The organism is Burkholderia sp. AU31652 (assembly GCF_002223155.1).
GTDB lineage: Bacteria > Pseudomonadota > Gammaproteobacteria > Burkholderiales > Burkholderiaceae > Burkholderia.
Genome location: NZ_NKFG01000005.1, coordinates 623,211 through 849,131 on the forward strand (window position 1 = coordinate 623,211; position 225,921 = coordinate 849,131).

Below are 225,921 nucleotides of genomic sequence, written 5' to 3' on the forward strand. Positions count from 1 at the left end.
TCTTTGCGCTGAGCGCGAGTTCGGTCGCGATCTGCGTGACGGTCTGGCCCGCGACGATGCGGCGCATCACGTCGAGCTCGCGCGCGGACAGCCGTTCGTGCGGCAGCGCGGCGGCCGGCGTGCGCAGCGTGAGCGCGAGGCTCTCGGCCGCCGACGGGCTCACGTAGACGCCGCCCGCAGCCACCTTGCCGACCGCCTCGACGAGCTCGGCGGTCGCGCTGTCCTTCGTCAGGTAGCCGGTCGCGCCGGCCTTGAACGCGCGCGCCGCGTACTGCGCCTCCGCATGCATCGTCAGCACCAGCGTGCGCAGCGACGGCGCGTGGCGTTTCACCAGCCGGATCAGCTCGATGCCGGTCGGCGCGGGCATCGACAGGTCGAGCAGCAGCACGTCGGCGGCACCGCGCTCGACCAGCGCAAGCGTGGCCGAGCCGTCGCTCGCCTCGCCGACGATTTCGAAACCGCCGGCCGTTTCCAGGATGTAACGCAGTCCGTCCCGCATGACTGCGTGATCGTCAGCCAGAATTACCCTGATCATCGAGCGATCCTCTTCGGGATGACGCCGCGCCCTGCTGTCCGGGTGTCGCCGCGGCTGTTCTTCTGATCAATATATTCCGCCGAATCCGAAAACGGTACACATCCGGGAAATTTTCGAGATAGCCGAACGTGGAATGTGTACTGAAACGAAACAATCCCAGGGAAAAGGCAGGCGGCGGAGCCGGCGAAAATCAGGGTATTCCCTGATTATTATTGAGGCGGTGAAGAGGCGGCGCGTCGTGTCGCGCGCTACCCCGCGAACCGTTCCGATTCGGGACTAAACTGGTGCCCGATGCCACTACAACCCCCGAGGAGCCCCGCGATGATCGATCTTGCCGATATCCTGCCGTCCGCACTGCCCGCTGCCGTTGCATGGGCGGAAGCCGAGGCGGCGCGCGGGATCGCGCAGGGGGCGCCGCTGACGCCCGAGCAAGCCGACGACGCGCGCACGGTGGGCGTCGCTCAGCCCGAGCGGATCCGCGTGGTGACCGTCGACCGCATGCCGTTCCCCGAGGTGCCGTCGCTGGCCGCGATCGCCCGCGACTCGGGGCTCCTGGCGCCGGGGACGATCGGGCTCACGCTTGGCCATGCGGTGTACGTGCTGCGCGGGCAGGACACGCGCCGCCTGCTGACCCACGAATTCCGCCACGTGCATCAGTACGAGGCTGCCGGCTCGATCGGCGCGTTTCTCGTGCGCTATCTGCAAGAGATCGCGACGGTCGGCTACCACGACGCGCCGCTCGAGGCCGACGCGCGGCAGCACGAGTTCGATTGACCCGCCCCGCCGGCGCGACCGCGCGCACCGCCCGATGAACATTCCCCATGCCATCACCGGCCCGGTGTCCGCACACCGGGTCGCTCCGCCGAGGCGCGTGCGATGAGCGATACGATCCACGCGTGGATCGGCGCGATCGGCGCACATCCGCTGCTCGTGCTCGCGATCGTGTTCATGGCGGCCTGCGCCGAGGCGATCGCGCTGATCGGCACGGTCGTGCCGGCCGGCGCCGTGATGTTCGCGGCCGGTGCGCTGATCGGCGCGGGCGCGCTCGACGCCTGGACGACCATCGGTGTCGCGGCGGTCGGCGCCGTGATCGGCGACGGGATCAGCTATGAACTCGGGCGGCACTACCGCGGCGTGATCCGCAACGCATGGGCGCGCTTCGGCTATGCGGCCGCCTTCGCGCGCGGCGAGGAGTTCGTGCTGCGCCATGGCATGAAGAGCATCGTGCTTGCGCGTTTTCTTGCGCCGGTGCGCGCGGTCGTGCCGGTCGTGGTCGGCTGCGCGACGCTGCCGCGCCGGTCGTTCTATCCGGTCAACGTCGTCTCGGCGCTCATCTGGGCGCCCGTGCACGTCGCGCCGGGCATCCTGTTCGGCGCGTCGGCCGCGCTGGCCGCGGCGATCAGCGTGCGGGTCGCCGTGATCCTGCTGGTCGTCGCGGCGCTCGTCGCCCTCGTGTGGATCGGCGTGCGCGTCTCGTTGCGGCGCGGCTGGCCGCTGTTGCGCCGTGCGCTCGTCGACGGCTTGCACGCCTGCGCGCGGCGCTGGCCGCGCTTCGGTGCACGGCTGCACGACGCGATTGCTTATGTGCGCGGCCTGCCCGGCGCGGTGCCCGTGCTCGCGCTGCTGTTCATCGGCTGCGTGTGGCTGTTCGCGGGCCTCGTGCAGGATGTCGTCGCGAACGATCCGCTGATGCACGCGGACATCGCGCTGTATGCGTTCCTGCAGAACCTGCGCACGCCGCCGGTGGACGCCACGATGCGCGCGCTTGCCGTGCTGCACGGGCACGACACGGGGCTGATCGTCGCGGCCGCGTTTCTCGTCTGGCTGATGATCCACCGCTGCTGGCTGACGGCCGCGTGGTGGCTCGTGACGGTCGGCGTCGCCGTCGTGCTCGGGCCGGTGTTCGGCGCGGGCATACCCGGCGCGACGCCCGCGAGCCTGCCGCCCGGTGCGCCGCACGTGCCGCTGCCCGATGCCGAAGCGGCGTTCGCGATTCTCGCGAGCAGCGGCCTCGGCTGGGTGCTCGCGCGCGACCGGCCCGCGCGGTGGCGGATTCCGGTCGTGACGGCGGTGGTGTTGTGGATCGTGCTCGGTGGCTTCGCGCGGCTGTATGTGGGCGACACGTGGCTGTCGGGCCTGCTGGGCGGCTGGAGTCTCGGGCTCGCCTGGTTCGCGTTGCTGGCCGGCGCCTATGCATACTGGCGCATACGCGAGCACGTGCAGCCGAGGGGCGGGCTCGTCGCGGTGACGGTGGTGCTCGCGACGGCCGGCGTATGGACGGTTCCCGCGCAATGGCAGCTCGACCGCGCGGCGCGCCCGCATGTCGGCGACGTGGTCGCGATGACCGTCGACCAGTGGCTGCGCGGCGGGTGGCAGCGCGTGCCGGTGCGGCGCACCGAGATCGGCGGCGACCGCGAGGAATATCTGCCGCTGCAATGGAGCGCGACGTCGGACACGCTCGACCGGCATCTCGCGCAGGCCGGCTGGCAGCGCGCGACGCCGTGGTCGCCGGCCACCGCGCTGCGCTGGCTGCTGCCGCAGGCGCCGGCCGAGGCGCTGCCGGTGCTGCCGCGCTACACGCACGGCGAAAGCACGCGCCGCGTGTTCGTGCGCGTCGATCCGGGGCAGCCGGAAAGCCGCCTCGTGCTGCGGCTGTGGCGTTATCCGTACGTGCTGCAGGACGCGCTCGGCATGCGGCCGCTGTGGTACGGCGCGCTGTATCGCGAGACGCTGCACCGGCCGGCGCGACTGATGACGATCGTGCGCACGACGACGATCGACGATGCGGCGACGATGGCGAAGGCGCTGTCGGTCGAGCCGGCGATCGAGCATCCGCCGGCGGGGATCGCGAACGCGCCGGCGGAGATGCTGCTGGTGTGGATGGTGCGGCCGTGAGCGGGCGGTGTGCCGCTTATGCGTGCACCGGCTGTGCAGGGACGACGGACAGGCGCAGGCCGACGGTCTTGAGCACCGCGAGCAGGGTTTTCAGTGTCGGGTTGCCGTTTGGGGACAGCGTGCGATACAGCGATTCGCGGCTGATGCCGGCTTCGGCCGCGACGGCGCCGAGCCCGCCGTACGCTTCCGCGACCGTACGCAGCGCGAGCAGGCCGGCCGCGCGGTTGTCGGGATCGTCGAGCGACTCCATCGCGACGCGCAGATAGGCCACCGCGAGTTCGCGGTCGGCGCCGAGTTCGGCGACTTCCGCGTCATGGTGCGATACCGCACCTTTGAGCTTGGTCATGTTTGCCTCCGTTTCCAGTTCGACCAGTGTTCCTTTGCGCGCCTGATGTCGTCGGGTTGACTGCTTTTGTCGCCACCTGAAAGCAACAGCACCAGTGCGCCGCCGTACCGCCCGAAATACACGCGATAGCCGGCGCCGACGTGGACGCGCAGTTCGATCACGCCTTCGCCGACGGGCTCGCAATCGCCGAAGTTGCCTGTCTGCACGCGGCGCAGGCGTTCGCGAATCCGTGCCTGCGCAAGCTTGTCGCGCACGGCGTTCAACCATTCGGTGAAGGGCTCGCGGCCATCGTCGCGCTGGTAGCGAAGAAGTTCGAACTTGGAGAGCATTGTAACTTATAAGCTACAAAAAGGGAGTAGGGTAAATGGCGGGGTCGTGCGATCTGCCGGGTGGTGCGCGCGGGGCGTGCGCGCATTGCCGAGTCGGGGCGACACACGACACCGCATGCGCGTTGCTGCGCATACGATGCCTGCGAAGTGCGGGATGTCAGGCCGCGAAGCCGGCTTCCCGGACGAAGATCATTCTTTCATCCGGTGCGCAGGGTGACGATTCGGCCGGATGGCCAAAGTCAACGGCCCGGTGACGGGCACGCGCGGTGGGTGGGGTGTCGGGGGGAACAACGTGAACAGCACACCTGTCGGTGCCGGCGCGTCGCGCCTGGCGAGCCGACAGGCCTCCTGACATTACGGCTTCGCCGGCGCGGCCGTCGCGATCTTGTCGAGCGCCGCCGGGATGTACGTGTCGAGCTGCGTGGTGACCGATTCGTAGAAATCGATCGGCTTGCCCCACGCATCGGGCACGTCGACGTGCTTCCCGGACGCATACTCGGCCAGCGTGAACACCTTGCCAGCGGCCGACGGATAGAGCGCGAGCACCTTCTCCTTGTGTTTGTCGGTCATCGTCAGGATTACATCGGAATGCTTGATGTCGTTGGCGTTCAACTGCACCGAACGGTGCGCGGACGTGTCGATGCCGCGGCGCTTCATCAGGATCACGCCGTTTTCTTCGGGTTTTTCGTCATACGGATCTTCGTCGACCGCACGTGAAATCACCGCGATGTGCGCGTGGCGTTGCGCGATCAACTGGCCGGCGATCGCTTCGGCCATCACGCTGCGCCCGGTGTTGCCGGTGTCGACGAACGCGACCTTCTTCGGCTCGTCGGCGAACGCCGACGTCGCGCACTGGATGCCGACGCAACAGAGCAGGGCCAGCGTGTTGAGGGTGTGCCTTCTTTTCATGATGTCTCCGCGAGGGTGAGGAACCCCGGCGGCGCGCCGGGGCCTGCGGGAGATCATGACGGCCGCATGCGACGGAAAAAAATAAACGGCCGGTTTTTGCAAGACGACGTCGCTTCGTGGCAAGCGGGTTCGGTGACGGCGCATGCACCGCGCACCCGACCGGGGAAGCCGCGAACCACGGCCCCGATCGCGGCGCGTGACTGTTTCATCGTCACGTCGTCGTCGCCACCCGTTGCGCCGCAAACCCCGCCAGCGTCCGCAACGCATCCCGCGCCGACCGCAGGTAAAACGCCTGCAGATGAAACACATGCCAGCGCGCCGCATGAACCTCCAGCCGGCACGGCACGCCGCAGGCCTGCGCATGACTGGCCAGCCGCTGCGCATCCGAGAGCAGCACCTCCTGGTCGCCGGCCTGGACGAGCATCGGCGGCAGGCCGCGCAGGTCGGTGTCGAGCGGGCCGCGGGCGGCCACCGAACCGGCGCCGTGATACCAGCGCAGCCCCTGTTCGAGCCAGCCGCGACGGATCATCGGGTCGTCATGCCGGCGCGACGCCAGCGTCGCGCCGCCGAGCGCGGGATCGGTCACGGGCGAAATCAGCAGCAGCGCGGCGGCAGCCGGCTCGCCGCGCTCGCGCAGCGCGATGGCCAGCGCGATGGCCAGCGCACCGCCGGCCGAATCGCCGGCGATCACGATCCGGTGCGGCGCATGGCCCTGCGCACGCATCGCGTCGTAGACGGCCAGCGCATCGTCGAGCGCGGCCGGGCTCGGATGCTCGGGCGCCAGCCGGTAGTCGGGCACCCACACCGGCAGGCCCGCATCATTCGCGAGCCGCGTCGTCACGCCGCGATGCGTATGCGGCCCGCCGAGACAGAATGCACCGCCGTGCAGATAGAGGATCGCGCCGCCCGTGTCGCCGCGTTTCGGCGCCACGACTTCGACCGGCACGCGATGCGCGGACGTGCGGTAGCGCAGCGTGCCGCTCGTGCCCGGCATCAGCGGCGACAGCAGCGCGACGACGCGGCGTTGCATGCGCGCGCCGAACGGCGGCCCGATCAGCGGCCGGAACGCGACGCGCAGGAAGCCGCGCAGCGATGCGGCGGTCAGTGCCTCCAGCCGGCCGGCGGGCGGCGCGACCACCACGTCGCGCGCCGGTGCGGCCGACTCCGGCAACGGATGCGTGAAGCGGTAAGCGCCCATCCCGGTGAAGCGCGTGATCCACCGGTAGGTCAGCGTGAAGCCCGGCCAGTTCGTGCTGTTGTGTCCCGACGCATCGACGTACCAGCTCTTGCAGCTGTTCCACACCGAGCCTTCGAGCCGCTGCTGCACATGCACGTTGAAGCGCCGGTAGCGGCGCGCATCGACGTCGATCTCGCGCGCACCGTCACGCCGCATCGTGCGCAGGCAGCGCATCACGTGCGCGATCTGGCTTTCGAGCATATAGACGATCGAGTTGTGGCCGAGGTTGGTGTTCGGGCCGTACAGCATGAAGAAGTTCGGAAAACCGGGCACCGTGAGCCCGAGATACGCCTGCGCGCCGCGCCGCCATGCGTCGTTCAGGTCGAGCCCGTCGCGGCCCGTGATACGCATCGGCGACAGGAACTCGGTCGCCGCGAACCCCGTGCCGTAGATGATCGCATCGACCGGATGATGCACGCCGTCGACGGTCTCGATGCCGTCCTCCGTCACGCGCCGGATCCGCTGCGTGACGAGTTCGACGTTGTCGCGGCTCATCGCGGCAAGGTAGTCGCTCGACAGCAGGATGCGCTTGCAGCCGATCGGGTAGTCGGGCGTGAGCCGCGCACGCAGCGCGGGGTCCGGCACGTCGCGTGCAAGCAGTTGGTGGAACGGCCGGCCGACCGCGACCTTCATCAGCTTGTGCAGACGCGTGAACGCGATCGCGCGCGATTCGTAGCGCAGGTAGATCGATGCGCGATGCAGCTTCATCGCCCACGGCAACCGGCGGAACAGCGCTTTCTCCCACGGGCGATACGCGCGGTCGGGGCGCGGCATCACATAGGCCGGTGAACGCTGGAATACGACCAGCTGCTTCACGTCGCCCGCGATCGCCGGGACGAACTGGATCGCCGACGCGCCGGTGCCCACGACCGCCACGCGCTTGCCAGCGAGCGAATAGTCGTGATCCCAGTGCGCGGAGTGGAACGCGCGGCCGCGAAACGTGTCGATGCCGGGCAGGTCGGGCATCGCCGGGCGGCTCAGCTGCCCGGTGCCGCTGACGAGCACGGTGGCGCTGAGCGTCGTGCCGTCGGCGAGCGTGACGCGCCACAGCGCGGCGGCTTCGTCGTAGCGGGCGTGCGCGACTTCGGCGCCGAAGCGCAGGTAGCGCGCGAGGCCGTACTTGCGCGCGCAATGCTGCAGGTACGCATGGATTTCGGGCTGCGGCGCGAACACGCGCGACCACGCCGGGTTGGGCTCGAACGAGAACGAGTACAGGTGCGAGGGCACGTCGCAGGCGGCGCCCGGGTAGCGGTTGTCGCGCCACACGCCGCCGACGTCGTGCGAGCGTTCGACGATCGCGAAATCGTGGATGCCGGCGCGTTGCAGTGCGATCGCCATGCCGATGCCGGCGAAGCCGGCGCCGATGATGATTGCCGCAAGCGGGGCGGCGGAGTCGGCGGCGCGAGCGGTATCAGGCGACAACATGGCGGGTTTCCTCGGAGTGGATGGCATCGTGCGCGGCACACGCGGCGGGAACCGTGTCGAGATCCGTCGCTGTCCTGACGGTTTCGCGTTGCGGTTGTGCGGACGTGCGGCACACGCCCCGGATCAGGTCGACGGCCTTTTCGGCGATCATGATCGTCGGTGCGTTGGTATTGCCGCCGATGAGGGTCGGCATCACCGACGCATCGACGATGCGCAGCCCCTGCAGGCCGCGCACGCGCAGTTGCGGGTCGACGACGGCGAGCGCGTCGTGCCCCATCCGGCACGTGCCGACCGGGTGATACACGGTGTCGGTGCGCCGCCGCAGCACGTCGCGGATTTCATCGTCGGTGTTGACGTTCGCGGTGAACAGGTCGCGCGTGGTCCAGCCGGCGAGTGACGGCGCTTCCATCAGCCGTCGTGTGAGGCGGAAGCCCGCAACCATGTCGTCGAGATCGCGCGGATCGTCGAAGAACGCGGGATCGATGCGCGGCGCCGCGAGCGGATCGGCGCTGTTCAGCGTGACCGAGCCGCGGCTGCGCGGCCGCAGCAGGCACACGTGGCACGACAGCCCGTGGCCGGCGTGCAGCTTGCGCGCATGATCGTCGACGAGCGCGACGACGAAGTGCAGCTGGATGTCCGGCGCGTCGAGCTCGGCGCGCGTCTTCAGGAAGCCGCCGCCTTCCGCGAAATTCGACGTCAGCATCCCGCGCCGTTCGCGGCGAAAACGCGCCAGCTCGCGCAGCATGCGCAGGCCGCCGCCCACGGACACGCCCATCGTGTCGACGCTGCGCGTGCGGTAGCCGAAGATGAAATCCGGATGATCCTGCAGGTTGCGGCCGACGCCGGGCAGGTCGGCGTGCACGGCGATGCCCTGTTGCTGGAGTTCGCGGCCCGGGCCGACGCCCGACAGCATCAGCAACTGCGGCGTTTGCAGCGCGCCGGCCGCGAGCACGACTTCACGCCGCGCGCGCAGCGTGCGGACCTCGCCATGCTGCCGCACCTCGACGCCGGTCGCACGCGTGCCGTCGAACAGGATGCGCAGCACCTGCGCATGCGTCTCGACCGTCAGGTTGTCGCGGCGGCCGACGTGCGGCAGCAGGTACGCGCGCGCGGCGCTCCACCGTTCGCCGTGCTTCTGCGTGACCTGGTAGAGGCCGATGCCTTCCTGCTGCGCGCCGTTGAAATCGTCGGTGAGCGGCAGGCCGGCCTGCCGCGCGGCTTCCAGGTAGCGCGCATGGAACGGGTTGCCGGTGCGCAGGTCGCTCACCCACAGCGGGCCGTCGCGGCCGTGCCACGCATCGTCGAAGCGCTCGTTGTGCTCGCTCAGGCGGAAGTACGGCAGCACGTCGTCGTAGCTCCAGCCTTCGTTGCCGAGCGCGGCCCAGCCGTCGTAGTCGACGCGATGGCCGCGGATATAGACCATCGCGTTGATCGCCGACGAACCGCCCAGCACCTTGCCGCGCGGCTGGTAGCCGATGCGCCCGCCGAGGCCCGGCTGCGGCACCGTGTCGAAGGCCCAGTTGTTGATGCGGGTCGGCATCATCGCGACCGCGCCGGTCGGCACGTTGACGAGCGTGCCGTCGCCGCGGCCGCCGGCCTCGAGCACGCAGACGGTCACGGCCGGGTCGTCGGTCAGCCGCCCGGCGACGACGCTGCCGCCCGAACCGCCGCCCACGACGATGTAGTCGAAAGTCTTGCTCATGGATTGGTCCTCCGAGGGGCGATGGATCAAGCGGGGCGCGGCAGCGTGCACGGGCGGCCGGTGTGCGGCAGGCGAGGCGCGAGCGGCGGGGCGGGATCGCTGGCGCATGCGGCAAATTCGTCGTGCCGGCATGCGAAGCGGGCTGCGGGATCGGTCGGGCGACTCGGTCGCATGGTGTCTCCTCCGGAGGGCGATGGCGTCGTTCGGATGACGACTGGATGACGCCGATGGTGCTGGCCGCATGGGAAAACACCAATGCTGCTTCGGGACAATTGTTTTAGTATTTGGGCCAAATCGGCGCTTCGAGGGTTTCTCCGCATGAGCTTCTGGGATTTCACCCGGAGTCCGGCCAGCGCCCGGCTGCTGGTCGATTTCGGCGACGAACGCGGCGTGCCGCACACGACGCTGCTGGCCGGCACGGGCCTCGCGGACGCGCAGCTCGACGATCCGAAGGTCGAGGTGACGGCCGCGCAGGAACTGCGGCTGACCGGCAACCTGCTGCGCGCGCTCGGGCGCGCGCCGGGCCTCGGGTTCGAGGTCGGCCAGCGCTATCACTTCTCCGCGTACGGGGTGTGGGGCTACGGGCTGATCGCCAGCGCGAGCGCACGCGACGCGCTCGCGCTGGCGCTGCGCTTCCTGCCGCTCACCTATGCGTTCACGGTGATCACGTACCGCGAGGAAGGCGGCTCGTGCGTGCTCAATTTCGGCGCGCCGGAACTCGATGGCACGCTGAGCCGGTTCCTGGTCGAGCGCGACATGGCGGCCGCGGCCGTGCTGCTGCAGGAAATCGGCGACGACACATTCGCATTGTCGCGCTTCACGGTGCAGGCGGCGCGCACGCCGACCACGCCGGTGCCACGCATCGCCGGCATCGAGCCCGCGTTCTCGGCGCGCGCGAACAGCCTCGCTTTCGACCGCGCGTTTCTCGACCGGCTGCTGCCGCACGCGAATCCGCTGACGGTGTCGATGTGCGAGCAGATGTGCGGCCAGCTGCTCGAAGCGCGGCGTGCGCGCGTGGGCACGTCGGAGATGGTGCGCCAGTACCTGAGCGCGACGCCCGGCCCCGCGCCGTTCTCGCTCGAGGACATGGCGCGGCTGATGAACACGAGCCCACGCACGCTCAAGCGCCGGCTGCAGGAGGAGGGCACGACCTTCCGCGCACTGCTCGCGCAGGCGCGCGGCGCGATGGCCGAGACGCTGCTCGGCGACGCGCGGCTGTCGCTCGCGGAAGTGGCGGAGCGGCTCGGCTTCAGCGACCTGTCGAGTTTCTCGCAGGCGTTCAAGCGCTGGTACGGCGTGCCGCCGGGCGAGTATCGCAGCGCGGCGCAACGGGACGGCAGCCGTTCCTGAATCACGGTACGATCGCTGGCATGCCTGCCGACATTCTCATCACGAGAGACTTCGCATGATCACGATTCGCCCGATGACCGACGACGATTTCCCGCGCTTCTGGCCGACCTATCGCGCGATCGTCGCCGCTCAGGAAACCTATGCATTCGATGCGGCGCCGACACAGGAAGCGGCGCGCGCACTGTGGCTCGATGCGCCGCTGTGCACGTGGATCGCCGAAGAGGGCGGCGTGGTCCTGGGCTCGTACTACCTGAAAGCGAACGCAGGCGGCCCCGGCGATCACGTGAGCAACTGCGGCTACATGGTGAGCGAGGCCGCACGCGGTCGCGGCGTCGCGCGCCTGATGTGCGAGCACTCGCAACAGGTCGCACGCGAGCGCGGTTTCCTCGCGATGCAGTTCAACTCGGTGGTGTCGACCAACGAAGTGGCGGTCGCGCTGTGGCAGAAGCTGGGATTTGAAATCGTCGGCCGCCTGCCGCGTGCGTATCGTCACGCGCGGCTCGGCTTCGTCGACAGCCTCGTGATGTTCAAGTGGCTCGGCGACACGGCGGCCGCCGAAGCCTGAGCACGCAGCCGCTTCGTCAGACGGCGAACGCGCCGTCGAACACGATTCGGTCATCGAGCGCGAGCGTGCCGCGCGCGAAGATCAGGTCGAGATGGTGGCTGCCGTTTTCGCCGCCGCCGAGCCCGAGATGCAGGCCCGGATGGCGTTCCTCGAATCCCGCGTTGCGGCCGTACAGCCCGCGAATCCCGAGGTTCGTGCCGATGCCGAATTCCTCGATCCGCCGGTGATTCGGATGCCGGTCGAGATAGGTCGAGAAGTCGCGCCGGAAACCTTCGTGGTCGGTGTCGAACCCGACGATCGTGCTGTTCTCGACCTGCAGCGTGGCCAGTTGCTCGGCCACCTTGTACTTGATCGCGAACGGCACGGTGCCGAGAAACGTGCCGCTGAAGACGACCGAGCCGTTGAGGTCGATGACGTGCGTCGCGATCTCGCCGGGCACGACGTCGAGGTTGCCCATGCCGTCCACGCTCGTCCATTTCTGGTCCGGCGCGAGCGAGCCTGTCAGCGTGTTGCCGGCTTCGTCGATGAAGCGGATCCGCGATGCGTGTGCGGCCGCGTCGATCAGCCGGCCGTTGCGTGCCGCGATGTCGTCGAGCGATTCGGCGAATGCCTCGTCGAGATGCGGGCCGTAATCCTTGAACAGGACCGACTTGCTCCAGTGCTCGACGATCGCGGGGCGGATCGCGGCGAGGAACGGCGGCCCGCTTGGCGACGGCGTCGGCAGGCACGACGAGTCGTACAGCAGCACGAACAGATCGGCGCGATCGAGCGCGGCGGCGATATCGGCGGGTGGGGTGCTTTCGAGGCAGAGGGTGGTCGCGTCGAGCGAATCGGGCAGGGCGGAAAACGCACGCAATGCGATGTCGCGGTTGCGGGTGTCATGGCCGACCAGCAGTTTTCCCGACTCGCCGCGCGCCAGCTTGTCGCGCAGCGCGGGGTGGAAGCCCAGCGCGCGATGCAGGTTCAGCATGCGTGTCTCCGGAAGCGGCGGAAGGGCCGCAGCCCTTCCGCGAGAACGGGTGGCCCGCTCAGACCGGCCAGAGCGCGGTGCCGAACGGCACCACGGCGTCCTCGACCATCATGTCGACGGCCTCGGGGTGCGTGTCTTCCTGCATCCAGTCAAGCAATTCGATCTGCTGGGTGTCCTGCATGTCAATTCTCCTGTGGTGAACATGAGTGATTCAACATGAAAGCGCGGCTAAAAAGTTGCCACTCCTCATCACACATTTCGTGAATGCGCGACGAGTGGCGTTGATATTAGTCTGACGAATTTGCGAATGCAATGCGTTGCAAGGATTTTAGCCGGGGCGTGCTAAACACGGGGGATTTACGGGGCGCGTGCGATAAAACAAAAATAAAGTGAATGACGGATTCAACGTCATTTTTTCAATGACCGGAATCTCATGCGTTGCATTGCATTCGGCGATTTTTCATCGGAAATTCGATCGCTGAGACCGATGGTGTTCTCGGCGACCATGCCTGCGCGCGAACGCGTCGCCGCTCATCGGCGGCGCGTCAGCGGCCCGCTGCCCGTGTCAACCGAGCAGCGCCTTGCCGAGCGGCTTGGCCGGCTCGGATCGCAGCACGAGTGACGTCGTGACCGCGCCGAAGCGGGCGATCGCATCGATGATGGTTTCCAGTTGTCCCGGCGTCGGCACCAGGACCTTCAGCAGGAAGCAATCCTCGCCGGTCATCCGGTGGACCTCGATGACGTGCGGCATCTCCGCGAACGCGCGCAGCGCAGGCTTGATATGTTCGTGCGTCGTCTTCAACCGGATGATGGCCATCATCCCCAATCCGAGCGCGGCCGGATCGATCCGTGCACCGTAGCCCGCGATGATGCCGCGCTCTTCCAGCCGCTTGACGCGCTCCGACGTAGCCGGCTGCGACAGGCCGATGCGGCGGCCCACTTCTGACAGCGGCATCCGTGCATTGTCCTGAAGCGCCTCGAGGATCGACAGATCCAGGCGATCGAGCTCTCCGTTCGACATGTCCGCTTTCCCGCTCCGTTAATTCATCGGCATATTGTCTCAATATCCGATGATTTGCCATTCCCGGCCGGTTTCCGGCCGGCCAGACTGCGAGCTCGCTCATTCATGGAGACGGAGATGGACCAGACGATCGTGATCGTGCCGGGGATCGGCAACTCGGGACCGGATCATTGGCAGAGCCACTGGGAGGCTGCGCTGCCGGGCGCCGTGCGCATGGCGCCGGCGTCATGGGATGCGCCCGACCTGCGCGACTGGATGGCGGCGCTCGATGAAGCCGTTGCGCAAGCCGCGACGCCGCCGGTGGTGATCTGTCATTCGCTGGGGTGCCAGCTGTTCGCGCACTGGCGGGCGGCGTCGACGCGCGTCGTGCGCGCTGCGTGGCTCGTGGCGGTGCCTGATTCGGGCGGCCCGCGTTTTCCGGTTGCGGCCCGTGCGTTCGCGGATGTGCCGGAGGGCGATTTCGCCAGCTTTCCGGTGCTGGCGATCGCCAGCTCGGATGACGGGTACGACCCGGCCGGGCGCGGCATTGCATGGGCGCAAGCGCGCGGCGCGACGCCGTTGCTGCTCGGCCCGCGCGGCCATCTGAATACGGAAGCGGGATTGGCGGAATGGCCCGAGGGACGCGCGTTGTTCACGGCTTTCATGGCGGGATTGCGGGGGTAGCGCGGGCAGGCAGCCGACGTACTTTCGCGATGGCTTGCGGCGGGCGATGCATGGACGATCCGGCTGCCGCGGCGGGGCTCCTGTCGACAACGCATGCCGGCCCGCGACGGCTCAAGTATGATCTGCATGCGCGTCAAACCTCGTCCTTCAGGGCGGGGAAGGATAGCGCGGACGTCGTAGGCGTCCTTTCGGGCGGCTAGCGGGGCGTTTTCTGTTGGTCGATGTCTTTGCGAACGATTTCGACAGGCGCTCCGCCACAACTTCCGGCAAAGTAAGACAGAGACCCCAGCGCGCCGTCCCACGCCTTTTTCCGAATGCTCGAGTAGCACTTGAAAGACGTAATAGCGACCGCGTCGAAAGGCTTGACTCGCTCTTGTGGGCCAGACATACAATCGTCCGATGCGACGACTCCAGGCCTTCAAGTTCGAACTGATGCCGAACGGCGAGCAGCAGCGCGATATGCGCCGCTTCGCCGGATCGTGCCGGTTCGTTTACAAAAAGGCACTGGCGTTGCAGAAGGAGAACTACGAGGCGGGCGGCAAGTTCATTGGCTACGTAGCAATGGCCAAGCATCTGACGGAGTGGCGTAACGGAGGCGAAACGCCATGGCTCAAGGACGCCCCCGTTCACCCGTTGCAACACGCCCTCAAGGATATGGAGCGGGCCTACAAGAACTTCTTCGCCAAGCGAGCGGCGTTTCCGAAGTTCAAGAAGCGCGGCCAGCGCGACAGTTTTCGCTACCCGGACCCCAAGCAATTCAAGCTCGACCAGCCCAATGGGCGCATTTTCTTGCCCAAGCTGGGCTGGATGCGGCTGAGGCTGTCGCGTCCCGTGCTGGGCGAACTGCGCAACGCAACGGTCAGCTTCAACTCGGGCAAGTGGTGTGTCTCGATTCAGACCGAGCGCGAGGTCGAGCAGCCGGTGCCCGATGCCACCAGCGTGATCGGCATCGATGTTGGCATTGCCCGCTTCGCCACGATGAGCGACGGCACGTTTCTCACACCGCTCAACAGTTTCAAGAAACATGAGGCTCGTCTGCGTCGATGCCAACGTGCGATGAGCCGCAAGGTCAAGTTCAGCAATAACTGGAAAAAAGCCAAGGCCAGAGTCCAGCGTATCCATACGCGCATCGGCAATGCTCGCCGCGACTACCTGCACAAGGCCACGACCACGATCAGCAAAAACCACGCGATGGTGTGTATCGAGGACTTGCAGGTTCGGAATATGTCCAGGTCGGCGGCGGGCAGCACCGATGCGCCTGGCAAGAACGTTCGGGCCAAGTCCGGTCTGAATAAGGCCATCCTCGACCAAGGGTGGTTCGAGTTCAGGCGGCAGTTGGAATACAAGCTGGCCTGGAACGGCGGCTGGCTCGTGGCGGTTCCGCCCGCGAATACAAGCCGGACGTGTCCAGCTTGTGGATACGTGAGTGCGGATAACCGGACCACGCAGGAAAAATTCGCCTGTGTCGAATGCAGTTACGAGGAGAACGCCGATGTCGTCGGCGCTCTGAACATTCTGGCGCGGGGACACCGCGTCGCAGCCTGTGGAGAGACGGTGCAGTCGGGCCGCTCAATGAAGCAGGAACCCGCCGAGGCGATCTGAGATAAGTATTGTCGTTTCAGACGCGGTAGGAATCGCCCGTCATCAGACGGGGGAGGATGTCAACGTCCGACACAATCGGAAGCCTCGACAGTCGGGATTGCCGCGTGCGGAACACCGGTTCCGCCGTCACGACTGGCCGCGGCTTCGAACGACCAAGGAGACATGCGATGCGCGCAGCGCCGCAACCGGAGCAGGCCGGCCCGTCGCGGCCGGACACCGGCGCGACCAGCCCCTTCCCGGAACGTGACCCCGAACGCATCGCCGCGTGGCGGCTCGCGATCTGCCTGTCGCTCGGCAGCGCGATCGCGCTCGGCCTCGCGCGCTTTTCGTATGCGCTGCTGCTGCCGCCGATGAAGGCCGATCTCGGCTGGACGTTCGCGCAGGCCGGCGCGCTGAACACGGCGAACGCGGCCGGCTACCTGGTCGGCGCACTCGCGTTTCCGTGGCTGTCGCGGCGCTGGCGAGCAGGCTCGCTGCTGGCGGCCGGATGCGTGTTGACCGCGTTGCTGATGGCCGCGTGCGGGCTCACGTCCGGCATGCATGCGCTGCTCGTGCAGCGGCTCGCGACCGGTGTCGGCAGCGCGCTGATCTTCATCAGCGGCGGCGTGCTGGCCGCGCGGCTCGCATCGGCGTCGCCGCGTGATGCGGGCTTGCTGCTCGGGCTCTACTACGGCGGCACGGGATGGGGCATCGTCGCATCGTCATTGCTCGTGCCGGCGACGCTCTCACACGGCGTACACGGCTGGCAACCCGCATGGTTCGCGCTCGCCTTCGCGTGCGTGCTGTTCTCGGCGGTGGCCGTGTCGGCCGCGCGCCGCATCGAGCGCATGCACGCGGCACCGACTGCGCCGCGCGGCGAAGCGACGGCGGCCGCGACCGCGAGCCCCGCGCGCTTCGCGCTCGCGCTGGCCGGCTACGGCCTGTTCGGCGTCGGTTACATCGGCTACATGACGTTCATCGTCGCGCTGCTGCGCGGCGCGGGGATGAGCGGCACGGTGGTCGCCGCGTTCTACGTGATGCTCGGCGTGGCGACCGTCGTGTCGGCGCGGCTGTGGTCGGGGCTGCTCGACCGGATGCGCGGCGGCCAGGCGCTCGCCGTGCTCAACGCGCTGCTCGGCATCGCGACGCTGATGCCGGCGATGTTCGTGCATCCGGTGGCCGCGTTCGCGTCGGGCGTGCTGTTCGGCGCGACGTTCCTGTCGGCCGTCGCATCGACGACGGCCTTCGTGCGCCACAACCTGCCGCCGGACGGCTGGGCGAAGGGGATCAGCGCGTTCACGACGGTCTTCGCGTTCGGGCAGATCGCCGGGCCGGTCGCGATCGGCTGGGTGTCGGACAGTGCCGGGCTCGCGCGCGGGCTCGTGTATTCGGCGCTGACGCTGTTCGCGGGCGCCGCGCTCGCGGCCGGGCAGCGCGCATTGCGAGCCGCCGCGTAATCACGCGCGACACGCGCCATTCACCGCACGCACGCCGTGCGCGACACGCGATGAAACGCACGGCTGAAGTAGATCAGGCTGTCGCCGTCGTCGCGCACGCGGATCGACGTCGCCTCGATGAACATCACCGAATGCGAGCCGACTTCCTTCATGTCGGCGATCGTGCCCTGCAGGCTCGCGAGCGCGTCGCGCAGCACGGGCACGTCCTGCTCGCCGCGATCCCACACGGGCAGGTCGAAGCGCCGCGCCATCGGCAGGTCGGTGAGCCCCGCGAAGTGCCGTGCAAGTTGCTCGTGTTCGGCCGGCAGCACGTTGATGCAGACGTGGCGGTTGCGTTCGAACGTCGCCCGCATCGCGCTCGACCGGTTGAGGCACACGAGCAGCGTCGGCGGCGTGTCGGTGACGGAGCACACGGCGCTCGCGGTGATGCCGCAGCGGCCGTGCGGCCCGGCGGTGGTGATCACGTTGACGGCCGCGCCGAGGTGGGCCATCGCTTGCCTGAAGGCCTTCTGCGCGTCGGTCGGCTCGACGCGTGCCGGTCGCTGGATATCGGTCGTGGAAGACATGGGCGCTCCTGATTGGACGAACGCGGCGATCGCGTGGCACTGCCGGTGCAGCGCCGGATCGCCGACGATGACCCAAGCGTACGACGCGAAAATGCCGGCGACCATTCGCACGATTGACGATGGAGATGGCGTTCTCGCCAACGCGTCTAAAGGTTCTACCTAGATGCGCGCCGCACCGCGTGAAAAAAAGCGGGATTGCATGTTCATGCGGCACGTGAAGGGGTTTTCAGCGGGTTTTCGGCTCGTTATGATGTGCCGCACACCCCCAGCGAACGACGCGCGCGACGAGCCGGAACCGGCCCCGTATGCGGCGCGTGCGATACCGATACCGATATTCAGTGAGACACCCGCGATGACGTCACCCGCACCGATCGTATACATCGTCGACGACGACAACGGCATGCGGACGTCGCTCGCGTGGCTGCTCGAATCGGTCGGCATCGCGTCCGAAGGGTTCGCGAACGCCACCGACTTTCTCGCGCGCTTCGACGTGAACCTCCCTGCGTGCCTGGTGCTCGACGTGCGGATGCCCGAGAAGAGCGGCTTCGACGTGCAGGCCGAGCTCAACGCGCGCGGCGCGACGCTGCCGGTGATCTTCGTCAGCGGGCACGGCGATATCCCGATGTCCGTGCGTGCGCTGCAGAACGGCGCGATCGATTTCGTCGAGAAGCCGTACAACTCGCAGCAGATGCTCGAGCGCGTGCAACGCGCGCTGCGGCTCGCGCAGCAGCGGCATGCGGTGAGCCAGCGTCACCGCGAGCTGCGCCAGCGGCTCGATGCGCTGACCGCGCGCGAGAAGGAAGTGCTGCGCGGCGTGGTGGACGGCAAGGGCAGCAAGCAGATCGCGTCGGATCTGTCGATCAGCGTGAAGACCGTCGACGTGCATCGCGCGAGCATCAAGGAGAAGCTCGGCGCGACGTCGATCGCCGCGCTCGTGCGCGATGTGATGGTCGTGTGGGGCGACGACGGGGAGTCGTCGCGATAGGGCCATGCCGGGGTTCGGCGAGGCGCCGCGGGCAGTGCTCGGTACTTGGCGCTCAGCGCATGTACAACCCGCCGTTGATGTCCCAGCACGCGCCGTTCGCGAAATGCGCGTCGCCCGACGCGAGCAGCACGGCCGCATCCGCGACGAAACCGGCCGACCCGAGCTTGCCGCCCGGCAGGCTCGCGAGCACCTGGCGCAGCTTCTCCGGTGCGACGCTTTCATACACGATCGGCAAGTCGAGCGGGCCCGGCGAGATCGCGTTGACGGTCACGCCCTGCGCGGCGAGATCGCGCGCGAACACCTTGGTCAGCGTCAGCGTGCCGCCTTTCGCGGCCGCGTAGTGCGCGCCCGTCGCCGAGCCGCCGTTCTGCCCGGCGAGCGACGCGATGTTGACGATACGGCCCGCGCCGCGTTCCGCGAAGTACTGGCCGAACACCTGGCAGCCGAACAGCACGCTGCGCAGGTTCACGTCGATCACCTGGTCGAACTGCTCGGCCGTGATCTCCATCGCGGGCACGACCTTCGATGCGCCCGCATTGTTCACGAGCACGTCGATCCTGCCCCAGCGCGCGACGAGCGCATCGCGCGCGGCTTCGAAATCGCGTTTCGACGTGACGTCGAGCGGCAGCGCGATCGCGCGTTCGCCGCTCGGGTCGAGTTCGCGTGCATGCGCCTGAATGGCGTCGGCGGCGATATCGGCCAGCGCGACGCGGTAGCCGGCCGCATGAAAACGTTCGGCGATGACGGCGCCGAGCCCGCGCGCGGCGCCGGTGACGAGGACGACTCGGTCTGACATGGTGTGTGATTCCGTGGTTCGCGAGCGCGCATCCATCGATGTCGCGCCTGCATCGTGGTTCATGCGGCGAGTGCCGTTTCGAAGTGTGCAGCAATCGCACAGACGTGTTCGTCCGCGCCCTTGCGCCCGACGATCTGCAGGCCGGCCTTCAGCGGCGAACCGGCGAGCGGCAGCGGCAGGCTGAGCGCCGGATGGCCGCTCAGGTTGAACGGCCGGATCAGCGACGACATCGCGATCACCGATACGCCATCGCGCGCCTGCTGCAGCGTGATCGGCAGCGCGGGCAGCGTCGGCAGCACGAGCACGTCCGCGTGTTCGAGCGCGGCGTCGACCTGTGCGGTGAAGCGTGCGCGTACGGCTTCGGCTTCTTTCAATGCCGCGGGCGTAGTCGTTGCGGCCGCACGCAATCGCGCATCGAGGTCGGCGCCGAGCTTGCCGGTTTCGACGAGATGGCCGAACGCGCGCGACGTTTCCGCGTTGATCACGGTGAGCCCGGCGGCGAACGACGCCCGCATGTCGTCGAGCACGACGGCGTGCGAGCGCAGGCCCGACGCGCGTACGGCCGCGTCGAGCGCGGCGGCGATGGCCGGGTCGGCGTCGACCGTGATGTGCGCGACCGTGCAGCCTGCCACGGAGGCCGCGGCTTGCGCACGATCGAAGCCTGGCGCGATCGCGGCCATCACCGCAACCAGCGTGCGGATATCGCGTGCGAACGGCCCGACGCAATCGAGCGTGGTGTCGGCGGGCGCGACGCCGCGTCGCGACACGCGGCCGAACGTCGGTTTCAGCCCGGCCACGCCGCAGCAGGCCGCCGGCCCGCGAATCGAGCCGCCCGTGTCGGTGCCGAGCGCCGCATCGACCGTGCCGAGCCCGACGAGCGAAGCGGAACCGCTCGACGAGCCGCCCGGAATGCGCGTCGCGTCCTGCGGATTGACGGGCGTGCCCGTGTAGTCGTTGATGCCGGTCATGCCGAATGCGAGCTCGTGCATGTTCGCCTTGCCGGCGATCTGCCAGCCCGCGTCGAGCAGCAGGCGGACGACGTCCGCGTGTTGGGTGGCCGGCGGTGCGTCGGCGAGCGCGCGGCTCGCCGCGCGGGTCGGATGGCCCGCGATGTCGATCGTGTCCTTGATCGCGATCGTGGGGCCGGGGCCGCCGAGCGTGAAGGTGTCGATGAAGCCTGTCATGGACGGTATCGTGAGCAAGCGGTGAAAAGGAGCAGGAATCAGGGCCGTGGCGCGGCGAGCGGCCAGGGGCCGTCGAGCACGCGCTCGGTGCGGAAATGGCGGATCAGCCACGCAGAGCCGTTGCCGGCCGGCGCGAAATCGACGGTCAGCCGCGCGGCGATCAACTCGGCCGAGCCGTCCGCGTAGCGCGACGCCTGCAGCATGATCCAGCGGCCGCGCGCGCTCGTGTTGCCGGCGCCGATCTCGATCGACTCCGACGTCAGGAAGTGCAGGTTCGCCGAGAAGTGCGGATCGGGCGGCAGGTAGCGGCCCAGCATCGCGACGATCGCGGCCGTGCCTTCGAGGCGGCCGAACTTTTGCGCATACTGCGGGCCGATGCCTTCCCACACGGCATCGGGCGTGAACAGCCCGGCGAGCGACGGGCCGTCGCCGGCATCCTCGGGCACGTCGCACAGCGCCATGTAGCGCGTGATCGTCGCGCGCACCGCGCGCTCGGCGTCGAGCGCCGCCACGTGCTGCGCGAGCGCATCGATCAGGCCGGGGGACAGGTCGGTCATCGCGTGCCTCACGCCGCGGGCTTCGCGGCCGGCGGCACCGTCAGCGCACGGCCGACGCGCGCCTCGATCTTGCCGTAGCGCCACAGGTTGTATTCGCCGACCGGCGTCGTGCGATACAGGTTGCACACGGCGACCGTCGTGTCGAAGTCGGCGACGTCGGCCATGATGTAGAAGGTCCACGGCGCGCCGTCGGCCTGGCCGACCACGAGGCGGTCGTCGTCCATCACGCCGAGCACGCGCACGCCGGGCATCGCTTCGACGGCGGCGAGCATCGTGCCGTACGCCTGCCACACTTCGCCGATCTTCTCGCGCGGCAGGTCGAAGAAGTTTTGCGACACGCCGCAGCAGAACAGGACGCGCAACGGCAGCGGATTCGAATCGGACATATCAGGTTCTCCAGAGGAATCGGTGGGGCGCATGAACCGGCCGGCGACGGCGCTTCGGCTTCATGCGCGTTCAAAACAATTCGGTCGATGCCGGTTACAGATAGCCGGGGAACGGCGTGACACCGGTGAACACCGCGCCGGCGCCGTCGAAGTTGCCTTCGCCGAGAAACGCGTGCTGCGTGACGACCATCGCGTCGCGCAGCAGCCGCTGCAGCGGGTGCGTGCGATAGATCGCCGCCGTGCCGCCGAGGCGGTACGCGCGTTCGACGACGCTCGCGCCTTCGCGTGCGATCTGCGTGGCCGCGAGCCGCAGCAGGCTGACCTGGTCGGGCGTCACCGGGTTGCCGGCGAGGATCGATTGCCATACGCCGTCGGTCGCGTCGTAGAAGAACGCGCGCGCCGAGCGCAGTTGCGCTTCGGCCTTCGCGAGTTCGATGCGGTAGTACGCGCGATCGGCGAGGCGCGGTGCGCCGGTCGTTGTCTGCCGGCCACCCGACATCCGGTTCACGACGTCGAGCGCCGCGCGCGCGAGGCCGAGGTTCACGACGGCCAGCACCTGCGCCGCATACGCGACGGTCGGATAGCGGTACAGCGGCTCGTCGACGGTCGGCTCGCCGCCGCGCACGAAGGTCCACGCTTCAGGCACGAAGCGGTCGTCCACGCGCAGGTCGTGGCTGCCGGTGCCCTGCATGCCGACGACGCTCCAGTTCTCGACGATCTCGACGTCGGCCGCGCGGAACACGGCCGTGCGCGGCTTGTTCGGCGCGGCGTCCTGCGCGCCCGGCACGGCGATGCCGACGCCGAGCCAGTCGGCCCCCTTGCAGCCGCTCGCGAACTTCCACGTGCCGTTCACGCGCCAGCCGCCCGGCGCGGGCTGGGCCGGCTGCACCGGGAACAAACCGCCCGCGAACACCTGATCGGGGCCGCTCGCATACAGCTCGGCCTGGGTGTCGAGCGGCAGCGCGGCCAGATACACGTTCGCGGAGCCGAAGCTCGCGACCCACGCGGCCGAGCCGTCGGCGGTCGCGATCCGCTCGATCATGTCGAGGAACGCGGTCGGCGCGAGCGCATCGCCGCCGAACCGGCGCGGCGTGCCCGCGCGATAGATGCCGGCCTGCTTGAACAGCGCGATCACGTCGCGCGGCACGTGCGACAGGCGCTCGAATTCCTCGCGGCGCGCGGCGACGGTCTCGATCACGGCGTCGAGCGGCGACAGCCGGGCGGCCGGTTCGCTGGCCGCGTGGGGAGCGCTCGGTGCGGTGTCGAGGGCGAGGGCGGCGTGGGGCATGGCTGTCTCCTGGGGCGGATGGGGGTTCGAATGCGGGGTGGTCACGACGATGCAACCAGTCTAGAAACGCCGAAAACACGCAGCAATTGGGACGACAAGCCGTGCGACTGGTGACGTTCCGTGCCGCACTAAAGAAATCTTCAGATGCGGGCAGCGCGTGCCGGTGCTATGTTGGGTTTCCGGCCGCGCGACGCCGCGCGACCTCATCCGAAGCCGATCATGAGTTTCCCCGACGAAGACGATTTCCACCGGCTGCTCGACGCGCTGACGACCTGCGTGCTGCTGCACGACGCGCACACCAAGGCGATCGTGTGGGCGAACCGCGCCGCGTGCATCGCGCTCGGTTTTTCCGTCGAGGAGCTGCTGCCGCTGAAGGCACCGGACATGACGCGTCCCGAACCGAAATACCAGCGCGAGATCGCCGTGAGCGCGTGGGATCGCGCGCTCGTCGACGGGCCGCAGGTGTACGAGTGGTGCTACCGGTCGCGCACGGGCGTCGACATGTTGTCCGAGGCGACCGCCACCTACGTGCCGCTGCGCGGGCGCGACGTCGTGATGGTGCAGTTCCGCGACATCAGCGCGGAAGAGGCGGTGCGCCAGCAGTTGCGCCGCTACGAGGCGCGGCTGCGCGAATTCATGCAGGACCTCGACGAAGGCATCGCGGTCGTCACGCCGCACGGCGGCGTGCAGTTCATCAGCGAGTCGGGCCGCCGCGTGCTCGGGCTCGCACCCGACGAAGCGCTCGGCGAGGTGCTCGACTACTGCTCCGAGGCCGACCGCGACCGGCTCGTCGCGCAGCTGCGCGATGCGCCGTCCGCGTATCCGTCCGCGCCGCAGCGCTACCGGATCGTGCGGCGCGACGGCTCGTCGTGCTGGCTGCGCATCCTGTGCCGGCAAGTCGAGATCGAGGACGATCTCGTCGGGCTGCTCGTGCAGTTCCGCGACGTGAGCGACGAAGTCGCGATCGAGGATGCCCGCCGCGCGGAAGCGCGCATGCTCGAACACGCGGGCCGTTACAACGCGATGGGCGAGATGGCGAGCGTGATCGCGCACGAGTTGAGCCAGCCGCTCGCGGCCGTGCGCAATTTCATCGAAGGCGCGGTGCAGCGGCTGAACGCGCGCGGCGCGATCGACGACGCGATCTGGGGGCTGCGCAGCGCGGACCGGCAGGCCGAGCATGCGGCGCTGATCATCAAGAGCGTGCGCGAGTTCATCGTGAAGCGCGAACCGGTCGTCGCGCTCGCCGACTTGCGCGACATCCTCGCGGACGTCGCGTATTTCATCGAGCTGCGCGCGAAGGAAGCCGGCGTGACGGTCACGATCGTTCAGGCCGACGCGCCGCTGCCGATCCGCTGCGAGCGCGTGCTGATCGGGCAGGTGATCCTGAATCTCGCGTTCAACGCGATCGAGGCGTTCGCCGGTTGCGAGCGTGTGCCGCGCACGCTGACGCTCGGCACTGCGAACGTCGACGGGCATGCCGAGCTGCGCGCGATCGACAACGGCCCGGGTATCGCGGCCGATGCACACGATCGGCTGTTCGACGGCTTCTCGTCGTCGAAGGCCGGTGGGAACGGAATCGGGCTGTCGCTGTGCAAGAGCATCGTGACGCGCCACGGTGGCCGGATCGCTGCCAGCCCGGCCGATGGCGGCGGGCTCGACTGCCGCGTGACGCTGCCGCTCGCCGGGACGAAGGCTCGGGCGGGCACATCGTCGCCGGGGAATGCTTGATGCCGCGGCCGCCCGGCGGCCGTCGTGCATGAGCGGGCAGGCACGCGCGCAGCGCATGATCAGCGCCCGAGCGCCCGTGCGGTTTGCCCGCCGATGCCGAAATCGGTGTTCGGGATGTCCTTGATCATCACGCGGGTGGCTTGCAGCGGCGCATCGAGCACGCCAGCGCTTGTCTCCGACAGCGCGGCGATCAGCGCACGCTTCTGTTCGTCGGTGCGGCCGGCGATCAGGATCGCGACGATCACGGGCAGCGACGGCGGCGCACCGTCCGCGGCGCTGCGGCCGCCGAGGCCGATGTGCGTCGCGGGCAATTCGTTCAGCAGCACGCGCACCGATTCGATCGGTGCGCCGATCGAATCGACGGTCGCACCGGTCAGCCGTGCGATCAGTTCGGCCTTGCGGGCGCCGTCATGGCCGGCCGGCAGGAAAACTTCGAGTGTGGGCATGGTCGTCCGGAAAGGTGAAGGTGACCGGCTCACCGTTGCGGTGGCGATGGGCGAACCGGTGGTCACTTAAAGGTGAAGGTGGCCGGCTCACCGTTGCGTTGGCGATGGGCGAACCGGTGGTCACTTAAAGGTGAAGGTGGCCGGCTCTCCGTAGCGTCGGCGACGGGCGAACCGGGGGGCGCTTACAGGTGAAGGTGGCCGGCTCACCGTTGCGTCGGCGACGGGCGAACCGGCGGCCGCTTACAGCAGGAAGCCGATCGCGCTGAGCGCTTCGGTCGAATCGATCAGGCGCACGACCTTCTCGGCGATCCGTATCTCGCCTTCCGCATCGACGTGCAGCTTGTGCGTGACGTCAGCCGCGAACAGCGTCGCGACGCCGCGCTTGTACGCGACGACGACCTGCGCCGATTTCAGTTCCACGGTGTCGGCGCTCCCGCTTTCCAGCGTGAAGCGCGACACGGTCCGCACCGTGCGCGCCGCGTCGGTCGCCGACGCCGAATAGCCGGACACCATCCGCTGCACGCGCTTCTCGCGCATGTCGTGGTCGTCGAACACGTAGTTCAGCGTCGCGGCGAAGTCGGTCGTGTCGGGATCGATCGGCACCACGTAGTGGCCGGCCGGGTCCCACAGGTCGAGCCACGCGCGATAGTCGCGGCGGTCGAGCATCTCGGCTTCGCGCCACACGAATTCGACCGCGCGGGCGAAGGTCTGCTCGGAAAAGAGGGCGTTGCGGTCGTCCATCATTGTTGCTCCATCATCTTGCGCCATTGCTGGTAGGCCTCGCGCATGCCGGTCTCATCGGTTGCATGCGCGGTCTTTTCGCCGTTCGCGGCAGTCGTCTCACGGTTCAGCCCGCGATTCACGAGGATCGGCACGTCGGGGCCCGCATGCGCGCCGCGTTGCACGCGCTCCCACGCTTCCGCGTCGTCGGGGCTGCCGAAACCGAACGGGCCCTGGAAGTGTTCGTGAATGCGCAGCCGCTCGCGGTTCGCTTCGTCGGGGCCGCCGTCCATCGCGAGCGCGACGTGGCGGATCTCGGTTTCGTTCGCGGAGATCGGCCGCAGCACGCGGAAGAACGCCATCGACAGCGCGAGGTTCGGGAACAGGTTCAGGTTGAAGCCGACACCCATCAGCGAGCGCACGATGCGGCGCACTTCCTCCGGCGTGTGACGTTCGGCGAGCTTCGCCGCGAGCGGCGCGAAGCGCTCGGGCAGCGGCGCGCCGTCGTCTTCGTCGAGGTCGATCAGCTCGGGCATCAGCACCGCGAGGCTGTGGCCGTTGCCGAGCCCGCGGCAGAATGCGTCCTCGCTCGTCATGAAGCTCGTGATCGCGGCGGCCGTTTCATCGTCGATCGACTTCATCCACGACTTGTGCACGACCGGGAAGTGATAGAGGTCGGTCGTGTTCTCGAGCTGGATCTTCCAGTTGCCCTTGAACTTGAACTTGTGCTCGCCGTTCGCCTTGATCGGGTAGCCGGCGCCCTGTTTCATGAACAGGTCGATCCACGGCTTCGCACCGCCGAGGAAATCCTCGAGCGGTTCGATCGCATCGTTGAAGCTCGCGAAGATCAGCCCCTGGTACACGCCGACGCGCAGCTTCACGAGCGGCAGGTCGCCTTTCTCGCACACGCCTTCGTAGCCGTCGCCGTATGGCAGCGCGCGCAGCGTGCCGTCGAGCGCGTACGACCAGCTGTGATACGGGCACGTGAAGCCCTTCGCGTTGCCCTTGTGTGATTCGCACACGGTCGCGCCGCGATGGCGGCAGCGGTTCTGCAGCACGTTGATCTCGCCGGTCTTGTCGCGCACGACGATCACCGGCTGGCGGCCGATCGTCGTCGTGATGAAGTCGCCCGGGTTCGGCAGCTCGCTTTCGTGCGCGACCCAGATCCAGGTGCGGTAGAAGATGCGGTCGAGCTCGGCTTCGAACAGCGCGGGATCGTGATACATCGCGGGCGCGATGCGGTCGGGTTGCGCGAGGCCATGCAACGCGCTGGTGTCGATCGTCTGGTAGGAAATGTCGCTCATCGTTGTCGTGGGGAAAGAGTCGCGAAATCGGGCCGCGCAGCGCGCGGTGTCGAGTACCCAGTCTCGTCGCCCACTACATATCCGTCAAATTGATCTAAAATTGGCCGATCAATAAATACGGCAAATGATGGAGGCGATGATGACATCGGTCGATCATCTCGATCTGAACCTGTTGCGTGTGTTCCAGGCGATCGTCGAGGAACGCAGCCTGACGAAGGCCGGCGAGCGGCTCGCGCTGTCGCAGCCGGCCGTCAGCTATTCGCTCGGCCGGCTGCGTACGCTGTTCGACGATCCGCTGTTCGTGCGCACGCGCGCGGGCATGCAGCCGACGCCGGTCGCGCTCGAACTCGCGGGCATCGTCGGCAAGGCGCTCGATATGGTTCGCGTGGCGCTGCGCTATGCGGAGCGCTTCGATCCGGCCACCAGCACGCGCACGTTCCGGCTGTCGCTGTCGGACGCGGGCGAGATGGCGTACCTGCCGGCGATCTGCCAGGCGCTGCGCGAGCGCGCGCCGCGCGTGACGCTGAGCGTGCAGCCGCTGCCGGTGGAGGAGATCGAGGAAGCGCTGCGCGCGAGCCGGCTGGATTTCGCGATCGGCAACCTGCCGGAGCTGATGCCGCGCACGCGTCACCAGACGCTGTTCGAGGAAACCTACGTGTGCATGACGGGCCGCCGGCGCGGGGTGCCGAGCGGTGCCGCACTGAGCCTCGAGCAATTCGTGCGCGCCGCGCACATCAACGTGAAATCGGTCGAGCACAGCCACCATGCGCTCGACGATGCGTTGCGCGCGCAGGGCGTGGGCCGCAACATCGCGCTCGAAGTGCCGCACTTCGTCGCGCTGCCGAGCGTGCTGTCGGTCACGGATCTGTATGCGACGCTGCCGAAGCGGCTCGCGCAGATCCTGAACCGCGACAACGCGTTCCGGCTGTACGAGCTGCCCGTCACGCTGCCGCCCGCGCCGGTGACGATGCACTGGCACGAGCATTTTCATGAAGACGAGGGCAACGCGTGGATGCGCGCGTTGCTGGCCGAGCTTGTCGAGCGGTTCGATGACATGTGAGTGATGAGGGCGCGAGCAACGCACGGTTGCACGCGTTGCTTGCCGAGCGGGTCGGATCGCGCGACGACGCGTGACGCATGAGGACGAGGGCAGCGCGTGGATGCGCACGCCGCTGGTCGAGCGCGTCGAGCGTGTCGGGCGTGTCGGCGACGTGTGATCCACGAATGCGCGGGCAGCGCGTTGGCGGCGCGCGTGGCTGGCCGAATGCGTCGAGCAGTTCGAGAGCGCGCGACGTCCTTAAAGGCCGCCGCCCGAACCGCGCGCATCAGAGATCGAGCACGAGCACCACGGAGCGCGCACGCGACACGCAGCAGCAGATCACCGCGTTGCTCGCGCGCTCGGCCTTGCTGAGGCAATGGTCGCGATGGTCGGGCTCGCCGTCGATCACGGGCACCATGCAGGTGCCGCACACGCCTTCGCCGCATGACGTGTCGACTTCGATGCCGATGCGTGCGAGCGCGTCGACGATCGACGTGTCGGGCGTGACGCGTACCGATTGCCCGCTGCGCTGCAGGCGCACTTCGAAACCGTCGGCGGCCGGGCCGGCGCCGGCATCGGTGTTGCCCGCACCGGCGGCGGCGGGTTCCGCCGCGAAGCGTTCGAGATGGATCGAATCTTCCGGCAAGCGTGTCGCGGCCGCCGCGACGACCGCATCCATGAACGGCCCCGGGCCGCATGTATAGACGTGTGCATGCGCGTCGACCGATTCGACGCAGCGGTTCAGCTCGGCCGCGAGCGCGGCGGGCTCGACGCCGTAGTGGAACGTCACGTGCGACGCGAACGGCTCGGCCGACAGTTCGTCGACGAAGGCCGCATGCTCGCGGCTGCGCGCGAAGTAGTGCAACCGGTAGCGCGCGCCGCGCCGGTGCAGCGCATACGCCATCGACAGCAGCGGCGTGATGCCGATGCCGGCCGCGATCAGCACGTGCTCGCTTGCGTCATCCGTCAGACGAAACAGGTTGCGCGGCGCGCCGATCGACAGCTCGGCGCCGACTTGCACGTCGTCGTGCAGCGAACGCGAGCCGCCGCGCGACTGCGCTTCCTTCTTCACCGCGAACAGGTAGCTGCCGCGCTCGTTGGGGTTGCCGCACAGCGAGTATTGCCGGGTGATGCCTGACGGCGCGGTCACATCGATATGGGCGCCTGGTTCGTACGCGTCGAACGGCTGGCCGTCGACGCGCGACACCCGGAAACAGCGGATGTCCTGCGCCGCGTCGATCAGCGCGTCGATCCGGACTTGGTGGCGGTTCGCTTGCATGGGTCAATCCATGGGGTAGGGGGAACGCGGCGCGACAGACACCGCGCCGTCATGCGATCGAGAATAGGGATGGGCATCGCATAAATCAAATCGATTAAAAAGCGATACCAGAATCAGTGGTATGGATGATGGTGGGGTGGCGCGATTGCGCCGGTGTTCAGCGCGCGGCGATCGCGTTGCCCGCTTCGGCCGCGTGCGGCGCGGCGGCGGACGCCAGGCCGCGTTCGCGATCGAGGCTGCGGCGATAGTGTCGGCATCCGGCGGCGAGCAGCAGCGCGGCGAGTGTGGCCGCCGCGACGTTGACGATCGACATCGAATGGCCGACCGCCGCCGGCGCGCCGAACACGCGGTCGGTGAACAGCGCGACGACGGTCGTGCCAATCCCGAGCGCGATCAGGTTCGACACGAGCAGGAACAGCGCGGAGATCTGCGCGCGCATCTGGTTCGGCGCGAGCGTCTGCATCGCGGCGGTGGACGTCGGCATCGGGAACGACGCGAAGAACATCGCGACCACGAGCATCGCGAGCGACGCGGGCAGCGAGTCGAGCTGCGTGAACAGCGTCGCGGGGATCACCATGCACGCGGCGCCGATCGCACCGGCGCGCATCGGCGCATCCTCGCGGCCGCGCCGCAGCAGCCAGTCGTTGAGCCAGCCGCCGCAGAACACGCCGGCCGTGTTCGCGACCAGCAGCACGATGCCGAGCGTGTAGCCGGCTTCGACGGCCGTCATCCCGAAGTGGCGGATATAGAACGCGGGCGTCCAGCTCAGCAGGCAGTACAGCGTCATCGCGTAGAACGAGAAACCGAGGTAGTGGCACGAGAAAGTCGCGCGATGCGTACCGACGAAGCGCAGCGAATCGCGCATCGACACGCGCCGCACGGCGCCCGAGCGATCCTGCGCGAGCCCCTTGCGCTGCGGGTCGCGCACGGTCACGGCGAACAGCAGTGCGACGAGGATCCCCGGCAGCCCGACGATCAGGAACGTGACCTGCCACGCATGCACCTGCCCGACCACCGGCAGCGTGAACGCGCTCGCATGCTTGAGCAGCGCGATTACGTAGCCGCCGATCAGGAACGCGACGCCGCCGCCGATGAACGAGCCGAGCGAGTACACGGCGATCGCGCGCCCGAGCTTCTCCTTCGGAAAGTAGTCGGCGAGCATCGAGTACGCGCCGGGCGACAGCGCGGCTTCGCCCACACCGACGCCCATCCGCGCGATGAACATCTGCACGAAATGCTGGCTGAGCCCGCACGCGGCGGTTGCGACGCTCCACAGCGCGATGCCGAGCGAGATGATCCGCGGCCGCGCGTAACGATCGGCGAGATAGGCGACGGGCAGCCCCATCACCGCATAGAACAGCGAGAACGCGAAGCCGTTCAGCAGGCTGAACTGCGTGTCGGACAGGTGCAGGTCGCGCTTGATCGGCTCGATCATCAGCACGAGGACCTGGCGGTCGACGAACGAGAAGACGTACGCGAGCATGCAGATGACGACGACATACCATTCGTACGTATAGCGCTTGCCGGCAGCGCGGGCCGTGGATGCGGACATGCGGATTCTCCAGGAGCGGGCGGTGGAAACGCGCGGCAGCGGCCTGGCGGGCCGGGCGCCGTCGCGGCACGAAAGCGTGCGGGGCACGTATCGGAAACGCAGCGTAGTCGGCCAAATTCAGCCGCCATAGCCGGAGTGACAGCAGCGCCACGCGGGCATTTACCGACCCGGATAAAGAAAACACCAGGGTCCCGCGCACCGGCCGCCGCGCAGCGCGCGTGCGGCGGGGCGCAGGTGCCTCATGCGGCGCATCTATAAGCGTTATAGAGCGCATTGCGTCGACGTCCGAAATTGTCGTTCCTAGACTCGGCCCGTTTTTGATCGGCAGCGTTGGCCCTTCGCGGCGAACGCGCTTCATATCACGCGGCGCGACGCCGAACTGCGCCGCACACTCTACGGGACGACGACGATGAACCAACCGAACGGGCGGGCCGACCGGCTTGCCGTACCGCTTGCCGCGCTGCTTGCCTGCGCGGCGTTGCCCGCCTTCGCGCAATCGAGCGTGACGCTCTACGGCCGCGTCGACACCGCGATCGAATACGCGAACGCCGGGCCGAACCACGTGACGCGCATGGGCAGCGGCAACCTGTTCGCGTCGCAGTGGGGGCTGAAGGGCGTCGAGGATCTCGGCGGCGGCTACGCGACGATCTTCAAGCTGGAAGATGGCTTCAACGCGGCGAGCGGCGCACTGTCGAACAGCAGCGCACTGTTCGGCCGCGAGGCGTGGGTCGGCATCACGGGGCCGTTCGGCGGCGTGCAGTTCGGTGAGCTTTACACGATCCTGCACACGACGCTCGTCACGTACAGCCTGCCGGGCCTCGGCGCGGGGCTCGCGTGGGGCAATGCGACGAACAACTTCGTCGGGCCCGCGTTCCTGCGCGTGCGCAACTCGATGCGCTACACGTCGCCGCGCCATGCGGGCTTCATGCTGCGCGCGATGGCCGCGCGCGGCACCAACGGCGCGGCCGGGCAGCCGTCGACGCTCGGCGATACGTACGGCGTGGGACTCAACTACGTGCGCGGCGGCCTGTCGGTGGACGTCGACACCATGCAGCAGAAGTTCAGCCCGGTGGCCGCGTCCGCGCTCGGCGGCACGAGCCCGGCCGCGAACGGCAACTACACGCTCGGCGCGATTTCGTACGATTTCAGCGTCGTGAAGGTGGCCGCGCTGTACATGCGTCATCGCGGCGGCCCCGACGTCGCGACCGCGATCGACAGCCAGAGCGCGTATCCGCACAGCGACATCATGGAGCTGAGCGCGACGGTGCCGATCGGGCGTGCGTCGCTGTTGTTGAGCGTGGGCCACTACCGCAAGGTCGCGGACAGCGACGGCAACGCCGATTCGTACGGCATCCGTTTCGACTATCCGCTGTCGAAGCGCACGGTGCTGTACACGGGCGCCGCGATGGTGCGCAACGGCGCGCATGCACGCTTCGTCGTGAACGGCGCGGCGGGGGGCGGTGTCGCGGTCGCCAAGCCGGGCGCGACCGCGAGTTCGATCGTCGCGGGCATCCTCACGTCGTTCTGAGCGTTTCGGTCGCTCCGGAACCGCGTGCCCTCCCGCTTGCACCGCTATGCGCAGGCGGGCGGCTGCGGCGCGAGCCATGCGTCGAACGGCGCCAGCTCGCCGATGTTGAACAGTTCGAGCAGCAGCGCACGCAGCCAGCGATGGCCGGGGTCGGCGTCGAAGCGCCGGTGCCAGTACGCATTGACGGCCCATTCGCCCGCACCGGCGATCTCGTACAGCACGCACGGCTGCCGCGCGGCAAACGTGATCGCGATCGTCTCCGGCAGGATCAGCGCATAGTCGCCGTCCTGCAGCAGCGCGGGCACCACCATGAAATCGGGGAGCGCCGCGCGCACGCGCGGCATCAGCCCGTGCCGTTCCAGCAACTGCATCGATTGCGGATGCGACGTGACCGCGACGAAGCGCAGCGTGTCGGGCGCGTCGCCATCGAGCACGTAATCGTCGGGTAGCGCGACGCGCTGCGCGGTGCGACGCGGCATCAGCAGCACGCAGCGCTCGTGCAGCAGCGCGGTGCGCTGGAAGTGGCTCGACGCATCGGCGAAATGCCCGAGCGCGAAGTCGATGCGCCCCGATTCGAGTGCGACATTGAGCTGGCATTCGTCGACGTGCAGCGTCTCGATCACCGCGCCCGGCGCGCGGCGGTCGAAGGCCGCGAGCAGCGTCGGCAGAAACGCGCTCGCCGCGAAATCGCTCATGTGCAGGCGGAACACGCGTTGCGTGCTGTCGGGCGTGAAGCGCGAGCCTTCGTCGAGCACGTCCTGCAGGATCGCGAGCGCCTTGTCGACCGACAGCGCGAGCCGCTGCGCGCGCGGCGTCGGCTCGACGCCGGTGCCGGTGCGCACGAACAGCGCGTCGCGGAACATCAGCCGCAGCCGGCCGAGCGCGTAGCTGACGGACGGCTGCGTGACGCCGAGCCGCAGCGCCGCGCGGCCGACGTGCCGCTCCTCGTACACGGCACGAAACGTCTTCAGCAAGTTGAGATCGAGATCCTGCACACGCAGTTCGGATGCATCGTTGTCGTGCGGTGCGGAATCGGTGCGGGCGGGGGCCGCCGAACGGCCGGGTGCGGAGTGCGTCATCGGGGTTGCCTCGCGGTGACGGAAGGCGCGTGGCCGTAACGCCGCGCATACGCCTTCGCGAAATGGCCGAAGCCATGGATGCCGTGTGCGATCAGCACGTCGGTCACGCTGCGCGCGTCGCCGCGTTGCAGCGCCGCGTGCACGGCGGCGAGCCGGCATTCGCGCACGTACGCGGCCGGCGTGGTGTGCAGGAACGCGCGGAACGCGTGCTGCAGCGTGCGCGGCGCGACGCCCGCGACCGCGGCCAGCGCGGCGAGTGCGAGCGGTTCGCCGAGGTGCGCGTTGACGTGATCGCACGCGCGCCGCACGTGCGCCGGTAGCGGCGGCGTGCCGCGCGTGAGCGCATCGCTGTACGAATGCGGCAGGTGCGTGAGCAGCAGCGACATCAGCCACGTGGTGAGGTCGGCACCGAAGGTCGTCGCGGCCGTGCCGAGGCCCGGCTGCGCGCCGAGCCGGCACAGGTATTCGAAGGTCGGCAGCAGCAGCGCGGCGCCCGCGCCGGTGCCACCGGCCGCGAGATCGAACTGCAGCGGCCGCGTGAGCGTGGCCTGCAGCATGTCCTGCAGCTTGCGTTCGAGCGCGCCGCGTTCGAGCCGCAGCACGAGGTTGCGGCAATCGGGGCTCGTGCTCAGGCGGCTCGCGAGCGCCGGCGACGACACGGTCAGCGCGCCGGGGCCGGCGCGCGCGACGACGCTGCCGGCCTGCAGTTCACATGCACCGGCGAGCGTCAGCCTGAACAGGAAGTGCTCGGCATCGTCGCCGAAGTCGATGCGCGTTTCGCGGCCGTAACAGAGTTCAAGCAGCGCGCCGTGATGCAGCGGCACTTCGTACAGCTCCGCATGAAACGGATCACGGCCACGCGCGGCCATCCGGTGCGGCCCGAGCCGGTGGGCGACCGCGCGTTCGACTTCGTCGGGGGCATGCAGCGTGCCGAGCCGGTTCGGCGCATGGCGGGACAGGGCGATATCCATTCACGGACCTCGTAGCGGATGCGGCGAGCGCGGCGGCATGCGCGTCGCCGCGATTGCGTTGCGCGAACGGGCGTGCCGTTGCGCGTTTTGAAGCGACGCGGCGAAAGCCGCCGCGTAGTCTCGGAAACACTCAATCACCGGGAGAAGACGATGAAGGTATGTGTTCTGGGCGGCGGCCACGGCTGCCATGCGGCGGCGATCGACCTGCTCGAGAAAGGCCACGACGTGACGTGGTGGCGGCGCGACCGCGAGCCGCATGCACGGCTGCGCGAGCTCGGCGTGCTGAACGTGACCGACTATCGCGGCACGCGCGCGGTGCCGCTCGGCGACGCGCCGGGTGCGATCCGCCTGACCGGCGAGCTCGCGGCCGCGCTGCGCGGTGCGCAACTCGTCGTGGTGCCGCTGCCGGCTACGTCGCATGACGCGCTCGCCGCGCAGGTCGCGCCGTTGCTGGAGGACGGCCAGGTCGTGTTCCTGCCGCCCGGCACGTTCGGCAGCGTCGTGTTCGCGCAGGCGGCGGCCGATGCCGGCAACCGTTCGCGCGTCGCATTCGCGGAGACGGGCACGCTGCCGTACCTCGTGCGCAAGCATGGCGACAACGACGTCGTGATCAGCGCCTATGCGACACGCTTGCCAACTGGTGTATTTCCCGCGAATGCGGCCGGCTGGGCGTTCGACGTGCTGCGTGCGGGCTATCCGTCGGTCGAGCCGGTCGAGGATGCGTTGTCCGGTGCGCTGATGAACGCGGGGCCCGTGATCCATCCGCCGCTGATCCTGATGAACGCCGGGCCGCTCGAACACTTCGACGCATGGGACATCCACAACGAAGGCACGCAGCCGTCGATCCGCCGCGTGACGAACGCGCTGGATGCCGAGCGCATCGCGGTGCGCGAAGCGCTCGGCTACCGCGCGCCGCATTTCCCGCTCGCGGATCACTACGCGGCGGAAGGCGACGAATGGATGTACGGGCGCGGCGCGCACGGCAAGCTGACCGATAGCGGCGACTGGCGCGAGAAGATCGATCTGCGTGCCCATCGCTACATGCTCGAGGACACCCGGCTCGGGCTGTCGTTCATCGTGTCGTGCGGGCGCTGGGCCGGCGTGCCGACGCCGGTCGCGCAGGGGTTGCTGAGCATCGCGAGCGCGGTGGCGGTGCGCGACCTGTATGCGGAAGGGCGCACGCTGGAGCGGCTCGGGATCGCGGCGCTGTCGAAGGACGCGATGCGTGCGCTGCTCGACAACGGAGTCGCGGGAGTATCAGCATGAGCGCGGCCGCCGATGTGACGCGTGTACACGTGCTCGGCGCGGGGCGCATGGGGCAGGGAATCGCGCTCGTGTTTGCCTTTGCCGGAATCGACGTGACGCTGATCGACTTCAAGCGGCGCGATGCGGCTGGCCAACGCGCCTTCGACGATCGCACGCGCGACGAGATCGCCAGGCCGCTGCATGCGCAGGTTGCGCTCGGACGCATCGATGCCGCGCAGGCCGATGTGGTCGTCGCACGCATCGCGATTGTTTCTCGGGATGGCGCTGAGGAAGCCGTGCGTGATGCAGAGGTCGTGTTCGAGGCGCTGCCCGAAGTGCTCGACGCGAAGGCCGACGCGTTGCGCTGGCTCGGCGAGCATGTCGATGCGCGCGCAACGATTGCGTCGACCACGTCGACGTTCGTCGTCACCGAATTGCAGCGCCACGTCGTGCACCCCGAACGAATGCTGAATGCGCACTGGCTGAACCCTGCATTGCTGATGCCGCTCGTCGAGATCAGCCGCAGCGACGCAACCGGCCAGTCGGTGGTCGATGCGCTCGCCGCGCTGCTCGAACGTGTCGGCAAGAAGCCGGTGATCTGCGGGCCGGCGCCCGGCTACATCGTGCCGCGCATCCAGGCGCTCGCGATGAACGAGGCCGCGCGGATGGTCGAGGAGGGTGTCGCAAGCGCGGAGGATATCGACACGGCCATCCGCACGGGTTTCGGCCCGCGCTTCGCGGTGCTCGGGCTGCTCGAATTCATCGACTGGGGCGGCTGCGACATCCTGTACTACGCGTCGACGTATCTGGCAGGCGAGATCGGCCCGCGCTTCGCGCCGGCCGCGAGCGTCGTGCGCAATATGGAAACCGGGTGCGACGGCGTGCGCACGGGGGCCGGCTTCCACGACTATGCGGACGTGGACGTGCCCGCGTACATGCGGCAGCGGCTCGGCGAATTCGCGCGGCTGCTCGATCATCTGGGATTGGCGCCGGTGTTCGACGGCGGGCGAAGCAGACAGGACGCGTAGCCCGGACGTCGATGTCGCGTGCGCTCGCGGTGCCACGAAAGCGCGCACGTGGCACCGTGAGCCGGTGTGTCCGACAGCCGCCGGCAAGCGCACGGGAACGGAAGCGGAGGCGGCCGACGCGTGCCGCACGCTCACACCGTGTCGCCGCGCGTGCCGGCATCAGGCGCGACGCGCGTCTCGCGCATCACGCACAGCGTCGCGACGGTCACGAGGCCGAGCGCGATGAGGAACAGCGACACCGGCCACGACGCGTGATAGCGCGCGAGCAGCGCGGTCGCGATCAGCGGCGACATCCCGCCCGCGAAGATCGATGCGACTTCATGCCCGAGCGCGACGCCGGAGTACCGCACCTCGGTGCTGAACAGCTCGCCGACGAGCGCGGGCAGCGTGCCGATCATCGCGCCGTGACTCACGGCGGTGCCGACCGTGAGCGCGAGCCACACGAGCGGCGTCACGCGCGTGTCGAGCAGCCAGAAGAACGGGAACGCGCACGCGACGAGGCTCAGCGCGCCGATCAGGTACACGGGCTTGCGGCCGATCCGGTCGGACAGCTTGCCCCACGCGAGCATCGCGCCCATCTCGACGATCATCGCGATCATCACGCCGGTCAGCATCACGCCGTTCGGGATGCCGACGTATTTGCCGTAGACGAGCGAGAACGCGAGGAAGATATAAGCGCCGCCGTTCTCGGCCACGCGCAGCCCCATCGCGAGCAGGATTTCCTTCGGATGGCGACGAATGCATTCGACGATCGGCAGGTGCGTGTGCGCGCCGCGCTTGCCGGCCTGCTCGAAGTCGCGGCTTTCCGGCAGATGGCGGCGGATATAGATGCCGATCGCGAAGATGGCGATGCTCGCGAGGAACGGCAGCCGCCAGCCCCAGGTGCGGAATGCGTCGTCCGGCAGCGCCTGCGCGGCGAGAAACGCGGCCGACGACAGCACGAAGCCGCCGCCCACGCCGAGCTGGCTCCACGCGGCGTAGTAGCCGCGCTGTTCCGGCGGCGCGTTCTCGCTGATCATCAGCACGCCGCCGCCCCATTCGCCGCCGGACGCGATCCCTTGCAGCAGGCGCAGCACGACGAGCGCGGCCGGCGCCCACACGCCGACCTGCGCATAGGTCGGCAGCAGGCCGATCGCGAAGGTCGACGCGCCCATGATCAGCAGCGTCCACACGAGCGACGCCTTGCGCCCGTAGCGATCGCCGACGTGGCCGAACACGATCCCGCCGAGCGGCCGCGCGACGAAGCCCAGCGCGAAGGCCGCGAACGCGGCGAGGCTGCCCGTGAGCGCCGACGCGCCGGGCGGGAAGAACACATGGCCGAACACGAGCGCCGCGGCCGTGCCGTAGACGAAAAAGTCGTACCACTCCATCGCGTTGCCGGCGACGGAGGCGATGACGACTCGGCGCAGCTGCCGGTCGGCGAGCGGCCGGGCGGCGCTCGGGGATTGCATGATGTCGGTCGGGACCATGGCGGACTCTGAAGGGGGAGGCGGGCGCGTGCCGTCTGTGCAGCACTGCGGGCTAGTGTTGTCGGCACCGCGCCCCCGGTCAAATCCGCAGAAAAAGGGGAGGGTCATCACTCCCGCTGATGATTGCCCCGGGCGCGGCCGCGCACTGATCCGTTCGACGCCGCGCGACACCTGCCATCAGGGAAAACCACATCGGCACATCGCCCGTCGCCGTTTCGTCAGCTTGCTTACGCGAGCCATTCACGTCTGAGCAAAGCGCGCCGCGTCCAGCGGGCGTGCGCGCTTTCGTTTCTCTTGCAGGGGCGCACCGTCCCCGCTCATCTCCCCGCCATTCGATTTTCAACTGCCGCCCAGTTGAACATTTCATTTCTTGATGCGATTACGGCTGGATACCATCCAGCGACTGTCTATACAACCCGATCGGGCGTATGGGCAGGAAAAAAAACACGACACATCGATGAACAGGTTTGGAGAAGAGGAGACGGAGATGGTGCGAATGAAGAGTAGGAAAACGGGCGCCGCACGCGTGGGCGTGGCGGTCGCCATGCTGTTTGCCGGCGCCGCGCACGCGCAGTCGACGGTGACGCTGTACGGGATCGTCGACGCGGGCGTGACCTACACGAACAACGCGAAGGGCCACGCATTGTGGCAATTCACCGGCGGCAACGAATCGGGCCCGCGCTGGGGCTTGATCGGCACCGAGGATCTCGGCGGCGGCCTGAAGGCGAACTTCCGCCTCGAGAACGGCTTCAACGTCGCGAACGGTGCGCTCGGCCAGGGCGGCCGGATGTTCGGGCGGTCGGCGTGGGTCGGGCTGAGCGGCGCGAACTGGGGCGCGGTGACGCTCGGCCGCCAGTACAACTCGACGCAGGACATCCTCGGCTCGCTGCAGATGAGCAGCTTCCTCGCGCAGTACTCGACGCACCCGTTCGACAACGACGACATCAACAACACGTTCCGCACCAACAACGCGGTGAAGTACCTGTCGCCGACGATCGCGGGCTTGCAGGCGAATCTCGTGTACGGCTTCTCGAACTCGACCGGCTTCGCGAACGACAACAGCTGGAGCGCGGGCGTCACGTACGTGAACGGGCCGCTCAACGCGGGCGCCGCGTATGCGCGCGTGAACCATCCGGCGGTCAGCACGAGCGGCGCCGTTGCTTCGGACAACTACTATCCGGCGTCGGAATCGGTGTTCGGCGCGAGCCTCGGGAACGCGATCCGCCAGCAGATCTGGGGCGCGGGCGGCAGCTACGCGATCGGGCCGGCCACGCTCGGCCTGCTGTACACGGGCTCGAACTTCGGGCAGGCGACGGGCGGCGCGCTGCGCTTCAACAACTACGAAGGCAGCCTGCGCTACCTGATCACGCCGGCGCTGATGGCCGCGGCCGGCTACACCTATACGCAGGTCGCGCGCGCCAGCGACAGCGGCCACTACCACCAGGTATCGGCCGGCGTGCAGTACCTGCTGTCCAAGCGCACCGACGTGTATGTGAACGGCTTCTACCAGAAGGCGTCGTCGGGTGTCGGCCGGGCGTGGATCGACGGCACCGACAGCGCGTCGTCGACGACGTCGCAGGTGGCGGTGGTGGTCGGCATCCGCCAGAAGTTCTGATGTCCTGACGCATACGCGTCTTCCGGAGGAGGCACTCATGAAACTCAAACTGTTGCTGGCGGCGTTGCCGTTCGTCGGGACGTATGCGGGCGGCTCGCTCGCCGAGGTGCGGCCGCTGCTGTTCGGGCTGCCGTTCCTGCTCGTGTGGAACCTGGTCTGGATGGCGGCCACCGCCGCGATCCTCGCGATCCTGTTCCATCTCGACGAGCGCGACGCGGCCCGCCCCGGCCGCCCGGGAGACGCGCGATGAACGCATCGATCCTCATCATCGCGGCGTTCGCCGTGTTCGCGCTGGCGATCGGCGTGATGGCGCGCCGTGGCCGCAAGCTCACGCTCGAGCAGTGGGCGGTCGGCGGGCGCGGCTTCGGCTCGCTGCTCACGTTCCTGCTGATGGCCGGCGAGGCGTTCTCGACGTTCTCGTTCCTCGGCGCGAGCGGCTGGACCTACAGCAAGGGCGTGCCCGCGTTCTACATCCTGTCGTACGGCTGCCTCGCGTTCGTGATCGGCTACTGGATGCTGCCGGCCGTCTGGCGTTACGCGAAGGCGCGCGGGCTCGTGTCGTTCGCCGACTACTTCGCGGCGAAGTACGACAGCCGCGCGATCGGCGTGCTGGTGTCGGTCGTCGCGGTGTTCGCGATGGTGTCGCTGCTGATGATCCAGTTGCGCGGGCTCGGCGTGATCGTGTCGGAGATGTCGTACGGGCTGATTCCGCAAGCGGCCGCGATCTGGATCGCCGCGACGCTGATGGCCGTGTACATGGTCGTGTCGGGCATTCACGGTTCGGCGAGCATCGCGATCTTCAAGGACGTGCTGATCCTCGCGATCGCGATCTTCCTCGGCCTGTACCTGCCGATGCATTACTACGGCGGCCTCGGCGCGATGTTCGCGAAGCTCGACGCCGCGCATCCCGAACTGCTGCGCATGCCCGAGCACGGCTTCAACCTGAGCTGGTACAACTCGACGATCCTGCTCACGTCGCTCGGCTACTACCTGTATCCGCACGGGTTCACCGCGATCTACGTCGCGAAGGACGAGCGCGCGCTGCGCCGCAACGTGATCCTGATGCCGCTGTACCAGGTGCTGATCGCGTTCCTGTTCCTCGTCGGCTTCGCGGCCGTGATGACCGTGCACGGGCTCGAAGGCGCGCAGGCCGATCTCGCGCTGCTGCGCCTCGTGAAGCAGACGTTCCCCGCGTGGTTCGTCGGCATCGTCGGCGGCACGGGCCTGCTGACCGCACTGGTGCCGGGTTCGCTGATCATGCTGAACGCGTCGACGACGATCGCGCGCAACATCTACCGCGAAGGTTTCGCGCCGAATGCGACCGACCGTGAGGTGACGCGCGTCGCGCGGATCGCGCTGCCGATCTTCACGCTGGTGGTCGTCTACTTCGTGCTGCGCGGCGGCGCGACGTTCGTCACGCTCGCGATCTTCTCGTCGAGCCTGCTCACGCAGCTCGTGCCGATGCTCGCGTCGAGTTTCCTGAAGCGGCCGTTCGGCACGCGCGAAGGTGCGTTCGCGGGGATCGTCGCCGGCGCGATCGTGATCGCGATGACGAACTACTATGGCGTGACGCTCGCGTCGCTGTTCCCGCGCGCGTCGAACACGCTGACGTCGATCAACCCCGGGCTCGTCGCGCTTGCGGTGAATGCGGTGGTGTTCATCGTGATCAGCGCGGGGCAGCGTAGGCTGAAGGCGCGGGTTGCAACGCCGGTCGGTTCCGCGTGACGGCTGGACGGCTGGGCGGCAATGAAATCAATCGAACGACAACAGGATACTGTGCGATGACGACCGAGGACAACCAGGCGGACAACCGCGAAGCGATCGACACGTTGATCGCGAATGGCTGCGTGATCACGATGGATCCGCAGCGGCGCGTGATCGAGCATGGCGCGGTGGCCGTGAAAGGCGATCGCATCGTCGCCGTGGGCGGCACCGATGAACTGCAGGCCCGCTACCGCGCCGCACGCACGATCGACGCGCGCCGCAAGGCCGTGCTGCCGGGCCTGATCGATGCGCATGCGCACGCGGGCCACGCGATGCTTCGCACGATCGGCGGCGCGGACGGCGACGCATGGTCGGCTGCGGCCGAGACGATCTACACGCGTGCGTCCGACGAGGCGTTCTGGGAAGCCGAATCGCACCTTGCCGCGCTCGAACGGCTGAAGGCCGGCGTGACGACGGGCGTGTCGCTGCTCGGCGGCGGCAACTCGATCATGCGCGTCGACGATCCGGTCTACGCACGGCGCCATTGCGATGCGGTGGTGCGCACCGGTACGCGCTCGATCGTCGCGGTCGGCCCGTCGCGGCCGCCCGCGCCGCGTGCTTACACGCGCCACACGCCGGACGGCAGCGACACGCGCGACATCGGCTTCGACACGATGTACGCAGTGTGCCAAAGCATCATCGACGAATGCCACGGCGATGCCGACGGCCGGATCCGCATCGCGCTCACGCTGCCCGTGTACGGGCCCGATCACGACCCCGAACTCGCGCGGTACGAACGCGACTTCCGCGACCAGGCCGCCCGTTACGGCGCGCTGGCGCGCGAGCGCGGGCTGACGTTCACGCAGGACGGCCACCGCGCGGGCACGCTCGCGTTCGCGCATCGCGAACTCGGCTTGCTCGGCCCGACGTCGTTCATGTCGCACAGCATCGACTTGACCGACGACGACATCGCGGCATGCGTCGAGACGGGCACCGCGATCGTCCACAACCCGAGCGCGATCATGTCGATCATCGGGCGCTGCCCGGTGCCCGAGCTGATCGATGCGGGCGTGACGGTGGCGATCGCGTCGGACGGCGCGGCGCCCGATCGCGGCTACGACATGTTCCGCCACATGTGGCAGTGCATGCATTACCACCGCCGGCATTTCCGCGACCCGGACGTGCTGCCGCACGGCAAGGTGCTGGAGATGGTGACGATCGACGCGGCGAAGGCGCTGTCGGTCGATCACGAAGTCGGTTCGCTCGAAGCCGGCAAGCTCGCCGACGTCATCCTCGTCGACCTGTTCCGGCCGCACATGATGCCGATGAACATGCCGGTGTATCGCGTGACGTGCTTTGCGAACGCGGCCGACGTGTGCATGACGATGGTCGGCGGAAGGGTGCTGATGGAGGATCGGCGGGTGTTGTCGGTCGACGAGGAGGCGGTTCTCGAACGGGTGAACGAAGTCGCGGCGATCACGATCGAACGCGGCGGGTTGCATCATTTGCTCGACGAGCCGAAGACGCTGTGGGGGCGGAGCCGCTACTGAGCGGGCATGCGGCAGCCGGCATGCGGCGACCGTTCCGCCACGCCGGCCCGGTTCGGGCCGGCTCGTGTTCAGCTCAAGCGAGACTGCCGGGTGCCAGCCGCACCACCTTCGCCGGCGCAGCCCGGAACGTCGGGCTTTGCGCATCGTTGGCGATCATGTGAGGCGTCACGTCGTGCGCGGCCAACGCGTCCGCCGATGCCCAGCGCTCGATCAGCACAAAGCCGTTCTCGTCGCCGACGACGGGATGCAGGTCGTACTGGAGGCACCCGGGTTCTGCCCGAACCGTGGGTGCCAGCCGCTCATAGGCGGCAATCTGCTCGTGACGCTTGCCGGGAAGGGTTTGAATCGAGATGACGAGCAGCACCTCGCGTGCGTGGCTGTGGCTTTGACGATCGACTTCGTTCATGGCGACTCCTGGTTGGTGTGCGTGATGCCGACGAACTGGCGGGGCGCCGTAAACGCGAGAAGCCCCGTCGCTGCCGGCGGGGCTCCTGGTGCATGCAACTGCGATGACTACCGCGCGCGCATTCCGGACGACCCGCCGTTGGCGATGGTCGTCGTGGTCGTGACGCTTGCGAGGGGAGTCGGATCGCGCTGCATGAACGCAAGGTAGCGCGATCGGCCGGGGCGCGTCAACCGCACCGGTTCTCGATCCATCGCGTCAGCGACGGTAGATGAACTCCAGGTCAGTCGCATCCCCGACCTTGAAATCGTACGTGCCGACCTTCCTGAAACCGGCCTTCTCGTAGAAGGCGATGGCCTTCGCGTTGCCGGACCACACGCCAAGCCACACCGGGCCGGGGCGTTCCGTGGCCAGATAGTCCAGTGCGGAATCGAACAACGCGCGCCCGGCGCCGGTCCCTTGCGTTCCGCGCCGAAGGTAGATCTGATGGATTTCCCCCGCACCGTCGGTAACCTCCGGGTGCGGGAGCTTGCACGGCCCCGCGTGCGCATACCCCACCAGCCGGCCATCGTCGCTTTCGGCGACCCACGTGCGGCACTGGGGATCGTTGAGCTGGCCCGTGACCGTCTCCACCGAGTAGGCCTGGGTCTCGTACGCAGCCAGATCGTGCGGCGGGTAGTCGATATTGAATCCGTCTTGCAGAAAGGTTTCGCGAAACGTGTCGCGCTTCAGTTCGGCAAGGGGGATGGCATCGGACGGCGTGGCAACGCGGATCAACATGGAGGATGGCTGGGTTCGTGGATCGGGCAGACAGTTTATCCCGGCTGACGCGAGGCTTGCGAGCGCCGGGTCGACCTGCGTGTAAGCCGTATCAAGGGCGTACAAGCCCGGACCTGATCCACCGCAAGGCAATCCTGATGATGCCGGTGGTTGACGGCCGACGGACATGCTAGGATTTCCGACAAACAACTTCGGAGACTGCCATGCCGTTCATCTGCGAAAACGTTGCATGCCGCGCCGTGCTGGCTCGCGGGCAGGTCAGGCCCCATCAGGAGGACGCGGGGTGGTGCTTCTACTGCCCGGACTGCAACACCCGGAACGAGTTGATGTATGTCGACGTGGCCGGCGGCGCCGTCGAACTGGTTCAGCCGGAGCGCGCCAGCCCGCCGCACAAGGTGGTGGCAACGGCCCGGCCGTTGCAGGACGGCAAATACGCCGCGCAGTTGAGCGTTCAGCGGGCGCTCGCCGTGAAGGGAACGTACGCGGCCGAGGAACACTGGGATGAACTCGGTGTGTTCGGCGACGCGCAGGAAGCCGTCGCGCACGCGAAGTCGTTCGCCACCGACCTGTTGCAGCGCGCGGCGTAGTCGAAATCATTCGGTCAACGAACAAGCGGTGTCGCGCACGCCTGCGTGACACCGCTTTGCGTTGCCCGTTCGTTCCCGTCAGTTGTAGATGTCGAACGAGAAATACTTCTTCGCGATCCGCTGGTACGTCCCGTCCTGGATCAGGCTCGCGAGCGCCTGGTTGATCTGCGTGCGCAGCGCGTCGTCATCCTTGCGCACGCCGATCGCCGAACCCACGCCAAGTGTCTTCTGGTCATGCAGCGGCGGCCCCGCGAATTCGAAGTTCACGCCCTTCGCGGTTTTCAGGAAACCGAGGTCGGCCTGCACCGACGATTGCAGCGACGCATCGAGCCGCCCCGACAGCAGGTCCTGGTAGACGAGATCCTGCGTCTGGTACGTGCGGACGATCACGCCCTTCGGCTCCCAGTACGTCCGTGCATAGGTTTCCTGCGTCGAACCCTGCTCGACGCCGACGCTCTTGCCCTGCAGCGATTCGGGTGTCGGCTGCAGGTTCGAGCCGCGCCGCGCGACGAGCCGGGGCGGCACGTTGTCGATCTTGTCCGTGAACGCGATCTGCGCGAGGCGCTTCTCGGTCACGCTCATCGACGACAGCACGCCGTCGAACTTGCGCGCCTTCAGCGCGGGGATCATCCCGTCGAACGCGTTCTCGACCCACACGCAGCGCACCTTCATCCGTTCGCAGATCGCATTGCCGAGATCGATGTCGAAGCCGACGAGCTTGCCGTCGGGCGCGAGCGATTCGAACGGCGCATAGCTGGGGTCGACGCCGAGGCGCAGCACCGCCGGGTCTTTCGCGGCGGCGGCGCCGGCCGTCAGCGCGAGCGCCACGGCCAGGACGAGCTTTTTCATGTCTGTCTCCAATACCGATTGAGGGTGTTTGTTCTGAAGTGAACCAGCGGCCGTGGGGCGTGACTGCCCGCGCCCGGCCATGCGCGGGCGGCTGGACGTTGCGCCGGCAGCGGCCGGCGAAACGTCCGGATTCGAAGGGGGCGTTAGCGGGCGGCGCCGATGATGCGCACCATGCCGTGCCGGTAGCCGGCGGGCGCGAACGCGGCGTTCAGCGCGGCCATCGCGGCGATCACGCCGAGATGCATCCACCACGCGATCGCGAAGCCGCCGCCCGCGTCGCGCAGCCAGCCGATCAGCCAGGGGCTCGCTGCGACGGTCAGGAAGCCGATGCCCTGCACGAACGCGGCGAGCGCGCCGGCGAGCCGCGCATCGGGCAGGTGGTCGAGCGTGACGATCAGGCTCATCGAGAAGAAGCCGCCGAGACCGAGGCCGACGCTCGCGACCCAGAGCCACGGCGCGAGCGCGGGCAGCGCGGCGAACCCGATGAAGCCGGCCGCCTGCAGCGCGAGCGTGAGCCACAGCACGGCGCGGCGGTCGGGCGAGCGTTTTGCGAGCATCGGCATCGCGAGCGCGCCGGTTGCCTGGAACAGCGCCATCCACGCGAGCAGGTTGCCGCTCGCTTGCGGACTCATGCCGATGCCGCGGTAGAACGCGGGCAGCCATGCGACGAGGCTGGCGTAGCCGCTGTTGCTGAGCCCGAAGAACAGGGCGAGCTGCCATGCGCGCGGAACGCGGATGAACGCGGTGAGCGGAGCCGCTACGGCCGTCGCGCGCACGGCGTCGGGCGGCGCCTTCGCCCGCCACAGCGCGAGCGTGACGAGCGCGGGCACGGCCCACACGGCGAGCGCGAGATGCCAGCCGCCCTGCGCGGCGAGCCACGGGCTCGCGACCGCGCCGAACGCGCCGCCGCCGACCAGCGCGGCCGAGTAGAGGCCCATCGCGAGCGGCAGCCGGTCGACGAACCAGCGTTTCGCGAGGCCGGGTACGAGCGCCTGGATCACGGCGACGCCGGCGCCCGCGACGATCGCGGTGCCGATCAGGCCGGCGCTGCCGCCGGTCCACAGGCGCGCCGTGCAGCCTGCCGCGATCAGCGCCAGCGCGACGCTCAGCGCGCGCCGCTCGCCCACGCGCCGCGCGAGCCCGACGCCGACCCCGGCGACGACACCCATCAGCACGAACGGCAGCGTGGTCAGCAGCGCGGCCGCGCGAAAGCCGAGGCCCGTGTCGGCGCGCACGACGTCGAGCACGGGGCCGAACGCGGTCAGGAACGGACGCAGGTTGAGGCCGGCCAGCACCAGCAGCGCGAGCGCGCCATAGGACACGGACGCCACATGCGGGCGGTGGACGGCTTGCGCGGTGCCGGGGTCGGACATCGGGATGCTCCAGGGAGGGGCCGGTGGCCCTGTGATGCGATGCCGAAAGGGTAAGCGCGCGCTACGCCAGGTGAAAATTAAATATTCGACTGGGAATCAGTGCGGAATGCGATGGGGTAGAGCGGGGCGACGGGGCCGGATGAGGTGACCGGCGATACGGCGTGAAAGCTCATTCATCGGATGAAACGCGCACCGTCATGCGACGGGCATCTGCTCGGCCAGCGCTTGCGCGCGCGCGGCCACCAGCGACCGGACGAGCGCGCGATCGGCTGCCGTTTCCGGCGTAAAGATCACGAGCGTCTGGTCGGGCCGGCCGCTCACCGCGAACGCCGAGTATTCGAGCGCGATGCGCCCGACGGCCGGATGGTGGATCTCCTTGGTCCCTTCTTCGTGCGAGCGGACATCGTGGTCGCGCCACAGCGCGTCGAACTCCGCGCTCGCCGCGCGCATCTCGTCGACGAATGCCTGGACGGCCTGCGTCGCACCGCCGCGCGCGACGTCGGCGCGAAACGCGCCCACCGCGAACCGCGCGACGCGTTCCCAGTTCGCCTGCACGCCGCGCACGTGCGGATCGACGAAGATGAGCCGCAGGATGTTGCGCCGTTGCGGCGACAGCGTCGTGTAGTCGGTCAGCGTCGCGGCTGCCGCGTCGTTCCATGCGACGACGTCCCACGTCGCCGAGCGCACGATCGCCGGGCTCGCGTCGAGCGAATCGAGCACGTGCTGCACGCGCGGCGACACATGGTCGGCTGCGTGATAGCGCACTTCCGGCAGGTGGCCGACGCCGATCAGGAACAGGTGCTCGCGCTCGGCGTCGTTCAGCAGCAGCGCGCGGGCGAGCCGGTCGAGCACGTCGGCCGACGGCGCCCCGCCGCGCCCCTGTTCGAGCCACGTGTACCACGCGGTGCTCACGTGCGCGCGCTCGGCGACTTCCTCGCGCCGCAGGCCCGGCGTGCGGCGCCGCGTGGCCGGCAGGCCGAGCGCGGCCGGGTCGAGTTTCTCGCGGCGGGCCCGAAGGTAGGCGCCGAGCAGGTTGTCGGGGGCGTCAGCCATAGCCTGTTAGTTCGTTTACCGGTAAACCGTCACGACTTCACCGTGCACGGCGATCGACAGATAGTAAGCCTCCCTGCCATCTGGAGGTGTTGAACATGCGTGTCTTTGTTACTGGAGCGTCGGGCTTCGTCGGTGCGGCCGTCGTGGCCGAACTCATGGCTGCCGGGCACTCGGTGCTCGGCCTCGCGCGGTCGGATGCGGCCGCGTCGTCGGTCGCGGCGGCCGGCGCCGATGTCCACCGCGGGTCGCTGGAGGATCTCGACAGCCTCACGCGCGGGGCCGAAGCCGCCGATGCGGTGATCCATACGGGATTCAATCACGACTTCTCGCGCTTCGCGCAGAACTGCGAGCTCGATCGCCGCGCGATCGAGACGATCGGCGCGGCGCTCGCGGGCTCGGCGCGGCCGCTGGTCGTCACGTCGGGCCTCGCGCTCGTCGCGCCGGGGCGCGCGGCGACGGAGGACGATCCGCCCGTGCCGGTGTCGTCGACTTACCCGCGGGCGTCCGAAGCGACCGCGGTCGCGCTGGAAGCGCGCGGCGTGCACGCGTCGGTTGTGCGCCTGCCGCCGTCCGTGCACGGCGACGGCGATCACGCTTTCGTGCCGCGCCTGATCGCGTTCGCGCGGGAGAAGGGCGCGTCGGCCTACATCGGCGCAGGCGACAACCGCTGGCCGGCCGTGCACCGGTTCGACGCGGCGCGTGTGTACCGGCTCGCGATCGAACGCGGTGCGGCCGGCGCGCGCTATCACGCGGTCGACGATACCGGCGTGCGGTTCAGGGACATCGCGGAAGTGATCGGCCGGCGGCTGAACGTGCCGGTCGTCGCGAAAACGCCGGCGGAAGCCGGCGAACACTTCGGCTGGTTCGCGATGTTCGCGGGGATGGATGCGCCGGCCACGAGCGAGCGCACGCGTGCATCGCTCGACTGGGCGCCGACGCAGCCGGGGCTGCTGGCCGATATCGACCGGCCTCGGTATTTCGAAAGCTGAACGGGGGGCGGGCGTGCCGCCGTTTCCAGACAAGCGGCCCGCCCGCCCCGCATTGTTCACACCGTGACGACGATCTTCCCGACCTGCGCACCGGCCTCCATGTACCGATGCGCTTCCACGATGTCGTCGAACGCGAACGTGCGATCGATCAGCGGCTTCAGCGCGCCGCCCGCCATCCGTCAATCGACCGGATGCAGATCCTGCAGCAGCGTCGGCACGAGCTCCGACACGGTCGGGTGGATATGCATCGCACGGCTGATCGTCGTGTACGGCGCGCCGGCGGCCATCACGTCGAGCATCCCGTGCACGACTTCGTCGCCCGTCACGCCGAGGATCGATGCACCGAGGATCGCGTGGCTGTCCGCGTCGACGATCACCTTCATGAAGCCCAGGCTCTCGCCTTTTTCCACCGCGCGGCCGACGCGCGTCATCGGGCGCGTGCCGACGAGCAGCCGGCGGCCGGTCTGCTTCGCTTGCGCGAGCGTCATGCCGATGCGGCCGAGCGGCGGATCGACGTACAGCGCGTACGCCGCGATGCGATCGGACACCTTGCGCGGATCGTTGTCGAGCAGGTTGGCCGCGACGATCTCGTAGTCGTTGTACGCGGTGTGCGTGAACGCGCCGCGCCCGTTGCAGTCGCCGAGCGCCCAGATGCCGGGCACGTTCGTGCGCAATTGTTCGTCGACCTCGATGTAGCCGCGCGCGTCGGTCGAGACGCCCGCGCGTTCGAGCCCGAGATCGTCGGTGTTCGGCACGCGTCCGACCGCGAGCAGCAGGTGCGAGCCCGCGACCTCGCGGCCGCCGCCCGCGCAGTCGAGGCCGACCGCGATGCCGCTGCCGTCGCGCCGCGCGCTCAGGCAGGTCGCGTCGAGCTGCACGTCGATCCCTTCGTTTTCGAGAATCTCGCGCACTGCCTGCGACACGTCTTCGTCCTCGCGCCGGATCAGGCGCGAACCCTGCTCGACGATCGTGACCTTCGAGCCGAAGCGGCGATACATCTGGCCGAACTCGAGCCCGATGTAGCTGCCGCCGACGATCACGAGATGCTCGGGCAGGAAGTCGACGTCCATCATCGTCGAGTTGGTCAGGTAGGGCACCGTGTCGAGGCCCGGCATGGCCGGCACCTGCGCGCGCCCGCCGACGTTGATGAAGATGCGTTCCGCTTCGAGCACGTCGTCGCCCACGCGCACCGTGTTGGCCTGCTCGAAGCGGGCGTGACCCTGAAACACGGTCGTGTTCGCGAGGCCGCGCACCCATTGCTCGACGCCGTGGTTCGAGCGGCCGGAGATCTGGTCCTTGCGCGCCTTCACGGCTTTCATGTCGACGGTGACGGGGCCGCCGACCGACACGCCGTATTCGCTGGCGCGGCGCGCGAGCTGCGCGGCGTAGGCGCTTGCGATCAGCGTCTTGGTCGGGATGCAGCCGGTGTTCACGCAGGTGCCGCCGAAGCGGCCGCGCTCGATGATCGCGACCTTCATCCCGGCGGCGGACAGCCGCGCGGCGAGTGGCGGCCCGGCTTGACCGGTGCCGATGACGATCGCGTCGAAGTGTTGCGTCATGTCGTCCTCCAGTGCGGGTGCAGCGAGGGAACGCGTGCGGGCGAGCCGCGTGCGAGGCCGGCGCACGGTCGCGCGACGGCAAGCGTTCATGGTAGTCCTGTTGGCGAGCGCTCGCGAGCGCGGGTGAGGCGGGACGTGACGGTATCCGGCCGTACCCGCGCCGGCCGGCGTGCGATGCAACCGGTCGCGGCGCGTGGCACCGGCCGCGTCAGTCCTTGCGTTTCCATTGACCGAACGACACCGGTCGATGCGCATCGGCGCGCGTGACGGTGACGTGGTCGGGCTGGTCGTCGAGCGGAAATGATTGGGTGATGATCTGGTTCGAGAACAGCCACCCGTGCGTGCGCGGGTCGTAGCGGAACGTCACGTAGTCGCTCCAGTGCTGCCCGCACGCGACGAAGTTCTGCACGGTGAAATAGTGGCCCTTGATCGCGAAGCCATTGTCGGCGGCATCGTCAGGATCGAACGGGTCGCACTGGCCGCCTTCGTTCGCGCGCAGCACGACCTGGTCGTTGCGCGCGACGAGCCGGAACGCGTGATCCGGCTGTTCCTCGAAGATCAGCAGCGGACGCGGCGACGGCTGCTCGCGCGTATCGACCGCCCGATGCACGACGACGAGCAAGCTGTGCCGCCCGTTGTCGAGATCCGGCCCGGCATGCGCGAGCAGCGGCTGGTAGCCGGGCGGCAACTGCGCCGCGACCGATTTCGGCAGGTCGCCGGCGCGGACATTGAACGAAAGCGCGGCGAGCAGCGGGAGGAGCACGAACGGCAAGCGGGAAACGCGCATCACGGGGTATCCGGTCGAAAGGAGAAAAGAGGTGCCGATGGCGTGGATGTTACAAATCCCGCCCGAGAAACTCGGTGCCCGGCACCGGGTTGAACGCGACGGGCGGCGCGGGCGTGAAGCCGAGCGACGCATACAGTTTCCTGGCAGCGACGAATTCGGGCAGCACGTCGAGGCACATGCGCGCATAGCCGGCCGCCTTCGCGTCGTGCAGCAGCCGTTCGACGAGCCGGCGGCCGACGTTCAGCCCGCGCGCGTCGGGGCGTACATAGACGCGCTTCATCTCGCACGTCGTCGCGTCGATCTCGCGAAACGCCGCGCAGCCCACCGCGCGCTCGCCTTGCCACGCGAGCAGCAGCTGCCCGCGCGGCGCCGCGTACTTGCCGGGCAGTGCGGCGATTTCGGGCTCGTAGTCCTGGAATTCGAGGCTGACGGTCGGGCTCGCGATGTACTCGCGGAAGATCGCCTCGACGGCACGGGCGTCATCGGGATAGCGGGCGGCGCGAATCTCGATCATGGGGGCGGCGCGAATCACGGGAAAGAGGGCCAGCATAGCAGCGCAAAGCCGCTTTCGGCCATGCGCGAAGCGTGCCAGAATCAGCGGCTCGACCCTCGGACACGACACGCAGGCGCTGGCGATCCGGCGTCGCTCACCAAGGAGACTTCGATGACTGCATCGGCTGCCGTACTCGCCATCCTGGCCGCGCTGTTTCTCGGCGCGATGATTCCGGGCCCGAGCTTCGTGCTCGTTGCCCGCAATTCGATCGGGCTGTCGCGCCGCGACGGGCTCGCGACCGCGCTCGGCATGGGCATCGGCGGCATCGTGTTCGGTGGCGTCGCGCTGGCCGGGCTCTATACGCTGCTGCAGGCCGTCGAATGGCTGTACGTGGGCCTCAAGGTGGCGGGCGGCGCGTACCTGATCTACATGGCGTCGAAGATCTGGCGCGGCGCCGACCGGCCGATCGCGATGGACGATCCGCAGGCGATGGCCGGCGGCAGCGCGCGCAAGTCGTTCTGGACGGGCCTCACGACCCAGCTCAGCAACCCGAAGACGGCGATCTGGTACGGCAGCATCTTCGCGGCGCTGCTCCCGCAGCATCCGCCGCTGTGGTGCTATCTGGCGCTGCCGCCGCTCGTGTTCGGCGTCGAGTTCGGCTGGTACACGATCGTCGCGCTGTGCTTCTCCACGCGCCGGCCGCGCGAGCTCTACCTGCGCGCGAAGAAGTGGGTCGACCGCATCGCCGCCGGCGCGATCACGCTGCTCGGGCTGCGACTGATCCTGAATGCGCCGAAAGCGGGCATCTGACCGCATCTAACCGCTTCCATTCCCGATCTGCATCGCACGGCGGCCGGCCATTCCCGTGGCCGGCTGCCGGCGCGCGCCGCGCGAACGCGCATCGACGTCAGCATCACGCTTCGCTGAACCGCGCCAGCAGCGCCGCGAACCGCGTGTCGTCCGGAAATGCCTTCACTTCATACCGCACCGGGCGATGCCCGGTGGCCGTCATCAGGTCGCCGCATGTGCGCAGCAGCTCTGCCAGCGGCACGTAGGCGGACTGCCCCGTCGAGCCGCGATGGAGCGCGACGATATCCGTCTCCGGCAGCAGGGAAGGCACGCCGTCGCTCCATACGCTGACGCTGAACAGGCTGCCGTCCTGGCGTTTGTACACCGAGTAGGTCGCCACGAAGAGGTCGGTGCCGTCGCGCTCGTGCACGTCGTTGAGCAGCATCCGCTGATCCTGGTAGTCGCCCGCGAGCTCGCCGATGCGCAGCGCATGCAGCTTCGCTTCGAGCCCTGCCGGCACGAAGCGCCGCCAGGCGGCGCCGTCCCAGCGCAGCATCAGCGGCGGCAGCGGGCGCGGCTGCGCCTGCGCCTGTTCGGCGAGGTCGACCATGGCGGCGAGCCCGGCCGGGTTGCGGTCGCCGGTGAGCAGCAGCACCGCGCGGTTCGGCGCCATCACGACCGGCGCGCCGGCGATCGGCTGCCGGTGGAGCAGGTCGGTCAGCAGCAGCCGCGCCGCGTCGTACGAGTCGTCGAATTGCGACAGGAATACCCCGTTCGGCAGCGCGGCCCACGGCGTCGACGATGCCGCCCGCAGGTTGTCGATCGCGATGTCGCAGGCTTCGTCGAACGAGACGCCCCATCGATCGAGCGTCGCGGTCGGCAGGCGCGCGATGTCGAGCTCGCCGTCGTATGCGATGCCGATCTCGATGTTCTCGCACAGCGGCCGGAACGCCAGCTCCGTGATGCCGAACTGCCCGGCCGTTTGCAGCGCCGTCACGCAGCGCTCGGTCGCGCTGCGGATCACGGGGCGCAGCTTCGCGCGCGCGGCGGCGAAATCCGTCGGGATCTCGTGCTGCATCATCGCGTTCGCCTGACGCTTCAGCACGGTGTCCCGCTCGGACGGCTTCGCGGCCGCGTAGTCGTGGAACAGGTTGTGCAGGTTGATGATGTTCGACGGCACATCCGACTGGACGAGGCAGCCCTTCTCGTCCTCGTGGCGCCAGGTGCGTGTGTCGCCCGATGCGCGCAGCGTGGCGATCAGGCGTTCGGCGAAGGCCTGCGGGGTCGGCGGTTTGCCGAAACGGTCGCGCAGGCGCGAGACGAGATTGGCAAGCATCGTGTGCGGTCGGGCCGGGCCCGTCTGTTGTCATCGTGGGTCGGTGGCGCCTGCTCTCACGGGTGCCGCCCGCGGCCGGCACGCGTGGCTCGGCGGGTGCTTTGATGGTAGTGCAACGTGGCCGGTATCGTCGGACGATATTTGCGATGGGCGATGGGCGATGGGCGATGGGCGATGGGCGACGGGCGACGGGCGACGGGCGACGGGCGAGGGCGAGGGCAAGGGCAAGGGCAAGGGCAAGGGCAAGGGCAAGGGCAAGGGCAAGGGCAAGGGCAAGGGCAAGGGCAAGGGCGCGGTGGAACCGTCGCCGCAGCCGCCCCCGGTCGCCCGCCGAGCCTTGCGCGGCGGGCGTTCGCGTGTGTCGCCCGCCGCGCCGATCGGCGCCGCTTCCCCGATTCTGGCGGCCGACCGCCCGGCGACGTGTAAACTGCTGCCTTTTTTGACGGTTTGCAGCATGGTGCAAGCACCTCCGCGCCCGGCGCTGAGCGGCCCGGCGCTCGTCCGGCTGCTCGCGCGCCTGGCCGATGCCGACGTCGCGGAATCCCGGCAGACGCTGTCCGACCGGCTGAGCCAGTGGCTCGGCTGGACCGACGCGATCACGCTGTCGTCCGCACTGAACGCGAGCCCGCCCGGCGTCGCGGCCGGCGTGCGCGGCTACGACGCGGAGCGCGACTGCGCGCGCGTGCGCCACGAGCTCGCGCAGGCGATCACGGCCACCAACCGGCCGCGTGCGCGGCGCCGGCCCGGCGATCCGCCGCCGCCGGCCGCCGACACGGCCGATTTCGCGGACTTCCGTCAGCGTTATCTGACCCTGCAGCAGGACATGGAAACGGCGATCGGTCAGTTGCGCGGCCGCCTGCGGGTCGCGGTCGCCGCGCGCTCGTCCGGGATGGCGCGGCTCGCGACGCTCGACGCGATCATGGAGCGCGTGCTCGGCGCGCGCGAGCGCAGCCTGCTGTCGGCCATCCCCGCGCTGCTCGGCACCCGTTTCGGGCGGCTGCGCGACGCGGAGCGGCAGGCGCTGGCCGACGCCGAATCCGCGGCCGCGGCCGCAGCCGCAGCTGATCCGGCCGACGACGCCGCGGTGGTAGCCGACGCCACGGCCGTCGCGGCAATCGTGCCCGGCGCATGGCTCGATACGTTTCGCGACGAGATGCAAAGCATCCTGCTTGCCGAACTCGAAGTCCGGTTTCAAACGGTAGACGGGCTGCTCGCGGCCCTTCGCACCAGCTAATCAACACGCTATGTCCAGAATTCGCCTTGATCTCGTTGTCTTCGTCGCCGGTCTGCTCGCTGTGGGCTGGATCGGCGTCGGCTATGTCGCGTCGAACCCGCTGGCCGCGGCCGTCACGCTGCTGATCGCCGCGTGCTACGTCGCCGGCGCATGGGAACTGCTGCGCTACCGGCAGGCCACCGCCACGCTGTCGCGCGCGGTCGCCGGCCTGACCGAGCCGCCAGCGAAGCTCGACACGTGGCTCGACACGCTGCACCCGGGCCTGCGCGGCGCCGTGCGCGCGCGGGTCGAAGGCGCGCGCGCCGCGCTGCCGGGTCCGTCGCTCACGCCCTACTTGGTCGGCCTGCTCGTGCTGCTCGGCATGCTCGGCACGCTGCTCGGGATGGTCGTCACGCTGAAGGGCACCGGCGCCGCGCTCGAAAGCGCGACCGATCTCGACGCGATCCGCGCGTCGCTGATCGCGCCGGTGAAGGGCCTCGGGTTCGCATTCGGCACGTCGATCGCCGGCGTCGCGACCTCCGCGATGCTCGGGCTGCTGTCCGCACTGGTGCGCCGCGAGCGGATCGACGCGGCCCAGCAGCTCGACGCGAAGATCGCGACGACGCTGCGCGTGCATTCGTCCGCGCACCAGCGCGACGAATCGTTCCGGCTGCTGCAGCGCCAGGCCGACGTGATGCCGGCGCTGGTCGACCGGCTGCAGACGATGATGACGACGCTCGAGGCGCGCAGCGTCGCGCTGCACGATCGCCAGATCGAAAGCCAGCAGGCGTTTTTCGACCGCACCGAGCGCGCGTATGCGGGCCTCGCGTCGAATGTCGGCGACGCGCTGAAGGAAAGCGCCGCCGAAAGCGCGCGCGTGGCCGGTGCCGCGCTGCAGCCGGTCGTCGCCGCGACGATGACCGGGCTCGCGCAGGAGATGGCCGCGCTGCGCGATACCGTGACGGGCGCCGTGCAGCGTCAGCTCGACGGGCTGACGGACGGCTTCGAGAAGACCACCGGCAACGTGACGGCCGTCTGGAACCGCGCGCTCGACGAACAGCGCCGCGCGGGCGATGCCGTCGCGCAGCAGCTGCAGACGACGCTCGGCCAGTTCACCGACACGTTCTCGCAGCGTTCGACGGCGCTGCTCGACGGCGTGGCGACGCGCCTCGAATCGACGGAAAACCGCCTGTCGGAAGCATGGCGCGATGCGCTGTCGCGCCAGGAGCAGGTCGGCGAGACGCTGGCCGGCCAGCATGCGCGCGCGCTGGGCGAGGCCGCCGCGACGTTCGAACGCCATTCGGGCGCGACGCTTGCCGCGATGCGCGAGTCGCACGCGGGGCTGCAGACGCAACTGGCCGCACGCGACGAGGAACGTCTCGCCGCGTGGAACGACTCGCTGGCCGCGATGGCCGCGAAGCTCGGCGACGAATGGCAGCGCGCCGGCGCGCACAGCGCAGGCCGCCAGCAGGAAATCTGTGACGCACTGGCGCAAACGACGCGCGATCTCGCGACACAGGCTTCGACGTTCGAGCAACGTTCGAGCGAGTTGCTGTCGACGATCCGCGATTCGCATACAGGCCTGCAGACGCAACTGGCCGCACGCGATGAAGAACGTCTGTCCGCATGGAACGATTCGCTGGCCGCGATGGCCGCGAAGCTTGGCGACGAATGGCAGCGCGCCGGCGTGCATAGTGCGGGCCGTCAGCAGGAAATCTGCGACGCACTGGCGCAAACGACGCGCGATCTCACCACGCAGGCTTCGACGTTCGAACAACGCTCGAACGCGTTGCTGTCGACGATCCGCGATTCGCACACGGGCCTGCAGACGCAGCTGGCTGCACGCGACGAGGAACGCCTCGCTGCATGGAACGACTCGCTGGCCGCGATGGCCGCGAAACTGGGTGACGAATGGCAGCGCGCAGGCGTGCACAGCGCAGGCCGCCAGCAGGAAATCTGCGACGCACTGGCGCAAACGACGCGCGATCTGACCGCACAGGCTTCGACGTTCGAACAACGCTCGAACGAGCTGCTGTCGACGATCCGCGATTCGCATACGGGCCTGCAGACGCAGCTCGCGGCACGCGACGAGGAACGCCTCGCCGCGTGGAACGACTCGCTGGCCGCGATGGCTGCGAAGCTCAGCGACGAATGGCAGCGCGCAGGCGTGCACAGCGCGGGCCGTCAGCAGGAAATCTGCGACGCACTGGCGCAAACGACGCGCGATCTAACCGCACAGGCCTCGACGTTCGAACAGCGCTCGAACGAGTTGCTGTCGACGATCCGCGATTCGCATGCCGGCCTGCAGACACAACTGGCCGCACGCGACGAACAGCGCCTCGCGGCATGGAACGACTCGCTCGTCGCGATGGCCGCCGCGCTGCGCGACGAATGGGCGCAGACGAGCGCACAGGCCGCGACGCGCCAGCAGGACATCTGCGACACACTGGCCCGCACCGCGAACGACATCACCGCGCAGGCACAGGTGCATGCGAGCGACACGATCAACGAGATCGCGCGTCTCGTGCAGGCTGCATCGGAGGCGCCGAAGGCCGCGGCCGACGTCGTCGCCGAGCTGCGCCAGCGCCTGTCCGACAGCCTCGTGCACGACACCGCGATGCTCGAGGAACGCAGCCGCCTGCTCGCGACACTCGAAACGCTGCTCGGCGCGGTCAACCACGCGTCGACCGAACAGCGCACCGCGATCGACGCGCTCGTCAGCACGTCGGCCGACCTGCTCGACCGCGTCGGTGCGCGCTTCAACGACACCGTCGATGCCGAGACGCGCAAGCTAGACTCGGTGGCCGCACAGGTCACGGCGGGCGCCGTCGAGGTCGCGAGCCTCGGCGACGCGTTCGGGATGGCCGTGCAGGTATTCGGCGAGTCGAACGACAAGCTGCTGACCCATCTGCAGCGCATCGAGGCCGCGCTCGAGAAGTCGCTCGCGCGCAGCGACGAGCAGCTCGAGTACTACGTCGCACAGGCGCGCGAGGTGATCGACCTGAGCATGATGTCGCAGAAGCAGATCGTCGAAGACCTGCAGCAGCTCGCCGGCCGGCGGGCGAGCGTCGGAGCGTAACGCATGCACGACGAAATCGACGGCGGCGCGTCCTCCGCGCCGGTGTGGCCCGCGTTCGCCGACCTGATGTCGGTGCTGCTCGGCGCGTTCGTGCTGATCCTCGTCGGCGTGATCGGCATGCAGCTTCAGCTCACGTCGAAGCTCGAGGAAGCCGTGCGTGCGCGCCAGCAGGAAGCGCAGCAGCGCAAGTCGCTCGAGCAGGCGCTTGCCGGGCCGCTCGCGGCCGGCCGCGTGACGCTCGTGAACGGCCGTATCGGCATCAGCGGCAACGTGCTGTTCGCATTGAATTCCGACCAGTTGCAGCCCGCGGGCCGCGACCTGCTGAAGACGCTGGCCGCGCCGCTGGGCGCCTACCTGAAGACGCGCGACGAGATCCTGATGATCAGCGGCTTCGCCGACGACCAGCAGGTGCATGCCGGCAACCGCCTGTTCGCGGACAACTGGGAACTGTCGGCCAAGCGCGCGTTGACGGTCACGCGTGCGCTGATCGACGCCGGCGTGCCGGCGTCGTCGGTGTTCGCGGCCGCGTTCGGCTCCGAGCAGCCGGTCAGCTCGAATGCGGACGATGAAGGCCGCGCGAAGAACCGCCGCGTGGAGATCGCGCCGGTGCCGCGCAAGTCGGCATCGAACGGAGGGAAGACGAAGTGACCGGCGAAGCGACGCACGTTCGCGCGACGCTCGACGCATGGCGCGAGCAGGGCGCCGACCGGCTCGATCCGGTGCGCTTTCACCGGATCGACGCGCTCGAACGGCGCGCGGCCGCGCTCGAAGGCGATGCGCGCGCGTTGCTCGATGCGCGGCTGGCGACGTTGCTCGAAGGCTTCGCGGAGGTCGTTGCGCGCGCCGATGAAACGGCAACCGCAACCGCAAGCGGCGCGGCAGGTACGCCCGCGCGCGGCGCGCTGGCGGAACTCGTCGAGCGGCTCGCGCGCGATGCGCCGGCCGACCGGCGCGGGCTCGATCCCGAGCTGGTCGACTACTTCCGCACGATGTGGTCGAAGGTCCGCACGGAACAGCAGTACCGCCAGTCGCTCGACCAGGTGCCGCGCAACGCCGGGCCGCTCAATTCGAACAGCCTCGTGCATCGGTCGCTCGCGACGATGCGCGAGTTGTCGCCGGCTTATCTGCAGCAGTTCCTGTCGTATGTCGACGCGCTCGCGTGGCTCGAGGATCTCGCCGGCGGCGGCGCGCAGCCCGAGAAGGAAGCGCCGCGCGCGAAGGCGACCAAGCCGGCGAAGAAGGTGACGCGCGCGAAGGCGCGGTAACGAACGCGGGTTGCTACCGGCCCGGCTCGGCCTCCTGGATGGCCGCGCGCAGTGCGTGCAACGCATCGGCGAGCGCCGACGCGAACGGCGGATGCGCGGCGATCCCCGCCGCATCGAGTTGGCTCCCGAGGATCGGCAGCGTGATCGACGCGCGCTCGACGATGTTCGCCGACATCACCGACAGCGTCTCCCGCAGCGCCGCGTCCGCATGCGTCGCACGCGGCGACGCATTCAGCACCGCGACCGGCTTGTACACGACGGCCTCGCATCCCACGATCCAGTCCAGCGCATTCTTCATCACGCCCGTTACGCCGTGCGCGTATTCCGGGCTGGCGATCAGCAGGCCGTCGGCGGCATTCACACGGTCGATCAGGTCGCGCACCGCGGCGGGTGACGGATATTCGGTATCGGGATTGAACAGCGGGAATTCGCCGAGACGATCGAAGCGCACGATGCGCATGCCGCGCGGCGCGACGCGCGCGGCCGCGTCGAGCAGCGCGGCGTTGTACGACTGCGCGCGCAGGCTGCCGCACAGCGCGACGATGTCGATGTGGCGGTCGGCGTGGGGGCGGGGATCGGGGGTCATCGATGTGCGTGTCGGTTGGCGCGTCGCGTAGCGGTGAGCGTCGCGCGGGTCGCACGGATTATCGCACCGGCGTTCGGGCGACACCGGCCATCCCCGCCGCGCGCGCGAATTCCCCGATCTCCCATCCATGACCGAGCATCAGCCGCCGCGTATGCAGCGCGCCATGCACGTCCTCGGCGACGGTTTCACCGAGATAACGCAGCGCACGCCCGTCGATATCGACGAAGCCGTGCCGGTAATCCTGCGCGAGTGCCGTCCACAATTGCGCGGCGCCGACCGACTGGCGCGCGCCGCTGATCAGGCACAGGCCCGCGTCGAGTCCCCAGCGATACAGCGTCGTCGCGAGCCCCTTGCGCTGCGCGGACCCGCGCAGCCGCGTATGCGGCGCGCGCAGGTAGCGGTCGGCGCGACGCGGGATTTCGGGCAGGCGGTTGAACACCGTATAGCCGGCGAGCTGGCGCGCGGCCGGATCTTCGACATACAGGAAGTACTCGCCGTCCGCCTCGCGGTGGCGGACGATCAGGCCGGAGCGGCCGAGCGCGACCGCCGGCAGGCCGTGCAGGCGATGGCCGGGCTGGTGGAGACGCGCGTAGAGCGTGTCGAGTTCATCGTCGATGTCGTGCTGGGAATGCTGTACGTCGATACGCATGGCAAAGGTCGCCCGTCCCGGGCGGTCCGAGAAAGTGGTTCATCGCAAAGGGGAAAGGAATGGCTGCGGCCCCCGGGCTCGGCGAAGCGAGCCGGGGCCGCGAATCAGCTGGGGATGTGCTGGAAACCGGCAGCGATCGCGGCGAGGCCCGCGATGCAGAGTGCGAACAGGATCAGGACTTTGTGGATCACGTCTCTCTCCTCAAGAATGCGCGGCGCCGGAGGGCGGCATCGCGGAGACGGTGAGCGGCGGGCACGGCCCACGCGGCCGTCGTGCGGGACGACGGTCGAAGATCCGGGCGACAAGCGGGCAGGACGGGCGCCGTATCGCACGCGGACGGGCAGCACCATACGCGACGTGATCCGGGTGGGCAATCGGACTGGGGGTGAAAAGCGACGAAAGGCGGAGAATCGCGTCGTTTCGCGACAATTGGCCGCATGAGGGTGTGCTACGACCTGCGGCAGCCGGCCCGCCCTTTGCCACCGCGTCAAGCCGGCGCGCGCTGCCCGAATGCCTGCCTGATCCGCGCGAACAGCCCGTGCTGCTCGATCCATTCGGCATACGCACGATAGTCGGGGTCGCGCATCAGGTGGCGCTCTTCCGTCTTTGCCCGCGTGTAGTAGATCAGGTTGACCGCGACGAGCCCCGCGCAGTGCATGAGCCCGACCTGCCAGCCGAGCGGCTCGACGAACGGTACCGACACCATCCAGTACGACAGGTTCTTCGTGATGTACGCCGGATGCTTCGTGAAGCGGTACGGGCCCGACGTGATGATCCCGCGGTTCGTCAAGTTCGAGAACCGCAGCCCGAACGAGATCGTGCACAGCGCGTAGGTCAACAGCAGCAGGATGATCGCCGCGCCCCAGATCACGCGCAGCGTCGGGGCCGACATCAGCCAGTTGTCCCAGAACATCGAGCCTTCGTAGCGGATGTAGTTGTTCGAGAACAGCGACCAGAACGGCTGGTAGCACATCAGCGCGGCCACCCAGCCGAGCGTCGTCGGCTCGACGGTGCGCACGTGGCTGTCGAGGATGCGGAACGTGCACAGATAGCCGACGGTGCCGAACATCAGGTCCATCGTGAACGACAGGTCGTACATGAACACGAAGGTCGCGATCGTCATCGGCGCGTGCATCGCGTTCGCGAGCGACGCGGTCAGGTGATCGGCGTCCTTCGACAGGTAGACGGTCATCAGCGGCAGGAAGAACGCCTTCACGCCCCAGCCGGCCAGCATCTCGCGCACCGGCTTCCAGCTCGCGGGCTGCTCGCGGCGGAACAGGAAGCGGCCCCACAGCAGGTACGCGTCGTCGGTCTCGCGCTGGTGGCGGTCCATCCACGCGAAGTAGAACGGCGCGGCGACGATCACGTACGGCGCGAGCGAGCGCAGCAGCGACCAGAACGGCAGGTAGAACCGGCCGTGGTATTCGGGCAGCAGCCAGTAGATCACGCCGATGCCGGCATAGATCGACGTCAGCGCGCCGAGCCGCGTCGCGACGCGCGCGATGCCGAGCGGCCGGACGGCCTGCCGCGACAGGCCCGCGCTCGGGCGCAGGTAGACGCGCGAGATGAAGATTTCGTGCAGCGCGATCGTGCCGATGATCGCGAGGCTGGCGATGACCGCGCGCGTGGCTGCGTCGAGGGCCGGCTGGTCGCGCGTGATCCACAGCGCGAAGAGGCCGGCGGCGATGCCGAGCAGGCCGGCGCGCAGCGGCGTGGCGGAACGGGGTGGGCGGTCCTGGACCGCGGCGATGCCGTCAAGCGTGGAATTCATGATCGGATCCTCGTACGGATGAGGGCCGGCGCCCCCGCTTGGCGGGTGACGCCGGCCGTCGGCCGGGCTTTGTATGGATGCGCGCCCGGCCATTGGCCTGTGGTTCTGATAGGTAAAGCGTTACTTCTTGTTGCCGCCGCCCAGCAGACCGCCCAGGAGGTTCGTCACCGGCGACAGCAGGTTGCCGGCGCCGCCCGCGGCACCCCCAGTCGAGCCGCCGGTCAGGCCGCCCACCACGGAGCCGCCACCCGCCGGCGTCGTGACCGAGCCGGCCGCACCGCCGGGGCTGGCTGTGCCGGTGGCGCCCGCGGCGCCTGCCGGCGTCGTCAGCGCACCCGTCACCGTGCCGACCGGGCCGCTCGACAGCAGGCCGCCGAGCGTGCCCGTCACGTTGCCGCCCGGCGTCGTGACCGTGCCGGTGAGGCTGGCGCCGAGCGGCGTCAGCGAGTTGACGAGGTTGGTGACCGGCGCGAGCAGGCCGCCGATCCCCGCGCCACCGGTGCCGCTGGTGCCGCCCGTGCCACTCGTTCCGCCGGTACCGCTCGTGCCGCCCGAACCGAGGCCGCCGAGCGCACCCGTCAGCGAGCCGAGCAGGCCCGTGACCGGTCCGAGCGGGCCGCCGCCGCTGGTGCCGCTGGTGCCGCCCGAACCGCTCGAGCTGCCGCCGCCCAGACCGCCCGTCAGCGTGCCGAGCAGGCCCGTGATCGGGGCGAGCGGGTTGCTGCCGCCGGTGCCGCTGCTGGAGCTGCCCGCGTTGTTGTCGTGGACGAGGCCGCCGGTGGACGTCACCGTGTTGCCGAGCTGCGCCACGACACCGCCGAGCGCGCCGCCCACCGGGTTGTCGGTTGCGCCGCCCACCTTCGTGCCGGCGCCGGCGAGGCCGTTGCCGAGCGCGCTCAGCAGGCCGTTGAGCGGCGTGCCAAGCAGCGTGACGCCGCCGAGCGTCTGCGTGGCGCCCGGCGTCGTGACCCCGCCGGTCAGCGTGTTCGTGATCGGGTTGATCACCTTGCCGACCTGCGTCTCGAGCTGCTGGACCGGCGAGCTGTTCAGCGCCGTGTTGAGGCCCGATGCGGTCGAGTTGACGGCGCCGCCGACGGTGTTGACGAGATCGCCGACGAGCGTCGTGACCGGCGACAGCGGCGACAGCGGGCCGGAGCCGAGGCTCTTCACCGCGTTGCCGAGGTTGTTGACCGCGCCGCCGGTGCCGGTCAGCAGGCCGGTGGTCGACGTCAGCGTCGGTCCGAGCGGGTTGGCCGACACGCCGATCGAGCCGAGGCCGGCCGCGACGCCGTTGCCGAGCGCCTGCACGCCGTTGCCGAGGCTCGTGACCGCGTTGCCGACGCTGGTGGCCGTCGTCGGGTTCGTGCCGGGGATCTGCACGCCGCCGATCTGCGCGCCGCCGGTTGCGACCGTCGTGCCGAGTGCCGTCACGAGGTTGCCGGATTTCTGGAGGACATTGCCGAGGGGGGTGACGCCGGTGCCGGAGGTGCCCGACGTACCGGAAGTGCCCGACGTGCCCGACGTGCCCGACGTACCGGAGGTGCCCGACGTGCCCGACGTGCCCGACGTGCCGGAGGTGCCCGAAGTACCGGAGGTGCCCGACGTGCCGGAGGTGCCGGACGTACCGGAGGTGCCGGACGTACCGGAGGTGCCCGAAGTACCGGAAGTGCCCGAAGTACCGGAAGTGCCCGACGTGCCGGAGGTGCCCGACGTACCAGAGGTGCCCGACGTACCCGACGTACCAGAAGTGCCCGACGTGCCGGAGGTGCCCGACGTACCAGAGGTGCCGGACGTACCCGACGTACCAGAAGTGCCCGACGTGCCGGAGGTGCCCGACGTGCCGGAAGTACCCGACGTACCGGAAGTGCCCGACGTACCGGAAGTGCCCGACGTACCGGAAGTGCCCGACGTGCCGGAAGTACCCGACGTGCCGGAGGTACCCGACGTACCGGAGGTACCCGACGTACCGGAAGTACCCGACGTGCCGGAAGTACCCGACGTGCCGGAGGTACCCGACGTACCGGAAGTACCCGACGTGCCGGAAGTGCCGGAAGTGCCCGACGTGCCGGAAGTACCCGATGTGCCGGAAGTGCCCGACGTGCCGGAAGTGCCAGACGTACCAGAAGTGCCCGACGTACCGGAGGTGCCCGACGTACCGGAAGTGCCCGAGGTGCCGGAAGTACCCGACGTACCGGAAGTCCCCGAAGTACCTGAACTACCCGACGTCCCGCCACCCGAAGTACCCGACGTCCCACCACCCGACGTCCCCGAAGTCCCCGAGCTGCCGCCGGTCCCTGACGTGCTCGGCTTGATCGTCGGCGGGGTCGTCGGTCCATCGACCGAGCCGCAACCGTAGAGTGCGAGCAGCGACGAGACGGCCATCGTTACCGTCGTCTTCTTGAAGAGTTTGTGCATGTTGGCCTCGACATTGGAAGTGTGTCCAAGCCTCCTCTGCAAATTCCGCGCCACGGCAGTATTCCCGAAACGGTGTCGCGCTTTATTGCAGGATTCGGGAATATACGTGCGATTTAAACGGCGTTCCGGCGGTTTCGCGCGACGGGCACGCAGGGTGCACCGGCGCGGCGGTTGCGATGTTCCCGAAAGCCGCCGTAACGCGCGGCGCGATGTTACGTAGCGTTCGACATCGCGTGACGCGGGCGGCCTCGAACCGAGGGCCGCATCTTTGACGAAACGCGCCGGCCCGATGAACATGGCGCGACATCCCCGGCTGTCGGCGACGCCGCAACGACCACGACTCCACACAGGACACGGACATGAGCGAACAGGACAGGGAATCCGGCAAGGCGCGACGCATCGACGTGATGGGCGAGGCGTTCGTCGAGCGTGCGATGCGCGACCTCGACGGTTTTTCGCGGCCGCTGCAGAACTGGCTGAACGAGCACGCGTGGGGCAGCACGTGGCAGCGGGGCGGGATCGACCTGAAGACGCGCAGCCTGTGCACATGCGCGATGCTGGCGGCGCTTGGCCGCAGCACGGAACTGAAGGGTCACATTCGCGGCGCGCTCAACAACGGCGCGAGCCTCGTCGAGATTCGCGAGGTGTTGCTGCACAGCGCGCTGTACGCGGGCGCGCCGGCCGCGGTCGAGGCATTCCGCAGCGCGCGGGAGGTGATATCGGATCTCGGGCTGTCGGTGCCCGACGACGAAACCTGATGCCGCGCCGGCGCCGGCGGCACGGCACGGAATCAGGCGCTGTTACGCGGTCCCGGCTTACGCGATGCGTGCCGACGGTGCGGCCACCTCGGCCGGCGCGGCGGCGACTTCGAGCAGCCAGTCGGCGGTGGCTTCCGGAATCGTGACCGGCAGCATGTGCCCGCCCTCGACGACTTTCAGCCGCACGCGCGCCGATTTCTTCGCGAGCGCTTCGCCGTGCTCGCGCCAGTTCAGGATCGGATCGGCACGGCCGTACAGCACGTCGACCGGCAGCGCGAGATCCGGGTAGCGGCGTTCCATCGCGGGCAGGTCGACCGGCGCCGACAGCAGGTCGGTCGCCGTCGCGTAAAACACGTGCGGGCGCATCCCGAGCAGCCCGCCACCCTTGACCGGGAAGTCGCGCGGCACGTCTTCCGGCGCGAACACCTGGCGCACGGCCTGGCGGCCGGTCAGGATCGTCAGCGGAATCGCGAAGGTCCACGACACGAAGCGGCGCACCAGCGGCGACGGCAGCATCAGCGGCTTGAACGGCGCCGGCGGCTCGCTCTGCTCGTGCGACAGCGGCGCGATCAGCGCGAGGCGGCTCACGCGGTCCGCATGATTGAGCCCGACCGCGAGCGCGATCGCGCCGCCGAGCGAGTGGCCGACCAGCACCGGCTTGTCGAGCTTCAGCGCGTCGATGAACGCGGCGACCGTGCGGGCCTGCGCGAACACGTTCGCCTGCGAACCTGCGCCGCGGAGCGAGCGGCCGGCGCCCGGCCGGTCGATCAGGATCACGCGATGCTGCTGCGCGAGCCGCGCGAGCGGCAGGTACGCGAAATTGCGCAGCTGCCCCGCGAGCCCGTGGACGAACACGATCGGCGGGCCGTTGCCGTATTCGACGTAATGGATGCGGTCGCCGCCGATGTCGACGAAGCGGCCTTCGGGCGGAAACGCGCGCGTCACGCGGCGGGCCACGTAACCGGTAAACAGCGCGAGCGCGGCAAGCACCGCGACGACGCCGAGCAGCACGTTCTGGATCAGATGGAGCGTAGGGGTCATGTCGGCCTCAGCGGGTTTCGAGTGCGGGTTCGGCCACCGGCGCCGTGGCGGCCGGGCCGGCTTTTGCGCGGCGCTCGAACTGCATCGCCGAATCGGCGAGTCCGCTGAACTTCAGCGATGCGAGATCGAGCACGTAGTTCTGGTGGAATTTCCACGGCTTGCTGTGTCCCTGCTTCGGCAGGATGCCGGCCGCGCGCTGGATGTAGCCCGAGCTCAGGTTGACGGCCGGCACGTTGCCGGGATCGCCGGCGCCGAGCCGCGGCACGCACGTGTCGTAGCCGTTCGCGCGCATGTGGTTGAGCAGCCGGCACACGTAGCGCGCGATCAGCTCGGCCTTCAGCGTCCACGACGCATTCGTGTAGCCGAACGACGACGCGAGGTTCGGCACGTCGCTGTACATCATCCCCTTGTACGACACGGTATCCGGCAGGTTGACCGTGCGGCCGTCGACGGTGACGCGCGCGCCGCCGAGCATCTTCACCTTCAGCCCGGTCGCGGTGACGATCACGTCCGCGTCGAGCTGCTGGCCGCTCTTCAGCTTGAGGCCGGTCGGCGTGAAGCGCTCGATCTCGTCGGTGACGATCGACGCGCGGCCCGCGCGGATCGCCTTGAACAGGTCGCCGTTCGGCACCAGGCACACGCGCTGGTCCCACGGCATGTAGCGCGGCGTCAGGTGCTTCGCGACGTCGAAGCCGGGGCCGACCTGCTTGCTGGCCGCGCGGATGATGAACTGCTTCGTCCGGTCGGGCTTGCGGCGCGACACGTTGTACAGGTACATCGTCAGCAGCACGTTCTTCACGCGCACGAGCCGGTGCGCGAGCCGCGACGGCAGCACGCGGCGCAGCGCGTTCGCGATCTTGTCGCGCGCGGGCAGCGACACGATGTAGGTCGGCGAGCGCTGCAGCATTGTCACGTGCTGCGCATCGGCCGCCATCGACGGCACGAGCGTGACGGCCGTCGCGCCGCTGCCGATCACGACCACGCGCCGGTTCGCGTACGACAGGTCCTTCGGCCAGTGCTGCGGATGCACGAGCTTGCCTTCGAACGTGTCCATCCCGGCCCAGTCGGGCAGGTAGCCGGCGTCGTAGTCGTAATAGCCGCTGCACATGAACAGGAAGCGGCAGGTGTAGACGAGCGTGTCGGTCGCACCGTCCCGCGTGCGCTCGATGCGCACCGTCCAGCGCGCGCGGTTCGAGTCCCAGTCGGCTGCAATCACCTTCTGGCCGTAGCGGATCGTCTTGTCGATGCCGTATGCGTGCGCGGTGTCGCGGATGTAGTCGAGGATCGTCTGGCCGTCCGAGATCGCCTTGTCGCTGTGCCACGGCCGGAAGCTGTAGCCGAGCGTGAACATGTCGGAATCCGAACGGACGCCTGGATAGCGGAACAGGTCCCAGGTGCCGCCGATCGCGTCGCGCGCCTCGACGATCGCGACGCTCGCATACGGGCAGCGCTGCTTCAGGTGATAGGCCGCGCCGATGCCGGACAGGCCGGCGCCGACGATCAGCACGTCGAGGTCGCTACTGTCGCCGCGGGCGTCGGGGGCGGGCGGCGCGTCGCGCCGGTCGGTCGTCGTCGAGGTCATGCAGGGTCCTTGGTCGGCGTGGTCGGGCGCGCGGCCGGGGCGTGCGCGCGTTCGAGGTTGCGGGCGCGGGCGCGGCGCACGTGGCGCAGCATCAGCCACTGGTAGCCGGCGCCGAGCACGCGGGCGATCCGGTCGAGCCGGCGCGCGTCGGCGCCGACGAGCACGCGGCGCGCATTGCGCTCGACCCCCGCGAGGATCTGCCGCGCGGCGTCGTCGGCCGTCGTCGCGTTGATCAGGCGGTTGGCCTGGCGGCGATGGGTCGCTTCGTCCTGGCCCGTGAGCGCATGGATGCTGGTATCGACGCGGCTTGCGTCGACGATGTTCGTCGCGACGCCGCCCGGATGCACGCAGGTCGCGCTCACCGGTGCGCCGTCGAGTTCGAGCTCCATCCGCAGCGCCTCGGTGAAGCCGCGCACCGCGAACTTGGTCGCGTTGTACGCGCTTTGGGTGGGCATCGCGACGAGGCCGAACAGGCTCGACGTGTTGACGACGTGCCCGTCGCCCGACGCGCGCAGATGCGGCAGGAACGCCTGCGTGCCGTGCACGACGCCCCAGAAGTTGATGCCGACGATCCATTCGAGATCGGCGATGCGCGCGGTCTCGGCGCTGGCGGCCAGCGACACGCCCGCGTTGTTGAAGACCAGGTTGACCTTGCCGTGCTCGGCGCGCACGAAATCGGCCCACGCGAACACCGCGTCGCGGTCGGCGACGTCGAGCCGCCGCGTGCTCACGCGCACGCCGTGCTGCGCGCAGGCGGCCGCCGTGCCGGCGAGCCCGACGTCGTTGACGTCGGCGAGTGCGACCTCGCAGCCGCGCCGCGCGAGCTCGACCGCGAGGCTGCGGCCCATGCCCGAACCGGCGCCCGTGATCGCGGCGACCTTGCCGGAAAACCCCTTCATCCGTCGTTCCTCCCGTTCCGCTTGCGCTGTACCGGCGGCGCATCTATTGTGGTGTTGTTCGTCACCACTTTAGTTTTCGGGTGTCCTGATGTCAAATAGCGGAATGGAGAAAGCACTCGAAACGGAAAAAACGGAAAAAAGGGGCCGGTCGTATGGCGGCGTGGCGCCCGAGGTGCGGGCCGCGGAGCGGCGCGACGCGCTGATCCGCGCGGCGACGCGCGTGTTCGGCACGGTCGGGTTCCGCAAGGCGACCGTGCGGTCGATCTGCCAGGAAGCGAAGCTGAACGATCGTTATTTTTATGCGGCGTTCGACAGCACCGACGATTTGCTGCGCTGCACCTACCTGCATCATGCGCAGCAGCTGCATGAGGCGGTTGGGCGGGCGGTGGCCGAGCGCGGCGGCGATCTGCACGAGAGCGTCGACGCGGGGCTCGCCGCATTCTTCGCGTTCCTGCGCGACCCGTGCGCGGCGCGCGTGCTGCTGCTCGAGGTGATGGGCGTGAGCGCGGACACCGACATGACCTACCAGCGCATGCTGATCGACTTCGGCAAGCTCATCATGGCGATCGGCGCGCCGCGCGAAGCGGCAACACCGGCGGAGCGCACCGAGCAGCGGCTGATCGGGCTCGCGCTCGTCGGCGCGATGACGAACGTCGGCGCGGCGTGGCTGCTCACCGACTATCGCGATCCGGAGGCGCAGATGGTCGCGAGTTGCAGGAAGGTGCTGCTGGGGACGCTGCGGGAGGTGGGGTAGCGGTAATGCGTGATTTGACGGTTCGCCATCAATCACGCGTTGATATGGGCGGCCAACCAGATCTTGGCCGGTTGCAAACAATGAGAGGTATGTCGTGGATATCGAATCGTCGGGAGCGTCTCAAGCAACGCTGGTGTTGCTGACGCTGTTGTCTCTAGGTGAGCGCGAAATCGAACAGGGCCATTTTCGTCCTGTCGAGTCCGTGTTTGCGGATATCGAGTGCTGCGACGAATGAGTCCCGAACGTAACGTCTTCCGGTTCGACTGACACGCTAACGCGTGCGGGGTCGCTTCGCGGCTACGCCCCCCACCGTCTCCCCGATCCTCGCCTTCATCGCGTCGACAAACGCCCGCACTTTCGGCGAAGGCAGCCGCGTCGACGGATACACCGCGTGAATCCCGGCCGGCGCCGAGCGCCACGCAGGCAGCAGCCGCACGAGCCGGCCCGCCGCGACGTCGTCGGCGGTCGAGAAATCCGTCAGCAGCCCGAAGCCGCCGCCCGCGAGCACGATCGCGCGGCACGCGGTGGCGGTGTTCGACACGACCTGCGCGACGCAGCGCACGGAAGCGGTGTTGCCGTTCGCGTCTTCCAGTTTGACCGTATGCGCGTGCGGCAGCGACGACAGCATCACGAACGGCAGCGCGGCGAGCGCATCCGGCTCTTGCGGCCGCCCATGGCGCGCAACGAACGCGGGGCTCGCGACCAGCCATTTCTCGTACGTGCCGAGCTGCACCGCCCGATAGTTCGAATCGGCGAGACGGCCGATGCGGATCGCGACGTCGAGGTTGTCCGCGACGAGATCGACCACGCGGTCGTTCGCGACGAGTTCGACGTCGAGCCCCGGATGCCGGTCGCGCAACGCGACGACGGCAGGCGCGACGACCAGCGCACCGTAGTCGATCGGCACGCTCACGCGCAGCGTGCCGCGCAGCGGCCCCGCGTCGGACGACACCGCATCGAGCGCGCTTTCGGCGGCGCGCACGATGTCGCGGCACGCGTCGTAGAACGCCCGCCCCGCGTCGGTCACGCTCAGCCGCCGGGTGGTGCGCACGAGCAGGTTCGCGCCGACCTCGGATTCGAGGCGCTGCATGTGCGTGCTGACGACCGTCTTCGCCAGGCCGAGCCGCTCGGCGGCGGCTGTCAGCGAGCCGGCGTCGACCACCGCGACGAAGATCGCCAGCCGGTTCAGGTTCACGTCGCGTAGATCGGCCATCGTCGATTGTCCTATGGAACAGGATGATGTTTCCGCGATTATCCGTCTTCTGGTGACGAACGGCGAGCGCTACGCTGCGGTTGTGCGTCGCCGATCCCCGGCGGCGCGAGAGTCCGGAGCGTTTCCATGTCTGCCGCCAACAAGCCTGCTTCCCCGATCCGTGTGTATTCGTTCCTGCTGTCCGGGCACGCTCATCGCGTCCGGTTGTTCCTGTCGCTGCTCGGCCTGCCGTCCGAGACCGTCGACGTCGATCTGGCCGCCGGCGCGCAGCGCGAACCGGCGTTTCTCGCGCTCAATCCGCTCGGGCAGGTGCCCGTGATCGACGATGGCGGCACGGTGATCGCCGACTCGAACGCGATCCTCGTCTACCTCGCGAAGCGCTACGGCGACGCGCACTGGCTGCCCGACGATCCGGCCGGCGCGGCGGTCGTGCAGCGCTGGCTGTCGTATGCGGCGGGGCCGATCGCATCGGGGCCGGCCGCCGCGCGGCTCGTGACCGTGTTCGGCGCGCAGCTCGACCAGGAGGCCGCCAAGCGCACGGCCGCCAAAGTGCTCGACGTGATCGACGGCGAGCTGGCCGGCAAGCCGTTTGCCGCCGGCGCGCAGCCGACGATCGCCGATGTCGCCGCGTATTCGTACATTGCGCACGCGCCGGAGGGCGGCGTGTCGCTCGAACCGTATCCGCACGTGCGTGCGTGGCTGGCGCGCATCGAGGCGCTGCCGGGCTTCGTCGCGATGCCGACGACGCGCGTGGGCCTGCTCGCCGCGTAACACCCACCGAAGCCGAGCCTGTTCAGGGAGAACGCGATGAATGCCCCGACTGTTCCGACCGCCGTCGTACCGGGCTGGGAACTCGACACCGCGCCGTTTCATGCGGGCGAGCTCGCCGTGCAGCAGCGCGCGGGCGTGACGGAGGCCGCGGGTTCGGCCGGCCGGCGCGGGATCCGGCGCTTCATGCCGGACCAGCACCGGACGTTTTTCGCGCAACTGCCGTTCTTCGTGCTCGGTGGCGTTGATGCGCACGGCCAGCCGTGGGCGACGCTGCGGGCCGGCGCGCCGGGGTTCGTGACGTCGCCCGATGCGCGCACGCTGCGCATCGCGGCGCGCGCGCTGCCGGGTGATCCGCTGACCGGCGCGTGGCAGCCGGGCGCGCCGCTCGGCGGGCTCGGGATCGAATTCGATACGCGACGGCGCAATCGCGTCAACGGCGTCGTGCGCGCGGTCGACGGCGATGCGCTGACGATCGCGGTCGAGCAGAGCTTCGGCAACTGCGCGAAGTACATCCAGGGGCGCAAGCCGACGTTCGTCGCACGGGAAGTCGATGCCTCCGCGCGGCCCGACGTGTCGGACGCGTTGAGCGACGCCGATCGCGCGCTGCTCGCGCAGGCCGACACGTTCTTCGTCGCGAGCGCGAACACGTCGACGGACGCGGGCGCCGCGCGCGGCGCGGACGTGTCGCATCGCGGCGGGATGCCGGGTTTCGTGCGCGTCGACGATGCGCGCACGCTGACGACGCCGGATTTCAGCGGCAACCGCTTCTTCAATACACTCGGGAACCTGCAGCACGATCCGCGTGCGGGGCTGCTGTTCGTCGATTTCGATAGCGGCGACTTGCTGTACGTGGCCGCGCGCGCCGAGATCGTGTGGGACGGGCCGCTCGTCGCGTCGTTCGACGGTGCGCAGCGGGTCGTGCGGTTCCATGTGCGGGAAGTGCGGCGCGTGCGCGCGGTGCTGCCGTTCCGGTGGTCGGCGGTCGAGCGTGCGCCGCAGTTCGCGGCGATGGCGGCGGGGATGGTTTCGGGCGTGGGCGCAGCTACTGGGGCGGCGGTGCCGTCCGCTTCCGCTCCTGAATCAACATTAACAGCGGCAGCGGCAGCGGCAGCGGCATCGGCATCGGCACCCGCACCCGCACCCGCACCCGCACCCGCACCCGCACCCGCACCCGCATGGCGGCCGCTGCGCATCGCGAAGGTCGTCGACGAAGCGCGCGCGATCCGCTCGTTCCATTTCGAACCGGTGGACGGCGGCCCGTTGCCCGCCTACGAAGCCGGGCAGCACCTGACGCTGCGCATCGCGCTGCCGGGCAACGATTCGCCGGCGATTCGCAGCTACACGCTTTCCGATGCACCGGGCGGCGCGCATTACCGGATCACCGTGAAGCGCGAAGGGCGCGTCTCGGCGTGGCTGCACGATCACGCGCACGCGGGCATGACGCTCGACGCGCAGATGCCGCGCGGCCGCTTCTCGTTCGATCTCGCCAGCCCGCGCCCGGCCGTGCTCGTGTCGGCCGGCATCGGCATCACGCCGATGATCGCGATGCTGCGCCGCGCGCTGGCCGACGCTCAACCGTCGCGCCGCATGGTGTTCGTACACGGTGCGCGTGAAGCGGTTGATCGACCGTTCGCCGAGGAACTGGCACGTGTCGCCGCCACCGACGCGCGCTTGTCGCTCCACTGGTTCGACAGTCATCCTCACGAAGGCGCGGCGGCACATGCCGGCCGCATCGACATCGCACAGCTGAAGCGGATCCTTTCGTTCGACGATTACGATTTCTACCTCTGCGGGCCGTCGGCATTCATGCGCGACTTGTACGACGGATTGCGCGCACTGAACGTGCCGGACGAACGCATCCGTTTCGAGGCATTCGGGCCGTCGAGCGTGGCACGCAGCGCGACCCGCACGACTGCCGCGCCGGCGGCGGCGAGCGTGCCGGTCGTCTTCCGACGCACCGGTCGCGAAGCCGCGTGGACGCCCGCCGACGGCACCTTGCTCGAATTGGCGGAAGGGCAGCGCGTGGACGTGCCGTCCGAATGCCGCTCCGGCTCATGCGGCACGTGCGCGACGCGCGTGCTGTCCGGCGCGGTCGACTACGAGCAGGCGCCCGATGCCACGGTCGAACCCGGTTGCGCGCTGCTGTGCGTCGCGCGGCCCGCGAAGGGGACGGAACCGCTCGTGCTCGACCGCTGACGCACCCATGCGACATGCGGCCGCAGATGGCCTGCTGCGCGAAAAGCGCGCGCAACTGCTTCTTTTTTCGGATGCCGGTTGGATCGACGATAGCGTCAACCGATAGATGAAAGGAGCGCAATCATGAAACTGCTCGGCATGATCAAACTGGTTCTGTGGAGTTTCTTCGGCGTACGCAACAGCAAGGCGCACGCGACCGATCTCGCGAACGCCAACTTCACGATGCTGCCGTTCGTGGCGATCATCCTCGCAGTGCTCGTCGGCGCGGTCATCTACGGCGTCGTGCACCTGGTCGTCGATCCGACCGTGACGATGCAGGGGTTCTGAGCAACCTGCCGTTGCCGATGAATCGCGAGCGGGCGAACGTGCCCGCTTCGGTTTCCGGCCGTATGTCCGGCGCGCAACGGCGCCGGCCGTTGACGCGGGCGCGCACGACGCAAGTCACGCGCCCATCGGCACCGTCGTCGTGCCGCGCGAATCGCGCTGTCCTCATTCCCGCCTTCCCCGTTTCCCGTTTCGCCCGATTCCAGGTCGGTCAGCCCCGCCCGGGGTAAAATGCGCGCCGCGCCGCGATGTCGCGCGCGACGGGCACGCCGCCGTTCCAGCGAACGGTGCGCGCCAGTGCGTCGCGCCCGCACCGAGGCGTTCGAAGCGTCCCCCGCATGACAAGACCGCGCGATGCCGCCGGCCGCCCGACACGCCCCCGACGAACCCGTCGACGGCCGCGTCGGTTCCCGGCGCATCACCTGAATCCGACGTCCCATCCTGCGTCTTCCTGATCGAGCGGCCCGCTTGCGTGCCGCATCGTCCGGTTCGTCTGATGAATGTCGCGCACGGGCACGCTTCGCAGCTTCGTAAACGGTTTCGACAGGGTCGAGTGGCGAGTTTTCCATCCAGAACAATGACGGTGAATAGAACAACAGCGTCGCGCGCACGGCGGCGCGCGAAAGTCGGGCTTGGCGTCGGTCTCGGCATCACGCTTTTCGCGGCCCAGGCCGCCGCGGCGCAGGGCGACACGCCGGCGCCGGACACGGAGGCGGCCGGCAGCGCGACGCTGCCGACGATCACGGTGAGCGGCGAGCGCGGCAACGCGCTGCGCGTACGCAACGCATCGGTCGCGGGGCTCGACGACACGCCGCTGCGCGACACGCCGGCGTCGGTGAGCGTCGTCACGCGCGCGCAGCTCGACGACCAGCAGGCGAAGCGGTTGAGCGACGTCGTGCGCAACGACGCATCGGTCGTCAACGACTATGCGCCGGTCGGCTATTTCGAAGGGTTTGCGATCCGCGGCTTCCCGGTCGATCTCGCGAGCGCGATCCGGATCGACGGGCTGACGGTGTCCGGCGAGCAGAACGTGCCGCTCGAGAACAAGGAGCGCGTCGAGATCCTGAAGGGGCTCGCGGGCATCGACAGCGGCGTCGTCGCGCCGGGCGGCGTGATCAACTTCGTGACGAAGCGCTCGGCGAACGTCGCGAGCGTGACTGGCGGCGTCGACAGCCGCGGCTCGACGTCGGCGGCCGTCGATCTCGGCCGCCGTTTCGGCCCCGACAATCAGTTCGGCTTCCGGATCAATGCCGCGAAGGAGAACATGCACTCGACCATCGACGGCACGAACGGACGGCGCACCTTCGGCTCGATCGCCGCCGACTGGGACATCAGCCCGCGTGCGAGCCTGCAGCTCAACGCCGAATTCCAGCAGTGGATCCAGCGTTCCGCACCCGGCTATCAGCTGCTCGGCGGCACCGTCGTGCCGTCGGTCAAGACGACGTCGAAGGCGCTCGGCACGCAGCCGTGGGCGAAACCGCTGACGACCGACGCGCTGAACCTGAACGCGCGCTTCGACTACCAGTTCAACGACGACTGGAAGGCCTACATCGCCGCCGGCCGCAGCCGCACGATGATCGACGACAACAGCGCGTTCGCGTACGGCTGCTCGTACGCGGCGAGCTGCACGGCCGGCGCGACGTCGCCGTTCTTCTTCGGCGCGAACGGCGACTATGACGTCTACGACTTCCGCAGCCCCGGCGAATATCGTCGCAACGACGACCTGCGTGCGGTCACGACCGGCAAGTTCGCGACGGGCCCGCTGCGGCACGAGCTGACGCTCGGCGTGAGCGTGCAGCGCCGCGTCGTGAGCATGGCCGACGCCGTGTACGACATCAGAGGTAGCGAGAACATCTACGGGCCCGACACGACGTTTTCTCCGTCGCCGAATTCGCCCGGCCCGTCGTATCCGCGCCTCGATGCGTGGCAGTACGGCGTGTTCGGGCTCGACCGCATCAGCATCGGCGAACACTGGCAGGTGCTCGCGGGCGGCAAGGAAGTGCTGCTGCGCCAGCGCAGCTGGAGCAGCCTCGACGGCGACGCGACGCATACCGACCGCTCGGTGTTCCTGCCGCAGGTGGCGCTCGTCTACAAGCCGGTGAACGTGCTGTCGCTGTACGCGTCGTACAGCAAGGCGCTGTCGCTCGGCGACCAGGCGCCCGTGCGTGCGACCAACGCGTATGCGTTCCTGCCGCCGGTCGAATCGCACCAGTTCGAGGTCGGTGCAAAATACGACTGGCTCGACCGGCTGAGCCTCACGGCCGCCGTGTTCTCGATCAGCAAGCCGTTCCAGTTTGCCGACCCGGACGCATCGGGCACGCGTTACACGTTCGTGCAGCGCGGCACGCAGCGGCACCAGGGGATCGAGCTCGGCGCGGCCGGGCGCGTGACCGAGCGCCTGGGGCTGACGGCCAGCGTCGCGGCGATTCGTGCGCGTGCGTACGATTCCGGGTCGCCGGCGTATGAAGGGCACCAGATCATCAACGTGCCGGCGCTGCGCGCGACGGTGTATGCGGATTACGCGGTGCCGGGCGTCGCGGGGCTGAACGTGCTGGGCGGCGTCGAGTACAGCGCGGCCCGCAACGCGAACGAGGAGGGCACCGCGCGCGTGCCGTCGTGGTTCGTGTTCAATCTCGGCGCACGCTATACGACGAAGATCGGCGGCCATCGCACGGTGCTGCGCGTGTCGGTGGACAATCTGTTCAACAAGTTCTACTGGCGCGACGCGGGCGAGCAGCAAGGCGATGCGTACCTGTTCCCGGGTGCGCCGCGCACCGCGCGCGTGTCGTTGACCTATGATTTCTGATCGTCCGGAACCGGCCGCGTGATGCGCGGCCCCGGCAGCCAACCTGGAGAGCACAGACGATGTCCCCACTCGAAATCGCCGGCGTGATCGTCAGCGCGCTCGCGATCTGGCTGACCGCGAAGCGGCGCATGCTGTGCTGGCCGGTCGGGCTCGTGTCGGTCGCGCTGTACGGCTGGATCTTCTTCGACGCGAAGCTGTATTCGGACATGCTGCTGCAGGGCGCGTTCGCGGTGCTGCAGGTGTACGGCTGGCAACGCTGGCTCGCGCAGCGTGCGAGCGAGGCCGACGGCAGCGCGGCGCCGGCGGGCGATGTCGCACCCGTCACGGGCGTGCGGCCGCTGCAGATGCTGCCCGACCTGATCGCGGCCGTCGTCGGCAGCGCGCTGCTCGGCGGCATGATGGCGCGCTGGACCGATGCGGCGCTGCCGTTCGTCGATGCATCGCTGACCGCGTTCAGCCTCGTCGCGCAATACTGGACCGCGCGGCGCTACATCGCGTCGTGGGGGCTGTGGATCCTCGTGAACGTCGTGTATGTCGGGATGTTCGTGTTCAAGGAACTGTATCTGACGGCCGGACTCTATGCGCTGTTCATCGGGCTGGCCGTCGTCGGCTGGCGCGACTGGAGCCGCACGGCCGCGGCGCTGCGCGCGGCGGCCGGCGGTGCGCTGGCAACCGGCGGCGGCGCGCGCTGATCCACGTGCCGATCTGAATCAACCACGGAGCAACGTCGTTCATGTCATTCCCCCTCGAGCCGGACGGATCCCTGTCGCGTGACGTCGCCCCGCCGCAATTCGGCGTCGACGGCGAGCAGGCCGAGCGCGACTGGCCGCTGATGACGCACGACGAGGTGGCGGCGGTGCTCGCCCGGATCGACGGCGCCGGCGAGCCCGCGCGGCTCACATGGCACAGCCCGCGGCAGTTCGCGGCGGCCGTCCTGGTGCAGATGACGGACGGGCGCGGGCTGTTCGTCAAGCGTCATCATGTGAGCCTGCGCGATGTCGCAGGGCTCGAGGAAGAGCATCGTTTCATCGCGCATCTGCGCGAGCGCGGGATGCCGGTGGTCGACATTCTTGCCGATCGCGACGGCGCGACCGCATTCGCATCCGGCGACTGGACCTACGAGGTGCACGTCCGGGCGCCGGGCGTCGACCCATATCGCGGCGTGATGTCGTGGCAGCCGTTCACGCATGCTTCGCACGCGTACGCGGCCGGCCGCGCGCTGGCCGAGCTGCATCGCGCGTCGGCCGGCTACGATGCGCCGGCGCGGCCCGTGCGTACCCTGCTGTCGAGCTTTCGCGTGCTGTCGTCCGCCGATCTGACGGGCGCGCTCGAACGCTGGGTTGACGCGCAGCCGCTGCTCGTGCGCGCGCTCGGTGCGCGTGACTGGCGCGGCGACGTGGCCGATGCGATCGGCCCGTATCATGCGCGCCTCGTGCCGCTGTTGCCTGCGCTGCCGCCGCTGTGGACGCACGGCGACTGGCATGCGTCGAACCTGTTGTGGACCGAAGCGGGGCCCGGTGCGCAAGTACGGACCGTGCTGGATTTCGGGCTGTCGGATCGCACCTGCGCGGTGATGGATCTCGCGCTCGCGATCGAGCGCAATACGGTCGACTGGATGGCGCCGGCCGATGCGCGGCGCGTCGAGTATGCGCAGATCGATGCGCTGCTCGACGGGTACGAATCGCTCGAACCGCTGGGCGACGAAGCCTATGCGGCGCTGGTCGCGCTGCTGCCGATCGTGCATACGGAGTTCGCGCTGTCGGAAGTCGCTTATTTCGGTTGCATCATCGATGCACCGGCCATCGTCGATATCGCGTACGACGGCTATCTGATCGGTCATGCTCGCTGGTTCGGCGAGCGCGACGGGCGGCAATTGCTTGACTGGCTCGTGCAGCGGCGGCGCGCGAAGCGAGGGGCTGCCTGATTCGCCGGCGGAGAATCGCTGCGCACGTGTGCCGATTCCCCGTGCTACCGCCATCTTCCGTGCGGCCGTCGCGCCGTACGTTCATCGAATTCTCCTGATCGCCGAAGCGGGGCATGGCTCTCGCAGGGCGCCGCACGCGCGCACGCGGCCGCCCCAACATGACGGAAATATCATCTTCGCCTCATGTTCGCACTGCGGCCGAACCGTAGCATCGGTCGCGAACCGTTACCGCAGAACCGAACATGCTCAAGCTCAACCTCGCCGTGGCCATCGTCTTCGCGATGGCCGCGACGGCTCATGCGCAGCCGTCGCTGTCGCCGGGGCCGGCCCTGTCTGCTTCCGGCAGCGTCGCGCCGATCAGCGCACCGCCCCCCGACGCTCTCCCGTCCAACTCATTGACGCTTGCCGATGCGCTATCGGTCGCGGCCCGGAACAATCCGGCGCTGCGCGGCGCGCGCGCGGACGTCGATGCGTCGGCCGGTGCACTGATGCAGGCCGGCGCGCGTCCCAATCCCGAAGTGTCGTTCCTGCAGGAAGGGTTCCGCCGCGCCGAACGCACGTCGACCGCGCTGATCAACCAGACGATCGAACTCGGCGGCAAGCGCAGCGCGCGGCTCGATGTCGCGTCGTACGGCAGGGAAGCGGCCAATGCATCGCTCGACGAGCAGGGCGCCGTCGTGCGCGCCGACGTGATCGCCGCGTTCTACGGCCTGCTCGCCGCGCAGCGCCAGCTTCAGGTGACGGAGGAATCGGCCGCGATCGCCGCGCGCTCCGCGGATCTCGCGAGCCGCCGGGCGCAGGCCGGCAAGGTGTCGCCGGTCGAGGCGACCAAGGCGCACGTGGCGGCGGCCGGCGTGCAGATCGAAGTGGTGACGGCGCGCGGCCGTGTCGAGGTCGCGCGCGAGAAGCTGAACGCGGTGATGGGCGAGGCGCGCGACGGCCGGCTTGCCGTGCAGGGCGACCTCGAAGCCGTGCCGCCGGTCGAGCCGCTGTCCGCGCTGACCGCGCAGCTCGATGATTCCCCGCTTGCACGGATCGCGCGCGCCGAGATGCTGCGCTCGAACGCGGCCGTGTCGCTCGAACGTGCGCGGCGCATTCCGGACGTGACGATCAGCGCGGGCGTGAAGCGCGTGACCACGGGCGGCGTGCCGGACAACCAGGCGGTGGTCGGTGTGTCGATCCCGATTCCGCTGTTCAACACGAACAAGGGCGCGCTGCTCGAGGCGACGCACAAGGCCGCGCGCGCGAATGCCGATCTCGATCGCGAACGCACGCGCCTGCGGCTGGACCTCACGCAGGCATACGTGAATTTCGAAGCCGCCGCGCAGGAAGCGCAGCGGTTGAAGGCCGACATCCTGCCGGCCGCGCGCCTTGCGCTCGACGCGATGTCGCGCGGCTACGAGCTCGGGAAGTTCAGCTTCCTCGACGTGCTCGACGCGCAGCGCACGCTGTTCCAGGGCCAGTCGCAATACGTGCGTGCGCTCGCCGATGCCCATACGGCTCGCGCCGACATCGGCCGGCTGGTCGGAACGCCACTTGCGCCGTTCGCACCGGCACCGGTCGCGCAATAGCGCAACGGACGCCTCTTTTACCTGAAGGATCACCATGTCACGCAACAGAATCCTGATCATCGCGGCGGTCGTGCTCGGCAGTGCCGGGATCGTCATCGGCGCACTCGGCGTCACGCGCAACGGCGGCGGCAACGGCGCGTCCGCATCGGCGGCCGTTGCCGCTTCATCCACCGAAGCCACCGGCGAGCGCGGCGTCGTCGTGCTCAAGCGCGGCAAGCTGTCCGTCGAAATCGTGATGACGGAGAAGCCCGGCGATGCGCGCCTCATCGTCTATCCGTTCGTCGACGGCAAGCCGGCCGACAAGGGCGTCACCGTGTCCGGCACGCTGGTTCGTTACGACCGCACGCACGAGCCGTTGCGTTTCGACGCGGCCGGCCAGAAGTTCGTATCCGCGCAGTCGATCGGCAAGCCGCACGTGTTCGACGCGACGATCGACGTGAAGGCGGGCAATGAATCGGCATCGTTCCCGTTCGCCCGCGCCGACGGCGCGATCGCGTTGACCGACGCGCAATTGGCGACCTCGAAGATCGCGCTGGCGAAGGCCGGCCCCGCCCAGATCGCGACGCCGTTCCAGTTGCCGGGCGAGATCAAGTTCAACGAGGATCGCACCGCGCACGTGGTGCCGCGCGTGGCCGGCATCGTCGAGCAGGTGTCGGTGTCGCTCGGGCAGAACGTCGCGAAGGGGCAGGTGCTGGCCGTGATCGCGAGCACCGATCTCGCCGACCGGCGCAGCGAGCTGCTGACGGCCGAGCGCCGGCTGTCGGGCGCCCGCGCGACCTACGAGCGCGAGCGCACGCTGTGGAAGGAGCGCATCTCGGCCGAGCAGGACTACCAGCAGGCGCAGGTGCAGTTGCGTGAAGCCGAGATCGCCGTGCAGAACGCGCGACAGAAGCTCGCCGCGCTGAATGCGCCGGTCGGCGCGGGCGCGCTGAACCGCTACGAACTGCGCGCGCCGTTCGCGGGCACGATCGTCGAGAAGCACGCGACGCCGGGTGAAGCGATTGCCGCCGACGCCAGCATGTTCGTGATCTCTGATCTCTCGACGGTATGGGCCGAGATGGCCGTGCCGGCGCAGCGGCTGAACGACGTGCGGGTCGGCCGCGATGCGACGGTCATCGCGACCGCGTTCGAATCGCGTTCGAGCGGCCCGATCGCGTACGTGGGGTCGCTGCTCGGCGAACAGACGCGCACCGCGCCGGCGCGCGTCGTGCTGCCGAACCCGGACGGCGTGTGGCGGCCCGGGATGTTCGTGAACGTGTCGGTCGACGCGGGCAAGCAGGGCGTGCCGCTCGCGGTCGCGAGCGACGCGCTGCAGGACGTCGACGGCGCACCGTCCGTCTTCGTGCGCTCGTCGAAGGGTTTCGTCGCGCAGGCCGTCGAAACGGGCCGGCGCGACGAACGGGCGACCGAAGTGCTGAAGGGGCTCAAGCCGGGCCAGGAATACGCGGCGTCGAACAGCTTCGTGCTGAAGGCCGAACTCGGCAAGGGGAGTGCGGAACATGAATGAGCGCTACGTGTGTGCCGTTGCGCGCCTCGCGGCCCGATATGCGGCCCGCTTTCCGGCCCGCCGGGTGACCGGCCGGGCGGCCCGTCCGTCGAGGGTGACCGTGCCCCGTTTCAAGGAATCCCGTCATGTTTGAGCGCCTGATCCGCTTTGCGATTGCGCACCGCTGGCTCGTGATGCTGGCGATCGCGGCCGTGGCCGCGCTGGGCGTGTTCAGCTACCAGAAGCTGCCGATCGACGCGGTGCCCGACATCACCAACGTACAGGTACAGATCAACACGGCCGCGCCCGGCTATTCGCCGCTGGAGGCCGAGCAGCGCATCACCTATCCGGTCGAGACCGTGATGGCCGGCCTGCCGGGCCTCGAGCAGACGCGCTCGATCTCGCGCTACGGGCTGTCGCAGGTCACGGTGATCTTCAAGGACGGCACCGACATCTATTTCGCGCGGCAGCTCGTCAACGAGCGCATCCAGGAAGCGAAAGACAAACTGCCGGCCGGCATCGCGCCCGCCATGGGGCCGACGTCGACGGGCCTCGGCGAGATCTACCTGTGGACCGTCGAAGCCGACGCCAACGCGCGCAAGCCCGACGGTACGCGCTATACGGCGGCCGACCTGCGCGAGCTGCAGGACTGGGTCGTCCGGCCACAGCTGCGCAACGTGCGCGGCGTGACCGAGGTCAACTCGATCGGCGGCTACGTGAAGGAATACCGCGTCGCGCCGAACCCGGCGAAGCTGATGTCGTACGGGCTGACGCTTGCCGACGTCGTGCGCGCGCTGGAGCGCAACAACGACAACGTCGGCGCAGGCTACATCGAGAAGCGCGGCGAGCAGTATCTGGTGCGCGTGCCGGGCCAGGCGCGCACCGTCGACGATATCGCCAATATCGTGCTGACCAACGTCGGCGGCGTACCGGTGCGGATGAAGGATGTCGGGCTGGTCGACATCGGCCGCGAGCTGCGTACCGGCGCGGCGACGTCGGATGGCGAGGAGGTCGTGCTCGGCACGGTCTTCATGCTGATGGGCGAGAACAGCCGCACGGTCGCGAAGGCCGTCGCCGCGAAGATGGAGGATGTGAACCGCACGCTGCCGTCCGGCGTGAAGGCGATTCCCGTGTACGACCGCACCGTGCTGGTCGAGAAGGCCGTCGCGACGGTGAAGAAGAACCTGCTCGAAGGCGCAATCCTCGTGATCGCCGTGCTGTTCCTGTTCCTCGGCAACATGCGCGCGGCGCTGATCACCGCGCTCGTGATCCCGCTGTCGATGCTGATGACCTTCACCGGCATGGTGAACGCGAAGGTGAGCGCGAACCTGATGAGCCTCGGCGCGCTCGACTTCGGGATCATCGTCGACGGCGCGGTGGTGATCGTCGAGAACTGCGTGAGGCGGCTCGCGCACGCGCAGGCCGCCGCGGGCCGGCCGCTCACACGCGACGAGCGCTTCGCGGAAGTGTTCGGCGCGTCGCAGGAAGCGCGTCGCGCGCTGATCTTCGGGCAACTGATCATCATGGTCGTGTACCTGCCGATCTTTGCGCTGACCGGCGTCGAAGGCAAGATGTTCCACCCGATGGCCATTACCGTCGTGATGGCGCTCGCGGCCGCGATGGTGCTGACCGTCACGTTCATTCCGGCGGCCGTCGCGCTGTTCATCGGCGAGCGTGTCGAGGAGAAGGAGAACCGGCTGATGGGCTGGGCGCGGCGCGCGTACGAGCCGGCGCTCGCCGCATTCATGACGCGCCCGGCGCGCGTGATGGTCGGCGCGGGCGTGATCGTGCTGGCCACGCTCGGGCTGACCACGCGGCTCGGCAGCGAGTTCATCCCGAGCCTCAACGAAGGCGACCTGGCCGTGGCCGCCTTGCGGATCCCCGGCACGAGCCTGTCGCAGTCGGTCGAGATGCAGAAGGCCATCGAGAAGACGCTGAAGACGCGCTTCCCCGAGATCGAGCGCGTGTTCGCGCGCACCGGCACGGCCGAGATCGCGGCCGACCCGATGCCGCCGAACCTGTCGGACGGCTACATCATGCTGAAGCCGGCCGATCAGTGGCCCGACCCGAAGAAGCCGCGCGACCAGCTCGTGCGCGAGATCGAGGAAGCGCTCGCCGAGCTGCCGGGCAACGCGTACGAGTTCTCGCAGCCGATCCAGCTGCGTTTCAACGAACTGATCTCGGGCGTGCGCAGCGACGTCGCCGTGAAGATTTTCGGCGACGACATGGCCGTGCTGAACCAGACCGGCGAGCAGATCGCGGCCGCGCTGCAGAAGGTGCCGGGCGCGTCGGAGGTGAAGGTCGAGCAGACCACCGGCCTGCCCGTGCTGACCGTCAACCTCGATCGCGACAAACTCGCGCGCTACGGCGTAAGCGTGGCCGACCTGCAGGATACGGTGGCCGCGGCCGTCGGCGGGCAGAAGGCCGGCACGCTGTTCCAGGGCGACCGCCGCTTCGACATCGTCGTGCGGCTGCCCGACGAGCTGCGCTCGGACATCGAGGCGATCAAGCGGCTGCCGATCGCGCTGCCCGCACCGGCGGCCGGCGCCAGCGCACCGCTTGCGGCGGCGCCGTACGTGCCGCTCGCGGAACTGGCGACGATCGACGTCGCGCCGGGCCCGAACCAGATCAGCCGCGAGGACGGCAAGCGGCGTGTGGTCGTCAGCGCGAACGTGCGCGGCCGCGACGTCGGGTCGTTCGTCGCCGACGCGCGCGAGCAGCTGCAGCAGGACGTGCGCGTGCCGGCCGGCTACTGGGTGTCGTGGGGCGGCCAGTTCGAGCAGCTGCAAAGCGCGAGCGAGCGCCTGAAGCTGGTCGTGCCGCTCGCGCTGTTCATGGTGTTCATGCTGCTGTTCGTGATGTTCAACAACGTGAAGGACGGGCTGCTCGTGTTCACCGGCATTCCGTTCGCGCTGAGCGGCGGCGTGGTGTCGCTGTGGCTGCGCGGGATTCCGCTGTCGATCACGGCGGCGGTCGGCTTCATCGCGCTGTCCGGCGTCGCCGTGCTCAACGGGCTCGTGATGATCTCGTTCATCCGCAACCTGCGCGACGAAGGGATGCCACTTGAGGCCGCCGTGCGCGAAGGCGCGCTCACGCGACTGCGGCCGGTGCTGATGACCGCGCTCGTCGCGTCGCTGGGCTTCCTGCCGATGGCGTTCGCGACCGGCACCGGCGCCGAGGTGCAGCGCCCGCTCGCGACGGTCGTGATCGGCGGTATCCTGTCGTCCACGGCGCTGACGCTGCTGGTGCTGCCGGTGCTGTACCGTGTCAGCCATGCGGTGTCGTGGCGCGCGGCGTTGCGCGGCGGCTTCGGCTCGGGCGTGCTGCGCCGGCTGGGTTTCTTCAAGGGTAATGCGTGATGCGAATTCTGATTGTCGAAGATGAACCGAAGACGGGCGCGTACCTGCGCAAGGGGCTGACGGAAGCCGGCTATGTCGTCGACTGGGTCGAGGACGGCATCACGGGCCAGCATCAGGCCGAGACCGAGGAGTACGACCTGCTCGTGCTCGACGTGATGCTGCCCGGGCAGGACGGCTGGACGCTGCTGCAGAACCTGCGGCGCAGCAAGTCGACGCCCGTGCTGTTCCTCACCGCGCGCGACGATGTCGGCGATCGCGTGAAAGGGCTCGAACTCGGCGCCGACGACTATCTCGCGAAGCCGTTCGACTTCGTCGAGCTGACCGCGCGCATCAAGTCGATCCTGCGGCGCGGCCAGCCGCGCGATTCGAACACGTTGCGCGTGGCCGACCTCGAACTCGACCTCACGCGCCGCAAGGCCACCCGGCAGGGCGACACGATCCTGCTGACCGCGAAGGAGTTCGCGCTGCTGTGGCTGCTGATGCGCCGCGAGGGCGAGATCCTGCCGCGCGCGACGATCGCGTCGCAGGTATGGGACATGAATTTCAACAGCGACACGAACGTCGTCGATTCGGCGATCCGGCGCCTGCGCTCGAAGATCGACGACGCATACGACCCGAAGCTGATCCATACGGTGCGCGGGATGGGCTACGTGCTCGAGGCGCGCGGCGGCAGCGCGGCATGATCGCGCGCCTGTTGCCGCGCACGCTGCGCGGACGCCTGACCGCGCTGATCATCCTGTCGACGTCGGTGATCCTCGCGTCGAGCGGCGTCGCGCTGTACGAGGCGCTGAGCAATCGCGTCGACACGACGGCGGCCGAGCAGATGGCCGGCATCTCCGCCGCGTTGGGCGCGCATCTGGCCGAAGCACGCTCGACGGCAGACGTCGCGCGCAACACCGACATCTGGATCGACCAGTTGCATGGTCATCCGAACATGGATCTCGCGATCTTCGACGCCACGGGCACGCGCCTGGTCGGCACGCCCGGCTTCCGCCTCGTTGCGCCGCTGATGTCGCTGGATGCAGGGCGCGTGCCGGTCGGCGTCGCGCCGCCCGGCGCACGGCAGCAGTATCTGGTGACGAATGTGCCGCTTGCCGGTGCAGGCGCAAGTGCGCCCGTGGTGCGCGTCGTGGTGCAGTACGACCGCAGCGCCGACGTGCTGCTGCTGCGCACCCACGCTTATACGATCGTCGTGATCGAGGTGTTCGGCGTGGTGCTCGCGGCCGCGATCGCATACGGCATCGCGGCGCTCGGGCTGAGCCCGCTGCGGCGCTTCGCGGCGCGTGCCGAACAGATGTCGACGAGCCGGCTCGCCCATCCGCTGCCGGCGCTCGATACGGCTGGCGAGCTGAAGGAGCTCGAGCACGCGTTCAACGGCATGCTCGAGCGGTTGAACGAATCGTTCACGCGGCTGAGCCAGTTCTCGTCGAATCTCGCGCACGACATGCGCACGCCGCTCACGAACCTGCAGGCGGCCGCGCAGGTCGTGCTGTCGCAGCCGCGCAGCGCGGATGAATACCGGAACGTGATCGAGTCGAGCATCGACGAATACCAGCGGTTGTCGCGGATGATCGAGGACATGCTGTTCCTGGCGCGTTCGGAACAGGCCGGCACGTCGATCAGCGTGCGGCGCCTGGATGCGTCGGAAGAGGCGGGGCGCGTCGCCGGCTACTACGAGCCGCTGGCGGAGGATGCCGGCGTGACGGTGAAGGTCGACGGCCATGCGTGGGTCGATGCGGATCTGACGCTGTACCAGCGCGCGTTGAGCAACCTGCTGTCGAATGCGCTGGCCTACGCGCCGCGCGGCAGCATCGTGACGATCGATTGCGTGGAGCAGGGCGGTGCGACGACGATCGCGGTGTCGGATACGGGGCCCGGTATCGAGGCCCAGCACGTCGGAAAGATCTTCGAGCGCTTCTATCGCGTCGATCCGTCGCGGCACAACTCGGCGCAGGGTACGGGGCTGGGGCTCGCGATCGTCCGGTCGATCATGGACAACCACGGCGGCGAATGCGGCGTCGACAGCGACCCGGGCCGGCGCACGACGTTCTGGCTGCGCTTTCCGCGCCGGCCGGCCGAGCTGAAACGGCCGGCGGCCCTTCCTACCTGACACCGCCGGCGGGCATGCCCGCGCGTTCGCCATGAGGCGGCCGCGCGCGGCGCGCTGCCTGCGGTCGGATGACCGAGCGTCATTTCTGCGCGGTCAGGTTGTCGTGGTTGTCGGGCTGCGGCTTCTTCTCGCCGCCATGCACCGAAATCCCATGCAGCTCCTTGTTGCGTGCGACGAGCTCGCCGGTCGGTGGGTACTGCGTCTTGCTCACCGGCACGACGCCGTCGTGCTGCGCCTGCTTCAGTTCATTGACGACCTGCGTGCGGGTCTTGCCCTGCGTTTGCGTTTGCGCGAAGGCGGCCTGCGTGGCCATGCCGAGCGACAGCGTGGCGGTGACGAACAGTGCAGCGAGTTTTGCGGTTTTCATCGAGTGCTCTCCTTGATCAGGGCCGCCGGGTGGCGAACCATGGACCCAGTATGCGAAAGCAGCCGTGCGTGATCGTGATCGCGAGATGAAAAATGCGTCAGATTGCGTGAGGTGGAGACGCGCAGTTCGGACGCGACCGGCATGACGCATTCGTCATCTTCGCGTCATGGGCGCGATGAGCGGGAAGCGGAACATGAAGGTTGCCGATGGCCCATGTGGCTGGCGGCATTCACGCCGTTCGCGACAGCTGTATGGAACGCGGGCGGCCTTGTTCTGACTTTCACACCGGACTTGAAAAGTGCCTAGTCCCGCCATTCGCGTAGCCTTGATCGCAGTCCTGATCGTCCCGTTGCTCGCGGGCTGCACATCGACACGTTCCGGCACCACGCCAACTTCGCAGGCCACACCGGCCGCCGCGAAAAAGCCGGTGCCGGCCGATCTCATGCCCGGCGAGCAGATCGATTACGCCGGGCATCGCTGCGGCAATCCGAACCTGTATGTAAAGACGCATAACTGCCTGTTTCCGCAACGCAATTCAACACCTTGATCGTCGGCGCGCGATCAAAAAAAGGCCCGGCACTCGACGTGTCCGGGCCTAACGCGTGACGTGCCGTGCGGCAGCGACTCGCTTGCGTGGTCTGGAACGGGCGCTGCCCGTCACGTTTCCGATCATAGCGAGGCGGCGCTTCGCGAACCTGATCGGAACATGAAATTTTCGTCATGCGGCGCGCGTATGGCGGCCGCGATCAGAACCGGTGGCGCAAGCCGAGATTGACGATGCCTTGCGTGCGCGTTCCGCCATAGCCATACGACCCGATCGACGCCTGCGCCGTTTGCGTGCCGCCGTCGAGCGTGCGCTGTTCGCCGTTCGCGCGTTGCCATGCCCCGACCGCGTAGAGGTCGGTGCGCTTCGACAGCACGTAGTCGGCGCCGGCGGACACCTGATGGTAGGTCGAGCTCGTGTCGCCACGGGCACGCGTGTAGCTGTAGCCGACGCCGACGAGCAGGCTGGGTGTCGCCTGATAGTTGAAGAAGCCGCGCGCGGTGTCGTACTTCTGCGTGCTGCGAAACGCGGACATCGCATCGGCCTTGTACAGCGCATTGCTGTAGTCGATGCCGACCGCGAACGGCGCGAAGTTGTAGCGCAACGCGCCTCGCGCGATGCCGATCGATTTCGCGGAGATATAGCCGCCGTTGACCAGCGACCCGTCGAACGTGCCGTCGGACGTGCCGTTCCAGCCGGTGCGGATGCCGTTGGCGAGCGACGAGCGATTGGCCGCGTAGTAATAGCCGCCCGCCGCGTCGACAGGGCCGTTGCTGTACGACAGGCCGGCCGACCAGGTTTGCCCGGCGCCGCTTTTGCCGGCCACGCCGCCGAGCGCATACATGCCGACGAGCTGGAGCCCGTTGATCACGGGCGACGTGTATTTCACCGCGTTGTCGGTGCGCGACGACGTGTCGTAGTTGTCGACGTCGCCGGGTGTCGCGTAGACGCTGCCGAAGTAGAAGTCGCCGGTGACCGGCCACGCGACATCCGCGAGCGCGTCGTATTGGCGGCCGAGCGTCAGCGTGCCCCAGCGCGCGCTGTCGAGGCCGACGAACGCCTGCCGGCCGAACATCCGGTTGCCTTGCCCGAGCGCGCCGGTGTTCGGATTGAAGCCATTTTCCAGCGTGAAGATCGCCTTCAGCCCGCCGCCCAGGTCTTCCGCACCTTTCACGCCGAAGCGGTTGCCGAGCAGGTTGCCGTTGCCGAGGCCGGCGAGATTCTTGCCGTCCGCGCTGGCGTTCCATACGTACGTCAGCGACGTATCGAACAGGCCGTATAACGTGACTTCCGATGCGTGTGCCGCGTGCGTGGTCGCGAGCAGCGCACCCGACATCATGGCGAGCCGAACTGGAGTTTTCATGGTGTTCCCCTGAGATTCAAGATGATCGTTTCGTGCATCGGTCGATTCCGCGCCGCGCGTGGTGCAGGCGGGCGCGGAATGTCGCGATGGCGCTGCCGATTCTGGAAAGCGTTCGGATCGTGAAGGTGAGGAACAAATGAGAAAAATGTCATCGCCGCGTCATGCGTGCGAAAACGCGTCACGCATTTTCATTCGTAGTGCGATACAGGGAATGTCGCGGTGGTGACGAAACCGTCATGCCGCGATCACAATTCCGCACCGTTGCCGGCTCAAAGTGAACGCTCCCGTCACGGATTTCCAGCAAGGAGCGAACAACATGAACATTCCGCGACCGATGATCGTCGTCGCCGCTGCCGCACTGTCGGTGGCGGCCTTTTCACAGGCAGTGGCCGCGCAGCAGAAGACCCGGCAGGAAGTCCGCCAGGAACTGGTGCGTGCGCGCCACGACGGCGTGATCCCGAGCCCGAATCACGACTACCCGGCGAGCCCGGCCGCCGTCGCACGCAACCAGGAGATCCATCGCGCGACGGTGCATCGCGGGGAGATGGCGCCGTTGGTCGATGCGCACGACAACCGTTTTGCGGTGCGTTGACCGTTCATTCGCGGCCGACCGGCGCGGTGCCCGTCAGCCGCACCCCCACACGAAGAGGAGAGTGCCATGCGTCATTTGGCGAAAGGAATCGTGCTCGCGGCGTGCCTGATGTCGACGGCCGCGATGGCGGCCGGTTGGCCGGAGCGGGCGTTGTCGCACGCGTCGGCGCACGACGTCGGCCGGCGCGCGAACGAGCGGATGCGCTGCGAGTTCGCGGCCGTGCCGGCCGGTGAGTGGAGCGCGACGTTCACACGCGGGCAATGCGAGGTCGACAACGGCCGGCTGACGTTCGTGCCGGGCGATGCAGGCGGCGAATCGACTGTCGCCGAGCAGCGGATCGTGCTCGGCGACGTCCGCACTGCATCGCATCAGTCACGCAAGCTGAAGGAGCAACTGCAACTGACGACACGCGACGAAGTGATCGCGCTGAACGTGCTGACCGACGACGGCAGCCGCAAGTCGCGCGAACACGCGATCGATCTGTGGGCCGCGTTGCGCAACGAAGGCGTGACGCCCGTCAACGGTGCGCGCATCGTCGAACCGTATCCGACGGGCGCGACGACGTGGTAGCCGGCGCGCGGCCGCGCCTGCTTATCCGGCCTTCACCGATCCTTCGATCAGGAAGAATACGATGAAGCCGATGAAGAACGCGGCGGTCGCGAACGGCGTTTCAGGGACCTCGTGCGCTTCGACCAGCAGTTCCTCGGTGACGAGGTACAGCAGCGCGACGGTGCCCAGCCCGAGCAGCGCTGCGTAGATATTGGATGGGAGTCCTGCGAATGCCGCGTTGCCGGCCACGGCCGCGATGCTCAGCAGCGCCGCGAGCCCGACCGGAACGACGATCGACAGCAGGCGGCCGATGCCGGCGGCCGCGAGCGCCGCGCTGACCGACAGCGCGAGGAACAGTACCTCGAGCGTCAATGCGACGGTCAGGATGATGCCGCTTTCGTCGCTGGCCGAGAACGCGATGCCGAGCACGAGGCCGTCGATGACGAGGTCGATCGCGGTGACGATGATCAGGCTCACGGGCAGCCGTGCTTCCTCGAAGCGCGTCTCGATCGCACCGGACAGCGCGCGGATCGCGAGCATCAGCGCGATGCCGAGCACGAAGCCGACGACGACCGGAAACAGCGCATGTGCGCGGTCCTGCGGCAGCAGTTCGAGCGCGGCGGCCGCGAACACGATGCCGCCGGTGAAATGCTGGATGACGCTCGACGTTTTCGGGCCGGGTGCGCGCCACGCGGCCGCGAGCGCGCCGAAGCAGGCCGCCAGCAGGGGCGGTAACGTGAGCAGCGCAAGCTTCGCGGTCGGTGTCATGAGGCCTCTCGGACGGTTGGCGTACCGCAGCGGGCTCAGCGTCTGGCCATCCGGCTGCGTGGTACGGGTGGTTCGTACACGCCGGGCATCGCCCGGCACCAACCGGGGATTGAACACCTTGAAGCCGCTTCAAGGTCAACACATTCGAGGCAGGGCGCACCGGCAAGCCGGCGCGCCCGTTTCCGTCAAAGCTGCGCGAGCGCCTGGTCGAGATCGGCGAGCAGGTCGTCGATATGCTCGATGCCGATCGACAGCCGCACCGTTTCTTCCTTCACGCCGGCCTTCGCGAGTTCGGCGGGCGACAGTTGCCGGTGCGTCGTCGATGCCGGGTGCGTCGCGAGCGACTTCGTGTCGCCGATGTTGACGAGCCGCGTGAACAGCTTCAGCGCGTCCTGGAACTTCGCGCCGCCGTCGCGGCCGCCCTTCACGCCGAACGTCAGGATGCCCGGCGCGCGGCCCGACAGGTAGCGCGCGACGAGCGGATGGTCCGGGTGATCGGGCAAGCCCGCATAGTTCACCCATTCGACGTTTTCGTGACGCGAGAGATGCTGCGCGATCTTCAGTGCGTTGTCGCTGATCCGCTCGACGCGCAGCGCCAGCGTTTCGATGCCCTGCAGGATCTGGAACGCATTGAACGGCGAAATGGCCGCGCCCATGTTGCGCAGCGGCACCACGCGTGCGCGGCCGATATAGGCAGCCGGCCCGAACGCTTCCGTGTAGACGACACCGTGATAGCTGACGTCGGGCTCGTTCAGCCGTTTGAAGCGGTCCGCATGCTCGGCCCACGGGAACTTGCCCGAATCGACGATCGCGCCGCCGAGGCTCGTGCCGTGCCCGCCGAGATACTTCGTCAGCGAATGCACGACGATATCCGCGCCGTGCTCGAACGGGCGCAGCAGATACGGCGACGGCACCGTGTTGTCGACGATCAGCGGGATGCCGTGACGATGCGCGACTTCCGCGAGCGCGGCGATGTCGGTGACGTTGCCGAGCGGGTTGCCGACCGATTCCGCGAAGATCGCCTTCGTGCGCGCGTCGATCAGCGGCTCGAACGACGCGGGGTCGCGCGGATCGGCGAAGCGCGTGGTGATCCCGTATTGCGGCAGCGTATGCGCGAACAGGTTGTAGGTGCCGCCGTACAGCGAACTCGCGGACACGATGTTGTCGCCGGCTTCGGCGATCGTCTGGATCGCATACGTGACGGCCGATTGCCCCGAGGCCAGCGCCAGCGCGCCGATGCCGCCCTCGAGCGCGGCGATCCGCTGCTCGAGCACGTCCGTCGTCGGGTTCATGATCCGCGTGTAGATGTTGCCCTGCACCTTCAGGTCGAACAGGTCGGCGCCGTGCTGCGTGTCGTCGAATGCGTACGCAACGGTCTGGTAGATCGGCACGGCGACCGCGCGCGTGGTCGGGTCGGGACGATAACCGCCGTGTACGGCGATGGTTTCGAGGCGCCAGTTCGATGCGGCCTGATCGGTCATGGGTGCTCCGTCTGTTGTTGTGGTGGTCGAGCGATTATAGGAGCACGTGCGCAACTGTCCTTAGAACGAATGGTTTGTTGCTTATGGCAAGGCGGCGCATAAAATGCCTGTTCCGCAAACAAGGGGCGCTCGATGAATCAGGATCATTGGAACCAGGTGGATGCGTATTTCTCCGCGACGCTCGTGCCGTCCGACGACGTGCTCGACGCCGCGCTCGCGGCGAGCGACGCCGCGGGGCTGCCCGCGATCAACGTCGCGCCGAACCAGGGCAAGCTGCTGCAACTGCTCGCGACGATCCGCGGCGCACGGCGGATTCTCGAGGTCGGCACGCTCGGCGGCTACAGCACGATCTGGCTCGCGCGCGCGTTGCCGCCGGGCGGCGCGCTCGTGACGCTCGAACTGAATCCGGAGCATGCGAAGGTCGCGACGCAGAACATCGCGCGTGCCGGGTTCGCGGAAGTCGTGACGGTGGTGGTCGGCAGCGCGAAGGACAGCCTCGCGCGGCTCATCGGCGCGGGCGAAGCGCCGTTCGATTTCATCTTCATCGATGCCGACAAGGACAACAACCCGGTCTATCTCGACGCGGCGCTGAAGCTGTCGCGGCCCGGCACGGTGATCGTCGTCGACAACGTCGTGCGCGGCGGGCGCGTGGCCGATCCGGACAATCACGAACCCGACGTGGTCGGCGTGCGCGACGGGTTCGCGCGTCTCGCGGCGGCCCCGAACGTCACGACCACGGCCGTGCAGACGGTCGGGCAGAAGGGCTGGGACGGGTTCTCGATCTCGATCGTCGGCGCGTGACGTGGTGCGTCAGCGCGGGCTGGCTGCTTCATCGGCCCGTCGATACAGGCGTGGCCACTGATCGTCGAACAGGCCGTTGCAGGTGCTGTGCGTGGCGATATCGCTGAGCACGAAGTGCCGGCCGTCGAAGATCCACGTTGCGGTCGAGCCGCAATCGCCGGCACTGCGCAGCCTGACCTTGCTCGACAGCATCGCGCCGATCGTCGCGTAGCCGGCGTCGGTCAGTTCGTTCGCGAAGGATGCCGAATCGAGTCCCGCATTCGCGTTCTCGCCGAAATTCATCGCCGTCGGCATGAACGGTGCCGTCCGTCGCACGCGATACCACAGGCCGGTGTGGTTATACAGGCTGCTGGTCTGGCACGGAATCGAGACGAGCGCCTCGTCGGCGGAGATCGCGAAGGCGGACGACGCCTTCCTGCGATCGCTGGCGGACATTTCGTCTTCGACGTCGGCCGCACATTGCTTCACGTCGCTGCCGAATTTCGCGAGCACCGCGTCGACGAGCGGGCCCTGTTCGGCGGCCGACACGGCGGCGGCCGGCAGCGGCGCCGGCACGACGGCGGGCGGGAGTACCGGTGCGGCCGGCACCGACGACGCGGGCCGGGTGCCGGGGCGCAGTAGCGCCGTGACCGTGCCGACGCGGCCCTGCGTGTCGTCGATCAGCAGCAGCGCGGCGCTCAATCCCGACAGCGGCGTGCGGGCGGCACGGGCCGACGCGGGATCGCCGAAGCTCAGCAGTTGCCCGTTGCGCGTCGCGGCGAGCCAGGCGGCAACCGTTGCCGGATCGCTGGTCCGCATCCGGGCACGCGTCCAGTACGAGGGCGCGTCGTCATTCTTGTCGCCGGACGCCTGCCATTGTGCGGGAGCCGCATCGAACGGCCGGCCGTCGACGCGTGCGGTGCGCAGGTCCAGCGGCACTGTCGCGTAGAGGTCGAGCGATGCTTGAGCATCGGGGCCGGCATCGCGCGTCACGCGCAGGATGAGGCGGGCGCGGGCGTCGTCGATATCGTCGGCGTGGCTTTCGGCAATGCAGCGGTTGCCGTTGTCGCAGACGACTGACCAGTTCTTGAAATCGCGCTCGACCGGCGGCCGCGCGAGCGGGCGAGCCTGGGCAACGATCGGGGAAACGGCGAGGAGGGCGGCGATGGCGAGCGAAAGGCGGTGCGACATGACGGTTCGTATCGACTGTGGATGGGCGGGCGGAAGACGTCGGGCTGCAAGCGCATCGTCAGCAAGCGGGGCAGGTCGAAGGCTGCGGCGCATGCGGCGGCGCGCTTTGGCGAACGGCATCGAGTATACCGCCGCAATGGGGCTGCGATCGTGACGACGACGCGTAGTGTGCGGGCACGTCCATTGCTGGCCTGCATTGATCGGACGAGTGCGGATGCGGAAAACGGCGCGACACCCGAAGGCATCGCGCCGTTCACTTTTCATCGACCGTCGACCACGTCGCGCAGGAACGCATCGAGCATCGCCACGTCGCCCCACGGCCGCTTGTATTCGCGATCGTGTTCGGCATCGGCGAGCATCGTCTCGACGAGCGCGTGGATCGCCGGCCGGCGCGGCCCGTACTCGCTTTCGTTCGCGCTCATCTTCAGCGCGAGCAAGGCGTCGAGTTCCGCGCGCACCGCCGGTTCGTGCACGGTGCCGTCGACGAGATCCGCGAAGCGCATCGGCGGCATCCCGAGCCCCATGTCGATCCAGCGCACCGCGAGCAGCGGCCGCAGCACGTACAGGTACTTCTTGTAACGCACCGTGTCGCCTTGCAGATAGCCGCGAAAGTTCTTCTTCGCCATCGCGAGGTAGTGGTGACGCCCGCGCACCGGCGAGAAGAACGCCGACGCGAGCGACCTGAGCCGCGGTGCCCATTGCGCGTCTTCGCGATACACGACGGGCGAGTCGAGCCATTCGAGCAGCGTCGGGTTCGAGCGGCGCAGCAGTTGCAGCGCCTTGCGCAACTCCCAGCCGCTGACGTCGAGCTCGTCGTCGAGCGGCCGCTCGATCACGTCGCGTTGCGGTTCGACGCTCAGGTACCAGTCGCGCCGGTGCGCGTACACGAAGCGCACGTCGTAATCGCTGTCCGGCGACGCGAACCCCCAGCCGCGGCTGCCCGATTCGCACGCGAACAGCACGCTCACGTCGTGGCGGCGCTCGACTTCCGCGAGCTCCGCCATCACACGCGCCCGCACGGTCGGATCGACCGGATGCGCGCTGCGCACGGTCGTCATTTTTTCCGTTTTCATTGTTGTCGTTTCCCTTTCGTGGTGCGCGGCCGCCGGCCATCGGCCGCGCACCGCGCTATCCTTTCACGCACACCACCTGGCGCAGCGTATGCACCACTTCGACGAGGCTGCGCTGGGCCGCCATCACCGCGTCGATGTCCTTGTAGGCCATCGGGATTTCGTCGACGACGCCCGAGTCCTTCCGGCATTCGACGCCCTGGGTTGCCTTCACCTGGTCGTCGACGGTGAAGCGGCGCTTCGCTTCGGTGCGGCTCATCGTCCGGCCCGCGCCGTGGCTGCACGAACAGAAGCTGTCCGGGTTGCCGAGCCCGCGCACGATGAAGCTCTTCGCCCCCATCGAGCCCGGAATGATCCCGAGCTGCCCCTTCTGCGCCGACACCGCACCCTTGCGCGTCACGAGCACGTCTTCGCCGAAGTGGCGTTCGCGCTGCACGTAGTTGTGGTGGCAGTTCACCGCGTGTTCGTCGACCGCGAACGGCTTGGCGATCACGCCGCGTGCTGCACCGATTACTGCGTCCATCATCGCCTGCCGGTTGCGGCGCGCGTAGTCCTGCGCCCAGCCGACCGCTTCGACGTAGTCGTCGAAGTGCCGGCTGCCCTCGGTGAAATACGCGAGGTTGCGATCCGGCAGGTTCGCGATGTGCTGCCGCATGTCGGCCTGTGCGAGTTCGATGAACAGGCTGCCGATCGCATTGCCGACGCCGCGCGAGCCGCTGTGCAGCATGAACCACACGTGGTCCGCTTCGTCGACGCACACTTCGATGAAGTGGTTGCCGGTGCCGAGCGTGCCGAGATGCGCGTAGTGGTTCGTCTTTTCCAGCTTCGGATACTTGTCGACGATCCGCTGGAAGCCCGGTTGCAGCGCCTTCCACGATTCGGTCACGGCGGCCGGCGTGCGGTCGCCCCACGCGCCCGGATCGCGGCGGCCCGGCGCGCGGCCGTGCGGCACCGCGCGTTCGATCGCGCTGCGCAGCCCCGCCAGCGAATCCGGCAGGTCGGACGCCGTCAGCGTCGTGCGCGCGGCCATCATCCCGCAGCCGATGTCGACGCCGACCGCCGCCGGAATGATCGCGCCCTTCGTCGGGATCACGCTGCCGATCGTCGAGCCCTTGCCGAGGTGGACGTCGGGCATCACCGCGACGTGGCTGAAGATGAACGGCATCTGCGCGGTGTTGCGCAGTTGGGCGCGCGCCTCGTCTTCAACGGCCACGCCTTGCGTCCACATCTTCACCGGCTTGCCGTTCGCCAGTTCCATGACCTGATAATCCATTTCACTCATGTTCATCACCTTGCTGCTTTGTTCATGAGGCACGGCGCGCGTGCGCCGTGCCTGTCCATTCATTGCGCGCCCTTGATGCTGACGAGTCCGTTCAGCACCTGGTCGAGACCGCCGAACACCGAGATGCGGTCGATCCGTTCCGCGACGCGCTCGAGCGTTTCCAGCTCCTTGAGCCGCAGCGCGGTCGGGTTTTCTTCCATCACCTTCGCGGTGTTCAACAGCGAACGCGTGGCCGCCGTTTCCTCGCGGCGGCGAATCACGTTCGCCTGCGCGGATTTCTCCGCTTCGACCACCTGCGCGAGGATCGTCTTCATGTCGCCCGGCAGCACGATATCCTTCACGCCGACGCTGCGCACGTCCACGCCGGAATGCTCGAGACGGGCACGCACCTGCGCGATCACGACGTCGTCGATCGACTGCTTGTCTTCCAGCAGTTCGTCGAGCGAGCGCGTGCCGACGGCCGATCGCAGTGCGAACTGCAGCTCGCGATACAGGTGCTCGACCGGCTTCTGCAGCTGGCCGAACGCATGCAGCACGTCCGCATAGCACCACGTCGCCGACAGGTTCAGCCGCAGCGCGACCTTGTCGCGCGTCAGGATTTCCTGTCCGCCGACTTCGATCGCCTGCAAACGCAGGTCGACGAGTTCGACCGCGACGTCGCGGTTGAAGCGCCAGAACGCCGCAACGCCCGCGTCCAGCAACCGTTCGATCTTGCCGTCGATCTTCAGCACGCCGACGTGGTACGCCGGCACCTGCGCCAGCAGCACGCCCGTCAGGCCCGCCACGCCGCGCGCACGCAGCGCCGGTTGCGCGATGCGCTTCACGAGCGCGGCCGGCAGCAGGCTGTCCTGCGCGAGATCGACGCGTTCGAGACGGTGCGCGGTCAGGCCGCGCCAGTACAGCCGGCGCGTGCCCGGCGCCAGGATCTCGACGAGCACGTCGTCTTCGTAGCGCAGGCCGGCTTCATCATCGGCGAGGTCCATCGCGACGAAGTGCTGCGCGAGCACGTCCGGCGCGTCGTGACGCAGGTAATCGGCCAGTGCCGCGTCGGCGAGCGGCGCGTCGAGACGCGCGGTCTGCACCGACAGGCGCTTGAACGGATCGAAGGCCTTGAACACGCCCGGTTCCAGCACCTTCACGAAATCGCCCTCGTTCATCAGCAGCGCGCGTTCGTTCTTTTTCACAACATGTCGCATCCACATATTCTTGTCCTTTTCTTCAATGACCGCCGGGTGACACGCATCGTGCGGATCGCGGGGCGACGCAACCGGGCGGGCGGCGCGCTGGCCCGGCGTCGACGTGCACGGCGACGCATCCTGCATCGCGTCGTCGTGCGCGTTCGCGCGGGCCGTGCGGCCGTCCGGCCGATCGCGCGGAACCGCAACCGGTCCGACGCGCGGCGGGCCTTGCGGCCCGCACCGGCGGGTACTGCTTCTATCAAGAGACTGTCCTTGCGGACAGTGTTCGAGCGGGATTCGAACCCGCTACACACCGGCTTGCGCCGGCTGCTCTACCTATGAGCTTCCGAACGGAGGGCGCCCCGGGACTCGAACCCGGGCGAAGTTCCAGTACGCGCCCGTTTGCCTTCGTCTGCCCATGGCGACATGCGCTGCCGCGACGAACGAGGTTCGGCGGCGGCGCACCAGCAGGGCTTTGTGAACCCTGACTCGTGGGCCAGCGGGACATCCGGCGCTTTCTATTTAGCGAGGAGCGTGCCAGCGGGTGACTCGATGCTCGAGAAAAATCTCAAGCCATTGAAGTAAAAGGGAAAATTATTTCAAGCGGCAGGTGAGGCTTGAATCTCCGATGGTGGCTCGATCCGGAATATTCGATACAATCGGATCGCTTATTATCCTATGAGATAAACATGCGAAAGACTGTTGCGATCGGTTTTCTCGGTACCGTGCTCGACCAGGGCGGCGGCTCGCAGCGCCGCTGGCGCAACTGGCGGCCGACGATTTCGCTGTGCGAGCAGCGCGACACGCCGATCGACCGGCTCGAACTGTTGCACTCGCCAAACTACGCGCGGCTCGCGAACCGCGTGAAGCAGGATCTCGAGCGTGTGTCGCCGCACACCGACGTGCGGCTGATCCCGATGGAGATTCGCGATCCGTGGGATTTCGAGGAGGTCTACGCCACGCTGCACGATTTCGCGCGCGCGTACCCGTTCGATCTCGACCGCGAGGACTACCTGATCCACATCACGACGGGCACGCACGTCGCGCAGATCTGCTGGTTCCTGCTGGCGGAGGCGCGCTACCTGCCTGCGCGTCTCGCGCAGACGGCGCCGCCGCAGAAGACCGACGAAGGACCGAGCGGGCCCGGCACGATGTCGGTGATCGATCTCGACCTGTCGCGCTACAACCGCATCGCGCAGCGCTTCACGCGCGAACGCGACGAAACGGTGTCGTTCCTGAAGGCCGGCATCGCGACGCGCAACGCGCGCTTCAACGCGCTGATCGAGCAACTGGAGCGCGTGGCCGTGCGTTCGCGCGCGCCGATGCTGCTGGTCGGGCCGACGGGTGCCGGCAAGTCGTTTCTCGCGAAGCGCGTGTACGAGCTGAAGCGCGGCCGTCATCGGCTCGCGGGGCCGTTCATCGAGATCAACTGCGCGACGCTGCGCGGCGACGCGGCGATGTCGACGTTGTTCGGTCACGTGAAGGGCGCGTTCACGGGCGCGCAGTCGGCGCGGGCCGGGCTGCTGCGCGCGGCGGACGGCGGGCTGCTGTTTCTCGACGAGATCGGCGAACTCGGGCTCGACGAACAGGCGATGCTGCTGAAGGCGATCGAGGAGAAGCGTTTCCTGCCGGTCGGCGCGGACGTCGAGGCGACCAGCGATTTCGAGCTGATCGCGGGCACGCACCGCGACCTGCGGCAGATGGTGGCGGCCGGCACGTTCCGCGAAGATCTCTACGCGCGGATCAACCTGTGGACGTACGAACTGCCGGGGCTGGCCGAGCGGCGCGAGGACATCGAGCCGAACCTCGAATTCGAACTCGACCGTTTCGGCCGCGAGCAGGGCGAGCAGGTGCGGTTCAACGTCGAGGCGAAGCGGCGCTATCTCGCGTTCGCCGCGTCGCCGCGCGCGGCGTGGGCCGGCAACTTCCGCGAGCTGTCCGCGTCGGTCACGCGGATGGCGACACTGGCCGATGCGGGGCGGATTACCGAAGCGCTCGCCGAGCAGGAAGTCGAACGGCTGACGCGCACGTGGTCGTCACCGGGCGGCGCGGAGGCGTCCGAGGCATGTGTCGACGCGGTGTTCGGTGCGCGTGCGGAAGAACTCGACCTGTTCGACCGTGCGCAGCTCGAACGCGTGCTGGACGTGTGCCGCATGTCGGCAAGCTTGTCGGAGGCGGGACGCACGCTGTTCGCGGTGTCGCGGCAGAGCAAGAAGCAGCCGAACGATGCGGACCGGCTGCGCAAGTATCTGGCGCGATTCGGGCTGGATTGGGACGGGGTGCGGCAGGCGCTCGACGGAGCGTGACGCGTACGGCGGCGAGGGTGCCGCGTGCAGCTGGAGCGCGCGGCACGCGGCCATCGATCGGGCAGGGTTACGCCGCCGCTGCCTCGTGAAACGGCGCCAGGAATGCCCACTCCGGCTGCGCAGCCGCCACATCCGCGAGCCCGCGCGCAAATGCGTGCGCCGGTAGCCACGGATAGCCGAACGCCGCATGCAGTGCATCGAGCTTCACCGACTGCGGATCATCGATCGTATCCATCCGTTCGATGTGAATATGCAGCGCGGCAATCCGCGCGGCGTGGTCGCTTTCGCCGTTGCCCGCGAACTGCCAACGGTACGTGCCATGCCCGATCCGCAACGCGCCGTTGTCCTTCTGGCGCATCACGACGAGCCACGACATCCCGCTGGCACCCTCTGAGTCGACTTCGGGTGCCGTGCAAACGTAATAGGTCCGGCACCGTTCGAACCGCTCGCCGAATTCCTCGACCAGCGTGCGCGCAATCGCAGCCGCGCCCGTCACGCGCGGCGGAAAATCGATATCGTCGTTCGCGAGCGAAAAGCTCAGTTCGGCATCGGCCGTGAAGCAGTCGGCGATCAGCGCGGGGCGGTTCAGGTCTTTCGCGCGCAGATAGCACTCGAGCAGCGCGCGAACCGTTGCGGGATGAAGCGGAAAGGGCATGGACGCGCCTCCTGTATCGGGAAATCGGGACACATTCGCCGGCCGGGCCAGGCCAGGGACGGATGTGCCTTTGACGTATAATTTCGTTTCAAAGCTAAATTCGCATGACCGTACGGAGCGTCGAAGTCATGGCCAAGCAGCAAGAGGAGTCCGTTCTGACCATTACCAACCCGGCCTGCCTGATCGACGGCACGGACACGGAATTTCGCCATCTGATCAACGGGCTGCTGCCGTTCGCGGCCCGCCTGCTGTCGGTGCGCGACGGCTTCGGCTCGCTGATCGGCCTCACCGGCATCCAGTATTCGCTGCTCGTCTCGGTCTCGCATCTGTCGCACGACGATGTCGTGACCGTCAATCGCCTCGCCGATCACCTGCACCTGAGCGGCGCATTCGTCACGATCGAGACCGGCAAGCTGAAGAAGCTCGGCCTGATCGACAAACGCTCGGACCCCGACGACAAGCGCAAGATGCGGCTCACGGTCACGCCGGCCGGCTCGAAGCTGCTGAAGGCGTTCGCCGACACGCAGCAGCGCATCAACAACGTGCTGTTCGAGGGCGTGACGAAGACCGAATTCAAGGCGCTCTGCTCGGTGATCGACCGCCTCGTCACCAACGGCGACCGCGCGACGCTCGATCTCGCCCACCTGATCGCGCGCCAGGAAAAAGGCTGACGCGCGCGAGCCGCGGGCCCGCCCGCGCTCGCCGGCCGGCCTGACGCATCGGCTGCGCTCAGTGCGCGGTCCACTCGATCGTATTCAGGTCGACCCCTTCGAGATGCATGTCCCACAGCGGGCTCAGCTCACGCAGCTTGCCGACCGTGTCGCGCACCTGCGCGATCACGCTGTCGACTTCGGCTTCGGTCGTGAAGCGGCCGAGCGTGAAGCGGATCGAGCTGTGCGCGAGCTCGTCGCTGCGGCCCAGCGCGCGCAGCACGTACGACGGCTCCAGCGATGCCGACGTGCACGCGGAGCCTGACGAAACCGCGACGCCCTTGATTCCCATGATCAGCGATTCGCCTTCGACGAAATTGAAGCTGACGTTCAGGTTGTGCGGAATCCGGCGGGTGAGATCGCCGTTCACGTAAACCTCGTCGAGTGTCGACAGGCCGGCCAGCAACCGGTCGCGCAAGGCGCCGACGCGGCGGCTTTCTTCCGCCATCTCTTCCTTCGCGAGCCGGAACGCCTCGCCCATCCCGACGATCTGGTGCGTCGGCAGCGTGCCCGAGCGCATCCCGCGCTCATGGCCGCCGCCGTGCATCTGCGCTTCGATCCGCACGCGCGGCTTGCGGCGCACGTACAGCGCGCCGATTCCCTTCGGGCCGTAGACCTTGTGTGCGGTCACCGTCAGCAGGTCGACGTTCAATGCATTCACGTCGACCGGAATCTTGCCGGCCGCCTGCACCGCGTCGCAATGGAACACGATGCCGCGCGCACGGCACAGCGCACCGATCTCCGCCACCGGCTGGATCACGCCCGTTTCATTGTTCGCGAGCATCACCGACACCAGGATCGTGTCGGCGCGCAGCGCCTGCTGCACGGCATCGAGATCGAGCAGGCCGTCTTCCCGCACGTCGAGATACGTGACGTCGAAGCCCTGGCGTTCGAGTTCGCGACACGTATCGAGTACGGCCTTGTGCTCGGTCTTCACCGTGACGAGGTGCTTGCCCTTGCCCTGGTAGAAGTGCGCGGCACCCTTGATCGCGAGGTTGTTGCCCTCGGTCGCGCCGGACGTCCACACGATTTCGCGCGGGTCGGCGCCGAGCAATGCGGCGACGTGCGCGCGCGCTTCCTCGACGGCCTGCTCGGCCGCCCAGCCGTAGCTGTGGCTGCGTGACGCCGGGTTGCCGAACTGCTCGTGCAGGAACGGCACCATTTTGTCGACCACGCGCGGATCGACGGGCGTCGTCGCGCTGTAGTCCATGTAGATCGGACGGGATTGCATCGAAGCGGCTCCGGAAGACGGTGTCTCCCGCGGTGCCCGAAAGCACCGGGGAACAAGGTAGCCGCAGTGTACGTGGACATTCCCGGACGTCGCGCAACATCCATCCCGCCAGTAGGGTTGTCTTTCAAACAAAGCTTTCAAGTTCAGGGTTTACGACAACTTGAACCCGCCTTTGTGTTTACATTTAATAAAAGCTAAATAACAAAGCTAAATAACGGTGCTTTGTTGGGCCGGATTCCACTGCGGAATCCGGCGATGCAACCCAAGGAGGACGAGATGAGCGAGAACCATGCCGGAACCGGCGCGGGTGCCGACGAGCAGCGGCGCTTTCGCACGGCGCTGTCGATGTTCGCGACGGGCGTCGCGGTGATTACCGCCCCGCGCAAGGAGGGGATGCCGATCGGCATCACGGTCGCGTCGTTCAATTCGGTGTCGCTGGATCCGCCGCTGATCCTGTTCTCGGTCGACCGTCGCAGCCTGAGCCTCGGCGACCTGGCCGGCGCGGAAGGCTATGCGGTCAACGTGCTCGACGAGACGCAGCAGCACCTGTCGAACTGCTTCGCGAAGGCGAACGGCGACAAGTGGGGCTGGCGTGCGGACGCAGCCGATGTCGATGGCGCCGTGCTGCTGCCCGACGCGCTCGCGACATTCGAATGCGAACCCTATGCGCAGTACGACGGCGGCGATCACGTGATCTTCGTCGGCCGCGTGACGCGGCACTGCGCGCGTTCGGAAGGGCGCCCGCTGATCTTCTTCGGCGGCCGCTACCGCACGCTCGACGGCATGCACGCGCCGTCTGCCTGACTGCAATCCACGTTTCATTCCACCCTGGAGGACACCATGATCAAGAACGGGACTCAGCACATCGCGTCGCTGCGCGACGGGCGGCAGGTCTACCTGAACGGCCAGCCGGTCGGCGACGTGACCGCGCACGCGGCATTCCGCAATTCGATCCGTAGCTACGCGAGCCTGTACGACTACCAGGCGCGCGACGAGAACGTCGAGAAGATGACGTTCGTCTCGCCCGACTCGGGCAACCGCGTCAGCCGGATCTGGCAACTGCCGACGTCCTATGACGAACTCGTCGAGCGCCGTGCCGCGCTGGAAGCGTGGTCGGAGCTGCACTACGGCTTCATGGGGCGTTCGCCGGATCACGTCGCATCCTGTCTTTCCGGCATGTTCATGGGCGCCGACGTGTTCGAGCAATACGATCCGGCGCGAGCGGGCGCGCTGCGCGACTACTACCGCCATGCGCGCGACAACGACCTGTTCCTGACCTACGTGATCGTGAATCCGCAGGCGAACCAGTCGAAGTCCGCACACGAGCAGGAGGACAAGTACCTCGCGGTCGGCATCGTCGATCAGGATGCCGAAGGCATCACGGTGCGCGGCGCGAAGATGCTCGCGACGAGCGGGATCATGGCGAACGAGGTGTTCTGCAGCTGCATCCAGCCGCTGCGCGAAGGCGACGAGATGTACGCGCTGTCGTTCGCGGTGCCGATGAACGCGAAGGGCATGAAGATCCTGTCGCGCAAGTCGTACGAGGAGAACGCGACGTCGGTGTTCGACAACCCGCTGTCGAGCCGCTTCGACGAGAACGACGCGGTGCTGTATTTCGACGACGTGAAGGTGCCGTGGGAACGGATCTTCGTCGCCGGCAATACGGCGATGTGCGCGAAGCAGTTCCATGCGACGCCCGCGCACGTGTACCAGAACTACCAATGCCAGGTGCGGCTGATGACGAAGCTGCGCTTCCTCGTCGGGCTCGGGTTGAAGATTTCCGAGGTCAACGGCACGAATACGTTCCCGCAGGTGCGCGAAACGCTGGGCCAGCTCGCGGCCGAAGCGTCGATGGTCGAGGCGTGGGTCTACGGGATGGAAGCGAAGGGCACCGTCGTCAACGGTTTCTACGTGCCCGACCGCAACATGCTGTACGGCTCGCAGGTCGTCACGCAGCAGCTCTATTCGAAGGTGCTCAACACGCTGCGCGAGCTCGCCGGCGGCGGAATGATCATGCTGCCGTCCAGCGTGCGCGATTTCGAGAATCCCGACCTGCTGCGAATCATCGAGAAAACACAGAAATCGCCCGTGTGTTCGTCGGAGGAGCGCGTGAAGTTCTTCAAGCTCGCGTGGGATGCGGTCGGCTCCGAATTCGCCTCGCGCCACAACCAGTACGAGCTGTTCTATGCGGGCGCGTCGTTCGTCACGAAGGGGCACGCGTATCGCACGTACGACTGGCAGCGCGCGTCGCATCTCGTCGATTCGATGCTCGGCAGCTATTCGCTGAACCAGGAACTGTCGACGCCGCGCGCCGCCTGACGCGTCGCCTTGCATCCGATTCATCCGCTATCGCCACAGGAGAGACAGATGGCCATCAACAAGCTTCACGACGAATTCCATACGCTGGACATGCAGCGCGACTGGCGGCTGCCGGAAGGCTATGACCCCGCGTCCGGCGCGCAGGAGCTGATCCTGTCCGGCGCGCTCGACACCGAGCGCAAGCGCGGCAGCCGCACGCGCCTGTTGCGCCTGCCGGCCGGGCTGCATACGAAGAAGCCGTTCGTGCACGACTACTGGGAAGAGGTGTTTCTCGTCGAGGGCGACCTGACCGTCGGCAACGACGAGCACGGCAACGGCGGTACGCCGTTCAAGGGCTACACGTACGCGGTGCGTCCGCCCGGCGCATGGCACGGCCCGTTCAAGTCGAACGGCGGCTGCGTGCTGCTGGAGATCCACTACTACGACCCGGCGTAAGCCCGGCCGATCCACGACACACGGCGGGCGGCAGCGCGCAGCGCGTGCGCTGCCCGCCACGAGGAGCATTCGATGAAAACCATCACGTTCGCGATCGACGGTCGCGACGGCCGCACCGAGCGCGCGATCGCGATCGACACGCTCGTGATCGCGGGCTGGACCGGCCGCGACACGGTCGCCATGGAGCAGCACATCCGCGAGCTGGAGGAACTCGGCGTCAAGCGCCCGGCGACGACGCCCGTGTTCTACCGCGTCGCGGCCGATCGCCTCGATCCGTCGCCCGCGATCCAGGTATCGGGCGGGCAGAGCAGCGGCGAAGCGGAATTCGTGCTGCTGCGCGACGGCGGCGAGACCTTCGTGGGCATCGCGTCCGACCATACCGACCGTGAAGTCGAGACCTACGGGATCACGGTGTCGAAGCAGATGTGCGGCAAGCCGTGCGCGAACACGCTGTGGAAGTTCGACGACGTGGCCGGGCACTGGGATCAGCTCGTGCTGCGCGCGTACGCGACGATCGACGGCGAGCGCGTGCTGTATCAGGAGGGCAAGGTGACCGCGATGCGCGCGCCCGACGACCTGCTCGCGCAGTTCGCACGCCACGACGGCCGCTTCGTCGACGGCACCGCGATGCTGTGCGGCACGCTTGCGGCGATCGGCGGTATCCGGCCGGCCGAGCGGTTCGAGGTCGAGCTGGAAGATCCGGTGCTGGGGCGCACATTGCGGCATGTGTATGTGGTGGACACGCTGCCCGTGGCGGGTTGACGCGGTAGCAGCGCACGCACTCAGGCGCGGCAGATCGCGATGATCTCCGCGCTGGTTGCATCATCGAACGGCGCGTGCTGCCAGTCGCCGCACCAGTCGGCCGACGAGAATCCGGCTGCGATCACGCGTGCCTGCAGGTCGGGTTGCGCGATGAAACGCAGCCGGCTCGTGTTCGTCAGCAACGTAGCGTCACGACGGAAGCGGTAGTGCGTGTCGAACGTCACGATCGCACCGTCCACCGAGCGCACCGCATGATGAAGATCGACGATGCCCGCTTCGCGGGACTCGACGCTGCGTGCCGAATGCTCAGGTGTCCATGCACGCCACGGCTGGATGCGCGGATTGCGGGTGTCGAACAGGAAGCGGCCGCCGTCCGCGAGCACGCGCCGCACGCCGCGCAGCGTCGCGTCGATTTCGGTGTCGGTCAGCAGGCACTGGAACGCATGCCCGGTCATCACGACCGCATCGAACGGTGGTGCGCCAGGCGGCAGGCTGTCGAGCCCGCATGCGAGCCAGTGGACGGTGTCGGCGCCTGGCTGGCGTCGCGCGTATTCGATCATCGCCGGCGCGGGATCGATCGCGACGACGTCGTGCCCGGCTGCCGCCAGCCGGCGCGCGAACGTGCCGGTGCCGCAGCCGAGATCGAGGATGCGTTGCCGCGCGGCACCGATCACGGAGGTGTAGAACGCGAAGTCCTGGTCGCCCGCATTGAACAGGTCGTAGAGCGCGACGAGGCGCGAGTCGGTGTAGAGGACTTCGCCGGCGGGCGCGGCGGCAGACGTCATGCGGCTGCGCGTATCAGCGCTGCTGCACCGCCACGCGCAGCCCGAGCGCGATGAAGATCGAGCCGATGATCTTCCCCTGCCAGCGCGTGAGCCACGTGAGCCGCTTCACGATGCGGCCGAGCGGGCGGATCGAGCACGCGATCAGCGTCGTGTAGAGCGAGCTGAGCACGACGAAGATCAGCCCGAGCACCGCGAACTGCACGAACGTCGAGCCGCGTTCCGGATGCACGAACTGCGGCATGAACGCGAGGAAGAACAGCGCGGTCTTCGGATTCAGCACTTCGGCGGGAATCGCCTGCAGGTACGCCTTGAGCGGCGTGACCGGCGACACGCTCGGCAGCGACGGATCGGACGGCTTCTCGATCAGCGCGCGCACGCCGAGATAGATCAGGTACGCGGCGCCGACCACCTTCACGACGTTGAACGCGAGCGCCGACGTCATCAGCAGCGCCGACAGGCCGACGGCTGCGAACAGCGTGTGCACGAAGTCGCCGCTGGCGACGCCGAGGCCGGTCAGGATGCCGGTCTTGCGGCCACCTTGCACGGTGCGGCTCAGCACGAGTAGCACGGCGGGGCCGGGAATCAGGAACAGGCCCAGGACGACGGCCGTGAAGGTGGTCAGCGTGGTCAGGTCGAACATGGCGGCTCCGGCAGGTGGGCACAGCGGCGGGGGATCGGGGCATTGTATTCGTTTCGGCGCGCGACCGCAGACGCCGCCCGGGCACCGGCACGGCCGGATCAACCCCTTTCTGGTATAAGCACGAAAAGGCGCGCGGGCAGCGCGTCCGGCTTCCTTCCTCATCTACCGTTTCATGCGCCAGCTTCCACCGACCACCGATCCCGCAGCGGATGACGCAGTCTTCCACGTGCCGCGTCCGCTCGTCGTGTTCGGCGGCTCGGTCGTCGAGCCCGAATGGCTGCACGAGCGGCACAGTCATCCGCAGGCACAACTGCTCTACACGCTGAGCGGCGTGATCTACTGCGAGATCGACGGCGGCGTATGGAGCGCGCCGCCGCAGTGCACGGTGTGGATTCCGGGCGATGTCCCGCATTCGGCGCGCGGCTCGGCCGGCGCGACGTTCTACGCGGTGCTGGTCGAACCCGACGCCGCGCTCGACCTCCCTGCGCGCTGCTGCACGCTGTCGGTGTCGCCGCTGCTGCGCGAGCTGCTGCTGAGGGCGGCGAGCTTCCCGAACCTGTATGACGTCGACGGGCCGCAGGGGCGGCTGATGGCGACGCTGCTCGACGAACTCGTCGCGGCGCCGGTCGAGGATCTGTACCTGCCGATGCCGGTCGACCGGCGGCTGCGCAAGCTGATTGACCATCTGCTCGACGATCCGGCCGACAAGTCGCCGCTGGCCGAACTCGCGCGGCGCGTGGGCATCAGCGAGCGCAGCCTGACGCGGCTCGCGGCGAAGGAGCTCGGGATGAGCGTCGGCGACTGGCGCCGGCGGCTGCACGTCGCGCTGTCGCTGCGAATGCTGACGGCCGGCCGCCGCGTGCACCAGATCGCGATCGATCTCGGCTACGAGAGCGCGAGCAGCTTCGTGACGATGTTCCGCAAGGCGACCGGCAAGTCGCCGACGCAATTCCTGACCGACCGGCAACGCTGAGCGGTGACGGCCGTGCCGCCACGCGTGCGCGATTGGCCGGATTGAGCAAGCGGTTGGCCGGGACGATAAATGACGCCGCTGGCCTCGATCCATAAAATGAGAATCGCTCTCATTTGGAGGCCGACATGCAAATCTTCACGACTGAATTCCCGTTTGTCTGGTTGCGTTACACCGGTTCGACGCACACCGATCCCGCCCGCCTGATCGCCGAACTCGACGCGTTGCTGGCGCGTCGCGAACCGTTCGTTCTTCTGACCGACGATGCGCCGTCCGGCGACGATCGCGGCGGGGACGATCACGAGTTGCGCAAGCAGCTCGCGAAGTGGAGCAAGGCCAACCGCGCGCAGTCGCGCGAATGGATCCCCGCGATGATCGCGATCGAGCCCGACGCAGCGCGGCGCGTGGCGCTCAACGCATTCTCGGGTGCGTTCGAGAAGGTATGGGGCTATCCGTTGAACGCGGCAGCCACCCGCGACGACGCGCTCGCGCTGGCGCAGCAGCTGCTCGACGAACCGGCGCGCGGCGCCGTGGCGGCGAATGGCTGAAGCCACGCTGCCGCGCCGGCGGCGCGGCGTTCCTCGATACGCATGCACGGCGCGCAAGCGCGCGCCGTGGCATGCGGCAAACATGCAGGGGTGTCCGGTGGACAATCCGATCCGCGCGATGCGCATCTTCACGCGCATCGTCGAAATGAACAGCTTCACGCGTGCGGCGCAGGCGCTCGGCATTTCGCGCGCCACCGCGACGCGGACCGTGCAGGAGCTCGAAACGGCGCTCGGCATGCCTTTGCTGGTGCGCACCACGCGCGCGCTGCGGGCGACGCCCGAAGGCGACGCGTACTACCGGCGCTGCGTGCGTATCACGGCCGATGTCGACGAACTCGAAGCCAGCATTCGCGGCGCCGCGCTGCGTCCGAGCGGGCCGCTGCGCGTCGAGCTGCCGGCGGCGGTCGCGGACGCGATCGTGCTGCCGGCGCTCGGCGCGTTTCATGCGCGGCATCCCGATCTGGTGCTGACGTTGGGTATATCCGGGCGCGCGGCCGATCGCGTCGGCGATGCGATCGACTGCAGTGTCCGGCTCGGCGAACTGCCCGATTCGTCGCTTGTCGCGCGCCGGCTCGGCACGCTCGAGCGCGTGACCTGCGCGAGCCCCGCGTATCTCGATCGCCATGGCGTGCCGCGTACGCTCGAAGACCTGGCCGTGCATCGCGCGGTCAGCATGTCGTCCGTTCAGGGCCAGCGCACGGCCGAACTCGATTTCGTCGTCGATGGCGCGGTGCGCAAGGTGCGGATGGACGGGATCGTCAGCGTGGACGACGAGCAGGCGTATCTGGCGTGCGGCATGCATGGCCTCGGGCTGATCCAGCCGCCGCGCGTCGCCGCGCAGCCGCTGATCGACGCGGGGCGGTTGCGGGAAGTGCTGCCGCGCTGGCGGCCCGACGCGATCGCGGTGTCGGCCGTCTACGTGAAGCGGCCGCATGTGTCGCCCGGCGTGCGCGCGTTCGTCGACTGGATCGGTGAGCGTTTCGAGGCGGCGGTGAGCGGCCATGCGGGCCTGATCACCGCACGGGTGTGGCGGCCGACGGTGGGCGCCGCGGACAGGGTTGACCAGGTCGATGCCCAGATGGCCGCAGCTTGATCAGCAAGTGTCGAGTCAGGTGCGGTCAACGGTTCGCATTCGTCGTGGGTGCGCGCGCTTGACCGACGAGATTGCGCAAGCGGATCGATGATCCCGCCGGGTTGCCGTGGCGAAGCGGACGGCGGCGGCCGGGCGCGGCCGACTCATATGGCAGTGTCAATATTTCGGCGATTTTTTGACGAAATAGCTGAAACATTGGTGCTTTTGACCGAGCCGCACGTTGGTCTCTGCTGAATCGACGGACGTCGTTTCGTGCGTCCCGATCACCGCCCCAGCTCGTCCGCCAGAAAATCGACGAACGCCCGGATCCGCGTGGACATCTGGTGGCGCTGCGCATACACCGCATAGATGTCGGCGCTCGGCGTTTCGTGGTCGGGCAGCACGACGACCAGGCGGCCGTCGGCGAGATAGTCGCGCAGATCCCATTCCGCGCGCATCAGGATCCCGTGCCCGTCGAGCGCCCATTTCACGGCGATCTCGCCGTCGTTCGTCGTCAGGTTGCCGTTGATGCGCACGGCCTCCGTGTGGCGTGCCGCGCCGCGCCCGCTCGTCAGGCGCCAGATTCCGTAACCTTCGTCCCCCTGCCGGATGCCGATGCAGTTGTGCCGCGTCAGGTCGTGCGGCGTCGCCGGTGTGCCGTGCCGCGCGAGATACGCGGGCGCCGCGCACAGCAGCCGGCGGTTCGGCGCGAGCCGTCGCGCGACGACCCGCGTATCGGGCGGCTCGCCGAAGCGGATGCACACGTCGAACGCGTCGTCGGTGAGCGGCGGCGGCATCACCGACAACTGCAGTTGCACCGACACCTCCGGATAACGCGCGACGAAGCGCGAGATCGCGGGGCCGACCTGGTTGCGTCCGAAGCCGAGCGTCGCGTTCACGCGCAGCAGCCCCTTCGGGCGCTGCTTCGCGCTGCCGAGCAGTTCGCCGAGTTCGTCCATCTGGTCGAGGATCCGGCGCGCGTAGTCGAGATACACGTCGCCTTCGGGCGTCAGCATCATTCGCCGCGTCGTGCGGTTCACGAGCGTCACGCCCGCGCGCCGCTCCATCTGCGTGAGCCGCTTGCTGACGGCCGCCGCGGTCAGCCCGAGTTCGCGTGCGGCCGCGCTCAGGCTGCCCGACGCGGCCAGCGTCGAGAAGAAGCCGAGATCAGCCGGCTGAACGGTATCCGCCATGTCGGGATTCGTGAATTCAAGTTAAAGATGCTTTGAGTCTAGCACCGGTTCCCGCACTCTTGGTTCGGTAAAGTGCCTCCACGCTGACGATCAATCGAGGATGTGCGCATGAAGACCTACCGTATCGCAACGATTCCCGGCGACGGGATCGGCAAGGAAGTGGTGCCCGCTGGCAAGCAGGTGCTGGAAGCGCTGGCCCGCGGCAGCGACCGCTTTGCGTTCGAGTTCGAGGATTTCGACTGGGGCGCCGACTACTACCGCCGGCACGGCGCGATGATGCCGGCCGACGGCCTCGATGCGCTGCGCGGCAAGGACGCGATCCTGTTCGGCTCGGCGGGCGACCCCGACGTGCCCGATCACGTGACGCTGTGGGGGCTGCGCCTGAAGATCTGCCAGGGCTTCGACCAGTACGCGAACGTGCGCCCGACGCGCATCCTGCCCGGCATCGACGCGCCGCTGAAGCGCTGCGGGCCCGACGACCTGAACTGGGTGATCGTCCGCGAGAACTCCGAGGGCGAATATGCGGGCGTCGGCGGCCGCGTGCACCAGGGCCATCCGATCGAGGCCGCGACCGACGTGTCGATCCTCACGCGTGCGGGCGTCGAACGCATCATGCGCTTCGCGTTCCGGCTCGCGCAGTCGCGCCCGCGCAAGGTGCTGACGGTGATCACGAAGAGCAACGCGCAGCGCCACGCGATGGTGATGTGGGACGAGATCGCGAAGCAGATCGCGCAGGAATTCCCCGACGTGACGTGGGACAAGGAGCTCGTCGATGCGGCGACCGCGCGCATGGTCAACCGGCCGGCGTCGCTCGACACGATCGTCGCGACCAACCTGCATGCGGACATCCTCAGCGATCTCGCGGCCGCGCTCGCCGGCAGCCTCGGCATCGCGCCGACCGGCAACATCGATCCCGAGCGCCGCTATCCGTCGATGTTCGAGCCGATCCACGGCTCCGCGTTCGACATCATGGGCAAGGGGCTCGCGAATCCGGTCGGTACGTTCTGGTCGGTCGTGATGCTGCTCGAGCACCTCGGCGAAACGGTCGCCGCCGCGCGGGTGATGCAGGCGATCGAGGCCGTGACGGCCGCCCCGTCGCTGCATACGCGCGACCTCGGCGGCAGCGCGACGACCGCGCAGGTGACGGCGGCTGTGTGCGAGCGCGTCGCGAACGCGGCGGTCGCCGCCTGACGACAAGCGCGGCGATGGGCCGGGGGGCCGCGACAGGGCGGCCAGCGACCAGCGGCGGCGCGCGAGCGCAACCGGTTACCGTTCGTCGCCCGTTCATCGTCCCCGGATTTTCCTGTCCCGAGACTCGCGCGTCCGACGCGAGCGGGGCGCGCCGGCCCACGCGCTTCGTCGCGGTGCCGGCGAGCATTCATACACCGAGCACGACTCGACAACTAGCCGGCTCGACCTCGAAGGAGGAGACACATGCAAGCGGATCTGGAAACCCGCGTCGCGCGGAAACTGATGTGGCGCATCATTCCGTTCGTGATGCTGCTTTACTTCGTCAGCTTTCTCGATCGCGTCAACGTCGGCTTCGCCGCGATGACGATGAACAAGGCGATCGGCCTGTCGCCGACCGCGTTCGGGTTCGGCGGCGGCCTGTTCTTCATCGGCTACTTCCTGTTCGAGGTGCCGTCCAACCTGATTCTTCATCGCGTCGGCGCGCGCATCTGGATCGCGCGCGTGATGATCACGTGGGGGATCGTGTCGGCCGTGTCCGCATTCGCGGCCGGGCCGACGAGCTTCTACGTGCTGCGCTTCCTGCTCGGCATGGCCGAAGCCGGGTTCTTCCCCGGCATCATCCTGTACCTGAGCCTGTGGTTTCCCGCGAAGCAGCGCGCGGTGGCCGCCGCGTGGTTCATGGCGGCCGCGCCGATCTCGACCGCGATCGGCTCGCCGCTGTCGGGCGCGATCATGCAGATGCCGCCGATGTTCGGGCTCGCCGACTGGCAGATGCTGTACATCGTCGAAGCGCTGCCGGCGGTCGTGCTCGGCTTCGTCGTGCTCAGGTGCCTGACCGATGCACCGTCGAAGGCGGCGTGGCTGCGCGCGGACGAGCGCGACTGGCTGGTCGCGAAGCTGAAAGCCGAAGCCGATGCGCGCCACACGCATGCCGGGCATACGGCCGGCGCGTGGCAGGCGCTGCGCGACCCACGCGTGCTGGCGCTCGCGCTGATCTACTTCGGCACGTCGGCGGGGCTGTACACGCTCGGCCTGTGGGCGCCGCTGATGGTCAAGCAGTTCGGCTTCACCGCGCTGCAGACGGGCCTGCTCACCGGAATTCCGAGCATCGCCGCCGTCGTCGCGATGATCGCGTGGGCGCGGCACTCGGATCGTACCGGCGAGCGCACGTGGCACGTCGTGATTCCGTGCGTGCTTGCCTGCATCGGCTTCGTGTTCGCGGGGCAGGCGAGCACCGCGCTGCTGACCGTGCTTGCGCTGGTCGTCGTCAACATCGGGATCAGTGCCGCGAAGGCGCCGCTGTGGGCGATGCCGAGCGCGTTCCTGTCCGGCGCCGGCGCGGCGGCGGGCATCGCGATGATCAATTCGATCGGCAATCTCGGCGGGTTCGTCGGGCCGTTCGCGATCGGCTGGCTGAAGCACCTGACGGGCGGGTATGCGGCGGGGCTCTACGTGGTGGCGGGCACGCTCGCGGTGTCGGCGGTCGTCACGCTGATGTTGAGCCGCAAGGGCGCGAGGCAAGCCGCCGTGTCGGGGGTGCGGCATCACTCGTAGGATCGACGCTTGCATCGAAACGCCGGACGGTCGCGCATGACGTGTGCCCGTCCGGCTTCATGCGTCGTGCCGCGCGATCAGCTATGCGTGAGCGTCAGCGCATAGAACTTCACGACGGTGCCGGGCGTCGTCAGCGGCGTGCCGGACACGGCCGTCTGGTCGTAGTCGCCGGCCTTGAAGTAGAAGCTTTCGCCGTTGAAGCTCGAATCCATCGTGAAGGTCTTGGTCGTGCCGTTCGCCGTGACGGTGATCGTCGTGCCGCTCAGGCTCAGCGCGTAGCTGAACTTCTTGCCGACGCCGACCGTGGTGATCGGCGTGGTCGTCGACTTGCCGCCCTGGTTGGTGCTTTCGAGCAGCAGCTGCACGACGCCGCCCGACGTGAACTGCAGCTCGCACAGCGGCTTGCTCGGGCCGGTGCCCTGGAAGATCTGGCCGATCGTCGTGTGATCGGGCACCTGCGTGACGGCCACCGTCGCATTCAGCCGGTTCGTGCCGGAAGTTGGCCAGATCGCGTTCTCGCGCAGTTCGGTGCGCGGATGCAGCGAGCCGGACGTCGTCCAGCCCTGTGTGGGGTCCATCATCACCATCGATCCGTCGCTGCCGTCCGTGTAGAAATACGTCGGGTTCACGTAGCCGCCCGCGAGCGACGAACCGCTCACGGTGTCGACCTTGCCGGACGAGCCGGTCGGCAACTGCAGCGTGAACGGCGCGAGGTTGAAGTTCGAGCCGGGCGGGTTCGACGGGCTGAGCGCCATCACGGTGGCCTGCTGGCGGGCGGCGGCGGCCGGGCTGGCCGGATCGTCGCCGCCGCACGCGGACAGGCACGCAACGGACAGAACGGCGACGACGCACGGGATGATCCTGTTCTTCATGGTGTCTCTCTCTGATGGTCCGTGGCTGGGCGCCACGTTGTGGATAACGTTTTCCTATTCTGGCGCCTGATCGTCGAAACGAGATCGGTCGCCCGCGGGATTCACTCCAAAATACAGAAAGCAGATGAGGCTCGAAGGCTGAAACCGTGATGCCGGGAATTGCGGGATTTTCAAGGCTTGCAATCGGCTTTCCGTGAATGCGCTCAAGCCGATGGAGGACGATGCTAGCAAGAAGTGCCGGAAGAGTAAACGTTTTCCTATTTAAGCCGGAGAAGCTGTCTTTCGCCGGCTGCTGCGAGGTATCCGCGTGCCGGCGTGAAGGGCGCGGTCAGGTGTGCCGGTTACGGCTCAGTCGCCGCGACTTGTTGTGCGATACGCGCCGCACAAGCATCAGGCGTCGCATCGGATGTATCGAGCACCATCTGGCTGAACGGCCGCGACGCATAGCCTTCGCGATACATCTCGGCGATCCGGTTGCGCTCCCAGTCCGTCAGCGCACGCGAGCCGCGATTCGACGATGCGACCGCTTCGGGCGGTGCGAGCGTCACGATGAACAGCCGCGCATCGCGCGCGTCGCAGGCGGCGCGCAGCCGCTCGAATTCCGTTTCGCCGATCGGATAGGCGATGACCAGATGACGCTCACGTGCGTGCGTGATCTGCGTGACGAGACGTTCGAGCGCGATCGCCCACTGCACGTCGAAGGGTGCGTCTTCGGGCGCATTGTGATCGTCGCCGTCGATGAAGCGTGCGTCGGGCAGCAAGCGTGCGAGCGCAAGGCCGATCGTCGTCTTGCCGCTGTTGATCGGGCCGTTCAGGTGGATGACGGTCAGGGCGGTCATGAGTCAGCGCAGGAATTGGAAGACTCGCAGCTTGCCATGACGGGTGTGGCGATGCCGTGCCGTTGGTACGTCGCGCGAGGTGATGCGATTGCGGAGGGGAAAGCAGACAGGCGGGGGAGAGGCGGAAGGAGCGGCAGGCCGAGTGCGCGAAGAGGATGCGCCCCCCAGCCTGCCCAACCGTACCGCATCCAGCGATGCGGCACGGCGTCGAGCGAAGCGACTTACTTCTCGTCGCCCTTGATCTGCGGCAGCGCCGACGCTTCACCCGGCGTCAGCAGCCCGACTTGCGAGTACACGCGCAGCTTGTCGCGCGTATCGGTGATGTCGAGGTTGCGCATCGTCAGCTGGCCGATCCGGTCGCGCGGCGAGAACGTCGATGCGACCTTCTCCATCGACAGGCGTTCCGGCTGGTACGTGAGGTTCGGCGACTTCGTGCTCAGGATCGAGTAGTCGTTGCCGCGGCGCAGTTCGATCTTCACTTCGCCGGTGATCGCGCGCGCGACCCAGCGTTGTGCCGTTTCGCGCAGCATGATCGCCTGCGGGTCGAACCAGCGGCCCTGGTACAGCAGGCGGCCGAGGCGGCGGCCGTTCTCGCGGTACTGCTCGATCGTGTCTTCGTTGTGGATGCCGGTGACGAGACGCTCGTACGCGATGTACAGCAGCGCGAGGCCCGGAGCTTCGTAGATGCCGCGGCTCTTCGCTTCGATGATCCGGTTCTCGATCTGGTCGCTCATGCCGAGGCCGTGGCGGCCGCCGATGCGGTTCGCTTCCAGCAGCAGCTCGACCGGGTCGGTGAACTCGACGCCGTTCAGCGCGACCGGCTGGCCGGCTTCGAAGCGCACCGTCACTTCTTCGGCGGCGATCTTCACGTCGTCGCGCCAGAACGCAACGCCCATGATCGGGTTCACGATCTTGATGCCGCTTTCGAGGCTTTCGAGATCCTTCGCTTCGTGCGTCGCGCCGAGCAGGTTCGAATCGGTCGAGTAGGCCTTCTCGGCCGACATCTTGTACGCGAAACCGGCCTGGTTCATGAATTCGGACATTTCGGCACGGCCGCCGAGCTCGTCGATGAACGTCTGGTCGAGCCACGGCTTGTAGATCTTCAGATCCGGGTTCACGAGCAGGCCGTAGCGGTAGAAGCGCTCGATGTCGTTGCCCTTGTACGTGCTGCCGTCGCCCCAGATGTTGACGCCGTCTTCCTTCATCGCGGCGACGAGCATCGTGCCCGTCACGGCGCGGCCGATCGGCGTGGTGTTGAAGTACGTGACGCCGGCCGTCGTGATGTGGAACGCGCCGCTTTGCAGCGCCGCGATGCCTTCGGCGACGAGCTGCGCGCGGCAGTCGATCAGGCGGGCGCCGGCTGCGCCGTATTCGATCGCGCGTTTCGGGATCGCGTCGTAATCGTCTTCGTCGGGCTGGCCGAGGTTCGCCGTGTATGCGTACGGGACGGCGCCCTTGAGTTTCATCCAGTGCAATGCAGCGCTGGTGTCCAGGCCGCCGGAGAAGGCGATACCGACCTTCTGGCCGGTCGGGAGGCTTTCGAGAATCGTGCTCATAGGAATTACCGTGGATTGAAGCCGGTGGGATCGTATTTCGCGGAATATGCGAGTATCGGCTGTCCGGGAGGTTGGGGCAAGGGCTGATTTTCGCGCGGAACCGTCGTCGAGCCTGTCGCGGCGGGCCTGGCGGGCGGTGAGCCGGGTGGAGAACATCGCGCTCGCCGGTGCGAAATCGCGGCAAAAACAGGCATCGACGCGCCAGGCGCGGGCCGTGTTTCCGGGGCCGGATCGGCTGACGGGAGGAGCGGCCCGCCGTCAGGATGCCGATGTGCCGGGCAGAAAGGTATATGAAAGACGGGCGTGCGAAGCCCGGATCCCCGCCGACGTCAGATATTCCACGACTGCGCGGTGTCGAGCAGCTTCTCGCGCAGCTGATCGACTTCCCCGGCCAGCTTGGCCGTGATCGACACGTAGCCGGACAACTGCGGCGGCGGCGCGTCGTGCGGCGGGGCGACCGGCCGGCGGCGCGACGAGAGCCGGCTCGGCGTGCCGAACTTGAGCGCGCGGCTCGCGCCGACCAGTGTGTCGCGGATGCGTCGGTTCACGGCCTTCATGTCGACGCGCATGTACTCGCGGGCCGCGATGTCGTCGCGGGCCGGCAGCGCGCTCGACAGGATCTCCAGATAACCGATGCACAGGCGCAGGCTGCGCTGGATCGCCTCGAGCTGCATCATCGACGTCTCGCATTCCTTCGACACCGACGGCATCAGCGAGCGCAGCTGGACGAGCAGCGCGCTCAGCGCGGCCATTTCCTTCAGGTGCGCGTCGTCGCTGACCTGGCGATCGCCCGCGAGCCGCGCATGCACGGCCGCGCACGCGCGCAGCGCATCGGCGAGCTTGTAGCGCCACGAATAGGTCGCGTAGAGCGGCAGCGCGAACGAGAACGCCAGCGCGATCGCGATGCCGACCAGCACGTTCACCGCGCGCCACAGGCCGTCGACGATCTCGTTGTCGCCGTGCCCGGCGACGATCACCATCGTGATCGCCGACAGCAGCGCGATGTAGCCGGCCTTGCCGATCGCGTGATACGCGCAGATTCCGCACCCAATGGCCATCAGCAGGTAGATCGCGAACGGCGCGTGCAGGAACGAGTAGAGGAGGATCAGCCCGAGCCCCGCGAGCGCGCCGATCGACGTGCCGAGCGCGCGCTCGGCCGCCTTCTTGCGGATGTTGCCGTGGTGCTGCAGCCCGCCGACGACGATCAGCACGGTGATCGTCGACCACTCGCCGTGCGGCACGCTCAGGCCGGTGGACAGTGCGATCGACACGAGAATCGCGAGCGAGACGCGCGCCGCATGGATCAGCTTCGCGTGCCGGTAGCGGCGGTACGGGTCGAGCAGCGGGCGGAGCGCGTGGCGCAGGAATGGCGGCAGCCGGGCAGGGAACGGGGTGGTCATGGCGGAACGGGAGTGGCCGGAACGCGCACGGCGGCCTGCGCGGGCCGGCGCCGCGCCGCATGCGCAGCAGGTGTCACGCTAACCGAACGCGGGAGGACTGTCCACGGTGCGGTCATCCGGCCCGGCCGGCCGACGTGCGACTTCACGCCACGTCACGGCGATGTCATGCGCCGGCGGCGCTCGGCTGCGCCTCCAGCACGCGGTTGCGGCCGCCGGACTTCGCGCGGTAAAGCGCCTCGTCGGCCCGCTGCAGCAGCGTCGCGGCGTTCACGCGGCCGTCGGTGGCGGTCGCCGCGCCGATGCTCGCCGTGACGCGCCCGTACGGGCTTTTCGCGTGCTCGATGTCGAGCGCCGCGATCGCGCGCCGGATGCCTTCGGCGACGGTCAACGCGCCTGGCGCATCGGTGTCGGGCAGCGTGACGACGAATTCCTCGCCGCCGTAGCGCGCGACGTGATCGCTGTCGCGGCGCAGGCAGCGCGACGCGGTTTGCGCGACGCGCCGCAGCACGTCGTCGCCGGCGGGATGGCCGTAATAGTCGTTGAAGGCCTTGAAGTGATCGACGTCGACGAACAGCACCGACAGCGGGCGGCCGCTGCGCGACGCACGCTGCGCCTCCTTCGCGAGCACCGTGTCGAACGTGCCGCGGTTGTCGAGGCCCGTCAGCGCATCGGTGTGCGCGAGCCGGTACAGCTTCGATTCGGCGACCTGGTGGCGCTTCAGTTCGCGCGACAGCGCCAGCGACCCCCACGCGATGAACCCGGTGAACAGGCACATCAGCACGACGGTCCAGATCGCGCGGTGGTGCCACGACGCGTAGATGTCGATCTCGGCGGGCGCGACGTCGACGATCAGCGGCAGGGCGGCGAGATGCTTGTAAACATAGATGCGCCGGATGCCGTCGATCGCGCCGACCCCGGTCAGCGCGCCGTCGCGGGCGCGCTGCGATTCGATGAACAGCGGCGAGCTGTGCAGGTCGAGGCCGACCACGTGCGGGTCGAATGGCAGGCGCGACACGAGCGTGCCGTTGTCCTCGACGATCGCCGCGCTGCCGTGCTTGCCGACCGCCAGGCCGTCGAGCAGCGCGCGGAAGTAGTCGATGCTGAGCGTGCCGACGACGATGCCGGCGAACGCGCCGTCGGGCCGGTTGATCCGGCGGCTGAGGGCGATCGTCAAGGCGCCGCCGCGCAGCCGGGACGCATACGGCCGGCTAATGTAGAGGCCCTGGGCGAGCTGGTCGCGATGCACGGCGAAATAGTCGCGGTCGCCGAAATTGCCTTGCCGGGCGGGCGATGCGCTCGAATCGATCACGATATTGCCGTGCGCGTCCATCACGAAGATCGACCCGAGATACTCGCCGGTCGCCGCGCGATCGAACAGCAGCCGGTGACGCTGGCGCGGGGGCAGGGCCGCCAGTTCAGGATCGGTAATGCCGTCGACGACGTTCTGCAGCGACAAATCGTAGAGCTCGATATTGCGCGCGATATCGCGTTCGATCAGCAGCATCAGGTTGCGTGCATTTTCGACCGCATGGTCGTATGAATCGCGCCGCGCCTCGATTAAAAGCGACGTGGAAAGCCCCCAGCTGAACATCAGCAGCACGATCCCCGCCACGAGTACGCCGCGCGGCGACAGAATGCGTGCCACGATCGACGCGGTATGGCGGCGCAGCGCGGCGGGCAGCGTGAATGACTTCATCCTCGATGGGGGCGGGCGGCGGATTTTCGCGTCGTTGGCGATTCCGTACGCTGTTTATTTTGAATCGGGCCGCATTATCTCGCGAATTCCGGAGATTCGTGTGCACATGCAAAACATGCATGTGGATACGGCGATTCCCAACGATTACGCATCGTTACCGCTTTACACGCGGGTGATTTGATTTGAATCAATCGTCGATATCGGTTGTATTGTCTGAATAATCCCGGGATTACCCGGCGATTATGCGTGCCGGTGCGGTATCGGGCGGACGGCGACGGGGCGGTTGCGAAACATCGATGGGATCGGAGAACCGGATAACCATCCAGCGCGCGGGGTTTTTGAGCCGACCTGCGACGGCGGCCCGGTTCGACGCGGCCAACCCCTTGATTCTGCGAAATCTCCACGGCTGCGGCGGGCGGCGGCACCTGAGCTGTCCCCGTGACGAATCAGGTAGAATCCGCGCTTCGCCGCAGGCGCCCACCGCGCAACGCGTATCGGGGCCGCATCGAATGCATCGCAGGACGCGCACCGCGCTCCGATTTCGCATGCGCCGGCTACGGATGCCGGCCCGCTCAACGTTCGTCTCGTTTATGTCCGCACTTCCGAAATCCGACCCATCCGGTTCGTCAGCGAACCCACCCAAGCTTCATCGCGCGCTGAAGGCGCGCCACCTGACGATGATCGCCATCGGCGGCTCGATCGGCACGGGCCTGTTCGTCGCGTCCGGCGCGTCGATCTCGCAGGCCGGCCCCGGCGGCGCGATGGTCGCGTACATGGCGATCGGCCTGATGGTCTATTTCCTGATGACGAGCCTCGGCGAGATGGCCGCGTTCATGCCGGTGTCGGGCTCGTTCGCGACTTACGGCGCGAAATACGTGGACGAGGGCTTCGGTTTCGCGCTCGGCTGGAACTACTGGTACAACTGGGCCGTGACGATCGCGGTGGAGCTGGTCGCCGCGCAACTCGTGATGCATTACTGGTTCCCGAACGTGCCGGGCGTGTGGTGGAGCGCGGCGTTCCTCGGCGTGATGTTCCTGCTCAACGCGCTGACCGTGCGCGGCTTCGGCGAAGCCGAATACTGGTTCGCGCTGATCAAGGTCGTCACCGTGGTCGCGTTCATCGGCGTCGGCCTGCTGATGATCTTCGGCATTCTGAAGGGCGCGCCGAGCAACGGCTGGGGCAACCTGACGATCGGCGATGCACCGTTCGCGGGCGGCCTGCCGGCGCTGATGGGCGTCGCGATGATCGCGGGCTTCTCGTTCCAGGGCACCGAGCTGATCGGCGTCGCGGCCGGCGAATCGGAAAACCCGCGCACGACGATCCCGCGCGCGGTGCGCCAGGTGTTCTGGCGGATCCTGCTGTTCTACGTGTTCGCGATCTTCGTGATCGGCGTGCTGATTCCCTATACCGACCCGAACCTGCTGAAGACGGACGTGACCGACATCGGCGTGAGCCCGTTCACGCTCGTGTTCCGCCACGCGGGCCTTGCGTTCGCGGCCGGCGTGATGAACGCGGTGATCCTGACGGCCGTGCTGTCGGCCGGCAACTCGGGCATGTACGCGTCCACGCGGATGCTCTACAACCTCGCGACCGAAGGCCGCGCGCCGAAGATCTTCGCGAAGCTGTCGGCGGGCGGCGTGCCGCGCAATGCGCTGTACGCGACGACGGCGGTTGGCGCGTTGTGCTTCTTCACGTCGCTGTACGGCGACAAGACCGTGTACCTGTGGCTGCTGAACACGTCGGGGATGACCGGCTTCATCGCGTGGCTCGGCATCGCGGTCAGCCACTACCGGTTCCGCAAGGGCTACGTGAAGCAGGGCTACGCGCTCGACCAGCTGCCGTACCAGTCGAAGTGGTTCCCGTTCGGCCCGCTGTTCGCGTTCGTGCTGTGCCTCGTGATCGCGCTCGGCCAGGACTATCAGGCGTTCCTCGCGAACCGGATCGACTGGGCGGGCGTCGCCGCGACCTACGTCGGCATTCCGCTGTTCCTGGTCGTGTGGCTCGGCTTCCGGTTCCTGAAGAAGAGCCGCTTCGTGCGCTACGAAGACATGGAAATCGCGCCGTGGATCGCCGCGAGCCGCGGCGCGCAGCGGCAGCCGGTGGCGAACCGCGAAACCGCGGGCTGACGCGGGCGCGGCGCGTGGCCGCGTGACGTACGACGAAACGGGAAGCCTCGCGCTTCCCGATTTTTTTGCCCGGCTTTTGCCTGCACGGGGTCAAAGCCGGTTATATTGCCCGACCCTACCGGGCCACGGCCCGGCCGGCGCGAGGCGCGCCGCGCGGATCGGCATCCGGCGCGCGCGACACGCGGCGGCCGGCGAAACGCCCGGCGTTTTCATCGTTCCATCCGGGCCGATACGGCCCGCGGAGCGCGCAACCCAGAGGAATCCATGAGCGCATCACCCGCCGAGCGGAAGGCCGGACCCGTTTCCATCGTGCGACTCGAAGCCGCGATCAACGCGTGGCGCGAAGTGTACCCGCCGGCGCCGGACGGCGAGGACGGCTACGCACTCGACGCCGGCAGCAATTGCCTCGCCGAGCTGTACGGCACGATGATCTGCTACCAATTGCCGGACGTGCCGCTCGACTCGCTGAGCGACGCGCAGCGCGACGCGCTCTACGCGACCGAGGTGTGATGCTCGGCCCACACGGTGCCGCGGCGCGGTATCGGTGAACGAACGGGAAGCGTTGTCGCTTCCCGTTTTGCATTGCGCGGCGCCGGCCGCCGCTGCGCGCGCAATGCGGTTCGCGCCGGGATCGGTGCCGGCTGAGGTATCGTGACGGGATCGGGAAGCAGGTGACCGGCAGGGCCGGTGTGGACGGCCGGCGCCCGCGCCGTGCGCGGTGTGCCGAATGAACATCCGTCGCCTGCCCGGGAGGATTCGAACATGGAGTTGAGACACCTCCGCTACTTCGTCGCGGTCGCCGAAGAGCGGAATTTCACGCGGGCGGCCGAACGGCTGCATATCGCGCAGCCGCCGCTGAGCCGGCAGATCCAGCAGCTCGAGGAAGCGCTCGGCGTGCCGCTGTTCGAGCGCAGCGCGCGGCCGCTGAAGCTGACCGATGCGGGCCGCTTCTTCTATTCGCACGCGGTGCAGCTGCTCGCGCAGACGACCGAGCTCGAATCGATGACGAAGCGGGTCGGCAAGATCGAGCGCAGCATGTCGGTCGGCTTCGTCGGTTCGACGCTGTACGGGATGCTGCCGAAGATCATCCGGCGCTTTCGCAGCGAGTATCCGGCGGTCGAACTGAGCCTGCACGAGATGTCGACGATGGACCAGATCAAGGCGCTGAAGGAAGGGCGCATCGACGTCGGGTTCGGGCGCATCCGCCACGAGGATCCGAGCGTGCGGCGCGTCGTGCTGCGCGAGGAGCGGATGATCGTCGCGCTGCCGGTCGGCCATCCGCTCGACAGCGCGAAGCCGGTGCTGTCGCTGCACGATCTTGTGAACGACACGCTGATCATCTTTCCGAAGGCGCCGCGCCCGAGCTATGCGGACCAGGTGCTCGCGGCGTTTCACGATCGCGCGTTGCAGCCGCGCAAGATCTACGAGACGCGCGAACTGCAGATCGCGCTCGGCCTCGTCGCGATGGGAGAGGGCGTGTCGGTCGTGCCGCACAGCGTGTACGGGCTGAAGCGCGACGACATCAGCTACAAGCCGCTCGACGATCCGAATCTCGTGTCGCCGATCATCATGAGCATGCGGATGCTCGACGAATCGGAGGATCTCCGCGCGATGCAGGCGCTGATCTACCGGCTGTACGACGAGGCGCAGATGGAGTATCTGCCGCCGCAGCCCGAATGAACGCGCGGACGGTGGGGGCTTGCTTGACGCTGCGTGCGGGCGCGGGCCAACATCGCAGGATCCGGTACGGCCGCCGAGGGGCGGCCGCTTTCATGCAGACGACACACACATGACCGATATCCCGATCGAGGAGACAACCGTCGAGACGCCGCAAGGGCGCCTCTTTGCGAAACGCTGGCGCGGTGGTCTGGCGCAACAGACGGGTGCGTCGAAGGCGGTCGCTCCAATCGTCCTGCTGCACGATTCGCTGGGCTGCGTCGAACTGTGGCGCGACTTCCCCGCGCAGCTCGCGCGCGCCACGCAGCGCGACGTGATCGCCTACGATCGCCTCGGCTTCGGTCGGTCCGATCGCCATCCGGGGACACTCGGCACGACGTTCGTGCGCGACGAGGCCGATCATGCGTTCGCGGCGCTGCTCGAACAACTGGGCGTCGATGCGTTCGTCGTGCTCGGGCACAGCGTCGGCGGCGGGATGGCGGTCGGGTGTGCGGCCGCGCATCCGGATCGTTGCCGCGCGCTCGTGACGATCGCCGCGCAGGCATTCGTCGAGGATCGCACGCTGGCCGGCATCCGCGACGCGGGGCAGCAGTTCGACGAACCGGGCCAGCTCGACCGGCTCGCGCGCTATCACGGCGACAAGGCCGAATGGGTGCTGCGCGCGTGGGTCGACACGTGGCTGTCGCCGGCTTTTCGCGACTGGAATCTCGACGACGACATGCCGCGCGTGCAATGCGCGACGCTCGCGATTCACGGCGAAGACGACGAATATGGGTCCGACGTGCATCCGAAGCGGATCGCCGCGCGCGTCGCGGGGCCATCGTCGTATCTGTTGCTCGGCCAGTGCGGGCACATGCCGCACCGCGAGCGAACCGGCGACGTGCTGGCCGCCGTGACGACGTTCCTGCGCGACGCGCTCGCCTGAGCGCTGCTGCCACCGGCGGGCAGGTGCCCGCCGGCCGTCAGAACGCGAGCTGGATCGCGAGGTCGATCGCGAGCACGGCGATCGAGAGGCCGATCCCGAGGACCACGTTCGGCAGCCGGTGCTCGAAGTCGCGATTGTCGCGACGCATTGCGGCGCCGAGCAGGAAGATTGCCTCGACGACGATCTGCAGTCCGACGAACAGCAGCATCAGCAAATACTCGTAACCCATCTGCTTGAACGCGGCGAATTGCATCCCGTGATCGCGGATCCATTGGCCGACGCGCAGCAGTTCGTACACGAACAGCAACGCGGGAAACAGGTAGCTGATGAAATAGGTCGGCGCGGTGGCGTGCCGTAGTTCGAGGTGGAAATGCTGATGCGTGGTTGCCATCACGAATCCCTCCTTGCAACGCATGATTGCGGTCGCGACGGCGGCGCGACAACGTGCAAACGAAGGGATTACCCGAAGCGTCGCGCGCGGCCGTACGACATCAGCATACTGCTGCACGGGAAATTTGGCATGCGATGCGTGTGGCCGTCGTGAAAATGCATCGGCGTCGCGCGACGCGTCTATCGTGCCGGATGCGCCGGATGCGCGGCACCGGCCGCCTCAGTGGCGTTCGCTCCTCGCGGTCGTGCCGGGACGCTTGCACCCGGCGAGCGGCCGACTGGCCACCGACCATCGCTTACCGGCGCCGCTCACCCTTTCGCTTGAGCACCTTCGACGAACAGCTTCGCGACCGCCTGGAACTCCCGTTTCAGCGACAGCCCCGGCAGGCTCAGCCAGCGCAGCATCGCCGCGAGATACAGGTGATGGAACCACGTCGCGAGCTGGTCGGCCCGCAGCGTGCCGTTCAGTTCGCCGGATTGCTGCCCGGCCGCGATCAGTTGCTGCCACACGAGCGCGATATCGCTGCCGTTCTCTCCACCACTTGCCGGTTCGATCGCGCCGATGCTCAGGAAGCGATGGCGCAAATACGCGAGTAGATACGCGGGATGCTGCTCGCACCACGCAGCCGACGCATCGAGCACGCAGCCGATGCGTGACGCGAAGGTCTTGCGCCGCGCGACGTCACGCTGCAGATGCGCGAGATCGCGTGCGAGTTCACCCTCCAGCCAGTGCGCGAGCACGGCTTCCTTCGTTGCAAAGTGGTTGTACAGCGTGCGTTTCGCGACATCGGCTTGCGCAGCGATCTGTTCCATCGTGACCGCTTCATAGCCGTGCGCGTCGAACAGGCGTGCACCGGTGGCGGCGAGATGCGCGAGCATCTGGATGCGCTTGCGAGCGCGGCGGCCCGGATCGTCGGTCGGAGTCGGCATGGCGGGGATTGACTGAAAGTGCACGAGTTGCATTAGTATACGACGTGCATTTTTATGAATCCACCTATTGCCGCCGTGCACGAGGAGTCACGCATGAAGCTCGTCATCGCCACCTACGGCACCGAAGGCGACACGCGCCCGCTCGCGGCGCTCGGTCGTGCGCTGATCGAAGCCGGCCACGATATCCGGCTGCTGGCCGATGCGGCGACGCTCGGGTCGGCAGTGGCGCTTGGCGTGCCGTCGGCGTCGTTGTCCGGTGATATCCGCCGCGCGATTGCGCCGGATGGCGCATTGGCCGATGCGGTGCGCGGGCGCGGCGGCTTCAATGACACGTCGAAGGCGCTCGCGGCGATCGCCAATGCGAACACGGCTGCGTGGATGCGCGAAATCGCGGATGCGTCGGAAGGCTGCGACGCGATCCTCGTGTCCGGGCTCGCATCGTTCGTCGGCTTGTCGGTCGCCGAGTATCGCGGCGTGCCGGCGATCGGCACCGGCATGATCCCGATCACGCCCACTGCGGAATTCGCGTCGCCGTTCCTGCCGCCGGGGAAGCTCCCGCGCTGGCTGAACCGTGCGAGCCACCGGTTCGTGAACGCGCTGCTGTGGCAGGCGTTCAGGAAGACAACGAATGCGGCACGAGCGAGCGTGTGCCGGTTGCCGCCGCGCAAGCATGTGTGGACCGATCATCCGATGCTGTACGGCGTGTCGCCGGCGCTGCTGTCCGGCCCGGGTGACTGGCCGTCGAATATACAGGCATGCGGCCAGTGGCGGATCGATGCGCATGCCTGGGCGCCATCGTCCGATCTCTCGACATTTCTCGAAGCGGGCGATCGCCCCGTGTACATCGGTTTTGGCAGTATGGCCGGCTTCGATCGCACCGCGATGGTCGGAGCGCTGACGCACGCGCTCGCCGGTCGCCGCGCGTTGTTCTATCCGGGCTGGAGCGGCATCGACGCGTCGATGCTGCCGAAGAACGTTCACGTGATCGGCGATACGCCGCATGACTGGCTGTTCCCGCAGGTATCGATGGCAATCCATCACGGCGGATCGGGCACCACGCATACGGCTGCGCGGGCCGGCATTCCGTCGGTCGTCGTGCCGTTTGCGGGCGATCAGTTCTTCTGGGCGAACCGGCTTCAGCGACTCGGCGTGGCGGGTGCGCCGGTCGCGGGGCGGCGCATGGACGCTGCTGCACTGGCGCAGGCCATCGCATTCGCCGAACGGGACGACACGCAAGCGCGCGCGATCGAACTCGGCGCGCGCATCGCACAAGAGGAAGGCTTGAAACGGGCCGTCAGTGCGATCGAGAGATGGGGGCAGCCGGGCACGCGGTAAGCCCGGGCATCCACCTCAGCTCAGAAATGCCCGGTGAACCGGTACCGGCTGCCCGGGTGCCACAGATTGGCGACCGACGCGACCATCCCCTGCGACCACGTGCGCCGATGCAGCAGCAGGCACGGCTCGCGGTCGTCCATCGTCAGGTGGCGGCGCGTTTCGGCGTCGGGCATCGCGGCCTCGATCCGGTATTCGACGCGCTGCAGCGGCGCGACGCGCGTCAGGTACTGGTTCGGCGTCGTCGTCGTGAAGTCCTGCAACGCGTACTCCGGCGCGCAGGCCGGATTGACCCAGCGTTCCTCGAGCTGCACCGGCGTGTCGTTCTCGAAGTGCAGCACGCGCGAATGGAAGATCGGGCTGCCCGTGTCGATCTGCAACTCGTCGGCGAGCTTCGCATCGGCGACGGCCGCGCCCACCTGCAGCACCTGCGCGCGATAGCCGTGGCCGCGCGCGGCGACTTCGTCCGAGATGCTGCGGATCGCGACGAGCGTCGATTCGTACTTCGGCGACGCGACGTACGTGCCGGAGCCGCGTGTGCGCGTGAGCACCTGCTCGGCGGTCAGCTCGCGCAGCGCGCGGTTGACGGTCATCCGCGCGACGTTGAATTCGCGCGCGAGCTCGTTCTCCGACGGCACCTGGTCGCCTTCCGCCCATTCGCCGGCATGAATGCGCGCGAGGATGAAGTCCTTGATTTCCTGATAGATCGGTGTGGTCATGGGATCACGATTCCAGAGTCGGCAGCGGCCCGCTGCCGAATGCCGATCCGGCGCGCGCCCGGCGCCGAGTGTACCGGTTTCGCAGGCGCGCGGGCCCGGATTCCCCGAATGATCCCTGTTCGGCCGGCCCGCGTCCATGCGGGATTGCACAGAGCGGCCGGCCGTTGGCGGCTGGCGAACGGTCAGAACCGATGCCGGATGCCGACCGTCCCGACCACCTGCGTGTTGTTCGACGAAGGCGCGAGCCCCGTGACGTTCGCGAACCCGAGCGTCGCGCCCGCCGGCACGCCGAACTGGTGCTGGTAGACGGTTTCCGCGTACACGTCGGTGCGCTTGCTCAGCGCGTAGTCGGCCATCAGCGTCACCTGGTGCCATTTCGGCCGATGGCTGCCGGTTGCGTCGTCGTAGCGGCCGTTGGTGAACGTATAGGCGCCCGCGAACGAAACGGCCGGCGTCAGCGCATAGCGCGCGTTGACCTCGAAGTTGTCGAAGCGCAGCGCGTTCAGCGCGCCGGGCAGCGACGACGCGGCCGTTTCGTCGAACATCGAATGCGTCCACAGCGCGCCGACCGTCAGCCGGTCGAATGCGTAGCTGCCGCCCGCGCCCATCACGCGCTGGCGCACGGCCGGGAAGTTCGGCCCGTCGTTGGTCGACAGCGCGCCGCCGGCCGTCAGCCCGCCGCGGTTGAGCTGCAGGTACGCGGCGCCGAGGCTGACCGGCCCGTTCGCATACGACACGCCCGCGCTGTATGCGCGGTTGTTCGCGAAGCCGCCGGCCGCGTTGCTGAACCCGTACAGGCCGCCGAACTGCCAGCCGGCGAGCGTCGGGCTCGTGTATTTCACCGCGTTGTCGATGTAGAACGAATCGTCGAGGTTGTCGTTGTCGAAGGGATGCGACGCGAGGTTGTTGCCGTCGCCGTTGTTCGCCATCGCGAGCGGGCCGAGATAATCGACCACGGCATCGTACTGGCGGCCGAGCGTCAGCGTGCCGTACGGGTCGCTCTGCAGGCCGACGTACGCGCGGCGGCCGAATATCGTGTTCTTGTAGGACTGCGTGCCGTTGTTCAGGTTGAAGCCGTTTTCGAGGCGAAACAGCGCATGCAGGCCGCCGCCGAGATCCTCGTTGCCGCTCAGGCCGAAGACCGTATTCGACAGCAGGCCGCTGCCTTGCTGCCACGCGCTTTTACCCGACTGGTTGTTCGTATAGACGATACCCGCATCGAGCATCCCGTAGAGCGTGACGCTGCTTTGCGCCTGCGCGGCGGCGCTGAGGAACGCGACGGAGAGGGTACCGGCGACTGCTTTTTTCATTGAGTGTGCTTCCTGGAAAGGCCCGTAGCGACGGGAACGACGATCCGGCGCGCATGCCGGCGGCGAACGAGCGCGGCTCGTGACGAAGACGAACCGCACGCGTTCGCGTCGGCAACGCGCGTTCGAATCGATGAAAGGGGGAGCGGGCGCGTGACGCGTGTCACGCGCGGCCGCATCGGAGGCCGGCTAGTGCTGCAGCAGGCGGATCGTGCCGAATTCGGCGGCCGGCAGCAGGCGGAGAATCGACAGGATCGCGGGTGACGCCTGCGACCGCGCGACTTCGAGCTCGATGCACGCGCGCCCGGTGCGGTTGTCGATCGCGGCAGTATAGAAATTGAGCGCGGTGCCGACCGCCTGGTGCAGCAGGCGCCGCACGACGACGAGGTTGTCCGATTCGACGCGGATCGACAGCAGCACGAGCGCGTCGGCAGGGCACCGGCGCCGTGAACGAACGGGCGGCAGGTCGCGTGAGGCTGCGGTTTCGGTTCTGGTCGGTTTCATGCTGGCATCCCCGGGTCGCATCGTGTTCCGCACCGCGGAGATCTCGTCTTGGACATGTCGCCCATTCTAGGAATCGCGGTGAAGATACGGTGTATAGACTCGTATTGGCCCTGAAAAGAACGCATAAAAACGCCATCGCCGCCGGCTTTCGTCTTTACAGCTTTTTTACTCCGCGTAAAGAAATTGAACACCGCTTTGATACGCGGATTTCTACACTGTCGCATCCCATTCGCCAACTGAGCATGGGGGCGTCACGCGGGCTTGTGCCGACACGGCAAGGCCCGATGCGCCGACGATCGCGCGGCGTTGCCGCGCATAGGAAAAAGGGGAAAGCCATGTTGTGGATCACCGGCGCGTTGTCGCTCGCGCTCTTCATCTATCTGTTTCATGCGTTGATCCAACCCGAGCGGTATTGATCGGCGCGATTCAACAGGAATTCGAAAATATCGGTGAATGTCATGAGCGATCTGCTTTTCATCTTGTTCACGCTCGCGTTCTTTGCCTTGACGGCCGGTTTCATCACCGGCCTTGACCGGATCTGAGCGAGCGTCGACATGTTCAACAATCTCATTCAATTCGCGATCGTTCTCGCGATCATGCTGGCGCTGGTGCCCATCGTCGGGAAGTGGCTCGCGCATGCCTTTACGAGCCCGCGCCACGCGTGGGTCGAACGCCGGACCTATGCGCTGCTCGGCGTGAATCCCGACGAAGCGATGTCGTGGCAGCGCTACGGCATGGTGCTGCTGCTCAGCAATGCCGGGATGATGCTGCTCGGCTACCTGCTGCTGCGCATCCAGGACATGCTGCCGTTCGACGCGCTGCAGCGCGCGTCGCAAAGCCCCGACCTCGCGTTCAACACCGCCGCGTCGTTCATCACGAACACGAACTGGCAGGCGTATGCAGGCGAGAGCAGCCTGTCGAACTTCTCGCAGATGGCCGTCATCACGTTCCTGATGGTGGTCAGCGCGGCCACCGGCGTCGCGGCCGCGGGCGGCTTCATCCGCGGGCTGAGCCGCAAGAGCGCGGCCGACCTTGGCAACTACTGGGTCGATTTCACGCGCGTGACCTATCGCGTGCTGCTGCCGCTCAGCTTCGTGATGGCGCTTGTGTACGTGTGGCAGGGCATGCCGCAGACGCTCGCGTCCGACGCGTGGGCGACCACGCTCGAAGGCGCGCGCCAGCAGATCGTGATGGGGCCCGTGGCCAGCCTCGAATCGATCAAGCATATCGGCACGAACGGCGGCGGCTTCTTCAGCATGAACGCCGCGCATCCGTTCGAGAACCCGACGCCGCTCACCAACACGCTGCACATGCTGTCGATGCTGCTGATTCCGTCCGCACTGACCTATGCGCTCGGCACGATGATCGGCCGGCGCCGTCAGGGCTGGGTGATCCTCGCTGCGTTCGTGGTGATGTTCGTCGGCTTCCTGGCCGTGATCTATTCGGCCGAGCAGCACGGCAATCCGCTCGTGACCGGGCTCGGCGTCGATCCGCAGCTGAGCGCCACGCAGCCGGGCGGCAACATGGAAGGCAAGGAGATGCGCTTCGGCATCGCGCAGACGAGCCTGTTCGCCACCGTCACGACGGCCGCGACCACCGGGTCGGTCGACGCGATGCATGACTCGCTGACGCCGCTCGGCGGGCTCGTGCCGATCGCGCAGATGATGCTGAACAACGTGTTCGGCGGCGACGGCGTCGGGCTGATCAACCTGTTCACGTTCGCGATCCTCACGGTGTTCCTGGTCGGGATGATGATCGGGCGCACGCCGGAGTTCCTCGGCAAGAAGATCGAGGCGCGCGAGATGAAGCTCGTGATGCTCGCGGTGCTCGCGCATCCGTTCAGCATCCTCGGCTTCACCGCGGTGGCGGCGATGCTGCATTCGACGATGGACAGCCTCGCGAACCTCGGCCCGCACGGCTTCAGCGAAGTGCTGTACGCATACACGTCGGGCACGGCCAACAACGGCTCCGCGTTCGCGGGCCTGAATGCGAACACGCCGTTCTTCAACACGACGATCGGCTTCGCGATGCTGATCGGCCGCTACCTGACGCTGCTGCCGATGCTCGCGGTCGCGGGCAGCCTCGCCGCGAAGAAGCGCGTGCCGGAAAGCGCCGGCACGCTGTCGACGTCGACGGGCCTGTTCGCCGGCCTGCTGGTCTTCGTGATCCTGGTCGTCGGTGGCCTCACGTTCCTGCCGGCGCTCGCGCTCGGCCCGATCGTCGAGCACCTGATGATGTCGGGCGGCCAACTGTTCTGAGGAAAACATCATGATGCAAGGCAATCGCCAGGCAGCGGCCGCCGCCGCGCCGGCACCCGGTTCTTCGTTCGGCGCGGCGACGCGCGGCCTCGTGCGGCCCGTGATCGCGTCGTCGGTGCTGTTCATGCTCGTCACGGGCATCGCGTATCCGCTGCTCACCACCGGCGTCGCGAACGTGCTGTTCCCGTCGCAGGCGCGCGGCAGTCTCGTGCAGCAGCACGGCACGACGGTCGGCTCGGCGGTGATCGGGCAGCAGTTCACGCGTGCCGGCTACTTCCACGGGCGGCCGAGCGCGACGGTCGGCACCGATCCGGCCGATCCGTCGAAGACGGTCGACCAGCCGTACAACGCGGCCGGTAGCGGCGCCAGCAACCAGGGCGCCACCAGCAAGAAGCTGCTCGCGGATATCGCGCAGCGGGTGCGTACCTACCGGCAGGAGAACGCGCTCGCCGTCGGCACGCCGGTGCCGGCGGATGCGGTGACCGCATCGGCGTCCGGGCTCGATCCCGAGATCTCGGTCGCGAACGCGCGGCTGCAGGCGGCGCGGGTCGCGCAGGCGCGCGGCGTCGATGCCGCACAGGTCACGGCGCTGGTCGACCGGATCGCGTTGCCGCGCCAGCTCGGCGTGCTCGGCGAACCGCGCGTGCGCGTGCTCGACCTGAACCTCGCGCTGGACCGCGCATTCGGCCACGCGGCCGGCGCGAAGCAATAGCAGGAACCACGGAGTCACTCATGTCCCATATCGAAACCCCGATCAATCCAGCGGCGATGCCGGTCGGCGGCGTGCCGCCGATGCGCTGGACGGCCGTGCTGCGCGAGGCGTTCCGCAAGCTCGCGCCGCGCGTGCAGTTGAAGAACCCCGTGATGTTCGTCGTGTATCTCGGCAGCATCGTCACGACCGTGCTGTGGTTGCAGGCGCTGGCCGGCACGGGCGACGCGCCGGCCGGCTTCATCTTCGCGGTCGCGTGCTGGCTGTGGTTCACCGTGCTGTTCGCGAATGCGGCCGAGGCGCTGGCCGAAGGGCGCGGCAAGGCGCAGGCCGATGCGCTGCGCGCGGCGCGCAAGCGCGTGTATGCGAAGGTGCTCGACGAGCCGAAGCAATTCGGCAGCACCAGCCATCGCGTGCCGAGCGACGAGCTCGCGGCCGGCTGCATCGTGCTCGTCGAAGCCGGCGACACGATTCCCGCCGACGGCGAAGTGATCGACGGCGTCGCGTCGGTCGACGAATCGGCGATCACCGGCGAATCCGCGCCGGTGATCCGCGAGTCGGGCGGCGATTTTTCGTCGGTGACGGGCGGCACGCGCGTGCTGTCCGACTGGATCATCGTGAAGATCACCGCGCAACCGGGCGAAGCGTTCCTCGACCGAATGATCGCGATGGTCGAAGGCGCGAAGCGCGGCAAGACGCCGAACGAAGTCGCGCTGACGATCCTGCTCGTCGCGCTGACGATCATCTTCCTGCTCGTGTGCGTGACGTTGCTGCCGTTCTCGCAGTTCAGCGTGCTGCTGAACGCGTCGGGCACGGCGGTGAGCCTGACCGTGCTGATCGCGTTGCTCGTGTGCCTGATCCCGACGACGATCGGTGCGCTGCTGTCGGCGATCGGCATCGCGGGGATGAGCCGGATGATGCGGGCGAACGTGCTCGCGACGTCGGGCCGCGCGATCGAGGCGGCCGGCGACGTCGACGTGCTGCTGCTCGACAAGACCGGCACGATCACGCTCGGCAACCGCGAGGCCGTGCAGTTCCGGCCGGCGCCGGGCGTGGACGAGCGTGCGCTGGCCGAGGCCGCGCAACTGTCGTCGCTCGCCGACGAGACGCCCGAGGGGCGCTCGATCGTCGCGCTCGCGAAGCAGCGCTTCTCGCTGGACGTGGCCGCGACCGCCGGCAGCATCACCGTGCCGTTCAGCGCACGCACGCGCATGAGCGGCCTCGACATCGGCGAGCGTCAGGTGCGCAAGGGCGCGGCGTCGGCGATCCGCGCACACGTCGATGCGCTCGGCGGTGTGTTTCCTCAAGCGGTCGAGACGGCGGTCAACGACATCGCGCGACGCGGCGGCACGCCGCTCGTCGTGGCCGACGGTGCCCGCGTGCTCGGTGCGATCGAGCTGAAGGACATCGTCAAGCACGGGATCGCCGCGCGTTTCGCCGAGCTGCGCAAGGTCGGCGTGAAGACGGTGATGATCACCGGCGACAACCGGCTCACCGCGGCCGCGATCGCGGCGGAAGCCGGCGTCGACGACTACCTCGCCGAGGCGACGCCCGAGGACAAGCTGCGGCTGATCCGCGAGCACCAGGCGAAGGGCCATCTCGTCGCGATGACGGGCGACGGCACCAACGACGCGCCCGCGCTCGCGCAGGCCGACGTGGCCGTCGCGATGCACAGCGGCACGCAGGCGGCGAAGGAGGCGGCCAACATGGTCGACCTCGACAGCAACCCGACGAAGCTGATGCAGGTGGTCGAGGTCGGCAAGCAGATGATCATGACGCGCGGCGCGCTGACCACGTTCAGCGTCGCCAACGATCTCGCGAAGTATTTCGCGATCATTCCGGCCGCGTTCGTCGCGACGTATCCGGCGCTCGGCGCGCTGAACGTGATGGGGCTGCACAGCCCGACGTCGGCGATCCTGTCGGCCGTGATCTTCAATGCGCTGATCATCGTTGCGTTGATCCCGCTCGCGCTGAAAGGCGTGAAGTATCGCGCGGAGCCGGCCGAGAAGCTGCTGGGGCGCAACCTGCTGATCTATGGCGTGGGCGGCATCATCGCGCCGTTCATCGGCATCAAGCTGATCGACATGCTGTTGACGCCGTTTATCTGACCGAACGCGCCGTCGCGGCCCCGCTCACGCCTTCGCGGCGTGCGCGGGGCCGTTCGGCGTTTCAATTGCCGGAAGCGATCATGGATGTGAATGTGAACGTGAGCGAAGCGAATCGACGGGCAACGGGGCCGCGGGACACCGCCGCCCGCGGCGGCGGGGACGGCGTGCGCCGCGACCGCTGGCGCGGCGTGCTGCGCGCATGCGCGATGCTGGCAGACCGCATCGCGGGCGCCGGGCCCGACACGCAGCCGACGCTGGCCGTGCGCGAAGCGCGACCGCGCATGCATGCGTGGATGTCGCAGTACGCGGTGCCGCTGCTGCTCGCCACGCTCGTGTGCGCGCTGGCAACACTCGCGGCCAGCGCGCTGCTGCGCGTGTTCGACCTGTCGAACGTCGTGATGCTGTTCCTGATGACCGTCGTGCTGATCGCGCTGCGGCTCGGCCGGCTCGCCGGCGCGTGGGCCGCGTTCGTGTGCGTCGGCTGCTTCGACTTCTTCTTCGTCGAGCCGAGGCTGTCGTTCGCGGTGTCCGATACGCAGTACGTGTTCACGTTCGCGCTGATGCTGGCCGTCGCGCTCGCGATCGGCCAGCTCGCGGCGCGCCTGCGTGCGGAGGCGCGGGCCGCGCGCGCGAACGAGAAGCGCTCGGCGGCGCTGGCCCGGGTCGCGCATGATCTGTCGGCGGCGATCGAGACCGAGCAGATCGCATCGATCTGCACCGGCACGATCGCGCCGCTGCTGGGCGTGCGCGTCGCACTCGTGCTGCCGGATGCAAATGACCATCTGATGCCGGCGCAGCACGCCCGGTTCGTCGAAGCACCGATTGCCCGCTGGGTCTACGAGAATGCACGTGGCGCGGGGGGCGGGCTGCCGCCGTTCGAGCGCGCGGCCGCGCAGTACCTGCCGCTGAAGGCGCCGATGCGCGTGCGCGGCGTGCTCGTGCTGTTCGGCGACGCACAGCCGGTCCCCCCCGACCCCGACGATCGCCGCCTGATCGACGCATTGTGCTCGTCGATCGCGATGGCGCTCGAACGCGTGCACTACGTCGGCGTCGCGCAGCACACGCTGGTCCGCATCGAAGGCGAGCGGCTGCGCAACGCGCTGCTCGCCGCGGTGTCGCACGACCTGAAGACGCCGCTGACCGCGATCCGCGGGCTCGCCGAGACGCTGGAACGGCCCGAGCGGCTCGCCGACGGGCAGCCGGCGGCGCTCGCGCACGGCATCCGCAACCAGGCCGAGGCGTTGCACGGGCTCGTCGTGAACCTGCTCGATCTCGCGCGCATGCAGAGCGAGGGCGTGCGGCTGAATCGCGAATGGCACATGCTCGACGAGATCGTCGGCAGCGCGCTCGCGCATTCGGCCGGCGTGCTGGCCGGCCGCGACGTGAGCACCGACTTGCCGGCCGACCTGCCGCTGATCGACGTCGACGCGCTGCTGATCGAGCGCGTGCTGATGAACCTGCTCGACAACGCGTCGAAATATGCGGGCACGGACGCGGCCGTGGCGGTGCGGGCGCGCGTGTTCGGCGAAACGCTGTACGTGTTCGTCGAGGACGACGGCCCCGGCTTCATCGCGCGCAACACCGAGCCGCTGTTCGAGCCGTTCGAGCGCGAACGCAAGGAATCGTCGATCAGCGGCGTGGGGCTCGGGCTCGCGCTGTGCCGCAGCATCGTCAATGCGCACGGCGGCTCGATCCGCGCGGTGCCGCTCGATCCGCACGGCGCGCGGTTCGAGGTTCGCCTGCCACTGGGTGCGCCGCCCGATATCGAACACGAGAGCCGGACATGATCAGATCGCGCGTACTTATCGTCGAGGACGAATCGGACATCCGCCGTTTCGTGCGGATGGCGCTGGAACAGGAGGGGCTCGACACCTGCGAGGCATCGACGGCCCGCGAGGCGCGGATGTATGCGTCGAGCAGCAAGCCCGATCTCGTGATCGTCGATCTCGGGCTGCCGGACGACGACGGCAAGACCTTCATCCGCGAGTTGCGCAAGTGGTCGACGGTGCCGGTGATCGTGCTGTCGGCGCGGCAGCAGGAAGTGGAGAAGGTCGCGGCGCTCGACGCGGGCGCGGACGACTACCTGCCGAAGCCGTTCGGCGTGCCCGAACTGCTCGCGCGGGCACGCGCGCAGTTGCGGCGCGCGGCGTTCGTATCGGCCGACGGGCAATCGTCGTCGATCGTGCGGTTCGGCGACGTGACCGTCGATCTCGGCAAGCACGAAGTCGCGCGCGGCGGCACGCCGGTCCACCTGACGCGTCTCGAATTCCGGCTGCTCGCCGCGCTGATTCGCGCGCGGGGCGGCGTGATCGCCGCGCGGCAATTGCTGGCGGAGGTGTGGGGCATCCATGATGCGGACCGCGCGCATTACGTGCGCGTGTACATGACGAACCTGCGGCAGAAGCTCGAACCGGTGCCGGCGCGCCCGCGGCACCTGCTGACGGAGTTGCAGTTCGGCTACCGGCTGGTCGGTCTGGAAACGGTCGGCGTGGCGGACGGGCCGCGTGGTGCGGCATCGGCAGGTCTAGACAACTGAAATCCCGCTCCCGGCCGTGCGCCGGCGCGCGGAGAAAGCGGTTGTTTAGCTCGATGTAATTCGCAATTAATTGAAATATAAGGAAATTTGCGACCCACGATCCTATTGGTCCGACAATTAGAGATAAACACGGATTGCTGGCGCACCCTCCGAAAAGGCAAAGTTGTATGTACAACTTGGAGCGTCGCCGGAACGGGCGGCCTCCGGGTTGGAAGGGTTCACGGCGGCGCTGCCCGACGGAACCCGGCCCCGTTCGCCTCTGACAGGAACGCCATGAAGAAACTCGCGCTCAGTATTGCCCTTGCCTGCATCGCGGTCGGTGCCCACGCCAAGGATTGGTCGACGATCCGGTTCGGTGTCGACGCCAGCTATCCGCCGTTCGAATCGAAGGACGCAAGCGGCAAGGTCGTCGGCTTCGACGTCGATCTCGGCAACGAGATCTGCGCCCGCCTGAAGGCGAAATGCGTGTGGATCGAGAACGACTTCGACGGGATGATTCCCGCGCTGAAGGCGAAGAAGTTCGATGGCGTGCTGTCGTCGATGTCGATGACGCCGGCGCGTGCCGAGCAGATCGCGTTCTCCGACAAGCTGTTCAACACGCCGACGCGCCTCGTCACGAAGAAGGGCGCGAACCTGCAGCCGACGGCCGAATCGCTGAAGGGCAAGTCGGTGGGTGTCGAGCAGGGCACCATCCAGGAAACCTACGCGAAGGCCTACTGGGCGCCGAAGGGCGTGCAGGTCGTGCCGTACCAGAACCAGGACGGCGTGTACCAGGACCTGATGTCGGGCCGCCTCGACGCGGCGCTGCAGGACGCGGTGCAGGCCGACATCGGCTTCCTGAAGACGCCGCGCGGCGCGAACTTCGCATTCGCCGGCAAGGACATCGACGATCCGAAGACGCTCGGCAACGGCGCCGGCATCGGGCTGCGCAAGGACGACGCCGACCTGAAGGCGAAGATCGACCACGCGATCGCCGACATCATCAAGGACGGCACGTACAAGAAGCTCGAGAAGAAGTACTTCGCGTTCGACGTCTACGGCGGCTGATCTTCCATGCGGCGCGCATCGGTTGCGGTGCGTGCCGCGTCTGTCGTGGGTGCAGCCCGCTTCGCGTGATGCGTCCGACTTGATGAGCAGGCTGCATCAGGTAGTGCGTAGATATCGTTTGATGCCCGGGTAATGGCTATTGACAATCCAGCCACATCGTTCTGGATCCCTCATATGATCTTCCAAGGATTTGGCCCGCTGTTGTGGGCCGGCACGGTGGAAACCGTGAAGCTCGCGGTGCTGTCGCTCGCTGCGTCGCTCGTGCTGGGCCTCATCGGCGCGAGCGCCAAACTGTCGACGAACCGCATGCTCAAGTCGATCGGCACCTTCTACACGACGCTGATCCGCGCGGTGCCGGACCTCGTGCTGATGCTGCTGCTGTTCTACGGGATCCAGATCCTGCTGAACAACGTCACCGACATGCTCGGCTGGGACCAGATCGACATCGACCCGTTCGTGGCCGGCGTCATCACGCTCGGCTTCATCTATGGCGCGTACTTCACCGAGACGTTCCGCGGCGCGTTCCTCGCGGTACCGCGCGGCCAGCTCGAGGCGGGCTTCGCGTACGGGATGAGCGGCTGGCGCGTGTTCCACCGCATCCTGTTCCCGCAGATGATGCGCTTCGCGCTGCCCGGCATCGGCAACAACTGGCAGGTGCTCGTGAAGGCCACCGCACTCGTGTCGATCATCGGCCTCGCCGACGTCGTCAAGGCGTCGCAGGACGCCGGCAAGAGCACGCTCGATTTCTTCTTCTTCACGCTGGCTGCAGGCGCGATCTACCTCGCGATCACGACGGTCTCCAACGTCGTGCTGCATCACCTCGAGAAGCGTTATTCCGTCGGCGTCCGGAGGCTCGCACTGTGATCGAACTCGTCAGCCAGTACTGGCAAAGCTATCTCTACACCGACGGCTACCGCTTCAGCGGCCTCGCGATCACGCTGTGGCTGCTGGTCGTGTCGATCGCGCTGGGCTTCGCGCTCGCCGTGCCGCTCGCGATCGCGCGCGCATCGTCGAACCGCTGGATCGCCGGCCCGGTGTGGCTCTATACGTACGTGTTCCGCGGCACGCCGCTCTACGTGCAGCTGCTGATGTGCTACACGGGCATCTACAGCCTGCAGGTCGTGCACAACCACGTGCTGCTCGACACGTTCTTCCGCAACGCGATGAACTGCACGCTGCTCGCGTTCGTGCTGAACGAGTGCGCGTATGCCACCGAGATCTTCGCGGGCGCGATCAAGGCGACGTCGGCCGGCGAGATCGAGGCCGGCATGGCCTACGGGATGTCGCGCTTCAAGCTCTATACGCGGATCATCCTGCCTTCCGCGCTGCGCCGCTCGCTGCCGAGCTACAGCAACGAAGTGATCCTGATGCTGCACGCGACGACGCTCGCGTTCACCGCGACCGTGCCCGACATCCTGAAGGTCACGCGCGACGTCAATTCGGCTACCTACATGTCGTTCCAGGCCTACGGCATCGCGGCCGTGCTGTACGCCGCCGTCGTGTTCACGCTCATCTGGGCGTTCCGCAAGCTCGAGACGCGCTGGCTCGCGTACCTCTCGCCGCGCGGCCATTAACGCATTCGCAAGATTCGCAAGGAAGGACCCAGCATGTACAAGCTTACCGTTGACAACCTGCACAAGAAGTTCGGCGACAACGAGGTGTTGAAGGGCGTGTCGATGAAGGCGAAGGCCGGCGACGTGATCAGCATCATCGGCTCGAGCGGCTCCGGCAAGAGCACGTTCCTGCGCTGCATCAACTTCCTCGAGCAGCCGTGCTCCGGGCAGATCACGATCGGCAGCGAGCCGATCCAGACCACGCGCGACCGCAACGGCTCGCTGCGCGTGGCCGACCAGAAGCAGCTGCAGCGGATGCGCACGAAGCTGTCGATGGTGTTCCAGCACTTCAACCTGTGGGCCCACATGACGGTGCTCGAGAACATCATCGAAGCGCCGATGGCCGTGCTCGGCGTCAGCAAGGACGAAGCGATCGCGCGGGCGCGCAAGTACCTGGAGAAGGTCGGCCTCGCGCCGCGCGTCGAGGGCGTGTATCCGTCGCACCTGTCGGGCGGCCAGCAGCAGCGCGTGGCGATTGCACGCGCGCTCGCGATGGAGCCGGAAGTGATGCTGTTCGACGAGCCGACGTCGGCGCTCGACCCGGAGCTCGTCGGCGAAGTGCTGAAGGTGATGCAGAAGCTCGCCGAGGAAGGCCGCACGATGGTCGTCGTCACGCACGAGATGGGTTTCGCACGCAACGTGTCGAATCACGTGATCTTCCTGCATCAGGGGAAGATCGAGGAGGAAGGGAATCCGCAGGAGATTCTCGTGAATCCGAAGAGCGAACGGCTCGGGCAGTTTCTGTCGGGGCGGTTGAAGTAAGCGGGCGGGCGGCGTCGCGCATCATCCGCGACGCCGCATACTGGAACGCTAAATGCTTGTCACGCGGGATCCTTTCGATGAAGGAGCACCGCGATGAGCACACCGATCACCACCGCCTTTTCCCATGTGAAGCCGCAGGACACCGCGTATCGCGGCGAAGGCCTGCGCGACTTCTTCCTGTATCGCGATCTCGGTATCGCGGCCGCGACGAACGGCAAGGTCGTCGCGCAACTCGTCAGGGCGAATCATGCACCGGAGGCGGGCACTGGCTGGCACCGTCACGAGGCCGAGTTCCATATCGTGATCATGCTGAAGGGCTGGGCGCGCTTCATGTACGGCGACCAGGAAACGCTGGTGGCGGCCGGTGACTGCGTGCACCAGGCGCCGGGGATCGTCCACTATCTGTTCGACTACTCGCCGGACATGGAGTATCTCGAGATCGTCGGGCCCGCCGATTTCAAGTCGATCGACGTCGAAGGGCCGTGCGCGGTGCCGCCGCCGACACCGTGGGGCGAGGCGGGGGCGTAGCTGCCGCCGTGCTTTCGCGTGCATCGTCCTTACGCCTGTTTGTGACAAACCGCCTTCGTGGCGGTTTTTTCTTGCGCGTTCCACGGAGGTTTCCGTGCGATCCGCGTTTCCTGCTTCACATTCTTTCGAATTCCGAAAGGTCGCGAAGCTGAAGATTCAGAAAGAAAAGAAAGACATTCGTCAGCTTCGCTGCGTTGACGGCGCCGCGATGTCAAAGATCGTCAATTGCGCGTGGATGCGGTGCACGGCTAGTCGACGACCGGCGTTAAGGAAGTACCAGCCGGATCACCGGTTGAGTTACCCGGGAGAGTTTCATGAAGCGCATCGCGAAGATCCTGACGGCCACCGCAGTGGCATGTGCCGTCCTTGCTCCGGCACTGGCCGAAGCGCATTCGCACCGTGTGTGTCATTTCGATCATCACCACCATCGCGTGTGCCGCTGGGTGCGGTAACCGCGACTTTCCCGGGACTACCCGGAACGCAGGCTTCATTTCAGGCAAATCAGGAGAGGACTATGAAAAAGACGATGTTGATCGCCGCGCTGGTCGCCGGCATGGGTATGTCGATCGGTGCGTTCGCGCAGGTTCCGGCCAGCGCGCCGGCCGGCACGACCGGTCTGTGCAAGGACGGCTCGTTCTACTCGGGCGCATCGAAGAAGGGCGCATGCGCGGGCCACAAGGGTGTGAAGACCTGGTACGGCGCATCGTCGGCGGCAGCCGCGAGCGCACCGGCCGCCGCACCGGCAACGGCAGCCTCGGCAGCCCCGGCATCGGGCACCGCGCCGGCGAAGAGCGCGGCAGCAACGACGGCGGCGGCAGCGCCGGGCGGCGGCGCGGGCAAGGTATGGGCCAATGACAGCACGAAGGTCTATCACTGCTCGACCGACAAGTACTACGGCAAGACGAAGCACGGCAGCTACATGTCGGAAGCCGACGCGAAGGCGAAGGGCTACCACGCATCGCACGGCAAGGCCTGTTCGTAACGCAGGCTGACGCGCGAGCCGCTCCCTCGCGCGTCGTCCGCACGCTGCAGCACCTCACGCCCCGCCACCCCCGGCGGGGCGTTTCATTTTCAGCGCCGTCCGGCTTCAGTGGGCGAGCTGCGATTGCGTGTCGGTCGCTGCATCGGGCGCGGTTGCGCGGGCGTCGAGCAGCGCGCGCAGCGTCACGTAGTGTGTGCCGTCCGCGTTGCCGTCTGCATCGGCAGTGCGATCGTATGGCTCGTTGTCGTGGATCATCGCGCGCACGATCGGATAGATCTGCTTTTCCCAGCGACTGCCGTTGAACACGCCGTAGTGACCTGCGCCCGTCTGCACGTGGTGCGTCTTCAGGTACGGCGGCAACCCCGAGCACAGCTCCTGCGCGGCCACCGTCTGGCCGACCGCGCAGATATCGTCCTTCTCGCCTTCGATCGTCAACAGCGCGGTGCGATGAATCGCCGCCGGTTCGACGAGCCGGTCGCCGACCGTCAGCTCGCCGCGCGCGAGCGCGTATTGCTGGAACACCTTCTCGACCGTTTCCAGATAGAACTCCGCGGTGAGATCGGCGGTCGCGAAGTATTCGTCGTAGAAGTGCCGCAGCGTGTCGGCTTTTGCCGGGTCGCCTTTCGCGCGTTCGTAATACAGATCGGCGAACGACGCCGCATGGCGATCGGGATTCATCGACATGAACGCGCCCACCTGCACGAAGCCCGGATACACGCAGCGCTGCGCACCGACGAAGCCCGCCGGCACGACGCTGATCAGGTTGCGCGCGAACCATTCGATCGGCTGGCTCGTCGCGAGCGCGTTGACCTTCGTCGGATTCACGCGGCAATCGATCGGGCCCGCCATCAGCGTCAGGCTCGCGGGCTGCGCCGGATCGCCGCCGGCAGCCATCAACGCGACTGCCGCGAGCGCGGCGACGGTCGGCTGGCAGATCGCGAGCACATGCGCGTCCGGGCCGATCTGGTGGATGAAGTCGATCACGTGCGCGACGTATTCGTCGAAGCCGAACCGTCCGGCCGTCAGCGGGATATCGCGCGGGTTGTGCCAATCGGTGATGTACACGTCGTGGTCGGCGAGCATCGTGTGCACGGTGCCGCGCAGCAGCGTCGCGAAATGCCCGGACATGGGTGCGACGATCAGCACGCGCGGCTGGCGCGCCACCGGCAATGCCTTGCGGAAATGCAGCAGCGTGCCGAACGGTGTGCCCGCGGCGGCTTCCTCGACGATCGGCACCGCTTCACCGTCGACGACGATCGACGCGATGCCGAACGGCGGACGCCGATGCGAGAACGCGCAGCATTCGAGCAGTTCGCACAGCGCGTCGAGCATGCGGCCGGTCGGGGTCGCGGTGGCGGGCGGCCATAGCGACATCGTCGCGCGTGCGGCGGCGGCACATGCGCGCGCCGGGCGCGTGCATTCTGCAGACCATTGATAGAACGGATAGGCAAGCAGATTCATGGCTGTCGCTCGTTGTGCCGCGTTGCATGGAACGAGGCAAGCGATGTGCCAGCCTCCGGCTGGCACGCGCGTTGCACGCGGTTCGGAAACGCGGCGAGGCAGGCGGCACGCGACACACGGCAGCCGCACGCGATGCGTTGCCCGGCCGGCCTGTCGTGCGGCACGTGACGCGACAGCGTGCTGCGCTGCGCCAGTTCGGCGAATGCGCGGCACCGGCATGGTGCGGGCGGCACCACGCAGCGTCTGTTTTCGGTGCAGGGGCACGAACGGTTTTGAACAGGGGAACGACATGGACGTCACCGGAAGACAGACGACGCTGACCATCAGCAGCCGCAATTACTCGTCGTGGTCGATGCGCGGCTGGCTGCTCGCGAAGCTGAGCGGCCTCGTGTTCGAGACGGTCAGCGTACCGATCGACGCCGCGTCGCGCGCGGAGTTGCTGTTGCTGTCGCCGTCGATTCTCGTGCCGTGCCTCACCCACGACGGCAATACGGTGTGGGACACGCTCGCGATCGCCGAATACCTGAATGAAATCCGGCCGCAGGCGCGGCTGCTGCCTGAAGACCGGCGAGCCCGCGCGCATTGCCGGTCGATCTGCGGCGAGATGCATTCCGGTTTCAGCGCGTTGCGCTCCGCGTTGCCGATGAACCTGCGCGCGCATTTCCCCGGCTTCCGCATCTGGTCGCGTGCGCAGCACGACATCGAGCGGATCGTGACGATCTGGCGCGAGTGCCTGGCCGCGTACGGCGGCCCCTGGCTGTTCGGCGCGGAGATCGGCATCGCCGACGCGATGTATGCGCCGGTCGTCACGCGCTTCCTGACCTACGACGTGAAACTGGAACCCGATATCGCCGAGTACTGCATGCAGGTGCTCGCGCATCCGTTCGTGACGGAATGGATCGATGCGGCGAAGGCGGAGCACGAAGACATCGACGAACTCGACATGGAGTTCTGACGCGCGGGTTCGCCCGGCGCTTTCAATTGCACTACACGCGCAGGCATCGAAATGAACTTTCCGCTGTGGCGGCGCGACTCGCAAACGTTTTACCTTGATTTCGGTTCGAAACGAGGACGAATTCCCTAAAGGATGTTGAGCCCGCTGACGTAAACGAGTCACGGGGATGACTCGCGATCACATGCTTTCGACGTGTGACGCGCAGTCCGAAAAAATCAGCGCAGCAGGGGAATCGACGTGAATCGTCAGCAATCGTGGACGCGTACAGCGGCGCCCGGGGAAATCATTTACTCCGAGGGTTTTGCGGGCGAGCCCGTCATCTTCTTGATCACCGACGGCAAGGTCGAGCTGTCGACGCGATGCGAGGACAAGCGCGTCGTCGTCGCGACACTCGGCCGCGGCGAGTTCTTCGGTGAATCGGCGCTGCTCGCAGCCGAGCCGCGTGCTCATACCGCGAAGGCACTTTCATTCTGTCAGCTGACGGTCGTGCCGGCCGGCATGCTCGACGAGGAAATCGAGCGTGTATCGGCGCTGCTGCGTCACATCGTGCGAACGATGATCCGCCGCGTGAAGCGCAAGGACGACCAACTCGCCACCTACACCCATGCCGACTTCATGCCGGGCGTGCTGTCGTATGCGCATGTGCTGTCGTTGATGGCGGGCGCCGAAGCGCGCGATGGCGGCGACACGTGGGCGCGCCGGCCGATGCAGGCCCATGCGGCCGAAACCTCGGTGCCGCTCGCCGAAGTGATCCGTAAATGCCGCGCGATTGCCGGCCATTCGCGGCCGCACGTGCTCGCGATGCTGCGACGCATGGAGAAGCTCAATCTCGTCACGATCGAAGCGGCGCAGGCGGATCATGCGGGCGGGGCGGTCGACTACGCGGCGTCGTCGGATGCGCGCCAGGTCGTCACGTTCGACGCCGCGCGCGTGATCGATCGCGCGCAGCAGGTGGCCGATCACGATCTCGACCTGTCGATCAACAGCGAACTCGAACTCATCGAACTGGCCGATCTCGAAGCGCTGATCGGTGTCGAGAAGACGATGCTGCTCAACAAACTGTCGAACGGCGAGATCGCAGACGAGTTGTTCGCGTTCCGCAAATCGAAGGTGCTCAGTTACGTCGAACAGAAGGGCGTGACGTACTTCTCGCGACGCAACGCGCGACGTGGAGAGGTGCGCGCGCTGGAGGATCTCGTGTCGATCGACCAGCGCACGCTGTTCGACGTCATCAGCGCGTTCGATACCTACGATCTCGCGAAGCTGATCGCGAATCTCGACGATCGCGCGGTGGCCGACAAGCTGTTCTCCGTGATGACCGAGGCGCGGCGCAACGAGGTGTCGTGGGTGATGCGCCGCGAGCTCAAGCTCGATCCGGTCGAGATCGAGGACATCGAGCAACGCGTGCTGGATGCCGTGCGCGCGGCGAAGGCGCCGGCGGCGGGCACGGTGCCTGTCGCATCGGCATCGGACGCATGACGAGGAGGCACGCATGGACCTGTTGACCCTGGTCGGTGTGCTGTTGGGTGGTGCGGCGATCGTGTTCGGTTTCGCGCTGGAAGGCGGGCATTTCTCGATGCTGTTCCAGTTCGAGGCGCTTGTCATCGTGCTCGGCGGCACGCTCGGCGCGGTGATGATCCAGAACACCTGGGCGCGCTTCTTCGACGCGGTGAAGCAATTGCGGCTCGCGTTCGTGCGGGCGCGCGAGGTCGATCGCAAGAACCTGTCCGACCTGCTCGAATGGGGCGACCGCGCGAAGCTCGACGGGCTGCTCGCGTTCGAGTCGATGGACGTGAGCGGCATCCATCCGTTCGCGCGCCGGGGGCTCGAACTGCTGGCGAACGGTGTGTCGACCGCCGTGCTTGAAGATGCGTTGCAGCGCGAACTCGACGCCTACGAACGCAGCCGCCTCGCTGCCGCACGCGTGTGGCAGCAGGCCGGCGGGTATGCGCCGACGTTCGGCATTCTCGGGTCGGTGCTCGGGCTCGTGCAGGTGACGAGCCATATGCTCGAACCGGCACAGCTCGGGCCGGGCATCGCGGTCGCGTTCATTGCGACGCTGTACGGGCTGGCATTCGCGAACCTCGTGTTCCTGCCGCTTTACGGCAAGCTGCGCGCGCAGATCGACAGCGAGCTGCGGTTTCGTAAGCTGTATCTCGACGGCTTGCTCGCGATCTCACGCAAGGAATCGCCGCATACGATCGAGACGCGCCTGACCGGCGACGTGCGCGGGCGCGCGGTCGAATCGCTTGCGTGATGTGCGTGTGCCGTACGACGAACCCGGAATGCCAATCGCATGACTGCTCGAACTGATGGTGCATCCGCTGCCGATCGCGACGACGACGAACTCGAAGGCGCGCAATCCGGCCGCTGGCTGATTTCGTACGCGGATCTCATCACGACGCTGATGGTGCTGTTTCTCGCGTTGTACGTGCTCCAGCTCGCGAAATACAACGCGCTCGATGCGCGATACCAGACGCTCGCGCGGCATGCTGAAAGTGCGGCGAGTGCATCAACTGCTGCTACCGCTGCCGTGACGCCTGAGCACTCGCCGCCCTGGCTCGCGTTGCTCGAATCGTTGAAGTCGAACGGCCGGATCTCGCTCGTGAAAGCGCCGCATGGCGTCGAGATCGGTATCGACGCGAAGATCCTGTTCAATGTCGGCGATGCGCGCCTGCTGCCCGATTCGTCGCCCGTGCTGAACCAGATCGCGCGGGCGCTAAGCGATCACGCGACCGGCGACATTCTCGTCGAAGGGCACACCGACAGCGTGCCGATCGCGAACGCGAAATACGAATCGAACTGGGAGCTGTCGTCGGCGCGCGCGGGGAGCGTCGTGCGCTACCTGACCGAGCGCGGCGTCGCCCCGCACCGGCTCGCGGCGATCGGGCGGGCCGATACGCAGCCGCTCGTCGCGGGGGACGATGCGTCCGCGCGGGCGCGCAACCGGCGTGTCACGATCTTCGTTGCATATTGATTCGCGCTGAATTTTCGTTGTTCGCGCATCTATAAGCGGCCGCATATGTCCGCCTGACAACAATATAACGAATCTCGCATGATGAACATGTGAGATCAGCGATGCGGTTCTGCGCTTGCATGCCGATAACCCAAACTGGCTCAGACCGAGCGGTTATCGAGGGTTCCCCATGCATTTCTGGCGCAAGCTTTCCATACAGAACAAGCTGATTCTCAGCATGACGAGTTGCCTGCTCGTGTTCGTCGCGATTTCTAGCGGACTCAGCATCCGCCTGATCGGCAACGCGGTGCGCGATCGCGTCGTGCGCGAAGAGCTGCCGACGGCCGTGAACGGTATTCGCGCCGACGTGCAGCGGCAGATGGCCGGGCCGATCGCCGCGTCGCGGATTCTCGCGCGCGATGCGTTCCTGCTGCAATGGGAAGCCGACGGCGAACCCGACGCCGGCACACGCAACTGGATCCAGCTCGCGAAGAACGTGAAGGACGAGCAGAAGGCCGCGTCGGTGCAGTGGGTGTCCGTGAAGAGCGGCAACTACTACAACGAATCCGGCCTGCAGCGGAAGGTGACCGACAAGGACCAGTGGCTGACCGGCTTCCTGTCGTCCGGCAAGGCGTTCGACGTGAACATGGACCGCGAGGTGACGGTCGGTGGTTACATGATGTTCATCAACAGCCGTGTTGAACTTGATGGTGTGCCGATTGGTGCGGCCTGTATGAGCTTGTCCGTCGATGCGCTCGCGAAGGGTATTGCTGCGTACCGGCTTGGCGAGACCGGGTTCGCGTATCTCGTGCGTCCCGACGGCGCGATCATGATGCATCGCGATACGGCGCTGATCGACGGCAAGCACTTCATGAAGGATCAGCAGGGGTTGCCGGGGGATGCTTCGTCGACGCTGCTGGCTGGGCAGCCGTATGCGTACCTGAGCTACAACGGTGATGGAGGTGCGCGTTTCATCGCGACGTCGTTTATTCCGGAGTTGAATGTGTATGTCGTTGTCGAGGTGCCGCAGGCTGAGCTGCTCGGGCCGGTGACGCGTGCGATTCGCAGCGCGGCGCTGGTTGCGGCGGTGGTGGGGCTGGGTGTTGCGCTGCTTGTGATCTGGCTCGTGGGGCGTGCGATTGCCGCGCCGATTCGTCGCGCGGCAACGCTGCTGTCGGAGATCGCCAGCGGTCAGGGTGACCTCACGCGCCGCATGACGGTCGAGAGCCAGGACGAGATCGGGCAGTTGTCGGATGCATTCAACCGGTTCGTGTCGTCGCTGTCGACGTTAGTGCACAGCATTCGCGCGGCTTCGTCGTCGATTGCGACCGGGTCGGCGCAGATTGCGACGGGGAATGCGGACCTCAGCGAGCGCACCGAAGGGCAGTCGAGCAACCTGGAGCGCACGGCTTCGTCGATGGAAGAGATCACGGCGGTGGTGCGGAACAACACCGAAACGGCGACGACGGCCGCGAAGATGATCAACGGTGCCGCCGATACGGCGGCGCGCGGCGGGCAGGTGGTGGGTGAAGTCGTGACGACGATGCAGGAGATCAGCGACGCGTCGCAGCGGATCTCCGAGATCATCGTGATGATCGATAGTATTTCGTTTCAGACGAACATTCTTGCTTTGAATGCGGCTGTGGAAGCGGCGCGGGCCGGGGAGCAGGGGCGCGGGTTTGCAGTGGTGGCTTCTGAGGTGCGGAATCTGGCGCAGCGCAGCGCGCAGGCGGCGAAGGAGATCAAGGGGTTGATCGAGCATAGCGCGGGGACGGTGAATACCGGGTCGCGGCTGGTGAGTGAGGCCGGGAAGGTGATGCGCGATGTCGTGTCACAAGTGCAGGGTGTGAGCGCGATGATGAGCGAGATCGCTGAAGCGAGCCTGGAGCAGAGTGCCGGGATCGATCAGATCGGAGATGCGGTGCAGTCGCTCGATCAGATGACGCAGCAGAATGCGGCTTTGGTCGAGGAAAGCGCGGCGGCTGCGGCGAGCTTGAAGCAGCAGGCGGCGGAATTGACCCGGCTGGTGTCGGCTTTCAAGGTGGATGATTAAAGTCTGATTCGCGATTTAGAATAAGGCGTTTCTGTGGGACGGCTGTCGTGATTTCACGGCAGCCGTTTTTGCATGTCGGCGCGGGATTCGGTAGCGGTTATAAAAATGAAACGCATTTCCAAATGGAAGATCGGGGTGGGGGCGGCGGTGCTCGTCGCGGTGATGGCTGCGGTGGGGGCGAAGGTGATTGCGTCGCCTACCGATTCTTATCTTGCCTATCGGAAGAAAGCCGTCGACACCATTACAGCGGCGCGGATGGAAGATCAGGCGGATCTGGACAAGAAATACACCGCTGAGGTGAATGCGCGGTTGGTTAAGCTTGTCGGGACGAGAGGGTTTTCCTCGAAGGCGGGGAGTACCGTGGAGACCCTCGTCATCGACAACGGGATGACGCCCGGGCCGGATGGACTGCGCTTGAAGTCGAATGACGGGAAAGTGAATCTGGTTGTGACGACGGTTCCGCTTTTGAAGGCGTGGGTGGCGACGGCGGATGCGGGGATCAAGTCTACGGACGATGTTGCCGTTATCTTCGATAACGAGACGTTTTACACCGACGTGCTCGGCGGCGACGCTGCGGAGTTTCGGTTTGCCGAATTGCCGGTGAAGCGGAAACCGGCTGATGCGGTCGTGAAGGCATTGCTGCTGGGTGACAGCCAGGACGGGATGCCGGATGGGCCGAATACGTTGGTGGTGTCGGTCAGGCAGGGCGCGCGGGTTTATCTCATGTGGCGGGATGCGACGTTGCCGACGATTGTCGCTTGCAGCGCGGGGCACGTGGCCGAGGAACAGCGGCGAGCCTGTTACGCGCAGCAAATACCCAAACAGCGGCGCTATTCGCGGTTTGTGTCGGAAGCGCAGGCGATGGTCGATGCGGTTGTTCAATAGGATGCAATTGTCTTGATGGTTGGTGATTCGGGCGATATCACGAGGTGACCGGATTTGCCCGCAATTTTGAGAGGTTCGACAGCATTTGACACATCGCTGAGAATCAGAGTCTGAAGACCGGATCGTCATCGATGTCGAGCACTGCTTCGTCGCCGCGGACTTCAATTTTCCTTTTTGCCCAGCTTCGTCAGCTATGACTATCGCCTTCGAGTCTCCCGACCAGCCCGACGTGATCGCCCTCATCGCCGATCTGGATGCGTACCAGGACACCCTGTACCCGCCTGAGAGCCGGCACGCTTTGGATATCGCGTCGCTCAAACAATCCAATGTGCTGTTCGCCGTTGCGCGGGACAGTGAAGGGCAGGCGATCGGGTGCGGGGCGATTGTCCTCAACTCCGAATTCGGCGAATTGAAGCGGATGTACGTCAGCCCGCCCGGCCGCGGGAAGAGTGTCGCGAGGAAGCTTATGACTATGCTTGAAGTACGAGCAGTCGACTCGGGTTGCAAGGTGATCAGGCTTGAGACTGGCCCCTATCAACCTGAGGCGCTGGCTTTGTATGCGTCGGCCGGATACCAGCGTCGGGGACCGTTTGGTGATTACACGGACGATCCGTTGAGTGTTTTCATGCAGAAACACATCGCGTCCTGAGAGCCGGCTCGTGCGAACTCGAAATGGCGTCTAGTGATGTCCAGCTGGTGGTCCGGTTTCGGCCACTAGGCGACATTCGACGGCTCGGCTCGTTTGTCATTCCGACGTCCACTGAAACCTTAGAAGAGGGTGTCGGCTTGAAAAGCCAAACAAGATATCGCAGTCTAATCGTTAGGTGGAGCCGAAGTTTGGCGGCGCGTAACCGCTACGATAGGCCAGAATGAGCGTACAATCTGCGCGATTGATGGACGAAAACAACATATTCTCGGGGTATAAAGGTGCAAATTACATTCGATCGAAAGACCGTTAACACTTGTTTGCAGCAGAAATTCGTTCTTCCGACTTATCAGCGCGATTATAAGTGGGAGCCGAAGCATCTTCAGGAGCTACTGGCGGACGTGCAAGAAGCATTTCTTCAACAATGGAAGCCTCAGCACGGACGTAAAGATATATTGGGTTATGACCAGTATTTCCTGGGTACGATAATTACAACGCAAGTTGCCCAAGGTGGTAAGGCGATCGTAGATGGCCAGCAGCGGATAACGACGTTAACTTTGTTGCTTTCTTATCTACATAGGCTTTCACTGAGATACCCTGAGGCGCAATTCTCTCCCGTTGATCAAACGATCCGCCGGAAAGTTGCCGGGCAAAGCGAATTCAATCTTGATATGGATCCACCGCGTCATCGACTGTTTGATCTCGTGGTTGACGGGCCTCAAGATCAAGATGATTTGGCCGCGGCAGTTGACTCGATTGAAGGCAAAGACGCGGGTACCGAGCGGCTGTGGGTTCTTTATCAAGAAATCGAAAATTGCTTGGAAGCGGAAATTACATCAAACAATCTTCTTCCTCATTTTTTTGATTTTTTGACCGAATGCGTCTGCATGTTTGAAATAGGCGTACCTCGCGAACAGGACGGTCACAAAGTTTTCGTTACGATGAATGACAGGGGGTTGAAGCTAAGTCCAATTGACTTGCTGAAGGGCTTTCTGTTGTCGAGCATCGCGACGGATGAGGAGAACCACGCTGCTCACGCGAAGTGGACAGAGTGTATCCAAAAGCTCAAGGCGCTGGGAAGTGACGAAGATTCGAATTTTTTCAAGACGTGGATTCGAGCAAAGTACGCCATCACCATACGCGGGAAGAAACGCGGAGACGCGCCGGCAGACTTTGAGTTAGTTGGTGACAGCTATCACCGGTGGGTGATGGATAACAAGGAGCTGATCGGCCTGAAGACCAGCGACGATTTTTCGAATTTGCTCACAGGTACTCTGCCGTATTTTGTTGATCTTTATTGTCGAATAAAACGATGCGAAATCTCTTTGCAAGAAAATTTACCGCACGTTTTTTATAATGGTGCGCGCGATTTGACTCTTCAGGCAATGGTCATAATTAGTTCAGTAAAGGCGACCGATACAAGCTCAGAGGCAACAAAGAAAATTAGGGCCGTTTCATATTTTTTGGACTATCTTGCGGTTGTTCGGATACTAAATGGAAAGGAAAATACCTACGACAACATTAGAGATTTAATCTTTGATGTAACAAAGGAAGTGCGCGATCTAGACTCGCGGGACTTGCGAGAAAAGCTCGTGGCGAGAATAGACTCCGAGCGAGATAAGCTAGAGGCGCTGGCCGATGTATCATATGACAGTGTTAAACGTCAGGATTTGCTCCATATTTTGGCGCGGATTGCGGATCATCTCGAAAAGGAAGTGGATCAAACTAGTAAGGTTGGATTTGCCGATTTTGTTGATCGAACGCGAGATTCGCGTACGTTCGATGTTGAACATATGATTGCCAATGATATGACGGCGGCGAATTCTGATATTTCGAAAGCTGGCGGGCAACCATTCGGAACCTTGTCTGAGTTCAACTCCGCCCGGAATGGAATTGGAGGGCTTGTTCTCTTGCCGCGTGGACGAAACCGGTCGATGCGCGCAATGGCGTATACTGAGAAACTTCAGCGCTACACCAATGAGAATATCTTGGCCCAAACGCTTACGGCTCAGTTCTATTTGAATCAACCGAATTGGACTCGCTTCTCCACGGAGACTGGAATCACTTGCCAAGCTGAGCCGTACGCTGATGCTACGGCTCTGAAGAGGCGCGTGGAATTTTACCTGGCCTTAGCCGGCAGGATTTGGTCGAAGGAGAATCTCGAGCGCCTTCTCTGATTGCTTACCTGCAAGTTTTTTGCTGGCGAGTAGAATTTGCGCCCCGATGAAATGTGAGGCGCGTGGGCAGGCAAACCGGGGAATGGTCGCAGAAGCGCGAAAGCGGTCACTTATCCGGCGCCGTCCAAGCGCCTGGATAGTTGCCGCTACGGTTTCCGTGGCGATCAATACGGTGCGTGCTACGCGAGCCTCAATTACTCATTCTGGAGAGCATCAGCATGAGCGAAACCACGAACGACAACGAGCAGTGCCTGTGCGTCGGCGGACCGCTGCCCGCTGGCGACGCTTTCCGAGCCATTGGTGTCGCGGTCGGCTTCACTTGCCGGTCCAGTCATTTCACGAACGTTCCTTCGATTACGGCCTCGCATGAACGCAAGTCGCTCACCCGCCAGACGGCAGAGGGCTCCGAAACCCGCGAGTTCTTTGTGTTCGATGGTGAGCGGGATGCAAAGGGCAACGTGCTCCGCGGGGGGCTGTCGGATGAGGCCGCCCTCGCGTTGACGGAGGATAGACCCGCGCTCTACTGGGAGGTCGCCTCGACGGCGACTGAGCATGACGCCGCCGGAAATTAATCTTGCACAGCCTGACCTGACCAACCCGGAGGCGGTCCTGCACGAACTGCTCGACAACGATCAGCGTGTGCGGGATGAGTTCGCTGGAGCTCTCGAATCGGAACTTGCCCAGTTGGCCGAAGCCATCGCCTCGTGCTTCCAGCGCATGCCACCGATCCACGAGGTAGCGGTTCGCCTCCGGTCACCGCGCATCGACATCATGTGCGCGTTCCTGCTCGGCGTGCTCGACGACGTCATGGTGTCCACCAAGCTGTTGTTAACTGGCAAGCTGATGCCGAGCGGCAACGTGATGCGGCAGGCGATCGAGGGTGTTGCTATGGCGATCTTGTGCTCTACCGAAGATGAATTGGTCATCGTCGAACGGCCTAGGCAAGGCGACCTGCGGGGGCGTTACTGGGAATTGGTCTGGGCGGACGATCGGCTTGTGCAGGGGCAACGGGCGGTCGACCAACTGGCGTTGAATGCCGAAGCGCTCGGCATCAACCCGGAGGGTATTGCGTCCCTGCAAGCAGCACAAAAATTCTTTCATCCGTTCAGCCACTGCGGGCGAGTTGCAATCGCCCATCGCGCAGCACTTGATCAACCCGGCGTCTTTAACCTCGGGGGACATTTCGAAATTGCAAAGCTGGACGGGTACCATGTCCACCTTCGACAGCAAACCAACCTGTGTTCTGTGCTCGCACCGGCCTTGGAACACCTGCTGGGCACGATGATATCTGGCGTCGGCGCACCGGCCTCAGTGTCGAATCCGCCAGAGCAGGCTTGACGATTAACTCCAATGGATAGCATGGGGTAGAACGATCTCTATGGCAGCGTCCGAAGTAGCAATTGTGGCATCCCAAGTCGCGACAACTGCGGCGCAACTGCCAGCGGTGAACGGGTGGACACTTGTGCTTTCGAGCGCCGTGGTCAGTGCACTGGTTAACGGCGCCTTCAAACTTTGGGGCGAACATACGGCCCGGCGCGATGAGAAGGTGAAGCTCGCCGAAGACCGTGCCCCCGCTCAGTTGAAGGTCGCGCTTATGCTCGAAGCATTCGCGAAGCAGGCGGCTGGCTATCTCGACGGGTGCGAAGCTCGAGTTATGGATTGGTACGCGGAACAGGAAGGGGATACACCTGAGGAGCGTCACCCGTGGATCCCACTGAATTTCGACATGTCGATCGTCGAGGATTGGTCGGCGGTGCCGGTCCGAATTTACTCGGAATGCCACGAACTGCTGTTGGCGCTCGCGGAGAGCGACGCGTGGATCCATGCGGGCGTCAAGGAGGACTGGCTCGACATAGTCGACGCGTATCGACTGGACAGTCAACGTGCAATCCTCTACGGGCTCAGTGCCTGCGTCTTGGCGAACCAGATTCGCACAACGATCAAGGTGCAGGCGTCGACCCTATCAACCGACTGCTTTCAGCGCCTACAGCGTGAATTCGATAGGCGCAAACAAGAGTACGTGCGCACACACGGGAAGGTAGAACTGATTCCCGATCTGAAGGCTCGGTTGCGGCGCGAATGTCCAAAGGTTGCCCCTGAGTCGGGCTAGGCGCTGGAATCGGCGGGCCATTGAGATTTGGAACCAGTGGTCCCGGCCGCAGCTGCACCTGACACCCGCGCACTTCGCGCAGTACCGCGCATACCTGGAAAGGTCCAGCGAGACGATGCTGCGCACCCACTACGGCGTGCCGGGCACCGACGTGCGTCCCTGCCCCCTAGCGATGCTGGGCGAAACACTGATGATGGCCGCGCGCCGAGCCCGCGACATCAACGTCAATTATTGTGATCCGCAGAGCCCGCGGCGACCTGGCTCGAACGAGAAAACAAATGGGCTCCTCAGACAATATTTCTCAAAGGGGATCGACCTCTCGGCCTATTCGCAGGCCAAGCTCAACGCCGTTGCGGGGCGCTCGACACTAGACTTCGAGACACCGGATGAGCGCTTTCATCAATTCGTTGCGTCGACGGGTTGAATCCGAAACCAACTTCATGAATTATGTCGGTAAATGTTAATTATCAATGATCTTGCCATCCTCGTTAAGTAAACTATCCATTTTTGGAGGAGCTGCCCGTGGAAGAGAGAAAGCTGAAAGAGTGGGAAAAGAACATTAAAGTCTTATTTGAGCGCATTCCTCAACTGCGGTGCCTTATTAAGAAGCCAGTTTACTACTCGAATGCGCCTTGGGCCCGAGAGGTGAGCAGCTACTTCCTCAAAAGCACTGGAGGCTCAGCCAGTGAGGATTTCTATCGCATTGTTTTTGAGCGCGGCTCGCCAAAGAGCCTGATGACCATTGGCTCGGGTGACCTGTGCGGTCTGAAAACAACTAGCGTCATTCAGAAGGGCCGGATTGTAGCCGTAGCAGGGCTTGAGCGCATTGATGTTCCAGCTGAATCGAATTTGCTGACCATGCTGCTGACGATAGGGATGTTCGGTGCGATTCAGAATCACCTTGACTACATCTCCAACGTGTGTGTGGACATTCGAAATCGCCAGATCATTGGCGATCACGCAAGGCTTGAGCGAATCTCCGAGGTCATCTTAGACTGCTTTGAGAGCATCCCTGAGATGGACCAAGACATGATGCGTTTGAATCTGGCCCGTATGGTGACCAACACGGATGAGTGCCTTGAGCTCTTGATCGTAATGCGGGAGGAACTGACTAGGGAGAGCCAAGCTAGTCCCGTGCCGTACGGTACCTTCGTCTGGGAGTGGGTGGACGGCACCAATTCGAGCGGGCAGAAATATAAATATCAGCCGGCTGAATTCCTACGTCAGATGATGCGACACGATGTCTTTGCCGCTTATGAGCGATTTGTTGCTGGGAAAATTTGCCAGATTATTCTGAGCGGAAATTACTCGCCGAGTAACATTGAGCGCAGCAAGCAGTCGGTCATCCGAGTGAAAGACGCAATCCACAAAGTTTTTGACAGGAGAATTGAGGCGCACAAGGGAGGGGCTAAGAGGTTAGAGCAATGGATCACCCAATTTAAAACCGGCTTCGCCTTGGAGAATTGGACTCTTATGGGTTTGGAGGAGGCGCTCACTCAGCAGGTACAGACGGTTGCCGAGATCGAGGTGCAACTCAATGACCTGCTTGATACCAAGTTGGGGAACTTTGACTTTCTCTCGCAGCTTGCTAATAGGGAGGAGATCGATGTCTACCTTATCAATGGAGCAATCGTCATTGACGAAAAGGAAGCTCAAGCGCTGCCAAACAATCACCCTAATAACACTGGACCGTGGGAGGCCTGAAGCGCCACGCGGGCCGATGATAGACTGCCCATTTCAGGCTCACCAGCGGGTCGCCGCACAGCAGCAGCTTGAGACAGTTTGGTATAGCGGTCCATGAAACAGCTCGTCAAATTAGGGAAGCTCCTGCCGACGTTGCAGGGCTTTTCGCACGCGCCCATTCCGATGGGTACGTTTTAACCGACAGCCCAACGCACCCCGCCTTCCGCTGAGCGGCTGCTTTGAGTGGTGGATTCAACCGGTCGAGGTATTTCCCGAATTTGAAATGGTTCGGGGGCGATCGGCCTTTGCGATTCGTAGGGCATAAATCCTCCAAATCACAGACGGGGAACATCAGGCAGGGGCATGCACCTCCCTATACCAAACGGCCAATCTCCGACAATCCCCCATTTCTGAGATGCCATCCCGACTACACTGGTCTTGAAGCCTTGCTTCTCGCCATCGGAAGTAGAACGCAGTCCCCTTCGCACCGATGGTCGAACGAAAGTCGTCTTGCCCAACAAGACGTAGCGAAGGGGGAGAAAGAAGGGGAAACCCAAGGCATCAAAGAAGCGCGGGCCGCATGGGCGGCAACCCATACGACCCGCTGACCACCACCAACTCGTCACAGGAGTCGGAAATGGCTGACGCCAATACTAAGCCACGTCGTAGAAAGAACAAACCGGTCAACATGCAAAAGACGTTTGAGCTGGTCCTGCGCAACTACCCGGACCTTCCCAAGCGAGGCTGGCCGTATCTGCCGTGGATGAAGGCGATCGACATTGATTTCAAGATCTTCGGATTCAAGCCTGGCGACCGCGTATACGTGGACGCCAACTACGCGACCCGGCAGATCACGATCACGCCGGATTACAGCCAGTTGGCGTTGCGAGAGCAGCCATACCACGATCCCGACCGTGGACCGTCGACGCTATAACGCCTGCAAGGGCCGCTTGATGCGGCCCTAGCGAGTGGAATGCAGGCGGTTCCCGAATGCGACTGACTGCCGGGGCGACACCGCCCCGGCCATTGCCGCAAACGCGGCGACTCACACCTCCAGCCACCTTCAACAACTGTCACGACCGCAAGGTCCGTGAGGCGACACGGCGCCTGCCGAAACAGCCGAATGGCGTCAAATCATCAAATCAACGCCCGCCGGCTTGCCGCTTCACAAGCGCCCCGCGCTGCAACACATACTCGACCCGCGCGCCTTCATCGGCCACGACTCCGATATCTTCAAGCGGATTCCCATCCAGCACGACGAGGTCGGCGAGCGCCCCCACCGCAACCACCCCAAGCTGCCCCTGCATATTGACGATCTCCGCCGCCACAGTCGTCGCCGACCTGAGCGCTTCCAGATTCCCTAGCACCTCCGCCCGAATCCGAAACTCACCGCTTTGAAACGCATGCATTTCCCCGAGCAGATCCGACCCGAACCCCATCTTCACGCCGGCGTTCGCATAGATTTCCAGCGATTCGCGTCCTTTCTGCTGAACGGAAGCCACCTTTGCCACTGAATCCGGCGGCATCCCGAACTCCGCACCGTGCTTGGCAAGCGCGTCATAAGTGACAAGCGTGGGCACCACAAACGCGCCATGCTCATGCATCAACTTCGCCGCAGCCTCATCCACAAGATTCCCGTGCTCGATCGTCCGAACCCCACAGCGCACCGCCCGAGCAATCGCCCGCCCCGTATACGCATGCGCCATCACATAAGTATTAGCGGCCTCGGCCTCATCCACGATGGCCCGAATCTCGTCCTCCGAATACTGCGTGTTCGCAATCGGGTCAGTCGGCGAAGCCACACCACCGGACGCCATGATCTTGATCTGCGTCGCGCCTTTCTGAATTTCTTCACGCACGGCAAGCCGCACACCTTCGACCCCGTCCACCACCCGCGCAATCGCGCCCGTCCTGAAACAGCACGAGCAGGGCTCCAGCAAATCTCCGCGAGGCCGAAAGTCCCCATGCCCGCCAGTCTGCGACAACGCCTTGCCCGACGGAAAAATCCGCGGCCCTGACACCAGCCCGGTTTCGACTGCCTGCATCAAGCTCCAGTCCGCGCCCCCAGCATCACGCACGCTGGTGAACCCACGCGACAACATCGCATCGAGAATCGGCAACGACCGAATCGCGGCAAGAATGTTCGGCTGCGTCGCATTCACACCAAGATTCGCATTCGAAGCCAGCACATGTACATGGCAATCGATGAACCCCGGCATCACGGTCTTGCCGCGCACGTCGATCACCTGAGCATTCGGAAAATCCACCGGCCGATCGGTGACTTCGACAATCCGTTCGCCGTCGATCACGACATGATGATGTTCGAGCAGCACGCCCCGTTCGAGATCGAGTACGTTGCCGCCTTGAAGCACGGTAATGGTCATGGAGAGGGATCCTTATCGATTGACGGAAGCGGCCCGCTTGGCGTCCTTCACGAAGCGCGTGCCGACGAAACTGACGGCCGCCGCGAGCGTCACGTAGAAAGCAGGCGCCATGTTGCTGCCGGTGCGGGCGATGAGCCACGTGATCAGGAACGGCGCGAAGCCGCCGAAGATCGTGACCGCGAAGTTGTAGGCGACGGACAGCCCGGTCGACAGCACCTTGGTCGGGAACAGTTCGGCGAACGCCGCGAGGATCGGCCCCGTGTAGGTCGCGATCAGCACGCCGAACACGGCCTGGAACACGATCAGCGTCGTGAACCCGGGCGCATGGTTGATCCACGCGAACATCGGCCACGCGAGCACGAAGATGGCGAGCGCCGATCCGGACAGGAACACGCGCCGTCCCCACACGTCGGCGAGCCGGCCGACGATCGGCGAGCAGCACATGATCATCAGCCCGCCGACCATGCCGGCCGCGAAACCGGTCGATTGCGGCAGGTTCAGCGTGCGCACGGAATACGTCGGCATGTAGAAGAGCAGCACGTAGGTGCAGACGGTCCACAGAATGACCATCGAAAAGCTCGCGAACGTCTCGCGCGGGTAGGTGGACAGCACTTCCTTCAGCGGCGAGCTTTCTTTCGCCTGCGCTTCGACGGCGCTGAATGCGGGTGTCTCGTCGATATGGCTGCGGATGTAGTAGCCGACGGGCCCGACGATGATCCCGAGCAGGAACGGCAGCCGCCAGCCCCAGCTATGCAGCGCCTGCGTGTCGAGCGACGTCGTGACGAAGGTGCCGGTCGCGGCGCCGAGCAGCACCGCGAAGCCGATGCTCGACTGGATCCAGCTCGAGTAGTACGCGCGCTTCTCCGGTGGCGCGTATTCGGTGAGGAACGCGGTGGCGCCGCCCATCTCGCCGCCGGCCGAGAAACCCTGCAGCAGCCGCGCGACGACGATCAGCAGCGGCGCGGCGATACCAGCCTGTTCGTAGGTCGGCGCGAGGCCGATGAGCGCGGTGCCGGCGGCCATCATGAGGATGGTGAGCGACAGCGCGGCCTTGCGCCCGACCTTGTCGGCGTAGATGCCGAGCACGATGCCGCCGACGGGCCGCATGAAGAAGCCGACGCCGAACGTCGCGACGGTCAGCAGCACGGACGTCAGTTCGTTGCCGGTCGGAAAGAACAGTTTCGCGATGATGACCGCGAAGAAGCTGTAGACGGTGAAATCGAACCATTCGAGACCATTGCCGATCACGGTCGCGACGATGGCGCGGCGGCGCTGCTGCACTGCCGCATCGACGGCAGGCGCGGCGCGCGGGGAAAGCGTTCCTTGCATGGTCTCTTCCTCTATCGGAATCAGAAGACGGGACGGCTGCCCCGCGTGAACCCATGCTAAGGACAGCGCGAATTTTTTCTGAAACGAAAGATTTGCATGCACGCATGCGCTGGGCGCATGCATCGCGATCAGGACGCGGTCTGTTTCTCCGCCTGTTCGAACAGCCAGCGTGTGAACAGGCGCGCGGCGTGGTTCTGCGCGCGGTCGTTGGGCGAGATCACGTAGTAGCCGCCACCGTGGCTCGCGGATGCGTCGGTCACGCGCACGAGCAGCCCGGCCTCGATGCAGGCGTCGATCATGTAGCGCCAGCCGAGCGACACGCCCTGGCCGAGAATCGTCATCTGCACGATCTGCGGATACGAGTTGATGGTGATGTCCTGGGGCCGTGCCTTCTGCCGATCGATGTCGTTCTGGTCGAACCATTCGGACCACGACATCCACTGACGCTGCCCGTCCTCGAGACGCAGCAGCGTCTCGTTCGCGAGGTCGGCCGCGGCGAGCGTGCGGCCGGCCAGGTAACCTGGCGCGCAGACGGGAAACACTTCCTCGTCGAACAGGCGGCGCGCGGTGTATTCGGCGGGCGCCTGCTGACGCACGTAGTACACGCCCACGTCGAACTCGGCCGGCGACATCGACGCGAGCCCGTCGCGCACGATCAGCCGCAGCTTGATGTCCGGATAGTTGGCGCGAAACTCGGGCAGGCGTGGCGTGAGCCACAGCAACGCCACACCGGACGAGCACGCAATCGTCAGTTCGAGATCGCCGTAGGGCTTCATCACATCGTGCGTGGCTTCCGCGCATTGCGTGAGGAGATGGTGCACCTGCGCTGCGTATTGCTCGCCGGCGATCGTCAGCCGCAGTGAACGATGCTCGCGCACGAACAGCGAGCGGCCGAGGAATTCCTCGAGCTGCTGGATCTGGCGGCTGATCGCGCTTTGGGTCAGGTGCAGCTCGGCGGCCGCACGCGTGAAGCTCGCATGCCGCACGGCGGCTTCGAACGCGATGAGGCACTGAAGGGGCGGCAGGGGCGTGATGCGCATGGCAGCTTGGGAGGTCGAGGAGGTTGCCGATATGATACGAGCGGATCGAAAGGAAATCACAAGGAAGCAGGGTGCCGCCAGTCGCCGTATTCATGCGAAGATTGACCGCACAACACACTCGCCCGAGAACGACGTGACCCTATTCAACCCTGAGAGCAAACCGGACGCCGCCCATCCGCCGTGGATGCCCGTCGCGATGGCGGAACTCGGCATCCGCCGCCACCCGCCGGGCAGCATCAACCCGCGCATCGTCGAGTACAACAACCAGACGAACCTGGTCGGTTACGACGACAAGATTTCCTGGTGCTCGTCCTTCGTGAACTGGTGCATGACGCACGCCGGCATTCGTGGCACGGGCTCCGCGCTTGCGCGTTCGTGGCTCGAATGGGGGAGGCCGTTGGAACGCCCCGTCTACGGGTGCATTGCGATCCTGACCCGCGACGATCCCGCGAGCTGGAAAGGGCATGTCGGGTTCTACCTGCGCCACGACGACGAACAGGTATATCTCTTCGGCGGCAATCAGCTGGAAGAAGTACGCGAACTCGCGTACCCGTTGAACGAGGTGATCGGCTACCGCTGGCCCGACGCCGCGTGACGACGCAGCAACAGCCCATACAAAACCACAAGCGCCGCGTAACCGGCCGCTGCTAACCTGTCACGCACCGCATCGACCCACCCGGAGCCCGTCGGCGCACCGATGTACAGCCACCGACCTCCGCACCCACAAGGAGCCAGCAGTGCAAAACGGTCATCTCCGCCTCTACGCGGATACGCAATACACGAGCCCATACGCGATGTCGGTCTTCGTTGCGCTCGAGGAAAAGGCGCTGCCGTACGAACTGGTCACCGTCGATCTCGGCAACCGCGCGCATTTCGCGCCCGACTACGCGGCGACCTCGCTGACGCAACGCGTGCCGACGCTCGTGCACGACGATTTCGCGCTGTCGGAATCGTCGGCGATTACCGAGTATCTCGATGAGATATTCCCGGGCACGCGGCTCTATCCGGTCGAGCCGCGCCAGCGTGCACGGGCGCGGCAGGTGCAGGCGTGGCTGCGCAGCGACCTGATGCCGGTTCGGACGGAGCGGTCGACCGAAGTGCTGTTTTACGGGCCGTCGAGCGAGCCGCTGTCGAGTCTGGCGCAGGCTGCCGCTCAGAAGCTGTTCGCGGCTGCCGACAAGCTGCTCGCACCGGGTGCGGCGAACCTGTTCGGCGAGTGGAGCATTGCCGATGTCGATTTGGCGGTGATGCTGAACCGTCTGGTGCTGAACGACGATCCGGTGCCGCAGCGTCTTGCCGACTATGCGCGGTCGCAGTGGGAGCGGCCGTCGGTGCAGCGCTGGGTGAAGCTGAAGCGGCCGCCGCTGTAATTCGCGGGGCAGGGGACGGCGGCGCGGGCGTCTGCGCCGCACGCCGATGCGTCTAGATCAGTCGCTCCGGCACGCATCGAGAAGCGGTATGTCTGCGCGACTTCATGTAATCCGCCGAATCGGCGTGAGAACTAATATCGATGAAGAAAGTCGGTTTGTCGGGCGCAGTCTCGGTCATGGCCGTATCCGGTATCGGATGGGCGGCGCCTCCGGGTGACGGGCTGGTGAAAAGCTGCCTGATGGCGCAGCCTGTCTCCCCGTCCGTTGCGATCAAGCGCATCGACACGCACGAAGTGTCGCAAGAGGACGACTACGCAGACGGTTTCAACGTCAGTTACGTCGTCAAACATGAGGGTGTCGACGTCGGCTACGCCGAAGGAAAGTCGACGCAGGCGCTGATCTACGCTGGCAAGCTCTACCGATTGTCCACAGCGATACCCGTTGGAAATAACAGTGGAATCAAGCCGACTGCATTCAATCCCGCGCTGGCCGAGTGGAGCATGGCAACGGTTGGCCGTCAGCGCTATCTATGCGTGAGCTTCAATTTTTGACGGACTCGGGCGAAGCGGGGCGTATCAGAATGTTCACGGCGGGTACTTGCTGAACGTGAAAACCAAAGACCTGTACTTTGTTGTACGCGATGTTAGGAAGTGAGTGACTTTTTCTTGCACGGTGTCGCATCGTGGAGGGCAGTGGGGCCATTCAGTGACCCACCAACCCTGCACACCCCGGTGGTCAGTTGTGTAAGTCTGGACTAGACCAAGCAGACAGCGTCAGATTGTCTCACTCGGTTCGGCCAGGAACGATCAGTCGACATTCGCGTCAATCTTGCGGACAATTCCAGACGGATCCTTTTGAACGCACAACTTCGATTAAATATGCGTGAACTCCAGCAGGAAGTGCGACGCCTCGCAGCGCAAGCTCAGGTCGACTTCAATGAGCGCGCCGACGGTAAGCTAGATTTTTCGGAGGGAAGTCTACAGATTGTGGAAGAGATGCTTGCAGAGGCTTCCATGTACCGAGACGACCTTCCGTCCGAAACCGTTGAGGGAATCGTGACACGATTCGGTTGTTACATCCTCGAAGTCGGTCGACAACGGTTCGGCGGTACGTATTCATGGCTCGAAGAACGAAATCAGCCTGTGCTTATAGTTGGCAATCCGCAAAGCTATACAGCGCTTGGCACTTGGGATAAGGTCCGTGGCCGTCTATCCGGAGACGCCAGCGACAACATTCCGTTTTTCTTTGAAGGATTCGCAAAGCGAGTGCAAACGTCATTCGGAGAAAGTCGGTCTCTTTGCATGTGAAACCACCTCGCGAAATCCGCTTTGAAGTGAAACCAAGGACTGCTTAGGGGCGGTATCCGCCAGTCGGCCGCCACCGGATACTAACCGGCCGGGTTCGGCCATGAACCGCCGTTCGGCGCACTCGGATATCGGACGCTTGTGTGACTGCTTTGGAGAACCGGTCGCTCGCATTCGACTGCCGATGATACGCGCGGTTCCGCAGAGGTATGCCTTAGCCAAGCGCTTTTGACCAATTCTGCGTCCGATCACCCTTGTGGACAACCGGACGCTGAACTTGCTTCAGACTGGGTCGTCAACCACGGGCCCAAGCGCGCTTCTTAGACGTGCATAGACGGCCTGAGCCTTGATCGGCAACCCGGCCTCGCTCAGGTTGGCTACTTTGCCAAGCATTCTGAACGAAGCTGATCTTCGCCCCTTCTTGAGTTCCGGGAATTCCTCCTCAAGCGCGGCCTGGACTTTTGCCCTGTAACCATCTTCGAGGTTGAGCGGGCGATACTGAATGCCTACCGCATAATTGTCTGGTCCGTGAACAGATTCACGCATTTCCCATGCGACAACGCAGACGGGCCATGACGCAGCATCCGCACCGATAAGTGGGTCCCACGCCTCGTCAAACAACCAAATAATCTTCTTGCCGTAGTCTGTTAAAAGCTTGCGATACGGAAGATTGGCCTTGATGCGCCTTTCGATAAACGAAAGCTTTGCGTTTGAGCCAAGACGCTCGATCAATTCCGGATAATGATGGGCGAAAATCCACTTTTCACCCACGTCACCGTCCAACGTCGTCGGAGTGAGCGCACTGACGTCGAGAGTTAGTGCTTTCTCGAGGTCTTCAATGACCGTCCTATAGTCCATTGCCACGTCTGCGAGAGTATCGTCGAGCTCCTTCTGCTCCGGCGGAACGTAGTCAGTTTGCTTCTGGCAGTAGGCAATCACGAGCGCGGCAGATTGGTTTCCTCGCTTGATCTGAAGCTCCGCGCGATCAGCGCCAGCCTCGAGCCATTGGTAATCGAGAAATGCCCACCGGTTACGCGGTGCAGATCGATTGTCATCCTCGTCCCGTGCGCCGCCATAGTTCCGATCCAAGACAATGTGCGCTGTCTTGTAACCTTTGAATGCGGGCCGGGCGCGTAGTACCGCCACCTCGTTGTAGTAGGTCTCAAGCTGCTCCGGGCCGAGCCGTGCACCGTGCTTGTTTTCAACCACAACGAGGAGTTGATTCACAGGGTCGATCATCAGCAGGTCCAACCGAGCCTTGCTCGGGAGCACATACTCTCGAATCGCGATCATCGAATGGAAGCCGGTTCGGGCAATCCTGCCTGGCGTCCAGACAGCAAAGAATTCTTTGTTGCATAGGACGTTTTCGTACGAGTTCCCGTAAGCAGCGGTCAGGAAATCTTTCAAGATTCCGTCACCCTGACCGTGTCCTTCTCGAGGATCAAACAACCATTTCAGTATTTCGGAATGTTGGTTTTCGTTCGGTTCGATGATGTTGAAAATATCGTTTGACCGTTTTAATCCTTCCATGGCCTTTCGCAGCCTGGGATCTGCCACAAACTCCTGAAATGCATCATCCATCAGAATTCCCCGTTGATCATTGGTTTTTTGCAACTCAACTATTGTATCCGTCGGAGCTACGGAATCATTGTTCATTGTTGGAAGCAGCCATCCGACTTTACAAAGTACGAGCGGCCGATGTGGGCCGATCACCGCCCTTGATGAAGTGATGTCCAAGCAAGCGCAGAGCCAACCTGGCGCTGACTGAGAACGCAGGTATAGACTTACACCGCTCAGTTCTTCGCCACCGCCGCCACCTGCGGCCCACCCGCCGCGTCATTCCTGCTCCACCCACCCCCAAGCGACCGATACAGCGCCACCGCCGCCAGCGCATGTTCGCGCTTGACCTGATTCAGCGAATCCGAATCCCGCAAATAAGCCTCCTGCGCGGACAGCACATCCAGAAAATCCGTCGCGCCACCCTTATAAAGCTGATTCGCCAACCCAAGCGCCTTGTCCGAAGCAGCCAGCGCACTACCCAACCTGCGCGTCGCCTCATCGGAGCTGACGAGATTCGCCCGCGCATCCTCGACCTCCCGCAACGCCTGCAGCATCGTCTGCCGCAACCCGAGTTCCGACTCGCGCATCCGGCTTTCGCTCTGCGAGATATCGGCCGTAATCCGCCCCGCATTGAAAATCGGACTCGTCGCGCTCAACGCCGCACTGAACAGGTTATCGGTCAACGTCGGCAACCCGAGATAAGAAGCGGCCAGAATCCCGTCCGTCAGGTTCAACGAAAACTTCGGATACCGTTCGGCCTTCGCCACGCCGACTTGCGCCGCCCGCCGCTCGACCTGCGCATACGCCGTCAGCACATCCGGCCGCCGCAGCAACGCCTGCGAAGGCAGCGTCCCCGGCGCGCCAACCGGCGGCGCAGGAATCTCCCCGGCCTGTACCAGCAAGAGCCGATCAACCGACTCCGGCGTCCTCCCCGAATACACCGCAATCAGATTGAGCTGATGCGCGATCTGCGCCTGCGTCGGCGGAATCCGCGCTTCGAGCGCATCGAGCTGGTTCTGCGCACGCGTGACGTCGAGCTCGGTCGACAGCCCGAACGCCTGCCGCTTGCGCGTGAGTTCGAGCGCATGCTGGCGGATCTTCGCGTTGTCCTGCAGGATCTTCAATTCCTGCTGCGCCCAGCGCAGATCGACATACGCGGAAGCCGCATCGGCCGCGAGTGCGAGCCGCATCGCATCTTCCGCATGCTTCTGCCCGACGAGTTCCGCTTGCGCGGCAAGCAGGTCGAGCCGTTCACCGCCGAACACATCGGGCGACCAGCTCAACGCGAGCCCTGCGCCAGCCTGACGCACATAGCCGAGCGGCGGCGGCGTGTTCTGGCGTGCGTCGGCCGCATGCGCGGTCGCGTCGAGTTCGGGCAGCAGCACCGCGCGCTTCTGCACGGTCAGCGCCTGCGCCTGCTTCACGCGTTCGGCGGCGGCCTGCAGATCGAGGTTGCCGTCGAGCACGGTGGCGATCAGCCGGTCGAGCGCGGGATCGTGGAATTGCGCCCACCACGCGGCGGCGTCGATGTCCGCGCGCGGCACATCGGTGTCCCATGCTTCCGGCGCGAGTGTTCGAACCGAATCCTGAAGCGCCGGATGCTGCGCGGGCTGCACCGCACAACCTGCGGCGAGTGCGCTGACGGCGAGGGCGACGAGAAGTTTTTTCATGATGGTGATGACCTCAACCTCAGTGCGCGTCCGGCGGCGGCGCGTTCAGGGAAATGGGTTTGGAGAAGACGACCGCGAGCAGCGCGACGACGAAGCACAGCGACAGCGCGTAGTACGCATCCGCATAGGTGAGCGTCAGCGCCTCGCGATAGATCAGGTGATGCAGGTTCGCGAGCCCGGCTTGCGCGGTGTCCAGCGTGTTGCCGGCCACCGACGTCCAGTACGCGGCCTGCCGATCGAGCAGCGACGCGATCTGCGGCTGGCCGGCGCTCACGTGCTCGTTCAGGCGCAGGTAATGAAAGTTCAGCCGGTCGTTGAGCATCGTCGCGCTCACCGCGATGCCGATCGCCCCGCCGAGATTGCGCATCAGGTTGAACAGGCCGCTCGCCGATTTGAGGCGCGACTGAGGCAGCGAGCCGAGCGCCATCGTCACGATCGGCGGCACGCTGAACTGCTGGCCGATGCCGCGCAGCGCCTGCGGCAGCAGCAGTTCGCGCCAGCCCCAGTCGTGCGTGATCGGCGTGTACAGGTAGCAGCCGAGCCCGAAACAGATCAGCCCGAACACGAGCAGCGCGCGCAGGCTGAAGTAGCGCGCGGCGAACGCATACGCACAAAGCGCAATCAGCTGGAACGCGCCGACCGACAGCAGCGCCATGCCGATCTGCAGCGAGCTGAACGCGCGCACCTGCGCCAGAAACAGCGGCGTCAGGAACACGGTCACGAAGATTCCGATGCCAGTGACGAACGACAGCAGGCTGCCGATTCCGAAGTTGCGCACGACGAGCGCGCGCAGGTCGACGATCGGGTCCTTCGCGGTCAGTGCATGCACGATGAACAGGAAGCCGCAGATGCCGGAGATCCACGCGCAGATCACGATCGCGTCGTCGCCGAACCAGTTCTTGCGCGGGCCTTCCTCCAGCACGTATTCGAGGCAGCCGAGGAAGCCCGACATCAGCACGATGCCGAGATAGTCGCCGCGCTTGATGAGGCTGAGGTCGGGTTCGTCGATGTGCACGTAGCGCGGCACGAGTGCGGCCACCGCGATGCCCGGCACGAGGTTCAGGTAGAACAGCCAGTGCCACGACCATTGATCGGTGATCCAGCCGCCGATCACGGGGCCGATCGCCGGCGCGAGCGAGGCAAGCGCGCCGATGGTCGTCGATGCGATCAGCCGCTGCTTGCCGGGGAACAGCACGAACGCGGTGGTGAACACGGTCGGGATCATCGCGGCGCCGAGCGCACCCTGCAGCCCGCGGAACAGGATCATCGAGTTGATGTCCCACGCGACGCCGCACAGCATGCTGGTGATCGTGAAGCCGACCGCCGATGCGGCGAACAGCCAGCGCGTCGACATCACCTTCGACAGCCAGCCCGACATCGGGATCACGATGATCTCGGCGATCAGGTAGGCGGTTTGCACCCACGACAGTTCGTCCTGGCTGGCGGAAAGTCCGCCGCCGATGTCGCGCAGCGACGACGCGACGATCTGGATGTCGAGCGTCGCCATGAAGAAGCCGACGCACATCAGCGCGAAGGCGAACACGCGCTGTTTGGTAGGTTGCGACGCCGGGTCGCCGGAAAACGCGGTGGTCATCGTCGTCTCCCGCTCAGTTCGCGTGGTCGGTATGCACGGTCACGACCGCGGACAGGCCGGGGCGCAGCACATGGTCGAGGCCCGGCTGCGGATCGAGATGCACGCGCACCGGCACGCGCTGGACGATCTTCGTGAAGTTGCCGGTCGCGTTCTCGGGCGGCAGCACGCTGAAGGTCGCGCCGGTGGCGGGCGCGAGGCTGTCGACGCGGCCGTGCAGTTTCGTGTTCGACGCATCGAGCGACACGTCGACGCGATCGCCCGCGCGCATCTTGCGCAGCTGGTCTTCCTTGAAGTTCGCGTCGACCCACAGCCCGGATGCCGGCACGACCGTCAGCAGCGGCACGCCGACGTTCGCGAGCATCCCGACGCGGCCCGTGCGGTTGCCGACGTAGCCGTCGACCGGCGAGCGGATCGTCGTGTATTCGACGTTGAGCGCGGCGACGCGCTGCGCGGCAAGCGCGGTGTTCACGCGGGCCCGCGCGTCGGCGAGCTGCGCGCCGAGCACGTCGAGCTGCCGCTTCGACGCGAGCAGCGCGGCGTCGCTGCGGTCGACGGCGGCGCCGGCCTTCGAATAGTCGGCGTCGGCGCGTTCGACGATCTGGTTCGACACGGCGTCGGATTTCACGAGCTCACGGTAGCGCACGCGATCCGACGCGGCACGCGTCAGCTCGGCCGACGACGCATTCTTCTCGGCCGCCTGCTGGCCGATCACCGCGAATTGCAGTTGCTGCTTCGCCTCGAGTTCGGTCACCGCGGAGCGGGCGCTGTCGACTGCGGCGCTGGCCTGCGCGAGCTTCGCGTCGTAGTCGCGCGCATCGAGCTGCACGAGCACGTCGCCGGCTTTCACGCGCTGGTTGTCGGTCACGAGGATCTTGTCGACGAAGCCGTTGACCTTCGGCGCGAGCACGGTCACGTCGCCGCCGACATACGCATCGTCGGTGCTTTCCTGAAAGCGCAGCACGAACAGCCAGTCGAGCGCGGCGGCGACGACGACGATGACGACGGCACCCACCGCGATGCGCATCCACGGCACGCGGCGCTGTTGCTTCGCGGGCTGGTCGAGTGTGGCTGCTTCACGGGATGAGGCAGCGGCTTGGGTCGTTTCCATCGATTCACCTATGTATATGCACTTATCAAGTCGATCGACGACATGTCGTCGATCGGGGAAGGGGCTAGCGTTCCGGCAGGTTGTGCGTGATCCGGAACAATTCGTCTCTCAGGCGGGCCGCCTGCGCCGACCCGAACCGCTGCTCGAACGCTTCCTGCGCGGCGAGCCAGTGCACGTGCGCGTCGGCGATCTTCGTTTCGCCGTGCGCGGTCAGCGCGAACGTCTGGCGGCGGCATCGCGGCTCGATCCGGCCGGCCACCAGCGCCGCACCGACGAGCGGCTTGAGCGCGCGCAGCAGCGCGGTGCGTTCGATCACCAGCACGGTCGACAGCGTCGCCATCGTCAAGCCGGGCCGGTCGCGCAGCAGCGCGAGAATGCTGTACTGCGACGGCGTCACGCCCGCCCGCGACAGATAACGCTCGTAGAACTGTGAGATCCGGCGGGCGGCTTGCCGGACCGCGAAGCAATCGTCATCGGTGAGCGTCATCTTGTGCATGTACACATGTTAGGAGGCAATGCGGCGCGAAGCGAGCGGCGGGGCACGATCAGATTGTTGTCGCGGCTGTACCAATCGGCGTCAGGCTGCCGCCGGAACGATCCAGCCTTCGCGGTCGCAATAGGCGGCCGTGTAGTCGATGAACGTCTTGACCTTCGCGGGCAGCAGCGCGCGGTTCGCGTAGGCGAGCTTGATCTCGACGGACGCATCGACGAGATCGGCGTCGGCCAGCAACTGCACGAGCGCGCCCGACGCAAGCTGGGCCTCGACGAGCGTCTTCGGCACGACGCCGATGCCGAAGTCGTGCATCACCATTTCACGGTTGAAGACGGGGCTGTTCGACGAGATGTCGAAGCGGAACGGCACGGTCAGCGTGTTGCCGTCGACGCGGAACGACAGCGCGGGCCGGCGCAGCGACGGCGACATCGGCACGAACGGGTGGTCGGCGAGATCGGCCGGCGCGACCGGGCGCGAATGGGTGCGCAGGTACGCGGGTGTCGCGACGATCACGAGCGGAATCCGCTCGATCAGCCGCACGACGGTCGATTCGTTCGTCAGCATGTACGGTACGACGATACCGATGTCGTAGCCTTCACCGACGAGATCGATGGGGCGCTCGGTCAGCGTCACGTCGAGGCGCACCTTCGGGTGCGCGGCCTTGAAGCCGGCGATCAGCGGCACCAGCCGGTTCAGCGTGGCCGTCGTGTGCGCGACGAGCCGCAGCAGGCCTTCGGGCTCGCGCGTCGGCGACTGCGCTTCCGCTTCGAGCGAGTCGAGTTCGTCGAGCACGGCCGCGCAGCGCTCGTAGATGCGCTCGGCCGTTTCGGTCAGCGACACCTGGCGCGTGGTCCGGTGCAGCAGCCGGCTGCCGAAGCGCGCTTCCAGATCCGCGACCGCGCGCGACACGACCGGCCGTGCGAGGCCGTGCATGTCGGCGGCGCGCGTGAAGCTGCGCATCTCCACCACCGACCGGAAAATCCGCAGCTTGTCGATGTAGTCCATGTCCGTCTCCTTGACGCGAGGGCCGGCCGCCGGCCTTGTTACGGCGGAGTGTACATTGACTTTATGCATATGCACATATAAATTGCGAAACATGAACGACACCTCGATTGCCCAGGCGTGCAACTGTCTCGCGCTGCGTCAGGCGGCGCGCTTCGTCACGCAACTGTACGAGCGCCATCTGGCCCCGGTCGGCGTCACGCCCGCCCAGTTCTCGATCATGGCGAACCTGACGCGCCAGCCCGGCCTGCTGATGAGCGAACTCGCCGATACGCTCGTGATGGATCGCACGACGTTGCTGCGCGCGCTGAAGCCGCTGCAGCGCGACGGCTTCGTCGCGACGGCCGCGTCCGAGCACGACACGCGCGCGCATGCGCTGAGCCTCACGAAGCTGGGCGAGCGCACGTTCGCTGAAGCGAAAGTCGCATGGCAGGCTGCACAGGACGAATTCGAGACGCAGTTCGGCCGCGACCGCGCGAAGGCGCTGCGCGACGAACTGTTCAGTGTGACCGCGGAACGCTAGACGGCGGACTGGCGGCAAACTGGAACGGAATTCGATCCATTGGTCGCTTCGGGGGCGCTCAGTGGTGGAAATTGGTTTTTTAAACTGTCCGGATCGATGGCGATCTGGACAGTTTTTATTTCCAGTTGTAGAGTCCCCCTGACGGATTTCACGAGCCGGCGCCCCCGGCACGCGTCAGAGGAGCGATCGATGCTGCAGTTGAGTGACCGCGACAGCGCCATGCTGCGCGGGGATTTCGGCGAGGGCGTCGCGCGTGCGATGCGGATCGTCGCGCGCACGGCACACGTGATGTCCGCGCCGCACCTGATCGACATTACGTCTGCCCATATCGACGGCTGCCTGTATCACGGCCAGACCAGCCTCGACTTCGTCGAGTATTTCGTCGACACGGGCGCGAAGGTCGCGGTGCCGACCACGCTGAACGTCGGGTCGCTCGACCTGATCCATCCCGAGCTGTACCACGGCGATCGCACGATTCAGCGCGACGCGCAGCGCCTGATGGATGCGCATCTGCAGCTCGGCTGCGAATCGAGTTTCACGTGCGCGCCCTATCAACTGAAGAACCGTCCCGCGAAAGGCGAGCAGATCGCGTGGGCCGAATCGAACGCGATCGTGTTCGCGAACTCGGTGCTCGGCGCGCGGACGAGCCGGTACGGCGATTTTCTCGACCTGGCCGCGGCGATCACCGGGCGTGCGCCGTATGCGGGGCTGCATGTCGAAGCGAATCGCGCCGCGCGGATCGTGTTCAACGCACCGGATTTCAGTCGCCAGGCCTCGCGCGACATCTATTTCGCCGCACTCGGGCTGCTGATCGGCCGGATCGCGGGCGCGGTCGTGCCGGCGATCGTCGGGCTGCCGGCGGACACCACGGAAGACGAACTCAAGGCACTTGGCGCGGCCGCCGCGTCGAGCGGTGCTGTCGCGCTGTTCCATGCGGTCGGCGTGACGCCGGAAGCGCCCACGCTCGATGCCGCGTTGCACGGACAAGCGGCGCCACGGACGGTCGATGTCGCGATGGCCGATCTCGACGAGATTCGCCGCACGCTGAACCACGGCGCGGCCGGCGATGCGCTTGTCGCGGTGGCGCTCGGCACGCCGCATTTCTCGCTGGCCGAATTCCACACGCTCGATACCTTGCTCGACGCGTTCGACGGCAAGCCGGCCTGCGATTTCTACGTGAACACGAGCCGGTTCATCCTGTGGGAGCTGGATGAAGCCGGCCTCGCGGAGAAATTCGCGGCACGCGGCATCCAGATCGTCGTCGATACCTGCACGTACATCACGCCGGTGATGAAGCAACTGTCGGGGCTCGTGATGACCAATTCGGGGAAATGGGCGTCGTATGCGCCCGCGAACATCGGCGTGACGGTCGCGTACGGCAGCATGCGCGAATGCGTGCGTTCGGCGTACGAAGGAAAGGTGCGATTCGATGACTGATGCCACGCGCAAGGGGTTGACGGGCGACACGCTCGTGCCGGGCAGCGCATGCGCGCGCCCGTTCGTGCTCGACAAGCCGCTCAGCTTCTGGGGCGGCTACGACTCGGGCGCGGGAAAGATCGTCGATCGCGGGCATCCGCAGGCCGGTGCGAGCCTCGCCGGCAAGGTGATGGTGATGCCGCACGCGAAGGGCTCGAGTTCGAGCAGCAGCGTGCTCGCAGAAGCCGTGCGCAACGGCACGGGGCCGGTCGCGATCGTGCTGAAGGAGCGCGACCTGATCGTCTCGATCGGCGCGATCGTGGCGGCCGAGCTGTATGCGATCGCGGTGCCGGTGGTGTGCGTGACCGACGACGTGTACGACGCGATCGTCGCCGCGACGGGGGAGGTGCGGATCGAAGCGGAAGAGGGTGACGGCGGCGCGCGGATCGATCTGGGCGGCGCGGCGCGTTCGGCCTGATCGATCCGCGTACGGCACGGCGAGCGCGCTTGCTCGCCTCGCCCGGGCGTTACAACTGCACCCCCTTCAGGCTCCGGTGCACCTCGAGCGCATTGCGTTCGACCCAGTTGTGCTGAAGCAGCCCGTCGTCGCGCACGTGCCAGACGGCCGTGCCCGTCATGTCGATGGGCGACCCGCACGGCGCCGATCCCATGAACCCGTTGTTCTTCCCCGTCACGCGCCAGCGGCTCGCGACGCGGTCGCCCGCTTCGTTCTGGAACGTTTCGACGACGTCGAACCGGAAGTCGTCGATGCTCGCGAGGAACGCCGCGACCCACGTCTTGAATGCCGCGCGCGAGCGGATGACCACGCCGCCCGACGTGATCGCGAAATCCTCGGCGACGAGTGCGTCCACCGCGTCGGGGTTGCGCGCCTGCCAGACTTCCCGCCAGAAGTGCTCGACGATCTCGACCGAATTGCGTTTGCTCATCTTCCTGCTCCGTTGATACGACGACGTTGATCCGTTGCCTGCCGCGGCTCGCGATCGAGTCCGGGTGACACGCAGTCATTGTGTGAACTTGCGAACAAGAAGACAAACGAATAATCTTTCTTGGATCTAGAAGATTATCGAATGGATGGGGCACGATGCTGGATCTGGATTTGCTGCACGCGTTCGTCGCCGTGGCCGAGACGGGCAGCTTCACGGCGGCTGCCGACGTCGTCGGCCGTTCGCAATCGGCCGTCAGCCAGAAAGTGTTGCGGCTCGAGGAGGCGCTGGGCGTGCGCGTGTTCGAGCGCACGAGCCGCTCGCTGAGGCTGACGCAGGAAGGTGAGCGCGTGCTCGCCGGCGGGCGGCGGTTGCTGGCGCAGTATGACGCGTTCATGCGCGAATGGCGGGAGCCGCAGCGAGTCGAGCGGTTGCGGCTCGGCGTCTCCGAAAATCTCGTACACGCGCAATTGCCGCTCATCCTGGCGCGTTTCGGCGAGCGCTTCCCGGCCGTTCAGCTGGAACTCGTCACCGGATCGAGCCCGGAACTCGCCGACGCGCATCGGGCCGGCCTGCTCGACGTGGTCTTCGCCCGGCAGAAGCAGGAAGGCGCGCCACTGCGCGGCCGCGTGATCTGGCGCGAGCCGCTGGTGTGGCTGGCCGCGAAAAACTACCGGAACGACCCGGGCCGCCCTGCGCGCCTCGTCATGATGCCGCCGCCTTGCGCCTATCGCGAAGTGATGACCGAAAGCCTGGATGCGGCACGCCGCGAATGGTCGGTGGGCTGCACGGCCAGCAATCTCACCGGCGTGCAGGCCGCGGTGGCGGGTGGGTTGGGCGTCACCGCGCTGGGCAAGTCGTTCCTGCAGCCCGGCATGAAGATCCTGCCGACGTCCGCGCAATGGCCGGCGCTGCCCGCGTCCGAAGTCGCCGTGATCGGTGAGGGGCCGGCCACGCAGCCCGTCGTCGAGCCGCTCGTCGGGATGTTCGTCGAGGTCCTGACGGCGCGTGCGTCGACGAGCCTGGATGCGACGATCGAATCGGATTAGCGTGCGCTGTCCGGCTTCTGTCCGGTCAACCCGGCAGCCGCTTCACGATATGCACTCGGCGTCTGCCCGGCCCAGCGCCGGAACGCGCGCGTGAAATTGGCCGGGTCGGTGAATTGCAGCCGCTCGGCGATCGTCTTCAGGTCGAGATCCGACGCGGCAAGCAACTGCTTCGCGTCGCGAAACCGCGCTTCGTCGAGCAATTGCCGATAGCTCGAGCCGGCTTCCTCGAGCCGGCGTCGCAGTGTGCGGGTCGACACGAGCAGCGCGTCGGCGAGCGTCTCCGGCCCCGGGTAATCGCCGGCGCCGCGTGCCAGCTCCGCGCGCACGCGTTCGACGAGGTCGCCTTCCTCCTGGCGCACCTGCGCATACTCGCGCTCCACCTGCACGAGCGCCTGCCGGTGCGCGACTTCGTCGGCGAGCGGCAGCGGCCAGTCGAGCACGTCGCGCGCGATCCACAGCGCGTTGGCGGCGCAGCCGAATTCGACCGGTGGCAATTGATCGCGATAGCGCGCGAAATAAGGCGGCTCCGGCCACGCGAACTGCAGATTGATCGGCGGCGACGTGCGCCCGGCCCATTGCGAGATGTTCTGCGCGAGCCCCGTAAGCACGAACTCGAACATCACGTGATGCTGCAGCACGGGGCTGGCCTGCACGCCGTGCAGTTCGAGCGTCGCGCCGCGTTCGTCTTCTGTATAGGTCAGGCGATATTGGCGATTGCGCATCCGGAAGTAGCGCTGCGTGACGGCGAGCGCTTCCCGGATGTCCCGCGCGGTCAGCGTCGCGTAGCCGAGAAAACCGTGCACGGTCGGCTTCAGCAGCAGCCCGAACGCGAGCCCGATGCCCGGATCGCCGCCGATCTCGATCGCATTGAGCACGAGCCGCCCCCATTGCGACGGCGCGACGCGCGCGTCCGGTTCGGCCAATACCGCATCGCGCAGGCCCGTGCCGGCGCGTACGGCGGCCAGATCGACGCCGCGCGCGGCCAGCGCCTGCAGCAGCAGGCGCGTATAGGCGACCGGAATCGTCGGCCGGCGCAGCCCGAGGCGGTCCTTGGCGAGAGAGGAGGTCATGTCGTCTTGGCCGGAAATGACAAGCATTATGGCTGTTTGCCCCCTCACGTTCAAGGCGGCGCGCGCCTACGATGTCACGCATCGCTTACTGGCACGAATCGGCACGCTCATCATGACCACGACCTTTCCCCACCTGCTCGCCCCGCTCGATCTCGGCTTCACGACGCTGAAGAACCGCGTGCTGATGGGCTCGATGCACACGGGCCTCGAGGACAGCCGCAAGACGCTGCCGCGGCTCGCCGAATATTTCGCCGAACGCGCCCGCGGCGGCGTCGGACTGATCGTGACGGGCGGCTTCGCGCCGAACGTGGCCGGCTGGACCAAGCCGTTCGGCGGCACGCTGATGACGTCGGCCGCCGCGCGGCGGCATCGCGAGATCACGGAGGCCGTGCACGCGGAGGACGGTAAGATCGCGCTGCAGATCCTGCATACGGGACGCTACGGCTATCACCCGTTCGCGGTCGCGCCGTCGAAGATCAAGTCGCCGATCTCGCCGTTCGCGCCGCACGAACTGAGCGCGCGCGGCGTCGAGCGGCAAATCCGCGCGTTCGTCCGCTGCGCGAAGCTCGCGCGGGAAGCCGGGTATGACGGCGTCGAGATCATGGGCTCCGAAGGCTACCTGATCAACCAGTTCATCTCGATGCATACGAACAAGCGCACCGACCAGTGGGGCGGTTCGTACGAGAACCGGATCCGGCTGCCGATCGAGATCATCGAGCGCACGCGCGAAGCGGTCGGCCGCGATTTCATCCTGATCTACCGGCTGTCGATGCTCGACCTGATTCCGGACGGCAGTGACTGGAGCGAAACCGTGCAACTCGCGAAGGCCGTCGAGCGCGCGGGCGCGACCATCATCAACACGGGGATCGGCTGGCACGAGGCACGGGTGCCGACGATCGCGACGTCGGTGCCGCGCGGCGCGTTCGCGTGGGTGACGAAGAAGATGAAGGGCGAGGTCGGCATTCCGCTCGTGACCACCAACCGCATCAACCGTCCCGAAGTGGCCGAGCAGATCCTCGCGGACGGCTGCGCGGACATGGTATCGATGGCGCGTCCGTTGCTCGCGGATGCCGAGTTCGTGGTCAAGGCCGCGCAGGGCCGTGCCGACGAGATCAATACCTGCATCGGCTGCAACCAGGCGTGCCTCGATCACGCATTCAAGAACCAGATCGCGTCGTGCCTGCTGAACCCGCGCGCGTGCCACGAGACGGAACTGAAATACACGCCCGCCGCGCAGCCAAAGCGCATCGCGGTGGTCGGCGCGGGGCCGGCCGGGCTCGCATGCTCGACCGTGCTTGCGCAGCGCGGCCATCAGGTCGATTTGTTCGACGGCGCGGCCGAGATCGGCGGCCAGTTCAACATGGCGAAGCGGATTCCGGGCAAGGAAGAGTTTCACGAAGCGCTGAGCTACTTCGGCCGCCAGGTCGAGCTGACCGGCGTGAACCTGCACCTGAACCGCCGCGTCGACGCGAGCGACCTGATCGCGGGCGGCTACGACGAGATCGTGCTCGCGACCGGCGTCGCGCCGCGCGACCCGAAGATCCCGGGGCAGGACGGGCCGAACGTGCTCAGCTACATCGACGTGCTCGCGGGCCGGCAGCCGGTCGGCCGGCGTGTCGCGGTGGTCGGGGCGGGCGGGATCGGCTTCGATGTCGCCGAGTACCTGGTGCAGGAGGGCGAATCGCCGGCGCTCGACCTGGAAGAGTGGAAGGCCGAGTGGGGCGTGACCGACCCGGCCGCGACGCGTGGCGGCGTGACGCGTGCACAGGTGAAGGCGCCGGCGCGCGAAGTGACGCTGCTGCAGCGCAAGGCCGCGCCGCTCGGCAAGGGGCTCGGCAAGACGACCGGCTGGATTCACCGCGCGACGCTGAAGATGAAGCAGGTGAAGATGATCGGCGGCGTGAACTATGAACAGATCGACGCGCGCGGGCTGCATGTGTCATACGGCGAGCAGCGCACCGATCACGAAGTGATCGAGGCCGACACGATCGTGCTCTGCACGGGGCAGGAGCCGCAGCGCGCGTTGCTCGAGCCGCTGCAGGCGGCCGGGCGCTCGGTGCACCTGATCGGCGGCGCGGAACTGGCCGCCGAACTCGACGCGAAGCGCGCGATCGATCAGGGCTCGCGGCTCGCCGCGCGGCTGTAACGAGCGGTCGCTGCGACGGCCCCTTTAAGGTACGCCGCGTGGCGGTGATCCGCTTGCGCGGCGATTCGTGGCTCGCCGTCTGCCGCCCCGATTCGCTCGCGCAGGACTGACATGAGCCGCAGCGCCGGCCGCGTCGCCACGTAATGTGGCGGCGCTACCCCGACAGACCGTGACGGCGACTGGCCATCACACGGCTCAGGCCGCTTCGGCCCGTTCTTCCTCTTCCGCTTCCAGCATCGCCTTGACGATCAGGTAGATGGCCGGCAGGTCGTCATCGTCGCGGCGCCAGTCGACCGGCTCCTCGACATCCGCGGCGAGCAGGCGGCTGTCGCGCAGCCGGATGAACGCGTCGACGACGGCCGGATCGTTGCGGCTCAGGAAGCCGGCATTCGAGAATGCCAGCTCTTCGACGTTCAGCAGTGCCTGCCAGCTCATCGTGCGCACGGCCGCGGGATGGGTGCGGCGCCGCAGGCCGAGCGCCCGCTGCGCGGGGCCGCCCGCGACACGCTGCAGATCGACGACCGCCCGCTGCGCGGCGCGCTCGAAGTGGACGGGGTTGAAGCCGGGTTGCTCGGGATCGAATGCGGATGCCTGGAACATGGTCGCCTCACAAAAGTCCGTTCGTCTGTGAATGACGGAATTCGGGTCAAATGGTGCAAAAGCACTGTAAATATATACAGTGTTTGGCGCGGTTTCAACCCCCGGATGAAGGATTTCGTGCGATGGCGATCGAAGCGGGCGGCCGCCCCGGGCACGCGACCGATCTACACCGCTGCCGCGATCGTCTCCCGCAACCACCGATGCGCCGGATCGCGATGCACGCGTTCGTGCCACAGCATCGACATTTCATAGCCGGGCACGTCGACGGGCGCGGCCACGACACGCAGCGCGGGCACGTCGCGCACCAGCCGCTCGGGCACCATCGCGACGAGATTGGTACTCGCCACGGCCGACAGCACGAACAGGAAATGCGGCACCGACAGCACGACGCGCCGCGTGGCGCCCACCTTCGCGAGCGCTTCGTCCGTCACGCCGAAGAAGCCGCCGCCGTCGGGCGACACGATCACGTGCTCGAGCGTGCCGAACTGCGCGAGCGTCGGGCGCCGCTTCAGCTTCGGGTGCCCGGCCCGGCCGATGAGCACGTAACGCTCGGCGAACAGCGGCAAGCGCCGCATGCCGGGCGGCGACGCTTCGGTCATATGGAAGACGAGGTCGATGCCGTTTCGTTCGGTATCCTGCTCGATGCGCGGCGGTACCAGCTCGACCACGGCGAGGCGCGTGGCGGGCGCGGCCGAACGCAGCGTGTTCAGCGCGGGCAGCACGATCGTCGATTCGCCGTAGTCGGTCGCGGCCACGCGCCACGTGTTCGTCGCGGTCGCGGGATCGAACGGCGTGGCTGGAATGACCGCGCGCTCGACCGCTTCGAGCGCATCGCGCAACGGTTCGCGCAGCGCTTCCGCGCGCGCGGTCGGCCGCATTCCACGCGGCCCCGGCAGCAGCAGCGGATCGCCGAACACGTCGCGCAGTTTCTGCAATTGCACGCTCACCGACGGCTGCGACATGTTCAGTTTCTCGGCCGCGCGCGTGACGTTGTGCTCGGCGAGCAGCACGTCGAGCGTGACGAGCAGATTGAGATCGAGTCGTCTGAAATTATTCATGGCTATACCTGGAATATCAGGAATTCATTTCAAATATACCGTTGGCGGCGGCATCCTGCAGTCATTCAATCAACGGAGTACCGAACATGAATGTGCTGATCGTCTATGCCCATCCCGAGCCGCGTTCGCTGAACGGCGCATTGCGCGACTTCTCCGTCGCGCATCTCGAAGCGGCCGGCCACACGGTGCAGGTGACCGACCTGTATGCGATGAACTGGAAGGCGGCGTTCGACGCGGACGACTTGACCGGGCGTGAGCCGGATGCGCGTTTCGATCCGTCGAACGACTCGAAGCACGCGTTTGCAACCGGCACGCAGCGCGAAGACATCGTGCGCGAGCAGGACAAGCTGCGGTGGGCCGATGCGGTGATCTTGCAGTTCCCGCTGTGGTGGTTCTCGATGCCGGCGATCATGAAGGGCTGGTTCGAGCGCGTGTATGCGTGCGGCTTCGCTTACGGCGTGGGCGAGCATTCCGACACGCACTGGGGTAATCGTTATGGAGAAGGTTCGCTTGCCGGCAAGCGCGCGATGGTGATCGTCACGGCGGGCGGGTGGGAGTCGCATTACAGCCCGCGTGGCATCAACGGACCGATCGACGACGTGCTGTTCCCGATCCAGCACGGGATGCTGTATTACCCGGGCTTCGCGGTGCTGCCGCCGTTCGTGATCTACCGGACGGGGAAGATGAACGACGTGCGCTTCGACGAAACGCGTGCGGCGCTCGGCAAGCGTCTGGATGAACTGTGGAGCACGCGGCCGATTCCGTTCCGCAGGCAGAACGCGGGCGATTACGAGATTCCGGCGTTGACGCTGAAGGACGAGATCGTGCCGGGAAAGGTGGGGTATGCGGTGCATCTGGCGCACGAGGGCTGATCGCGCGTGGTCATGAGCGGGCGACGTACCGTTCGATGCGCAGACGACCGGGCGGCTCGAAGTAAGTGCCGAAACGCACGAGCCCCGCGTTCTTCAGGTGGCAGGTCATCTCGAAGCTGACGAGGATGCCAGGATCGCGGTCATCGACGATTCCGACGTCGATCGAGCGGATGCGCGGCTCATACTTCAACAGTGTTGCTTCCATTTGCTGCTTGAGCAAATGCGCCGACGCGGGCAGAGCCTTGTAGATGTTCGTCAGGTCGGGTAGGCCATAGTCGGGCAGGTGTTTCAGCGCGCCTGCCCGCGTGTTGAGAATGCGGCGCACGTTCTGCTGAACGCTCAGGCATTCGAGTGTGCGGTCGTCGTAAGCGCCGATCGGTTCGCCGCCGATCTGGCCGAGCAGCATGTCGTAGAGGGACGGGCCGGCGGTCATCGATGGCTCCGTTGGCCTGCGCCTTCGTTGACGGCCCGCGGTACGTCGATGAAATCGATTGTCATCGTACCGTCGGGCGCTGCCGACAGCAGGATTTCACTCGGCGTGACACCTTCGGCCATCCGGGCAAGCAGTTCGTGCGAGACAACGGGCAGCACGCGTTGATTGAGGAACGCGTCGACGCTGCGTGCGCCGGATTCCCGCGACACGCAGCGTTGCGCGATCGATTCGATCAGGTCGTCGGCGTACGTCAGTGTCACGGCATGTTGCCGATGGAGGCGCCGGGCAATCTTGCCCAGTTTGATGCGCACGATCGACGCGAGCGCGGCGGCGTCGAGCGGCCGGTAGACGAGTGTCTGGAAGCGTGCGAGCAGCGCCGGCTGGAAGTGCGCGACCAGTTGTGAGTGAATGGCTTCTCGCAGGCCTGCCTGCGTAATCGACGCGCCGTCGGCTGTCGCGTCGTCGATTTCTGCACTGCCGAGATTGGACGTCATCACGATCACGCAGTTGCGGAAATCGATTTCGCGCCCCTCGCCGTCGCGCATCGTGCCACGGTCGAACACTTGATAGAAGATGTCGAGCACGTCGCGATGCGCCTTCTCGACTTCGTCCAGCAGGACGACGCTGTACGGGCGCTGACGTACCGCTTCGGTCAGCACGCCGCCGCGTCCATAGCCGACGTAGCCGGGCGGCGAGCCCTTGAGTTGCGACACCGTGTGCGCTTCCTGGTACTCGGACAGATTGATCGTCGTCAGTGCGGCTTCTCCGCCGAACAGCAGGTCGGCGAGCGCCAGTGCGGTTTCAGTCTTGCCGATGCCGGATGGTCCGGCCAGCAGGAACACGCCGAGCGGTGCGTGTTCGCTTTTCAGGCCCGCCTTGGCGGTGCGCAGGCTCTCGGCCAGTGCAGCGATCGCGTCGTCTTGTGCAATGACGCGGGCAGCGAGCGTCGCCTCGAGCGCGAGCAGGCTGCGCAATTCGTCCTCGACGAGATTGCCGACCGGCACGCCCGTCCATTCGGCGACGACACGCGCGATGGATTGTGCGTCGACGTCGGGCGAAATCATCGGTGCTTTACCCTGAACGGTCGATAACGCATCGATCGTGTTGGAGACGGCGACCGGATCGGGCGCCCGCTCGGACGCGCTGCGCAGCGTACGTAATATCCCGACGAGCTTGCGTTCCCGTGTGTACTGGCCGAGCAGCGCATCGGCAGTGTCGCGCAGGGTGTTGTGATCGATGTCGATGGCGGCGCGCCGTCCGGCGATATCGGCAATCCCGGCGCCGGCGTCCGCATCGAGTGCGGCGCGCTCCAGTTCGAGCGCCGCCAGCGTTGCGCGAGCCTGTTGCAGTTCCGTCGGCGGGACGTCGAGCGCCATCCGCACGCGTGCCGCTGCCGTGTCGATCAGGTCGACCGCCTTGTCCGGGAGCAACCGGGCCGGGATGTAGCGGCGCGACAGCCGCACGGCCGCGACGATCGCTTCGTCTCGGATGTGGACGTCGTGATGCTTCGCGTATCGGCTCGCAAGCCCGCGCAGCATCACGCAGGCCGTATCGTCGTCCGGTTCGTCGACCTTGATCACCTGGAAACGTCGTTCGAGCGCGGCATCGCGTTCGAAGTATTCCTTGTATTCGGCCCACGTGGTGGCCGCGATCGTGCGCAATTCGCCGCGCGCGAGCGCCGGCTTCAGCAGGTTGGCCGCGTCGGCGCCGCCGGCGGCGTTGCCTGCGCCGATCAACGTGTGCGCTTCGTCGATGAACAGCAGGATCGGCGTGGCCGAAGCCCGCACTTCGTCGATGACGTTCTTCAGCCGTTGTTCGAATTCGCCTTTCACGCCCGCACCGGCTTGCAGCAAGCCGAGATCGAGCGTCAGGATGCGCGTATCCCGGATCGTTTCCGGCACGCTGCCTTCGACTACGCGCAATGCGAGCCCTTCGACCAGCGCGGTCTTGCCTACGCCGGGCTCGCCGACGAGGATCGGATTGTTCTTGCGGCGCCGTGCGAGCACGTCGATCATCTGCCTGATCTCCCGGTCGCGGCCGAAGACAGGATCGATCTCGCCACGACGCGCTTTTTCGGTCAGGTCGAGTGCGAAGCGAGCGAGCGCGTCAGGTTCGACCGTGCGCGCTGGGGTGTGTTGCGGGGAGGTGGCCGACGGCGTCGTGCCGTCGGCGGGCAGATCGCCGGCCGAGTCGGTTTCGCGCGCTCGTATGGGGTCGTCGCCGGCGTTTTCGCACGACCGTCGTCCAAGCCGCGGCAGCACGCGCTGGATCTGCACGCTGGAGACCGACAGCAGTGGCCACGCACGCTGCGTTCGCAGCACGTGCGGCGCATCGACGATGGCCTGCAGCAGATGTCCGGAGCGAATGGTGCCGGCGCGATCGTCGGCCATCGCATGCACCCACGCATCCTCGATCACGGTGGCGAGCTGTCGCGACAGCGCCGGCATGCCGCGCAACGTGCGTGGAATGCGGTCGATCACCTCGATCATTGCCTCCCAGACGGCATCGATGTCGAGATCGTAGTGGCGCAGCAGCGCGGGAATGTCGCCATCGTCCGCCTCGATCAGCTTCAATACCCAGTGTTCGACCGCGATTTCGTCGGCGAGCCGGTTCTGGCAAAGACTCGCGGCGGCTTCGAGCGCACGCGTGCAGTGGGGATTGAGGCAGCGAATGAGATGGGAAGCGTCCCGGAGCGGCGGCGTCATGTCGGTAGCGGGTCAGGAGGGGAGGAGGGCGGTTGCCGGGAGCGGCGGAATTCCCGCCGCGCGAGCGACGGAATCCGCCAGCTGTTCAGTCCATCAGGAACGTTCGTTCCAGGTGTCCTTGTGGATGATGTTGCCGTCCTTGTACGACCACGTGATCGTCTCGTAGCGCAGTTCGACGTCTTCGAGATGGTTGTGCTTCTCGTAATCGGGGTTCTTGATGTCGAGCATCTTCGGCTTCACCGCCACGATCTTCACGTTGTCGAGTTTCGTGTTGAAGTATTCCTTCTCCTTGCCCGCGTCGTCGATTCGGTACCACTTGATCTCGACCGACTTCAGCGTCTGGCCGCTCGTCACAGCCTTGTACAGATAGGGCGTCGATGCGTCCGTCTCCTTCGTCAGCGTGATCGGCTTGTGCACGCGCGTGCCGGTCAGCTTGCCCGTATTGCCGTCGGTTGGAATGTGCACGCCATGATCGAACGCAACCAGTTCGACGCTGCCCTCGCGATCCTGGACGGTCACCGAACCCTTGATGTCCGCACCGCCGTCGTCCTTGAGCCACATGTAGGCCGGAATTGCCATTTGTTCACTCCTTCTTCTTCGTACTACGAATCGCCGGAATCGGATTCCGGCGTTGACAAACCCGAGGCGGCCGCCTCGGGAACCCAAACGCGTATTACTTCGCGGCACCGGTCGGGACGGCAGGCACCGGTGTATCGGGCACGAGCGTGATCTCGACCCGACGATTCTTTGCTCGCCCCTCCGGTGTGGCGTTATCCGCGACCGGTCGCGTATCGCCATAGCCCTGGATCGCGAACTGTGTCGGTGCGATGCCGGATGCCTCGACGAGCCAGTCGCGCACGGCCGACGCTCGCTCGATCGACAGCTTCAGGTTGCGATCGGGCCGGCCCTGATCGTCTGCATAGCCGGCGACGAGCACGCGCTTGCCGGGATGTGCCTTGATCAGTGCGAGCGCGTCGACCATCGCGCGCGTGGTGCCCGTCTTGAGCTGCGCTTTGCCACTGTCGAACAGCGACATGCTGTCCAGCGTGACGACGGCGGGCGGCGGTGGGGGCGGTTCATACGAGGCGATGGCTTCGTTGAGGACCGGCAGCAGCGGTGCACCGTGATAAGTGCCGAACGACAGCCGGAGCGGAACGCCGACACGCGCGTACCGGTCGAGCTGATCGCGATCCGACGCAAGGACCCGGAGCGCGTCGCGTTTTGCCGCGTCCTGCGTGGCAGGGATACCGTTGTAGCGTTCGAGGTGCTCGCCGATGCGAGCCATCAGCGCCTCGTTGTTCTTCGCGGCGCAGCAGATGGCGGCGATCGCAGCACAGGCAACGATCGCAATGACGTGCGCGACGGCGGTGATGCGCGGCGATCGCCACGACCGGCGTGGCGTCGCGTCGATCAGCGGCTGCGGCAAGGGCCAGGGCAGCGGCGACGCAGGCAGTGCAGAGGGAGCGATACCCGTCTGGCCGCGTACTTCACGTTCCCACGGTTTGCCGGGGCCCGTTGCCGGGCCATGGTCGATCCAGCCGGCGCCGAACAGCGGCCAGGGCGAGGCGGGCTGGCGTCGATCCGTCAGCGGGTCGAACACGATACGGCGGCTCCATCCGATCATCGACGCGATTCCGGCGGCACGCGCCGCGACCGCCTGGCTTCCGTCGGCATGGAACGCATCCGACTCGGCTGCGTCGATTGCGGCGTCGAAGCGGTGCAGATCGACGATTGCCGATCCCGTCGACATGCCATACCACTGGGCCGCCGATTCACCGGCCGCCGGCATCGTCGCGGCATCTGCGTTCGAGAGTCGCTGATAGAGGGCGACGTAGCCCGGCAGCGACGTGCCGAGCATGCGAGACGCATCCGCAACGGCCTGACGGATCACGCGCAACGACTGCGACAGCGTATCGTCGTTCGCATGAAGGCCCGGCGCGACCGACAGCACGACGCAATCCGGCGCATGGCCGTCGCGCCACTGGCGGACCGCGACAGCGAGCCGGGGGAGATCCTGGGGCCGATCTGCGCGTAACCAGATTGCACCGTCGCCAACATGGACGAAGCGCGAGCGTGCCGTATCGCGATCGAACAAGGCCGGCAGGCCGTCACCGATGACGAGGGCGAGCGGCATTCTCGTGCGCAGAGCGACGGGCAGGTCGGCGGTCGCTGCGCCGAGCTGCGCGATCACGTGTACGTTCCGTTCGCGAGCCCGCGTCAATCTGCGCGAATGCCGCCAGAGGATCAGCACGGAGAGTGCGACGACGAATGCCACCCATCCCCACATGACGCCGCGATCGACGGGCATCACCCCTCCGATGACGGCCAGCGTCAGCGCCGCGGACAGCGTCACGACCGAGCGTAGCGGATAGCCCAGGCCCGACAGGGCCGCGCGTGCCGCATCGGAATCGGTGTGGGTGGCGGCAGGTGGGTGCGTGGTGTCCGAAGTCACGGCCGTTTCACTTTCTGAACGAGTTGTGCCAGTTCCGCATCGAGGATGCGATCCCACGCGAACCAGACGAGTATCGCGATCACGCAGGCCGTTCCCGCGATCGCCCATGGCGACAGGCTTCTGAGACGGTCGATCAGACGCGTGTTCGAGCGATCGGTGACGAAGCCCGGCCGCGTGGCCGGCCGCAACTGATCTATCTGCGCCACCAGTGCGGCGATCAGTGCCTGACGTTTCGCTTCGCCGTCGTGCGCGTCTGCCGATGCGCCCGAGCGGGCGGCGTAGCGTCCGCGGAATCCCAGGCCGAGAACGGCCGCGTAGCATTCGAGCAAGTCGACGTTCGGTGCGGGTTCGCGCATCCGGAACTCGAGCCGTGCGTAAATGCGCGTGCCGGCGTCGTGCGTGCCGAATCGGTCGACCTGCAACGGTCGGGACTCCCAGTCCCCCTTGCTGGCGGCCGGCAGATACCGCAGGGCGGCTTCGTCGATCAGCCCGCACTGGGCGATGACGGCATCGTCCCGTACGTCAGCGGCAATCCCTTGCGCATCGAGCGCTGTCGAGAACTGGGCGACGAGCCGGAGGCATTGCCGACGCAGGTTCTCCTGGTTGTCGACCTGACCGCCGTTCGACAGATGAGAGACGAGCAGCGCCGTATCGCGCAGCAGCGCACGTATCGACGCTCGAGGCGAGTGACCGGACGACGGCTCCCGCGCAAGCAGTGCGGCTTCGTGACGTGTGGAGACGAGGGTGTTCATCAGCGCAGCACCGCATAGAGTTCGATCGACGCGTCGGGAACCGACGCCGGCAGATAGATCTGGCAGGCGCGTGCGGCGAGCATCCTCGCATGCGCGGCGTCGCGCGCATCGAGCGCGAAATAGTGGTTGTCCAGCCGGACCGGAATGGCGCCGGGCACCCGCTGCACAGCCTTGAGCGGAATTCCCGCAACGGCGGAATTGACGATATGTTCGACGTCGTCCGGTGCGCCGATCTTGCACAGGCGCGGGAACTGTTCGACGAGCTCGAATGCCGGCAGTGCGGCGTTGACGGACAGATACCAGTCCGCGGCCCCTTCGACGATGCGTTCGTCGCGGAACTGGCCGACCCAGGTGGTCGGCGTCGTATGCGAGAGCCCGATCGAGACGACCCGTGACGGGATGATCGCGTCGAGCAGATCGCGAATCAGCGATTCGAGCGTCGTGAACACGTCATGGGCGCTCGCATGATCGTAAGGGGGAATATCGGTCAGCGAGACGCGCGTCGAGAACGTGGTCAGCGAGCCGGCCAACTGGGTGAGTACCTGGTACAGGCGATCGGTCGGCTGCCCCGGGTGCGACGCCAGGAAGCGCAGTTGCGGCCAGGCCTGATGAATGCAGTTCAGGAGCCAGAAAAGCTGGACGTCGGCGACGCCGTATTCGGCCACCTGCTCGATGCGCTCGCTGCGGCGCGCACCGAGGATCGAGCTTTTGGCGGCGAGGATATCGGCGATCCGTTGGACGCGCTCGATATGCAGCGCGTGACCGGATAACGTCAGGCAAGGCGGGACATATCGGCGATCGACCTGGAACTGTCCGCTTGTCGTCCGTATCAGTCGTGCGATAGCGCATGCCGTGTCGTCCGCGTGCGACTCGAAGCCGAACAGCAACCGGACGGCGTGGCGCTCGGCGGCGATTTCGGTTTCGCTTGCGCCGTTCAGGTCTGTCACCTTGACGAATTCGCGATACGCGCGCCGCGGGCGGGCCAGCGCCGTTTCGTCGAAGCGGCAGTTGTTGCCGTTCGCATCGGGCAGCGCGAGCGCGGCCAGCACGTCGATGGTCTGGGCATCGACAGGAATTTCGCTGGTCAGGTCGCGCGCGGGCGGCAACGCATCGGCGACGGTCGTGTCGATCGGCGTGCCGTCGGGGAAGCGCAATTGCAGCCGGGTGAGCTTCAGGCGACCGGCGGCAAGAGCCTCTTCGTCGACGTCGACGTTCAGCGTCCCCCACGGCTCAACGGCAATCGCCGAAGCCAGTTGTTGCAGCGCGAACCTGTTCCAGCGTTCCTGCTGCTGGAAATGCTGCTGCGTAAGAATCAGCCCTTCATGCCAGAGCGGCTTGTCGATCCGCATGGTTTGGTTGTAATGATCCATGAATTATGAGGCGCCGATTCTATACATCGTTTTGCGATTTCGTATACCCCGGTTTATTCGAATTTGTTGAAAATCGTGTCGATTAATTTGAGATAAATGGGTATTTATTGTGAGATTGATTGGGTGGGTTTGGTTTTCATGTGTCGAATCATGAGGTGCAGTTTTTTATTAAGATTTTGCCTAGCCTTTGTGTGAAATTTATCGCATAAAAATCATATAGATAGGGGGAATTTAAGGATTATTTTGATATCGTTTGCGGGTGGCGTCATGGCGCCGTAGCGTGCGTCGAGAGATCGCGTGAAAGTAGGACAAGTCTTATGCTCGAAAAATTGCCGTGTCGTTAATTTCCGATTTTTTGTGTTTCGGGTTTACTCGTTGATAAAGGCCGTGATATTTTCTGCCGCCTGAGTCGGATATCGGGCCGCGAATATCCGACTCGGTCGTCCGTCGATGCACGTTGCGGGGTTCGGCATGGGCGATGCGGACGACGGAGCATCCGTGGTCGTGGGTGCGTGTCGCGGAGTCTTCAAGCTTCCTGAGATAAGGAGAACGAATTGGATAGCTTTCAGCGAGAGATCCCGAAGAGCCGGGTGTCGATCACCCTCGATCTGCATACGGGCGGGGCGCAGAAGAAGGTCGAGCTACCCCTGAAGCTGCTGGTGGCGGGCGACTTCAGCGCCGGGCGCGAACAGGCGCCGCTGGCCGAGCGCAAGAAGGTAAACATCGACAAGAACAACTTCGATGCGGTGCTGGCCGACTACGCGCCGGATCTCAAGATCGCCGCGGACAACACGCTGGCCGGCGACGGTTCGGAACTGCCCGTCAACCTGTCGTTCCGGTCGATCAAGGATTTCGAGCCCGAGCAGGTGGCGCGCCAGATTCCCGAGCTCCAGGCGCTTCTCGCGATGCGCAATCTGCTGCGCGACCTGAAATCGAATCTGCTCGACAACGGCACGTTCCGCCGCGAGTTCGAGAAGGTGCTGAAGGACGATCGCCTGTCCGCGAAGCTGCGCGGCGAGCTCGCGCAGATCGCGACCGCCGCGACGCAGCCGGAAGGGCATGCGTGAACGCCGCTGGGCAAAACGCGCGTTCAGCGCATTCCGCAACATCGTAGCGATTCGATCGCAGACAGGACCCGAGATGAAACCCACTGAAACCCAGCAGAGCGGCGCGACCGAGACCGTCGTGCTGGACGCCCCGCACGGGGATATCGACAGCGTCTATGCGTCGCTGTGCAGCAAGATCAACCTGAAACCGATCAGTGAAGCGCGACCGCTCGAGGCGTTCCGCGACAACGACATGCTGTCCGAGGCATCGGCCGACGAACGGATCGCACGCGGCATGGGCGCGTTCCTCGAACTCGTCGCAAAGGCGAGCCAGCCGGTGGACCGCCTCGACAAATCGCTGCTCGACTTCCATATCGGCCAGATCGACCGGCAGATCGGCCGCCAGCTCGACGCCGTGATGCATACGTCGGAATTCCAGGCGCTCGAAGCGCGCTGGCGCGGCCTGAAGATGCTCGTGAGCCGCACCGATTTCCGCAAGAACGCGCGCATCGAAGTGCTGGACGTATCGAAGGATGCGCTGCAGCGCGACTTCGAGGATACGCCGGAACTCATCCAGAGCGGCTTGTACCGCCTGACGTACATCGAGGAATACGACACGCCGGGGGGCCAGCCGATCAGCGCGATGATCAGCGACTTCGAGTTCGCGAATTCGCCGATGGACGTCGCACTGCTGCGCAACATTTCGAAGGTGGCGGCCGCGGCGCACATGCCGTTCATCGGCTCGGTCGGTCCGGCGTTCTTCGGCAAGCAGTCGATGGAGGAAGTCGCGGCGATCCAGGACATCGGCAACTACTTCGATCGCGCCGAATACATCAAGTGGAAGAGCTTCCGCGATACCGACGACGCCCGTTACGTGGGCCTGACGATGCCGCGCGTGCTCGGCCGTCTGCCGTACGGCAAGGACACGGCGCCGGTGCGGGCGTTCAATTACGAGGAGGCCGTCAAGGGCCCCGATCACGACAAGTACCTGTGGATGAATGCGTCGTTCGCGTTCGCGGCGAACATGGTGCGCAGCTTCGTGAGCAACGGCTGGTGCGTGCAGATCCGCGGGCCGCAGGCGGGCGGCAAGGTCGAGGATCTGCCGGTCCACCTGTACGACCTCGGCACCGGCTACCAGCCGAAGATCCCGACCGAGGTGCTGATCCCGGAAACGCGCGAGTTCGAGTTCGCGAATCTCGGTTTCATTCCGTTGTCGTTCTACAAGAACCACGACTTTGCGTGCTTCTTCTCCGCGAACTCGGCGCAGAAGCCTGCGTTGTACGAGACCAAGGAAGCGACCGCGAACAGCCGCATCAATGCACGGCTGCCGTACATCTTCCTGCTGTCGCGCATCGCGCACTACCTGAAGCTGATCCAGCGCGAGAACATCGGCACGACCAAGGATCGTCGTCTGCTCGAACTCGAGCTGAACAACTGGATCAAGGGGCTCGTGACCGAGATGAAGGATCCGGGCGACGAGTTGCAGGCGTCGCATCCGCTGCGCGAGGCGAAGGTCACGGTCGAGGATATCGAGGACAACCCGGGCTTCTTCCGGATCAAGCTGTTCATCGTCCCGCACTTCCAGGTCGAAGGGATGGATATCGGGCTGTCGCTCGTGTCGCAGATGCCGAAGGCCAAGAACTGATCTGACGTTTGATCGTGAGCCGCCGGGGTGACGATGGTTGCCCCGGCGGTGTCGTGTGGTTGCGCAACCGAGAGAGTCGATGTCGATGATTTTGCCTACGCAGGCTTATGAATTGAAGCTGTCGCCGCATCCGGCGCCATTCTCGATCCTGAAGTTCACCGGGCTTGATCGGGTGAGCCAGCTTTATCGGTACGAGATCGAATTCACAAGCCCGATGGCGGGAATTCCGATGGACCAGGTGCTGGGTCGGCCGGCGAAGTTCGTTGCCGATCCGGTCGATCCGGACATGGATTACCTGCGGAAGATGTTCGGGGAGAACGCTGCGCAGTTCAGTGCAAAGCCGGCGGCGTATACGGTGCATGGCGTCATCACGCAGTTCGACGAGCTCGAGACGTCGGCGGACGAAACGCGCTACCGGGTCGTGCTGGAACCGACGCTGGCGGATCTCGATCGTGGCGTGACCAGCCGGCTGTTTCAGAAGCAGTCTGTCGAGGAGATCGTGACCGACACGCTGCGGCACTACGGGTATCGCGCGGGTGTCGATTTCCAGTTCCAGTTGCGCGGGCAGTACAAGCGTCGTGAATACGTGACGCAATATCACGAGACGACGTTTGCCTTCATTCAGCGGATTTGTGCAGAAGCGGGGATCTGGTTTCGCTGGGAGCAGAAGAAGGATCGCGCGGTGGTCGTGTTCGGCGACGATCTGGATGCGTATGCGCGCAAGCAGCGCACGGTGCCGTATCGGCGTGACTCGGGGCTCGAAAGTGTCGGCGCCGATGCGATCAAGACGCTCGGGCGAGAGATGAAGCGTGTGCCGGAGGCCGTGCGGCTGCATGACTACAACCATCGGCAGGCCGGGGTATCGCTGCTGGTCGAGGAAAACACGGCGCGCGACGACAAGACAACGAATGCCGTCGATTACCGCTGGGGCGAGCATTACGAGACGCCCGAAGAGGGGAAGCGGGTTGCTCGGTTGAGACATGAAGCGTATCTGGCCGATCAGATTACGTTCAAGGGGACGGGCAATCCGTTCTGGCTCGAAGCCGGCGAGGTGATGCGGGTCGAGCCGAAGCCGGCCGACGCGAAGCACGGGGTGTTCGTCACGTCGGTCGAGTCGCACGGCGGGCGGAACGAGGCGTACTGGGTGGCGTTCGAGGGGATTCCGTCGGATCGGGTATGGCGCACGTCGCTGGCTTCGGTTTCGCGGCCGGTGGTCGACGGGATTTTGCCGGCGCGGATTACGTCGCCGGGCAACTACAAGTATGCGTATCTGACCGAACAGGGCTGGTACGTGATCAAGCTGCCGTTCGATCTCGATGAATGGAGCCCGGGTGGGACGAGCCGGCCGGTGCGGTTTGCGAAGCCCTATAGCGGTGACAACTACGGGCATCACTTTCCGTTGATCGATGGGGCGGAGGTGGCGATCGTCCATACGGATGGCGATCCGAACCGGCCGGTGATCATCGGGGCGATGCATGACAGCGTGCATCCGGATCTGGTCAACAACCTGAACCATACGCGGAACCTTATTCGGACGGCTGCGCAGAATGAGTTGCGGATGGAGGATAAGGAGGGCAACGAGCATGTCCACCTGATAACGCCGTTCCGGGCAAGCCAGTTGAATCTGGGGTTCATGGTGGACACCGATCGTAAGGCGCGCGGAAAGGGGGCCGAACTCGCTACCGATGGACACGCGTCGATTCGGGCAGCAGACGGCGTGCTCGTATCGGCCGAGGCACAACCAGGTGGGGCCGGCGAGCAGCTTGCGATGCAAGACGCGGATGCAACGTTCGCGCAGGCTGAAGAAATTCTGCGTTCGCTCAATGATGCCGCGAGCGTTGCAAAGGCACTACAAGCCGAGGCCAACCAGCAACGTGAGCTCATCGAGAAGAAGCTAAGCCGTCTCCAGAAGCCCGTCATTGTTGCGAGTGCACCCGAAGGTGTTGGCATCGCAAGTGGGCAGCACGTTCAGGTCGCTGCACGCAGGCAGATGTTCGTCACAGCGGGCGACGGATTCGATCTCGGCGTAATGAAGCGAATCACGGTGGCGGCCGGTGAGGCGATTTCGTTCCTTGCGGCGAAGCTCGGGATTCGACTCTTCGCAGCAAAGGGCAAGGTCCAGATTCAGGCGCAAGGCGACGGCATGGAACTGATGGCGATGCGGGACATGCAGATGAGTTCGTCGGACGGTGAAATCACGATAACCGGGCGAAAAGGCGTCACGATCGGTGACGGCTCGGGTGCCTATATCAAGCTGTCAGGCGGAAAGATCGTTCTTGGGAGTCCTGCGGGCGAGATCGAGCTGAGAGGCAATCTGACAGTGAACGACGCCGACGGCGGGAGTTTCAAATTCCCGACGTGGTCCGCAGCGCCGCTCAATGACGTAAAGAGCACATTGAATTTCGGATTCTCGGAGTAAGCCTGATTATGACGACCAAATCAGCACCCAAGAAAACGCCGAAGCAACCGGCGTCGCGCAAACCCACACCCACACCGACGCCCGCCAAGCCTGCTCTGAAGCAAGTGTCGTTTGCATTTCCGTTTTTGCGCAAAGGGAACGGCAGGTCCGATGCTTCGACGCGATTCACCGATGAGCACGACATCTATCGGATGCTGGCCGAGCATGAGCCGTCCGGGACATATCTCGCGAGCAGCAACGGGATGTGGCACGGCGGAATTCATGTCACGGAGGCTGGCGCGGGGCAGTCGCTGGACCTCGACGGAGGATTGCGCTGTATCGCCGACGGCGTGCTGATCGCGTATCGCGCCAACAAGACCTATCCAGTCAGCAAGATTGCAGCGATCGATAACGGATCGCCGTACGAGGCGCCGTACAGCACGGGCTTCGCGTTGGTTCGGCATACGATGGAGTTCCCAAGGGACACGAAGCTGACGTTCTACAGCTTGTACATGCACCTGATGTCCTGGGAGGACTACGCCAATTTCCCGAAACGGGAGAAGCCGTCGTATTGGCCGCGGCAATGGCTGGTGACACAGTATGCGCAGGATAAGTCAGTGTCGGGCAAAAGCGGTCAGGCTCCCGATCCGACGCAGCAGGGGCTGCGAGTTCGCAAGACTCCGAACGGTGTAGTAGCTATTGGCATCCTTCCCGAGGGAGCCAATGTCGGCATCGGGAAGATTGAGATGAAGAACGGGAAACCGTGGGGGCAGCTGACGGATCTCTATGGGTCGTCGCTGTATCCGCAGGAAGCGGGGGCATATGTCGAGCCGTCGAGTGCGATCGGCGGGTGGGTTTTTCTCGGACAGGAAAACGGTGGGCCTGTCGCCGAGGAGACGGTCGAGGACACATTGTTCGATCAGGTTGTGGTGGTAACGGAACAGGCCAAGCCTGGCGACACCCCTGGCATTCCAATCAAGGCGGGGGACCTGATCGGGCATCTGGGGCGATACGATTCGTTGAATCAACGTAGTTCGGGTGCTCGAATTGCGCACATCGAGGTCTTTTGCGACGACAGCATCGAGTCGTTCGTCGAGCAAGGGCGCACATGGGTCAACCAACACGGTCCGCGCAAGGAAGACTGGACAGCGCTAGGGCTCCCTTCCGATCCAACCATTTTGCGAATTGAGCCGGGCACGGTGCTGTATCAGCGTGCGGCGGACAACAAATTTGTACAGGGCGCGGATCCGCAATCGAGAAAAACCGACCGCGTGCAAGTGTATTCGCTCGCCGAGTTAGCGCGTGATTCGAAACGACGCGTGCCGGAGCCTCGTCCGAATCCCGATCCAGGTTTCTCCGTGAGTTGGTGGCACGTTGATGGCGTGAACGAACTAGGGCAGCCGATCGAGGGTTGGGTGTGTGACTTTAACCACCCAGGAGGGGGGCGGGTCACACGGGAATTCGCACAAAAGTGGATCGACTTTCAGTGTGTTTCGGATGCGCATGATCCCGCACATACGATCTTTGCGGAGACCCAAGCGTGGGTTGATTACGCGAGCGGCGCAAATGTGCCGGATCTCGCTTCGCGTTCGAAGCTTAGCCCGCTGATGCTCAAGGTGTACGACGCACTGTTTACGAAAGGCGATGGTAGCCGCGCGGCTGTCGAACTTTGTACGTTGTCGAAGACCGAACGGGAAGGATATCCATGGTTAATGCAAGCGGCGTCGCGGTTGATCGTCAAGCACGAGAGCGAGTGGGCAAATCCGTCAAAGTGGAAGCAGTTGATTGTTGAGTTGGAAAAGCGGACGGGCCCGAAGCCGCAGCATGAGGAAGAACAGACGCGGATCGAGAAGCTCGCGTGGTGGGATGAGGTGAAGGCCAAAATTCAGGGTTTACCTGAAACGAATGTTTACCACATCAATCCGATCGCGATCGCTGGAAATTTTTTTGAAGAGTGTGATTGTGCTAAAAAATTTAAAAAAATATCACCAATTATTCTTCGCCATGAGGGTGGGTATTCGAATAGAAAGAATGACAAGGGCGGGGCGACCAATCACGGAATTGCGTGGAACACTTGGCAAGCCTATGCTATGGAAGATTTGGGCATTGAGCCTACTCTCGAAAATCTAAAAAATTTGACAGATGAGCAGGCCGAGACAATATATGTAAAAAGGTACTGGAAGCCGAAGGGCTTCTGCAAATTTAAGGATTTGCGCGTCGCGTTGATGGTGTATGACTGGACGATTACGTCTGGCGGGGCGGCAAAGCAGATTCAAAAGTTGATTAACGGGAAATATGGCGGAAATGTCACTGTAGACGGCGGAATGGGAGGGGAAACCGTAGGAGCTCTAAATGATGTTTCCGATCAAGATGCTTTGCTGCAGGATATTGCGGAAATTCGTCGTCAATACTATACGAATCTAACTGTCAATGACTCGACTCAGCTTGAGAATTTAAAAGGTTGGCTGAATCGAGTAAATGATTGTCTTGGTGTGGAGATTTAGATATGAGGGTAAGGTTGCTTCTTCAGCTTTCAATTGCCCTTTCGGCACTGGTATCTATCTCTGCGTTTGCAACGGATCGGAATTTTTCGGGGCGATGGGTATTCACGGAGGTGGTCGTTGGACAAAGTAAACCGTACTCCACGTTCACTGTCACAATTGACGAGGACAGGATGGGAAATGTCCGTGGCAGATATTGCTTTATCACTCAGAATGGAAATAGGATCGATTGTAGTCCAGACAATGAGCTCAACATCAGCGGTCGAATCTCGGGGGGTAAAAATAAGGCAATTGTAGGATTTTATTCATTTTTTGGGGCATCTGGTGGGGTGGCTGAAATAACGATGATTAATAATCGGTTGCTATGGAATGTTATTGAGAAACCGAGGGGTGGTGATTATTACGGTCCAATTCATGCCGAATTGCGTAGGGAAGATCTTCCGGCGCGTCATTCCGGTGAGAGAAAGATCGTGGTCGGGAGGGCATTTTTGTACGATAGCCCGTCAAGTGTGCAAGCAAGTCGCATCTACGTGGTTAAGGGTGACTACGTGAGATTAATAGAGGTTTCGTCTGATTTGCAGTTTTGGAAAATAGAGTTTATGACGAAGGGTGGGAGTCGACTGGTTAAATGGATTAATTGCTCGGACATTGATTTTTGTGCTAGGTGATGATGTGTGAGGGATGCCAAGGATGGAGTGGTTGTTCGTCGTGGATTGTTGTTGCGGAGGCTTAAAAATATCGAGGTGGTTTTTGTGTTAAATGGGTGCGCTATTTTCATCTGTATTTATTGGTTTATGCTTTGATTTTAATATTTAGAGTGTTGGCGATTTGCTTGGTGCGGAAGGGTGGTTGGATATTTTAAATATTCATCGGATATGTCATTTTTCATAAAAATTCTTGTTAGCGGATCTTTGTATGTGTTGGTCGGTTGTTCAACATATGCCGTGGCCGGCGGCAACCAAACTGTTCTCGTCGGATATTTCGAGGGCGGCGCCATACCGGGGAGGTTTGTATATGAAGATAATGTGGGTGGTTCATGGTTGCTGATCAACTACTACTCGCCAACGCTAAAGAGGGTATTGACGTATAGCGTGGCTAAGTTTGATGAATGTAGTGCAGTGGCAATGTGTAAAGTTAAGAATTCGCGTCAGGTGGCAATTGATGGTAGTTGATTCGGTCGAGGGGTAGATATTTGGGCGCATTTGTGAATGGGGTAATAAGAAAAATAATTGGTGTCTTGTCGAGGAGGTCGCTGGTGAGAGGGGCGAATCTTCGTCGGAAATTGCTAGTGCGTCGGAGTATGTTTCTCAAATAGAAAATTGCCAGCTGTTGGGCTGGTATAACTTTGTTGTGAGTCTATTGATAGGATGTCGCATGATTTTGTGTTTGGGTTGAATAGTCTGATCTTCGCTAGGTTAAATTTTTATGATGATTTGATGTTGTGGTGTTTGGAGGTGGTTGATTGTGTTGATTTGGAAGGGTGTCGAATTTTAATGACCTTGCATTCTATTTAAATGAAAAATCTCGTATACGAAGGTGACGCAACGAGCCACGGCGGCAAGATCTTGACCGGCTCGGATCGCATCAAAGTGAAGGGGCGCCGGGCTGCTCGCATTGGCGACAAAGTCTCATGCCCGATCCACGGCGACAACGAAATCGTCGAAGGCAGCTTCAGGATGAAGGACGGCACGATACCGCTGTCGCGAGACGGTGATCACACACGCTGTGGAGCCGTCCTGATTGCTTCGTCCTGCGGAGCGTGGGTCCGGTAAGCGATGCCTATCGATTTCAATCGTGTGCCGCCGCGCGTGAATGTACCGGCTGCCCCCCGGGTTTCGATGATCGTCTGGACAATCCTGTTTGTCCTCGTGATGGGAGTGGGAGCAGGGCTGACGATCACGCTCTGGCCGACGGACCGACCTATGAACACGTTGTGGTTCTGGTTCTGCGTCGTGGGTTACCCATTTCTGGCCTGGGCATTCCTGCTGTTCGCGTGGCTCGGATACGGCTATGCCTGCCGCAATCAAGCGATTGCGACGAATCGCGTTAGCGATGACGCGGAGCAGTCGTGCCATGCAATGGCAGCCAGACCTTTGGCGATCCTGGGCCATACCTGGTGCGTCTCCACGAATGATTCGGAAAACTCGCTCAAACAGATACTGATGGGGGCCGAAGGGACGATGTTGCGACAAAGCGGCGCGGTGGCAGATAGAAAAGTCAACGCACGCTGGCTCACTCTTCCCGATGTCCATTTTTATCCGGGTAACGAACTCACGGAACATGCCCGCCATCATGCCGTGTGTGCATGGTTGCTCAAGCGCTTGATAGACAACCTGCTGCCCCAGCTCCGGGCCTTGCCGCAGGGAGTGAGGCTCCACGTCGAACTATGTCATCGATCGAGGCTGAAGGCCGAGGTCGTCGAAACTCAAATACAGGAATTACTCGCTGAACGAGTACCTGCATTGCAAGTGGATATCAGTGCCAGCGACCCAGCGCTCACCGTCTTCAGAACGGATGCATGGCACGACAACCGGGACGCCCAAAGCGCCTACCTTCTGATAGCGATTGAGCTTCGTGACGCAATCAGTGCCGTCTTGTCTAACGGCGTTGCGGAGGCGGGCGTCGCCCTTCTGGTTGGACGCCCACGCCTTGCGTCACCGTCCATGGCCACCGGACTCCTTTTACATCGACCGGCCCAGGGCTCGCCTGAAGCCCCTGCCATGACGCTCGAGCTTGCTGCCCGGTCGGGACAGTCGTCATCCGATCGTCTACGCACGGTATGGACGCACGGTCTGATCGGCGACGGTATCAGTTGCGTCCGACAAGCCGCGTCATTGCCGGACGAGGCACGCTGGATCGAACTCGAGACGTCAGTGGGCGACTGTTCGGGCGCAGGGCCGTGGTTGGCCGTGGCCCTTGCCGCGGAAAGGGCTCGAACTACGGGCGATCCGCAATTGGTGCTTTGTGGCGAAGGTCAAGAACTGATCGCCCTCATGTGCAGAAAGCAGACATGAACGACAACAAGAATGAAAGCAAAACCCGGTCGGCCGGTTTCTTCATCGGTATCGCGGCCCTCATCATATTTCTTGCGCTCAGTCTCGCCGTGTGGGTAGAGGGGCCTCGTCGTGGGTGGTCGCTTGAGACCCGGATCATCGCTGAGCTTTCCTTGACATGCGCGTTTCTGGTGGCGATCGTGGCGGCCAAGTTTTTCGAATGGGTATTGCTGAAAATTGCAGCGCTGAGGGCGTTCAGATGGTTTGCTCGTTTCGATGCAGGAAAACGCGCCGAATCTGCTGAGCGCGACGATTCGGACGATTCATCACAACAGGTCAATCCCGCTGCGGCGCTTCGCGACCTCCTGCGTGACCGTCACGGCTGGCGCTGGCGCTACCGTGACCGCTGGTTGCTCGTTGCCGGCGACACCCCCCTGGTCAAGCGTCTCGCCCCCGAACTCGCCGAGACCGGGTACGTCGTTCTCGGTAACACGGTTGTGTTGCACGCAAACCAGATTCGCGACCAGCTCGACACCGATTGGCTCGATCAAGTCCGCCGTCTGCGACGCCGTCGCCCGGTCGACGCGATCGTAACTGTGACACGGGACCGTAGTGCCGCGAATACCCCGTTCGACACGGAGGAGCTCGCGACACGTCTTGCGCGCCACGCGCGTGCACTGCGCTGGGCCGCGCCTGCCTATTTTTTGAACGTTACGGATTTCGGTAGCGAGTGGCCGGATGCGGATGAAGCCATTGGCCTGACGTGGGCCAACACGCGGATGAATGGAGCGACGATCGATGCATCGCTGCGAAGCCTCGTCGACAACCTCGCGGATGCGGGTGTTGTACGTCTCGCGGCGGATGCCCGTGATCATTATCCTGCGGAACTGTCTCAGCATGTTTCGAGGCTGCACGATGCACTATCGAATCTGGTACAGAAAACTGCCGAATCCAACGTCTGGAGGCATGCGGTCCACGGTCTGATGTTTGCGCCGCTGTTCAAGGAACGTGACGTAATGCCACTGGGTTCCGATCCCGAGAACGACGACGATACGCCCGGCAATCCTCAACACCGAACCATCTGGCAAACCATCGCCGACCACAGCCGCAAGGTTCACGGTCGCCGTAACGGCTTTTCTTTGTCGACCACGGCAGCCTGGCTGACGACTGCCCTGATCGGGTGCTGGTTTGCCGGCACGATGCTATCCGGCTTCGCCAACCGCGCAACGATCGGAAGCGCAACGGATACGGTCGCGAAGCTCACCGGTCCCCTAAACCCGACGCAGTCGCTGCAAACGCTTGTTGATCTCGACAGGCAAATGGACACGCTCGAAATCCATCAGCGTAGCGGTGCGCCTTTGGCTACCCGTTTCGGCCTGAACCGCGACCACGCGCTACTCGGCGCCCTTTGGCCCTACTACGCCGAAGCCGCAACCCGCGTCCTCGTCGGCCCGATCCGCCAGAAGCTCGAAGCGAGGCTGCATCAGCTCGCGTCCCTGTCCGACGTGGAAATCGCCAGTGGCGGCGATGCTCAGGTACAGGCCGCTTACGACACGCTCAAGACCTACATGATGCTGGCCAAACCCGAGCGGGCGACAGCTGCATTCCTGATACCGCAACTCGCTGCGACGTCAGCACCCGAACGCCCGACCAATTCACAACTGTCGAAGGGCAGTTGGGAGGACTTGCGTCAGCAAGCGATCGCGTTCTTCGCGAATCACGTTGGCCGTGGCGCCGCATCCAGTCAAGTCGCGCTGGCGATTGTCCCCGATAACAACCTGATCGCGTCAACCCGCCAGACGATCATCGGTGTCCGAGGCATCCAGAACTCAGGAGACGCGATCCACCAGCAGATCATCGACGAAGCGACACCGAAATACCCGCCGCTATCACTCGCGACGCTGCTCGGCGACGCGGCGTCGCAATCCTCTGCCGGCAGCGCAACGAGCCGTGGCCTGTTCGGCACGACCGCGACCGTACCCGGTGTATTCACACGTGCTGCATGGGAAGAGCGAATCTCGAAGGCCATCGACGAGGCCGGCGAGCAACGTGATGTGGCAAGCGACTGGGTGCTTTCCGACACCAAGGTTGCCAACGCGTCACCCTCGACATTGAAAGCTGAACTGCGCCAGCGCTATTTCGACGACTATGCGCGAGCATGGACGCTCTTCCTCAACAGCCTGCGCTGGCAACCCGCCCCGACGCTGTCGGCCACGGCCGACCAGTTGACGCTGCTGGGCGATCCGCAACGCTCGCCGCTCGTCGCGTTGATGAATGCGATCGTCTATCAGGCAGGCACGGGAGCCAACGCACAGTCGCTGTCCGATACGCTGATCAGCAAGGCGCAGCAGTTGGTCGGCACGGACGAAAAGGACCCGTCGAAGCAGGTAAAACCTCAGCTTGCGCCGCTTGCCGCCGCATTCGGCCCGATCCTGCGTCTGACCGGTAGCGATCTCGCTTCCCGAGCACCATCCGGCGGCAAGGGGAGCACACCGCCTGCAGCAACCGGCGACCTGAGCCTGGCACGTTATCTGGAGCGGATCACGGCGATGCGCCTGAAGACATCGCAGATCGTCTCCAGTCCGGACCCGGATGCGATCGCACGTCTGGCCGCGCAATCCGTGCTGCAGGGCAAGACGTCCGATATCGCCGACAGCCGCGATTACGCGAGCCGTGTCGCCGCGAGCCTCGGTGAACAGTGGTCAGGCTTCGGCGCACTGTTCCGCGCGCCGTTCGATCAGTCGTGGCAGGTCATCGTGCAACCGGCCGCTTCGAGCCTGAACGAGATCTGGCGCACCGCGATCCTCGCCGACTGGAACAAGACGTTCGGTGGGCGCTATCCGTTTGCGGATTCCGACAACGACGCATCGCTGCCCGAGATGGCGCGGTTCATGCGTCCGGATAGTGGCGTGATCGCGCAGTTCGTGACATCGCAACTGGCCGGTGTCGTCGAACGGCATGGCGACCGATGGGTCGCTTCGCAAGGTACCGATTCCGGGGCATTGACGATCGATCCGGCGTTCCTCAACGGGTTGAACAAGCTCACGCGCACGTCGACGGTCCTGTTCCCGTCCGGCGATGCACGCGTGCGTTACGAACTGCGGGCCGAGCCGACGCCGGGTGTCACAGATATGCGATTCGTGCTGTCCGGTCGCGAACTGCATTACTTCAACCAGAAGCAGGAGTGGACACCGTTCGAATGGCCGGGACAATCGCTCGAGAACCTGTCGCATATCGAATGGCAGACGGAGCAGGGCGGGTTGCGCACCGCACTCGATTCGCAGGGGCGCTTCGGTCTCGTTCGGTTGCTGGAGCGCGCCAAGGTCGTACAGCAGGACAACGCGCGCTATCTGCTGACCTGGACGCCCGACACGAGCCAGGGCATTCCGCTCAAGGTGCAATTGCGCAGCGAGGCCGGCGGCGGTCCGCTCGACGTTCTGCAGTTGCGAAATTTCACGTTGCCGACACGCGTCTTCGTAACGGGCTCGCAGAACACGGGGCCGCGGGTTTCGGCGATCAGCCCGCCGCCGTTGCCTGCATCGGCGATCGCGGCCGCGAAGCATGCGGCTGTGCCGTTGCCGCCGGGGCTTCCGGGCGGGCGCCCTTTGCCGGACGAGGCCATGCCGGCGACGACAGCGCAGGCATCCGGTCAACGCGCCACGCTCGAACTTGCTCAGGCGAAAACGCGAACCGCTGAACCTGGGTCGGCGAAACAGACGGCCGCGCCGAAGGCCGCGATTTCGCCATTGGCGACCACGTCGGGACTTGCCGATTCCCCCTCCGGTCCGTTCGGGCATGCCCTCAGGCTGCTGGGCGACGCATTCGTTTTTTGAGGCCTGCCATGACGCTTGCCAATTTTGTGAAGACACTCGTCGGCGGTCCCCGCATCGATTCGCTTCAGCGGGCACGGACGGATACCTGGGCCACATGGATTGCACCGATACCGGGCGAGCATGCATACGGACGCGATCCCGGCTACGAAGACGCATTCTTTGAACTGAAGGACGAAGCCGGCAAGCTGTCGGGAATCGATGACGGGTTGATCGTCCGCGCATGCGAACACCTGATCAAGGAGACCGGCAAGGATTTACGCCTCGCCGGCTACTACGCGTTTGCACGCCTGCGGCAGGACGGCCCAGCCGGGTTCGCCGACGGACTTGAGTTGGCCGCTGCACTCGTCGACCGGTTTGGCGAAGCGGCTTTGCCCGTCCGTCACGAAGCCAAGAAGGCCGCGCTTGAAATGCTGGCGACTGCGCGTGTGATCGAGACGCTGGATAGTCGTGGCGACTTTGTGCCCGCTGATCTCGAACGCACGTTAGCCGCGCTCGACGTGCTCGTGACGCATACGGCCGCGTGGCCCGATGCTGCCCGTCCGAATCTGCAGCCACTCGTTTCTCGCTTCGAGAAAAAGGAAGCGCCGGCACGCAGCGTCGATTCCGGCAAGGCGATGCCGGCAGCGACCGTTCCGGGCAAAACGTCGGCCGGTTCAATTGCGTCAACACGCGATTTACTCGATCAGGCACGCGCGATGTCGGCGTGGCTCCGCGATCAGGAAAACGGCTACTTGCCTTCGGTACGCCTCGTGCGAAGCATTCGGTGGGACACGCTTCATGACGTGCCGCCGTCGGATGCGGCGTCGCATACGCGTCTGGCGCCACCACGCGCTGAGTTGCGTCAGCAGATGAAGCGCCTCGTGCTGCAGAAGCACTGGCACGAGTTGCTGGAGCGTGTCGAAGGGGCGTTCATGGAAGGCGTGAATCACTTGTGGTTCGATCTGCAGTACTTCCAGCACGCGGCGCTCGATCACGTCGGTACGCCGTACAGCGCGTGGCGAGAATTGCTGCGTGCCGACTTTGCACTGTTTCTCGAACGATTGCCGGGCATCGAACGGCTGGCGTTCAGCGACGGCACGCCGTTCGCCGACGACACCACACTCGAATGGATTGCCCGGCATGCGGTCGTACGTGATCTGGAGGCCGGCGAGACGGTTGCGCCGCTGCCAGTTTCCGCGGATAGCGAGAGCGATGCAGCCGGCGACTGGCCGGAGATCGAAACCCAGGCGCGTGAACTGGCTGCCCGCGAGGGTATCGAGACGGCTTTTGCCTGGCTCGAAGCGTTGCCCGGCATGAAAACCGATCGACATCGCTACTTGCAGCGGCTCGTGATGGCCCGGTTGGCCGATCATGCCGGCCGTCACGATGCGGCGCTCGCCCTGCTTGCCGAACTCGACGGAACGTCCCGCTCGTTGCCGCTGATGCGCTGGGAGCCGGCGCTGACGTTCGAGGTCAAGCAACAACTGGTCAAGGCGCTGAAAGCGATGAGCAGCCGCAAGGACGCCGACAAGCCGGCGCTTTTCCGCCGTATCAGCGAGCTGCAGGCGGAGCTCACGGTACTCGATCCCGTGCGCGCATTGACCCTTTCGTAACGGATTCCCATGGACAACAACGATCCCATCCTGCGCTACTACGAAGCGGAAATGCGTTACCTGCGCGAGTCCGGCAAGGAATTCGCGAAGGCGCATCCCGACCGCGCGCGCCTGCTCAATCTCGACCGCGTCGGCGATCGCGATCCGTACGTTGAACGTCTTTTCGAGGGCTTTGCTTTCCTGACGGGCCGGCTCAGGCAGAAACTAGACGACGAATTGCCCGAACTGACTGAAGGGCTCGTCAGCCTGCTGTGGCCGCATTATCTTCGGATGATTCCGTCGCTGTCGATCGTCGAGTTGACGCCGTTCGCGGAGAAACTGCAGAAGTCGGAAGTCGTACCAGCCGGCGTGCCGGTGCGGTCCGCGCCGATCAACGTGCCGTCGCCCGGCGGCGCGGAAGGTATGACGCCGCGGACGGTGCAATGTCTGTATCGGACGACGCAGGCCGTTGCGCTGCAGCCCGTGTCGATCACGCATGCTGGGCCGACCGTGCGCCACGACGGTCGCTCGGTGATCCGTCTCGGCTTCTCGCTGCAAGGGTCGGCGCTGCGTAGCGAAACGAACCTGTCGCGGCTTCGGCTGCATCTGAATGCGGATCTGCCGACCGCATTCGCTATGCATCTTGCGCTGACGCGGCAGGTCGATGCGATTTATTGGCGTGTCCCGGAAGTCCGCGACGGCGAACCAGTGGCGCTTACGGGCGTGACGATCGAGCCGGCGGGTTTTTCGACGGAAGAACGGCTGTGGCCCAAGGCCGATGCGGCGTTCTCCGGATATCAGCTGCTGCTCGAATACTTCACGTTCCGTGAGAAATTCCTGTTCGTCGATCTATGCGGACTGGATATCTCGACACTGCCCGAGAAATCGACTCGCTTCGAGCTGGAGATCCTTCTGAAGGAAGCGTATCCGTCGGATCAGCGTTTCAACGCGGAGAACGTCCGGTTGTTCTGTTCGCCGGTCATCAACCTGTTCGAACTGGATGCCGAGCCGATCGAAATCGACCATCACGAAACCGAATATCGCGTGGTGCCGGCCGGCCATCAGGGCGAGCATGTCGAGACGTATTCGGTCGATGCGATCGCGACGTTCGATCACGACTCGGCCGAGCGCTACGAATACGTGCCGTTCGCGACGTTCCGGCATCGCGGCGGCATGCTGCGGCACGAGGCACCAGAGCGCTATTTCCACACGCGCGTGCGTTCGGGCGTATCGGGGTTGCACGAAATGTGGGTGATACTCGGCGGCCACGCGTGGGAAACGATGGACACGCTGCCCGAGGAAAGCCTGTCGCTGCGTGTGACGGGCACGAACGGGCTGCTGCCGTGCAAGGGGCTGCGCGAAGCGAGCCTCGACGAACTGGCGGCCAGCACGCCCAATGTCGCGGGCGTGCGCAATCTCGCATCGCCGACGTTACCGCTGTATCCGCCGACCGAAGATCGCTTCCAGTGGCGCGTGCTGTCGCATCTCGCACCGAATTTCCTGTCGATGATGAACGCGGAGGTGTTGCGCGGCGCTTTGGCGCTGTACGACTGGACGCACGAGGAACTGAACCGGCGGCGGCTCGCCGGCATCCTGCATGTGTCGCAGGAAATGATCGAGGAGGTGTCGGGAGGAGCGGTCGAGAGAGGTGTCTTGATCGAAGTCACGCTCGATGCGCATGCGTTTTCCGGTGAAGGCGACGTGATGCTGTTCGGCGAACTGCTGCACCGGTTCTTTGGCGCATACGCGGAGATCAATCTGTTCACGAAGCTGGCGATCGTCAGCCTGCCGTCCCGCTCGCGGACGGAGTGGCCGCGCAGCAAGGCTCAGCGGGCGCCGCTATGAGTCTTTCGATCGATCGGATGAGTGCTGAAGCCGGTGAGCCGAAAAGCCTGCCGGCTGTGGCCGTGAAGTTGTTCGAGCGGGCGCCGAGGATGACATTCATGCAGTTCTGTCGTCTGCTGGAGGCATGTGCGCCCGGACGCCCCGGCCTCGGCACATGTGATACGCCGGAGCATGAGCCGGTGCGATTCCGGCCGCGTCCCCGGTTGGGTTTTCCGGCGGGCGAGGTGGCCGCAGTAGAGTTCGACGACGAGCACCTCGATGCGCCGCCGACTGTGCGCACGACTTTCATGGGTCTCTATGGCGTCGATGCGGCCATGCCGTCGCACATGATCGACGAGATCGTGTTGCGGGAGGAGGGACATGAAGCGGTCGAGGCGTTTCTCGAACCGTTCAACCACCGGATGGCGACGCTGCTTTATCGCGCGTGGAAGAAATATCGTTATCCGGAGCGCTTCCGGGCCGGCGGTGTCGACGATTATTCGCAAAACCTGTTGTGTCTGGCGGGATTCGGGTGGGGCGACAAGCCTTCGCGGGCAGGCCTGCCGAACTCGCGGATGCTTGCGTTGCTGGGGCTGTTGATTCAGCGGACGCGCACGTCGGAAGGGCTGGCCGGCGTGGTGGCGCTCGCCGCGCCGGGGGCCGATGTTCGCGTCGACGAATTCTGGGCTGTGACGACGAGTACAGGTCGACAGACACCGTTGACGTCGGCGAAGGCGGATGCGGATGTGCTTTCGGATGGGAAGCGTAGCGGGCTCGGCGGCGGCTACGTGCTCGGCAGGCGTCTCGCGTATCGCAGTCGAGCCGTGCGTTTGACGTTGTGGCCCGTTGATGCGCAGCAGGCTCAGGACCTGCTGCCGGGTGCGTGGCTGCATCGGGAGGTGATGGCATTCATCCAGCTGTATGTCGGCATCAAGGCCGACGTGCATTTGCGGATGAAGGTGTCGACACGGTTCGTTCCGAAGCCGGCCGTTGGAGTCGAACGTGCCGCCCCCGCGCCACGTCTCGGCTGGACGACTGTGTTGCCGTCAGTCGATGAACGACTGATCGATATCGCCTTGGGTGTCTATGAGGCGTTGCCCGCGCCGCGACCCAATCCGCATCTCGTACCGCGCACGATCTGACTCCGGAGTGTTTATGTTCTATCGAATGAGTGCGGCCACTGCCGCTGCCGTATTGCTGCTGTCGGGTTGCGGTGCGTGGCAATCCGTGTCGGATGCCTCGTCGAATGCGTATCGTGCGGTGTTTTTCAAGCAGGTGAAGGTGCTTGATGTCGATTTGACTGCGCGCGCCGCATTGAATCCGGACGACGTAGGACGGCCCACGTCGGTTGCCGTGCGCGTCTATCAACTGAAGGATCGCAAGGCGTTCGATGCGGCGTCGTACGACGATCTGCTGAAGAACGATCGGACCGTGCTGGCCCAGGATTTGCGAGCGGATATGTCGACCGTCGTGAACCCCGGCGCTTCGTCGAGCTTGTCTCAACCGATGCAACGCGAGACGGAGTATGTGGCGATCGTCGCGTTGTACCGCGTCCCCGGAGCTGCGGCAGACTGGAAGCGGGTCGTCGAGAAAAAGAAGCTCGATCCGGATAAGCCTCTACGTCTCGGTTTGACGTCGAATGGATTGCAGATGGCGGGGGATAGGTCGAAATGAAAGTCTTGCAACCCATTCGGAGCGGGAACAAGCCATTCACGCTATCTAAACGACTCAGGCTGGCAGTTTTGCTTGGCATTATCGTGTCCGCTCACGCGGTGGCTCGAGATGTGCAGTCTCCATCCATTGCGCCGCTCGCTGGAAAGCCGGACGGTTTCGTTCCCAAAGGCTGGAAGCTGGAATATCAGACGAAGGGTGACCTGAACGGTGATGGCCGCGACGATCTTGTGCTGGTCTTGCGTGACAATGATCCTGCGAACGTGATATCGCATGACGGCATGTGCGAGAACCCGTTCGACGCGAATCCGCGTGTTCTTGTCGTTGCCTTTGCGCAGCTGGATGGCCGGTACGCTGTCGCGTTGCGAAACGATACGCTCATACCGGCCCGGGAATCCCCCTGTCTCGCGGATGCTTTGGAAGAAGGGAGCGTGATTGTCGACCGAGGCGCGTTGCGGGTCACGCTGAGTCGTTTTGCCAGTGCAGGGAGTTGGGAAATGGGATCCACCACCTATACATTCCGATGGCAAGACCGGAATTTCATGCTGATCGGCTATGACAACTTCTCGACGATGCGCAATACGGGCGTCGTACGAAATCTCAGTGTGAACTACTCGACAGGCAAGGCCAAGATATCGGTCGGAAATGTGTCCGACGACCGCGAGCGTACACGATGGGTAAAGCTGCATACGCAGCGTCGCTGGACGCTGGACCAGATTGGCGACGGCTTCGAGTTTTCCCGGTCGCTGCCGAGTGTCGAATAGTCGTCAATGCTTGGGGGCATGGCGTCACTACGACGCCATGTTCTGCGACCCATGCGCCGGACAACCGGCGGCATGGGCCGCACTGGGATCACCGATCATCCTCCCGCACCGAAGACGGATGCCGGCACAGCGCCCGCACTTCCATCTCCATATACGGGAACAGCGGCAGCTGGCTCAGCAGGTCATGCAGCTGCTGCACGCTCTCGACGTCGAAAATACTGACGTTCGCATACTGCCCGGCGATCCGCCACAGATGCCGCCAGGTTCCTTCGTTCATCAGCCGCTGGCACATCGCCTTTTCTTCCGCCTTCAGCGTGGCCGCCTTGACCGGATCCATGTCCGTCGGCAGACGGACGGTCATTTCCACATGAAACAGCATCCTGCACTCCTTGCGTTATCGGTTCGTCGAATCGGAAGGCCACTCACGCCTGCGCGCGGGCCCGCTCGACTTCGCTGCCCGGCACGTCCTGCTTGTCCTTGAGCAGCGAGAAATCGAAATCGATCAGCGCGAACTGCCCGTCGACGCCATACGGCTTGCCTTCCGCGCCTTCGGCCTGCTTCACCGGCGGGATCAACCCGTCGCGCGTCGCGAAGGCGAAGTCGTCCCACAGATGCGGATCGCCATCGATGTTGATCTGCGTCGTCAGCTTACGATAACCGTCCGCCGAAACGAAGAAGTGAATGTGCGCCGGACGATGGCCGTGGCGGCCGAGCTGGTCGAGCAATTGCTCGGTCTTGCTGCCCGGCGGCACGCTGTAGCCGACCGGCAGCACGCTGCGGAAGCTGTAGCGGCCTTCGGCGTCGGTGCGGATCGAGCGGCGCAGGTTGAACGCGGGCTGCGACTGATCGAAGTACGAGTAGTTGCCGAGATGGTTCGCGTGCCATACCTCGACCAGTGCGTTCGCGATCGGCGCGCCGTCCTGGCCAAGCACCTGGCCGCGCATGATCAGCGTCTGGCCCGGGTCGGTGCCGTCGTCGAGACGCGCATGGCCGACCGATTCCGGCGCACCGGCGACATACAGCGGCCCTTCGATCGTGCGCGGCGTGCCGCCCTGGATGCCGGCCTTTTCCTCGGCTTCGTCCATGCGCACGTCGAGGAAGCGCTCGAGGCCGAGGCCCGCGGCGATCAGCCCGAATTCGCGGCCGGCTTCGTTCAGGTAGTTCAGCGCCGTCCAGAATTCGCTCGGCTGCACGTCGAAGTCCTCGATCGTGTAGCAGATGTCCTTCACGATCCGGTTGACGATCGCGCGCACGCGCGGGTTGCCCGGCTTCTCGGCGGCGTCGTCGAAGGTCTTCAGCAGTGCGTCGATGGCTTGCTTGTTCATCTGTGTCTCCGGTTTCGGTGGTCGTGTGGGGATCAGCGGGCGTCGCGTCGCATCCGTTCGATGCGGGCCCAGTCGAAGGTGATGCCGAGGCCGGGCGCTGCCGGCAGGTGCAGCTTGAAATCCGCGTAACGCAGCGGCTCGACGAGGATTTCCTCGGTGAGCAGCAGCGGGCCGAACAGTTCGGTGCCCCATTTCAGCGAGTCGAACGTGCTGAACAGTTGCGCGGACGCCATCGTGCCGGCCGCACCCTCGAGCATCGTGCCGCCGTACAGCTCGATGCCGGCCGCCGCCGCGATCGACGCGACGCTCGCCGCACCCTGCAGGCCGCCCGATTGCGCGATCTTCACCGCGAACACGTCGGCCGCGCGATCCTGCGCGAGCGCGAATGCGTCGACGGGGCCGTGCAGCGCCTCGTCGGCCATGATCGGCACCTGCGCCAGTTGCGTGAGGCGTTTCAGCCCCGCGCGGTTGGTCGCGGCGATCGGCTGCTCGACCAGGCTCACGCCGGCTTCCGCCAAGCGTGCGCCGGCCCAGATCGCGTCGGTTTCGCTCCATGCCTGGTTCACGTCGACGCGCACGTCGCCGCGCTCGCCGAGCGCGCGCTTGATCGCGATCACGTGCGCGACGTCGTCGGCCACGGCGTTCGAGCCGATCTTCAGCTTGAACGCGCGGTGGCGGCGCGCGTCGAGCATCGCTTCGGCTTCCGCGATATCACGCTGCGTGTCGCCGCTCGCGAGCGTCCATGCAACATCGACCGCATCGGTCCGGCGGCCGCCGAACAGCTCGGACAGCGGCACGCCGAGGCGGCGCGCCTGCGCGTCGAACAGCGCGGTCTCGATCGCGCACTTCGCGAAGCGGTTGCCCTGGAACAGCTTGCGGGCGCGCGCCAGCGCAGCGCCCGGGCGAGTCGCGTCCATGCCCTGCAGCAGCGGCGCGAAGTAGGTGTCGATGTTGACCTTGATGCTTTCGGGGCTCTCCTCGCCGTACGCGAGACCGCCGATGGTCGTCGCCTCGCCGACGCCTTCGATACCGTCCGTGCATCGAACACGCACCAGCACGAGGGTCTGGCAATTCATCGTGGCGACCGACAGTTTGTGGGGCCGGATCGTAGGCACGTCGACGAGCAGGGTCTCGATGCGTTCGATGGTGGCGGCAGTTGCTATCATGCGATTCCTCCTGTTGGTGCACATGGTAGGAATTCCCGCCCCGCGTCGTCCAACACTCTTTCCGACTACTTCCATACCTTTGAGGCATGAAATGGAATTGCGTCAGCTCCGCTACTTCATCGCCGTCGCCGAGGAAATGAACATCACGCGGGCGGCGGAGCGGCTGCACATGACGCAGCCGCCGCTCAGCCGCCAGCTCCAGGCGATCGAGGACGAAATCGGGCTGCCGCTGTTCGAGCGCGGCGCGCGGCCGCTGAAACTGACGGATGCGGGGCGCGTGTTCTATGCGCAGGCGAAGCGCCTCGTCGACCAGGCCGACGAGCTCGGCCCGCTGACGCGGCGGCTCGCGCAGCTGTCGGAGCGGATCGTGATCGGCTTCGTGCCGTCGACGCTGTACGGCGCGCTGCCGGACGTGATCCGCGCGTTTCGCGAGGCGCAGCCGGACGTCGAGTTGTCGCTGATCGAAATGTTCACGCTCGAGCAGCTCGGCGCGCTGAAGGGCGGGCGGATCGACGTGGGCTTCGGCCGGCTGCGCTTCGACGACGACCAACTGGTGCGCGAGGCGCTGATCGAGGAAAAGCTGATCGCGGCACTGCCGGTCGGGCATCGGCTCGCCGATCCGGCCCGGCCGCTGACGCTCGCGGATATCGCGAACGAGACGCTGATCGTCTATCCGAGCACGCCGCGGCCGAGCTTCGCCGATCAGCAGCTCTCGGCGCTGCGCGACGGCGCGCTGGTGCCGGCGGCCGTTCACGAGGTGCGCGAGCTGCAGACGGCGCTCGGGCTCGTGGCCGCGCAGGTCGGCGTGTCGCTGGTGCCGGAGAGCGTGGAGGGCGTGCGCGTGAAGGGCGTGGTCTACCGGCGGTTGCCGGAGCCGGCCGCGACGTCGCCGATCATCATGAGCCGCCGGCTGCACGGCGAAAGCGCGGCGACGGCCGCGTTTTGCGCGATTGCGCGGGAGATGATCGTGCCGGCGGGTTGACGATTGTCATTAACTTCTTCGAATTGCAACTAACGGTCTGTTTCGGCAAACACTGGCAGAGGCGGGGAGGGCGCCGCGATGTCATGCGCTGTCGTGCGAGCGCTTCGGCGGTTCCGCAAGCCGCCGGGCCCGGCCGCGCGCGCATGCGTGACGACGTTACCGCTTCCCGTCGAGCGTTTCCGACGGCGATTCCCCGAACTTTTCCCGATACGCGATCGCGAACCGCCCCAGGTGCGTAAACCCGCAATCGAGCGCGACATCGGCGATCCGCCGGTCGGACACCGCGCCGCGCAGCAGCTCGCGCGCGTGGTCGAGCCGCGTCGCGCGCAGGTATTGCATCGGGCTCATCCCGCGGAACTGCAGGAACGCGTCGCGCAGCGTCCGTTCCGGCACGTTGGCGGCCTGGACGATATCGGCGAGCTGCAGCGGCTGCGCGTAGTGCGCGTTCACGAACTCCTGCGCGCGCCGCACGAAACCCGGCGCCGGGTCGCGATGCGACGCCTGCAGCACGGACGGCGGGTGGCCTTCGATCAGCAGGTCGATCAGCAGGTGCTCGAGCTGGGAGGCGACGCGCGGGTTCGCGTTCGCGCGTTCGAGCAGTTCGGGCGAGCGGGCGACGAGCATCAGCTGCTGGCGCCACGCGGCGAGCGCGGCGTCGCTGACGTGCAGCACGGGATCGAGCGTCGCGCGCGGGTCGCCGGTCAGCGAGCCGACGGTCGCGGCGTCGATGCGCAGCACGAACTGCTCGCAATCGGCCGACAGCACCGCGTCGAAGCGTTCGCCGGGCGCACACAGCACGCCGGTCTGGCCGTCGACGCCGAGCTGTCGCCCCATCGCGCGCACCTCGGCCTGGCCCGACAGGCAGAACATCAGCAGGTAATAGCCGTCGACCGCGTCGACCTGCACGCGCATCGCGTCGCCGAACGCGATCGTGCCGATCCCGAGCCCGCCCAGCTTGACGAAATCCATGTGCGACGCGCCATGCGTGCGGCCGTTCGGCAGCAGTGCATGCGGCTGCATCACGCGCGAGATCCGCTCGCGCGTCTCGTCGAGATCGCGGGATTCGAACAGCCGGTGCGCGCGCAGCGCGAGCGGCTCGAACGACGTTGGGGACATGGGCATCAGCCTTGGTGTAGACGGCGTGCGTATCGATCCGATCAATGGGTCGCGATCGAGCGCACGGTCGTGTGTGCCGTCATGCTAGCGCAGAAATCCGCCGAAAGTGGATATTGCACCGCCGCAATCGCACTTTCCGGATAGACGGCGAATATTAGCTTTTCAAAAATCGGCTCCATGCATTCAACGCAACGGATCGACAAGGAGTCCGACATGGAGCAGACAGAATCGCCCGTCGTTTTCGCCGCGCGCGACGACGCGTCCGACGTGACCTTTCCGCACGACGACGGCTCGCGCGTGCCGTACAAGGTGTTCAGCTCGCGCGCGGTCTACGATCGCGAGCAGGAGCGCATCTTCCGCGGCCCGACGTGGAACTTCGTCGCGCTGGAGGCGGAAATCCCGAACGCCGGCGACTTCAAGAGCACGTTCGTCGGCGATACGCCGGTGGTCGTCACGCGTACCGAGGACGGCACGCTTTCCGCGTGGGTGAACCGCTGCGCGCACCGCGGCGCGCAGGTGTGCCGCAAGTCGCGCGGCAACGCGAGCTCGCACACGTGCGTCTATCACCAATGGAGCTTCGACAATTCGGGCAACCTGCTCGGCGTGCCGTTCCGGCGCGGCCAGAAGGGGATGTCCGGGATGCCGGCCGACTTCGACCCGAAGCAGCACGGGTTGCGCAAGCTGCGCGTCGACAGCTATCGCGGGCTCGTGTTCGCCACCTTCAGCGACGACGTGATGCCGCTGTCCGACTATCTCGGCGAGCAGATGCGGCCGTGGATCGACCGGATCTTCCACAAGCCGATCGAGTATCTCGGCTGTACGCGCCAGTACTCGAAGTCGAACTGGAAGCTGTACATGGAGAACGTGAAGGACCCGTATCACGCGAGCATGCTGCACCTGTTCCATACGACCTTCAACATCTTCCGCGTCGGGATGAAGGCGCGCTCGATTCCGGATGCGAACCACGGGCTGCACAGCATCATCACGGTGACGAAGACGGGCGACGACACGTCGGCCGCGTACAAGCAGCAGAACATCCGCTCGTTCGACGAAGGCTTTCATCTGGAAGACGAATCGATTCTCGACCTCGTGTCGGAATACGACGAGGACTGCACGAACCATATCCAGCCGATCTTCCCGCAGCTCGTGATCCAGCAGATCCACAACACGCTGGTCGCACGGCAGATCCTGCCGAAAGGCCCCGACAACTTCGAACTGATCTTCCACTTCTTCGGCTACGCGGACGATACGCCCGAGCTGCGCGCGCTGCGCATCAAGCAGGCGAACCTCGTCGGGCCCGCGGGCTACATCTCGATGGAGGACACCGAGGCGACCGAGCTCGTGCAGCGCGGCACGGTGCGCGACGGCGACGCGACGTCGGTGATCGAGATGTCGCGCGGCAATCCGGACCAGCAGGACACGGTGATCACCGAAAGCCTGATCCGCAAGTTCTGGGTCGGCTACCAGAAGCTGATGGGCTATTGAAGCGGGAGCGCGGAACGATGGAAAACGTGACGGAAGACATGAAGACGTGGTTCGAGATTTACATGCTCCAGAACCGCTATATCGGGCACCTCGACAACAACCGGCTCGAAGCCTGGCCGACGATGTTCACCGAGGATTGCACCTACGAAATCGTGCCGAAGGAAAACGCCGACCTCGGGCTGCCGGTCGGGATCGTCCACTGCACGAACCAGCGCATGCTGCGCGACCGCGTGGTGTCGCTGCGGCACGCGAACATCTACGAAGAGCATACGTACCGGCACATGACGTCGGGCCTCACGATTGTTGCAGAACGTGACGGCGAGATCGACACCGAGAGCAACTACGTCGTCGTGCAGACGCGCAGCAACGGCGAGTCGAACGTGTACCAGGCCGGCAAGTACTACGACACGGTCGTGCGCACGCCGGACGGGCTGCGCTACAAGACCAAGCGGGTGATCTACGACACGTCGCGCGTGCAGACGCTGCTCGCCACCCCGATCTGATACGGAAGCAAGGAACAGACATGACCGAAGCAACGCTCGCCGAGTGGCATCCGCTCGGCGCTTTCGACGAATTCTCCGAAGACGAACCGGCGGCGCGCGTCGCCGGCCAGAAGCCGATCGCCGTGTTCCGGATCGGCGACGAACTGTTCGCGATGCACGACCTCTGCACGCACGGCCATGCGCGGCTGTCCGAAGGCTATGTGGAGGACGGCTGCGTCGAATGCCCGCTGCACCAGGGGCTGATCGACATCCGCACCGGCGCGCCGAAATGCGCGCCGATCACCGAACCGGTGCGGACCTATCCGATCCGGATCGTCGACGGGCAGGTGGAAGTCAATGTCGGCTGACCCGTTCGTGATCGTCGGCGCCGGGCATGCCGCGCGGCGCACGGCCGAAGCGCTGCGCGAGCGCGACGCGGCGGCGCGCATCGTGATGATCGGCGCGGAGCGCGAGCTGCCGTACGACCGGCCTGCGCTGTCGAAGGATGCGCTGTTGACGGACGGCGGCGAGCAGCGTGCGTTCGTGCGCGCCGCCGCGTGGTACGACGCGCAGCGCATCGAGCTGCGGCTCGGTACGCGCGTCGATGCGATCGAACGCGATGCGCAGCGCGTGCGGCTCGACGATGGCACGACGCTGGCTTATGCGCGGCTCGTGCTCGCGACGGGTTCGCGGGTGCGCATGTTCGGTGGTGAGATCGACGCAGGCGTCACGCCGCACTACGTCCGCACGGTCGACGATGCACGTGCGTTGCGCGCGCAGCTTGCGCCGGGCCGCCGCGTGGCGGTGCTCGGCGGCGGGTTCATCGGGCTGGAGGTCGCGGCGGCGGCGCGCCAGCTCGGGTGTGACGTGACGGTGATCGATCCGGCGCCGCGCCTGCTGCAGCGCGCGTTGCCGGAAGTGGTCGGCGCGTATGCGCATCGGTTGCACGATGCGCGCGGCGTGGTCTTCCAGATGGCGACGCTGCCGCGCGCGATCCGTCGCGCGCCGGGCGGCGGCGCGATCGTCGAGACCGATCACGGCGACGTGCCGGCCGACCTCGTCGTGGTCGGCATCGGTGTGGTGCCGAATGTCGAGGTCGCGCAGGCGGCCGGGCTCGAGGTCGACAACGGGATTCGCGTCGACGCGGGCTGCCGCACGGTCGATCCCGCGATCTTCGCGGCGGGCGAGGTGACGATGCACTTCAATCCGCTGCTCGGGCGTCACGTGCGGATCGAATCGTGGCAGGTGGCCGAGAACCAGCCGGCGGTTGCGGCCGCGAACCTGCTCGGTGCCGACGAGACCTATGCCGAGCTGCCGTGGCTGTGGTCCGATCAGTACGACTGCAACCTGCAGATGCTCGGGCTGTTCGGCAGCGAGCGCACGATCGTCGTGCGCGGCGATCCGGCGAGCGGGCCGTTCACGGTGTTCGGCCTGGGGGATGACGGCAGGATCGTCGCGGTGGCCGCGGCGAACCTGGGGCGCGACATCGGCGCATCGCGCCGGTTGATCGCGGCGGGGGCGGTGCCGGACCCGGTGAAGCTTGCGGATCCGGCGGTGAACCTGAAGACGTTCATGTAGCGGGCGCTCGGTCGTCCGGGCCGGCGTGCGGTGACGATGCCGGCCGGCGCCATGTGCAATCCGCCGGTCCGATCCGGCGGCGTCCGATACGCTCGACGCGTGCCGCAATGTTTGTCGGCAGCCCCGCAACCGGTGCATATTAGCGGCATCGTTCGCCCGACCCGTTGCCCATGACGCCAGACAAAGCCCTCGAACTGAAACGCAGCAAGCGCCGCGCGCTGTGGCTGCTGCTGGCCGCCGTCGCGGTGTTCGTCACGACGATCCTGCTGCCGCGCGGCCCGTGGGTCGACGGCGTCAAGGCCGTGGCCGAAGCCGCGATGGTCGGCGCGCTCGCCGACTGGTTCGCGGTCGTCGCGCTGTTTCGGCGCGTGCCGATCCCGTTCGTGTCGCGCCACACCGAGATCATTCCGAAGAACAAGGACAAGATCGCCGACAACCTCGCGGTGTTCGTGCGCGAAAAATTCCTCGGCCCCGACGCACTCGCCGCGCAGATCCGCCAGCACGATCCCGCGCAGAAACTCGGCGCGTGGCTCGGCGAGCCGGCGAACACCGAGGCGCTCGGCGGCTATGTGACGAAGCTGATGAGTTTCGCGCTCGACATGACCGACGACGCGCGGATCCAGTCGTTCGTGCACGACGCGTTTCGCGCGGTGATCGACCGGATCGACCTGTCGCAATCGGCCGGCGCGATCCTCGACACGCTGACGAAGGACGGCCGCCACCAGGCGCTGCTAGACGACGCGATCGAACAGGTGGTCGACGTGCTCGACAAGGAGGAGAACCGCGAGGTGATCGCGGGTTTCATCGTCGAATGGCTGAAGACGCAGTACCCGAAGGTCGAGAAGATCATGCCGACGCAGTGGTTCGGCGAGAACGGCGCGCGGATGCTCGCGAGCGCGGTGAGCCGCGTGCTGGAAGGCGTGGCGGCCGATCCCGAGCACGAGCTGCGGCAACGTTTCGACCGGACGGTCGTGCGCTTGGCCGAGCGGTTGAAGCACGATCCCGCGTTCATCGAGAAGGGCGAGGAGATCAGGCGCTATATCCGCGACGGCGCCGCGTTCAACGACTATGTGCGTGACCTGTGGGACCAGTTGCGCGCGTGGCTGAAGGCCGATCTCGCGCGCCCCGATTCGGCGCTGCACCGGCAGGCCGCGATGCTCGGCGGCTGGCTCGGTGCGCGGCTCGCGGAGAGCCCGGCATTGCGTGCGTCGCTGAACGAGCACGTCGAGAAGGCCGTGCACGAGATGGCGCCGGATTTCGCGGATTTCCTGATGCGCCACATCCGCGACACGGTACGCAACTGGGATGCGCGCGAGATGTCGCGGCAGATCGAGCTGAACATCGGCAAGGATCTGCAATACATCCGCATCAACGGCACGCTGGTCGGCGGGCTGATCGGGCTCGGGTTGTATCTGGTGTCGCTGGTGCCGCGCTGGGCGGCCGGCTGGCTGCACTGACGCGGGCACGCGCGTTGCGCCCGTGGCGCGATGCGGTGCGCCGCCGGGTTACGCGACCGCCTTGGCGCCGTGCAATTGCAGGCCGAGCGCCTTGATGACTTTCAGGATCGTGCCGAAGCTCGGGTTGCCGTCGTGCGACAGCGCCTTGTACAACCCTTCGCGCGACAGGCCTGCATCGCGCGCGACCTGCGACATGCCGCGTGCGCGGGCGATCACGCCGAGGGCATGCGCGATGAAGGCGGAATCGTCGCCGGCTTCCTGCAGGCACGCGTCGAAGTACTCGGCCATGTCGTCTTCGGTTTTCAGGTGTTCGGCCGAATCCCACGGCCGCGTGTTGATCTTGTTCATCGATCACTCCATGTCGAGGTGCGCGAGCATTGCGTGCGCGGCGCGTATGTCGACCCGTTGCGTCGATTTATCGCCGCCGCAGAGCAGGATCACCCATATCGTTCCGCGCCTTGCGTAATAGATGCGATAGCCGGGGCCGTGGTCGATACGCATTTCGACGACGGGGGAGCCGGCGGATTTCCAGTCGCCCGGATTGCCCATCGACAAGCGGTCGATGCGCGCCTGAATGCGGCGCCTGGCGAGGCGATCGGGCAGGCAGGCAAACCAGGCATCGAAGACGTCGGTGGTCCGGATGCTGTACGTAGGCGCACTGTAGGGCACGGATTGCAGGATGTCAACCATGGTTCACATGCTCGATGAATGGAATCGGTTGCGCCTACGGTAGTGCCGCGCGCGTCGTTCGAGGTCGAATTGGCCGTCAGGCCGATCCTGTCGCGAGGCCGGGGCCGGCCATCCGGTCGAAGCCGGAATTCCGCGAATCCGTCTACAATCAAAAACGTCTTTGCCGCCCGTGCGCGCTCGCCGCGCGCGGGCGGGTCCGTTCGTCCTCCGGCATCCGGAGGCGCCGCCGCGCATCACGCATCGAGCATCGCGTGTTGCGCGGCGAGCAGTGCCGTGGTCTGTGTCCAGTAGGTAAGGCGTCCGCGTGCCGTAGGCCGGCGCGCGTCCTGTACGCCGCGTGTCCGTAGGCCGGGCAGGCGGCATAACCGAGAGTCCCCTTGACGTCCTCGTCCGCCTAAAGGCGGAGGATTCCCACACCTGGCGATGCACGTCCGCATCGGAGAATGTTCAGCGCAGCGTTGATATCACGATCATGCTCGACACCACATTCACTGCAGGCCCACTCTCTTACTCGCAGTCCCGCGATACCTTTCGGCCGCGTCGTGCTGTCTTTCGATCCGCACGCCGAACAGGACTGGGTGGAACCGCTTTCGTCGACTTCCTCGAACGTGGCTCCGTGCGCGATCGCTTTGTAGCGGAGCTTGTTTCGGAAGGACGACCAGGACGCGTCGTAGACGCTCTTCGCCATCCTGGTTCTGGCGAGTTTGACAGCCGACACGTTGCCGACCGCGATGTAATCGAAACGCCGCACCAGATCGAGTGCCAGCTTGTGCTGGAAGTCGGCACGGGTATTCGCCACCTTGGCGTGCAGCTTCGCGATATGCCGCTTGTGCTTTCGCGCCCGCTGCGCTTTCGCCAGCTTTTCCGCCGCGCGTCGACCGAACCGGTCATTCGGCAGTTTTTCTCCGGTCGAAAGTGTGGCGAAGTCTTTCAGGCCGAGATCGATGCCGACGCCGGAACGGATCGGGCGGGCCTGAACATCCGGCATCTCGATCACGATGTTGAGAAACCAGTTGCCGCGTGCATCCTGCGCGAAGTTGGTTCCGTCCTTGATCTTGCCTTCGGGAAGCGCCCGGCTGTTGAACACGCGGAAGGTGTTGCCGGCGAAACGAAACGCGTCACCCTCACGCTTCAGGTCGCGGCCCTTCAGAGGCACCCAGCCAAGCGATTTCTTGCCGCGATAACGCAGGTAAGGCCGACGGTGCTGACTGCGCGACTTCGCATATTGCTCGCACGTCGCGTTGACCGTGCCGGAGTGGATGCCGAGCGCCTTGCTGCTACCCGTGGTCAGCACATTCAAATCAAAACCCGTTGGCCACCTCTTGTTCCACTTGAGCGCGTGCTTCTGCGTGTCGTTGCAGAAGTTCCAGACGTAGTTCACCGCACGGCTCTGCTTGTTGAGCAGTCCGTTGAGCGACTTCACTCGGTAGCGGTAGACAAGGACCATGCCGGTGATCCTAACCCGTCGAAGAAGCTGCCTGTCAACAGCACGCCTGTCCTTCCCGCCATCAAGGGCGGGGTTTCTCGGAGCAAATTTTGATGAAAGCATCGGATCTGTTCGTGAAGGCGCTGGAAGCCGAAGGCGTCGAGTACGTGTTCGGCATTCCCGGCGAGGAAAACCTCGATCTGCTCGAATCGCTGCGGCGATCGAAGATCAAGCTCGTGCTGACCCGGCACGAGCAGGCGGCCGGGTTCATGGCCGCCACCTACGGCCGCCTGACGGGCCGCACCGGCGTGTGTATCGCCACGCTCGGGCCCGGCGCGACGAACTTCGTGACGGCCGCCGCCTATGCGCAGCTCGGCGGCATGCCGATGCTGATGATCACCGGGCAGAAGCCGATCAAGTCCAGCAAGCAGGGCCACTTCCAGATCGTCGACGTGGTCGACATGATGCAGCCGCTCACGAAGTTCACGCGGCAGATCGTGTCGATCGGCAACATCCCGTCGGCCATACGCGAGGCGTTCCGCCGCGCGGAGGAAGAGCGCCCGGGCGCCGCGCACCTCGAGCTGCCGGAAGACATCGCGCACGAGGAGGGCGACGGCAAGCCGATCCCGCGCAGCTACAGCCGGCGGCCGGTGGCCGAGGAGAAGGCGGTCGCGCATGCGGTCGACGCAATCCAGGCCGCGCGGCATCCGCTCCTGATGATCGGCGCGGGCGGCAACCGCAAGACCACCTGCAAGATGCTGCTCGAATTCGTCGACAAGACGGGCATCCCGTTCTTCACGACGCAGATGGGCAAGGGCGTGATCGACGAGACGCACCCGCTGTGGCTCGGCAACGCGACGCTGTCCGACGGCGATTTCGTGCACCGCGCGATCGAGCATGCGGACTGCATCATCAACGTCGGCCACGACGTGATCGAGAAGCCGCCGTTCTTCATGCGTACCGACGACAAGACCGTGATCCACGTGAACTTCCTCGGCGCGCAGGTCGACCCCGTCTATTTCCCGCAGATCGAGGTGGTCGGCGACATCGCGAACGCGGTGTGGCAGATGAAGGAGGCGGTGACGCCGCAATCGCACTGGGATTTCGAGCGCTTCCGGATGATCAAGGAGCATTTCGACGCGCATCTGCAGAAGGGGCAGCACGACTCGCGCTTCCCGATGTACCCGGTGCGGATCGTCAACGATCTGTACAACGCGATGCCGGTCGACGGCATCGTCTGTCTCGACAACGGGATGTACAAGATCTGGTTCGCGCGCTACTGGCGCGCGCACGAGCCGAATTCGCTGCTGCTCGACAACGCGCTCGCGTCGATGGGTGCCGGGCTGCCGTCGGCGATCGCGACGAAGATCGTGCATCCGCAGCGCAAGGTGATCGCCGTGTGCGGCGACGGCGGTTTCATGATGAATTCGCAGGAGCTCGAAACGGCCGTGCGGCTGAAGCTCGACCTCGTCGTGATGATCCTGCGCGACGACGCGTTCGGGATGATCCGCTGGAAGCAGGAGAACATGAATTTCCCCGATTTCGCGATGACGCTGCAGAACCCCGATTTCGTCGCGTATGCGCAAAGCTACGGTGCGCACGGGCATCGTGTCGAATCGGCCGACGATCTCGAGCCGCTGCTGCGCGAGTGTTTCTCGTCGCCGGGCGTGCACGTGATCGACGTGCCGATCGACTATTCGGACAACGAGCGCGTGCTGAACCGCGAGATCAAGCGCCTGTCGGCGCAACTCTGAATGCCACGTTCACAGGAAGGAGTCGTTCCATGTTGAAGGAAACCTATCCGTACTACCTCGCCAACGAAGCCGTCTACGCGAACACCGATCTGGAGGTGACGGACAAGTTCAGCGGCAAGGTCGCGACACGCGTCGCGCTGGCCGATGCGAAGGCCATCGACGCGGCGATCGGCGCGGCGGTCGATGCCGCGAAGCCGATGCGCGAGTTGCCGGCCTACAAGCGGCAGGCCGTGCTCGACCATTGTGTCGCGCGCTTTCGCGAGCGCTTCGACGAGCTGGCCGAGGCGCTGTGCATCGAGGCCGGCAAGCCGATCAACGATTCGAAGGGCGAAGTGACGCGGCTGATCGACACGTTCCGCGTGGCGTCCGAGGAATCGGTGCGGATCGACGGCGAAATCATCAACCTCGAGATCTCCGCGCGTGCGCAGGGCTATACGGGCTACACGAAGCGCGTGCCGATCGGCCCGTGCTCGTTCATCTCACCGTTCAACTTCCCGCTGAATCTCGCCGCGCACAAGGTCGCACCCGCGCTCGCGGCCGGCTGTCCGTTCGTGCTCAAGCCGGCGAGCCGCACGCCGATCGGCGCGCTGATCATCGGCGAAGTGCTCGCGGAAACCGACTTGCCGAAGGGCGCATTCTCGGTGCTGCCCGCGCATCGCGACGGTGCCGACCTGTTCACGACCGACGAGCGGTTCAAGCTGCTGTCGTTCACGGGTTCGCCGGCCGTCGGCTGGGCGTTGAAGGAGAAGGCCGGCAAGAAGAAAGTCGTGCTGGAACTCGGCGGCAACGCGGCCGCGATCGTCGATGCGGATCAGCGCGACCAGCTCGACTACGTGGTCGAGCGCCTTGCGTTCGGCGCGTATTACCAGTCGGGCCAGAGCTGCATCGGCGTGCAGCGGATCCTCGTGCATGCCGACC

The 225,921-nt window shown here is 66.1% G+C and carries 205 protein-coding genes, 1 tRNA gene and 3 pseudogenes (2 of these 209 running past the window's edge); 116 read left to right on the forward strand and 93 right to left on the reverse strand.

All coding sequences use genetic code 11. From position 1 onward, the window contains the following. Positions 1-535 carry the 5' portion of a response regulator gene (locus CFB40_RS20355; protein WP_089428238.1) on the reverse strand. 110 nt of this gene lie to the left of the window's left edge, so only the first 535 of its 645 coding nucleotides appear in the window; its start codon is at positions 533-535; the stop codon falls past the left edge of the window. A gap of 321 nt (positions 536-856) precedes the next feature. Here CFB40_RS20355 and CFB40_RS20365 point away from each other — a divergent pair, with 321 nt between their 5' ends. Both CFB40_RS20365 and CFB40_RS20370 read left to right on the forward strand, forming a co-directional pair. Continuing rightward, complete coding sequence (locus CFB40_RS20365) at positions 857-1,309, forward strand: hypothetical protein (RefSeq protein ID WP_089432195.1); 453 nt, start codon at positions 857-859, stop codon at positions 1,307-1,309. 102 nt (positions 1,310-1,411) lie between these two features. Further along, positions 1,412-3,430, forward strand: a complete 2,019-nt coding sequence (locus CFB40_RS20370; protein ID WP_089432196.1) for a VTT domain-containing protein — start codon at positions 1,412-1,414, stop codon at positions 3,428-3,430. A gap of 16 nt (positions 3,431-3,446) precedes the next feature. Here CFB40_RS20370 and CFB40_RS20375 read toward each other — a convergent pair whose 3' ends face one another. From CFB40_RS20375 to CFB40_RS20395, 5 genes are all read right to left on the reverse strand, one after another. Then, on the reverse strand, positions 3,447-3,776 hold the full coding sequence (locus CFB40_RS20375) for a helix-turn-helix domain-containing transcriptional regulator (protein ID WP_039354565.1): 330 nt from the start codon (positions 3,774-3,776) through the stop codon (positions 3,447-3,449). Beyond that, on the reverse strand, positions 3,773-4,105 hold the full coding sequence (locus tag CFB40_RS20380; protein ID WP_048020341.1) for a type II toxin-antitoxin system RelE/ParE family toxin: 333 nt from the start codon (positions 4,103-4,105) through the stop codon (positions 3,773-3,775). The genes CFB40_RS20375 and CFB40_RS20380 overlap by 4 nt, the downstream gene beginning before the upstream one ends. 354 nt (positions 4,106-4,459) lie before the next feature. After that, positions 4,460-5,014: an arsenate reductase/protein-tyrosine-phosphatase family protein gene (locus CFB40_RS20385; RefSeq protein ID WP_089428234.1), complete on the reverse strand. Its 555-nt coding sequence runs from the start codon at positions 5,012-5,014 to the stop codon at positions 4,460-4,462. Positions 5,015-5,225: 211 nt separating this feature from the next. Beyond that, positions 5,226-7,676, reverse strand: coding sequence for a flavin-containing monooxygenase (locus tag CFB40_RS20390; protein WP_089432197.1), 2,451 nt, complete (start codon positions 7,674-7,676; stop codon positions 5,226-5,228). Beyond that, positions 7,663-9,378, reverse strand: a complete 1,716-nt coding sequence (locus tag CFB40_RS20395) for a GMC family oxidoreductase (RefSeq protein ID WP_089432198.1) — start codon at positions 9,376-9,378, stop codon at positions 7,663-7,665. The genes CFB40_RS20390 and CFB40_RS20395 overlap by 14 nt, the downstream gene beginning before the upstream one ends. A gap of 318 nt (positions 9,379-9,696) precedes the next feature. On the opposite strand from CFB40_RS20395, the gene CFB40_RS20400 reads away from it, so the two are divergent. Together CFB40_RS20400 and CFB40_RS20405 are read left to right on the forward strand one after the other, a co-directional pair. After that, complete coding sequence (locus tag CFB40_RS20400; RefSeq protein ID WP_089432199.1) at positions 9,697-10,728, forward strand: AraC family transcriptional regulator; 1,032 nt, start codon at positions 9,697-9,699, stop codon at positions 10,726-10,728. A gap of 55 nt (positions 10,729-10,783) precedes the next feature. Next, entirely contained in the window at positions 10,784-11,293 is a 510-nt protein-coding gene (locus CFB40_RS20405; protein WP_089432200.1) for a GNAT family N-acetyltransferase, read from the forward strand. Between the two features lie 16 nt (positions 11,294-11,309). Here CFB40_RS20405 and CFB40_RS20410 read toward each other — a convergent pair whose 3' ends face one another. From CFB40_RS20410 to CFB40_RS20415, 3 genes are all read right to left on the reverse strand, one after another. Beyond that, complete coding sequence (locus CFB40_RS20410; RefSeq protein ID WP_089432201.1) at positions 11,310-12,263, reverse strand: leucyl aminopeptidase; 954 nt, start codon at positions 12,261-12,263, stop codon at positions 11,310-11,312. A 58-nt stretch (positions 12,264-12,321) separates the two neighbouring features. Then, positions 12,322-12,444 carry a hypothetical protein gene (locus tag CFB40_RS39165; RefSeq protein WP_006766865.1) on the reverse strand — a complete coding sequence of 41 codons (123 nt, stop codon included), beginning with the start codon at positions 12,442-12,444 and terminating at the stop codon, positions 12,322-12,324. A gap of 384 nt (positions 12,445-12,828) precedes the next feature. Beyond that, positions 12,829-13,284, reverse strand: coding sequence for an Lrp/AsnC family transcriptional regulator (locus tag CFB40_RS20415; protein ID WP_089432202.1), 456 nt, complete (start codon positions 13,282-13,284; stop codon positions 12,829-12,831). A 117-nt stretch (positions 13,285-13,401) separates the two neighbouring features. Here CFB40_RS20415 and CFB40_RS20420 point away from each other — a divergent pair, with 117 nt between their 5' ends. Further along, entirely contained in the window at positions 13,402-13,947 is a 546-nt protein-coding gene (locus CFB40_RS20420) for an RBBP9/YdeN family alpha/beta hydrolase (protein ID WP_089432203.1), read from the forward strand. Between the two features lie 196 nt (positions 13,948-14,143). Here CFB40_RS20420 and CFB40_RS39170 read toward each other — a convergent pair. Then, positions 14,144-14,263, reverse strand: a pseudogene (locus CFB40_RS39170) (IS200/IS605 family transposase); the annotation flags it as partial. Between the two features lie 83 nt (positions 14,264-14,346). Here CFB40_RS39170 and CFB40_RS20425 point away from each other — a divergent pair. Both CFB40_RS20425 and CFB40_RS20430 read left to right on the forward strand, forming a co-directional pair. Next, entirely contained in the window at positions 14,347-15,549 is a 1,203-nt protein-coding gene (locus CFB40_RS20425; RefSeq protein WP_089432204.1) for an RNA-guided endonuclease InsQ/TnpB family protein, read from the forward strand. A gap of 167 nt (positions 15,550-15,716) precedes the next feature. After that, positions 15,717-16,985, forward strand: a complete 1,269-nt coding sequence (locus CFB40_RS20430; RefSeq protein ID WP_089432205.1) for a YbfB/YjiJ family MFS transporter — start codon at positions 15,717-15,719, stop codon at positions 16,983-16,985. Between the two features lie 20 nt (positions 16,986-17,005). Here CFB40_RS20430 and hpaC read toward each other — a convergent pair whose 3' ends face one another. Further along, positions 17,006-17,551, reverse strand: a complete 546-nt coding sequence (gene hpaC / locus CFB40_RS20435) for a 4-hydroxyphenylacetate 3-monooxygenase, reductase component (protein ID WP_089433257.1) — start codon at positions 17,549-17,551, stop codon at positions 17,006-17,008. 352 nt (positions 17,552-17,903) lie between these two features. Between hpaC and CFB40_RS20440 the strand changes: the two genes are divergently transcribed. Beyond that, entirely contained in the window at positions 17,904-18,536 is a 633-nt protein-coding gene (locus CFB40_RS20440) for a response regulator transcription factor (protein WP_043178278.1), read from the forward strand. A 52-nt stretch (positions 18,537-18,588) separates the two neighbouring features. On the opposite strand, the gene CFB40_RS20445 is transcribed toward CFB40_RS20440, so the two are convergent. The 5 genes from CFB40_RS20445 to CFB40_RS20465 form a co-directional block, all read right to left on the reverse strand. After that, positions 18,589-19,332: an SDR family NAD(P)-dependent oxidoreductase gene (locus tag CFB40_RS20445; protein WP_089433258.1), complete on the reverse strand. Its 744-nt coding sequence runs from the start codon at positions 19,330-19,332 to the stop codon at positions 18,589-18,591. Positions 19,333-19,391: 59 nt separating this feature from the next. Next, positions 19,392-20,516 carry an amidase gene (locus tag CFB40_RS20450; protein ID WP_089432206.1) on the reverse strand — a complete coding sequence of 375 codons (1,125 nt, stop codon included), beginning with the start codon at positions 20,514-20,516 and terminating at the stop codon, positions 19,392-19,394. A 38-nt stretch (positions 20,517-20,554) separates the two neighbouring features. Beyond that, positions 20,555-21,073 carry a nuclear transport factor 2 family protein gene (locus CFB40_RS20455; RefSeq protein WP_089432207.1) on the reverse strand — a complete coding sequence of 173 codons (519 nt, stop codon included), beginning with the start codon at positions 21,071-21,073 and terminating at the stop codon, positions 20,555-20,557. 8 nt (positions 21,074-21,081) lie between these two features. After that, positions 21,082-21,459 (reverse strand): hypothetical protein, encoded by a 378-nt coding sequence (locus CFB40_RS20460; RefSeq protein WP_089432208.1) that lies wholly within the window; start codon positions 21,457-21,459, stop codon positions 21,082-21,084. 94 nt (positions 21,460-21,553) lie between these two features. Beyond that, complete coding sequence (locus CFB40_RS20465; RefSeq protein ID WP_089432209.1) at positions 21,554-22,747, reverse strand: acyl-CoA dehydrogenase family protein; 1,194 nt, start codon at positions 22,745-22,747, stop codon at positions 21,554-21,556. 144 nt (positions 22,748-22,891) lie between these two features. Between CFB40_RS20465 and CFB40_RS20470 the strand changes: the two genes are divergently transcribed. Continuing rightward, positions 22,892-24,475: a sensor histidine kinase gene (locus CFB40_RS20470; RefSeq protein ID WP_089432210.1), complete on the forward strand. Its 1,584-nt coding sequence runs from the start codon at positions 22,892-22,894 to the stop codon at positions 24,473-24,475. 59 nt (positions 24,476-24,534) lie between these two features. Here the strand turns inward: CFB40_RS20470 and CFB40_RS20475 are convergent, their stop codons facing one another. From CFB40_RS20475 to CFB40_RS20485, 3 genes are all read right to left on the reverse strand, one after another. Continuing rightward, entirely contained in the window at positions 24,535-24,921 is a 387-nt protein-coding gene (locus CFB40_RS20475) for a tautomerase family protein (protein ID WP_089432211.1), read from the reverse strand. Between the two features lie 240 nt (positions 24,922-25,161). Continuing rightward, complete coding sequence (locus CFB40_RS20480; protein WP_089432212.1) at positions 25,162-25,665, reverse strand: aromatic-ring-hydroxylating dioxygenase subunit beta; 504 nt, start codon at positions 25,663-25,665, stop codon at positions 25,162-25,164. Next, positions 25,662-26,945, reverse strand: a complete 1,284-nt coding sequence (locus tag CFB40_RS20485; RefSeq protein WP_089432213.1) for an aromatic ring-hydroxylating oxygenase subunit alpha — start codon at positions 26,943-26,945, stop codon at positions 25,662-25,664. Before CFB40_RS20485 ends, CFB40_RS20480 begins: the two co-directional genes overlap by 4 nt. Positions 26,946-27,084: 139 nt before the next feature. Between CFB40_RS20485 and CFB40_RS20490 the strand changes: the two genes are divergently transcribed. Continuing rightward, positions 27,085-28,005, forward strand: a complete 921-nt coding sequence (locus tag CFB40_RS20490; protein WP_089433259.1) for a LysR family transcriptional regulator — start codon at positions 27,085-27,087, stop codon at positions 28,003-28,005. A 265-nt stretch (positions 28,006-28,270) separates the two neighbouring features. Here the strand turns inward: CFB40_RS20490 and CFB40_RS20495 are convergent, their stop codons facing one another. Together CFB40_RS20495 and CFB40_RS20500 are read right to left on the reverse strand one after the other, a co-directional pair. Beyond that, a complete protein-coding gene (locus tag CFB40_RS20495) occupies positions 28,271-29,263 on the reverse strand; it encodes a PDR/VanB family oxidoreductase (protein ID WP_089432214.1) in 993 nt (330 codons plus the stop codon). A 157-nt stretch (positions 29,264-29,420) separates the two neighbouring features. Further along, positions 29,421-30,815 carry a spinster family MFS transporter gene (locus CFB40_RS20500; RefSeq protein WP_089432215.1) on the reverse strand — a complete coding sequence of 465 codons (1,395 nt, stop codon included), beginning with the start codon at positions 30,813-30,815 and terminating at the stop codon, positions 29,421-29,423. A gap of 409 nt (positions 30,816-31,224) precedes the next feature. Here CFB40_RS20500 and CFB40_RS20505 point away from each other — a divergent pair, with 409 nt between their 5' ends. Then, on the forward strand, positions 31,225-32,343 hold the full coding sequence (locus CFB40_RS20505; protein ID WP_089428215.1) for a porin: 1,119 nt from the start codon (positions 31,225-31,227) through the stop codon (positions 32,341-32,343). Between the two features lie 44 nt (positions 32,344-32,387). Here CFB40_RS20505 and CFB40_RS20510 read toward each other — a convergent pair whose 3' ends face one another. Continuing rightward, positions 32,388-33,422 (reverse strand): LysR family transcriptional regulator, encoded by a 1,035-nt coding sequence (locus CFB40_RS20510; protein WP_089428214.1) that lies wholly within the window; start codon positions 33,420-33,422, stop codon positions 32,388-32,390. Beyond that, positions 33,419-34,393 carry an AraC family transcriptional regulator gene (locus CFB40_RS20515; RefSeq protein WP_089432216.1) on the reverse strand — a complete coding sequence of 325 codons (975 nt, stop codon included), beginning with the start codon at positions 34,391-34,393 and terminating at the stop codon, positions 33,419-33,421. Before CFB40_RS20515 ends, CFB40_RS20510 begins: the two co-directional genes overlap by 4 nt. A 150-nt stretch (positions 34,394-34,543) precedes the next feature. Between CFB40_RS20515 and CFB40_RS20520 the strand changes: the two genes are divergently transcribed. Next, the gene (locus tag CFB40_RS20520) at positions 34,544-35,659 is read left to right on the forward strand and encodes an NAD/NADP-dependent octopine/nopaline dehydrogenase family protein (protein ID WP_089432217.1); all 1,116 of its coding nucleotides are present in this window, start codon (positions 34,544-34,546) and stop codon (positions 35,657-35,659) included. Further along, the gene (locus tag CFB40_RS20525; RefSeq protein WP_089432218.1) at positions 35,656-36,666 is read left to right on the forward strand and encodes a 3-hydroxybutyryl-CoA dehydrogenase; all 1,011 of its coding nucleotides are present in this window, start codon (positions 35,656-35,658) and stop codon (positions 36,664-36,666) included. Before CFB40_RS20520 ends, CFB40_RS20525 begins: the two co-directional genes overlap by 4 nt. 131 nt (positions 36,667-36,797) lie before the next feature. On the opposite strand, the gene CFB40_RS20530 is transcribed toward CFB40_RS20525, so the two are convergent. After that, positions 36,798-38,135 (reverse strand): MFS transporter, encoded by a 1,338-nt coding sequence (locus CFB40_RS20530; RefSeq protein WP_089432219.1) that lies wholly within the window; start codon positions 38,133-38,135, stop codon positions 36,798-36,800. Positions 38,136-38,622: 487 nt separating this feature from the next. On the opposite strand from CFB40_RS20530, the gene CFB40_RS20535 reads away from it, so the two are divergent. Genes CFB40_RS20535 through CFB40_RS20550 form a run of 4 tightly spaced genes read left to right on the forward strand, consistent with a single transcriptional unit; the run spans position 38,623 to position 43,004 of the window. After that, positions 38,623-39,750: a porin gene (locus CFB40_RS20535; protein WP_143329868.1), complete on the forward strand. Its 1,128-nt coding sequence runs from the start codon at positions 38,623-38,625 to the stop codon at positions 39,748-39,750. 37 nt (positions 39,751-39,787) lie between these two features. Then, positions 39,788-40,000 carry a DUF3311 domain-containing protein gene (locus CFB40_RS20540; protein ID WP_089432221.1) on the forward strand — a complete coding sequence of 71 codons (213 nt, stop codon included), beginning with the start codon at positions 39,788-39,790 and terminating at the stop codon, positions 39,998-40,000. Continuing rightward, positions 39,997-41,475, forward strand: a complete 1,479-nt coding sequence (locus tag CFB40_RS20545) for a sodium:solute symporter family protein (RefSeq protein ID WP_089432222.1) — start codon at positions 39,997-39,999, stop codon at positions 41,473-41,475. Before CFB40_RS20540 ends, CFB40_RS20545 begins: the two co-directional genes overlap by 4 nt. A 56-nt stretch (positions 41,476-41,531) precedes the next feature. Next, positions 41,532-43,004, forward strand: coding sequence for an amidohydrolase family protein (locus CFB40_RS20550; protein WP_089432223.1), 1,473 nt, complete (start codon positions 41,532-41,534; stop codon positions 43,002-43,004). A gap of 73 nt (positions 43,005-43,077) precedes the next feature. Here CFB40_RS20550 and CFB40_RS20555 read toward each other — a convergent pair whose 3' ends face one another. Beyond that, on the reverse strand, positions 43,078-43,410 hold the full coding sequence (locus tag CFB40_RS20555) for a putative quinol monooxygenase (protein ID WP_089432224.1): 333 nt from the start codon (positions 43,408-43,410) through the stop codon (positions 43,078-43,080). 255 nt (positions 43,411-43,665) lie between these two features. Then, positions 43,666-44,292: a GNAT family N-acetyltransferase gene (locus tag CFB40_RS20560; RefSeq protein WP_256976870.1), complete on the reverse strand. Its 627-nt coding sequence runs from the start codon at positions 44,290-44,292 to the stop codon at positions 43,666-43,668. Between the two features lie 98 nt (positions 44,293-44,390). Here CFB40_RS20560 and CFB40_RS20565 point away from each other — a divergent pair, with 98 nt between their 5' ends. Then, positions 44,391-44,774: a hypothetical protein gene (locus tag CFB40_RS20565; RefSeq protein ID WP_089428203.1), complete on the forward strand. Its 384-nt coding sequence runs from the start codon at positions 44,391-44,393 to the stop codon at positions 44,772-44,774. A 78-nt stretch (positions 44,775-44,852) separates the two neighbouring features. Here the strand turns inward: CFB40_RS20565 and CFB40_RS20570 are convergent, their stop codons facing one another. The 3 genes from CFB40_RS20570 to CFB40_RS20580 all read right to left on the reverse strand — a co-directional run bounded on the left by CFB40_RS20570 (position 44,853) and on the right by CFB40_RS20580 (position 48,049). Further along, positions 44,853-45,623, reverse strand: a complete 771-nt coding sequence (locus CFB40_RS20570) for an ABC transporter substrate-binding protein (protein ID WP_089432226.1) — start codon at positions 45,621-45,623, stop codon at positions 44,853-44,855. Positions 45,624-45,766: 143 nt separating this feature from the next. Further along, positions 45,767-46,996, reverse strand: coding sequence for a cyanate transporter (locus CFB40_RS20575; protein WP_089432227.1), 1,230 nt, complete (start codon positions 46,994-46,996; stop codon positions 45,767-45,769). A gap of 195 nt (positions 46,997-47,191) precedes the next feature. Next, on the reverse strand, positions 47,192-48,049 hold the full coding sequence (locus CFB40_RS20580) for a helix-turn-helix transcriptional regulator (protein ID WP_089428200.1): 858 nt from the start codon (positions 48,047-48,049) through the stop codon (positions 47,192-47,194). Positions 48,050-48,144: 95 nt separating this feature from the next. Between CFB40_RS20580 and CFB40_RS20585 the strand changes: the two genes are divergently transcribed. After that, entirely contained in the window at positions 48,145-49,038 is an 894-nt protein-coding gene (locus CFB40_RS20585) for an SDR family oxidoreductase (RefSeq protein ID WP_089433260.1), read from the forward strand. A gap of 56 nt (positions 49,039-49,094) precedes the next feature. On the opposite strand, the pseudogene CFB40_RS20590 reads toward CFB40_RS20585, so the two are convergent. From CFB40_RS20590 to CFB40_RS20605, 4 genes and pseudogenes are all read right to left on the reverse strand, one after another. Continuing rightward, positions 49,095-49,214: pseudogene (locus CFB40_RS20590) on the reverse strand (zinc-binding dehydrogenase); the annotation flags it as partial. Positions 49,215-49,217: 3 nt separating this feature from the next. Continuing rightward, on the reverse strand, positions 49,218-50,597 hold the full coding sequence (locus tag CFB40_RS20595; protein ID WP_089432228.1) for an FAD-containing oxidoreductase: 1,380 nt from the start codon (positions 50,595-50,597) through the stop codon (positions 49,218-49,220). A 208-nt stretch (positions 50,598-50,805) separates the two neighbouring features. Continuing rightward, complete coding sequence (locus tag CFB40_RS20600; protein ID WP_089432229.1) at positions 50,806-51,384, reverse strand: hypothetical protein; 579 nt, start codon at positions 51,382-51,384, stop codon at positions 50,806-50,808. 49 nt (positions 51,385-51,433) lie between these two features. Next, the gene (locus tag CFB40_RS20605) at positions 51,434-51,898 is read right to left on the reverse strand and encodes a GNAT family N-acetyltransferase (RefSeq protein WP_089432230.1); all 465 of its coding nucleotides are present in this window, start codon (positions 51,896-51,898) and stop codon (positions 51,434-51,436) included. 150 nt (positions 51,899-52,048) lie between these two features. On the opposite strand from CFB40_RS20605, the gene CFB40_RS20610 reads away from it, so the two are divergent. Beyond that, positions 52,049-52,687: a LysE family translocator gene (locus tag CFB40_RS20610; RefSeq protein ID WP_069252865.1), complete on the forward strand. Its 639-nt coding sequence runs from the start codon at positions 52,049-52,051 to the stop codon at positions 52,685-52,687. Positions 52,688-52,790: 103 nt separating this feature from the next. Here CFB40_RS20610 and CFB40_RS20615 read toward each other — a convergent pair whose 3' ends face one another. Beyond that, a complete protein-coding gene (locus tag CFB40_RS20615; protein ID WP_089432231.1) occupies positions 52,791-54,002 on the reverse strand; it encodes a hypothetical protein in 1,212 nt (403 codons plus the stop codon). Between the two features lie 454 nt (positions 54,003-54,456). Here CFB40_RS20615 and CFB40_RS20625 point away from each other — a divergent pair, with 454 nt between their 5' ends. Genes CFB40_RS20625 through CFB40_RS20640 form a run of 4 tightly spaced genes read left to right on the forward strand, consistent with a single transcriptional unit; the run spans position 54,457 to position 59,559 of the window. After that, the gene (locus CFB40_RS20625; RefSeq protein WP_089428194.1) at positions 54,457-55,236 is read left to right on the forward strand and encodes a DUF3348 domain-containing protein; all 780 of its coding nucleotides are present in this window, start codon (positions 54,457-54,459) and stop codon (positions 55,234-55,236) included. A 10-nt stretch (positions 55,237-55,246) separates the two neighbouring features. After that, positions 55,247-58,294, forward strand: a complete 3,048-nt coding sequence (locus CFB40_RS20630) for a DUF802 domain-containing protein (RefSeq protein ID WP_089432233.1) — start codon at positions 55,247-55,249, stop codon at positions 58,292-58,294. Between the two features lie 3 nt (positions 58,295-58,297). Beyond that, the gene (locus CFB40_RS20635; protein WP_089432234.1) at positions 58,298-58,942 is read left to right on the forward strand and encodes an OmpA family protein; all 645 of its coding nucleotides are present in this window, start codon (positions 58,298-58,300) and stop codon (positions 58,940-58,942) included. Further along, positions 58,939-59,559 carry a DUF2894 domain-containing protein gene (locus tag CFB40_RS20640; RefSeq protein ID WP_089432235.1) on the forward strand — a complete coding sequence of 207 codons (621 nt, stop codon included), beginning with the start codon at positions 58,939-58,941 and terminating at the stop codon, positions 59,557-59,559. The genes CFB40_RS20635 and CFB40_RS20640 overlap by 4 nt, the downstream gene beginning before the upstream one ends. A gap of 13 nt (positions 59,560-59,572) precedes the next feature. Here the strand turns inward: CFB40_RS20640 and CFB40_RS20645 are convergent, their stop codons facing one another. The 4 genes from CFB40_RS20645 to CFB40_RS39500 all read right to left on the reverse strand — a co-directional run bounded on the left by CFB40_RS20645 (position 59,573) and on the right by CFB40_RS39500 (position 64,980). Continuing rightward, positions 59,573-60,145: an NADPH-dependent FMN reductase gene (locus CFB40_RS20645; protein ID WP_089433261.1), complete on the reverse strand. Its 573-nt coding sequence runs from the start codon at positions 60,143-60,145 to the stop codon at positions 59,573-59,575. A gap of 58 nt (positions 60,146-60,203) precedes the next feature. Beyond that, complete coding sequence (locus CFB40_RS20650; RefSeq protein ID WP_089432236.1) at positions 60,204-60,794, reverse strand: histone acetyltransferase; 591 nt, start codon at positions 60,792-60,794, stop codon at positions 60,204-60,206. 487 nt (positions 60,795-61,281) lie between these two features. Further along, positions 61,282-62,565 (reverse strand): isoprenylcysteine carboxylmethyltransferase family protein, encoded by a 1,284-nt coding sequence (locus CFB40_RS20655; protein ID WP_089432237.1) that lies wholly within the window; start codon positions 62,563-62,565, stop codon positions 61,282-61,284. A gap of 120 nt (positions 62,566-62,685) precedes the next feature. Then, positions 62,686-64,980: a collagen-like triple helix repeat-containing protein gene (locus CFB40_RS39500; protein WP_089432238.1), complete on the reverse strand. Its 2,295-nt coding sequence runs from the start codon at positions 64,978-64,980 to the stop codon at positions 62,686-62,688. Between the two features lie 359 nt (positions 64,981-65,339). Here CFB40_RS39500 and CFB40_RS20665 point away from each other — a divergent pair, with 359 nt between their 5' ends. Further along, positions 65,340-65,738, forward strand: coding sequence for a carboxymuconolactone decarboxylase family protein (locus CFB40_RS20665; protein ID WP_089432239.1), 399 nt, complete (start codon positions 65,340-65,342; stop codon positions 65,736-65,738). Positions 65,739-65,795: 57 nt separating this feature from the next. Here CFB40_RS20665 and CFB40_RS20670 read toward each other — a convergent pair whose 3' ends face one another. The 3 genes from CFB40_RS20670 to CFB40_RS20680 are packed head-to-tail and all read right to left on the reverse strand — an operon-like array spanning position 65,796 to position 69,260. Beyond that, on the reverse strand, positions 65,796-66,779 hold the full coding sequence (locus CFB40_RS20670; RefSeq protein WP_089432240.1) for an alpha/beta fold hydrolase: 984 nt from the start codon (positions 66,777-66,779) through the stop codon (positions 65,796-65,798). 7 nt (positions 66,780-66,786) lie between these two features. After that, positions 66,787-68,361, reverse strand: coding sequence for a flavin-containing monooxygenase (locus CFB40_RS20675; RefSeq protein WP_089432241.1), 1,575 nt, complete (start codon positions 68,359-68,361; stop codon positions 66,787-66,789). Then, entirely contained in the window at positions 68,358-69,260 is a 903-nt protein-coding gene (locus CFB40_RS20680; protein WP_089432242.1) for an SDR family NAD(P)-dependent oxidoreductase, read from the reverse strand. The genes CFB40_RS20675 and CFB40_RS20680 overlap by 4 nt, the downstream gene beginning before the upstream one ends. A 103-nt stretch (positions 69,261-69,363) precedes the next feature. Between CFB40_RS20680 and CFB40_RS20685 the strand changes: the two genes are divergently transcribed. Together CFB40_RS20685 and CFB40_RS38740 are read left to right on the forward strand one after the other, a co-directional pair. After that, positions 69,364-70,014 carry a TetR/AcrR family transcriptional regulator gene (locus tag CFB40_RS20685; protein WP_256976871.1) on the forward strand — a complete coding sequence of 217 codons (651 nt, stop codon included), beginning with the start codon at positions 69,364-69,366 and terminating at the stop codon, positions 70,012-70,014. Between the two features lie 94 nt (positions 70,015-70,108). Continuing rightward, entirely contained in the window at positions 70,109-70,249 is a 141-nt protein-coding gene (locus tag CFB40_RS38740; RefSeq protein WP_174385943.1) for a hypothetical protein, read from the forward strand. 36 nt (positions 70,250-70,285) lie between these two features. Here the strand turns inward: CFB40_RS38740 and CFB40_RS20690 are convergent, their stop codons facing one another. Further along, on the reverse strand, positions 70,286-71,227 hold the full coding sequence (locus CFB40_RS20690) for a LysR family transcriptional regulator (protein WP_089432243.1): 942 nt from the start codon (positions 71,225-71,227) through the stop codon (positions 70,286-70,288). A gap of 126 nt (positions 71,228-71,353) precedes the next feature. Between CFB40_RS20690 and CFB40_RS20695 the strand changes: the two genes are divergently transcribed. The 11 genes from CFB40_RS20695 (at position 71,354) to CFB40_RS20745 (ending at position 87,774) form a co-directional block, all read left to right on the forward strand. Continuing rightward, entirely contained in the window at positions 71,354-71,998 is a 645-nt protein-coding gene (locus CFB40_RS20695) for a glutathione S-transferase family protein (RefSeq protein ID WP_089432244.1), read from the forward strand. A 36-nt stretch (positions 71,999-72,034) separates the two neighbouring features. Further along, entirely contained in the window at positions 72,035-74,194 is a 2,160-nt protein-coding gene (locus CFB40_RS20700) for a pyridoxamine 5'-phosphate oxidase family protein (protein ID WP_089432245.1), read from the forward strand. Positions 74,195-74,317: 123 nt separating this feature from the next. Then, positions 74,318-74,521, forward strand: coding sequence for a DUF2970 domain-containing protein (locus CFB40_RS20705; protein ID WP_043178166.1), 204 nt, complete (start codon positions 74,318-74,320; stop codon positions 74,519-74,521). A gap of 574 nt (positions 74,522-75,095) precedes the next feature. Beyond that, a complete protein-coding gene (locus CFB40_RS20710) occupies positions 75,096-77,324 on the forward strand; it encodes a TonB-dependent siderophore receptor (RefSeq protein WP_089432246.1) in 2,229 nt (742 codons plus the stop codon). A 59-nt stretch (positions 77,325-77,383) separates the two neighbouring features. Further along, on the forward strand, positions 77,384-78,016 hold the full coding sequence (pnuC, locus tag CFB40_RS20715; protein ID WP_089432247.1) for a nicotinamide riboside transporter PnuC: 633 nt from the start codon (positions 77,384-77,386) through the stop codon (positions 78,014-78,016). A gap of 41 nt (positions 78,017-78,057) precedes the next feature. Beyond that, positions 78,058-79,248 carry a phosphotransferase enzyme family protein gene (locus CFB40_RS20720; protein WP_089432248.1) on the forward strand — a complete coding sequence of 397 codons (1,191 nt, stop codon included), beginning with the start codon at positions 78,058-78,060 and terminating at the stop codon, positions 79,246-79,248. Between the two features lie 242 nt (positions 79,249-79,490). After that, the gene (locus CFB40_RS20725) at positions 79,491-80,819 is read left to right on the forward strand and encodes a TolC family protein (protein WP_089432249.1); all 1,329 of its coding nucleotides are present in this window, start codon (positions 79,491-79,493) and stop codon (positions 80,817-80,819) included. A gap of 34 nt (positions 80,820-80,853) precedes the next feature. Then, on the forward strand, positions 80,854-82,326 hold the full coding sequence (locus CFB40_RS20730; protein ID WP_089432250.1) for an efflux RND transporter periplasmic adaptor subunit: 1,473 nt from the start codon (positions 80,854-80,856) through the stop codon (positions 82,324-82,326). Positions 82,327-82,451: 125 nt separating this feature from the next. After that, entirely contained in the window at positions 82,452-85,664 is a 3,213-nt protein-coding gene (locus tag CFB40_RS20735) for an efflux RND transporter permease subunit (RefSeq protein WP_089432251.1), read from the forward strand. After that, a complete protein-coding gene (irlR, locus tag CFB40_RS20740) occupies positions 85,664-86,347 on the forward strand; it encodes a heavy metal response regulator transcription factor IrlR (RefSeq protein ID WP_039349341.1) in 684 nt (227 codons plus the stop codon). The genes CFB40_RS20735 and irlR overlap by 1 nt, the downstream gene beginning before the upstream one ends. Beyond that, positions 86,344-87,774 (forward strand): heavy metal sensor histidine kinase, encoded by a 1,431-nt coding sequence (locus CFB40_RS20745; RefSeq protein WP_089432252.1) that lies wholly within the window; start codon positions 86,344-86,346, stop codon positions 87,772-87,774. The genes irlR and CFB40_RS20745 overlap by 4 nt, the downstream gene beginning before the upstream one ends. 79 nt (positions 87,775-87,853) lie before the next feature. Here the strand turns inward: CFB40_RS20745 and CFB40_RS20750 are convergent, their stop codons facing one another. Then, complete coding sequence (locus tag CFB40_RS20750) at positions 87,854-88,141, reverse strand: DUF4148 domain-containing protein (protein WP_089432253.1); 288 nt, start codon at positions 88,139-88,141, stop codon at positions 87,854-87,856. 325 nt (positions 88,142-88,466) lie between these two features. Here CFB40_RS20750 and CFB40_RS20755 point away from each other — a divergent pair, with 325 nt between their 5' ends. Continuing rightward, complete coding sequence (locus CFB40_RS20755; RefSeq protein WP_179255294.1) at positions 88,467-88,688, forward strand: hypothetical protein; 222 nt, start codon at positions 88,467-88,469, stop codon at positions 88,686-88,688. 199 nt (positions 88,689-88,887) lie between these two features. On the opposite strand, the gene CFB40_RS20760 is transcribed toward CFB40_RS20755, so the two are convergent. Then, on the reverse strand, positions 88,888-90,048 hold the full coding sequence (locus CFB40_RS20760; RefSeq protein WP_089432254.1) for a porin: 1,161 nt from the start codon (positions 90,046-90,048) through the stop codon (positions 88,888-88,890). Between the two features lie 316 nt (positions 90,049-90,364). Between CFB40_RS20760 and CFB40_RS20765 the strand changes: the two genes are divergently transcribed. Both CFB40_RS20765 and CFB40_RS20770 read left to right on the forward strand, forming a co-directional pair. After that, positions 90,365-90,640: a DUF4148 domain-containing protein gene (locus tag CFB40_RS20765; RefSeq protein ID WP_089428167.1), complete on the forward strand. Its 276-nt coding sequence runs from the start codon at positions 90,365-90,367 to the stop codon at positions 90,638-90,640. Between the two features lie 66 nt (positions 90,641-90,706). Then, on the forward strand, positions 90,707-91,210 hold the full coding sequence (locus CFB40_RS20770) for a hypothetical protein (protein ID WP_089432255.1): 504 nt from the start codon (positions 90,707-90,709) through the stop codon (positions 91,208-91,210). Between the two features lie 21 nt (positions 91,211-91,231). On the opposite strand, the gene CFB40_RS20775 is transcribed toward CFB40_RS20770, so the two are convergent. Continuing rightward, complete coding sequence (locus CFB40_RS20775) at positions 91,232-91,957, reverse strand: ZIP family metal transporter (protein WP_089428165.1); 726 nt, start codon at positions 91,955-91,957, stop codon at positions 91,232-91,234. Positions 91,958-92,142: 185 nt separating this feature from the next. Then, positions 92,143-93,438 carry an O-acetylhomoserine aminocarboxypropyltransferase/cysteine synthase family protein gene (locus CFB40_RS20780; RefSeq protein ID WP_089432256.1) on the reverse strand — a complete coding sequence of 432 codons (1,296 nt, stop codon included), beginning with the start codon at positions 93,436-93,438 and terminating at the stop codon, positions 92,143-92,145. Between the two features lie 132 nt (positions 93,439-93,570). Here CFB40_RS20780 and CFB40_RS20785 point away from each other — a divergent pair, with 132 nt between their 5' ends. Continuing rightward, on the forward strand, positions 93,571-94,239 hold the full coding sequence (locus CFB40_RS20785) for an O-methyltransferase (RefSeq protein WP_089428163.1): 669 nt from the start codon (positions 93,571-93,573) through the stop codon (positions 94,237-94,239). Positions 94,240-94,248: 9 nt separating this feature from the next. Here CFB40_RS20785 and CFB40_RS20790 read toward each other — a convergent pair whose 3' ends face one another. From CFB40_RS20790 to CFB40_RS20810, 5 genes are all read right to left on the reverse strand, one after another. Beyond that, complete coding sequence (locus tag CFB40_RS20790; protein ID WP_256976874.1) at positions 94,249-95,409, reverse strand: DUF1176 domain-containing protein; 1,161 nt, start codon at positions 95,407-95,409, stop codon at positions 94,249-94,251. 260 nt (positions 95,410-95,669) lie between these two features. After that, complete coding sequence (locus tag CFB40_RS20795) at positions 95,670-96,482, reverse strand: nucleotidyltransferase domain-containing protein (protein ID WP_089432258.1); 813 nt, start codon at positions 96,480-96,482, stop codon at positions 95,670-95,672. Between the two features lie 55 nt (positions 96,483-96,537). After that, positions 96,538-97,761 (reverse strand): RtcB family protein, encoded by a 1,224-nt coding sequence (locus CFB40_RS20800; protein ID WP_089429164.1) that lies wholly within the window; start codon positions 97,759-97,761, stop codon positions 96,538-96,540. A 59-nt stretch (positions 97,762-97,820) separates the two neighbouring features. Further along, on the reverse strand, positions 97,821-98,963 hold the full coding sequence (locus CFB40_RS20805; protein ID WP_089433262.1) for a slipin family protein: 1,143 nt from the start codon (positions 98,961-98,963) through the stop codon (positions 97,821-97,823). A 258-nt stretch (positions 98,964-99,221) separates the two neighbouring features. Next, positions 99,222-99,292 (reverse strand) — tRNA-Cys (locus CFB40_RS20810). A gap of 336 nt (positions 99,293-99,628) precedes the next feature. On the opposite strand from CFB40_RS20810, the gene rtcR reads away from it, so the two are divergent. Continuing rightward, positions 99,629-101,245: an RNA repair transcriptional activator RtcR gene (gene rtcR, locus CFB40_RS20815; protein WP_089432259.1), complete on the forward strand. Its 1,617-nt coding sequence runs from the start codon at positions 99,629-99,631 to the stop codon at positions 101,243-101,245. A 67-nt stretch (positions 101,246-101,312) separates the two neighbouring features. Here the strand turns inward: rtcR and CFB40_RS20820 are convergent, their stop codons facing one another. Further along, a complete protein-coding gene (locus CFB40_RS20820) occupies positions 101,313-101,900 on the reverse strand; it encodes a nuclear transport factor 2 family protein (RefSeq protein WP_089432260.1) in 588 nt (195 codons plus the stop codon). A gap of 128 nt (positions 101,901-102,028) precedes the next feature. Here CFB40_RS20820 and CFB40_RS20825 point away from each other — a divergent pair, with 128 nt between their 5' ends. Further along, the gene (locus CFB40_RS20825) at positions 102,029-102,571 is read left to right on the forward strand and encodes a MarR family winged helix-turn-helix transcriptional regulator (protein ID WP_069252868.1); all 543 of its coding nucleotides are present in this window, start codon (positions 102,029-102,031) and stop codon (positions 102,569-102,571) included. Between the two features lie 58 nt (positions 102,572-102,629). Here the strand turns inward: CFB40_RS20825 and CFB40_RS20830 are convergent, their stop codons facing one another. Beyond that, positions 102,630-103,841: an IscS subfamily cysteine desulfurase gene (locus CFB40_RS20830; RefSeq protein ID WP_089432261.1), complete on the reverse strand. Its 1,212-nt coding sequence runs from the start codon at positions 103,839-103,841 to the stop codon at positions 102,630-102,632. A gap of 255 nt (positions 103,842-104,096) precedes the next feature. Between CFB40_RS20830 and CFB40_RS20835 the strand changes: the two genes are divergently transcribed. The 4 genes from CFB40_RS20835 to CFB40_RS20850 all read left to right on the forward strand — a co-directional run bounded on the left by CFB40_RS20835 (position 104,097) and on the right by CFB40_RS20850 (position 107,357). Next, positions 104,097-104,645 (forward strand): flavin reductase family protein, encoded by a 549-nt coding sequence (locus tag CFB40_RS20835; RefSeq protein ID WP_089432262.1) that lies wholly within the window; start codon positions 104,097-104,099, stop codon positions 104,643-104,645. A 36-nt stretch (positions 104,646-104,681) separates the two neighbouring features. Beyond that, complete coding sequence (locus tag CFB40_RS20840) at positions 104,682-106,160, forward strand: 4-hydroxyphenylacetate 3-hydroxylase family protein (protein ID WP_089432263.1); 1,479 nt, start codon at positions 104,682-104,684, stop codon at positions 106,158-106,160. A gap of 48 nt (positions 106,161-106,208) precedes the next feature. Beyond that, entirely contained in the window at positions 106,209-106,595 is a 387-nt protein-coding gene (locus CFB40_RS20845) for a hypothetical protein (RefSeq protein ID WP_011356002.1), read from the forward strand. A gap of 72 nt (positions 106,596-106,667) precedes the next feature. After that, on the forward strand, positions 106,668-107,357 hold the full coding sequence (locus tag CFB40_RS20850) for a DUF2848 domain-containing protein (RefSeq protein ID WP_089428156.1): 690 nt from the start codon (positions 106,668-106,670) through the stop codon (positions 107,355-107,357). 20 nt (positions 107,358-107,377) lie between these two features. Here CFB40_RS20850 and CFB40_RS20855 read toward each other — a convergent pair whose 3' ends face one another. Together CFB40_RS20855 and CFB40_RS20860 are read right to left on the reverse strand one after the other, a co-directional pair. Then, positions 107,378-108,142 (reverse strand): class I SAM-dependent methyltransferase, encoded by a 765-nt coding sequence (locus CFB40_RS20855; protein WP_089432264.1) that lies wholly within the window; start codon positions 108,140-108,142, stop codon positions 107,378-107,380. A gap of 13 nt (positions 108,143-108,155) precedes the next feature. Then, complete coding sequence (locus CFB40_RS20860) at positions 108,156-108,782, reverse strand: LysE family translocator (protein WP_069250940.1); 627 nt, start codon at positions 108,780-108,782, stop codon at positions 108,156-108,158. Positions 108,783-108,954: 172 nt separating this feature from the next. Between CFB40_RS20860 and CFB40_RS20865 the strand changes: the two genes are divergently transcribed. The 3 genes from CFB40_RS20865 (at position 108,955) to CFB40_RS20875 (ending at position 111,393) form a co-directional block, all read left to right on the forward strand. After that, a complete protein-coding gene (locus CFB40_RS20865) occupies positions 108,955-109,755 on the forward strand; it encodes an AraC family transcriptional regulator (RefSeq protein ID WP_089432265.1) in 801 nt (266 codons plus the stop codon). A 125-nt stretch (positions 109,756-109,880) separates the two neighbouring features. Beyond that, positions 109,881-110,300 carry an ATP--cob(I)alamin adenosyltransferase gene (locus tag CFB40_RS20870; RefSeq protein WP_089428153.1) on the forward strand — a complete coding sequence of 140 codons (420 nt, stop codon included), beginning with the start codon at positions 109,881-109,883 and terminating at the stop codon, positions 110,298-110,300. A gap of 97 nt (positions 110,301-110,397) precedes the next feature. Further along, positions 110,398-111,393, forward strand: coding sequence for a LysR family transcriptional regulator (locus CFB40_RS20875; RefSeq protein WP_256976875.1), 996 nt, complete (start codon positions 110,398-110,400; stop codon positions 111,391-111,393). A gap of 263 nt (positions 111,394-111,656) precedes the next feature. Here CFB40_RS20875 and CFB40_RS20880 read toward each other — a convergent pair whose 3' ends face one another. Further along, on the reverse strand, positions 111,657-112,565 hold the full coding sequence (locus CFB40_RS20880; protein ID WP_089428152.1) for a LysR substrate-binding domain-containing protein: 909 nt from the start codon (positions 112,563-112,565) through the stop codon (positions 111,657-111,659). 108 nt (positions 112,566-112,673) lie between these two features. Here CFB40_RS20880 and CFB40_RS20885 point away from each other — a divergent pair, with 108 nt between their 5' ends. Beyond that, the gene (locus CFB40_RS20885) at positions 112,674-113,756 is read left to right on the forward strand and encodes a tartrate dehydrogenase (protein WP_089432266.1); all 1,083 of its coding nucleotides are present in this window, start codon (positions 112,674-112,676) and stop codon (positions 113,754-113,756) included. 243 nt (positions 113,757-113,999) lie between these two features. After that, on the forward strand, positions 114,000-115,310 hold the full coding sequence (locus tag CFB40_RS20890) for an MFS transporter (RefSeq protein WP_089432267.1): 1,311 nt from the start codon (positions 114,000-114,002) through the stop codon (positions 115,308-115,310). A gap of 77 nt (positions 115,311-115,387) precedes the next feature. On the opposite strand, the gene CFB40_RS20895 is transcribed toward CFB40_RS20890, so the two are convergent. The 5 genes from CFB40_RS20895 to CFB40_RS20915 form a co-directional block, all read right to left on the reverse strand. Continuing rightward, a complete protein-coding gene (locus CFB40_RS20895) occupies positions 115,388-116,182 on the reverse strand; it encodes a polysaccharide lyase family 7 protein (RefSeq protein ID WP_089432268.1) in 795 nt (264 codons plus the stop codon). A 341-nt stretch (positions 116,183-116,523) separates the two neighbouring features. Next, positions 116,524-117,021 carry a shikimate kinase gene (locus CFB40_RS20900; protein ID WP_089432269.1) on the reverse strand — a complete coding sequence of 166 codons (498 nt, stop codon included), beginning with the start codon at positions 117,019-117,021 and terminating at the stop codon, positions 116,524-116,526. Between the two features lie 221 nt (positions 117,022-117,242). Further along, positions 117,243-118,577 (reverse strand): argininosuccinate synthase, encoded by a 1,335-nt coding sequence (gene argG, locus CFB40_RS20905; RefSeq protein WP_069250949.1) that lies wholly within the window; start codon positions 118,575-118,577, stop codon positions 117,243-117,245. A gap of 329 nt (positions 118,578-118,906) precedes the next feature. Beyond that, positions 118,907-119,977 carry an FUSC family protein gene (locus CFB40_RS20910; protein ID WP_089432270.1) on the reverse strand — a complete coding sequence of 357 codons (1,071 nt, stop codon included), beginning with the start codon at positions 119,975-119,977 and terminating at the stop codon, positions 118,907-118,909. 163 nt (positions 119,978-120,140) lie between these two features. Further along, positions 120,141-121,673, reverse strand: a complete 1,533-nt coding sequence (locus CFB40_RS20915; protein ID WP_089432271.1) for a GGDEF domain-containing protein — start codon at positions 121,671-121,673, stop codon at positions 120,141-120,143. On the opposite strand from CFB40_RS20915, the gene CFB40_RS38745 reads away from it, so the two are divergent. The 5 genes from CFB40_RS38745 (at position 121,612) to CFB40_RS20935 (ending at position 126,401) form a co-directional block, all read left to right on the forward strand. Then, positions 121,612-121,854: a hypothetical protein gene (locus tag CFB40_RS38745; protein WP_179255286.1), complete on the forward strand. Its 243-nt coding sequence runs from the start codon at positions 121,612-121,614 to the stop codon at positions 121,852-121,854. The two genes, CFB40_RS20915 and CFB40_RS38745, sit on opposite strands and share 62 nt — an antisense overlap. A 409-nt stretch (positions 121,855-122,263) precedes the next feature. Next, on the forward strand, positions 122,264-123,799 hold the full coding sequence (locus CFB40_RS20920; RefSeq protein ID WP_089433263.1) for an amino acid permease: 1,536 nt from the start codon (positions 122,264-122,266) through the stop codon (positions 123,797-123,799). 264 nt (positions 123,800-124,063) lie between these two features. Then, positions 124,064-124,309 (forward strand): DUF3717 domain-containing protein, encoded by a 246-nt coding sequence (locus CFB40_RS20925; protein ID WP_043178075.1) that lies wholly within the window; start codon positions 124,064-124,066, stop codon positions 124,307-124,309. 252 nt (positions 124,310-124,561) lie between these two features. Continuing rightward, positions 124,562-125,479 carry a LysR family transcriptional regulator gene (locus CFB40_RS20930; RefSeq protein WP_089432272.1) on the forward strand — a complete coding sequence of 306 codons (918 nt, stop codon included), beginning with the start codon at positions 124,562-124,564 and terminating at the stop codon, positions 125,477-125,479. A gap of 109 nt (positions 125,480-125,588) precedes the next feature. Then, on the forward strand, positions 125,589-126,401 hold the full coding sequence (locus tag CFB40_RS20935) for an alpha/beta fold hydrolase (RefSeq protein ID WP_089432273.1): 813 nt from the start codon (positions 125,589-125,591) through the stop codon (positions 126,399-126,401). A 37-nt stretch (positions 126,402-126,438) separates the two neighbouring features. Here CFB40_RS20935 and CFB40_RS20940 read toward each other — a convergent pair whose 3' ends face one another. Then, the gene (locus tag CFB40_RS20940) at positions 126,439-126,792 is read right to left on the reverse strand and encodes a hypothetical protein (RefSeq protein ID WP_069250955.1); all 354 of its coding nucleotides are present in this window, start codon (positions 126,790-126,792) and stop codon (positions 126,439-126,441) included. Between the two features lie 308 nt (positions 126,793-127,100). Next, the gene (locus tag CFB40_RS20945) at positions 127,101-127,721 is read right to left on the reverse strand and encodes a TetR/AcrR family transcriptional regulator (protein ID WP_089428143.1); all 621 of its coding nucleotides are present in this window, start codon (positions 127,719-127,721) and stop codon (positions 127,101-127,103) included. 93 nt (positions 127,722-127,814) lie between these two features. On the opposite strand from CFB40_RS20945, the gene CFB40_RS20950 reads away from it, so the two are divergent. Continuing rightward, positions 127,815-129,056 (forward strand): glycosyltransferase, encoded by a 1,242-nt coding sequence (locus tag CFB40_RS20950; protein ID WP_089432274.1) that lies wholly within the window; start codon positions 127,815-127,817, stop codon positions 129,054-129,056. Positions 129,057-129,076: 20 nt separating this feature from the next. Here the strand turns inward: CFB40_RS20950 and hutC are convergent, their stop codons facing one another. The 3 genes from hutC to CFB40_RS20965 all read right to left on the reverse strand — a co-directional run bounded on the left by hutC (position 129,077) and on the right by CFB40_RS20965 (position 131,583). After that, entirely contained in the window at positions 129,077-129,772 is a 696-nt protein-coding gene (hutC, locus tag CFB40_RS20955) for a histidine utilization repressor (protein WP_089428141.1), read from the reverse strand. Between the two features lie 182 nt (positions 129,773-129,954). Next, a complete protein-coding gene (locus CFB40_RS20960) occupies positions 129,955-131,082 on the reverse strand; it encodes a porin (RefSeq protein ID WP_089432275.1) in 1,128 nt (375 codons plus the stop codon). Positions 131,083-131,268: 186 nt separating this feature from the next. Beyond that, positions 131,269-131,583, reverse strand: a complete 315-nt coding sequence (locus tag CFB40_RS20965) for a hypothetical protein (RefSeq protein ID WP_089432276.1) — start codon at positions 131,581-131,583, stop codon at positions 131,269-131,271. 89 nt (positions 131,584-131,672) lie between these two features. On the opposite strand from CFB40_RS20965, the gene kdpF reads away from it, so the two are divergent. The 13 genes from kdpF (at position 131,673) to CFB40_RS21025 (ending at position 144,126) form a co-directional block, all read left to right on the forward strand. Further along, a complete protein-coding gene (kdpF, locus tag CFB40_RS38905; RefSeq protein ID WP_218829602.1) occupies positions 131,673-131,999 on the forward strand; it encodes a K(+)-transporting ATPase subunit F in 327 nt (108 codons plus the stop codon). A 138-nt stretch (positions 132,000-132,137) separates the two neighbouring features. Further along, a complete protein-coding gene (gene kdpA / locus CFB40_RS20975) occupies positions 132,138-133,841 on the forward strand; it encodes a potassium-transporting ATPase subunit KdpA (RefSeq protein WP_089432278.1) in 1,704 nt (567 codons plus the stop codon). A 10-nt stretch (positions 133,842-133,851) separates the two neighbouring features. After that, on the forward strand, positions 133,852-134,553 hold the full coding sequence (gene kdpC, locus CFB40_RS20980) for a potassium-transporting ATPase subunit KdpC (RefSeq protein WP_179255105.1): 702 nt from the start codon (positions 133,852-133,854) through the stop codon (positions 134,551-134,553). A gap of 56 nt (positions 134,554-134,609) precedes the next feature. Then, a complete protein-coding gene (kdpB, locus tag CFB40_RS20985) occupies positions 134,610-136,658 on the forward strand; it encodes a potassium-transporting ATPase subunit KdpB (protein ID WP_089428136.1) in 2,049 nt (682 codons plus the stop codon). A gap of 80 nt (positions 136,659-136,738) precedes the next feature. Continuing rightward, positions 136,739-138,445, forward strand: coding sequence for a DUF4118 domain-containing protein (locus tag CFB40_RS20990; protein WP_089432279.1), 1,707 nt, complete (start codon positions 136,739-136,741; stop codon positions 138,443-138,445). Continuing rightward, positions 138,442-139,194: a response regulator gene (locus CFB40_RS20995; RefSeq protein ID WP_089432280.1), complete on the forward strand. Its 753-nt coding sequence runs from the start codon at positions 138,442-138,444 to the stop codon at positions 139,192-139,194. Before CFB40_RS20990 ends, CFB40_RS20995 begins: the two co-directional genes overlap by 4 nt. Positions 139,195-139,467: 273 nt before the next feature. After that, on the forward strand, positions 139,468-140,241 hold the full coding sequence (locus CFB40_RS21000; RefSeq protein ID WP_089428133.1) for an ABC transporter substrate-binding protein: 774 nt from the start codon (positions 139,468-139,470) through the stop codon (positions 140,239-140,241). A 174-nt stretch (positions 140,242-140,415) separates the two neighbouring features. Continuing rightward, on the forward strand, positions 140,416-141,105 hold the full coding sequence (locus CFB40_RS21005) for an ABC transporter permease (protein WP_089428132.1): 690 nt from the start codon (positions 140,416-140,418) through the stop codon (positions 141,103-141,105). Continuing rightward, positions 141,102-141,815, forward strand: coding sequence for an ABC transporter permease (locus CFB40_RS21010; protein WP_089432281.1), 714 nt, complete (start codon positions 141,102-141,104; stop codon positions 141,813-141,815). The genes CFB40_RS21005 and CFB40_RS21010 overlap by 4 nt, the downstream gene beginning before the upstream one ends. Before the next feature lie 33 nt (positions 141,816-141,848). Continuing rightward, positions 141,849-142,616 (forward strand): ABC transporter ATP-binding protein, encoded by a 768-nt coding sequence (locus CFB40_RS21015; protein ID WP_089432282.1) that lies wholly within the window; start codon positions 141,849-141,851, stop codon positions 142,614-142,616. A 93-nt stretch (positions 142,617-142,709) separates the two neighbouring features. Next, on the forward strand, positions 142,710-143,144 hold the full coding sequence (locus CFB40_RS21020; protein ID WP_089432283.1) for a cupin domain-containing protein: 435 nt from the start codon (positions 142,710-142,712) through the stop codon (positions 143,142-143,144). Positions 143,145-143,458: 314 nt separating this feature from the next. Next, a complete protein-coding gene (locus CFB40_RS38750) occupies positions 143,459-143,596 on the forward strand; it encodes an HHHH-motif protein (protein WP_167347852.1) in 138 nt (45 codons plus the stop codon). A gap of 62 nt (positions 143,597-143,658) precedes the next feature. After that, positions 143,659-144,126: a DUF3761 domain-containing protein gene (locus CFB40_RS21025; RefSeq protein ID WP_089432284.1), complete on the forward strand. Its 468-nt coding sequence runs from the start codon at positions 143,659-143,661 to the stop codon at positions 144,124-144,126. A gap of 105 nt (positions 144,127-144,231) precedes the next feature. On the opposite strand, the gene CFB40_RS21030 is transcribed toward CFB40_RS21025, so the two are convergent. Beyond that, positions 144,232-145,587: a polyhydroxyalkanoate depolymerase gene (locus tag CFB40_RS21030; protein ID WP_089432285.1), complete on the reverse strand. Its 1,356-nt coding sequence runs from the start codon at positions 145,585-145,587 to the stop codon at positions 144,232-144,234. Between the two features lie 289 nt (positions 145,588-145,876). On the opposite strand from CFB40_RS21030, the gene CFB40_RS21035 reads away from it, so the two are divergent. The 14 genes and pseudogenes from CFB40_RS21035 (at position 145,877) to CFB40_RS21100 (ending at position 159,986) form a co-directional block, all read left to right on the forward strand. Beyond that, positions 145,877-146,542 carry a glutathione S-transferase family protein gene (locus CFB40_RS21035; RefSeq protein WP_089428127.1) on the forward strand — a complete coding sequence of 222 codons (666 nt, stop codon included), beginning with the start codon at positions 145,877-145,879 and terminating at the stop codon, positions 146,540-146,542. Between the two features lie 237 nt (positions 146,543-146,779). After that, positions 146,780-148,021, forward strand: a complete 1,242-nt coding sequence (locus CFB40_RS21040; protein WP_089432286.1) for a cyclic nucleotide-binding domain-containing protein — start codon at positions 146,780-146,782, stop codon at positions 148,019-148,021. Positions 148,022-148,034: 13 nt separating this feature from the next. Next, positions 148,035-148,799 (forward strand): flagellar motor protein, encoded by a 765-nt coding sequence (locus CFB40_RS21045; protein ID WP_089432287.1) that lies wholly within the window; start codon positions 148,035-148,037, stop codon positions 148,797-148,799. A gap of 39 nt (positions 148,800-148,838) precedes the next feature. Further along, positions 148,839-149,519 carry an OmpA/MotB family protein gene (locus CFB40_RS21050; RefSeq protein WP_089432288.1) on the forward strand — a complete coding sequence of 227 codons (681 nt, stop codon included), beginning with the start codon at positions 148,839-148,841 and terminating at the stop codon, positions 149,517-149,519. Positions 149,520-149,688: 169 nt separating this feature from the next. After that, the gene (locus CFB40_RS21055; protein WP_089432289.1) at positions 149,689-151,551 is read left to right on the forward strand and encodes a methyl-accepting chemotaxis protein; all 1,863 of its coding nucleotides are present in this window, start codon (positions 149,689-149,691) and stop codon (positions 151,549-151,551) included. 105 nt (positions 151,552-151,656) lie between these two features. Then, on the forward strand, positions 151,657-152,436 hold the full coding sequence (locus tag CFB40_RS21060; protein ID WP_089432290.1) for a hypothetical protein: 780 nt from the start codon (positions 151,657-151,659) through the stop codon (positions 152,434-152,436). A gap of 193 nt (positions 152,437-152,629) precedes the next feature. Further along, the gene (locus tag CFB40_RS21065) at positions 152,630-153,085 is read left to right on the forward strand and encodes a GNAT family N-acetyltransferase (protein WP_089432291.1); all 456 of its coding nucleotides are present in this window, start codon (positions 152,630-152,632) and stop codon (positions 153,083-153,085) included. Positions 153,086-153,363: 278 nt separating this feature from the next. Further along, positions 153,364-155,259 carry a DUF262 domain-containing protein gene (locus CFB40_RS38755; RefSeq protein WP_179255295.1) on the forward strand — a complete coding sequence of 632 codons (1,896 nt, stop codon included), beginning with the start codon at positions 153,364-153,366 and terminating at the stop codon, positions 155,257-155,259. A 218-nt stretch (positions 155,260-155,477) separates the two neighbouring features. Beyond that, positions 155,478-155,831, forward strand: coding sequence for a hypothetical protein (locus CFB40_RS21075; protein ID WP_143329869.1), 354 nt, complete (start codon positions 155,478-155,480; stop codon positions 155,829-155,831). Beyond that, positions 155,812-156,597, forward strand: a complete 786-nt coding sequence (locus CFB40_RS21080; protein ID WP_089432293.1) for a hypothetical protein — start codon at positions 155,812-155,814, stop codon at positions 156,595-156,597. Before CFB40_RS21075 ends, CFB40_RS21080 begins: the two co-directional genes overlap by 20 nt. A gap of 40 nt (positions 156,598-156,637) precedes the next feature. Continuing rightward, positions 156,638-157,369, forward strand: coding sequence for a hypothetical protein (locus CFB40_RS21085; RefSeq protein ID WP_089432294.1), 732 nt, complete (start codon positions 156,638-156,640; stop codon positions 157,367-157,369). Between the two features lie 208 nt (positions 157,370-157,577). Continuing rightward, positions 157,578-157,793: pseudogene (locus CFB40_RS21090) on the forward strand (IS30 family transposase); the annotation flags it as partial. A 98-nt stretch (positions 157,794-157,891) separates the two neighbouring features. Beyond that, positions 157,892-159,073: a hypothetical protein gene (locus CFB40_RS21095; RefSeq protein WP_143329870.1), complete on the forward strand. Its 1,182-nt coding sequence runs from the start codon at positions 157,892-157,894 to the stop codon at positions 159,071-159,073. A 616-nt stretch (positions 159,074-159,689) separates the two neighbouring features. Further along, a complete protein-coding gene (locus tag CFB40_RS21100) occupies positions 159,690-159,986 on the forward strand; it encodes a hypothetical protein (RefSeq protein WP_089433264.1) in 297 nt (98 codons plus the stop codon). Positions 159,987-160,194: 208 nt separating this feature from the next. Here CFB40_RS21100 and CFB40_RS21105 read toward each other — a convergent pair whose 3' ends face one another. From CFB40_RS21105 to CFB40_RS21115, 3 genes are all read right to left on the reverse strand, one after another. Then, complete coding sequence (locus CFB40_RS21105) at positions 160,195-161,436, reverse strand: metal-dependent hydrolase family protein (RefSeq protein ID WP_089432296.1); 1,242 nt, start codon at positions 161,434-161,436, stop codon at positions 160,195-160,197. A gap of 12 nt (positions 161,437-161,448) precedes the next feature. After that, positions 161,449-162,765 (reverse strand): MFS transporter, encoded by a 1,317-nt coding sequence (locus CFB40_RS21110; protein ID WP_089432297.1) that lies wholly within the window; start codon positions 162,763-162,765, stop codon positions 161,449-161,451. Positions 162,766-162,893: 128 nt separating this feature from the next. Continuing rightward, entirely contained in the window at positions 162,894-163,805 is a 912-nt protein-coding gene (locus tag CFB40_RS21115; RefSeq protein WP_089432298.1) for a LysR substrate-binding domain-containing protein, read from the reverse strand. 184 nt (positions 163,806-163,989) lie between these two features. Here CFB40_RS21115 and CFB40_RS21120 point away from each other — a divergent pair, with 184 nt between their 5' ends. From CFB40_RS21120 to CFB40_RS38125, 4 genes are all read left to right on the forward strand, one after another. Beyond that, on the forward strand, positions 163,990-164,400 hold the full coding sequence (locus CFB40_RS21120) for a TIGR02594 family protein (RefSeq protein ID WP_089428115.1): 411 nt from the start codon (positions 163,990-163,992) through the stop codon (positions 164,398-164,400). Between the two features lie 142 nt (positions 164,401-164,542). Beyond that, positions 164,543-165,175: a glutathione transferase gene (yfcF, locus tag CFB40_RS21125; protein ID WP_089432299.1), complete on the forward strand. Its 633-nt coding sequence runs from the start codon at positions 164,543-164,545 to the stop codon at positions 165,173-165,175. A gap of 140 nt (positions 165,176-165,315) precedes the next feature. Next, positions 165,316-165,726 (forward strand): hypothetical protein, encoded by a 411-nt coding sequence (locus CFB40_RS21130; protein ID WP_089432300.1) that lies wholly within the window; start codon positions 165,316-165,318, stop codon positions 165,724-165,726. A 327-nt stretch (positions 165,727-166,053) separates the two neighbouring features. Continuing rightward, complete coding sequence (locus tag CFB40_RS38125) at positions 166,054-166,482, forward strand: hypothetical protein (RefSeq protein ID WP_143329871.1); 429 nt, start codon at positions 166,054-166,056, stop codon at positions 166,480-166,482. Between the two features lie 279 nt (positions 166,483-166,761). Here the strand turns inward: CFB40_RS38125 and CFB40_RS21135 are convergent, their stop codons facing one another. The 6 genes from CFB40_RS21135 to CFB40_RS21160 form a co-directional block, all read right to left on the reverse strand. Beyond that, entirely contained in the window at positions 166,762-168,135 is a 1,374-nt protein-coding gene (locus CFB40_RS21135; RefSeq protein WP_089432301.1) for a PDDEXK-like family protein, read from the reverse strand. Positions 168,136-168,272: 137 nt separating this feature from the next. After that, the gene (locus tag CFB40_RS21140) at positions 168,273-169,709 is read right to left on the reverse strand and encodes an efflux transporter outer membrane subunit (protein WP_089432302.1); all 1,437 of its coding nucleotides are present in this window, start codon (positions 169,707-169,709) and stop codon (positions 168,273-168,275) included. Between the two features lie 19 nt (positions 169,710-169,728). Further along, a complete protein-coding gene (locus CFB40_RS21145; RefSeq protein ID WP_089432303.1) occupies positions 169,729-171,303 on the reverse strand; it encodes a DHA2 family efflux MFS transporter permease subunit in 1,575 nt (524 codons plus the stop codon). 13 nt (positions 171,304-171,316) lie between these two features. Further along, a complete protein-coding gene (locus CFB40_RS21150; RefSeq protein WP_089432304.1) occupies positions 171,317-172,411 on the reverse strand; it encodes an HlyD family secretion protein in 1,095 nt (364 codons plus the stop codon). A gap of 64 nt (positions 172,412-172,475) precedes the next feature. Beyond that, positions 172,476-172,907 (reverse strand): MarR family winged helix-turn-helix transcriptional regulator, encoded by a 432-nt coding sequence (locus tag CFB40_RS21155; protein WP_069250988.1) that lies wholly within the window; start codon positions 172,905-172,907, stop codon positions 172,476-172,478. Between the two features lie 81 nt (positions 172,908-172,988). Further along, the gene (locus CFB40_RS21160; RefSeq protein WP_089432305.1) at positions 172,989-173,909 is read right to left on the reverse strand and encodes a LysR family transcriptional regulator; all 921 of its coding nucleotides are present in this window, start codon (positions 173,907-173,909) and stop codon (positions 172,989-172,991) included. Between the two features lie 91 nt (positions 173,910-174,000). On the opposite strand from CFB40_RS21160, the gene CFB40_RS21165 reads away from it, so the two are divergent. The 3 genes from CFB40_RS21165 to CFB40_RS21175 all read left to right on the forward strand — a co-directional run bounded on the left by CFB40_RS21165 (position 174,001) and on the right by CFB40_RS21175 (position 176,323). Next, positions 174,001-174,429, forward strand: a complete 429-nt coding sequence (locus CFB40_RS21165; RefSeq protein WP_089428109.1) for a MarR family winged helix-turn-helix transcriptional regulator — start codon at positions 174,001-174,003, stop codon at positions 174,427-174,429. A gap of 189 nt (positions 174,430-174,618) precedes the next feature. Further along, positions 174,619-175,866 carry an aconitase X gene (locus CFB40_RS21170; protein ID WP_089432306.1) on the forward strand — a complete coding sequence of 416 codons (1,248 nt, stop codon included), beginning with the start codon at positions 174,619-174,621 and terminating at the stop codon, positions 175,864-175,866. Continuing rightward, entirely contained in the window at positions 175,859-176,323 is a 465-nt protein-coding gene (locus CFB40_RS21175) for an aconitase X swivel domain-containing protein (RefSeq protein WP_089432307.1), read from the forward strand. The genes CFB40_RS21170 and CFB40_RS21175 overlap by 8 nt, the downstream gene beginning before the upstream one ends. A gap of 49 nt (positions 176,324-176,372) precedes the next feature. On the opposite strand, the gene CFB40_RS21180 is transcribed toward CFB40_RS21175, so the two are convergent. Continuing rightward, on the reverse strand, positions 176,373-176,792 hold the full coding sequence (locus CFB40_RS21180) for an ester cyclase (protein ID WP_089432308.1): 420 nt from the start codon (positions 176,790-176,792) through the stop codon (positions 176,373-176,375). Between the two features lie 155 nt (positions 176,793-176,947). On the opposite strand from CFB40_RS21180, the gene CFB40_RS21185 reads away from it, so the two are divergent. Continuing rightward, a complete protein-coding gene (locus CFB40_RS21185) occupies positions 176,948-177,838 on the forward strand; it encodes a LysR family transcriptional regulator (protein WP_089432309.1) in 891 nt (296 codons plus the stop codon). Here CFB40_RS21185 and CFB40_RS21190 read toward each other — a convergent pair. After that, positions 177,835-178,935, reverse strand: coding sequence for an AraC family transcriptional regulator (locus CFB40_RS21190; RefSeq protein ID WP_089432310.1), 1,101 nt, complete (start codon positions 178,933-178,935; stop codon positions 177,835-177,837). The genes CFB40_RS21185 and CFB40_RS21190 overlap by 4 nt on opposite strands. Before the next feature lie 85 nt (positions 178,936-179,020). Here CFB40_RS21190 and CFB40_RS21195 point away from each other — a divergent pair, with 85 nt between their 5' ends. Further along, complete coding sequence (locus CFB40_RS21195; protein ID WP_089433265.1) at positions 179,021-181,054, forward strand: NADPH-dependent 2,4-dienoyl-CoA reductase; 2,034 nt, start codon at positions 179,021-179,023, stop codon at positions 181,052-181,054. Positions 181,055-181,249: 195 nt separating this feature from the next. Here the strand turns inward: CFB40_RS21195 and CFB40_RS21200 are convergent, their stop codons facing one another. Together CFB40_RS21200 and CFB40_RS21205 are read right to left on the reverse strand one after the other, a co-directional pair. Continuing rightward, on the reverse strand, positions 181,250-181,654 hold the full coding sequence (locus tag CFB40_RS21200) for a DUF2471 family protein (protein WP_089428103.1): 405 nt from the start codon (positions 181,652-181,654) through the stop codon (positions 181,250-181,252). 164 nt (positions 181,655-181,818) lie between these two features. Beyond that, entirely contained in the window at positions 181,819-182,712 is an 894-nt protein-coding gene (locus tag CFB40_RS21205; RefSeq protein WP_089432311.1) for a LysR family transcriptional regulator, read from the reverse strand. Between the two features lie 86 nt (positions 182,713-182,798). On the opposite strand from CFB40_RS21205, the gene CFB40_RS21210 reads away from it, so the two are divergent. Next, positions 182,799-183,584 carry an NAD(P)H-dependent oxidoreductase gene (locus CFB40_RS21210; RefSeq protein WP_089432312.1) on the forward strand — a complete coding sequence of 262 codons (786 nt, stop codon included), beginning with the start codon at positions 182,799-182,801 and terminating at the stop codon, positions 183,582-183,584. 10 nt (positions 183,585-183,594) lie between these two features. Here the strand turns inward: CFB40_RS21210 and tssE are convergent, their stop codons facing one another. From tssE to tssK, 6 genes are all read right to left on the reverse strand, one after another. Continuing rightward, positions 183,595-184,017: a type VI secretion system baseplate subunit TssE gene (gene tssE / locus CFB40_RS21215; protein ID WP_089428100.1), complete on the reverse strand. Its 423-nt coding sequence runs from the start codon at positions 184,015-184,017 to the stop codon at positions 183,595-183,597. Continuing rightward, positions 184,014-186,722: a type VI secretion system ATPase TssH gene (gene tssH / locus CFB40_RS21220; protein ID WP_089432313.1), complete on the reverse strand. Its 2,709-nt coding sequence runs from the start codon at positions 186,720-186,722 to the stop codon at positions 184,014-184,016. The genes tssE and tssH overlap by 4 nt, the downstream gene beginning before the upstream one ends. Positions 186,723-186,815: 93 nt before the next feature. Next, positions 186,816-187,301, reverse strand: coding sequence for an Hcp family type VI secretion system effector (locus CFB40_RS21225; RefSeq protein ID WP_006750272.1), 486 nt, complete (start codon positions 187,299-187,301; stop codon positions 186,816-186,818). A gap of 94 nt (positions 187,302-187,395) precedes the next feature. Further along, complete coding sequence (locus CFB40_RS21230; protein WP_256976880.1) at positions 187,396-189,174, reverse strand: OmpA family protein; 1,779 nt, start codon at positions 189,172-189,174, stop codon at positions 187,396-187,398. Next, positions 189,171-189,926, reverse strand: a complete 756-nt coding sequence (locus CFB40_RS21235) for a DotU family type IV/VI secretion system protein (protein ID WP_179255296.1) — start codon at positions 189,924-189,926, stop codon at positions 189,171-189,173. The genes CFB40_RS21230 and CFB40_RS21235 overlap by 4 nt, the downstream gene beginning before the upstream one ends. Then, entirely contained in the window at positions 189,926-191,275 is a 1,350-nt protein-coding gene (tssK, locus tag CFB40_RS21240) for a type VI secretion system baseplate subunit TssK (protein WP_089433267.1), read from the reverse strand. The genes CFB40_RS21235 and tssK overlap by 1 nt, the downstream gene beginning before the upstream one ends. 575 nt (positions 191,276-191,850) lie before the next feature. Between tssK and tssB the strand changes: the two genes are divergently transcribed. From tssB to CFB40_RS21305, 12 genes are all read left to right on the forward strand, one after another. After that, positions 191,851-192,363, forward strand: a complete 513-nt coding sequence (gene tssB, locus CFB40_RS21245) for a type VI secretion system contractile sheath small subunit (RefSeq protein ID WP_034185094.1) — start codon at positions 191,851-191,853, stop codon at positions 192,361-192,363. 73 nt (positions 192,364-192,436) lie between these two features. Then, positions 192,437-193,987: a type VI secretion system contractile sheath large subunit gene (gene tssC / locus CFB40_RS21250; protein ID WP_089432315.1), complete on the forward strand. Its 1,551-nt coding sequence runs from the start codon at positions 192,437-192,439 to the stop codon at positions 193,985-193,987. 79 nt (positions 193,988-194,066) lie between these two features. Beyond that, positions 194,067-196,406, forward strand: a complete 2,340-nt coding sequence (locus tag CFB40_RS21255; RefSeq protein ID WP_089432316.1) for a type VI secretion system Vgr family protein — start codon at positions 194,067-194,069, stop codon at positions 196,404-196,406. Positions 196,407-196,414: 8 nt separating this feature from the next. Beyond that, positions 196,415-198,889, forward strand: a complete 2,475-nt coding sequence (locus tag CFB40_RS21260; RefSeq protein ID WP_218829603.1) for a glycoside hydrolase family 108 protein — start codon at positions 196,415-196,417, stop codon at positions 198,887-198,889. A 1,511-nt stretch (positions 198,890-200,400) separates the two neighbouring features. Then, entirely contained in the window at positions 200,401-200,658 is a 258-nt protein-coding gene (locus CFB40_RS21270) for a PAAR domain-containing protein (RefSeq protein ID WP_089428094.1), read from the forward strand. A gap of 3 nt (positions 200,659-200,661) precedes the next feature. Further along, positions 200,662-201,900, forward strand: a complete 1,239-nt coding sequence (locus CFB40_RS21275; protein ID WP_089428093.1) for a hypothetical protein — start codon at positions 200,662-200,664, stop codon at positions 201,898-201,900. Continuing rightward, positions 201,897-205,712, forward strand: a complete 3,816-nt coding sequence (locus tag CFB40_RS21280; protein ID WP_089432317.1) for an ImcF-related family protein — start codon at positions 201,897-201,899, stop codon at positions 205,710-205,712. The genes CFB40_RS21275 and CFB40_RS21280 overlap by 4 nt, the downstream gene beginning before the upstream one ends. An 8-nt stretch (positions 205,713-205,720) precedes the next feature. Further along, entirely contained in the window at positions 205,721-207,304 is a 1,584-nt protein-coding gene (gene tssA, locus CFB40_RS21285; RefSeq protein WP_089432318.1) for a type VI secretion system protein TssA, read from the forward strand. A 9-nt stretch (positions 207,305-207,313) separates the two neighbouring features. Then, on the forward strand, positions 207,314-209,128 hold the full coding sequence (gene tssF, locus CFB40_RS21290; protein WP_089432319.1) for a type VI secretion system baseplate subunit TssF: 1,815 nt from the start codon (positions 207,314-207,316) through the stop codon (positions 209,126-209,128). 17 nt (positions 209,129-209,145) lie between these two features. Beyond that, the gene (gene tssG / locus CFB40_RS21295) at positions 209,146-210,249 is read left to right on the forward strand and encodes a type VI secretion system baseplate subunit TssG (RefSeq protein WP_179255316.1); all 1,104 of its coding nucleotides are present in this window, start codon (positions 209,146-209,148) and stop codon (positions 210,247-210,249) included. A 13-nt stretch (positions 210,250-210,262) separates the two neighbouring features. Beyond that, on the forward strand, positions 210,263-210,781 hold the full coding sequence (gene tssJ, locus CFB40_RS21300) for a type VI secretion system lipoprotein TssJ (protein WP_089432320.1): 519 nt from the start codon (positions 210,263-210,265) through the stop codon (positions 210,779-210,781). Then, positions 210,778-211,542, forward strand: coding sequence for a hypothetical protein (locus tag CFB40_RS21305; RefSeq protein WP_217481541.1), 765 nt, complete (start codon positions 210,778-210,780; stop codon positions 211,540-211,542). The genes tssJ and CFB40_RS21305 overlap by 4 nt, the downstream gene beginning before the upstream one ends. Positions 211,543-211,630: 88 nt before the next feature. Here CFB40_RS21305 and catC read toward each other — a convergent pair whose 3' ends face one another. From catC to CFB40_RS21320, 3 genes are read right to left on the reverse strand one after another with little or no spacing between them, the layout of a single operon-like run. Further along, entirely contained in the window at positions 211,631-211,921 is a 291-nt protein-coding gene (gene catC / locus CFB40_RS21310) for a muconolactone Delta-isomerase (RefSeq protein WP_011355923.1), read from the reverse strand. A gap of 43 nt (positions 211,922-211,964) precedes the next feature. Further along, positions 211,965-212,867: a catechol 1,2-dioxygenase gene (catA, locus tag CFB40_RS21315; RefSeq protein ID WP_089428087.1), complete on the reverse strand. Its 903-nt coding sequence runs from the start codon at positions 212,865-212,867 to the stop codon at positions 211,965-211,967. A gap of 32 nt (positions 212,868-212,899) precedes the next feature. Further along, the gene (locus CFB40_RS21320) at positions 212,900-214,033 is read right to left on the reverse strand and encodes a muconate/chloromuconate family cycloisomerase (protein WP_089428086.1); all 1,134 of its coding nucleotides are present in this window, start codon (positions 214,031-214,033) and stop codon (positions 212,900-212,902) included. Between the two features lie 91 nt (positions 214,034-214,124). On the opposite strand from CFB40_RS21320, the gene CFB40_RS21325 reads away from it, so the two are divergent. Beyond that, the gene (locus tag CFB40_RS21325; RefSeq protein ID WP_089432321.1) at positions 214,125-215,015 is read left to right on the forward strand and encodes a LysR family transcriptional regulator; all 891 of its coding nucleotides are present in this window, start codon (positions 214,125-214,127) and stop codon (positions 215,013-215,015) included. A 156-nt stretch (positions 215,016-215,171) separates the two neighbouring features. Here CFB40_RS21325 and andR read toward each other — a convergent pair whose 3' ends face one another. Beyond that, positions 215,172-216,131: an anthranilate 1,2-dioxygenase regulatory protein AndR gene (gene andR, locus CFB40_RS21330; protein ID WP_089432322.1), complete on the reverse strand. Its 960-nt coding sequence runs from the start codon at positions 216,129-216,131 to the stop codon at positions 215,172-215,174. A gap of 213 nt (positions 216,132-216,344) precedes the next feature. Here andR and andAc point away from each other — a divergent pair, with 213 nt between their 5' ends. From andAc to CFB40_RS21355, 5 genes are all read left to right on the forward strand, one after another. Continuing rightward, positions 216,345-217,616: an anthranilate 1,2-dioxygenase large subunit AndAc gene (gene andAc / locus CFB40_RS21335; protein WP_089429154.1), complete on the forward strand. Its 1,272-nt coding sequence runs from the start codon at positions 216,345-216,347 to the stop codon at positions 217,614-217,616. Between the two features lie 17 nt (positions 217,617-217,633). After that, entirely contained in the window at positions 217,634-218,119 is a 486-nt protein-coding gene (andAd, locus tag CFB40_RS21340) for an anthranilate 1,2-dioxygenase small subunit AndAd (protein ID WP_089432323.1), read from the forward strand. A gap of 20 nt (positions 218,120-218,139) precedes the next feature. Then, complete coding sequence (gene andAb / locus CFB40_RS21345; protein ID WP_006479527.1) at positions 218,140-218,466, forward strand: anthranilate 1,2-dioxygenase ferredoxin subunit AndAb; 327 nt, start codon at positions 218,140-218,142, stop codon at positions 218,464-218,466. Continuing rightward, complete coding sequence (andAa, locus tag CFB40_RS21350) at positions 218,456-219,676, forward strand: anthranilate 1,2-dioxygenase system ferredoxin--NAD(+) reductase (protein WP_089432324.1); 1,221 nt, start codon at positions 218,456-218,458, stop codon at positions 219,674-219,676. Before andAb ends, andAa begins: the two co-directional genes overlap by 11 nt. A gap of 170 nt (positions 219,677-219,846) precedes the next feature. Further along, positions 219,847-221,133, forward strand: a complete 1,287-nt coding sequence (locus CFB40_RS21355) for a DUF445 domain-containing protein (RefSeq protein ID WP_089428081.1) — start codon at positions 219,847-219,849, stop codon at positions 221,131-221,133. Between the two features lie 48 nt (positions 221,134-221,181). Here the strand turns inward: CFB40_RS21355 and CFB40_RS21360 are convergent, their stop codons facing one another. The 3 genes from CFB40_RS21360 to CFB40_RS21370 all read right to left on the reverse strand — a co-directional run bounded on the left by CFB40_RS21360 (position 221,182) and on the right by CFB40_RS21370 (position 223,270). Continuing rightward, positions 221,182-221,481, reverse strand: coding sequence for an addiction module antidote protein (locus tag CFB40_RS21360; protein WP_089432325.1), 300 nt, complete (start codon positions 221,479-221,481; stop codon positions 221,182-221,184). A gap of 3 nt (positions 221,482-221,484) precedes the next feature. Then, positions 221,485-221,823, reverse strand: coding sequence for a type II toxin-antitoxin system RelE/ParE family toxin (locus CFB40_RS21365; RefSeq protein WP_089432326.1), 339 nt, complete (start codon positions 221,821-221,823; stop codon positions 221,485-221,487). A 394-nt stretch (positions 221,824-222,217) separates the two neighbouring features. After that, positions 222,218-223,270 carry an RNA-guided endonuclease InsQ/TnpB family protein gene (locus tag CFB40_RS21370; RefSeq protein ID WP_089432327.1) on the reverse strand — a complete coding sequence of 351 codons (1,053 nt, stop codon included), beginning with the start codon at positions 223,268-223,270 and terminating at the stop codon, positions 222,218-222,220. A 92-nt stretch (positions 223,271-223,362) separates the two neighbouring features. Here CFB40_RS21370 and CFB40_RS21375 point away from each other — a divergent pair, with 92 nt between their 5' ends. Together CFB40_RS21375 and CFB40_RS21380 are read left to right on the forward strand one after the other, a co-directional pair. Beyond that, a complete protein-coding gene (locus CFB40_RS21375) occupies positions 223,363-225,003 on the forward strand; it encodes an acetolactate synthase large subunit (RefSeq protein ID WP_089428078.1) in 1,641 nt (546 codons plus the stop codon). Positions 225,004-225,032: 29 nt separating this feature from the next. Beyond that, positions 225,033-225,921, forward strand: partial view of an aldehyde dehydrogenase family protein gene (locus CFB40_RS21380; protein WP_089432328.1) — the 5' portion only. It continues 545 nt past the right edge of the window; only the first 889 of its 1,434 coding nucleotides appear in the window; it begins with the start codon at positions 225,033-225,035; its stop codon lies beyond the right edge, outside the window.

What these genes read in the sequence shown, in the direction of transcription:
- CFB40_RS20365 (WP_089432195.1), top strand. Translation starts at nt 857, where the DNA reads ATGATCGATCTTGCCGATATCCTGCCGTCCGCACTGCCCGCTGCCGTT.
- CFB40_RS20370 (WP_089432196.1), top strand. Translation starts at nt 1,412, where the DNA reads ATGAGCGATACGATCCACGCGTGGATCGGCGCGATCGGCGCACATCCG.
- CFB40_RS20375 (WP_039354565.1), bottom strand. Translation starts at nt 3,776, where the DNA reads ATGACCAAGCTCAAAGGTGCGGTATCGCACCATGACGCGGAAGTCGCC.
- CFB40_RS20380 (WP_048020341.1), bottom strand. Translation starts at nt 4,105, where the DNA reads ATGCTCTCCAAGTTCGAACTTCTTCGCTACCAGCGCGACGATGGCCGC.
- CFB40_RS20385 (WP_089428234.1), bottom strand. Translation starts at nt 5,014, where the DNA reads ATGAAAAGAAGGCACACCCTCAACACGCTGGCCCTGCTCTGTTGCGTC.
- CFB40_RS20390 (WP_089432197.1), bottom strand. Translation starts at nt 7,676, where the DNA reads ATGTTGTCGCCTGATACCGCTCGCGCCGCCGACTCCGCCGCCCCGCTT.
- CFB40_RS20395 (WP_089432198.1), bottom strand. Translation starts at nt 9,378, where the DNA reads ATGAGCAAGACTTTCGACTACATCGTCGTGGGCGGCGGTTCGGGCGGC.
- CFB40_RS20400 (WP_089432199.1), top strand. Translation starts at nt 9,697, where the DNA reads ATGAGCTTCTGGGATTTCACCCGGAGTCCGGCCAGCGCCCGGCTGCTG.
- CFB40_RS20405 (WP_089432200.1), top strand. Translation starts at nt 10,784, where the DNA reads ATGATCACGATTCGCCCGATGACCGACGACGATTTCCCGCGCTTCTGG.
- CFB40_RS20410 (WP_089432201.1), bottom strand. Translation starts at nt 12,263, where the DNA reads ATGCTGAACCTGCATCGCGCGCTGGGCTTCCACCCCGCGCTGCGCGAC.
- CFB40_RS39165 (WP_006766865.1), bottom strand. Translation starts at nt 12,444, where the DNA reads ATGCAGGACACCCAGCAGATCGAATTGCTTGACTGGATGCAGGAAGAC.
- CFB40_RS20415 (WP_089432202.1), bottom strand. Translation starts at nt 13,284, where the DNA reads ATGTCGAACGGAGAGCTCGATCGCCTGGATCTGTCGATCCTCGAGGCG.
- CFB40_RS20420 (WP_089432203.1), top strand. Translation starts at nt 13,402, where the DNA reads ATGGACCAGACGATCGTGATCGTGCCGGGGATCGGCAACTCGGGACCG.
- CFB40_RS20425 (WP_089432204.1), top strand. Translation starts at nt 14,347, where the DNA reads ATGCGACGACTCCAGGCCTTCAAGTTCGAACTGATGCCGAACGGCGAG.
- CFB40_RS20430 (WP_089432205.1), top strand. Translation starts at nt 15,717, where the DNA reads ATGCGCGCAGCGCCGCAACCGGAGCAGGCCGGCCCGTCGCGGCCGGAC.
- hpaC (WP_089433257.1), bottom strand. Translation starts at nt 17,551, where the DNA reads ATGTCTTCCACGACCGATATCCAGCGACCGGCACGCGTCGAGCCGACC.
- CFB40_RS20440 (WP_043178278.1), top strand. Translation starts at nt 17,904, where the DNA reads ATGACGTCACCCGCACCGATCGTATACATCGTCGACGACGACAACGGC.
- CFB40_RS20445 (WP_089433258.1), bottom strand. Translation starts at nt 19,332, where the DNA reads ATGTCAGACCGAGTCGTCCTCGTCACCGGCGCCGCGCGCGGGCTCGGC.
- CFB40_RS20450 (WP_089432206.1), bottom strand. Translation starts at nt 20,516, where the DNA reads ATGACAGGCTTCATCGACACCTTCACGCTCGGCGGCCCCGGCCCCACG.
- CFB40_RS20455 (WP_089432207.1), bottom strand. Translation starts at nt 21,073, where the DNA reads ATGACCGACCTGTCCCCCGGCCTGATCGATGCGCTCGCGCAGCACGTG.
- CFB40_RS20460 (WP_089432208.1), bottom strand. Translation starts at nt 21,459, where the DNA reads ATGTCCGATTCGAATCCGCTGCCGTTGCGCGTCCTGTTCTGCTGCGGC.
- CFB40_RS20465 (WP_089432209.1), bottom strand. Translation starts at nt 22,747, where the DNA reads ATGCCCCACGCCGCCCTCGCCCTCGACACCGCACCGAGCGCTCCCCAC.
- CFB40_RS20470 (WP_089432210.1), top strand. Translation starts at nt 22,892, where the DNA reads ATGCGGGCAGCGCGTGCCGGTGCTATGTTGGGTTTCCGGCCGCGCGAC.
- CFB40_RS20475 (WP_089432211.1), bottom strand. Translation starts at nt 24,921, where the DNA reads ATGCCCACACTCGAAGTTTTCCTGCCGGCCGGCCATGACGGCGCCCGC.
- CFB40_RS20480 (WP_089432212.1), bottom strand. Translation starts at nt 25,665, where the DNA reads ATGATGGACGACCGCAACGCCCTCTTTTCCGAGCAGACCTTCGCCCGC.
- CFB40_RS20485 (WP_089432213.1), bottom strand. Translation starts at nt 26,945, where the DNA reads ATGAGCGACATTTCCTACCAGACGATCGACACCAGCGCGTTGCATGGC.
- CFB40_RS20490 (WP_089433259.1), top strand. Translation starts at nt 27,085, where the DNA reads ATGACATCGGTCGATCATCTCGATCTGAACCTGTTGCGTGTGTTCCAG.
- CFB40_RS20495 (WP_089432214.1), bottom strand. Translation starts at nt 29,263, where the DNA reads ATGCAAGCGAACCGCCACCAAGTCCGGATCGACGCGCTGATCGACGCG.
- CFB40_RS20500 (WP_089432215.1), bottom strand. Translation starts at nt 30,815, where the DNA reads ATGTCCGCATCCACGGCCCGCGCTGCCGGCAAGCGCTATACGTACGAA.
- CFB40_RS20505 (WP_089428215.1), top strand. Translation starts at nt 31,225, where the DNA reads ATGAACCAACCGAACGGGCGGGCCGACCGGCTTGCCGTACCGCTTGCC.
- CFB40_RS20510 (WP_089428214.1), bottom strand. Translation starts at nt 33,422, where the DNA reads ATGACGCACTCCGCACCCGGCCGTTCGGCGGCCCCCGCCCGCACCGAT.
- CFB40_RS20515 (WP_089432216.1), bottom strand. Translation starts at nt 34,393, where the DNA reads ATGGATATCGCCCTGTCCCGCCATGCGCCGAACCGGCTCGGCACGCTG.
- CFB40_RS20520 (WP_089432217.1), top strand. Translation starts at nt 34,544, where the DNA reads ATGAAGGTATGTGTTCTGGGCGGCGGCCACGGCTGCCATGCGGCGGCG.
- CFB40_RS20525 (WP_089432218.1), top strand. Translation starts at nt 35,656, where the DNA reads ATGAGCGCGGCCGCCGATGTGACGCGTGTACACGTGCTCGGCGCGGGG.
- CFB40_RS20530 (WP_089432219.1), bottom strand. Translation starts at nt 38,135, where the DNA reads ATGGTCCCGACCGACATCATGCAATCCCCGAGCGCCGCCCGGCCGCTC.
- CFB40_RS20535 (WP_143329868.1), top strand. Translation starts at nt 38,623, where the DNA reads ATGGTGCGAATGAAGAGTAGGAAAACGGGCGCCGCACGCGTGGGCGTG.
- CFB40_RS20540 (WP_089432221.1), top strand. Translation starts at nt 39,788, where the DNA reads ATGAAACTCAAACTGTTGCTGGCGGCGTTGCCGTTCGTCGGGACGTAT.
- CFB40_RS20545 (WP_089432222.1), top strand. Translation starts at nt 39,997, where the DNA reads ATGAACGCATCGATCCTCATCATCGCGGCGTTCGCCGTGTTCGCGCTG.
- CFB40_RS20550 (WP_089432223.1), top strand. Translation starts at nt 41,532, where the DNA reads ATGACGACCGAGGACAACCAGGCGGACAACCGCGAAGCGATCGACACG.
- CFB40_RS20555 (WP_089432224.1), bottom strand. Translation starts at nt 43,410, where the DNA reads ATGAACGAAGTCGATCGTCAAAGCCACAGCCACGCACGCGAGGTGCTG.
- CFB40_RS20565 (WP_089428203.1), top strand. Translation starts at nt 44,391, where the DNA reads ATGCCGTTCATCTGCGAAAACGTTGCATGCCGCGCCGTGCTGGCTCGC.
- CFB40_RS20570 (WP_089432226.1), bottom strand. Translation starts at nt 45,623, where the DNA reads ATGAAAAAGCTCGTCCTGGCCGTGGCGCTCGCGCTGACGGCCGGCGCC.
- CFB40_RS20575 (WP_089432227.1), bottom strand. Translation starts at nt 46,996, where the DNA reads ATGTCCGACCCCGGCACCGCGCAAGCCGTCCACCGCCCGCATGTGGCG.
- CFB40_RS20580 (WP_089428200.1), bottom strand. Translation starts at nt 48,049, where the DNA reads ATGGCTGACGCCCCCGACAACCTGCTCGGCGCCTACCTTCGGGCCCGC.
- CFB40_RS20585 (WP_089433260.1), top strand. Translation starts at nt 48,145, where the DNA reads ATGCGTGTCTTTGTTACTGGAGCGTCGGGCTTCGTCGGTGCGGCCGTC.
- CFB40_RS20595 (WP_089432228.1), bottom strand. Translation starts at nt 50,597, where the DNA reads ATGACGCAACACTTCGACGCGATCGTCATCGGCACCGGTCAAGCCGGG.
- CFB40_RS20600 (WP_089432229.1), bottom strand. Translation starts at nt 51,384, where the DNA reads ATGCGCGTTTCCCGCTTGCCGTTCGTGCTCCTCCCGCTGCTCGCCGCG.
- CFB40_RS20605 (WP_089432230.1), bottom strand. Translation starts at nt 51,898, where the DNA reads ATGATCGAGATTCGCGCCGCCCGCTATCCCGATGACGCCCGTGCCGTC.
- CFB40_RS20610 (WP_069252865.1), top strand. Translation starts at nt 52,049, where the DNA reads ATGACTGCATCGGCTGCCGTACTCGCCATCCTGGCCGCGCTGTTTCTC.
- CFB40_RS20615 (WP_089432231.1), bottom strand. Translation starts at nt 54,002, where the DNA reads ATGCTTGCCAATCTCGTCTCGCGCCTGCGCGACCGTTTCGGCAAACCG.
- CFB40_RS20625 (WP_089428194.1), top strand. Translation starts at nt 54,457, where the DNA reads ATGGTGCAAGCACCTCCGCGCCCGGCGCTGAGCGGCCCGGCGCTCGTC.
- CFB40_RS20630 (WP_089432233.1), top strand. Translation starts at nt 55,247, where the DNA reads ATGTCCAGAATTCGCCTTGATCTCGTTGTCTTCGTCGCCGGTCTGCTC.
- CFB40_RS20635 (WP_089432234.1), top strand. Translation starts at nt 58,298, where the DNA reads ATGCACGACGAAATCGACGGCGGCGCGTCCTCCGCGCCGGTGTGGCCC.
- CFB40_RS20645 (WP_089433261.1), bottom strand. Translation starts at nt 60,145, where the DNA reads ATGACCCCCGATCCCCGCCCCCACGCCGACCGCCACATCGACATCGTC.
- CFB40_RS20650 (WP_089432236.1), bottom strand. Translation starts at nt 60,794, where the DNA reads ATGCGTATCGACGTACAGCATTCCCAGCACGACATCGACGATGAACTC.
- CFB40_RS20655 (WP_089432237.1), bottom strand. Translation starts at nt 62,565, where the DNA reads ATGAATTCCACGCTTGACGGCATCGCCGCGGTCCAGGACCGCCCACCC.
- CFB40_RS39500 (WP_089432238.1), bottom strand. Translation starts at nt 64,980, where the DNA reads ATGCACAAACTCTTCAAGAAGACGACGGTAACGATGGCCGTCTCGTCG.
- CFB40_RS20665 (WP_089432239.1), top strand. Translation starts at nt 65,340, where the DNA reads ATGAGCGAACAGGACAGGGAATCCGGCAAGGCGCGACGCATCGACGTG.
- CFB40_RS20670 (WP_089432240.1), bottom strand. Translation starts at nt 66,779, where the DNA reads ATGACCCCTACGCTCCATCTGATCCAGAACGTGCTGCTCGGCGTCGTC.
- CFB40_RS20675 (WP_089432241.1), bottom strand. Translation starts at nt 68,361, where the DNA reads ATGACCTCGACGACGACCGACCGGCGCGACGCGCCGCCCGCCCCCGAC.
- CFB40_RS20680 (WP_089432242.1), bottom strand. Translation starts at nt 69,260, where the DNA reads ATGAAGGGGTTTTCCGGCAAGGTCGCCGCGATCACGGGCGCCGGTTCG.
- CFB40_RS20685 (WP_256976871.1), top strand. Translation starts at nt 69,364, where the DNA reads ATGGAGAAAGCACTCGAAACGGAAAAAACGGAAAAAAGGGGCCGGTCG.
- CFB40_RS20690 (WP_089432243.1), bottom strand. Translation starts at nt 71,227, where the DNA reads ATGGCCGATCTACGCGACGTGAACCTGAACCGGCTGGCGATCTTCGTC.
- CFB40_RS20695 (WP_089432244.1), top strand. Translation starts at nt 71,354, where the DNA reads ATGTCTGCCGCCAACAAGCCTGCTTCCCCGATCCGTGTGTATTCGTTC.
- CFB40_RS20700 (WP_089432245.1), top strand. Translation starts at nt 72,035, where the DNA reads ATGAATGCCCCGACTGTTCCGACCGCCGTCGTACCGGGCTGGGAACTC.
- CFB40_RS20705 (WP_043178166.1), top strand. Translation starts at nt 74,318, where the DNA reads ATGAAACTGCTCGGCATGATCAAACTGGTTCTGTGGAGTTTCTTCGGC.
- CFB40_RS20710 (WP_089432246.1), top strand. Translation starts at nt 75,096, where the DNA reads ATGACGGTGAATAGAACAACAGCGTCGCGCGCACGGCGGCGCGCGAAA.
- pnuC (WP_089432247.1), top strand. Translation starts at nt 77,384, where the DNA reads ATGTCCCCACTCGAAATCGCCGGCGTGATCGTCAGCGCGCTCGCGATC.
- CFB40_RS20720 (WP_089432248.1), top strand. Translation starts at nt 78,058, where the DNA reads ATGTCATTCCCCCTCGAGCCGGACGGATCCCTGTCGCGTGACGTCGCC.
- CFB40_RS20725 (WP_089432249.1), top strand. Translation starts at nt 79,491, where the DNA reads ATGCTCAAGCTCAACCTCGCCGTGGCCATCGTCTTCGCGATGGCCGCG.
- CFB40_RS20730 (WP_089432250.1), top strand. Translation starts at nt 80,854, where the DNA reads ATGTCACGCAACAGAATCCTGATCATCGCGGCGGTCGTGCTCGGCAGT.
- CFB40_RS20735 (WP_089432251.1), top strand. Translation starts at nt 82,452, where the DNA reads ATGTTTGAGCGCCTGATCCGCTTTGCGATTGCGCACCGCTGGCTCGTG.
- irlR (WP_039349341.1), top strand. Translation starts at nt 85,664, where the DNA reads ATGCGAATTCTGATTGTCGAAGATGAACCGAAGACGGGCGCGTACCTG.
- CFB40_RS20745 (WP_089432252.1), top strand. Translation starts at nt 86,344, where the DNA reads ATGATCGCGCGCCTGTTGCCGCGCACGCTGCGCGGACGCCTGACCGCG.
- CFB40_RS20750 (WP_089432253.1), bottom strand. Translation starts at nt 88,141, where the DNA reads ATGAAAACCGCAAAACTCGCTGCACTGTTCGTCACCGCCACGCTGTCG.
- CFB40_RS20760 (WP_089432254.1), bottom strand. Translation starts at nt 90,048, where the DNA reads ATGAAAACTCCAGTTCGGCTCGCCATGATGTCGGGTGCGCTGCTCGCG.
- CFB40_RS20765 (WP_089428167.1), top strand. Translation starts at nt 90,365, where the DNA reads ATGAACATTCCGCGACCGATGATCGTCGTCGCCGCTGCCGCACTGTCG.
- CFB40_RS20770 (WP_089432255.1), top strand. Translation starts at nt 90,707, where the DNA reads ATGCGTCATTTGGCGAAAGGAATCGTGCTCGCGGCGTGCCTGATGTCG.
- CFB40_RS20775 (WP_089428165.1), bottom strand. Translation starts at nt 91,957, where the DNA reads ATGACACCGACCGCGAAGCTTGCGCTGCTCACGTTACCGCCCCTGCTG.
- CFB40_RS20780 (WP_089432256.1), bottom strand. Translation starts at nt 93,438, where the DNA reads ATGACCGATCAGGCCGCATCGAACTGGCGCCTCGAAACCATCGCCGTA.
- CFB40_RS20785 (WP_089428163.1), top strand. Translation starts at nt 93,571, where the DNA reads ATGAATCAGGATCATTGGAACCAGGTGGATGCGTATTTCTCCGCGACG.
- CFB40_RS20790 (WP_256976874.1), bottom strand. Translation starts at nt 95,409, where the DNA reads ATGTCGCACCGCCTTTCGCTCGCCATCGCCGCCCTCCTCGCCGTTTCC.
- CFB40_RS20795 (WP_089432258.1), bottom strand. Translation starts at nt 96,482, where the DNA reads ATGAAAACGGAAAAAATGACGACCGTGCGCAGCGCGCATCCGGTCGAT.
- CFB40_RS20800 (WP_089429164.1), bottom strand. Translation starts at nt 97,761, where the DNA reads ATGAGTGAAATGGATTATCAGGTCATGGAACTGGCGAACGGCAAGCCG.
- CFB40_RS20805 (WP_089433262.1), bottom strand. Translation starts at nt 98,963, where the DNA reads ATGTGGATGCGACATGTTGTGAAAAAGAACGAACGCGCGCTGCTGATG.
- rtcR (WP_089432259.1), top strand. Translation starts at nt 99,629, where the DNA reads ATGCGAAAGACTGTTGCGATCGGTTTTCTCGGTACCGTGCTCGACCAG.
- CFB40_RS20820 (WP_089432260.1), bottom strand. Translation starts at nt 101,900, where the DNA reads ATGCCCTTTCCGCTTCATCCCGCAACGGTTCGCGCGCTGCTCGAGTGC.
- CFB40_RS20825 (WP_069252868.1), top strand. Translation starts at nt 102,029, where the DNA reads ATGGCCAAGCAGCAAGAGGAGTCCGTTCTGACCATTACCAACCCGGCC.
- CFB40_RS20830 (WP_089432261.1), bottom strand. Translation starts at nt 103,841, where the DNA reads ATGCAATCCCGTCCGATCTACATGGACTACAGCGCGACGACGCCCGTC.
- CFB40_RS20835 (WP_089432262.1), top strand. Translation starts at nt 104,097, where the DNA reads ATGCAACCCAAGGAGGACGAGATGAGCGAGAACCATGCCGGAACCGGC.
- CFB40_RS20840 (WP_089432263.1), top strand. Translation starts at nt 104,682, where the DNA reads ATGATCAAGAACGGGACTCAGCACATCGCGTCGCTGCGCGACGGGCGG.
- CFB40_RS20845 (WP_011356002.1), top strand. Translation starts at nt 106,209, where the DNA reads ATGGCCATCAACAAGCTTCACGACGAATTCCATACGCTGGACATGCAG.
- CFB40_RS20850 (WP_089428156.1), top strand. Translation starts at nt 106,668, where the DNA reads ATGAAAACCATCACGTTCGCGATCGACGGTCGCGACGGCCGCACCGAG.
- CFB40_RS20855 (WP_089432264.1), bottom strand. Translation starts at nt 108,142, where the DNA reads ATGACGTCTGCCGCCGCGCCCGCCGGCGAAGTCCTCTACACCGACTCG.
- CFB40_RS20860 (WP_069250940.1), bottom strand. Translation starts at nt 108,782, where the DNA reads ATGTTCGACCTGACCACGCTGACCACCTTCACGGCCGTCGTCCTGGGC.
- CFB40_RS20865 (WP_089432265.1), top strand. Translation starts at nt 108,955, where the DNA reads ATGCGCCAGCTTCCACCGACCACCGATCCCGCAGCGGATGACGCAGTC.
- CFB40_RS20870 (WP_089428153.1), top strand. Translation starts at nt 109,881, where the DNA reads ATGCAAATCTTCACGACTGAATTCCCGTTTGTCTGGTTGCGTTACACC.
- CFB40_RS20880 (WP_089428152.1), bottom strand. Translation starts at nt 112,565, where the DNA reads ATGGCGGATACCGTTCAGCCGGCTGATCTCGGCTTCTTCTCGACGCTG.
- CFB40_RS20885 (WP_089432266.1), top strand. Translation starts at nt 112,674, where the DNA reads ATGAAGACCTACCGTATCGCAACGATTCCCGGCGACGGGATCGGCAAG.
- CFB40_RS20890 (WP_089432267.1), top strand. Translation starts at nt 114,000, where the DNA reads ATGCAAGCGGATCTGGAAACCCGCGTCGCGCGGAAACTGATGTGGCGC.
- CFB40_RS20895 (WP_089432268.1), bottom strand. Translation starts at nt 116,182, where the DNA reads ATGAAGAACAGGATCATCCCGTGCGTCGTCGCCGTTCTGTCCGTTGCG.
- CFB40_RS20900 (WP_089432269.1), bottom strand. Translation starts at nt 117,021, where the DNA reads ATGACCGCCCTGACCGTCATCCACCTGAACGGCCCGATCAACAGCGGC.
- argG (WP_069250949.1), bottom strand. Translation starts at nt 118,577, where the DNA reads ATGAGCACGATTCTCGAAAGCCTCCCGACCGGCCAGAAGGTCGGTATC.
- CFB40_RS20910 (WP_089432270.1), bottom strand. Translation starts at nt 119,977, where the DNA reads ATGACCACCCCGTTCCCTGCCCGGCTGCCGCCATTCCTGCGCCACGCG.
- CFB40_RS38745 (WP_179255286.1), top strand. Translation starts at nt 121,612, where the DNA reads ATGCGTGCCACGATCGACGCGGTATGGCGGCGCAGCGCGGCGGGCAGC.
- CFB40_RS20915 (WP_089432271.1), bottom strand. Translation starts at nt 121,673, where the DNA reads ATGAAGTCATTCACGCTGCCCGCCGCGCTGCGCCGCCATACCGCGTCG.
- CFB40_RS20920 (WP_089433263.1), top strand. Translation starts at nt 122,264, where the DNA reads ATGTCCGCACTTCCGAAATCCGACCCATCCGGTTCGTCAGCGAACCCA.
- CFB40_RS20925 (WP_043178075.1), top strand. Translation starts at nt 124,064, where the DNA reads ATGAGCGCATCACCCGCCGAGCGGAAGGCCGGACCCGTTTCCATCGTG.
- CFB40_RS20930 (WP_089432272.1), top strand. Translation starts at nt 124,562, where the DNA reads ATGGAGTTGAGACACCTCCGCTACTTCGTCGCGGTCGCCGAAGAGCGG.
- CFB40_RS20935 (WP_089432273.1), top strand. Translation starts at nt 125,589, where the DNA reads ATGACCGATATCCCGATCGAGGAGACAACCGTCGAGACGCCGCAAGGG.
- CFB40_RS20940 (WP_069250955.1), bottom strand. Translation starts at nt 126,792, where the DNA reads ATGGCAACCACGCATCAGCATTTCCACCTCGAACTACGGCACGCCACC.
- CFB40_RS20945 (WP_089428143.1), bottom strand. Translation starts at nt 127,721, where the DNA reads ATGCCGACTCCGACCGACGATCCGGGCCGCCGCGCTCGCAAGCGCATC.
- CFB40_RS20950 (WP_089432274.1), top strand. Translation starts at nt 127,815, where the DNA reads ATGAAGCTCGTCATCGCCACCTACGGCACCGAAGGCGACACGCGCCCG.
- hutC (WP_089428141.1), bottom strand. Translation starts at nt 129,772, where the DNA reads ATGACCACACCGATCTATCAGGAAATCAAGGACTTCATCCTCGCGCGC.
- CFB40_RS20960 (WP_089432275.1), bottom strand. Translation starts at nt 131,082, where the DNA reads ATGAAAAAAGCAGTCGCCGGTACCCTCTCCGTCGCGTTCCTCAGCGCC.
- CFB40_RS20965 (WP_089432276.1), bottom strand. Translation starts at nt 131,583, where the DNA reads ATGAAACCGACCAGAACCGAAACCGCAGCCTCACGCGACCTGCCGCCC.
- kdpA (WP_089432278.1), top strand. Translation starts at nt 132,138, where the DNA reads ATGTTCAACAATCTCATTCAATTCGCGATCGTTCTCGCGATCATGCTG.
- kdpC (WP_179255105.1), top strand. Translation starts at nt 133,852, where the DNA reads ATGATGCAAGGCAATCGCCAGGCAGCGGCCGCCGCCGCGCCGGCACCC.
- kdpB (WP_089428136.1), top strand. Translation starts at nt 134,610, where the DNA reads ATGCCGGTCGGCGGCGTGCCGCCGATGCGCTGGACGGCCGTGCTGCGC.
- CFB40_RS20990 (WP_089432279.1), top strand. Translation starts at nt 136,739, where the DNA reads ATGGATGTGAATGTGAACGTGAGCGAAGCGAATCGACGGGCAACGGGG.
- CFB40_RS20995 (WP_089432280.1), top strand. Translation starts at nt 138,442, where the DNA reads ATGATCAGATCGCGCGTACTTATCGTCGAGGACGAATCGGACATCCGC.
- CFB40_RS21000 (WP_089428133.1), top strand. Translation starts at nt 139,468, where the DNA reads ATGAAGAAACTCGCGCTCAGTATTGCCCTTGCCTGCATCGCGGTCGGT.
- CFB40_RS21005 (WP_089428132.1), top strand. Translation starts at nt 140,416, where the DNA reads ATGATCTTCCAAGGATTTGGCCCGCTGTTGTGGGCCGGCACGGTGGAA.
- CFB40_RS21015 (WP_089432282.1), top strand. Translation starts at nt 141,849, where the DNA reads ATGTACAAGCTTACCGTTGACAACCTGCACAAGAAGTTCGGCGACAAC.
- CFB40_RS21020 (WP_089432283.1), top strand. Translation starts at nt 142,710, where the DNA reads ATGAGCACACCGATCACCACCGCCTTTTCCCATGTGAAGCCGCAGGAC.
- CFB40_RS38750 (WP_167347852.1), top strand. Translation starts at nt 143,459, where the DNA reads ATGAAGCGCATCGCGAAGATCCTGACGGCCACCGCAGTGGCATGTGCC.
- CFB40_RS21025 (WP_089432284.1), top strand. Translation starts at nt 143,659, where the DNA reads ATGAAAAAGACGATGTTGATCGCCGCGCTGGTCGCCGGCATGGGTATG.
- CFB40_RS21030 (WP_089432285.1), bottom strand. Translation starts at nt 145,587, where the DNA reads ATGAATCTGCTTGCCTATCCGTTCTATCAATGGTCTGCAGAATGCACG.
- CFB40_RS21035 (WP_089428127.1), top strand. Translation starts at nt 145,877, where the DNA reads ATGGACGTCACCGGAAGACAGACGACGCTGACCATCAGCAGCCGCAAT.
- CFB40_RS21045 (WP_089432287.1), top strand. Translation starts at nt 148,035, where the DNA reads ATGGACCTGTTGACCCTGGTCGGTGTGCTGTTGGGTGGTGCGGCGATC.
- CFB40_RS21050 (WP_089432288.1), top strand. Translation starts at nt 148,839, where the DNA reads ATGACTGCTCGAACTGATGGTGCATCCGCTGCCGATCGCGACGACGAC.
- CFB40_RS21055 (WP_089432289.1), top strand. Translation starts at nt 149,689, where the DNA reads ATGCATTTCTGGCGCAAGCTTTCCATACAGAACAAGCTGATTCTCAGC.
- CFB40_RS21060 (WP_089432290.1), top strand. Translation starts at nt 151,657, where the DNA reads ATGAAACGCATTTCCAAATGGAAGATCGGGGTGGGGGCGGCGGTGCTC.
- CFB40_RS21065 (WP_089432291.1), top strand. Translation starts at nt 152,630, where the DNA reads ATGACTATCGCCTTCGAGTCTCCCGACCAGCCCGACGTGATCGCCCTC.
- CFB40_RS21075 (WP_143329869.1), top strand. Translation starts at nt 155,478, where the DNA reads ATGAGCGAAACCACGAACGACAACGAGCAGTGCCTGTGCGTCGGCGGA.
- CFB40_RS21080 (WP_089432293.1), top strand. Translation starts at nt 155,812, where the DNA reads ATGACGCCGCCGGAAATTAATCTTGCACAGCCTGACCTGACCAACCCG.
- CFB40_RS21085 (WP_089432294.1), top strand. Translation starts at nt 156,638, where the DNA reads ATGGCAGCGTCCGAAGTAGCAATTGTGGCATCCCAAGTCGCGACAACT.
- CFB40_RS21100 (WP_089433264.1), top strand. Translation starts at nt 159,690, where the DNA reads ATGGCTGACGCCAATACTAAGCCACGTCGTAGAAAGAACAAACCGGTC.
- CFB40_RS21105 (WP_089432296.1), bottom strand. Translation starts at nt 161,436, where the DNA reads ATGACCATTACCGTGCTTCAAGGCGGCAACGTACTCGATCTCGAACGG.
- CFB40_RS21110 (WP_089432297.1), bottom strand. Translation starts at nt 162,765, where the DNA reads ATGCAAGGAACGCTTTCCCCGCGCGCCGCGCCTGCCGTCGATGCGGCA.
- CFB40_RS21115 (WP_089432298.1), bottom strand. Translation starts at nt 163,805, where the DNA reads ATGCGCATCACGCCCCTGCCGCCCCTTCAGTGCCTCATCGCGTTCGAA.
- CFB40_RS21120 (WP_089428115.1), top strand. Translation starts at nt 163,990, where the DNA reads ATGCCCGTCGCGATGGCGGAACTCGGCATCCGCCGCCACCCGCCGGGC.
- CFB40_RS21130 (WP_089432300.1), top strand. Translation starts at nt 165,316, where the DNA reads ATGAAGAAAGTCGGTTTGTCGGGCGCAGTCTCGGTCATGGCCGTATCC.
- CFB40_RS38125 (WP_143329871.1), top strand. Translation starts at nt 166,054, where the DNA reads ATGCGTGAACTCCAGCAGGAAGTGCGACGCCTCGCAGCGCAAGCTCAG.
- CFB40_RS21135 (WP_089432301.1), bottom strand. Translation starts at nt 168,135, where the DNA reads ATGAACAATGATTCCGTAGCTCCGACGGATACAATAGTTGAGTTGCAA.
- CFB40_RS21140 (WP_089432302.1), bottom strand. Translation starts at nt 169,709, where the DNA reads ATGAAAAAACTTCTCGTCGCCCTCGCCGTCAGCGCACTCGCCGCAGGT.
- CFB40_RS21145 (WP_089432303.1), bottom strand. Translation starts at nt 171,303, where the DNA reads ATGACCACCGCGTTTTCCGGCGACCCGGCGTCGCAACCTACCAAACAG.
- CFB40_RS21150 (WP_089432304.1), bottom strand. Translation starts at nt 172,411, where the DNA reads ATGGAAACGACCCAAGCCGCTGCCTCATCCCGTGAAGCAGCCACACTC.
- CFB40_RS21155 (WP_069250988.1), bottom strand. Translation starts at nt 172,907, where the DNA reads ATGCACAAGATGACGCTCACCGATGACGATTGCTTCGCGGTCCGGCAA.
- CFB40_RS21160 (WP_089432305.1), bottom strand. Translation starts at nt 173,909, where the DNA reads ATGGACTACATCGACAAGCTGCGGATTTTCCGGTCGGTGGTGGAGATG.
- CFB40_RS21165 (WP_089428109.1), top strand. Translation starts at nt 174,001, where the DNA reads ATGAACGACACCTCGATTGCCCAGGCGTGCAACTGTCTCGCGCTGCGT.
- CFB40_RS21170 (WP_089432306.1), top strand. Translation starts at nt 174,619, where the DNA reads ATGCTGCAGTTGAGTGACCGCGACAGCGCCATGCTGCGCGGGGATTTC.
- CFB40_RS21175 (WP_089432307.1), top strand. Translation starts at nt 175,859, where the DNA reads ATGACTGATGCCACGCGCAAGGGGTTGACGGGCGACACGCTCGTGCCG.
- CFB40_RS21180 (WP_089432308.1), bottom strand. Translation starts at nt 176,792, where the DNA reads ATGAGCAAACGCAATTCGGTCGAGATCGTCGAGCACTTCTGGCGGGAA.
- CFB40_RS21185 (WP_089432309.1), top strand. Translation starts at nt 176,948, where the DNA reads ATGCTGGATCTGGATTTGCTGCACGCGTTCGTCGCCGTGGCCGAGACG.
- CFB40_RS21190 (WP_089432310.1), bottom strand. Translation starts at nt 178,935, where the DNA reads ATGCTTGTCATTTCCGGCCAAGACGACATGACCTCCTCTCTCGCCAAG.
- CFB40_RS21195 (WP_089433265.1), top strand. Translation starts at nt 179,021, where the DNA reads ATGACCACGACCTTTCCCCACCTGCTCGCCCCGCTCGATCTCGGCTTC.
- CFB40_RS21200 (WP_089428103.1), bottom strand. Translation starts at nt 181,654, where the DNA reads ATGTTCCAGGCATCCGCATTCGATCCCGAGCAACCCGGCTTCAACCCC.
- CFB40_RS21205 (WP_089432311.1), bottom strand. Translation starts at nt 182,712, where the DNA reads ATGAATAATTTCAGACGACTCGATCTCAATCTGCTCGTCACGCTCGAC.
- CFB40_RS21210 (WP_089432312.1), top strand. Translation starts at nt 182,799, where the DNA reads ATGAATGTGCTGATCGTCTATGCCCATCCCGAGCCGCGTTCGCTGAAC.
- tssE (WP_089428100.1), bottom strand. Translation starts at nt 184,017, where the DNA reads ATGACCGCCGGCCCGTCCCTCTACGACATGCTGCTCGGCCAGATCGGC.
- tssH (WP_089432313.1), bottom strand. Translation starts at nt 186,722, where the DNA reads ATGACGCCGCCGCTCCGGGACGCTTCCCATCTCATTCGCTGCCTCAAT.
- CFB40_RS21225 (WP_006750272.1), bottom strand. Translation starts at nt 187,301, where the DNA reads ATGGCAATTCCGGCCTACATGTGGCTCAAGGACGACGGCGGTGCGGAC.
- CFB40_RS21235 (WP_179255296.1), bottom strand. Translation starts at nt 189,926, where the DNA reads ATGAACACCCTCGTCTCCACACGTCACGAAGCCGCACTGCTTGCGCGG.
- tssK (WP_089433267.1), bottom strand. Translation starts at nt 191,275, where the DNA reads ATGCGGATCGACAAGCCGCTCTGGCATGAAGGGCTGATTCTTACGCAG.
- tssC (WP_089432315.1), top strand. Translation starts at nt 192,437, where the DNA reads ATGAAACCCACTGAAACCCAGCAGAGCGGCGCGACCGAGACCGTCGTG.
- CFB40_RS21255 (WP_089432316.1), top strand. Translation starts at nt 194,067, where the DNA reads ATGTCGATGATTTTGCCTACGCAGGCTTATGAATTGAAGCTGTCGCCG.
- CFB40_RS21260 (WP_218829603.1), top strand. Translation starts at nt 196,415, where the DNA reads ATGACGACCAAATCAGCACCCAAGAAAACGCCGAAGCAACCGGCGTCG.
- CFB40_RS21270 (WP_089428094.1), top strand. Translation starts at nt 200,401, where the DNA reads ATGAAAAATCTCGTATACGAAGGTGACGCAACGAGCCACGGCGGCAAG.
- CFB40_RS21275 (WP_089428093.1), top strand. Translation starts at nt 200,662, where the DNA reads ATGCCTATCGATTTCAATCGTGTGCCGCCGCGCGTGAATGTACCGGCT.
- CFB40_RS21280 (WP_089432317.1), top strand. Translation starts at nt 201,897, where the DNA reads ATGAACGACAACAAGAATGAAAGCAAAACCCGGTCGGCCGGTTTCTTC.
- tssA (WP_089432318.1), top strand. Translation starts at nt 205,721, where the DNA reads ATGACGCTTGCCAATTTTGTGAAGACACTCGTCGGCGGTCCCCGCATC.
- tssF (WP_089432319.1), top strand. Translation starts at nt 207,314, where the DNA reads ATGGACAACAACGATCCCATCCTGCGCTACTACGAAGCGGAAATGCGT.
- tssG (WP_179255316.1), top strand. Translation starts at nt 209,146, where the DNA reads ATGAGTGCTGAAGCCGGTGAGCCGAAAAGCCTGCCGGCTGTGGCCGTG.
- tssJ (WP_089432320.1), top strand. Translation starts at nt 210,263, where the DNA reads ATGTTCTATCGAATGAGTGCGGCCACTGCCGCTGCCGTATTGCTGCTG.
- CFB40_RS21305 (WP_217481541.1), top strand. Translation starts at nt 210,778, where the DNA reads ATGAAAGTCTTGCAACCCATTCGGAGCGGGAACAAGCCATTCACGCTA.
- catC (WP_011355923.1), bottom strand. Translation starts at nt 211,921, where the DNA reads ATGCTGTTTCATGTGGAAATGACCGTCCGTCTGCCGACGGACATGGAT.
- catA (WP_089428087.1), bottom strand. Translation starts at nt 212,867, where the DNA reads ATGAACAAGCAAGCCATCGACGCACTGCTGAAGACCTTCGACGACGCC.
- CFB40_RS21320 (WP_089428086.1), bottom strand. Translation starts at nt 214,033, where the DNA reads ATGATAGCAACTGCCGCCACCATCGAACGCATCGAGACCCTGCTCGTC.
- CFB40_RS21325 (WP_089432321.1), top strand. Translation starts at nt 214,125, where the DNA reads ATGGAATTGCGTCAGCTCCGCTACTTCATCGCCGTCGCCGAGGAAATG.
- andR (WP_089432322.1), bottom strand. Translation starts at nt 216,131, where the DNA reads ATGTCCCCAACGTCGTTCGAGCCGCTCGCGCTGCGCGCGCACCGGCTG.
- andAc (WP_089429154.1), top strand. Translation starts at nt 216,345, where the DNA reads ATGGAGCAGACAGAATCGCCCGTCGTTTTCGCCGCGCGCGACGACGCG.
- andAd (WP_089432323.1), top strand. Translation starts at nt 217,634, where the DNA reads ATGGAAAACGTGACGGAAGACATGAAGACGTGGTTCGAGATTTACATG.
- andAb (WP_006479527.1), top strand. Translation starts at nt 218,140, where the DNA reads ATGACCGAAGCAACGCTCGCCGAGTGGCATCCGCTCGGCGCTTTCGAC.
- andAa (WP_089432324.1), top strand. Translation starts at nt 218,456, where the DNA reads ATGTCGGCTGACCCGTTCGTGATCGTCGGCGCCGGGCATGCCGCGCGG.
- CFB40_RS21355 (WP_089428081.1), top strand. Translation starts at nt 219,847, where the DNA reads ATGACGCCAGACAAAGCCCTCGAACTGAAACGCAGCAAGCGCCGCGCG.
- CFB40_RS21360 (WP_089432325.1), bottom strand. Translation starts at nt 221,481, where the DNA reads ATGAACAAGATCAACACGCGGCCGTGGGATTCGGCCGAACACCTGAAA.
- CFB40_RS21365 (WP_089432326.1), bottom strand. Translation starts at nt 221,823, where the DNA reads ATGGTTGACATCCTGCAATCCGTGCCCTACAGTGCGCCTACGTACAGC.
- CFB40_RS21370 (WP_089432327.1), bottom strand. Translation starts at nt 223,270, where the DNA reads ATGGTCCTTGTCTACCGCTACCGAGTGAAGTCGCTCAACGGACTGCTC.
- CFB40_RS21375 (WP_089428078.1), top strand. Translation starts at nt 223,363, where the DNA reads ATGAAAGCATCGGATCTGTTCGTGAAGGCGCTGGAAGCCGAAGGCGTC.